Origin of the sequence: Enterobacter cloacae complex sp. P12RS (genome assembly GCF_014895875.1) — a bacterium.
In the GTDB taxonomy this organism is placed as follows: Bacteria; Pseudomonadota; Gammaproteobacteria; order Enterobacterales; family Enterobacteriaceae; genus Enterobacter; species Enterobacter bugandensis.
On sequence record NZ_JADBQO010000015.1, the window covers coordinates 56,487 to 223,098 of the forward strand.

142 protein-coding genes and 1 tRNA gene (1 of these 143 running past the window's edge) are annotated in these 166,612 nt (G+C 56.5%); 84 read left to right on the forward strand and 59 right to left on the reverse strand.

All coding sequences use genetic code 11. The features are described from left to right. Both IM284_RS10870 and IM284_RS10875 read left to right on the forward strand, forming a co-directional pair. On the forward strand, positions 1 to 122 hold the 3' portion of the coding sequence (locus tag IM284_RS10870; protein ID WP_028013942.1) for a transketolase. 709 nt of this gene lie to the left of the window's left edge; only the last 122 of its 831 coding nucleotides appear in the window; its start codon lies off the left edge, out of view; it ends in the stop codon at positions 120 to 122. After that, a complete protein-coding gene (locus IM284_RS10875; RefSeq protein ID WP_047346623.1) occupies positions 115 to 1,068 on the forward strand; it encodes a transketolase family protein in 954 nt (317 codons plus the stop codon). The genes IM284_RS10870 and IM284_RS10875 overlap by 8 nt, the downstream gene beginning before the upstream one ends. Before the next feature lie 107 nt (positions 1,069 to 1,175). Here the strand turns inward: IM284_RS10875 and pta are convergent, their stop codons facing one another. Continuing rightward, a complete protein-coding gene (gene pta, locus IM284_RS10880) occupies positions 1,176 to 3,317 on the reverse strand; it encodes a phosphate acetyltransferase (RefSeq protein WP_047363549.1) in 2,142 nt (713 codons plus the stop codon). A 75-nt stretch (positions 3,318 to 3,392) separates the two neighbouring features. After that, the gene (gene ackA, locus IM284_RS10885; RefSeq protein ID WP_041908924.1) at positions 3,393 to 4,595 is read right to left on the reverse strand and encodes an acetate kinase; all 1,203 of its coding nucleotides are present in this window, start codon (positions 4,593 to 4,595) and stop codon (positions 3,393 to 3,395) included. A 337-nt stretch (positions 4,596 to 4,932) separates the two neighbouring features. Between ackA and yfbV the strand changes: the two genes are divergently transcribed. The 4 genes from yfbV to IM284_RS10905 all read left to right on the forward strand — a co-directional run bounded on the left by yfbV (position 4,933) and on the right by IM284_RS10905 (position 8,554). Further along, on the forward strand, positions 4,933 to 5,388 hold the full coding sequence (gene yfbV, locus IM284_RS10890; RefSeq protein ID WP_028013938.1) for a terminus macrodomain insulation protein YfbV: 456 nt from the start codon (positions 4,933 to 4,935) through the stop codon (positions 5,386 to 5,388). 92 nt (positions 5,389 to 5,480) lie between these two features. Further along, positions 5,481 to 5,975: a YfbU family protein gene (locus IM284_RS10895; protein WP_003861461.1), complete on the forward strand. Its 495-nt coding sequence runs from the start codon at positions 5,481 to 5,483 to the stop codon at positions 5,973 to 5,975. 11 nt (positions 5,976 to 5,986) lie between these two features. Then, positions 5,987 to 6,646: a sugar phosphatase gene (locus tag IM284_RS10900; RefSeq protein WP_041908926.1), complete on the forward strand. Its 660-nt coding sequence runs from the start codon at positions 5,987 to 5,989 to the stop codon at positions 6,644 to 6,646. A gap of 75 nt (positions 6,647 to 6,721) precedes the next feature. After that, positions 6,722 to 8,554 (forward strand): SLC13 family permease, encoded by a 1,833-nt coding sequence (locus tag IM284_RS10905; protein ID WP_088204766.1) that lies wholly within the window; start codon positions 6,722 to 6,724, stop codon positions 8,552 to 8,554. Between the two features lie 52 nt (positions 8,555 to 8,606). Here the strand turns inward: IM284_RS10905 and yfbR are convergent, their stop codons facing one another. After that, positions 8,607 to 9,206 (reverse strand): 5'-deoxynucleotidase, encoded by a 600-nt coding sequence (yfbR, locus tag IM284_RS10910; RefSeq protein ID WP_028013935.1) that lies wholly within the window; start codon positions 9,204 to 9,206, stop codon positions 8,607 to 8,609. 94 nt (positions 9,207 to 9,300) lie between these two features. Next, positions 9,301 to 10,515: an alanine transaminase AlaA gene (gene alaA, locus IM284_RS10915; RefSeq protein ID WP_003861471.1), complete on the reverse strand. Its 1,215-nt coding sequence runs from the start codon at positions 10,513 to 10,515 to the stop codon at positions 9,301 to 9,303. Between the two features lie 938 nt (positions 10,516 to 11,453). Between alaA and lrhA the strand changes: the two genes are divergently transcribed. The 14 genes from lrhA to nuoN all read left to right on the forward strand — a co-directional run bounded on the left by lrhA (position 11,454) and on the right by nuoN (position 27,963). Then, positions 11,454 to 12,392 (forward strand): transcriptional regulator LrhA, encoded by a 939-nt coding sequence (gene lrhA, locus IM284_RS10920; RefSeq protein ID WP_028013934.1) that lies wholly within the window; start codon positions 11,454 to 11,456, stop codon positions 12,390 to 12,392. 630 nt (positions 12,393 to 13,022) lie between these two features. Then, positions 13,023 to 13,463: an NADH-quinone oxidoreductase subunit NuoA gene (gene nuoA / locus IM284_RS10925; RefSeq protein WP_014171000.1), complete on the forward strand. Its 441-nt coding sequence runs from the start codon at positions 13,023 to 13,025 to the stop codon at positions 13,461 to 13,463. A 15-nt stretch (positions 13,464 to 13,478) separates the two neighbouring features. After that, the gene (nuoB, locus tag IM284_RS10930) at positions 13,479 to 14,153 is read left to right on the forward strand and encodes an NADH-quinone oxidoreductase subunit NuoB (RefSeq protein ID WP_003861482.1); all 675 of its coding nucleotides are present in this window, start codon (positions 13,479 to 13,481) and stop codon (positions 14,151 to 14,153) included. 89 nt (positions 14,154 to 14,242) lie between these two features. Then, positions 14,243 to 16,045, forward strand: coding sequence for an NADH-quinone oxidoreductase subunit C/D (nuoC, locus tag IM284_RS10935; protein WP_028013933.1), 1,803 nt, complete (start codon positions 14,243 to 14,245; stop codon positions 16,043 to 16,045). 2 nt (positions 16,046 to 16,047) lie between these two features. Continuing rightward, on the forward strand, positions 16,048 to 16,548 hold the full coding sequence (gene nuoE / locus IM284_RS10940) for an NADH-quinone oxidoreductase subunit NuoE (protein ID WP_006176513.1): 501 nt from the start codon (positions 16,048 to 16,050) through the stop codon (positions 16,546 to 16,548). Beyond that, the gene (gene nuoF, locus IM284_RS10945; protein WP_006811381.1) at positions 16,545 to 17,882 is read left to right on the forward strand and encodes an NADH-quinone oxidoreductase subunit NuoF; all 1,338 of its coding nucleotides are present in this window, start codon (positions 16,545 to 16,547) and stop codon (positions 17,880 to 17,882) included. Before nuoE ends, nuoF begins: the two co-directional genes overlap by 4 nt. A gap of 55 nt (positions 17,883 to 17,937) precedes the next feature. Beyond that, positions 17,938 to 20,661 (forward strand): NADH-quinone oxidoreductase subunit NuoG, encoded by a 2,724-nt coding sequence (nuoG, locus tag IM284_RS10950; RefSeq protein ID WP_047367991.1) that lies wholly within the window; start codon positions 17,938 to 17,940, stop codon positions 20,659 to 20,661. Further along, positions 20,658 to 21,635 (forward strand): NADH-quinone oxidoreductase subunit NuoH, encoded by a 978-nt coding sequence (gene nuoH, locus IM284_RS10955; protein ID WP_008500211.1) that lies wholly within the window; start codon positions 20,658 to 20,660, stop codon positions 21,633 to 21,635. Before nuoG ends, nuoH begins: the two co-directional genes overlap by 4 nt. Before the next feature lie 13 nt (positions 21,636 to 21,648). Then, the gene (gene nuoI / locus IM284_RS10960; protein ID WP_003861491.1) at positions 21,649 to 22,191 is read left to right on the forward strand and encodes an NADH-quinone oxidoreductase subunit NuoI; all 543 of its coding nucleotides are present in this window, start codon (positions 21,649 to 21,651) and stop codon (positions 22,189 to 22,191) included. Between the two features lie 10 nt (positions 22,192 to 22,201). Continuing rightward, positions 22,202 to 22,756: an NADH-quinone oxidoreductase subunit J gene (gene nuoJ, locus IM284_RS10965; RefSeq protein ID WP_008500212.1), complete on the forward strand. Its 555-nt coding sequence runs from the start codon at positions 22,202 to 22,204 to the stop codon at positions 22,754 to 22,756. After that, positions 22,753 to 23,055 (forward strand): NADH-quinone oxidoreductase subunit NuoK, encoded by a 303-nt coding sequence (gene nuoK, locus IM284_RS10970; protein WP_003861496.1) that lies wholly within the window; start codon positions 22,753 to 22,755, stop codon positions 23,053 to 23,055. Before nuoJ ends, nuoK begins: the two co-directional genes overlap by 4 nt. Then, positions 23,052 to 24,893: an NADH-quinone oxidoreductase subunit L gene (gene nuoL / locus IM284_RS10975; protein WP_045629894.1), complete on the forward strand. Its 1,842-nt coding sequence runs from the start codon at positions 23,052 to 23,054 to the stop codon at positions 24,891 to 24,893. The genes nuoK and nuoL overlap by 4 nt, the downstream gene beginning before the upstream one ends. Positions 24,894 to 24,969: 76 nt before the next feature. Further along, positions 24,970 to 26,499 (forward strand): NADH-quinone oxidoreductase subunit M, encoded by a 1,530-nt coding sequence (gene nuoM, locus IM284_RS10980; RefSeq protein WP_008500214.1) that lies wholly within the window; start codon positions 24,970 to 24,972, stop codon positions 26,497 to 26,499. Positions 26,500 to 26,505: 6 nt separating this feature from the next. After that, entirely contained in the window at positions 26,506 to 27,963 is a 1,458-nt protein-coding gene (gene nuoN, locus IM284_RS10985) for an NADH-quinone oxidoreductase subunit NuoN (protein ID WP_028013929.1), read from the forward strand. 91 nt (positions 27,964 to 28,054) lie between these two features. Here nuoN and IM284_RS10990 read toward each other — a convergent pair whose 3' ends face one another. Beyond that, positions 28,055 to 29,059 carry a chemotaxis protein gene (locus IM284_RS10990; protein ID WP_028013927.1) on the reverse strand — a complete coding sequence of 335 codons (1,005 nt, stop codon included), beginning with the start codon at positions 29,057 to 29,059 and terminating at the stop codon, positions 28,055 to 28,057. A gap of 64 nt (positions 29,060 to 29,123) precedes the next feature. Further along, positions 29,124 to 30,041 carry a ribonuclease BN gene (gene rbn, locus IM284_RS10995; RefSeq protein ID WP_047367990.1) on the reverse strand — a complete coding sequence of 306 codons (918 nt, stop codon included), beginning with the start codon at positions 30,039 to 30,041 and terminating at the stop codon, positions 29,124 to 29,126. Between the two features lie 71 nt (positions 30,042 to 30,112). Here rbn and IM284_RS11000 point away from each other — a divergent pair, with 71 nt between their 5' ends. The 8 genes from IM284_RS11000 to menE all read left to right on the forward strand — a co-directional run bounded on the left by IM284_RS11000 (position 30,113) and on the right by menE (position 38,023). After that, entirely contained in the window at positions 30,113 to 30,574 is a 462-nt protein-coding gene (locus tag IM284_RS11000) for a GNAT family N-acetyltransferase (RefSeq protein ID WP_047367989.1), read from the forward strand. 53 nt (positions 30,575 to 30,627) lie between these two features. Beyond that, a complete protein-coding gene (elaB, locus tag IM284_RS11005) occupies positions 30,628 to 30,933 on the forward strand; it encodes a stress response protein ElaB (protein WP_028013924.1) in 306 nt (101 codons plus the stop codon). Between the two features lie 85 nt (positions 30,934 to 31,018). Further along, positions 31,019 to 32,314 carry an isochorismate synthase MenF gene (menF, locus tag IM284_RS11010; RefSeq protein WP_047367988.1) on the forward strand — a complete coding sequence of 432 codons (1,296 nt, stop codon included), beginning with the start codon at positions 31,019 to 31,021 and terminating at the stop codon, positions 32,312 to 32,314. A gap of 88 nt (positions 32,315 to 32,402) precedes the next feature. Next, complete coding sequence (gene menD / locus IM284_RS11015; protein WP_047367987.1) at positions 32,403 to 34,073, forward strand: 2-succinyl-5-enolpyruvyl-6-hydroxy-3-cyclohexene-1-carboxylic-acid synthase; 1,671 nt, start codon at positions 32,403 to 32,405, stop codon at positions 34,071 to 34,073. After that, complete coding sequence (gene menH, locus IM284_RS11020; RefSeq protein WP_047367986.1) at positions 34,070 to 34,846, forward strand: 2-succinyl-6-hydroxy-2,4-cyclohexadiene-1-carboxylate synthase; 777 nt, start codon at positions 34,070 to 34,072, stop codon at positions 34,844 to 34,846. Before menD ends, menH begins: the two co-directional genes overlap by 4 nt. Beyond that, on the forward strand, positions 34,843 to 35,700 hold the full coding sequence (gene menB / locus IM284_RS11025) for a 1,4-dihydroxy-2-naphthoyl-CoA synthase (RefSeq protein WP_028013920.1): 858 nt from the start codon (positions 34,843 to 34,845) through the stop codon (positions 35,698 to 35,700). Before menH ends, menB begins: the two co-directional genes overlap by 4 nt. Continuing rightward, complete coding sequence (menC, locus tag IM284_RS11030; RefSeq protein WP_047367985.1) at positions 35,700 to 36,665, forward strand: o-succinylbenzoate synthase; 966 nt, start codon at positions 35,700 to 35,702, stop codon at positions 36,663 to 36,665. Before menB ends, menC begins: the two co-directional genes overlap by 1 nt. Beyond that, positions 36,662 to 38,023: an o-succinylbenzoate--CoA ligase gene (gene menE / locus IM284_RS11035; protein ID WP_047367984.1), complete on the forward strand. Its 1,362-nt coding sequence runs from the start codon at positions 36,662 to 36,664 to the stop codon at positions 38,021 to 38,023. Before menC ends, menE begins: the two co-directional genes overlap by 4 nt. Here the strand turns inward: menE and IM284_RS11040 are convergent, their stop codons facing one another. From IM284_RS11040 to IM284_RS11050, 3 genes are read right to left on the reverse strand one after another with little or no spacing between them, the layout of a single operon-like run. After that, complete coding sequence (locus IM284_RS11040) at positions 38,024 to 39,538, reverse strand: tripartite tricarboxylate transporter permease (protein WP_041908947.1); 1,515 nt, start codon at positions 39,536 to 39,538, stop codon at positions 38,024 to 38,026. An 11-nt stretch (positions 39,539 to 39,549) separates the two neighbouring features. Next, complete coding sequence (locus IM284_RS11045; protein WP_014884622.1) at positions 39,550 to 39,981, reverse strand: tripartite tricarboxylate transporter TctB family protein; 432 nt, start codon at positions 39,979 to 39,981, stop codon at positions 39,550 to 39,552. Positions 39,982 to 39,992: 11 nt separating this feature from the next. Beyond that, on the reverse strand, positions 39,993 to 40,973 hold the full coding sequence (locus IM284_RS11050; RefSeq protein WP_047363034.1) for a tripartite tricarboxylate transporter substrate binding protein: 981 nt from the start codon (positions 40,971 to 40,973) through the stop codon (positions 39,993 to 39,995). 137 nt (positions 40,974 to 41,110) lie between these two features. On the opposite strand from IM284_RS11050, the gene tctD reads away from it, so the two are divergent. The 4 genes from tctD (at position 41,111) to IM284_RS11070 (ending at position 45,142) form a co-directional block, all read left to right on the forward strand. Beyond that, complete coding sequence (gene tctD / locus IM284_RS11055) at positions 41,111 to 41,785, forward strand: transcriptional regulator TctD (RefSeq protein ID WP_028013915.1); 675 nt, start codon at positions 41,111 to 41,113, stop codon at positions 41,783 to 41,785. Then, positions 41,772 to 43,181 carry a sensor histidine kinase gene (locus tag IM284_RS11060; protein ID WP_041908953.1) on the forward strand — a complete coding sequence of 470 codons (1,410 nt, stop codon included), beginning with the start codon at positions 41,772 to 41,774 and terminating at the stop codon, positions 43,179 to 43,181. Before tctD ends, IM284_RS11060 begins: the two co-directional genes overlap by 14 nt. Positions 43,182 to 43,309: 128 nt before the next feature. After that, on the forward strand, positions 43,310 to 43,849 hold the full coding sequence (locus tag IM284_RS11065) for a YfaZ family outer membrane protein (protein WP_047367983.1): 540 nt from the start codon (positions 43,310 to 43,312) through the stop codon (positions 43,847 to 43,849). Positions 43,850 to 43,942: 93 nt separating this feature from the next. Then, complete coding sequence (locus IM284_RS11070) at positions 43,943 to 45,142, forward strand: nicotinamide mononucleotide deamidase-related protein YfaY (protein ID WP_041908955.1); 1,200 nt, start codon at positions 43,943 to 43,945, stop codon at positions 45,140 to 45,142. A 33-nt stretch (positions 45,143 to 45,175) separates the two neighbouring features. Here the strand turns inward: IM284_RS11070 and glpC are convergent, their stop codons facing one another. Genes glpC through glpA form a run of 3 tightly spaced genes read right to left on the reverse strand, consistent with a single transcriptional unit; the run spans position 45,176 to position 49,198 of the window. Further along, positions 45,176 to 46,366: an anaerobic glycerol-3-phosphate dehydrogenase subunit GlpC gene (gene glpC / locus IM284_RS11075; RefSeq protein ID WP_047367981.1), complete on the reverse strand. Its 1,191-nt coding sequence runs from the start codon at positions 46,364 to 46,366 to the stop codon at positions 45,176 to 45,178. Next, a complete protein-coding gene (gene glpB / locus IM284_RS11080; RefSeq protein WP_047367980.1) occupies positions 46,363 to 47,580 on the reverse strand; it encodes a glycerol-3-phosphate dehydrogenase subunit GlpB in 1,218 nt (405 codons plus the stop codon). The genes glpC and glpB overlap by 4 nt, the downstream gene beginning before the upstream one ends. Continuing rightward, positions 47,570 to 49,198, reverse strand: a complete 1,629-nt coding sequence (gene glpA / locus IM284_RS11085) for an anaerobic glycerol-3-phosphate dehydrogenase subunit A (RefSeq protein WP_047367979.1) — start codon at positions 49,196 to 49,198, stop codon at positions 47,570 to 47,572. The genes glpB and glpA overlap by 11 nt, the downstream gene beginning before the upstream one ends. 250 nt (positions 49,199 to 49,448) lie before the next feature. Here glpA and glpT point away from each other — a divergent pair, with 250 nt between their 5' ends. Both glpT and glpQ read left to right on the forward strand, forming a co-directional pair. Continuing rightward, entirely contained in the window at positions 49,449 to 50,801 is a 1,353-nt protein-coding gene (gene glpT / locus IM284_RS11090) for a glycerol-3-phosphate transporter (protein WP_028013908.1), read from the forward strand. Between the two features lie 11 nt (positions 50,802 to 50,812). Further along, positions 50,813 to 51,865 (forward strand): glycerophosphodiester phosphodiesterase, encoded by a 1,053-nt coding sequence (glpQ, locus tag IM284_RS11095; RefSeq protein ID WP_041908960.1) that lies wholly within the window; start codon positions 50,813 to 50,815, stop codon positions 51,863 to 51,865. Positions 51,866 to 51,888: 23 nt separating this feature from the next. Here the strand turns inward: glpQ and yfaE are convergent, their stop codons facing one another. From yfaE to ubiG, 4 genes are all read right to left on the reverse strand, one after another. Beyond that, positions 51,889 to 52,143, reverse strand: coding sequence for a class I ribonucleotide reductase maintenance protein YfaE (gene yfaE / locus IM284_RS11100; RefSeq protein WP_047367977.1), 255 nt, complete (start codon positions 52,141 to 52,143; stop codon positions 51,889 to 51,891). Next, positions 52,143 to 53,273: a class Ia ribonucleoside-diphosphate reductase subunit beta gene (gene nrdB / locus IM284_RS11105; RefSeq protein ID WP_041908962.1), complete on the reverse strand. Its 1,131-nt coding sequence runs from the start codon at positions 53,271 to 53,273 to the stop codon at positions 52,143 to 52,145. Before nrdB ends, yfaE begins: the two co-directional genes overlap by 1 nt. Before the next feature lie 49 nt (positions 53,274 to 53,322). After that, entirely contained in the window at positions 53,323 to 55,608 is a 2,286-nt protein-coding gene (gene nrdA, locus IM284_RS11110; RefSeq protein WP_028013905.1) for a class 1a ribonucleoside-diphosphate reductase subunit alpha, read from the reverse strand. Positions 55,609 to 55,955: 347 nt separating this feature from the next. Beyond that, positions 55,956 to 56,684, reverse strand: coding sequence for a bifunctional 2-polyprenyl-6-hydroxyphenol methylase/3-demethylubiquinol 3-O-methyltransferase UbiG (ubiG, locus tag IM284_RS11115; RefSeq protein WP_020690665.1), 729 nt, complete (start codon positions 56,682 to 56,684; stop codon positions 55,956 to 55,958). Between the two features lie 146 nt (positions 56,685 to 56,830). Here ubiG and gyrA point away from each other — a divergent pair, with 146 nt between their 5' ends. Both gyrA and rcsC read left to right on the forward strand, forming a co-directional pair. Further along, a complete protein-coding gene (gene gyrA, locus IM284_RS11120; protein WP_028013903.1) occupies positions 56,831 to 59,467 on the forward strand; it encodes a DNA topoisomerase (ATP-hydrolyzing) subunit A in 2,637 nt (878 codons plus the stop codon). Positions 59,468 to 59,601: 134 nt separating this feature from the next. Continuing rightward, positions 59,602 to 62,448: a two-component system sensor histidine kinase RcsC gene (gene rcsC, locus IM284_RS11125; protein ID WP_047367976.1), complete on the forward strand. Its 2,847-nt coding sequence runs from the start codon at positions 59,602 to 59,604 to the stop codon at positions 62,446 to 62,448. 112 nt (positions 62,449 to 62,560) lie between these two features. On the opposite strand, the gene rcsB is transcribed toward rcsC, so the two are convergent. Both rcsB and rcsD read right to left on the reverse strand, forming a co-directional pair. Beyond that, complete coding sequence (gene rcsB, locus IM284_RS11130; protein ID WP_006176468.1) at positions 62,561 to 63,211, reverse strand: response regulator transcription factor RcsB; 651 nt, start codon at positions 63,209 to 63,211, stop codon at positions 62,561 to 62,563. Between the two features lie 16 nt (positions 63,212 to 63,227). Next, entirely contained in the window at positions 63,228 to 65,900 is a 2,673-nt protein-coding gene (rcsD, locus tag IM284_RS11135; RefSeq protein WP_028013900.1) for a phosphotransferase RcsD, read from the reverse strand. A gap of 742 nt (positions 65,901 to 66,642) precedes the next feature. On the opposite strand from rcsD, the gene IM284_RS11140 reads away from it, so the two are divergent. The 6 genes from IM284_RS11140 (at position 66,643) to mgtE (ending at position 74,009) form a co-directional block, all read left to right on the forward strand. Beyond that, the gene (locus tag IM284_RS11140) at positions 66,643 to 67,755 is read left to right on the forward strand and encodes a porin OmpC (protein ID WP_028013899.1); all 1,113 of its coding nucleotides are present in this window, start codon (positions 66,643 to 66,645) and stop codon (positions 67,753 to 67,755) included. 114 nt (positions 67,756 to 67,869) lie between these two features. Then, positions 67,870 to 68,925 carry an FAD:protein FMN transferase ApbE gene (gene apbE, locus IM284_RS11145; RefSeq protein ID WP_047367975.1) on the forward strand — a complete coding sequence of 352 codons (1,056 nt, stop codon included), beginning with the start codon at positions 67,870 to 67,872 and terminating at the stop codon, positions 68,923 to 68,925. Positions 68,926 to 68,997: 72 nt separating this feature from the next. Further along, positions 68,998 to 70,056 carry a bifunctional DNA-binding transcriptional regulator/O6-methylguanine-DNA methyltransferase Ada gene (ada, locus tag IM284_RS11150; RefSeq protein WP_047367974.1) on the forward strand — a complete coding sequence of 353 codons (1,059 nt, stop codon included), beginning with the start codon at positions 68,998 to 69,000 and terminating at the stop codon, positions 70,054 to 70,056. Beyond that, positions 70,056 to 70,712, forward strand: a complete 657-nt coding sequence (gene alkB, locus IM284_RS11155; RefSeq protein ID WP_047367973.1) for a DNA oxidative demethylase AlkB — start codon at positions 70,056 to 70,058, stop codon at positions 70,710 to 70,712. The genes ada and alkB overlap by 1 nt, the downstream gene beginning before the upstream one ends. 69 nt (positions 70,713 to 70,781) lie before the next feature. Then, positions 70,782 to 72,425, forward strand: a complete 1,644-nt coding sequence (locus IM284_RS11160; RefSeq protein ID WP_047368130.1) for a multidrug ABC transporter permease/ATP-binding protein — start codon at positions 70,782 to 70,784, stop codon at positions 72,423 to 72,425. Between the two features lie 147 nt (positions 72,426 to 72,572). After that, complete coding sequence (gene mgtE, locus IM284_RS11165) at positions 72,573 to 74,009, forward strand: magnesium transporter (protein WP_028013894.1); 1,437 nt, start codon at positions 72,573 to 72,575, stop codon at positions 74,007 to 74,009. Here the strand turns inward: mgtE and IM284_RS11170 are convergent. Further along, on the reverse strand, positions 73,972 to 75,261 hold the full coding sequence (locus tag IM284_RS11170; protein ID WP_047368129.1) for a SulP family inorganic anion transporter: 1,290 nt from the start codon (positions 75,259 to 75,261) through the stop codon (positions 73,972 to 73,974). The genes mgtE and IM284_RS11170 overlap by 38 nt on opposite strands. A gap of 188 nt (positions 75,262 to 75,449) precedes the next feature. On the opposite strand from IM284_RS11170, the gene mqo reads away from it, so the two are divergent. Further along, on the forward strand, positions 75,450 to 77,099 hold the full coding sequence (gene mqo / locus IM284_RS11175; protein ID WP_028013892.1) for a malate dehydrogenase (quinone): 1,650 nt from the start codon (positions 75,450 to 75,452) through the stop codon (positions 77,097 to 77,099). An 80-nt stretch (positions 77,100 to 77,179) separates the two neighbouring features. Here mqo and eco read toward each other — a convergent pair whose 3' ends face one another. Next, positions 77,180 to 77,683 (reverse strand): serine protease inhibitor ecotin, encoded by a 504-nt coding sequence (gene eco, locus IM284_RS11180; RefSeq protein WP_028013891.1) that lies wholly within the window; start codon positions 77,681 to 77,683, stop codon positions 77,180 to 77,182. Positions 77,684 to 77,892: 209 nt separating this feature from the next. On the opposite strand from eco, the gene IM284_RS11185 reads away from it, so the two are divergent. Together IM284_RS11185 and IM284_RS11190 are read left to right on the forward strand one after the other, a co-directional pair. Continuing rightward, positions 77,893 to 78,153, forward strand: a complete 261-nt coding sequence (locus IM284_RS11185) for a DUF2534 family protein (protein WP_008500962.1) — start codon at positions 77,893 to 77,895, stop codon at positions 78,151 to 78,153. A gap of 123 nt (positions 78,154 to 78,276) precedes the next feature. After that, positions 78,277 to 79,464 (forward strand): MFS transporter, encoded by a 1,188-nt coding sequence (locus IM284_RS11190; protein WP_028013889.1) that lies wholly within the window; start codon positions 78,277 to 78,279, stop codon positions 79,462 to 79,464. Positions 79,465 to 79,501: 37 nt separating this feature from the next. Here IM284_RS11190 and IM284_RS11195 read toward each other — a convergent pair. The 3 genes from IM284_RS11195 to IM284_RS11205 form a co-directional block, all read right to left on the reverse strand. Continuing rightward, a tRNA-Pro gene (locus IM284_RS11195) sits at positions 79,502 to 79,578 on the reverse strand. A gap of 72 nt (positions 79,579 to 79,650) precedes the next feature. Beyond that, positions 79,651 to 81,411, reverse strand: coding sequence for an LPS biosynthesis-modulating metalloenzyme YejM (yejM, locus tag IM284_RS11200; RefSeq protein WP_028013888.1), 1,761 nt, complete (start codon positions 81,409 to 81,411; stop codon positions 79,651 to 79,653). A 19-nt stretch (positions 81,412 to 81,430) separates the two neighbouring features. After that, entirely contained in the window at positions 81,431 to 81,658 is a 228-nt protein-coding gene (locus IM284_RS11205) for a YejL family protein (protein ID WP_014884596.1), read from the reverse strand. Positions 81,659 to 81,792: 134 nt separating this feature from the next. Between IM284_RS11205 and yejK the strand changes: the two genes are divergently transcribed. Continuing rightward, positions 81,793 to 82,800, forward strand: coding sequence for a nucleoid-associated protein YejK (gene yejK / locus IM284_RS11210; RefSeq protein WP_008500957.1), 1,008 nt, complete (start codon positions 81,793 to 81,795; stop codon positions 82,798 to 82,800). 50 nt (positions 82,801 to 82,850) lie between these two features. Here the strand turns inward: yejK and rplY are convergent, their stop codons facing one another. Further along, positions 82,851 to 83,135 (reverse strand): 50S ribosomal protein L25, encoded by a 285-nt coding sequence (rplY, locus tag IM284_RS11215; protein ID WP_028013887.1) that lies wholly within the window; start codon positions 83,133 to 83,135, stop codon positions 82,851 to 82,853. A gap of 125 nt (positions 83,136 to 83,260) precedes the next feature. Continuing rightward, positions 83,261 to 85,021 carry a DEAD/DEAH box helicase gene (locus tag IM284_RS11220; RefSeq protein ID WP_048958749.1) on the reverse strand — a complete coding sequence of 587 codons (1,761 nt, stop codon included), beginning with the start codon at positions 85,019 to 85,021 and terminating at the stop codon, positions 83,261 to 83,263. A 152-nt stretch (positions 85,022 to 85,173) separates the two neighbouring features. Here IM284_RS11220 and rsuA point away from each other — a divergent pair, with 152 nt between their 5' ends. The 3 genes from rsuA (at position 85,174) to IM284_RS11235 (ending at position 87,717) form a co-directional block, all read left to right on the forward strand. Then, complete coding sequence (gene rsuA / locus IM284_RS11225) at positions 85,174 to 85,881, forward strand: 16S rRNA pseudouridine(516) synthase RsuA (protein WP_028013885.1); 708 nt, start codon at positions 85,174 to 85,176, stop codon at positions 85,879 to 85,881. 15 nt (positions 85,882 to 85,896) lie between these two features. Then, the gene (locus IM284_RS11230; RefSeq protein WP_193055811.1) at positions 85,897 to 87,093 is read left to right on the forward strand and encodes a Bcr/CflA family multidrug efflux MFS transporter; all 1,197 of its coding nucleotides are present in this window, start codon (positions 85,897 to 85,899) and stop codon (positions 87,091 to 87,093) included. 279 nt (positions 87,094 to 87,372) lie between these two features. Further along, positions 87,373 to 87,717: a YejG family protein gene (locus IM284_RS11235; protein ID WP_028013883.1), complete on the forward strand. Its 345-nt coding sequence runs from the start codon at positions 87,373 to 87,375 to the stop codon at positions 87,715 to 87,717. 3 nt (positions 87,718 to 87,720) lie between these two features. On the opposite strand, the gene yejF is transcribed toward IM284_RS11235, so the two are convergent. From yejF to IM284_RS11280, 9 genes are all read right to left on the reverse strand, one after another. Next, entirely contained in the window at positions 87,721 to 89,310 is a 1,590-nt protein-coding gene (gene yejF, locus IM284_RS11240) for a microcin C ABC transporter ATP-binding protein YejF (protein ID WP_047367971.1), read from the reverse strand. Position 89,311: 1 nt separating this feature from the next. Beyond that, positions 89,312 to 90,337, reverse strand: coding sequence for an ABC transporter permease (locus IM284_RS11245; protein ID WP_047367970.1), 1,026 nt, complete (start codon positions 90,335 to 90,337; stop codon positions 89,312 to 89,314). Beyond that, entirely contained in the window at positions 90,337 to 91,431 is a 1,095-nt protein-coding gene (locus IM284_RS11250) for a microcin C ABC transporter permease YejB (RefSeq protein ID WP_028013880.1), read from the reverse strand. Before IM284_RS11250 ends, IM284_RS11245 begins: the two co-directional genes overlap by 1 nt. A 9-nt stretch (positions 91,432 to 91,440) precedes the next feature. Then, a complete protein-coding gene (locus IM284_RS11255; protein ID WP_028013879.1) occupies positions 91,441 to 93,246 on the reverse strand; it encodes an extracellular solute-binding protein in 1,806 nt (601 codons plus the stop codon). Positions 93,247 to 93,320: 74 nt separating this feature from the next. After that, positions 93,321 to 94,877, reverse strand: a complete 1,557-nt coding sequence (locus IM284_RS11260) for a cyclic di-GMP phosphodiesterase (RefSeq protein ID WP_047367968.1) — start codon at positions 94,875 to 94,877, stop codon at positions 93,321 to 93,323. Between the two features lie 128 nt (positions 94,878 to 95,005). Continuing rightward, entirely contained in the window at positions 95,006 to 95,575 is a 570-nt protein-coding gene (gene mepS, locus IM284_RS11265) for a bifunctional murein DD-endopeptidase/murein LD-carboxypeptidase (RefSeq protein ID WP_028013877.1), read from the reverse strand. A gap of 415 nt (positions 95,576 to 95,990) precedes the next feature. Next, complete coding sequence (locus IM284_RS11270) at positions 95,991 to 96,704, reverse strand: phosphatase PAP2 family protein (protein WP_028013876.1); 714 nt, start codon at positions 96,702 to 96,704, stop codon at positions 95,991 to 95,993. A gap of 33 nt (positions 96,705 to 96,737) precedes the next feature. Further along, positions 96,738 to 97,724 (reverse strand): GTP-binding protein, encoded by a 987-nt coding sequence (locus IM284_RS11275; RefSeq protein WP_047367967.1) that lies wholly within the window; start codon positions 97,722 to 97,724, stop codon positions 96,738 to 96,740. Between the two features lie 123 nt (positions 97,725 to 97,847). Then, a complete protein-coding gene (locus tag IM284_RS11280; protein WP_047367966.1) occupies positions 97,848 to 99,314 on the reverse strand; it encodes a mannitol dehydrogenase family protein in 1,467 nt (488 codons plus the stop codon). 205 nt (positions 99,315 to 99,519) lie between these two features. Here IM284_RS11280 and uxuA point away from each other — a divergent pair, with 205 nt between their 5' ends. After that, positions 99,520 to 100,710 carry a mannonate dehydratase gene (gene uxuA / locus IM284_RS11285; RefSeq protein ID WP_041908997.1) on the forward strand — a complete coding sequence of 397 codons (1,191 nt, stop codon included), beginning with the start codon at positions 99,520 to 99,522 and terminating at the stop codon, positions 100,708 to 100,710. A gap of 45 nt (positions 100,711 to 100,755) precedes the next feature. Here uxuA and yeiP read toward each other — a convergent pair whose 3' ends face one another. Beyond that, positions 100,756 to 101,328 (reverse strand): elongation factor P-like protein YeiP, encoded by a 573-nt coding sequence (gene yeiP / locus IM284_RS11290; RefSeq protein WP_008500940.1) that lies wholly within the window; start codon positions 101,326 to 101,328, stop codon positions 100,756 to 100,758. Positions 101,329 to 101,490: 162 nt separating this feature from the next. On the opposite strand from yeiP, the gene IM284_RS11295 reads away from it, so the two are divergent. After that, positions 101,491 to 101,745 carry a YkgJ family cysteine cluster protein gene (locus IM284_RS11295; RefSeq protein WP_028013872.1) on the forward strand — a complete coding sequence of 85 codons (255 nt, stop codon included), beginning with the start codon at positions 101,491 to 101,493 and terminating at the stop codon, positions 101,743 to 101,745. Here the strand turns inward: IM284_RS11295 and setB are convergent. Continuing rightward, the gene (gene setB, locus IM284_RS11300) at positions 101,742 to 102,923 is read right to left on the reverse strand and encodes a sugar efflux transporter SetB (protein ID WP_045259727.1); all 1,182 of its coding nucleotides are present in this window, start codon (positions 102,921 to 102,923) and stop codon (positions 101,742 to 101,744) included. The genes IM284_RS11295 and setB overlap by 4 nt on opposite strands. A 361-nt stretch (positions 102,924 to 103,284) precedes the next feature. Between setB and fruB the strand changes: the two genes are divergently transcribed. The 3 genes from fruB to fruA are packed head-to-tail and all read left to right on the forward strand — an operon-like array spanning position 103,285 to position 107,055. Beyond that, entirely contained in the window at positions 103,285 to 104,415 is a 1,131-nt protein-coding gene (fruB, locus tag IM284_RS11305; RefSeq protein ID WP_047367965.1) for a fused PTS fructose transporter subunit IIA/HPr protein, read from the forward strand. Further along, positions 104,415 to 105,353, forward strand: coding sequence for a 1-phosphofructokinase (gene fruK / locus IM284_RS11310; protein WP_010433510.1), 939 nt, complete (start codon positions 104,415 to 104,417; stop codon positions 105,351 to 105,353). The genes fruB and fruK overlap by 1 nt, the downstream gene beginning before the upstream one ends. Before the next feature lie 16 nt (positions 105,354 to 105,369). Further along, positions 105,370 to 107,055, forward strand: coding sequence for a PTS fructose transporter subunit IIBC (gene fruA / locus IM284_RS11315; protein ID WP_028013869.1), 1,686 nt, complete (start codon positions 105,370 to 105,372; stop codon positions 107,053 to 107,055). A gap of 46 nt (positions 107,056 to 107,101) precedes the next feature. On the opposite strand, the gene nfo is transcribed toward fruA, so the two are convergent. Together nfo and IM284_RS11325 are read right to left on the reverse strand one after the other, a co-directional pair. Further along, positions 107,102 to 107,959 carry a deoxyribonuclease IV gene (gene nfo / locus IM284_RS11320; protein ID WP_041909003.1) on the reverse strand — a complete coding sequence of 286 codons (858 nt, stop codon included), beginning with the start codon at positions 107,957 to 107,959 and terminating at the stop codon, positions 107,102 to 107,104. 64 nt (positions 107,960 to 108,023) lie between these two features. Continuing rightward, complete coding sequence (locus IM284_RS11325) at positions 108,024 to 109,070, reverse strand: YeiH family protein (protein ID WP_028013867.1); 1,047 nt, start codon at positions 109,068 to 109,070, stop codon at positions 108,024 to 108,026. 97 nt (positions 109,071 to 109,167) lie between these two features. On the opposite strand from IM284_RS11325, the gene yieE reads away from it, so the two are divergent. Further along, the gene (yieE, locus tag IM284_RS11330; RefSeq protein WP_045629869.1) at positions 109,168 to 110,034 is read left to right on the forward strand and encodes a DNA-binding transcriptional regulator YeiE; all 867 of its coding nucleotides are present in this window, start codon (positions 109,168 to 109,170) and stop codon (positions 110,032 to 110,034) included. A 158-nt stretch (positions 110,035 to 110,192) separates the two neighbouring features. Further along, on the forward strand, positions 110,193 to 111,662 hold the full coding sequence (locus IM284_RS11335; RefSeq protein WP_028013865.1) for an amino acid permease: 1,470 nt from the start codon (positions 110,193 to 110,195) through the stop codon (positions 111,660 to 111,662). Positions 111,663 to 111,716: 54 nt separating this feature from the next. Here IM284_RS11335 and IM284_RS11340 read toward each other — a convergent pair whose 3' ends face one another. After that, positions 111,717 to 113,702, reverse strand: a complete 1,986-nt coding sequence (locus IM284_RS11340; protein WP_047367964.1) for a ligand-gated channel protein — start codon at positions 113,700 to 113,702, stop codon at positions 111,717 to 111,719. A gap of 268 nt (positions 113,703 to 113,970) precedes the next feature. Then, complete coding sequence (gene fghA, locus IM284_RS11345; RefSeq protein WP_047367963.1) at positions 113,971 to 114,798, reverse strand: S-formylglutathione hydrolase; 828 nt, start codon at positions 114,796 to 114,798, stop codon at positions 113,971 to 113,973. A gap of 138 nt (positions 114,799 to 114,936) precedes the next feature. On the opposite strand from fghA, the gene IM284_RS11350 reads away from it, so the two are divergent. The 7 genes from IM284_RS11350 (at position 114,937) to mglC (ending at position 123,129) form a co-directional block, all read left to right on the forward strand. Next, positions 114,937 to 116,085, forward strand: a complete 1,149-nt coding sequence (locus IM284_RS11350) for a YbfB/YjiJ family MFS transporter (protein ID WP_047367962.1) — start codon at positions 114,937 to 114,939, stop codon at positions 116,083 to 116,085. Between the two features lie 102 nt (positions 116,086 to 116,187). After that, complete coding sequence (gene folE, locus IM284_RS11355) at positions 116,188 to 116,856, forward strand: GTP cyclohydrolase I FolE (RefSeq protein ID WP_023330924.1); 669 nt, start codon at positions 116,188 to 116,190, stop codon at positions 116,854 to 116,856. 18 nt (positions 116,857 to 116,874) lie between these two features. Then, the gene (gene yeiB, locus IM284_RS11360; RefSeq protein WP_047367961.1) at positions 116,875 to 118,032 is read left to right on the forward strand and encodes a DUF418 domain-containing protein YeiB; all 1,158 of its coding nucleotides are present in this window, start codon (positions 116,875 to 116,877) and stop codon (positions 118,030 to 118,032) included. Between the two features lie 155 nt (positions 118,033 to 118,187). After that, complete coding sequence (gene galS, locus IM284_RS11365; protein ID WP_047367960.1) at positions 118,188 to 119,210, forward strand: HTH-type transcriptional regulator GalS; 1,023 nt, start codon at positions 118,188 to 118,190, stop codon at positions 119,208 to 119,210. Between the two features lie 294 nt (positions 119,211 to 119,504). Then, positions 119,505 to 120,503, forward strand: coding sequence for a galactose/glucose ABC transporter substrate-binding protein MglB (mglB, locus tag IM284_RS11370; RefSeq protein WP_014884564.1), 999 nt, complete (start codon positions 119,505 to 119,507; stop codon positions 120,501 to 120,503). 79 nt (positions 120,504 to 120,582) lie between these two features. Further along, positions 120,583 to 122,103 carry a galactose/methyl galactoside ABC transporter ATP-binding protein MglA gene (gene mglA / locus IM284_RS11375; RefSeq protein WP_028013859.1) on the forward strand — a complete coding sequence of 507 codons (1,521 nt, stop codon included), beginning with the start codon at positions 120,583 to 120,585 and terminating at the stop codon, positions 122,101 to 122,103. A 15-nt stretch (positions 122,104 to 122,118) separates the two neighbouring features. Continuing rightward, a complete protein-coding gene (gene mglC / locus IM284_RS11380; RefSeq protein ID WP_013097952.1) occupies positions 122,119 to 123,129 on the forward strand; it encodes a galactose/methyl galactoside ABC transporter permease MglC in 1,011 nt (336 codons plus the stop codon). A gap of 49 nt (positions 123,130 to 123,178) precedes the next feature. Here mglC and IM284_RS11385 read toward each other — a convergent pair whose 3' ends face one another. The 6 genes from IM284_RS11385 to IM284_RS11410 form a co-directional block, all read right to left on the reverse strand. Further along, on the reverse strand, positions 123,179 to 124,567 hold the full coding sequence (locus IM284_RS11385) for a glutamine synthetase family protein (protein WP_047368128.1): 1,389 nt from the start codon (positions 124,565 to 124,567) through the stop codon (positions 123,179 to 123,181). A gap of 121 nt (positions 124,568 to 124,688) precedes the next feature. Then, positions 124,689 to 125,408, reverse strand: a complete 720-nt coding sequence (sanA, locus tag IM284_RS11390) for an outer membrane permeability protein SanA (protein WP_028013857.1) — start codon at positions 125,406 to 125,408, stop codon at positions 124,689 to 124,691. A 126-nt stretch (positions 125,409 to 125,534) separates the two neighbouring features. Then, positions 125,535 to 126,419 carry a cytidine deaminase gene (gene cdd, locus IM284_RS11395; protein ID WP_028013856.1) on the reverse strand — a complete coding sequence of 295 codons (885 nt, stop codon included), beginning with the start codon at positions 126,417 to 126,419 and terminating at the stop codon, positions 125,535 to 125,537. A 129-nt stretch (positions 126,420 to 126,548) separates the two neighbouring features. After that, on the reverse strand, positions 126,549 to 127,244 hold the full coding sequence (locus tag IM284_RS11400) for a CidB/LrgB family autolysis modulator (RefSeq protein ID WP_193055812.1): 696 nt from the start codon (positions 127,242 to 127,244) through the stop codon (positions 126,549 to 126,551). Further along, complete coding sequence (locus IM284_RS11405; RefSeq protein ID WP_047363090.1) at positions 127,241 to 127,636, reverse strand: CidA/LrgA family protein; 396 nt, start codon at positions 127,634 to 127,636, stop codon at positions 127,241 to 127,243. The genes IM284_RS11400 and IM284_RS11405 overlap by 4 nt, the downstream gene beginning before the upstream one ends. Positions 127,637 to 127,826: 190 nt before the next feature. After that, on the reverse strand, positions 127,827 to 128,531 hold the full coding sequence (locus tag IM284_RS11410; protein WP_047367959.1) for a type 1 glutamine amidotransferase: 705 nt from the start codon (positions 128,529 to 128,531) through the stop codon (positions 127,827 to 127,829). A gap of 59 nt (positions 128,532 to 128,590) precedes the next feature. On the opposite strand from IM284_RS11410, the gene IM284_RS11415 reads away from it, so the two are divergent. From IM284_RS11415 to IM284_RS11430, 4 genes are all read left to right on the forward strand, one after another. After that, positions 128,591 to 129,388: a helix-turn-helix domain-containing protein gene (locus IM284_RS11415; protein ID WP_045259735.1), complete on the forward strand. Its 798-nt coding sequence runs from the start codon at positions 128,591 to 128,593 to the stop codon at positions 129,386 to 129,388. A gap of 41 nt (positions 129,389 to 129,429) precedes the next feature. Next, positions 129,430 to 130,362 (forward strand): tRNA dihydrouridine(16) synthase DusC, encoded by a 933-nt coding sequence (gene dusC / locus IM284_RS11420; RefSeq protein ID WP_047367958.1) that lies wholly within the window; start codon positions 129,430 to 129,432, stop codon positions 130,360 to 130,362. Positions 130,363 to 130,514: 152 nt separating this feature from the next. After that, positions 130,515 to 131,939: a multidrug resistance outer membrane protein MdtQ gene (mdtQ, locus tag IM284_RS11425; protein WP_193055813.1), complete on the forward strand. Its 1,425-nt coding sequence runs from the start codon at positions 130,515 to 130,517 to the stop codon at positions 131,937 to 131,939. 50 nt (positions 131,940 to 131,989) lie between these two features. Then, complete coding sequence (locus IM284_RS11430) at positions 131,990 to 132,754, forward strand: SDR family oxidoreductase (RefSeq protein WP_047367956.1); 765 nt, start codon at positions 131,990 to 131,992, stop codon at positions 132,752 to 132,754. A gap of 44 nt (positions 132,755 to 132,798) precedes the next feature. Here IM284_RS11430 and IM284_RS11435 read toward each other — a convergent pair whose 3' ends face one another. After that, a complete protein-coding gene (locus IM284_RS11435) occupies positions 132,799 to 133,371 on the reverse strand; it encodes a DedA family protein (RefSeq protein WP_028013848.1) in 573 nt (190 codons plus the stop codon). A gap of 157 nt (positions 133,372 to 133,528) precedes the next feature. On the opposite strand from IM284_RS11435, the gene IM284_RS11440 reads away from it, so the two are divergent. Then, the gene (locus IM284_RS11440; protein ID WP_028013847.1) at positions 133,529 to 134,116 is read left to right on the forward strand and encodes a Yip1 family protein; all 588 of its coding nucleotides are present in this window, start codon (positions 133,529 to 133,531) and stop codon (positions 134,114 to 134,116) included. 167 nt (positions 134,117 to 134,283) lie between these two features. Further along, on the forward strand, positions 134,284 to 135,207 hold the full coding sequence (pbpG, locus tag IM284_RS11445) for a D-alanyl-D-alanine endopeptidase (RefSeq protein ID WP_047367955.1): 924 nt from the start codon (positions 134,284 to 134,286) through the stop codon (positions 135,205 to 135,207). Between the two features lie 96 nt (positions 135,208 to 135,303). Here pbpG and IM284_RS11450 read toward each other — a convergent pair whose 3' ends face one another. Together IM284_RS11450 and dld are read right to left on the reverse strand one after the other, a co-directional pair. Beyond that, positions 135,304 to 135,858 carry a GNAT family N-acetyltransferase gene (locus tag IM284_RS11450; RefSeq protein WP_028013845.1) on the reverse strand — a complete coding sequence of 185 codons (555 nt, stop codon included), beginning with the start codon at positions 135,856 to 135,858 and terminating at the stop codon, positions 135,304 to 135,306. Between the two features lie 112 nt (positions 135,859 to 135,970). Continuing rightward, a complete protein-coding gene (gene dld / locus IM284_RS11455) occupies positions 135,971 to 137,719 on the reverse strand; it encodes a D-lactate dehydrogenase (RefSeq protein WP_047367954.1) in 1,749 nt (582 codons plus the stop codon). 189 nt (positions 137,720 to 137,908) lie between these two features. Between dld and bglX the strand changes: the two genes are divergently transcribed. The 5 genes from bglX (at position 137,909) to IM284_RS11480 (ending at position 144,104) form a co-directional block, all read left to right on the forward strand. Next, entirely contained in the window at positions 137,909 to 140,206 is a 2,298-nt protein-coding gene (bglX, locus tag IM284_RS11460; RefSeq protein ID WP_041909044.1) for a beta-glucosidase BglX, read from the forward strand. Between the two features lie 146 nt (positions 140,207 to 140,352). Then, the gene (locus tag IM284_RS11465) at positions 140,353 to 141,270 is read left to right on the forward strand and encodes an ABC transporter substrate-binding protein (protein ID WP_041909045.1); all 918 of its coding nucleotides are present in this window, start codon (positions 140,353 to 140,355) and stop codon (positions 141,268 to 141,270) included. Between the two features lie 12 nt (positions 141,271 to 141,282). After that, positions 141,283 to 142,440, forward strand: coding sequence for an ABC transporter permease (locus tag IM284_RS11470; protein ID WP_047367953.1), 1,158 nt, complete (start codon positions 141,283 to 141,285; stop codon positions 142,438 to 142,440). Continuing rightward, the gene (locus IM284_RS11475; RefSeq protein WP_045259742.1) at positions 142,433 to 143,383 is read left to right on the forward strand and encodes an ABC transporter ATP-binding protein; all 951 of its coding nucleotides are present in this window, start codon (positions 142,433 to 142,435) and stop codon (positions 143,381 to 143,383) included. Before IM284_RS11470 ends, IM284_RS11475 begins: the two co-directional genes overlap by 8 nt. Continuing rightward, positions 143,367 to 144,104, forward strand: a complete 738-nt coding sequence (locus tag IM284_RS11480; protein ID WP_045629854.1) for an ABC transporter permease — start codon at positions 143,367 to 143,369, stop codon at positions 144,102 to 144,104. Before IM284_RS11475 ends, IM284_RS11480 begins: the two co-directional genes overlap by 17 nt. Here IM284_RS11480 and IM284_RS11485 read toward each other — a convergent pair. Together IM284_RS11485 and mlrA are read right to left on the reverse strand one after the other, a co-directional pair. Continuing rightward, entirely contained in the window at positions 144,079 to 144,192 is a 114-nt protein-coding gene (locus IM284_RS11485; RefSeq protein WP_008500895.1) for a protein YohO, read from the reverse strand. The two genes, IM284_RS11480 and IM284_RS11485, sit on opposite strands and share 26 nt — an antisense overlap. A gap of 69 nt (positions 144,193 to 144,261) precedes the next feature. Then, positions 144,262 to 145,002 (reverse strand): HTH-type transcriptional regulator MlrA, encoded by a 741-nt coding sequence (gene mlrA, locus IM284_RS11490; RefSeq protein WP_028013838.1) that lies wholly within the window; start codon positions 145,000 to 145,002, stop codon positions 144,262 to 144,264. Between the two features lie 218 nt (positions 145,003 to 145,220). Between mlrA and IM284_RS11495 the strand changes: the two genes are divergently transcribed. Genes IM284_RS11495 through IM284_RS11505 form a run of 3 tightly spaced genes read left to right on the forward strand, consistent with a single transcriptional unit; the run spans position 145,221 to position 148,136 of the window. After that, the gene (locus tag IM284_RS11495) at positions 145,221 to 146,906 is read left to right on the forward strand and encodes a sensor histidine kinase (RefSeq protein WP_045259744.1); all 1,686 of its coding nucleotides are present in this window, start codon (positions 145,221 to 145,223) and stop codon (positions 146,904 to 146,906) included. Further along, positions 146,900 to 147,619: a two-component system response regulator BtsR gene (gene btsR, locus IM284_RS11500; RefSeq protein ID WP_023312443.1), complete on the forward strand. Its 720-nt coding sequence runs from the start codon at positions 146,900 to 146,902 to the stop codon at positions 147,617 to 147,619. Before IM284_RS11495 ends, btsR begins: the two co-directional genes overlap by 7 nt. A gap of 46 nt (positions 147,620 to 147,665) precedes the next feature. After that, positions 147,666 to 148,136, forward strand: a complete 471-nt coding sequence (locus tag IM284_RS11505; RefSeq protein WP_045259745.1) for a DUF1456 family protein — start codon at positions 147,666 to 147,668, stop codon at positions 148,134 to 148,136. A gap of 31 nt (positions 148,137 to 148,167) precedes the next feature. Here the strand turns inward: IM284_RS11505 and metG are convergent, their stop codons facing one another. Then, the gene (gene metG, locus IM284_RS11510; RefSeq protein WP_047363114.1) at positions 148,168 to 150,201 is read right to left on the reverse strand and encodes a methionine--tRNA ligase; all 2,034 of its coding nucleotides are present in this window, start codon (positions 150,199 to 150,201) and stop codon (positions 148,168 to 148,170) included. Positions 150,202 to 150,338: 137 nt separating this feature from the next. Between metG and apbC the strand changes: the two genes are divergently transcribed. Continuing rightward, positions 150,339 to 151,448 (forward strand): iron-sulfur cluster carrier protein ApbC, encoded by a 1,110-nt coding sequence (apbC, locus tag IM284_RS11515; RefSeq protein ID WP_028013834.1) that lies wholly within the window; start codon positions 150,339 to 150,341, stop codon positions 151,446 to 151,448. 93 nt (positions 151,449 to 151,541) lie between these two features. Here the strand turns inward: apbC and IM284_RS11520 are convergent, their stop codons facing one another. Further along, positions 151,542 to 152,021, reverse strand: coding sequence for a GNAT family N-acetyltransferase (locus IM284_RS11520; protein WP_045629901.1), 480 nt, complete (start codon positions 152,019 to 152,021; stop codon positions 151,542 to 151,544). Then, positions 151,972 to 152,304, reverse strand: a complete 333-nt coding sequence (locus tag IM284_RS11525) for an RcnB family protein (RefSeq protein ID WP_008500887.1) — start codon at positions 152,302 to 152,304, stop codon at positions 151,972 to 151,974. The genes IM284_RS11520 and IM284_RS11525 overlap by 50 nt, the downstream gene beginning before the upstream one ends. A gap of 475 nt (positions 152,305 to 152,779) precedes the next feature. On the opposite strand from IM284_RS11525, the gene IM284_RS11530 reads away from it, so the two are divergent. From IM284_RS11530 to IM284_RS11545, 4 genes are all read left to right on the forward strand, one after another. Next, the gene (locus tag IM284_RS11530; RefSeq protein WP_028013832.1) at positions 152,780 to 153,919 is read left to right on the forward strand and encodes a polysaccharide export protein; all 1,140 of its coding nucleotides are present in this window, start codon (positions 152,780 to 152,782) and stop codon (positions 153,917 to 153,919) included. Further along, complete coding sequence (locus tag IM284_RS11535; protein ID WP_047367952.1) at positions 153,919 to 154,368, forward strand: protein-tyrosine-phosphatase; 450 nt, start codon at positions 153,919 to 153,921, stop codon at positions 154,366 to 154,368. Before IM284_RS11530 ends, IM284_RS11535 begins: the two co-directional genes overlap by 1 nt. Then, complete coding sequence (locus IM284_RS11540) at positions 154,368 to 156,542, forward strand: polysaccharide biosynthesis tyrosine autokinase (protein ID WP_047367951.1); 2,175 nt, start codon at positions 154,368 to 154,370, stop codon at positions 156,540 to 156,542. The genes IM284_RS11535 and IM284_RS11540 overlap by 1 nt, the downstream gene beginning before the upstream one ends. 75 nt (positions 156,543 to 156,617) lie before the next feature. Continuing rightward, positions 156,618 to 157,133: a protein disulfide oxidoreductase gene (locus tag IM284_RS11545; RefSeq protein ID WP_045259750.1), complete on the forward strand. Its 516-nt coding sequence runs from the start codon at positions 156,618 to 156,620 to the stop codon at positions 157,131 to 157,133. Between the two features lie 37 nt (positions 157,134 to 157,170). Here IM284_RS11545 and IM284_RS11550 read toward each other — a convergent pair whose 3' ends face one another. The 3 genes from IM284_RS11550 to IM284_RS11560 all read right to left on the reverse strand — a co-directional run bounded on the left by IM284_RS11550 (position 157,171) and on the right by IM284_RS11560 (position 161,383). After that, the gene (locus tag IM284_RS11550; protein ID WP_028013828.1) at positions 157,171 to 158,637 is read right to left on the reverse strand and encodes an aspartate aminotransferase family protein; all 1,467 of its coding nucleotides are present in this window, start codon (positions 158,635 to 158,637) and stop codon (positions 157,171 to 157,173) included. Positions 158,638 to 158,655: 18 nt separating this feature from the next. Further along, positions 158,656 to 160,032: a diaminobutyrate--2-oxoglutarate transaminase gene (locus IM284_RS11555; protein WP_014884533.1), complete on the reverse strand. Its 1,377-nt coding sequence runs from the start codon at positions 160,030 to 160,032 to the stop codon at positions 158,656 to 158,658. Positions 160,033 to 160,375: 343 nt separating this feature from the next. Next, the gene (locus tag IM284_RS11560; protein WP_047367950.1) at positions 160,376 to 161,383 is read right to left on the reverse strand and encodes a LacI family DNA-binding transcriptional regulator; all 1,008 of its coding nucleotides are present in this window, start codon (positions 161,381 to 161,383) and stop codon (positions 160,376 to 160,378) included. A gap of 236 nt (positions 161,384 to 161,619) precedes the next feature. Between IM284_RS11560 and IM284_RS11565 the strand changes: the two genes are divergently transcribed. Further along, on the forward strand, positions 161,620 to 162,861 hold the full coding sequence (locus IM284_RS11565; RefSeq protein WP_047368127.1) for an MFS transporter: 1,242 nt from the start codon (positions 161,620 to 161,622) through the stop codon (positions 162,859 to 162,861). Between the two features lie 17 nt (positions 162,862 to 162,878). Further along, the gene (locus IM284_RS11570) at positions 162,879 to 164,312 is read left to right on the forward strand and encodes a glycoside hydrolase family 32 protein (RefSeq protein ID WP_047367949.1); all 1,434 of its coding nucleotides are present in this window, start codon (positions 162,879 to 162,881) and stop codon (positions 164,310 to 164,312) included. A 48-nt stretch (positions 164,313 to 164,360) separates the two neighbouring features. On the opposite strand, the gene IM284_RS11575 is transcribed toward IM284_RS11570, so the two are convergent. Both IM284_RS11575 and IM284_RS23365 read right to left on the reverse strand, forming a co-directional pair. Beyond that, on the reverse strand, positions 164,361 to 164,831 hold the full coding sequence (locus IM284_RS11575) for a hypothetical protein (protein WP_047367948.1): 471 nt from the start codon (positions 164,829 to 164,831) through the stop codon (positions 164,361 to 164,363). Positions 164,832 to 164,990: 159 nt separating this feature from the next. Further along, entirely contained in the window at positions 164,991 to 166,070 is a 1,080-nt protein-coding gene (locus IM284_RS23365; RefSeq protein WP_226838691.1) for a YadA-like family protein, read from the reverse strand. Positions 166,071 to 166,612: the final 542 nt, after the last annotated feature.

Here is a 166,612-nt window from a genome sequence, read left to right on the forward strand (position 1 = left end):
TCAAAGGGCAGGGCGTGCCGTACCTGGAACAGCTCAGCAACTCGCACCACCTGCGATTGACCGCGGAGAGCAAAGCGGCCCTCAATGAGACGATTCGCCAACTGGAGGCTTCACATGATTAAGGTTGCACCGGCAGGACAGAAAGACGCCGTTGAGATGCGCAAGGTCTACGCGGGCTTTGTGGCAAAGCAGATTGAGGCCGGCAGCGAGATTATCGCCCTGGAAGCGGACCTGATGAGCTCAATGGCGATGGACGGCGTAGCGCGCGATTATCCGCAGCACGTGATTAACTGCGGCATTATGGAGGCCAACGTCATCGGCACTGCGGCGGGGCTGTCGCTCACCGGCCGTAAGCCGTTCGTGCACACTTTCACCGCGTTTGCCAGCCGTCGCTGCTTCGACCAGCTGTTTATGTCCCTGGACTACCAGCGCAACAACGTGAAGGTGATTGCCTCGGATGCGGGCGTGACGGCCTGCCACAACGGCGGGACGCACATGTCCTTCGAGGATATGGGCATCGTGCGCGGTCTGGCGCATTCGGTGGTGCTGGAAGTCACCGATGCGGTGATGTTCGAGGATGTGCTGCGCCAGCTTATCGATCTCGAAGGCTTCTACTGGGTGCGCACCATCCGCAAGCAGGCGCCGAGCGTCTATGCGCCGGGCTCAACCTTTACCATTGGCAAAGGCAACGTGTTGCGCGAGGGAAGCGATATCACGCTGATTGCCAACGGCATCATGGTGGCGGAAGCGCTGGAGGCGGCGCGCCAGCTTGAACAGGAGGGGGTAAGTGCGGCGGTCATCGACATGTTTACCCTGAAGCCTATCGATCGGATGCTGGTGAAAAACTATGCCGAGAAAACCGGGCGTATTGTGACCTGCGAAAACCACAGTATTCACAACGGTCTCGGGTCAGCGGTGGCGGAAGTGCTGGTGGAGACCTGCCCGGTGCCGATGCGTCGCGTGGGCGTGAAGGAGCGTTACGGCCAGGTGGGCACACAGGAGTTCCTGCAAAAAGAGTATGGCCTGACGGCGCATGACATTGTGTCGGCGGCGCGGGAGCTGCTGTAATAAAAAAAGGCGACCGTGTGGTCGCCTTTTTGTTGCCCGGTGGCGCTGGCGCTTACCGGGTCTACGGTCCTGTAGGCCGGATAAGCGAAGCGCCATCCGGCAAAACATTACTGCTGCTGCGAAGACTGAATCGCCGTCAGCGCGATGGTGTAGACGATATCGTCAACCAGCGCACCGCGGGACAGGTCGTTCACAGGCTTGCGCATGCCCTGCAGCATTGGCCCGATGGAGATCAGGTCGGCAGAACGCTGTACCGCTTTGTAGGTGGTGTTACCGGTGTTCAGATCCGGGAAGATGAACACGGTAGCGCGACCGGCAACCGGCGAGTTCGGCGCTTTGGATTTCGCCACGTCAGCCATTACCGCGGCGTCGTACTGCAGCGGGCCGTCGATCATCAGATCAGGACGTTTTTCCTGCGCAATACGGGTCGCTTCACGGACTTTCTCTACGTCGCTACCTGCACCAGAGGTGCCGGTGGAGTAGGAGAGCATTGCTACGCGCGGCTCGATACCGAAAGCGGTCGCGGAGTCCGCAGACTGGATAGCGATCTCAGCCAGCTGTTCTGCGGTAGGATCCGGGTTGATCGCGCAGTCGCCGTAAACGTAAACCTGTTCAGGCAGCAGCATGAAGAACACGGAGGAGACCAGCGAGCTGCCCGGTGCGGTTTTGATCAGCTGCAACGGTGGACGGATGGTGTTCGCGGTGGTGTGAACCGCACCGGAAACCAGACCGTCAACTTCGTCCTGCTCCAGCATCAGCGTGCCCAGCACGACGTTGTCTTCCAGCTGCTCGCGCGCAACGGCTTCGGTCATGCCCTTGTTCTTACGCAGCTCAACCAGACGGGCAACGTAGCTTTCGCGAACCACTTCCGGGTCAACGATTTCAATGCCAGCACCCAGCTCAACGCCCTGAGACGCCGCAACGCGGTTGATCTCGTCCGGGTTACCCAGCAGCACGCAGGTCGCGATACCGCGCTCTGCACAGATGGCCGCCGCTTTAACGGTACGTGGCTCGTCGCCTTCTGGCAGAACCACACGTTTGCCCGCTTTACGCGCCAGCTCGGTCAACTGGTAGCGGAAGGCTGGAGGAGACAGACGGCGGCTGCGCTCGGAGGTCGCGGTCAGGGATTCGATCCAGTCTGCGTCGATGTAGCCCGCAACGTATTCCTGAACTTTCTCGATACGCTCGTGGTCATCAACCGGCACTTCCAGGTTGAAGCTTTGCAGGCTCAGAGAGGTCTGCCAGGTGTTGGTGTTCACCATGAAGACTGGCAGGCCGGTAGCGAACGCACGTTCGCACAGCTTGCTGATGCGCGCGTCCATTTCGTAGCCGCCGGTCAGCAGAATTGCACCGATTTCCACGCCGTTCATCGCCGCCAGGCAGGCAGCAACCAGCACGTCCGGACGGTCTGCGGAGGTCACCAGCAGGGAACCTGCGCGGAAGTGCTCCAGCATGTGCGGAATGCTGCGCGCACAGAAGGTCACGGACTTCACGCGGCGGGTGTTGATATCGCCTTCGTTAACGATGGTCGCGTTCAGGTGACGCGCCATATCGATTGCACGGGTGGCAATCAGATCGAAGCTCCATGGCACTGCGCCGAGTACAGGCAGCGGGCTGGATTCCTGCAGCTTTGCCGGATCAACCTTGATGACTTTCGCTTTGGAAGAGTCGTCGAAGATTTCGGACAGGTCAGGACGCGTACGGCCCTGTTCATCAACCGGTGCGTTCAGTTTGTTAACGATCACGCCGGTGATGCTGGTGTTTTTCGCACCACCGAAGCTGCTGCGCGTCAGTTCGATACGCTCTTTCAGTTGCTCTGGGGTATCAGTACCCTGAGACATCACGAAAACGATCTCTGCGTTCAGGGTTTTCGCGATTTCAAAGTTCAGGGACTGGGCAAACTGGTGTTTGCGGGTCGGGACCAGGCCTTCAACCAGCACCACTTCCGCGTCCTGCGCGTTAGCGTGGTAGTTGGCGATGATCTCTTCCATCAGCACGTCTTTCTGGTTGCTGGAGAGCAGAGACTCAACGTGGCTCATCTTCAGCGGTTCAGCCGCAGGAAGATTGGAATTCTTACGCACGATGGTGGTGGTCTGGTCTGGCGCATCGCCACCGGCACGAGGCTGGGCAATAGGCTTAAAGACGCTCAGACGAACGCCTTTGCGTTCCATAGCGCGGATCACGCCGAGGCTGACGCTGGTCAGGCCGACGCTGGTTCCGGTAGGGATCAGCATAATAGTACGGGACACGGTTTATCCTCTTTCGTTACCGCCGCGTTGGGCGGGTTACAAAACAGCACCGCCAGCATTGCTGGCGGTGTGGAATCAGGCAGTCAGGCGGCACGCGTCTTGCGCGATGACCAGCTCTTCGTTAGTTGGGATAACGATAGCCGGGCGGGTGCCTTCTTTGTTGATGAAGCCAGACTTGCCGAAGCGGGCAGCCAGGTTACGCTCGTGATCGACTTCGAAGCCCAGTACGCCCAGTTTGCCCAGGGACAGTTCACGTACCATTGCCGCATTCTCACCGATGCCACCGGTGAAGATAACCGCGTCCAGACGACCGTCCATCAGCGCGGTGTAAGAACCGATGTACTTCGCCAGACGGTGGCAGTAAACGTCCATTGCACGCTTAGCGTCTTCTTTGCTGTCGTAGTTGTCTTCAACGTAACGGCAGTCGCTGGTGACTTCGGTCAGACCCAGCAGGCCAGACTCTTTGGTCAGCATTTTGTTGATGTCGTCAACGCTCATGCCCAGAGTGTCGTGCAGGTGGAAGATGATCGCCGGGTCGATGTCACCGGAACGGGTACCCATTACCAGACCTTCCAGCGGGGTCAGACCCATAGAGGTATCAACACATTTACCGTTGCGGATAGCAGAAACAGAACCACCGTTACCCAGGTGGCAGGTGATGATGTTGACTTCTTCAACCGGCTTGTTCAGGACTTTTGCGGCTTCCTGAGTCACATAGAAGTGGCTGGTGCCGTGCGCGCCGTAGCGACGTACGCCGTGCTCTTTGTACAGGCTGTACGGCAGGGCATAGAGGTAAGACTCTTCCGGCATGGTCTGATGGAACGCGGTGTCAAACACGGCCACGTTTTTGTCTTTCAGATTCGGGAAGGACTTCAGCGCTTCAGCGATACCGATCAGGTGCGCCGGGTTATGCAGCGGAGCAAAAGAGGCAGAGTCTTTGATGCCCTGGATAACAGAGTCGTCGATGACAACGGAGCTGGTGTATTTTTCGCCGCCGTGGACGATACGGTGACCAATCGCAGTCAGCTGAGCAGACAGTTCTGGTTTTTGTGCCAGAATAGTGTTAACGATAAAGTTCAGCGCTTCACTGTGAGCGGCGCCTGCACCTAAAGCCGCTTCTTGTTTGCTGCCGTCCATCTTCCACTTGATACGTGCTTCAGGCAGATGGAAACATTCGGCCAAACCAGAGAGGTACTCGTCACCGTTGAGCGCATCGATGATGGCGAATTTCAGTGAAGAGCTACCGCAGTTCAGAACCAGTACTAACTTACTCGACATGGAAGTACCTATAATTGATACGTGGCTAAAAAAACGTCAATGAGCCTAAAAGCGTAACGCAAGCTGACCCAGACGTTTATGATTAACATCATGCCAAACGAACATTCTGGCAGGATGGAAGAAATACCTATGATTTTAAGCCATTTTGAACATTTTTCAGACAATGGCATAATATGCGATAATTTGACGAGTTAACGCTTCTCGTCTACGGCCCTATCAGGCTGGCACAGAATACCCGATACGGGGTAGCGATGACAAAATATTTTGAACGTTGTCATAGCCTGTTGTGGTTTTGCACAAAAATTTTAATTTTTATATGTGAAGTTGAGGTACAGCCATGTCGACACCCGAAATCCCGTCCGTGAGCTTTTTCAGTCTGTTTCGTCGGGGACAGCATTACGCAAAGACGTGGCCAATGGAAAAGCGCCTTGCGCCAATGTTTATTGAGAATCGCACGATCCGCGCCACGCGCTATGCGATTCGCTTTATGCCTCCGGTCGCTATCTTTACTCTGTGCTGGCAAATCGCCCTCGGTGGACAGCTTGGTCCTGCCGTCGCAACGGCGCTCTTCGCGTTAAGCCTGCCGATGCAGGGGCTGTGGTGGTTAGGCAAACGCTCCATTACGCCGCTTCCGCCTTCTATTTTACACTGGTTTTATGAAGTGCGTGGAAAACTGGAGGAGGCCGGGCAGGCGCTGGCCCCGGTTGAAGGCAAGCCGGATTACCAGGCGCTGGCGGACACGTTAAAGCGTGCTTTTAAGCAGCTGGATAAAACATTCCTCGATGACTTGTGATTGATCATCGAAACGACTAACAAAAGAAGGCACAGTAACACACCGTTACCGTGTCTTTTTTTTACAGTGCAATGCGCTACAGGAGTCGAAAGATGGAAATGACCCATGCTCAACGTCTGATTTTGTCTAACCAGTACAAGATGATGACTATGCTTGATCCCGATAACGCTGCGCGCTACAGCCGCCTGCAAACCATCGTCGAACGCGGTTTTGGTTTGCAAATGCGCGAACTGGACCGCGAGTTTGGCGAGCTGAAAGAAGAAACCTGCCGCATCGTGATCGACATTATGGAGATGTATCACGCTCTGCACGTCTCCTGGACGAATCTCAAAGACCAGCAGACCATTGACGAACGTCGCGTGACCTTCTTAGGCTTTGATGCCGCGACGGAAGCGCGCTATCTGAGCTATGTTCGCTTTATGGTGAACACCGAAGGGCGCTACACCCATTTTGATGCGGGAACGCACGGCTTCAACGCCCAAACCCCCATGTGGGATAAATATCAACGTATGCTGAGCGCGTGGCACGCCTGCCCGCGTCAGTACCATTTAAGCAGCAACGAAATTCAACAAATCATTAATGCCTGACGGAGGTGCGTGTGCAGTGTAAAGGTTTTCTGTTTGATCTGGACGGTACGCTGGTGGATTCGCTGCCGGTGGTGGAACGCTCGTGGTGCCACTGGGCCGACCGGCACGGCATCGACCATCAGGACGTGCTGAATTTTATCCATGGCAAACAGGCCATTACCTCATTGCGGCACTTTTTAGCGGGGCGTTCTGAGGAAGAGATCCAGGCGGAGTTCAAATACCTGGAGCAGATTGAGGCCACTGACACCGAGGGCATTACCGCGCTGCCCGGGGCGCGCGAACTGCTTGAGCATCTGAATGAAGCGCAAATCCCGTGGGCTATCGTCACCTCCGGCTCTGTTCCGGTCGCGCATGCCCGCCATAAGGCGGCCGGTTTACCGAAGCCAGAGGTGTTCATTACGGCTGAGCGCGTTAAACGCGGCAAGCCGGAGCCGGATGCGTTTCTGCTTGGTGCAGAAATGCTGGGCTTCGCGCCTGCAGAGTGTGTGGTGGTGGAAGATGCGGCCGCTGGCGTGCTGGCCGGGCTGAACGCCGGGAGCCACGTCATTGCCGTTAACGTTCCGGCGGGATCTCCACGCCTGGACGAGGCGGACTTTGTGATTCATTCCCTGACGGCGCTGGCGGTGTCAAAAGCGCCCGACGGAGTTGTAACCGTCTCGCTAAAAATGTAATCCCATGATATAGCCCCACGCTGCTGGGGCTTTTTTATGGCAAAATTTCTCATCTTCCACTGACAAGGATAGGTTGTGAACGGTGAACTGATCTGGGTTCTGAGCCTGCTTTTAATCGCCATTATTCTCTTCGCCACAGGCAAGGTGCGCATGGATGCCGTCGCCCTGTTTGTCATCGTCGCGTTTGTGCTGAGCGGCACGCTCACGCTACCGGAAGCCTTCTCCGGGTTCAGCGACCCCAACGTTATCCTTATAGCTGCCCTGTTTATCATCGGCGACGGCCTTGTTCGCACCGGCGTGGCGACCATCATGGGCGCGTGGTTGGTTAAGGTGGCCGGCAGCAGTGAAACCAAAATGCTGATCTACCTGATGCTGACGGTCGCCGGACTGGGGGCGTTTATGAGCTCAACGGGCGTGGTCGCTATTTTTATCCCGGTGGTGCTGAGCGTTTCAATGCGGATGCAGAGCTCGCCGTCGCGCCTGATGATGCCCCTGAGCTTTGCCGGTTTGATCAGCGGAATGATGACGCTGGTGGCGACGCCGCCGAACCTGGTTGTCAACAGCGAGCTGATTCGTGAAGGGTTTCAGGGCTTCAGCTTTTTCAGCGTCACCCCGCTTGGGCTGGTGATTCTGGCGATTGGCGTGGTCTACATGCTGCTGACCCGTTTTGCCCTCAAAGGCGACAAACAGGATAAGAATAAAGAGGGGTGGAAGCGACGCACCTTCCGCGATCTGATCAAAGAGTACCGCCTCACCGGGCGGGCGCGCCGTCTGGCCATTCGCCCTGGCTCGCCGATGGTCGGCCAGCGGCTCGACGACCTTAAGCTGCGCGAGCGTTATGGCGCGAACGTGATCGGGGTTGAGCGCTGGCGTCGTTTTCGTCGAGTGATCGTTAACGTGAACGGGGTATCAGAGTTCCGTGCGCGTGACGTCCTGCTGATTGATATGTCAACGGCGGACGTGGATCTGCGAGAGTTCTGTAGCGAGCAGCTGCTGGAGCCGATGGTGCTACGCGGCGAGTATTTCTCCGACCAGGCGCTGGATGTGGGGATGGCCGAAGTGTCGCTGATACCGGAATCGGAACTGCTGGGTAAAACCGTGCGTGAAATGGGGTTCCGTACCCGCTATGGCCTGAACGTAGTGGGGCTGAAGCGTGATGGCGTGGCGATGGAAGGGGCCGTTGTCGATGAGCCGATCCTGCTAGGAGATATCTTTCTCGTGGTCGGCAACTGGAAGCTGATAAGCCAGCTCGGGCAAAAAGGGCGTGATTTTGTGGTGCTCAATATGCCGGTCGAGGAGAGCGATGCCTCCCCGGCGCACAGCCAGGCGCCCCATGCGATTTTCTGTTTGGTGCTAATGGTGGCGCTGATGCTGACCGATGAAATCCCTAATCCGGTCGCGGCCATTATCGCCTGCCTGCTGATGGGGAAATTCCGCTGCATTGACGCCGAAAGCGCGTATAAAGCCATTCACTGGCCGAGCATTATTCTTATCGTCGGGATGATGCCCTTTGCCCTGGCACTGCAAAAAACCGGCGGGGTAGATCTGATCGTAAAAGGCTTGATGGACGTGGGCGGCGGGTATGGACCGTACATGATGATGGTCTGTCTGTTTGTCATGTGTGCCACGATAGGGTTATTTATCTCGAATACCGCGACGGCGGTGCTGATGGCGCCCATTGCGCTGGCGATGGCGAAATCCATGGGCGTGTCGCCGTACCCGTTTGCGATGATGGTCGCGATGGCGGCATCCGCGGCGTTTATGACGCCGGTTTCATCGCCGGTGAACACGCTGGTGCTGGGGCCGGGGAATTATAAGTTCAGCGATTTCGTGAAGCTGGGCGTGCCGTTCACCGTGCTGGTGATGGTGGTGTGCGTGGTGTTAATTCCGGTTTTATTCCCGTTTTAGCGTGAGCGCAGAAACGTAGACCGGGTAAGGCGAAGCCGCCACCCGGCTAAAATTACAACGGTGAATCCTGGCTGATCTCGTCCAGCGATAGATGGAAGCTCGGCACAAATACCTGCATGAAGTAGTCCATCTCTTCGCTGCGGCGGGATTCCAGCGTTTTTTCCAGACGCGTTTTCGCCAGTAAAAACTCATTATTGCCCGCAGACAGCTCTTCCAGACACTTCAGATAGGCGCACAGCGCGTCGGCCTGTTTGACCAGCGACTTTTCATCTTCCGTATACTGATGCTCGTCGATGAGCGGTTCAAAGATATCGCGTAGCTCTTCGGGCACCATCTCGATAAGCTTTTGCTGGGCAATCTTCTCGATAGCCTTATATTCCTGAGCAATCTGAGAATTGAAATATTTCACTGGCGTAGGCAGGTCGCCGGTCAGCACCTCTGATGCGTCGTGGTACATCGCCAGCAAAGCGATGCGCTCGGCATTCACCTGCCCGTTAAATTTGCGATTCTTAATGGCAGCCAGCGCATGAGCAACCATAGCAACCTGCAGGCTATGTTCAGACACGTTCTCTGTACGCACGTTGCGCATCAGCGGCCAGCGGTTGATCAGTTTCAGGCGGGAGAGGTGGGCAAAGAAATGGCTCTGACTCATAGGTTACCTTTTGTCTTCACTGCGACAGGACTTCATTGTGCGGGGAGGGGAGGGAAGATGCAAATCAGGCTACCGAAGTAGCCTGATTTTAAGATTACTGATGGTATCCAGAGAGGAATCGCCCGAAGCGGCTGATAGCCATTTCGAGATCGTCTTCACGTGGCAGGGTCACGATACGCACGTGGTCCGGCCACGGCCAGTTAAACGCCGTCCCCTGAACCAGCAGCACTTTTTCCTGCAACAGGAAATCGAGCACCATTTTCTGATCGTCGTGGATATTGAAGCGCTTCGCGTCAATTTTCGGGAACATATACAGTGCCCCGTTCGGCTTCACGCAGGAGACGCCCGGGATATCGTTGATCAGTTCCCATGCGCGGTTACGCTGTTCGTACAGGCGACCGCCAGGGACGATAAACTCGCTGATGCTCTGGTAGCCGCCCAGCGCCGTCTGGATCGCGTGCTGCGCAGGCACGTTGGCGCAAAGACGCATCGACGCCAGCATCTCAAGCCCTTCAATATAGCCTTTTGCGTGCTTTTTCGGGCCGTTCAGCACCATCCAGCCCTGACGGAAACCGGCCACGCGGTAGGTTTTAGACAGTCCGTTAAAGGTGACGGTCAGCAGGTCGGGTGCCAGCGCGGCGATAGAGTGGTGCTGCGCCGCGTCGTACAGGATCTTGTCGTAGATTTCGTCAGCGAAGATGATCAGGTTGTGCTGGCGGGCGATCTCCACGATCTCCATCAGCAGCTCTTTTGAATAGACCGCGCCCGTCGGGTTGTTCGGGTTGATGATCACAATCCCACGCGTGCGAGGCGTGATTTTCGCGCGAATGTCGTCCAGATCCGGGAACCAGTCAGAGGATTCGTCGCAAAGGTAATGTACTGCTTTACCACTGGAGAGCGATACGGCAGCGGTCCACAGCGGATAGTCCGGCGCGGGAACCAGCATTTCGTCACCGCTGTTCAGCAGCGCCTGCATGGCCTGAACGATAAGTTCGGAGACGCCGTTGCCGATATAGATATCTTCGACGGTAACGTCACGCATACCGCGCGCCTGGTAGTGCTGCATAATGGCTTTACGGGCGGAGTAAAGTCCCTTTGAGTCACAATAGCCTTGTGCCGTAGGCAGGTTGCGGATCACATCAACCAGAATTTCATCCGGCGCTTCAAAACCAAATGGCGCGGGGTTGCCGATGTTGAGCTTCAGAACCTTGTTGCCTTCTTCTTCAAGGCGTTTTGCCTCTTTCAGAACCGGGCCACGGATGTCATAACAGACGTTATCTAGCTTGCTGGATTTTTCGATAGGGGACATGAACCTTTAACCTTTTCGCTATTATTGCCACTCCCTGCCGTGGAAGTCAGCACGGAATAATGTACTCCCCCCACGCTTCGTTTTGAAGGGTGTGCAGAAGAAGATTTTGTGCTCATAGCGAAATTTTGATGAATCTTTTTAACTATTGACTAACGCTTTCACTGCGTTAACGTCATGTGCAAACCATAAATAAAGGTTGATTATGCTACTGATTTGTGTGAATTATGTATATTGTTCTGATGGAAAATAAAAAACGCACAGACAACAAGCAGAAGTTACGCTGGGTGACATTTCGTAAAACCTGAGTGTTGAAGGGACCTTGCAGTAATAGCCCGGAGCGGCTAAAAGTTAATCATGTGAAATTAATGTTAAGTGTTATTAATGAATGACCATAATCTAAATTAAAATTTATTTATTATTAACCAACAAAATGCAACTTTAGTTAATTCTAATAAAATTAGTTTAGAAGCTTAACAAACCTCTTTAATCCTGAATATTGCAATAAGACTTATAAATAAAGTGGATTTGGGTTAAGATGTCTATACGGAAAGCAGTAGAAAGATGCAGTGGTTTTGCATTTTTGAAACTGATTTTTCGATTTAATTGATTGTTATTGTTGGAGTTATCTCTGGCTGGAATGTGTCAAACATCTCCTGCTACGTTGACAGCGCTGCGAAAAAGATGGCAGAAAAAGTGTTACGCCTTTAATGTAATTTACATAACCCTGCGAACATCTAAATATCCTGAACGTTTAAGAGAATAAAAATAACGTCATGAAACGTGCTTTCTGACTGTTGATATAAAGCAGCACAATAACTATCTGTCAGGCAGTCTGCCGGGCCGGGATGCGAGGGAAAACCTTCAGAAGGAATTGCTTAACTGTTACACACAGCTTCAACCCGGGCAGCTCCGCACGAGCAACCTGAAAGTGAATAGATATGATAAATGCAAATCGTCCGATAATGAATCTCGACCTCGATCTGCTGAGAACGTTTGTTGCGGTCGCCGATCTCAACACTTTTGCAGCAGCTGCTGCCGCCGTCTGCCGAACTCAGTCCGCCGTTAGCCAGCAAATGCAGCGGCTGGAGCAACTGGTTGGGAAAGAGCTTTTTGCCCGTCACGGGCGTAATAAGCTCTTAACAGAACACGGTATTCAGCTACTGGGTTATGCCAGGAAAATTCTTCGCTTTAATGATGAAGCATGTATGTCATTAATGTTTAGCAACCTTCAGGGTGTGTTAACCTTAGGGGCATCTGATGAGTCAGCGGATACAATATTGCCGTTTCTTCTCAACCGAATTAGCTCGGTTTATCCGAAGCTTGCGCTGGATGTGAGCGTAAAGCGTAATGCCTTTATGGTTGAGATGTTAAATGAGAACAAGGTCGACCTGGTGGTCACGACGCATCGTCCCGGACAGTTTGATTGTCTGACCTTGCGCACATCGCCAACGCACTGGTATTGCGCAGCGGAATACGTGTTGCAAAAAGGGGAACCCGTACCGCTGGTTTTACTGGACGATCCGAGTCCTTTCCGGGATATGGTACTTACGGCGTTAAATGAAGCCAACATTCCGTGGCGTCTGGCCTATGTAGCGTCCACGCTGCCCGCGGTGCGTGCCGCCGTGAAAGCGGGTCTTGGCGTAACGGCCCGTCCGGTAGAGATGATGAGCCCCGATCTGCGCGTTCTCGGTAAATCTGATGGTCTCCCAGCGCTGCCGGATACCGAGTATCTGCTTTGCCATAACGCGTCCAGTCATAACGAGCTGGCGAAGGTGGTGTTTGAGGCGATGGAAAATTACCATAACCCATGGCAGTTCGAGCATGTTACCTCCGAAGGGGGGGATGATTCCCTGATCGTTGAAGGTGACTTTGAGTGATCAAAAGCTCAAAATTCTGGTAACAAATTGTAAGTGTAAAAAAAAGCCACTCGTGCCGTTTTCGCACGCAGTGGCTTTTTTTTGCCATTATTATCCTCTTTCGTTACAGGGTTTTCATAAATAAAACATATATATCAAGGGAATAAATGCTTCTGCTTAAATCTTGTTCACTTTCCGTTCTAACTTAATCCATAACCCCTTGATGTTAAAAAAGCAGCAAATATGTTGCCGGTTTTTTGGGTGAATTAACAAAAGCGTGTCTCAGATCAAGAAAATACTCCTATTTGGGGGGAGGAATCGTTGGCAAATCCTGTCAAAATAGGAGGGTTATTTTTTTTACTTCCAAAACGGACACGATTCAACAACATGCATTTGACGAAAAGTCAGGTAACCACCAGGGTTAAAGGGCACCAAATGTTAATGAGAATCGCTCGATGTAATTTAATGTGAAGAAACCTTTGTTAAAGTTGACAATAGGTTATAGAAAGGAGTAAAAAACCCCATCATTTTGCTGTCTACGTCTCATTTCAGACAGTTAGTGTAAGGTTATTTGTTCCTCCCCATGAATCGATGTGATGCCCATCTGCCAGCAAGAGCAGTGTCGTCGGTATCACTTTTGATGAGTAAGCAATGAGTATGTCAACATCCACAGAAGTCATCGCTCATCACTGGGCATTCGCAATCTTTCTTATTGTAGCCATTGGCCTGTGCTGCCTGATGTTAGTCGGCGGCTGGTTCCTGGGCGGTCGCGCCCGTGCAAGGCACAAAAACACACCTTTCGAATCAGGTATTGATTCAGTAGGTTCCGCTCGCTTACGCCTGTCTGCCAAGTTCTATCTGGTAGCGATGTTCTTCGTCATCTTTGACGTGGAAGCGCTCTACCTGTTCGCATGGTCGACCTCCATTCGCGAAAGTGGTTGGGTGGGCTTTGTCGAGGCCGCAATTTTCATTTTAGTGCTACTGGCCGGTCTGGTTTATCTGGTGCGTATTGGCGCGCTTGACTGGACGCCTGCGCGTTCACGTCGTGAACACATCAACCCGGAAAACAGTATCTCTAATCGTCAGCAGTAACAGCGAGGCAATAAGATGGATTATACGCTCACCCGCATAGATCCTAACGGTGAGAATGACCGTTACCCCCTGCAAAAACAGGAGATCGTAACCGACCCCCTGGAGCAAGAAGTCAACAAAAGCGTGTACATGGGCAAACTCGAACATGCCATGCACGATATGGTCAACTGGGGTCGTAAGAACTCCATCTGGCCATACAACTTTGGCCTTTCTTGCTGCTACGTTGAAATGGTGACGTCATTCACTGCGGTGCATGACGTTGCGCGTTTTGGGGCCGAGGTACTGCGTGCTTCCCCACGTCAGGCTGACCTGATGGTGGTGGCCGGTACCTGCTTTACCAAAATGGCACCTGTTATTCAGCGTCTGTATGACCAGATGCTGGAGCCAAAATGGGTTATTTCCATGGGCGCATGTGCAAACTCCGGCGGTATGTACGACATTTATTCCGTTGTACAGGGCGTTGATAAGTTCATTCCGGTGGATGTTTACATCCCGGGCTGCCCGCCGCGCCCAGAAGCCTATATGCAGGCGCTGATGCTGCTGCAGGAGTCTATCGGTAAAGAACGTCGCCCACTCTCATGGGTTGTTGGCGATCAGGGTGTCTATCGCGCGAACATGCAGTCCGAGCGCGAGCGTAAACGTGGTGAACGTATTGCCGTCACCAACCTGCGTACGCCTGACGAAATTTAATTTGCGCCTGTAGGCCTGGAGAAAACCTTCGCATATCACTACTCAAATAGCGCGAAGCCAGGCTTAACAGTCACCACGGACCATTTGCAATGGTGAACAATATGACCGACTTAACCGCGCAAGAAGCCGCCTGGCAGACCCGGGATCATCTTGATGACCCCGTTATTGGCGAACTGCGCAACCGTTTTGGGCCGGATGCCTTTACCGTTCAGGCGACCCGCACCGGGGTACCCGTTGTTTGGGTGAAGCGTGAACAATTGCTGGAAGTTGTCGATTTCCTCAAGAAATTGCCAAAACCTTACGTCATGCTGTTTGACTTACACGGCATGGACGAACGTCTGAGAACGCACCGCCAGGGTCTCCCTGCTGCGGATTTTTCCGTTTTCTACCACCTGATCTCAATAGACCGCAACACGGATATCATGCTCAAGGTGGCATTGTCTGAAAACGACATGCATCTGCCGACGATCACCAAACTTTTCCCGAACGCTAACTGGTATGAGCGTGAAACCTGGGAAATGTTCGGCATGACCTTCGACGGCCACCCGCACCTGACGCGCATCATGATGCCGCAGACCTGGACCGGCCACCCGCTGCGTAAAGACTACCCGGCACGTGCGACCGAATTCGATCCGTTTGAGCTGACCAAAGCCAAGCAGGATCTGGAGATGGAAGCGCTGACCTTCAAGCCGGAAGACTGGGGCATGAAGCGCGGTACTGAAAACGAGGACTTCATGTTCCTCAACCTCGGTCCGAACCACCCGTCTGCGCACGGTGCATTCCGTATTATTCTTCAGCTTGATGGCGAAGAGATTGTCGACTGCGTCCCTGACATCGGCTACCACCACCGCGGTGCTGAGAAGATGGGCGAGCGTCAGTCCTGGCACAGCTACATTCCGTATACCGACCGTATTGAGTACCTCGGCGGCTGCGTAAACGAAATGCCATACGTGCTGGCTGTTGAGAAACTGGCAGGCATCACCGTACCGGATCGCGTTAACGTGATTCGCGTTATGCTGTCAGAACTGTTCCGCATCAACAGCCACCTGCTGTACATCTCCACGTTCATTCAGGACGTGGGCGCGATGACGCCGGTCTTCTTCGCTTTTACCGATCGTCAGAAAATCTACGATCTGGTGGAAGCGATTACCGGCTTCCGTATGCACCCGGCCTGGTTCCGTATTGGCGGTGTGGCGCACGATCTGCCGCGCGGCTGGGACCGCCTGCTGCGTGAATTCCTCGACTGGATGCCGAAGCGTCTGGCGTCTTACGAGAAAGCCGCGCTGCGCAACACCATCCTGAAAGGCCGTTCCCAGGGCGTTGCTGCCTACGGCGCGAAAGAAGCGCTGGAGTGGGGGACCACAGGTGCAGGTCTGCGTGCGACCGGTATTGATTTCGACGTGCGTAAAGCCCGTCCTTACTCTGGCTACGAGAACTTCGACTTTGAAGTCCCGGTTGGCGGCGGTGTTTCCGACTGCTACACCCGCGTGATGCTGAAAGTGGAAGAGCTGCGCCAGAGTCTGCGCATCCTTGAGCAGTGCCTCAACAACATGCCGGAAGGCCCGTTCAAGGCGGATCACCCGCTGACCACGCCGCCGCCGAAAGAGCGCACGCTGCAGCATATCGAAACCCTGATCACCCACTTCCTGCAGGTTTCCTGGGGCCCGGTCATGCCGGCGCAAGAATCCTTCCAGATGATTGAAGCGACCAAGGGTATTAACAGTTACTACCTGACCAGCGACGGCAGCACCATGAGCTACCGTACCCGCGTGCGTACGCCGAGCTTTGCGCACCTGCAGCAGATCCCGTCCGCCATCCGCGGCAGTCTGGTCTCTGACCTGATTGTGTATCTGGGTAGTATCGATTTTGTTATGTCAGATGTGGACCGCTAATTATGCACGAGAATCAACAACCACAAACCGAGGCTTTTGAGCTGAGTGAAGCAGAGCGTGCCGCCATTGAGCACGAGATGCACCACTACGAAGACCCGCGTGCGGCGTCCATTGAAGCGCTGAAAATCGTACAGAAACAGCGTGGTTGGGTGCCGGATGGGGCGATTTACGAGATCGCAAAAGTGCTGGGCATTCCGGCAAGTGACGTAGAGGGCGTAGCCACGTTCTACAGCCAGATCTTCCGTCAGCCGGTTGGCCGCCATGTGATCCGCTACTGTGACAGCGTCGTCTGCCACATTACCGGCTATCAGGGCATTCAGGCTGCGATTGAGAAAAAGCTCAATATTAAGCCGGGCCAGACCACGTTCGATGGACGCTTTACTCTGCTGCCAACCTGCTGCCTGGGTAACTGCGACAAGGGGCCGACCATGATGATTGATGAGGACACTCACAGCCATCTGACGCCGGAAGCGATTCCTGACCTGCTGGAGCAGTACAAATGAAAACTGTAATTCGTACTGCTGAGACGCATCCGCTGACCTGGCGTCTGCGCGATGACAAACAGCCGGTATGGCTCGACGAATACCAGAGCAAAAACGGCTATGCCGGTGCGCGTAAAGCCCTCGGCGGCATGGCGCCGGACGACATCGTTAATGCGGTGAAAGATTCCGGTCTGAAAGGCCGCGGCGGTGCGGGCTTCTCCACTGGTCTGAAGTGGAGCCTGATGCCGAAAGACGAATCCATGAACATCCGTTACCTGCTGTGTAACGCCGATGAAATGGAGCCAGGCACCTATAAAGACCGCCTGCTGATGGAGCAGTTGCCGCACCTGCTGGTGGAAGGCATGCTGATCTCCGCGTTTGCGCTGAAAGCGTACCGTGGCTACATCTTCCTGCGCGGTGAGTACATCGAAGCGGCAGAAAACCTGCGTCGCGCGATTGCCGAAGCCACCGAAGCCGGCCTTCTGGGTAAAAACATCCTGGGTACCGGGTTTGACTTCGAACTGTTCGTGCACACCGGTGCCGGGCGCTACATCTGCGGTGAAGAAACTGCGCTGATTAACTCCCTGGAAGGCCGCCGTGCGAACCCACGTTCCAAGCCACCGTTCCCGGCAAGCTCCGGCGTTTGGGGTAAACCGACCTGCGTAAACAACGTCGAAACCCTGTGTAACGTCCCGGCTATCCTCGCCAACGGCGTGGAGTGGTATCAGGGCATCTCCTCAAGCAAAGATGCCGGTACCAAGCTGATGGGCTTCTCCGGGCGCGTGAAGAACCCTGGCGTCTGGGAACTGCCGTTCGGTACCACCGCACGCGAAATTCTTGAAGACTACGCCGGCGGCATGCGCGATGGCCTGAAATTTAAAGCCTGGCAGCCGGGCGGGGCAGGGACGGACTTCCTGACCGAAGCCCACCTTGACCTGCCGATGGAATTCGAAAGCATTGGTAAAGCAGGCAGCCGTCTGGGTACGGCACTGGCGATGGCCGTTGACCACGAGATCGGCATGGTCTCGCTGGTACGTAACCTGGAAGAGTTCTTCGCCCGTGAGTCCTGCGGCTGGTGTACACCGTGCCGTGATGGTCTGCCGTGGAGCGTGAAGATCCTGCGCGCCATCGAGCGCGGCGAAGGCCAGCCTGGCGATATCGAGACGCTTGAGCAACTGTGTCGATTCTTAGGGCCAGGTAAAACCTTCTGCGCCCACGCACCGGGTGCCGTCGAGCCGCTGCAGAGCGCGATTAAATATTTCCGCGACGAATTCGAAGCAGGCATCAAGCAGCCGTTCAGCAATACCCATTCGATCAATGGTATTCAGCCGAACCTGCTGAAAGCGCGCTGGTAACGACAAGAATTTTGATTAACGCTCGGTTTCGACTGAGCCAACTGGAAGCATGCTAATGGCTACGATTCATGTAGACGGCAAAGAATACGAAGTCAACGGGGCGGACAACCTGCTGGAAGCTTGTCTGTCTCTTGGCCTCGATATTCCGTACTTTTGCTGGCATCCGGCGCTGGGCAGCGTCGGTGCTTGCCGCCAGTGTGCGGTGAAGCAATATCAAAACGCGGAAGACACGCGTGGTCGCCTGGTGATGTCCTGTATGACGCCAGCCACCGAAGGCACTTTTATTTCGATTGATGACGAAGAAGCCAAACAGTTCCGCGAAAGCGTGGTGGAGTGGTTGATGACCAACCACCCGCACGACTGTCCGGTTTGTGAAGAGGGCGGTAACTGCCACCTTCAGGATATGACCGTGATGACCGGTCACAGCTTCCGTCGCTATCGCTTTACCAAGCGTACCCACCGTAACCAGGATCTGGGGCCGTTCATCTCTCACGAAATGAACCGCTGCATCGCCTGCTACCGCTGCGTGCGTTACTACAAAGACTATGCAGATGGTCAGGATCTGGGCGTCTATGGCGCGCACGACAACGTCTACTTCGGCCGTCCGGAAGACGGCGTGCTGGAGAGCGAATTCTCCGGTAACCTGGTAGAAATCTGTCCGACCGGCGTATTCACGGATAAAACCCACTCCGAGCGTTACAACCGTAAATGGGACATGCAGTTTGCACCAAGCATCTGCCAGCAGTGTTCCCTCGGCTGTAACACCAGCCCGGGTGAGCGCTACGGCGAACTGCGTCGTATCGAAAACCGTTACAACGGTACCGTTAACCACTACTTCCTGTGCGACCGCGGTCGTTTCGGCTATGGCTATGTGAACCTGAAAGACCGTCCGCGTCAGCCGGTTCAGCGCCGTGGCGACGATGTTATTACCCTGAATGCTGAACAGGCGATGCAGGGCGCGGCAGATATCCTGCGCCAGTCGAAGAAAGTGATCGGCATCGGCTCCCCGCGCGCCAGCATCGAAAGCAACTTCGCGCTGCGCGAGTTGGTTGGAGCGGAAAACTTCTATACCGGTATCGCCCAGGGCGAACAGGAACGTCTTCAGCTTGTACTGAAAGTGCTGCGTGAAGGCGGTATCCATACCCCTGCGCTGCGCGAAATTGAATCCTATGATGCGGTTCTGGTGCTGGGTGAAGACCTGACGCAGACCGGCGCCCGCGCGGCCCTGGCGGTTCGTCAGGCGGTGAAGGGTAAAGCACGTGAAATGGCAGCTGCGCAGAAAGTGGCTGACTGGCAGATTGCGGCGATCCTCAACATCGGTCAGCGCGCGAAGCATCCTCTGTTTGTGACCAACGTCGACAATACCCGTCTGGACGATATCGCGGCGTGGACCTACTGCGCGCCGGTTGAAGACCAGGCGCGTCTTGGCTTTGCCATTGCCCACGCGCTGGACAACAGCTCACCGGCCGTTGAACTGGATCGCGACCTGCAAAACAAGGTCGACGTGATTGTTCAGGCCCTCGCTGGTGCGAAGAAACCGCTGATTATTTCCGGTACCAACGCCGGTAGCGCTGAAATCATTCAGGCCGCCGCGAACGTTGCCAAAGCCCTGAAAGGCCGCGGTGCAGACGTCGGCGTGACCATGATTGCCCGTGCGGTAAACAGCATCGGTCTGGGCATGATTGGCGGCGGCTCGCTGGAAGAAGCGTTAAGCGAACTGGAATCCGGTGCCGCTGACGCCGTTGTGGTGCTGGAAAACGATCTGCACCGCCACGCGTCTGCCGCTCGCGTTGACGCCGCGCTCTCCAAAGCGCCGCTGGTGATGGTGATTGACCATCAGCGCACCGCGATCATGGACAAAGCGCACCTGGTGCTCTCTGCGGCAAGCTTCGCAGAAAGCGACGGTACCGTTATCAACAACGAAGGCCGCGCGCAGCGTTTCTTCCAGGTTTATGACCCGGCGTACTACGACAGCAACACCGTGATGCTGGAAAGCTGGCGCTGGCTGCACTCCCTGCACAGCACCGTGCAGAGCCGTGAAGTGGACTGGACGCAGCTCGACCACGTTATCGACGCGGTGGTGGAAAAACTGCCTCAGCTGGCAGGCATTAAAGATGCCGCACCTGAAGCAAGCTTCCGCATCCGCGGCCAGAAGCTGGCGCGTGAACCGCACCGCTACAGCGGCCGTACCGCTATGCGCGCCAACATCAGCGTACACGAACCGCGCCAGCCGCAGGATAAAGACACCATGTTCGCCTTCTCCATGGAAGGGAACAACCAGCCGTCTGCCCCGCGTTCGCAAATCCCGTTCGCATGGGCTCCGGGCTGGAACTCCCCGCAGGCGTGGAACAAGTTCCAGGCTGAAGTGGGCGGCTCCCTGCGCCACGGCGATCCGGGCGTGCGTCTGATTGAAGCTTCCGAAACCGGTCTGGACTTCTTCACCACCGTACCGGCGAGCTTCCAGGCGCAGGACGGTAGCTGGCGTATTGCCCCGTACTACCACCTGTTCGGTAGCGACGAGCTGTCCCAGCGTTCACCGGTCTTCCAGACCCGTATGCCGCAGCCGTACATCAAGCTCAACCCAGCGGATGCCGCGAAGCTTGGCGTTAACGCGGGCGCGAACATCGCCTTTAGCTATGACGGCCAGACCATCAGCCTGCCGCTGATTATTTCTGAAAATCTGACAGCAGGGCAGGTCGGTCTGCCGATGGGTATGCCTGGCATCGCGCCGGTTCTGGCGGGTGCGTGTCTTGATAATCTGCAGGAGGCAAAAGCATGAGTTGGTTAACGCCGGATCTTATCGACATCCTGCTGAGCATTCTGAAAGCGATTGTTATCCTGCTGGTGGTCGTCACCTGCGGCGCGTTCATGAGCTTTGGTGAACGTCGTCTGCTCGGTCTGTTCCAGAACCGTTACGGACCGAACCGCGTGGGCTGGGGTGGTTCACTCCAGCTGGTCGCGGACATGATCAAGATGTTCTTTAAAGAGGACTGGATCCCGCGCTTCTCGGATCGCGTGATCTTTACTCTGGCACCGATGATCGCCTTCACCTCGCTGCTGCTGGCGTTTGCTATCGTTCCGGTCAGCCCGACCTGGGTGGTCGCTGACCTGAACATCGGCATTCTGTTCTTCCTGATGATGGCTGGTCTCGCGGTTTACGCGGTCCTGTTCGCAGGCTGGTCCAGTAACAACAAATACTCGCTGCTGGGCGCGATGCGTGCTTCCGCGCAGACGCTGAGCTACGAAGTGTTCCTGGGGCTCTCCCTGATGGGCGTGGTGGCGCAGGCCGGTTCATTCAACATGACCGACATCGTCAACAACCAGGCCGACATCTGGAACGTTATCCCGCAGTTCTTTGGGTTTATTACCTTTGCTATCGCGGGCGTGGCCGTGTGTCACCGTCACCCGTTTGACCAGCCGGAAGCCGAACAGGAACTGGCCGACGGTTACCACATTGAATATTCCGGCATGAAGTTCGGTCTGTTCTTTGTGGGCGAGTACATCGGTATCGTCACCATTTCCGCGTTGATGGTAACGCTGTTCTTTGGTGGCTGGCATGGCCCGTTCTTACCGCCGTTCATCTGGTTCGCGCTGAAAACCGCGTTCTTCATGATGATGTTCATTTTGATTCGCGCAGCGTTACCGCGTCCACGTTATGACCAGGTAATGTCCTTCGGCTGGAAAGTGTGCCTGCCGCTGACGCTCGTCAACTTGTTGGTAACGGCAGCTGTCATTCTCTGGCAGCAGCCATAAGGGGCTATAGACCATGACCTTAAAAGAATTACTGGTAGGTTTCGGTACCCAGGTACGCAGTATCTGGATGATCGGCCTGCACGCGTTTGCTAAACGCGAAACCCGGATGTACCCGGAAGAGCCGGTATATCTGCCGCCGCGCTACCGTGGCCGTATCGTGCTGACGCGCGACCCGGACGGTTCCGAGCGCTGCGTTGCCTGTAACCTGTGTGCGGTAGCGTGTCCGGTCGGCTGTATCTCTCTGCAGAAAGCCGAGACGGTAGACGGCCGCTGGTACCCTGAGTTCTTCCGCATCAACTTCTCACGCTGCATCTTCTGCGGTCTGTGTGAAGAAGCGTGCCCAACCACGGCGATTCAGCTGACTCCAGACTTTGAGCTGGGTGAGTACAAGCGTCAGGATCTGGTGTACGAGAAAGAGGATCTGCTGATTTCCGGTCCGGGCAAATACCCGGAATATAACTTCTACCGGATGGCGGGTATGGCAATCGACGGCAAAGATAAGGGCGAAGCAGAGAACGAAGCTAAGCCTATCGACGTCAAGAGCCTGTTACCGTAAGGAGAGGGCAATGGAATTCGCTTTTTATATCTGTGGCCTTATCGCCATCCTGGCTACGCTGCGAGTGATTACGCACACCAATCCGGTGCATGCGCTGCTGTACTTAATCATTTCGCTGCTGGCCATTTCCGGGGTGTTCTTCGCACTGGGCGCGCACTTCGCCGGTGCGCTGGAGATCATCGTTTACGCCGGGGCCATCATGGTGCTGTTCGTGTTCGTAGTGATGATGCTGAACCTGGGCGGCTCTGAAATTGAGCAGGAACGTCAGTGGTTAAAACCGCAGGTGTGGATTGGCCCGGCAATTTTGTCGGCCATCATGCTGGTGGTGATCGTTTACGCCATTCTGGGCGTCAACGATCAGGGCATCGACGGCACGCCAATTGGTGCGAAAGAGGTGGGTATCACGCTCTTTGGCCCATACGTTCTGGCGGTGGAACTGGCCTCTATGCTGCTGCTGGCAGGCCTGGTTGTGGCTTTCCACGTTGGCCGCGAAGAGCGTGCTGGCGAGGTGCTGAGCAACCGCACTGACGACCGCGCGAAAAGAAAAACGGAGGAGCGCGCATGATCCCCTTAACACATGGACTGATCCTCGCTGCGATTTTATTCGTTCTGGGTCTGACCGGTCTGGTTATCCGCCGCAATCTGCTGTTTATGCTGATCGGCCTGGAAATCATGATTAACGCCTCCGCGCTGGCCTTCGTGGTCGCCGGAAGCTACTGGGGCCAGACCGATGGTCAGGTGATGTACATTCTCGCCATCAGCCTCGCGGCTGCTGAAGCGAGTATTGGCCTGGCGCTGTTGCTGCAGCTCCATCGTCGCCGCCAGAATCTGAACATCGATTCAGTAAGTGAGTTGCGTGGATGAACATGCTTGCCTTAACCATTATTTTTCCGCTGATTGGCTTCGTGCTGCTGGCGTTTTCTCGCGGCCGCTGGTCTGAGAATCTGTCCGCGACCGTTGGCATGGGCTCTGTCGGCCTGGCCGCGCTGGTCACAGCGTATGCGGGTATCGACTTCTTTAACAACGGACGCCAGCCTTTCAGCGTGCCGCTGTGGACCTGGATGTCGGTCGGTGATTTCAACATCGGTTTCAACCTGGTGCTGGACGGCCTCTCGCTGACCATGCTCTCCGTGGTCACCGGCGTCGGCTTCCTGATCCACATGTTTGCCTCCTGGTACATGCGCGGTGAAGAGGGTTACTCCCGCTTCTTCGCCTACACCAACCTGTTTATTGCCAGCATGGTCGTTCTGGTGCTGGCCGATAACCTGCTGCTGATGTATCTGGGCTGGGAAGGCGTGGGCCTGTGCTCTTACCTGCTGATCGGTTTCTACTATACCGATCCGAAGAATGGCGCAGCGGCCATGAAAGCGTTCGTCGTGACCCGCGTGGGTGACGTCTTCCTCGCGTTCGCGCTGTTCATTCTCTACAACGAACTGGGCACGCTGAACTTCCGCGAAATGGTGGAACTGGCGCCAGCACACTTCGCCGCAGGCAACAACATGCTGTGGTGGGCAACGCTGATGCTGCTGGGTGGTGCCGTGGGTAAATCCGCGCAGCTGCCGCTGCAGACATGGCTGGCCGACGCGATGGCGGGTCCAACCCCTGTCTCCGCGCTGATCCACGCTGCGACCATGGTAACCGCCGGTGTTTACCTGATTGCGCGTACCCATGGCCTGTTCCTGATGACCCCGGAAATTCTGCATCTGGTGGGTATCGTCGGTGCGGTCACGCTGGTGCTGGCAGGCTTTGCCGCGCTGGTTCAGACCGACATCAAGCGCGTTCTCGCGTACTCCACCATGAGCCAAATTGGTTACATGTTCCTGGCGCTGGGTGTTCAGGCGTGGGACGCGGCCATTTTCCACCTGATGACGCACGCGTTCTTCAAAGCGCTGCTGTTCCTCTCATCCGGTTCGGTGATTCTGGCCTGCCATCACGAGCAGAACATCTTCAAAATGGGCGGACTGCGTAAGTCCATCCCGCTGGTCTATGTCTGCTTCCTGGTGGGCGGCGCGGCGCTGGCGGCACTGCCGCTGATCACCGCGGGCTTCTTCAGTAAGGACGAAATCCTTGCGGGTGCCATGGCGAATGGTCATATCAATCTGATGGTTGCGGGTCTGGTCGGTGCGTTCATGACCTCCCTGTATACCTTCCGTATGATTTTCATCGTATTCCACGGTAAAGAACAAATTCACGCTCACGCAGGGAAGGGGATTACCCACCACCTGCCGCTGATTGTGCTGCTGGTACTGTCTACCTTCGTTGGCGCGATGATTGTGCCACCGCTGCAGGGCGTACTGCCAGACACCACCGAGCTTGAGCACGGTCGCGTTCTGACGCTTGAAATCACCTCCGGTGTGGTCGCTATCGCGGGTATCCTGATTGCAGCATGGCTGTGGCTGGGCAAACGTACGCTGGTCACTGCCGTGGCCAACAGTGCGCCGGGCCGCCTGCTGGGCACCTGGTGGTACAACGCGTGGGGCTTCGACTGGCTGTACGACATGATCTTCGTTAAGCCGTTCCTGGGCGTTGCGTGGCTGCTGAAGCGCGACCCGCTGAACAGCCTGATGAACATCCCGGCGATCCTCTCCCGCTTTGCAGGTAAAGGCCTGCTGTACAGCGAGAACGGTTACCTGCGCTGGTATGTGGCGTCCATGAGCATCGGTGCGGTTGTCGTGCTGGCGCTGCTGATGGTATTGCGTTGATCGTTAAGTGAATTTTATTCGAATTCGTTGAAAATCAGGCCCCTGCTGGGGGCCTTAAAAAGGAATGTAAATCGCCATGTTACTACCCTGGCTAATATTAATTCCCTTCATCGGCGGCTTCCTGTGCTGGCAGACCGAACGCTTTGGCGTGAAGATGCCGCGCTGGATCGCGCTGATCACCATGGGATTGACGCTCGCGCTTGGCCTGCAACTGTGGTTGCAGGGCGGTTACTCACTGACCCAGTCTGCGGGCATTCCGCAGTGGCAGTCTGAGTTTATCCTGCCGTGGATCCCGCGTTTCGGCATTACGATCCACCTGGCGATTGACGGTCTGTCGCTGCTGATGGTGGTGCTGACCGGTCTGCTCGGCGTTCTGGCGGTACTCTGCTCCTGGCGAGAAATCGAAAAATACCAGGGCTTCTTCCACCTGAACCTGATGTGGATCCTGGGCGGCGTGATCGGCGTGTTCCTTGCCATCGACATGTTCCTGTTCTTCTTCTTCTGGGAGATGATGCTGGTGCCGATGTACTTCCTGATCGCGCTGTGGGGCCACAAGGCGTCCGACGGTAAAACGCGTATCACGGCGGCAACCAAGTTCTTCATCTATACCCAGGCGAGCGGTCTGGTAATGCTGATTGCCATTCTGGCGCTGGTGTTCGTTCATCACAACGCAACCGGCACCTGGACCTTCAACTATGAAGACCTGCTGAAGACCCCGATGTCACACGGCGTTGAATACCTGCTGATGCTGGGCTTCTTCATTGCCTTCGCGGTGAAAATGCCGGTGGTTCCTCTGCACGGCTGGCTGCCAGACGCGCACTCCCAGGCACCAACGGCGGGTTCCGTTGACCTGGCGGGCATCCTGCTGAAAACGGCGGCCTACGGTCTGCTGCGTTTCGCACTGCCGCTGTTCCCGAATGCCTCCGCGGAGTTCGCACCGATTGCCATGTGGCTGGGTGTGATCGGTATCTTCTACGGTGCCTGGATGGCCTTCACGCAATACGACATCAAGCGTCTGATTGCTTATACCTCCGTTTCCCACATGGGCTTCGTGCTGATTGCTATCTACACCGGCAGCCAGCTGGCGTACCAGGGCGCGGTGATCCAGATGATTGCGCACGGTCTGTCCGCAGCCGGTCTCTTCATCCTGTGCGGCCAGCTGTACGAACGTCTGCATACCCGCGACATGCGTATGATGGGCGGTCTGTGGAGCAAAATTAAATGGCTGCCAGCGCTCTCCATGTTCTTCGCGGTGGCTACCCTGGGGATGCCGGGCACCGGTAACTTCGTCGGCGAATTCATGATTCTGTTCGGCAGCTTCAAAGTGGTACCGGTGATTACCGTGATCTCCACCTTTGGTCTGGTGTTCGCTTCCGTGTACTCGCTGGCGATGCTGCACCGCGCTTACTTCGGTAAAGCGAAGAGCGAAATTGCTGCACAAGAACTGCCGGGGATGTCGCTGCGTGAGCTGTTCATCATCCTGCTGCTGGTCGTACTGCTGGTGCTGTTGGGCTTCTTCCCGCAGCCGATTCTGGATACCTCGCACAGCGCGATGGGCAATATCCAGCAGTGGTTTGTTAATTCTGTTTCTACTACAAGGCCGTAATTCGCCATGACAATAACTCCACAACAACTGATCGCGCTGCTACCGCTGCTGATCGTCGGATTGACGGTGGTGGTTGTGATGCTCTCCATTGCGTGGCGACGCAATCACTTCCTGAATGCCACGCTGTCGGTCATCGGCCTGAATGCCGCGTTAGTCTCACTCTGGTTTGTTGGCCAGGGCGGGGCGATGGACGTCACGCCGCTGATGCGCGTTGACGGTTACGCCATGCTCTACACCGGGCTGGTGCTGCTGGCGAGCCTGGCAACCTGTACCTTTGCTTACCCGTGGCTCGAAGGCTACAACGACAACAAAGAAGAGTTTTACCTGCTGGTACTGATTGCCGCGCTGGGCGGCATTCTGCTGGCGAATGCCAACCATCTGGCCGCGCTGTTCCTCGGTATTGAGCTGATCTCTCTGCCGCTGTTCGGCCTGATTGGTTACGCCTTCCGTCAGAAGCGCTCTCTGGAAGCGAGCATCAAGTACACCATTTTGTCTGCTGCCGCGTCGTCCTTCCTGCTGTTTGGTATTGCGCTGCTGTACGCACAGTCCGGTAACCTCTCCTTCATGGCGCTCGGCAAGAGCCTCGGCGACGGCATGCTCCATGAGCCGCTGCTGCTGGCGGGTCTGGGCATGATGATCGTTGGCCTCGGCTTCAAGCTCTCTCTGGTTCCGTTCCACCTGTGGACACCAGACGTATACCAGGGGGCGCCTGCTCCGGTGTCGACCTTCCTGGCGACGGCGAGCAAAATCGCTATCTTCGGTGTGGTCATGCGTCTGTTCCTGTACGCGCCGGTGGGTGATAGTGAAGCCGTTCGCGTGGTGCTGGGCATCATCGCGTTCGTCTCCATCATCTTCGGTAACCTGATGGCGCTGAGTCAGACCAACATCAAGCGTCTGCTGGGCTACTCGTCCATCTCTCATCTGGGCTACCTGCTGGTGGCGCTGATTGCGCTGCAGAGCGGTGAGATGTCGATGGAAGCCGTAGGCGTGTATCTGGCCGGTTACCTGTTCAGCAGCCTCGGCGCCTTCGGCGTGGTGAGCCTGATGTCCAGCCCGTACCGTGGTCCGGATGCCGATTCACTGTTCTCCTACCGTGGTCTGTTCTGGCACCGTCCAATTCTGTCCGCGGTAATGACCGTGATGATGCTCTCTCTGGCGGGTATCCCGATGACGCTGGGCTTTATCGGTAAGTTCTACGTGCTGGCCGTCGGTGTGCAGGCGCACCTGTGGTGGCTGACTGCCGGTGTCGTTATCGGCTCCGCGATTGGTCTGTACTACTACCTGCGCGTGGCCGTGAGCCTGTACCTGAGCGCGCCTCAGCAGCTCAACCGCGATGCTCCAGGCAACTGGCAGTACAGCGCCGGTGGTATCGTGGTGCTTATCTCCGCGCTGCTGGTGCTGATCTTCGGTATCTATCCGCAGCCGCTGATTGATATCGTGCAGCGAGCGATGCCATTAATGTAAAAACAAAAAACCCGCCTCGGCGGGTTTTTTATGGTTTGCGCCCTCTCCCCGTGGGAGAAGGATGAGGTGAGTGCACCAGCCCGCACAGGACCTAAGCCAGCTGCTTCCTGCTTATAAGCGGCCCGCCAATCTTCTTCATCGAACGATCCAGCACTTCCTCAATCACCGACGACAGCTCGTTCAGCTCAAACTTCGCCACGTACCCGTCCGCCTTCACCTTGCGAATATGATCTTCGTTGGCGTTGCCGGAAAGGGAGGAGTGGATCACTACCGGAATATCCTTCAGAACCGGGTCGGTTTTGATTTTGCGCGTCAGCGTAAATCCGTCCATCTCCGGCATTTCGAGGTCGGTCAGCACCAGAGCGATCTTATCGGTGATCGGCACGCCCTCAGCCTGCGCCTGCGCGGCCAGAACGCCAATTTTTTCCCACGCGTCTTTGCCGGTGATGTGCAGCTGCGCTGGGATCTCCATCGCCTGCAGACCTTTCTCCAGCATCGAACGCGCCACTTTGGAATCTTCCGCCACAATCGCGACTGCGCCTGGCTTGATGTTGAACTTGGTGGTTTTCAGATTGGTGGCGTGCAGATCGTGGTTGGCTGGGGTGATGTCATAGAGGATCTGCTCAACGTCCAGCACCATCGCCAGATCGTTGGTATCCGTTTTCTCATCCAGGCAGGCAATGCTGGTGATGTAGCGGCCGCTGACGGCGGTCTCCGCGGCGTGCACCTGCTTCCAGTCCAGACGCATAATGTTCTCAACCGACTCCACGGCAAAGGCCTGCACGCTGCGGGCATATTCGGTGATAAGCAGGATGTTCAGCCCGGTGGTAGGCTTACAGCCCGCCACGGCGGCAAGATCGATCACCGGGATCACCTGATCGCGAATATTCACCATCCCCATCAGCGGTGATTTCATCCCGGCGGGTTTTGTGAATTCCGGCATCGGCACAATTTCACGCAGCTTAAAGACGTTAATGCCAAACAGCTCGGATTTATTTTCGTTCAGAGAGGTGCCAAGACGGAACAGCAACAATTCAAAACGGTTCGACAGGGTGAGATTCGCCCTGTCATCAATATCTTTCTGGAAATTATCCATTCTACCCTCGAGAGAAATGCTGACCTTTTAATCGTTATCGGCATTCTGAGAGAAAAATGAAGGGCTAAACGCTGACCTTAGCGAAATCTTCGGCCAGCTCACACGCCGGGAACACCGCCAGGCACTCTGCCAGCAGGCTTGCACACCCCCGCGCGTCGTAGCGGGAACTGACGTGAGTGACGATCAGCTTTCCGACGCCCGCGTCGCGGGCAAGCTGCGCCGCCTGACGCGTTGAGCTATGGCCGCGGCCGTTGGCTTTCTCTTCCATCGCCGTTTCCAGCGTGGCTTCGTGCACCATCACGTCAACGCCCCGGGCAAGCTGAAGGGCGGCAGGGCACGGGGCCGTGTCGCCAAAGATAGCCAGCTTCTTGCCCGGCTCGGGCGCGGCGAGATAATCCTGACCGTTGATGACGCGACCGTCCTCCAGCGTGACGGTCTCGCCGTGCTTCAGGCGCTGGAACAGCGGTCCGGGTTTTACGCCAGCGGCCATCAGCGCGGCGGCGTCCAGCGCGCCGGGTTTGTCATGCGCTTCAATGCGATAGCCATAGCACTCAACGGGATGATTCAGCGGCTGCGCGCTCACCTTATAATCACCGTCATCGAAAACCAGGCCTTCGCTAATCTCAACGATCTCCAGCGGATAATCCGTCCATGATCCGCTCAGGCGCAGCGCGGTTTCAACAAATTCACGCACACCCGCAGGCCCGTAAATCGTCAGCGGATTGGCGTTGCCGGCCATGGAGCGGCTGCACAGCAGGCCCGGCAGGCCAAACAGATGGTCGCCGTGCAGGTGAGTAATAAAAATTTTATCCAGCTTGCCGGGGTGATACGCGGTGTGCAGCAGCTGATGCTGCGTCCCTTCACCGCAGTCAAACAGCCACAGCCCGCCGCGGGTGGGGTGCTTAAGATCCAGCAGAATTGCCGTCACGTTTCGTGAGCGGGTTGGCACGCCAGCGGACGTACCCAGAAAAATCAGTTCCATAACGCAATCAGCCCTTTGCCGAACGGGGAGGGGTTTAGTATAACGTGATGAACCCCAGGAAGGAGAAAGAGATGATCCAGTGGCAAGATTTACATCATAGTGAGCTCACCGTTCATTCGCTCTACGCGCTGCTTAAACTGCGCTGCGAAGTGTTTGTGGTTGAACAGACGTGCCCGTATCAGGACATCGACGGCGATGACCTCGTTGGCCAAAACCGCCATATCCTCGGCTGGAAGGATAACGAGCTGGTGGCGTATGCGAGGATTCTGAAAAGCGAGGACGATGTCGAGCCCGTGGTGATAGGCCGGGTCATTATCAGCGGTAACGCGCGGGGTGAGAAACTGGGCTATCAGCTGATGGAAAAAACGCTGGAGTCATGCCAGAAACAGTGGCCGGACAAGGCGTTATACCTGGGCGCGCAGGCGCACCTGCAATCCTTCTATGGTCATTTCGGTTTTATGCCGGTCACTGACATCTACGACGAAGACGGTATTCCGCACATCGGCATGGCGCGGGAAGCGAAACAGGCGTAATGGCGCGTCGTTGTCTATAGTTAGCGGACTGGTGTACTAACATGGAGAAAAATATGTCATTTCAATCCTGGGATACCCGTATCGACGACGACCTGACCTTACTGAGCGAAACGCTGGAAGAGGTGTTACGTTCCTCGGGCGACCCTGCCGATCAGAAATATATCGAGCTGAAAGCCCGTGCCGAGCAGGCGCTCCACGACGTAAAAAACCGCGTCAGCCATGCGTCTGATACATACTACTACCGCGCCAAAAAAGCGGTTTATCGTGCCGATGATTACGTCCATGAAAAACCGTGGCAGGGCATTGGGGTGGGCGCAGCCGTAGGGCTGGTGCTGGGTCTGCTGCTGGCCCGTCGTTAAGCCGTTTAACCACTCCCTATACGTGGGTACTGATATTTCTTATGGTACCCCGTATAATATGAGGTTTTAACAGGGAGAGGTTCGCGTGAATTCGATTTTCCTCGCGCTGGAACAATTGCGTAGCCATCTTTCGCAAGTGTTACCTGCCACATCCGGCCTGCGTCATTTCGACGTCTCTTTCCCGTTAAACGATGCCTTCGATCCCCTCGCCTGGCTGGGCGAGCAGCAGTGCTATCCCCAGTTTTACTGGCAACAGCGTAACGGCGATGAAGAGCTGGCCGCGCTGGGAGCGGTCGTCCAATTCTCCTCTCTGGCGTTAGCCTCGCAGTTTTTAAGTGCGCAACACGCCCCTGAAGATACCCGTATCTGTGGCCTGAACGCGTTTAACCCGGAGCAGGGCAGCCTCTTTTTACCGCGTCTGCTGTGGCGACGTACCGCTGGCAACGCCACGTTGCGTCTGCAGCTGTGGAGCGACAGCTCGCTTGAGGACGATGCCGACACCGCGCGGGCGTTCTTACAGCAACTGCTTCCCGCCAGACCGATCCGTCCGCTCTCCGTGCAGGTTGAGCGCGAAACCCATCACCCGGAAAAACCGCAATGGCTTAGCCTTATCGGCAAAGCGACAGAGACGATTGCACGCGGTGATTTCGAAAAGGTCGTTCTCGCCCGAGCAACCGACCTGCAGTGTAAACAGCGCGTTAACCCCGTCGCGCTGATGGCCGCCAGCCGCGCCCTGAATTTAAACTGCTATCATTTCTGCATGATATTCGACGCCACCAACGCGTTTCTCGGCTCCACGCCCGAGCGTCTCTGGCGGCGGCGCGGTAAGCTGCTGCGCACCGAAGCGCTGGCGGGCACCGTCGCCAGCCATACTGACGATAAACAGGCGCAGCGTCTGGGCGAGTGGCTGTTGAATGACGATAAAAACCAGCGCGAAAATATGCTGGTGGTGGAAGATATCTGCCAGCGTCTTCAACACCATACGCAGACGCTGGAGGTGTTGCCGGCTCAGGTCGTCCGCCTGCGCAAAGTGCAGCACTTACGCCGCTGTATCTGGACCGAGCTCAAGCAGGCCGACGATGAGCTGTGCCTGCACGTGCTACAGCCGACGGCGGCGGTTGCCGGGCTTCCGCGACAGCCAGCGCGCGAGTTTATTCAGCACGTTGAACCCTTTAACCGCGAGTGGTACGCCGGTTCGGCCGGGTATTTATCCCCCGAACAAAGCGAATTCTGCGTGGCGCTGCGCTCGGCGCGCGTACAGGAAGACGCTCTGCGGCTTTACGCCGGAGCGGGCATTGTCAGCGGCTCTGACCCGGAGCAGGAGTGGCAGGAGATCGAAAACAAAGCCGCCGGATTGCGCTCTCTGCTCCTAAGGGATTAATACTGATTCGCGCAATCCCGATTCATATCAAAATTCCAATTTTTTCTATTATTTATACTGTGTCGCATTCTTGATACCGGACAATCTCATGTCAGTAAGTTCTTTTAACCGACGCTGGGCGGCGGTGATCCTTGAAGCCCTGACGCGCCATGGCGTCAGGCACGTGTGTATTGCACCGGGTTCTCGCTCAACGCCGCTGACGCTGGCGGCGGCTGAAAACCGGGCGTTTGTTCACCACACCCACTTTGACGAGCGAGGTCTGGGACATCTCGCGCTCGGGCTGGCGAAGGTCAGCAAAGAACCCGTGGCGGTGATTGTCACTTCCGGTACCGCCGTGGCGAACCTCTATCCGGCCCTGATTGAAGCCGGGTTAACCGGTGAAAAACTGATCCTGCTGACGGCCGACCGTCCGCCTGAGCTAATCGACTGCGGCGCCAATCAGGCTATTCGCCAGCCCGGACTTTTTTCTACGCACCCTTCGCAGACGGTTTCGTTACCGCGTCCCACCCAGGATATTCCTGCAAGCTGGCTGGTCTCCACCGTCGATCACGCCATGGCGACATTGCGCAGCGGGGCGCTGCATATCAACTGCCCGTTTGCCGAGCCGCTGTACGGCGAGCTGGACGATACCGGCCTTGACTGGCAGCGGTCGCTCGGCGAATGGTGGCAGAGCGAAAAGCCGTGGCTGCGCGAGCAGACGCATCTTGAGAGCGCGAAACAGCGCGACTGGTTCTTCTGGCGGCAGAAGCGAGGCGTGGTCATCGCCGGGCGCATGAGCGCCGCCGAAGGCAGGCTGGTCGCCGAATGGGCGCAAACCCTCGGCTGGCCGCTGATTGGCGACGTGCTTTCCCAGACCGGCCAGCCGCTGCCGTGCGCCGATCTCTGGCTGGGTAACGCGAAAGCGGTTACTGAGCTTTCGCAGGCGCAGATTGTGGTCCAGATCGGCGCAAGCCTGACCGGAAAACGTCTGCTGCAGTGGCAGGCGACCTGCACGCCGGAAGAGTACTGGGTGGTGGACGCGCTGGAAGGGCGGCTCGACCCGGCGCACCATCGCGGCCGTCGTCTGGTGAGCAAAATTGATAGCTGGCTGGAACTGCACCCGGCGGAAAAACGTCAGCCCTGGGCGGTGGCGATCCCTGAGCTGTCGCGTCAGGCGTGGGAAATCACCCAAGCGCGTTGTGAGACATTCAGCGAGGCCGGGCTGGCGCACCGTATTCGCCAATACCTGCCAGAACAGGGGCAGCTGTTTGTCGGCAACAGCCTGGTCGTGCGGCTGATCGATGCCTTTTCGCAGCTGCCGGTGGGCTACCCGGTGTACAGCAACCGCGGTGCCAGCGGCATCGACGGGCTGATCTCGACGGCGGCGGGGGTGCAGCGCGCCAGCGCGAAATCGACGCTGGCGATCGTGGGCGATCTCTCCGCGCTCTACGATCTCAACGCGCTGGCGCTACTGCGTCAGGCGTCCGCGCCGTTTGTGCTGATTGTGGTCAACAACAACGGCGGGCAGATTTTCTCCCTGTTGCCAACGCCCCAGAGCGAGCGCGAGCGCTTCTACCTGATGCCGCAGAACGTGCAGTTTGAACACGCCGCGGCGATGTTCAGCCTGAAATACCATCGCCCGGAAAGCTGGGAACAGCTGGAAGCGGCGTTAAGCACCGCCTGGAAGCAGCCGGGCACGACGCTGATTGAGCTGGTGGTGAACGAGGCCGACGGCGCGCAGACCCTGCAAAGCCTGCTGGCGCAGGTGAGCCAGCTGTGATCCTCTCGGGCGTGCAGCAGGCCGGAAAACCGGGCTATCCCTGGCTGGTCTTTTTGCACGGTTTTTCCGGCGACTGCCGCGAGTGGCAGGCTGTCGGGAAGCCACTCGGCGAGTATTCCCGGCTCTATCTTGACCTGCCGGGCCACGGTGCGTCCGGGGATATTGCCGTGACGGGGTTCGACGAGATGAGCACGTTACTTACCCGAACTCTACTTAGTTACAACATACTGAACTACTGGCTGGTGGGGTACTCCCTCGGCGGCCGCATTGCGATGTTTCATGCCTGCCAGCAGCCAAAGGGGCTGCTGGGGGTGATCGTTGAAGGTGGACATCCGGGCCTGCTTGATGAGGATGAGCGTCACGCGCGGTGGACATCCGACCGCCGCTGGGCGACGCGTTTTCGCACCGAACCGCTGGAAAAGGTCTTTACCGACTGGTATCAACAGCCGGTATTTGCTTCCCTCACTGACCACCAGCGCAAGGCGCTTATCGCCCTGCGCAGCCAGAACAACGGCGCGACGCTGGCGAAGATGCTCGAAGCAACGTCGCTGGCCGTGCAGCCCGATTTGCGTGCCGCGATTAGCGTATGCAATTTCCCTTTTGACTATCTCTACGGTGAACGTGACCAGAAGTTCGCGGCCCTGGCCGCTGAACTGGACGCCGTTCGCCATGCGATTCCAAACGCCGGACACAACGCCCACCGGGAAAACCCCGACGCGGTTGCCGCGAGTCTGGCTCAGATACTGCGTCTTCGAATAAAGGACACTCTATGATCTATCCTGATGAACACATGCTTTATGCGCCGGTTGAATGGCAGGACTGCTCCGAAGGCTACACCGACATTCGTTACCACAAATCCGCCGACGGCATTGCCAAAATCACCATCAACCGTCCGCAGGTGCGTAACGCCTTCCGTCCGCTGACCGTCAAAGAGATGATTCAGGCCCTGGCGGATGCGCGCTACGACGACAGTATCGGCGTGATCGTGCTGACCGGTGAAGGCGAGAAGGCCTTCTGCTCCGGTGGCGATCAGAAGGTGCGCGGCGACTACGGCGGATACCAGGACGATGCGGGTACGCACCACCTGAATGTCCTCGATTTCCAGCGCCAGATCCGCACCTGCCCGAAACCGGTTGTCGCGATGGTGGCGGGCTACTCCATCGGCGGCGGCCACGTGCTGCACATGATGTGCGACCTGACCATCGCTGCTGAAAATGCCATCTTCGGCCAGACCGGCCCGAAAGTGGGCTCCTTCGACGGCGGCTGGGGTGCCTCTTACATGGCGCGCATCGTCGGGCAGAAAAAAGCCCGCGAAATCTGGTTCCTGTGCCGCCAGTACAACGCACAGGAAGCGCTGGATATGGGCCTGGTGAATACCGTGGTGCCGCTTGCCGATCTCGAAAAAGAGACCGTGCGCTGGTGCCGAGAGATGCTGCAAAACAGCCCGATGGCGCTGCGTTGCCTGAAAGCGGCACTTAATGCCGACTGTGACGGTCAGGCGGGTCTGCAGGAGTTGGCGGGTAACGCCACCATGCTGTTCTACATGACCGAAGAGGGTCAGGAAGGGCGCAACGCGTTCAACGAAAAACGCCAGCCAGACTTCAGCAAATACAAACGGAATCCGTAATGCGTCGCGCGCAGGTTTACCGCTGGCAGATACCGATGGACGCGGGCGTGGTGCTGCGTGAACGGCGTTTAAAAACCCGGGACGGCTTCTTCGTGCATTTGCAGCAGGGCGAGCGGGAAGGCTGGGGCGAGATTTCGCCTCTGCCAGGCTTTAGCCTGGAGTCGCTGGATGAGGCGCAGTCTGCATTGCTGACGTGGGTAAAGGCGTGGCGTGAGGGCGCAAACCCAGCATTACCGGACGCACCTTCCGCCGCCTTTGGCATCAGCTGCGCGCTGGCGGAGCTGGACGGTAGCCTGCCGGAAGAGGCTAACTATCGCGCGGCACCGCTCTGCACGGGCGACCCGGACGAGCTGTTCGCGCTGCTCGCCGCCATGCCGGGCGAGAAAGTGGCGAAAATCAAAGTCGGTCTCTACGAAGCGGTGCGTGACGGCATGGTCGCCAACCTGCTGCTGGAAGCAATCCCCGATCTGCACCTGCGTCTGGATGCCAACCGCGCGTGGACGCCGCTTAAGGCGCAGCAGTTCGCCAGGTACGTCAACCCGGCGTACCGCAGCCGCATTGCCTTCCTCGAAGAACCGTGCAAAACCCGCGATGACTCGCGCGCCTTTGCCCGCGAAACGGGGATCGCCATCGCCTGGGATGAAAGCCTGCGCGAGGACGATTTTGAATTTGTCGCCGAGCCCGGCGTCAGCGCGGTGGTGATTAAGCCGACGCTAACCGGCAGCCTGGCGAAGGTGCGCGAGCAGGTCTCGGCGGCGCACGCGCTGGGGCTGACGGCGGTGATCAGCTCGTCGATAGAGTCCAGCCTGGGGCTGACCCAGCTGGCGCGCATTGCCGCCTGGTTAACGCCGGACACGGTTCCCGGCCTCGACACGCTGAACCTTATGCAGGCTCAGCTTCTCCGCGAGTGGCCTGCCAGCACGCTGCCGTGCCTCGACGCAGAGGCGCTGGAGCCGTTGCTATGAGTTTTACCGACTGGCCCTGGCGTCACTGGCGCGGGCTTTTTGCCGATAAACCGGCTCTGCGGCTGAATGATGAAGCGCTCACCTGGCAGCAGTTGTGCGTGCGCGTCGACCGCCTTGCGGCAGGGTTTCACCTGCAGGGCGTGGCGGAGGGCGATGGCGTAATGCTGCTGGCCTATAACCACCCGCAAACGCTGCTGGCATGGCTGGCGCTGCTTCAGTGCGGGGCACGTATTCTTCCCGTTAATCCGCAGCTGCCGCGCCCGCTGCTCGACGTGCTGATCCCGCAGATGACGCAGCGCTTTGCGCTGGTGCTGGACGGCAGCTACGACGGCCTTCATGGCCTGAGCATGTGCGAGCCAGCGGATGCGTACTGCGCTGCGTGGCAGCCGGCGCGGCTGGCCACCATGACGCTCACCTCCGGCTCCACCGGGCTGCCGAAGGCGGCGGTGCATACCTGCGCCGCCCATCTTGCCAGCGCCCGCGGCGTGCTGTCGCTGATGCCCTACGGGGATAATGACGACTGGCTGCTTTCGCTGCCGCTGTTTCACGTTTCCGGCCAGGGGATTTTATGGCGCTGGCTGCAGGCCGGTGCGCGCTTAACCGTGCGCGAGAAGCAGCCGCTGGAGCAGGCGCTACGCGGCTGCACCCACGCCTCGCTGGTGCCGACCCAGCTCTGGCGTCTCCTCAATAGCGAAAGCCACATCGCACTGAAAGCGGTGCTGCTCGGCGGGGCGGCCATTCCCGTGACGCTGACGCAAAAGGCCCGGGAACAGGGCGTTCGGACGTACTGCGGCTACGGCCTCACCGAGTTTGCCTCTACCGTCTGCGCAAAAGAGGCTGACGGCGATCCGGACGTGGGCCGTGCGCTGCCGGGCAGAGAGGTGCAGGTCGTTAACGGTGAAGTCTGGATCAAAGCGCAGAGCATGGCTTCCGGCTACTGGCGGGACGGCGCCCTGATACCGCTGACCAACGCGCAGGGCTGGTTTGCCACTCGCGATCGCGGGGAATGGCATGGCGACCGTCTGACGATTTTAGGCCGCATGGACAATCTCTTTTTCAGCGGTGGAGAGGGGATCCAGCCGGAATCGCTGGAGCGCGTTATCGCCGCGCATCCGCAGATTAACCAGGTGTTTATCGTCCCGCTGGATGACGCCGAGTTTGGACAGCGTCCGGTGGCGGTGGTGGAGTGCGAGCCGGGAACGGATATCACCCGTTTCCCGACCTGGGTACAGGGCAGGTTGGCGCGCTTTGAGCAGCCCGTTCACTGGCTGGTGCTGCCGTCTGAGCTAAAAAATGGCGGGATTAAGATCTCCCGCCAGGCGTTAAAGCAGTGGGTCAATGCCCAGCTGTCCGTATAGTTAGCCGATATCCGGCTCCGGTTTGCGCTGGCGACGACGCAGCAGGCGCAACACCGGCGGCACCACAATCACCATGACCGCGAGCGCTAACAGAACCTTCGCGACGCTGCTGTCCCACAGTATCGACACATTACCGTTGCTGATGGACAGGGCGCGGCGCAGGTTCTGCTCCAGCATCTCACCCAGCACAAAGCCCAAAATCAGCGGAGACATTGGGAAGTGCATTTTTCGCAAGATGTAGCCGAACACGCCGAGGACCACCATCAGCACGAGGTCAAACGTGGTGCTGTGCACCGCGTAAACCCCCACCGCAGAGACGGCGGCAATGGCGGGCACCAGGAACCACAGCGGAATCGTCAGCATGCGGGTGAACAGCCCAATCAGCGGGATATTCATCACCAGCAGCATGACGTTGGCGATCAGCAGCGCGGCAATCAGCCCCCAGACAATATCAGGCTGCTCGGTAAACATCGCCGGGCCGGGCGTGATGTTATAGAGCGTCAGCGCGCCCATCATCACCGCCGTGGTGCCGGATCCCGGCACGCCCAGGGTCAGCATCGGGATAAACGAGCCGCAGGCCGAGGCGTTATTGGCCGCCTCAGGCGCGGCGACGCCGCGAATATCGCCTTTACCAAAGCTGTCGCTATTGCCGCTGAGCTTCTTCTCGGTCATGTAGGTGATGGCGCTGGCGATAGTGGCCCCGGCACCCGGCAGGATGCCGACAAAGAAGCCAATCACCGACGAGCGCAGCGTGGCGCCGATGCACTGCGCGCCCTCTTTAGCGCTAAAGAGCATCCGGCCGGTTTTGCGCACCAGCGTCTGCCCGCTGCTGGTATGCTCCAGCATCAGTAAGATCTCAGAGACAGAGAACAGGCCGATCACGACGACAATGAACTGCACGCCATCGGACAGGTGAACGCTGTCGAAGGTAAAGCGATAGACCCCGGTGTTGGCATCCACGCCGACGGTGGCTAACCCTAAGCCAATCAGCGCGGATAAAAACGACTTCAGCGGATTTTGCGCCATCATGCTGCCGAGGCAGGCAATGGCGAACACCATCAGGGCAAAATATTCTGCCGGACCAAACGCCAGCGACCACTGGGCCAGCGCAGGAGCGAACAGAATAATGCCGCCAATGGCAATCAGTGAGCCAAAGAATGAACTGACCGCAGAGATGGAGAGCGCCACGCCGCCGCGTCCCTGCCGCGCCATTGGGTAGCCGTCCAGCGCGGTCATGATCGCCGCCGCATCCCCCGGCACGTTAAGCAGGATCGACGAAATGCGTCCGCCATATTCACAGCCGATGTAGACCGTTGCCAGCAGGATCAGCGCCGATTCCGCAGGCAGATGCAGGGCAAACGCCAGCGGGAGTAAAATCGCCACGCCGTTGATCGGCCCAAGGCCCGGCAGCAGGCCGACAATTGTGCCCACGAAACAGCCGATCAGGGCGATCACCAGGTTTTCCGGGGTCATCGCCACGGCGAACCCCTGCGAGAGGTAAATCCAGGTATCCATAGCGTGCTCCGTTAATTAAGCCAGGCGCCGAGCGGTAACGTCACGTCCAGCAGGCGGTCAAAGGCGTACCACAGTAAAATCCCCATCACCACGCCTGAGATCCCCGCCGCGGGGAGGGTGGCGTTAAACAGCATGCCGATGACCATCGTCAGAATGGCGGTCGCCACCGGGAAGCCGAGCCACTCAAAGCCCCAGGCATACATCAGCAGGACAATCACCATCACCAGCAGACGCTGCAGAATGCGGCGCGGCGGCCACTCGACGGTATCCGGGTGGCGAAGCAGCAGCGCCACCGAGCAGAGCAGCATCAGGCCGACGATGCCCATCGGGAAGGGACGGGGTCCCACGGGTTCATAGCTGTATTCGCTGTGGATCTGCCAGGCGACAAACATCCCGCCAACGCAGAGCAGCAGCCATATCCCGGCAAAAATACGATCGCTCATAGCGCCTCCGGTTATTTCGCCAGGCCAAAGGCTTTCGCCTGTTCGCGGTAGTCATTCACCTGTTTTTTGACGTACTCATCCAGTGGCTTACCGGTCAGGTTAAACTCAAACAGTCCGCGCAGATCGCGCTGTTTCTTAAACTCTTCGGTCTGCTGGAGCTTGTTGAACGCGTCGACCCACCACTGGTACTCGGCGTCGGTCACTTTTGGCCCGACGAAGAAGCCGCGGATGATCGGCCAGACCAGGTTATAACCCTGCTCTTTGGCGGTCGGGACGTTCGCCAGCTGGCCTGGCAGACGGTTTTCCGAGAAGACCGCCAGCACGCGGATTTTATCCCCGCTCAGGTACGGCACCATCTCGCTGAGATCGCCGGAAACGGCCTGAACGTGGTTGCCCATCAGCGCCGTGACCGGTTCGCCGCCGCCCTCAAAAGCCACGTAGCGCATCTTGTGCGGGTCAACCTTCGCCTGCTGGGCGAGAAGGGCCGCTTTCATCCAGTCCTGGCTGCCGATAGACGCCCCTGCGCCAATCACCACGCTGTTCGGATCTTTTTCCATAGCGGTCAGCAGATCTTTCAGGGATTTCCACGGGGAATCGGCACGCACGGCAATCATTCCGTAGTCGGTGCCGACGGTCGCCAGCCAGCGCACGTCGTCCACACCGTAGCGGCCAAACTTGCCCTGCGACAGGTTCAGCAGCGAGCCGCCGGAGAAGGCCACCACCGTTCCCGCTTCCGCCGGACGTTGCGCGACAATCGCGTTATAGGCCACCGCGCCCACGCCGCCTGGCATGTAGGTGACGCGCATCGGTTTCTCAATGGCCTTCGTCTCCAGCAGGCTGACCTGAATAAGCTTGCAGGTGAGATCGAAACCGCCGCCCGGTTTGGCCGGGGCGATACATTCGGTACGGGACGGAGCGTCCTGGGCCTGAACGACAGAGGTACTCAACAGCAACACGCTTGCAGCAAGGGTAGAAAGTAATTGTTTTTTCATCGTTTATCCTCACGCCGGGGGTACGGGTCTTTTTTTCTGATTATGTGAACCACCTTGTAGCGGTTCCGTTGCGTGATTGTTAAAACAATAACCTTTCATTTCCCTTTCAACGGGACACCAACTTTACAGGATGTGACATGCGTCTCTTACTCGCAGAAGATAATCGTGAGCTGGCTCACTGGCTGGAGAAAGCGCTGGTGCAGGAGGGCTTTGCCGTGGACTGCGTCTCCGACGGACGTGCCGCCGACCATCTGCTGCAGGGTGAAAACTACGCGGTCGCTATTCTGGACATCGGCATGCCCGGTTTTGACGGCCTGGAAGTGGTCCACCGCCTCAGAAAACGGGGGCAAACGCTGCCGGTGCTGTTTCTTACCGCCCGCAGCAACGTGGCGGATCGGGTGAAGGGACTGAACGCCGGGGCAGATGACTATCTGCCAAAACCGTTTGAGCTGGAGGAGCTTGACGCGCGTCTGCGCGCCCTGTTGCGCCGAAGCGAGGGTCGAACGCAGGAGCGCCAGCGCCTTGGGGAGCTGGAGTATGACGACGAGGGCTTTTTCCTGCTGCGCGATGAACCGCTTTCCCTGACGCCGCGGGAGCTCTCCCTGCTGAAAGTGCTAATGCACCGCCGGACCCGTCCGGTTTCACGACAGCAGCTTTTCGACCAGGTGTTCAGCCTGAACGACGACGTCAGTCCTGAAAGCATCGATCTCTATATTCACCGGCTGCGTAAGAAGCTGACCGGCAGCGGCGTGCGGATCACCACCCTTCGGGGGCTTGGGTACGTGCTGGAGTGCGGCGATGAGGTGGGTTAAGCCGCAGTCGCTCTATCTGCAGCTGTTGCTTTTCCTGGGTCTGCCGCTGCTGCTGCTGTGGGGATTGTCGGCCTTTAACAGCTACGTTAGCGCGCTGCAGGCGGCCACGCAGGCCTACGATCGCACGCTGTTATCCTCTGCCCGCACCATCTCCGAGCGGCTGGAGGTGCGCAACAGCAGGCTGGCGGTGGACGTGCCCTGGGTGGTGCTCGACAGCTTTGAGCTCAACATGAACGACCGGCTCTACTATAAGGTGGTCGACCCCGACGGACGGGTGATCTCCGGCTATGACGATCTGCCGAAGATGCCGCCTGCGACGTCGCGCACCACGCTCTATCCGGCGCTGGCCTGGTTTTACCACACCGAATATCGCGGCCAGGCGATTCGGGTGGCGCGCCTGCTGCAGCCCGTAAATGAAGATAATGTTTTTGGCATGGCGGAGATTTACGTCGCCGAGACGCTCCAGTCCCGCCGCTATCTCGCCAGCCAGCTGCTCTTTTCATCCTGGGTTTCACAGGGGCTGCTGGTGCTGCTGACGCTGGTGCTGACCGCATGGCTGCTGCGCCGCGTGCTGCGCCCAATGCGCCAGCTTTCGTCACTGATGGTGCGGCGCGAGCCGGGCCTGCTCGCACCGCTGCCGGAGCTGCTGCCCTGGTCGGAGACCCGGCTGCTGATAGTCGCCTTTAACCGCTATATCGACCGGCTGCGCGGCGTGCTTTCGCGTCAGGAACGCTTTAACGCGGATGCGTCGCACCAGCTCAAAACGCCGCTGGCGGTGCTTAAAACCCAGGTCTCCGTCGCCCTCGCGCGTCAGGATCCCGCCCTGTGGCAGGAGAGTCTGCGGGCAATGAATGCCACCCTGGACGACACTATCGTGCTCACCGAGCGGCTGCTGCAGCTTTCAGCGGTGAAGGGAAAAGAGCAGGGGGATCGTCATTTTACGCCTGTGGATCTGGTTCAGGTGGTGCAGAACTGCTGCTTTTCCCGGCTGGCGCAGGCGCGGAGCAAGGCGATTGATTTAGGATATGACGGTGTACAGCAGCCGGTCACGATCGAAGGCGATGACGTTCTGCTGGGCGAGCTGTGCGCCAACCTGCTGGAGAACGCGATTAAATATACGCCTGCTGGCGGGACCGTGACCGTATTCCTGCGCGTGGATGGCGGCGCCGTTGAGCTGAGCGTTGAGGACAGCGGCCCCGGCATTGAAGAGGATCAGATCTACCAGGCGATGCAGCCTTTCCACCGTCTGGACAACGTCGGGAACGCCGCCGGTTCCGGGATTGGGCTGGCGCTGGCGGGGGATATCGCCCGGCTGCACCGCAGCCATTTGCAACTGACTCGCAGCGAAACGCTGGGTGGCCTTTGCGTCAAAATGCGCTTTCTGCTGCTTACGTAAAAAAGCCGGGGGTTTCAAATCGTTACAATCTTCCTGTCCGCCGCACGCAGAGTGCTTGATCCCCCGCAGACTCAGGTTAAAATCTCGCGGTTTTGGGGACTTCTCTATAATTATGCAGGATCGCGACAATGAAAAAAGTGGCATTACTGGGCCTCGGCCTGATGGTTGTATCTGCGGCGGCTAACGCCATTAGCATTAATGGTTCGGCGGGTCAGGACTATACCCACCTCGGTTTTGGCATGGGTACTGAGACCTCCGGTCTGGCAATGACCGGCGGCTGGACGCACAACGATGACGACGGCGACGCGGCAAGCCTCGGCCTCGGTCTGAATATTCCTCTTGGCCCATTCCTGGCCACCGTTGGCGGTAAAGGTATCTACACCAACCCAAATGACGGTGATGAAGGGTACGCAGCGGCAGTGGGCGGCGGCCTGCAGTGGAAAATTGGCGACAGCTTCGGCCTGTTTGGCGAGTACTACTACTCTCCGGATTCCCTCTCCAGCGGCATCGACAGCTATGAAGAAGCCAACGCCGGCGCGCGCTGGACCATCATGCGTCCGATTACCATCGAAGCGGGCTACCGTTATCTGAACCTTGCCGGTAAAGACGGCAACCGCGATAACGCGCTGGCTGACGGCCCGTACGTGGGCGTGAGCGCAGGCTTCTAATCGTTCCGGCGCGGCGTTCCGTCGCGCCAGTTTCTCTCATCTCCACCCCGCGTTTGCGCTATAGTGTTTTGACCAAATAAGCGGGAGAACACAATGATTAACGTGGAGATGTTATCCACCGGCGACGAAGTGCTGCACGGACAGATTATTGATACCAATGCTGCCTGGCTTGCCGATCTTTTCTTTGAGCAAGGATTACCGTTAACGCGCCGCAATACCGTGGGCGACAATCTGGAGTCACTGGTCGCTGTTCTGCGCGAGCGCAGTGAACAGTGCGACGTGCTGATCGTGAACGGCGGGCTCGGCCCCACCGGTGACGATCTCAGCGCGCTGGCCGCCGCGACCGCAAAAGGCGAAGGGCTGGTGCTGCACGAGGCGTGGCTTTCGCAGATGGAACGCTTCTTCTCCGAACGTGGACGCGTTATGGCTCCCAGCAACCGCAAGCAGGCTGAAATTCCCGCCAGCGCCGAGCTGGTTGATAACCCGGTCGGTACCGCATGCGGGTTTGCCATGCAGCTGAACCGCTGCCTGATGTTCTTCACGCCGGGCGTGCCCTCCGAATTTAAGGTAATGGTCGAGCAGCAGATCCTGCCGCGCCTTCGCCAGCGTTTTACTCTGCCTGAACCTCCGCTGTGCCTGCGCCTGACCACCTTTGGCCGCTCGGAAAGCGATCTGGCCCAGAGCCTTGACCATCTTCCGCTGCCGCCGGGCGTGTCCATGGGCTATCGCTCCTCTATGCCGATCATTGAACTCAAATTAACAGGACCGGCCACGCAGAAAGAGGCGATGCTGGCCCTGTGGCCTGAGGTGCAGCGCGTGGCGGGCGAAAGCCTGATTTTTGAAGGGACGGAAGGGTTGCCTGAGCAGATTGCAAAACATCTGCAGACTCGCCAGCTCAGCGTGACCTTAAGCGAGCAGTTCACCGGTGGCCTGCTGGCGCTGCAATTGTCGCGCGTCAACGCGCCGCTGCTCGCCAGCGAAGTGGTGCCGTTTCAGCAGGAGACCCTGGCGCAAACCGCCCGCTGGGCTTCCGAAAGAAGGGTGAAGCATTTTGCCGGTCTGGCGCTGTTTGTCGGCGGGCTGGATGAGGATTACCTCAACTTCGCGCTGGCGACGCCGGAAGGCACCTGGGCGCTGCGGGTAAAAATGAGCATCACCCGCCACAGCCTGGCGGTGCGTCAGGAGGTGTGCGCCATGATGGCGCTGAATATGCTGCGCCGCTGGCTCAACGGCAAAGAGGTCGCCAGCGAGCACGGCTGGATTAACGTTGTCGAGTCGCTGTTCGTTGAGTAATGCCTGTGCCGGGGCCTTTCGCCCCGGCAACGTTCAGCCCAGTGCTTTCGCCAGCAGGGTAATCGGATGTTCGCAGCGCTTGCTGGTGGACATCTCAATCTGCCATTTACAGGTTTCGCAGTCCGTCACCACGATATCCGCGCCGCTCTCTTCAATCTGGCGGAACAGCGGGGCGCCAATTGCCTGCGAGGTTTCGTAGTTTTCACGCTTAAAGCCGTAGGTGCCTGCGATGCCGCAGCAGCGCGAATCCAGCACCGTCAGCTCCAGCCCCGGAATTAACCGCAGCAGCTCCAGCGTATAAAGCGACCAGCCCATTTTCTCCATATGACACGGGGTGTGATAGACCACCTTCAGCGGCAATGTTCCCAGCGGCAACGTCTTTCCGCTGTCCAGCTTGCGCCAGAGGAAGCGCGTCGCCAGCTCGATATGCTCGCGCAGTCCGGCGTTATCCACGTCCAGCAGGTGCGGATACTCATCGCGCAGGGTGAAGGTGCAGGTGGACGACGTCGCCAGCACCGGCATGCCTTTACCGACAATCGCTTCGCGCAGGGAGGTGACGTTGCTTTTGGCCTGCCTGCGCGCTTTATCGGTAAACCCGTTGGCAATCAGCGGCACGCCGCAGCACTTCTCTTTGCTAAGCAGTTGTACGCCGGTTCCCATAGCGTTCAGCACCTTCAGCAGGTCTTTTCCCAACTGCGGGTGGTTGTAGTTCACATAGCAGCCGTGGAAAAAGGCTACCCGATCGTCGTACTGCGCCTGCTGCTCCGCGACGGTTTTATACCAGCGACGGAAGGTGCCGTGAGAATATTTTGGCAGGCTGCGGTGATGGTCTATTTTAAGCGTGGCATCCAGCAGCCGACGCACCGGCTTGAGTGAGGTTGCGGCATTCACCAGCGGGGCAAACGGCGTGGAGACGCTGCCCATCAGATCGGTATGGCTCAGGATCGCATCGCGCAGTGTCGGCTTTTGCGTGCTGTAACGCGCCCGGGCGCGCTGGATGATGTCGCCGATTTTCACGTCCGACGGGCAGGCGACCTCGCAGCGCTTGCAGTTGATGCAGTATTTCAGCGCCTCGTCGTACAGCCTGCCGTCCTTCAGGCGCAGGCGCTCGCCGTCTGGCCCGGCCTGCTTTGGCCCAGGGTAGCGCGGGTTTACGCCGCTGACCGGGCAGACGGTGGTACAGACCGTGCATTTAATGCAGCTTTCGAAACGGGTATCGTTCATTGTTCAGCCTCCACGCGCTGGATAATCTGCTCGGCTACATACAGCGCCGTGACGGCGCAAACCCCGCCGCCGCATCCCTGGGGGATCGGATCGTATCCGCCCAGCAGCGAGCCGATGACAAAAAGATTACCGACGGGTATACCGGAAAGCTGCGGATGTAGCCGGTTATCGACAATTACGCCAAACTGCTGCCAGGGCTGCGGCGTGAAGAAATCACACTGATACCAGTCCGCGCGGGAAGCGGTTTGCCGCACATCCAGCCCCATAATCGCTTCCCGGATGCCCTCCCGGCTGCTCAGCAGCCCGTTGCTGAAGAAGCTCCCGCTCGCCAGCACCGTATAGCGGGCGCGAAGCGGAATATCCTCGTGGTTGCGCGTCCAGATTTCGCTCACCGCGCCGTCGGTCAGGGTGATTTTTTTCACCTCATCACCCGCCATCCATACGCCGCCCTGCGCAACAAACTGGCGCTGAAGCTGGGTGTGCAGACGAATGCCGGGTACGGAAGGGGGAAGCGTCGGCAGTAAACCGAGCGTGCAGGGCAGACGATCCGAGAGCCAGCGCCAGAGCCGGTTGTCGTTTAAACCAAAGCAGGCGGGCATTAACAGGGCATCGCAGGTTTCACCGAGCGGCCTGAGCGCGTCATACAGCAGCGGCCATTTGTCCTCGTTATCCAGAAAACGGGCGATATTCACCGCGCGAAACTCGCTCGGGTTATCGCGCAGGATATCCAGCTCGGGCAGCTCTATTTCTGCCGTGTCGGCGTAGATGCCCTGGCGACAGAGCGAGGCCGCCGCGAGATGGGGTTGAAAATCCAGAAAGCCGCTAATACCCACCACCCGCACTCGTCCCGCGCTGACGGGGGCCACGGGGACTTCCTCCGGGCTGAGCCACGCGGAGCGCAGGGTGCCGAGCGGCGTGATGCGCCGGTGATTTTGCCTGGCGCTTCCCTTCAGACGCGCGCCGCAGCCCGCCAGCAGCGCTTCGGCTTCCAGCGCAAAGCGGTCAATATGCTGCGCGCCAACCAGGTGATACGGGTGCTCCGGCGGCAGCCTGTCGCGGTACGCTTCGTCCACCAGATCCAGCGATCCCGACGAGAAGTGCAGGGCGCTCTGGCCACGGGTGATAATGGCGCAGCGCAGCCCCTGCTTCGTGAGTTTGATGCCGCAGAGCAAGCCTGCCAGCCCGCCGCCGACGATTACGGTATCAAATTTCATCGTGTTGCTCCTTCTCCAGGCCGCAAAGCCCCTGATAGACCCAGCGGGTAAATTCGCTTTCGCGCAGAGCATCGCCCCAGGCGACAGGCTGAATGCCTTTCCAGCGCTCGTTCAAAAACGCGCTGAGCTGATCGAGCGACTGGGTGGCGGTGGTGGTATGAAAACGCTGCAGCAGCCCGGCGGCACGGCAGGCGCACAGCTCGCCCTGACAGGTCCCCATTCCGACCCGGGTGCGGCGGCGGAGATCCAACAGGCTGTTGACCGTCAGGTTCTCTACCGCGTACTGCACTTCGCCTGCGGTAACGGCTTCGCACTCGCACACCAGGCTGCGGCTCAGTCGTCCTTCACCGAGCCACTGCGGCGTCCTGTCGCCGTGGCGGTAGATGGCCGAACCGCGCAGCGGCGCGGGCAGGGAGATGATTTTTTGCAGCGTTTTTTCGGTAGACTGGCGCGATCCTGGCAACGGCTGTTCTGCGGTAACGCACGGTTCGGTATTTCCGAGCTTGCGGCACACGGCATCGGTCGCCCACTCGGCCATCAGCCGGTAGGTCATCAGCTTGCCGCCGGTAATGGTGATAAACCCGTCCATGCCGTCGCGCTCGGCGTGATCGAGCAGCACGATGCCCCGGCTGACGTTACGTCCGCTCGGATCGTTATCGCTGGCGACAAGGGGACGCACGCCCGCGTAGGCGCGCAGAATACGCGTCTGCGCCATCACCGGCGCCAGCTTTTCCCCTTCGCGCAGCAGAATATCCACTTCTTCGGCAGTGACCCGGTTGACGTCAATGTCGCTGTAGTCAACGTGCGTTGATGTCGTACCGATGAGCGAAATGGTGTCGCCCGGCACCAGAATGTCGGCGTCAGACGGTTTGCGGCAGCGGTTGATGACGTGGTTATTGATGCGGTGGTCAAGGATCAGCAGCGAACCTTTGGCCGGGAACATGCGGATGGATAAATCCGCGTATTCTGCGATGCGCTGGCCCCAGATCCCCGCCGCGTTGACCACCACGGCGGCGTGCAGCTCGCTGTGCTCGTTATACTGCGTATCAAACACCCGCACGCCGCAGATGCGATGACCCTCGCGGATAAGCCCGGTCACTTCATGTCCGGTCAGAATGCGCGCGCCATGCTCGCGGGCGTCCAGCATGTTGGCGGCGGTCAGGCGGAACGGATCGACGGTGCCGTCAGGCACCTTCACCGCGCCGATCAGCGTCGGGTTCACCGATGGCTCCAGCCGCCGGGCCAGCGCCGGATCCATGGCCTCCGCCTGAATGCCCGCTGCAGTACAGGAGGTTATGAAGGTTGACTGAAAGGCGAGGTCATCTTCGGGAAGGGTAATAAAGAGGCCGTCGGTTGGCTCTATGCAGTGTCGGGCGATACGCTTGAGGATCTGGTTTTCAGCGATGCATTCGCGCGCGGATTCACCGTCGGTGACCGCATACCGCGCGCCGCTGTGCAGCAGGCCGTGGTTACGCCCCGTCGCGCCGGTGGCGATATCGTGGCGCTCCAGAAGCGTGACGCTTAAGCCGCGGAGGGCGCAGTCGCGTGCGATGCCGGCGCCGGTTGCGCCACCGCCAATGATAATCACATCGCTGTAGCGTGGATCGTGAATTGTCATTGCCTTTCCTCTATGTTCGTTTTTTAGCATTTAGCCACATAGAACGTGTGGTTTGTTTGATTTCGAACATAAACGCGCGAAATTCGAAACTGAAACGTGATTTCATGCGCTTTTTTGCGCATTCTGTCATATTTCTGTAACAATCTGTGCGTTGATTCACAGTAACAAACCGCATGTTTTTTTAACATCCCCGCCTCTGTAACCGGGCGCGAGATGCCTGGTCATTTTTTGAAAGGCCACGGAGGCTGTTATGCTCAGTATCTTCAAACCTGCGCCGCATCGGGCGCGACTGCCAGAGGCAGAGATCGATCCTCTCTACCGCCGTCTGCGTTGGCAAATCTTCCTCGGGATCTTCTTCGGGTATGCGGCGTACTATCTTGTACGTAAAAACTTTGCCCTCGCCATGCCGTATCTGGTGGAGCAGGGCTTCTCTCGCGGCGACCTGGGCTTCGCGCTGTCGGGGATCTCCATCGCCTACGGTTTTTCCAAATTCATCATGGGTTCCGTGTCGGACCGCTCGAATCCGCGCGTGTTCCTGCCCGCCGGTCTGATCCTCGCGGCAGCGGTCATGCTGTTCATGGGCTTTGTGCCGTGGGCGACGTCCAGCATTGCCATCATGTTCGTGCTGCTGTTCCTCTGCGGCTGGTTCCAGGGGATGGGGTGGCCGCCGTGCGGACGTACCATGGTGCACTGGTGGTCGCAGAAGGAGCGTGGCGGCATTGTGTCGGTGTGGAACTGCGCGCATAACGTCGGGGGCGGGCTTCCACCTCTGCTGTTCCTGCTGGGGATGGCCTGGTTCAACGACTGGCACGCGGCGCTCTACATGCCTGCCTTTGGTGCTATTCTGGTGGCGATTATTGCCTTCGCCCTGATGCGCGACACACCGCAGTCCTGCGGGCTGCCGCCAATCGAAGAGTACAAAAACGACTATCCGGATGACTACAGCGAGAAGCACGAAGAAGAGCTGACCGCGAAACAGATCTTCATGAAGTACGTGCTGCCGAACAAGCTGCTGTGGTACATCGCGGTGGCGAACGTGTTCGTATACCTGCTGCGCTACGGCATCCTCGACTGGTCCCCGACCTACCTGAAAGAGGTGAAGCACTTCGCGCTGGATAAATCCTCCTGGGCGTACTTCCTGTATGAATATGCCGGGATCCCGGGCACGCTGATTTGCGGCTGGATGTCGGACAAAGTGTTTAAAGGCAACCGCGGCGCAACGGGCGTGTTCTTTATGACCCTGGTGACCATCGCGACTGTCGTTTACTGGCTTAACCCGCCGGGTAACCCATCAGTAGACATGGCCTGTATGATCGTTATCGGCTTCCTGATTTACGGCCCGGTGATGCTGATCGGTCTGCACGCGCTGGAGCTGGCGCCGAAAAAAGCGGCGGGCACGGCGGCAGGCTTTACCGGTCTGTTTGGCTACCTCGGCGGTTCCGTCGCGGCGAGCGCTATCGTGGGCTACACCGTTGACTTCTTCGGCTGGGACGGCGGCTTTATGGTGATGATCGGCGGCAGCGTGCTGGCGGTTCTGCTGCTGGTTGTTGTGATGATCGGCGAGAAACGTCACCACGCGGAAGTGCTGGCGCGTCGTCAATAAGGAGCATTGCGATGAAATTAACCCCATTAACCACCGGCCTGCTGCTGGCAGGCCTGATGACAGGCTCTGCCCTGGCGGCGGATAAAATCGTTATCGCCCACCGCGGTGCCAGCGGCTATCTGCCGGAGCATACGCTGCCGGCGAAAGCGATGGCCTATGCCCAGGGGGCGGATTACCTGGAGCAGGATCTGGTGATGACGAAGGACGACCAGCTGGTCGTCCTGCATGACCACTATCTTGACCGCGTCACGGACGTGGCGGAGCGTTTCCCGGACCGCGCGCGCAAAGACGGTCGTTACTACGCCATCGACTTTACCCTGGATGAAATTCGCTCTCTGAAGTTTACCGAAGGCTTTGAGATTGAAAACGGCAAGAAGGTGCAGGTCTACCCGGGACGCTTCCCGATGGGCAAATCTGACTTCCGGATCCATACCTTCCAGGAAGAGATTGAGTTTGTTCAGGGGCTGAACCACTCGACCGGTAAAAACATCGGTATCTACCCGGAAATCAAAGCGCCGTGGTTCCACCATCAGGAAGGGAAGGACATTGCCGCGAAGACGCTGGAGGTGCTGAAACAGTACGGCTACACCAGCAAGAAGGACAAAGTTTACCTGCAGTGTTTTGACGCAGCCGAGCTGAAGCGCATCAAAACCGAGCTGGAGCCGAAGATGGGGATGGATCTCAATCTGGTGCAGCTGATTGCCTACACCGACTGGAACGAAACCCAGGAGAAACAGCCGGACGGGAAGTGGGTGAACTACAGCTACGACTGGATGTTCAAGCCGGGCGCGATGAAGCAGATTGCGCAGTACGCTGACGGCATCGGGCCGGATTATCACATGCTGGTGGCGGAAGGCTCAACGCCTGGCCACGTGAAGCTGACGGCGATGGTGAAAGAGGCGCACGCCAGCAAGATGCAGGTGCATCCGTACACGGTGCGTGCCGACCAGCTGCCGCCATATGCCACCGATGTGAATCAGCTTTACGAGGTGTTGTATAAGCAGGCGGACGTGGACGGGCTGTTTACGGATTTCCCGGATAAAGCGGTGACGTTCTTAAAATAGAAAAAGGGCCGTAAGGCCCTTTTTTACATCTCGATCTCAATATCGCCTTTTGCCCGGCAGCAGCAGGGCAAAATTTCCCCTTCACTGATAAAGGCCAGCGGTTCGGTCAGCCAGTCCACCTGGCCTGCGACCAGACGGCAGCGGCAGGAGCCGCAATAGCCTTCACGACACTGGTACTCTACCTCCACCTGATGCGCTTCAAGCGCCACCAGAAGGGAAGGGTGCTCATCCTGGCACAGCACTTCGGTGCCAGAAAGGCTCAGCGTTACGCGCGTCATCAGAGCTGGAAGTCGCTCAGGTCGTCGGTGTTGACTTCAGAATCAATCTGACCGACCAGATAAGAGCTCACTTCCACTTCCTGCGGCGCAACCTGCACGTTATCGGATACCAGCCAGGTGTTGATCCACGGAATCGGGTTAGAGCGCGTCTGGAACGGCAGGTCAAGACCAACCGCCTGCATGCGGATGTTGGTGATGTACTCCACGTACTGGCACAGAATATCTTTGTTCAGACCAATCATGGAACCGTCGCGGAACAGGTAGTCTGCCCACTCTTTCTCCTGCTGAGCCGCCAGCACGAACAGGTCGTAGCACTCCTGCTTGCACTCTTCAGCGATTTCCGCCATCTCCGGGTCGTCCGTACCGCTGCGCAGCAGGTTCAGCATGTGCTGGGTGCCGGTCAGGTGCAGGGCTTCGTCACGAGCGATCAGACGGATGATTTTGGCGTTGCCTTCCATCAGCTTACGCTCGGCAAAGGCGAAGGAGCAGGCGAAGCTCACGTAGAAGCGGATCGCTTCCAGGGCGTTAACGCTCATCAGGCAGAGGTACAGCTGCTTTTTCAGCGCGCGCAGGTTCACGGTAACGGTTTTGCCGTTCACGCTGTGGGTGCCTTCGCCCAGCAGATGCCAGTAGCTGGTCATCTCGATCAGCTCGTCGTAGTAGTGCGCAATGCCTTCCGCGCGCTTCTGGATCTGCTCGTTAGTGACGATATCGTCAAACACCACCGCCGGATCGTTCACGATGTTGCGGATGATGTGGGTGTAAGAGCGGGAGTGGATCGTCTCAGAGAACGCCCAGGTTTCCACCCAGGTTTCCAGCTCAGGAATCGAGATCAGCGGCAACAGCGCCACGTTCGGGCTACGGCCCTGAATGGAGTCCAGCAGCGTCTGGTACTTCAGATTGCTGATGAAAATATGCTTTTCGTGATCCGGCAGCGACTGGTAATCAATACGGTCGCGGGAAACGTCAACTTCTTCCGGACGCCAGAAGAAGGAGAGTTGCTTTTCAATCAGCTTTTCGAAGATGTCATATTTTTGCTGATCGTAGCGTGCCACGTTGACCGGCTGGCCGAAGAACATTGGCTCTTTGAGCTGGTCGTTTTTCGTCTGTGAAAAGGTGGTATATGCCATGAGTGTGTCCTGTCTTACGAAATAAAGGCGGGGATATCCCCGCCCTTCATTAGATCTTACATGCGCCGCTTTCGCAGCCATCGTCCTGAATTGACGGTACCAGGTCGTCCTGCGCGTCTTCTGCACCGTCACGGGTGTTGTGATAGTACAGCGTTTTCACGCCAAATTTGTAGGCGGTCAGCAGGTCTTTCAACAACTGCTGCATTGGTACCTTGCCGGACGGGAAGCGCGTCGGGTCGTAGTTAGTATTGGCAGAGATCGACTGGTCGATAAACTTCTGCATGATACCCACCAGTTGCAGGTAGCCGTCGTTGTTTGGCATCTCCCACAGCAGTTCGTAGTTGTTGCCCAGCGTTTCGTAATCCGGCACCACCTGACGCAGCACGCCGTCTTTCGACGCTTTAATGCTGACGTGGCCGCGCGGTGGCTCAATACCGTTGGTGGCGTTAGAGATCTGCGAAGAGGTCTCGGACGGCATCAGGGCAGAGAGCGTGGAGTTACGCAGGCCGTGCGTTTTGATGGACTCGCGCAGGCCTTCCCAGTCCAGGTGCAGCGGCTCGCTGACGATCGCATCCAGGTCTTTCTTATAGGTGTCGATCGGCAGAATGCCTTTTGCATAGGTGGTTTCGTTGAACCACGGGCACGCGCCTTGCTCTTTCGCCAGCTCGTTAGAGGCTTTCATCAGGTAGTACTGAATCGCTTCGAACGTCTGGTGCGTCAGGTTGTTAGCGCTGCCGTCGGAGTAACGCTTGCCGTTTTTCGCCAGCCAGTAGGCGAAGTTGATCACGCCGATACCCAGGGTACGACGGCCCATTGCGCCGCGTTTAGCGGCCGGGATTGGGTAATCCTGGTAGTCCAGTAGGGCATCCAGCGCACGTACCGCCAGCACGGCCAGCTCTTCCAGCTCGTCCAGGCTCTTGATGGCACCCAGGTTGAATGCGGACAGCGTACACAGCGCAATTTCACCGTTTTCGTCGTTGACGTCTTCCAGCGGTTTGGTCGGCAGGGCGATCTCCAGGCACAGGTTAGACTGGCGAACTGGCGCAACCGCCGGATCAAACGGGCTGTGGGTGTTGCAGTGGTCAACGTTCTGGATGTAGATGCGGCCGGTAGAGGCGCGCTCCTGCATCATCAGGGAGAACAGGTCTACCGCCTTCAGGCGCTGTTTACGGATGCTGTCGTCTTTTTCATATTTGGTGTACAGACGCTCGAACTCGTCCTGATCGGCGAAGAACGCGTCGTACAGGCCAGGGACGTCGGACGGGCTGAACAGGGTAATGTCTTCCCCTTTCAGCAGACGGGTGTACATCAGCTTGTTGATCTGCACGCCGTAGTCCATGTGACGCACGCGGTTGCCTTCCACGCCGCGGTTGTTTTTCAGTACCAGCAGGCTTTCCACTTCCAGGTGCCACATTGGGTAGAACAGGGTCGCTGCGCCGCCGCGCACGCCGCCCTGAGAGCAGGATTTTACCGCCGTCTGGAAGTGCTTGTAGAACGGGATACAGCCGGTGTGGAACGCTTCACCGCCGCGAATCGGGCTGCCCAGCGCGCGGATGCGACCGGCGTTGATGCCGATACCGGCGCGCTGGGAGACGTATTTCACGATGGCGCTGGAGGTGGCGTTGATGGAATCCAGGCTGTCACCACACTCGATCAGTACGCAGGAGCTGAACTGACGGGTAGGGGTGCGCACGCCAGACATGATCGGCGTTGGCAGAGAAATTTTGAACGTCGATACCGCATCGTAGAAACGCTTCACGTAGTCCAGACGGGTGTCGCGCGGGTAGTTTGAGAACAGGCAGGCAGCCACCAGAATATAGAGGAACTGGGCGCTTTCGTAGATCTCACCGGTCACACGGTTCTGAACCAGGTATTTGCCTTCGAGCTGCTTCACCGCCGCGTAGGAGAAGTTCATGTCGCGCCAGTGATCGATAAACCCGTTCATCTGCTCGAACTCTTCTTCCGTATAGTCTTCCAGCAGATGCGTGTCGTATTTGCCCAGCTCAACCATTTTCACCACGTGATCGTAAAGCTTCGGCGGCTCGAACTGGCCGTAGGCTTTCTTACGCAGGTGGAAAATCGCCAGACGCGCAGCGAGGTACTGATAATCCGGTGCGTCGCGGGAGATCAGATCCGCCGCTGCTTTGATAATGGTTTCGTGGATATCAGACGTTTTGATGCCGTCGTAGAACTGAATGTGAGAACGCAGTTCAACCTGGGATATAGATACGTTATTCAGTCCTTCTGCTGCCCAGTCGAGAACTCGATGGATTTTGTCCAGATTGATACGCTCGGTAGTACCGTCGCGCTTTGTCACCAGCAGACTCTGATTCATGTGGGTTTTACCTGTCCGTGAAATAAAAAATATCCCCCGCTTATCCACAGATCCGTCTTGTGACTAACTCTGTGGATAAATACTACATATAGGGGGTTTGCGATAAGAAAAACGCTATATGGTGAGTATTCTAGTATCGAATCTTTTCAGCACAAGGGTTGATTTTGAGGTTAAATTGAGGTTGTGAAAGGGTAAAAAAGCGTAAGTCCTCGTACCGTAAGGCCTGGAAGAGATGTCAATAATTTAGAAAAAAAATTCAAAATTTGATCGAGTGCTGATTTCTTCAACGGGAGGTCAGAATTGCGCAACATGATGTCGCGCAATCATTATAAGAATAACGGATGACGTTAGTCGTTTTTGGCGGTTGTATGCAACATATAGTTAACATCCACGCCCGGGGCAAGTTTGAATTTATCCGTTAGTGGGTTGTAGTGCAGGCCCGTGATGTGCTGCTCCTTAAGCCACGTCTGGTCAACCCAGCCCAGCAGTTCAGCAGGCTTGATAAACTTCTTCACGTCGTGCGTCCCTTTCGGCACCATGCGCAGCACATATTCTGCGCCGACCACGGCCATCAGCCAGGCTTTACCGTTGCGGTTAATTGTCGAGAAGAAGACCTGGCCGCCCGGCTTCACCAGTTTTGCACAGGCGTTTACCACCGACTGCGGATCCGGAACGTGCTCCAGCATCTCCATGCAGGTCACCACATCATACTGGTGGGCATGTTTTGCCGCGTGCTCTTCCACGGTTTCCTGCACATATTCCACCTGTATACCGGACTCCAGCGCATGAAGACGGGCAACCTGTAGAGGCTCGAAGCCCATGTCCAGGCCGGTGACGGTGGCCCCTTCGCGCGCCATGCTCTCCGCCAGGATGCCGCCGCCGCAGCCGACGTCGAGCACTTTCTTACCGAACAGACCGCCGGAACGCTCCGCGATATAGCCCAGACGCAGCGGGTTAATGCGATGCAGCGGTTTGAACTCACCTTCGAGATCCCACCAGCGGGACGCCACCGCTTCAAATTTGGCAATCTCTTCGTGGTCAACGTTGTGTGCCACCGGGGATTTTTCGGCATTCATGGGCGCTTTTACTCCTTATTTAGCAAGACAAATGAGTATATCAGGCAATCCCTGTGAATAAAGCGTATAGGTTTACCTGTATCACCGCGGCTGTGTTATAATTTGCGACCTTTGAATCCGGGATACAGTAGAGGGATAGCGGTTAGATGAGCGACCTTGCGAGAGAAATTACACCGGTTAACATCGAGGAAGAGCTGAAAAGCTCCTATCTGGACTATGCGATGTCGGTCATTGTTGGCCGTGCGCTGCCGGACGTCCGCGATGGCCTGAAGCCGGTACACCGTCGCGTACTTTACGCCATGAACGTATTGGGCAATGACTGGAATAAAGCCTACAAAAAATCTGCCCGTGTCGTTGGTGACGTAATCGGTAAATACCATCCCCATGGTGATTCCGCGGTGTACGACACCATTGTCCGTATGGCGCAGCCGTTCTCGCTGCGTTACATGCTGGTAGATGGTCAGGGTAACTTTGGTTCTATCGACGGCGACTCCGCCGCGGCAATGCGTTATACGGAAATCCGTCTGGCGAAGATTGCCCATGAGCTGATGGCCGACCTGGAAAAAGAGACGGTTGATTTCGTTGATAACTACGACGGCACGGAAAAAATTCCTGACGTTATGCCAACGAAGATCCCTAACCTGCTGGTGAACGGCTCGTCCGGTATCGCCGTGGGTATGGCGACCAACATTCCGCCGCACAACATCACGGAAGTGATCAACGGCTGCCTGGCCTATATCGACGATGAAGACATCAGCATTGAAGGGCTGATGGAACACATCCCGGGCCCGGACTTCCCGACGGCGGCGATCATCAACGGTCGTCGCGGCATTGAAGAAGCGTACCGCACCGGTCGCGGCAAGATTTACATCCGTGCCCGCGCCGAAGTAGAAGCGGACGCCAAAACCGGCCGTGAAACTATCATTGTTCACGAGATCCCGTATCAGGTGAACAAAGCGCGTCTGATTGAAAAAATCGCCGAGCTGGTAAAAGAGAAACGCGTTGAAGGCATCAGCGCGCTGCGTGACGAGTCTGACAAAGACGGTATGCGCATCGTGATTGAAATCAAGCGCGACGCGGTGGGTGAGGTTGTGCTGAACAACCTGTACTCCCAGACTCAGCTTCAGGTCTCCTTCGGTATTAACATGGTTGCGCTGCACCATGGTCAGCCGAAGATCATGAACCTGAAAGAGATCCTGAGCGCGTTCGTGCGTCACCGCCGCGAAGTGGTGACCCGTCGTACCATCTTCGAACTGCGCAAAGCGCGCGATCGTGCTCATATCCTTGAAGCACTGGCGGTTGCGCTGGCGAACATCGACCCGATCATCGAGCTGATCCGTCGTGCGCCGACGCCGGCAGAAGCGAAAGCGTCGCTGGTTGCGCGCCCGTGGGATCTGGGCAACGTGGCGGCGATGCTGGAACGTGCCGGCGACGACGCCGCGCGTCCTGAGTGGCTCGAGCCTGAATTCGGCGTGCGTGACGGTCAGTACTACCTGACTGAACAGCAGGCCCAGGCGATTCTGGATCTGCGCCTGCAGAAGCTGACCGGCCTTGAGCATGAAAAACTGCTCGACGAGTATAAAGAACTGCTGGAGCAAATTGCTGAGCTGCTGCACATCCTGGGTAGCGCCGAGCGCCTGATGGAAGTGATCCGCGAAGAGCTTGAGCTGGTTCGCGATCAGTTCGGCGACGAGCGTCGTACTGAAATCACGGCCAACAGCTCTGATATCAACATTGAAGATCTGATCAACCGCGAAGACGTGGTAGTGACCCTGTCTCACCAGGGCTACGTGAAGTATCAGCCGTTGACCGACTACGAAGCACAGCGTCGTGGCGGTAAAGGTAAATCTGCGGCGCGTATTAAAGAAGAAGACTTCATTGACCGTCTGCTGGTGGCTAACACCCACGATACGATCCTCTGCTTCTCCAGCCGTGGCCGTCTGTACTGGATGAAGGTCTATCAGCTGCCGGAAGCGAGCCGTGGCGCGCGCGGTCGTCCAATCGTCAACCTGCTGCCGCTGGAAGCGAACGAACGTATCACCGCCATCCTGCCGGTACGCGAGTACGAAGAGGGCGTGAACGTCTTTATGGCGACCGCCAGCGGTACCGTGAAGAAAACCGCGCTGACCGAGTTCAGCCGTCCACGTTCCGCCGGGATTATCGCGGTGAACCTGAACGAAGGCGACGAGCTGATCGGTGTGGATCTGACCTCTGGTTCTGATGAAGTGATGCTGTTCTCTGCGGCCGGTAAAGTGGTGCGCTTCAAAGAGAACGCCGTGCGCGCAATGGGTCGTACGGCGACCGGCGTGCGCGGTATTAAGCTGGCGGGTGAAGACTCCGTTGTTTCCCTGATCGTTCCACGTGGCGAAGGCGCAATCCTGACCGTCACCCAGAACGGCTACGGTAAACGTACGGCGGAAAGCGAATACCCGACCAAGTCACGCGGCACGCAGGGCGTTATCTCCATCAAGGTCACCGAGCGCAACGGGTCCGTTGTGGGCGCGGTGCAGGTGGACGATGCCGACCAGATCATGATGATCACCGATGCCGGTACGCTGGTGCGTACGCGCGTATCCGAGATCAGCGTGGTGGGCCGTAACACCCAGGGCGTTATCCTCATCCGTACGGCGGAAGATGAAAACGTGGTCGGTCTGCAACGCGTTGCTGAGCCTGTGGACGACGAAGAGCTCGATTCCATCGACGGCAGCGTCGCGGAAGGTGATGATGAAATCGCACCGGAAGCAGAGAGCGACGACGACGCAGCGGATGACGCTGACGAGTAATCTCTTCTGACGCATAAAGGGCCGGATTCCGGCCCTTTTCTTTTGCAGATGCAGATACGTGAACGTTGCGACAAGCCGCGTTTACCGCTACCTTAACCACATTCTTTTGACCCCGACGGCGGAGCCTCGCCCCTTTGAAATACCTCGTCTCCTTTCGTACCACGCTGAAAGTTTCTCGCTATCTGTTCCGGGCGCTGGCGCTCCTGCTTTGGCTGCTGGTGGCCTTGCTGTCGGTGTTTTACATCGTCAATGCGCTGAACCAGAAAGAAGCGGAGATCCGCCAGGAGTTTAATTTAAGCTCCGATCAGGCCCAGCGCTACATTCAGCGAACGTCTGACGTGATGAAGGAGCTGAAGTATATTGCCGAAAATCGGCTGACGGCAGAAAACGGTATTCTTGCCCTGCGCGGGCGCAATGATAAAACCGAAGTACCGGACTTCCAGCCGCTGTTCCCGGACTCGGATTGCTCCACCATGAGCAGCACCTGGCGCGGGTCGCTGGAATCCCTCGCCTGGTTTATGCGCTACTGGCGCGACAACTTCTCCGCCGCTTACGATCTCAACCGCGTATTCCTGATTGGCAGTGAAAACCTCTGCATGGCTGACTTTGGCCTGCGCGATGTGCCCGTCGAGCGCGATGATGCGCTGAAAAGCCTGCACGAGCGTATTGTGAAATATCGCAATGCGCCGCAGGACGAGCGCGGGAACAACATTTTCTGGATTAGCCAGGGGCCGCGCATGGGCGTGGGCTATTTCTACGCGCTGACGCCGGTCTACCTGGGCAATCGTCTGCAGGCGCTGCTGGGGATTGAACAGACCATCCGCATGGAAAACTTCTTCACGCCGGGCAGCCTGCCGATGGGCGTGACCATTCTGGATGAAAACGGGCATCAGCTGATCTCACTCGCCGGGCCGGATAAAAGTTTGAACGTCGATCCGCACTGGATGCAGGAACGCTCATGGTTTGGCTACACCTCCGGCTTCCGCGAGCTGGTGCTGAAAAAAAGCCTGCCGCCATCGTCGCTGAGCATTGTTTACTCGCTGCCGGTGGATATGGTCCTTGAGCGGATACGCATTCTTATTATGAATGCGATCCTGCTGAACCTGCTGGTGGGCGGGGCGCTGTTTACGCTGGCGCGCATGTATGAGCGGAGAATCTTTATTCCCGCCGAAAGTGACGCCCAGCGTCTGGAGGAGCACGAGCAGTTCAACCGCAAGATTGTCGCCTCGGCTCCGGTGGGGATCTGCATTCTTCGTACCCAGGACGGGACCAACATCCTGAGTAACGAGCTGGCGCACAACTACCTGAACATGCTGACGCACGAGGACCGGCAAAGGCTGACGCAAATCATCTGCGGCCAGCAGGTGAACTTTGTCGACGTGCTCACCAGCACCCACACTAACCTGCAGATCAGCTTTGTTCATTCCCGCTATCGTAATGAAAACGTAGCGATTTGCGTGCTGGTGGATGTCTCCGCGCGCGTGAAGATGGAAGAGTCGCTGCAGGAGATGGCGCAGGCCGCGGAGCAGGCCAGCCAGTCGAAATCCATGTTCCTGGCTACCGTCAGTCACGAGCTACGTACGCCGCTGTACGGGATTATCGGTAACCTCGATCTGCTGCAGACGAAGGAATTGCCGAAAGGCGTCGACCGGCTGGTAACGGCGATGAACAACTCCTCCAGCCTGCTGCTGAAGATCATCAGCGATATTCTCGACTTCTCTAAAATTGAGTCTGAGCAGCTGAAAATTGAGCCGCGCGAGTTTTCGCCGCGTGAGGTCATGAACCACATCAGCGCCAACTATCTGCCGCTGGTGGTGCGTAAACAGCTGGGGCTCTACTGCTTCATCGAACCGGACGTGCCGCTGACGCTGCACGGCGACCCGATGCGCCTGCAGCAGGTCATCTCTAACCTGCTCAGCAATGCCATCAAATTCACCGATATCGGCTGCATTGTGCTACACGTCTGCCGGGCGGGAGATTACCTCAGCATCCGCGTGCGCGACACGGGGGTGGGCATACCGGCCAAAGAGGTGGTGCGTCTGTTCGATCCGTTCTTCCAGGTCGGCACCGGCGTGCAGCGTAACTTCCAGGGCACCGGTCTGGGGCTGGCGATTTGCGAGAAGCTCGTCAGCATGATGGACGGTGACATTTCCGTGGATACCGAGCCCGGCATGGGCAGCCAGTTCACGATCCGCATTCCACTCTATTCCGCGCAGTATCCGGCAAAAGCCACGGTTGACGGGCTGAACGATAAGCGCTGCTGGCTGGCGGTCAACAATGCCTCGCTGAATGACTATCTGACGGCGCTGCTCGCCCATAGCGGCGTGAGGGTCTGCCGCTATGAAGGCCAGACGCCGGACGTGGACGATGTGCTCATCGCCGACGAGATGCCGGAACAGCCGTGGCAGGGGAGAGGAACGGTGCTCTTCTGCCGTCGCCACATTGGCATTCCGGTTGAACGTGCGCCGGGGGAATGGGTGCACAGCGTCGCAACGCCGCATGAGCTGTTGAGCCTGCTGGCCCGTATCTATAAAGTCGAGCTGGAAGAGAACGACGGTGCAGTCGCGCTGCCGTCACCGGAAGGTCTGGCGTCAGTGAATGACGATATGATGATTCTGGTGGTGGATGACCATCCGATTAACCGCCGCCTGCTGGCTGACCAGCTCGGATCGCTGGGCTACCAGTGCAAAACCGCCAATGACGGCGTGGATGCGCTGAATGTGCTGAGTAAAAATCATATTGATATCGTGCTGAGCGACGTCAACATGCCTAACATGGACGGCTACCGGCTGACGCAGCGCATCCGACAGCTTGGCCTGACGCTGCCTGTCGTGGGCGTAACGGCGAACGCGCTGGCGGAAGAGAAACAGCGCTGTCTGGAGTCGGGCATGGACAGCTGCCTGTCGAAACCGGTGACGCTGGACGTGCTCAAACAAACGCTGTCTGTTTATGCGGATCGCGTGAGAAAAACCAGAATATAAAAAAGGCCCGTAAGGGCCTTTTTTATTTGCCCGGCGGCGCTGCGCTTGCGAGTGCCTACGGGTTCTGTAGGCCGGGTAAGCGTGAGCGCCATCCGGCATTTACAGTGGGGGATCAATCCTTATCCGATGCGCTCAGCGTAACGGAGGAGAGATAGTTCAACAGGGCAATATCGTTGTCCACGCCCAGCTTCATCATTGCTGATTTTTTCTGGCTGCTGATGGTTTTAATGCTGCGGTTCAGCTTCTTGGCAATCTCGGTCACCAGGAAACCTTCGGCGAACAGGCGCAGAACTTCGCTCTCTTTCGGCGACAGGCGTTTGTCACCGTAGCCACCCGCGCTGATTTTTTCCAGCAGACGAGAGACGCTCTCAGGCGTGAACTTCTTGCCTTTCTGCAGCGCAGCCAGCGCTTTTGGCAGATCGGTCGGGGCGCCTTGCTTCAGCACAATTCCTTCGATATCCAGATCCAGCACGGCGCTCAGGATCGCCGGGTTGTTGTTCATGGTCAGAACAATAATCGAGATGTCAGGGAAGTGACGTTTAATATATTTGATGAGCGTGATCCCATCACCGTATTTGTCTCCAGGCATAGAGAGATCGGTAATGAGCACGTGCGCATCAAGCTTTGGGAGGTTATTGATCAGTGCTGTAGAGTCTTCAAATTCACCGACTACATTCACCCACTCGATCTGTTCAAGTGATTTGCGAATACCGAACAGTACAATCGGATGGTCATCGGCAATAATTACGTTCATATTGTTCATGTATAAGGCTACCTTGCTACAGCAAGCTTTTGACGTAGGCGTCAATGTCGCTGATGTATTTTTCAATGCCAGAGGCATCTTTCTCACGAATTAGATGTTCCAGCGTTTCACATAACTGCTTGCCGGGAACCAGATTAAGCATGGCAAACACCCCTTTAAGCCGGTGTGCTGTCTGTGCCAGCGCTGCAAAATCATTCGCAGCGGACTCAGTATACAACCGCTTCACATCATCTGGTACTGTATCAACAAAGAGGGAATAGTATCCGCTGGCGTGAAGCTCGGCATTTTCATTACCGCCTAACGGGGATTCCGTTATCTCTTCCTGCGCCAGCTGCTCTTCTATTAGTTGTAGTACAGCTTCCTGCATCGCATTGCTTATATTAAAGTTGACGCGCAGCTGGCCAGGGCCGATTTTCCGCACGCGTGACTCATCATCGCTTAAAAGCAAGCCCGAGGCAGTAAGATTAGACGGATTATCAGTTAAAAACAGATCAAATTCTTGACTTGCCAGCCTTTCATCCGGCGTGATGCAGGCCGCGCCCCAGTTTTCGAGCTGACGAACCACAATATTGCGGATCTCGTTTGAGGTCACATCCACCATCACCACGACGTCATCCAGCAGGCGTTCTTCATCTTCTTCCTGTGGATTGGCGGCCATTTTCACGTGGAGAGAGTAACGGGTGCCGAGCGATTCACGGGCCTTGATATTCAGATGGCCGCCGAGCTTACGTGCCAGCTGATCGCACAGCCAGAAGGTCAGGGCGTTAGCCTTGCCGTAATGATCGCTTTGCGTGTCATTCAGGAACGGGAAGTGCAGATTATCAATTTCACTCGCCGTCACGCCTTCCCCGGTGTCCAGAATGCGGAACGTCAGGCGATCTTCCGCCGACTCGTCGGTGCTCACTTCAAGGGTGATCTTGCCGATCTGCGTGGTGGTCACGGCGTACTGAATAATCATCAGCAGAATACGACGCAGCGCCTCGCGGTCGCCGTGACGTTCGTCATTGGCGGGTAAATGGTTGTTGATTAGCAGCTGCAGCCCTTTGCGCTTAATTACGGGCAGGACTTCCGGAACCACTTCATCGATCAGATCCTGAATGGAGAAGAGAGAAGGGGTACCTTTCCAGAAATCATTTTCCAGCATGTTTGCCAGCTGGATCTCATCCACCATGCGGACCAGCGAGTCGGCCTGGCAGGCGAGCTGGTGGCTTTCAGACGTGTTTAACGCCGCCGCCTGGGTCGCCAGCGTTTTTAACGGCTGCTTGAAGGCATCGCCAATATTCTGCATGAATGCCGCGCGCCCCTGCTGGTTCTTCTCATACAGCCTTTGCGCCTGCTTGAGCTTTTTATTCACCAGCACTTCGCGATCCTGATCGCGAATGATGAAGATTTGCGTACGCGGGGCCACCTGGCTGCGGAACTGACGGATCTCGTAAAGTTCATTGTTAATCGTGGCCTGAATAACCCCCTGGTGCTGATCCGCCATAGTGGTGATGTTCTGCAGGTTAAGGTGCGGCAGCAGATGGTCAGCAATTTTATTGCTCATCACCGTGCGATTCGATTCCTGATCGTGAACTAACACCCCTAGCGGCAGCACGGAGACAATCTCTTCATTGAGCGCGCGCAATACGCGCAGCTCGTTGGTGTTGCCCGCGGAGACCGCAGACGCGTCGCTCTGGCGTCCCGGCTGGAAGCGGAAGGTGCTGTAGCCAAACAGGGCCAGCGCCAGCAGACCAATATTCAGCAGCAGCGGCAGCAGAATATTTTGCAGGGTATCAAGCAGCAGCGTGCCGAACGGTACCTGCCACACCAGACGCATGCCGGTTGAGTTCAGCGACGAGGCAATTTCAATTTTCGAGCCGTTAAAGGAGATGGTGACGCTCTCTGCGGCCTCTTTGTCGGACGCCGCACGCATGTTCTGGGTGCTGCTGTCAGGCTCCAGACGGAAGCTGTCGAGCGGCATATCCGGCGGGATCAAATCATTAATGGGTAAATCGAAGGCCACGACCGTCGCCAGATGACCCGGCTGGTTAAAGGTGGTACGCAGGGTAAAATAGTGACCATTCTGCCAGGCCAATCGGCGCAGCGATGAGAAGCTCTCACGTTCATCAAGGGCATTGGCCTGCTGCAGCATTTCTGCCCGGCGGGAGTCGACAATGCTGCCGACCGTCGTCTCTTTAAATCCGGAAGAGAGATCTTTCAACGGCAGCGTCGAGATCAGGATCATGCTGTTGTCCTGACCGTTCAGATAGTACATCGACCACGGCACCGTTTCGGCGCCCCAGAGGGTATCCAGGTAGGTCGAAATACGCTGCGTCATCTCAAGGGTCGCGCTGTCGTGAGAGCCAAAGATAAGCGCTTCAGTCTTACGCTGCGGTTTTTCGAGATAGTAGACATCCTGTTTCAGCCGCGTCTCCTGAAGTCCATCTCCGGATGAGCTGGCAGGCGCTGCCGCAATGTTGTCGTAAATCTGCCAGGTGGCGTAGCGCCAGGTATCAATGCGCTTGTGTACGGCGTGGGTAATATCCACCACCTGATAGCTCTTATCCTTCAGCCAGGCATTAACCGCGCTCTGCACCATCACGCCCATTGTGACTAACAGCACCACGATCAAAAGAAGAAAGAAACGGGTGATGCTCCCGGGCAGGAGGGAGAATTTGCTTTGGGCGGTAGTTTCAGTCTGACTCATTGATATCTTTAACCCGTGATGGTCGTGCTCTGTGGCGATAGGGCAGTATAAAGGGTAATAACTGAATTTCCAGCGCCACTGTCCTTGAACAAGCGACTTTTTCGATGACCCGTGCGAGAGAGGAAGTACGCCTTAAATGTGTACAAGTACATAATGCATGTACAAATAAAAAATGCATTTTGTCAGAAAATAGCACGAATTAACAAGAAATTAAGTTTTGAGCGAATTTCCCCGTTATGCACAGGGGCGAGCGTGAATTTAGTTAATAGTCGTTACAATTACGCGGCGGTAGCACAAAAAAGGAAAAGTTACGTAAAGAAGGGTAAAAAAAACCGAATGCGACGCATCCGGTTGAATTAGGGATAAACAGACATTCAAAGCTGAATGACGGTAATAAATAAAGTTAATGATGATAGCGAGAGTTATTTTAGAGACTGGAGTCGATCTTGTTTTGTCATTCAGTGCGGTAACGTTTTTTATTTTAACTATTTGATATGTATTGGATGTTTTTTCGGTTTGATTATAAGTGCTAAATTTCTAAGCTTTTTGTGCTTTGTAAAAGTTCCTTTTCATTTACATCTTGAAACATGTTGATGGATAAATGAAACATCTTCAAAGTTTTCGTATCATATTCGCATTGGATTATTCTGTAATTTTGCGGAGAATGAATTTGCCGACTGGTTAATGAGGGTTAACCAGTAAGCAGTGGCAATTATAAGGCATATAACAGAGGGTTAATAAAATGAAAGTTAAAGTACTGTCCCTCCTGGTACCAGCACTGCTGGTAGCAGGCGCAGCAAATGCGGCCGAAATTTATAATAAAGATGGCAACAAATTAGATCTGTACGGCAAAGTTGATGGTCTGCACTATTTCTCTGACGACAAGAGTGCTGACGGCGACCAGACCTACATGCGTCTTGGCTTCAAAGGCGAAACTCAGGTTAACGATCAGCTGACCGGTTACGGCCAGTGGGAATACCAGATCCAGGGCAACACGACTGAAAGCGACAACCAGTCCTGGACGCGTGTGGCGTTTGCCGGTCTGAAATTCGCTGAAGCGGGCTCTTTCGATTACGGTCGTAACTACGGCGTGATCTACGACGTAACTTCCTGGACTGACGTTCTGCCAGAATTTGGCGGCGATACCTACGGCTCAGACAACTTCCTGCAGTCTCGTGCTAACGGCGTGGCGACCTATCGTAACCAGGACTTCTTTGGTCTGGTGGATGGCCTGAACTTTGCGCTGCAGTATCAGGGTAAAAACGGTAGCGTAAGTGGTGAAAACGTCGGTGGACGCAGCCTGCTGAAACAGAACGGCGACGGCTACGGTGCATCCGTAACCTATAACCTGGGCGAAGGCTTCAGCGTGGGTGGTGCGATGTCCTCCTCCAAACGTACCGCTGACCAGAACGCACCGGGCGTTTACGGTAACGGCGATCACGCAGAAGTCTATTCTGGCGGCCTGAAATACGATGCCAACAACATCTACCTGGCTGCGCAGTACTCTCAGACCTACAACGCAACCCGCTTCGGTACCTCTAACGGCAGCAGCCCGACTACCGCTTACGGTTTTGCTAACAAAGCGCAGAACTTCGAAGTGGTTGCTCAGTACCAGTTCGACTTCGGCCTGCGTCCATCCGTGGCTTACCTGCAGTCCAAAGGTAAAGACATCGAAGGTTACGGCGATCAGGATCTGCTGAAATATGTTGATGTGGGTGCGACTTACTACTTCAACAAAAACATGTCCACCTACGTGGATTACAAAATCAACCTGGTTGATGAAAATGAGTTCACCCGTCAGGCCGGTATCGGCACTGATGATATCGTCGCGCTGGGTCTGGTTTACCAGTTCTAATCGCGTCATCGTGTGACTAAGGGGCCTGAAGGCCCCTTTTTTGTGCTTTTTTTTGGCCTCACAACGCAACCGTTTTGGTGTACTCTTGCCGCCCTGGCATGAGGATAATAATGAATGGACATGACTTTTTTACGCGCCAGCTTTCTGGCTATGCTTTTTTCCCTGACCGCGTGTGACGATTCCGCGCCCGTGGCGAAAACCGATGCACCCGCCGCGACGGTGCTCGAAGGCAAAACGATGGGCACCTTCTGGCGCGTCAGCGTGATGGGCCTGGATAAAACGCGCGCTGATGAACTTCGCGGTAAAATCCAGTCTCAGCTGGACGCCGACGACCAGCTGCTCTCAACCTATAAAAATGACTCGGCGCTGATGCGCTTTAATCTTTCCACCAGTACCTCCCTGTGGCCGGTGAGCGAAGCGATGGCCGATATCGTCACCGAATCAATGCGCGTGGGATATAAAACCAACGGCGCGATGGATGTCACCGTCGGGCCTCTGGTCAATCTCTGGGGATTTGGCCCGAACAAACAGCCGGATACCACACCCGATCAGGCGGCCATTGATGATGCCCGCGCCCGGACAGGGCTAAAGCATCTGACGGTGATCAACCAGTACGGCCAGCAGTATCTGCAGAAAGACATCCCCGATCTGTTTGTCGATCTGTCGACGGTAGGTGAAGGTTACGCGGCGGATCACCTTGCCGAGCTGATGACGCAGGAAGGGATATCGCGCTACCTGGTCTCCGTGGGGGGCGCGTTAGTCAGCCGGGGCATGAACGCCAGCGGTAAACCGTGGCGCGTGGCGATTCAAAAACCGACCGATCGGCAAAACGCCGTACAGGCCATTGTGGATATTAACGGGCACGGCATCAGCACTTCCGGGAGCTACCGTAACTATTACGAGCTCGACGGGAAGCGTATTTCGCACGTGATCGATCCGCTGACCGGACGTCCCATCACGCATAACCTGGTCTCGGTGACCGTGATTGCCCCCACTGCGCTGGAAGCCGACGCCTGGGATACCGGATTAATGGTTCTCGGCCCGGAAAAAGCCAAAGAGGTGGTTCGTCAGGAAGGACTGGCGGTTTATATGATCACTAAAGAGGGCGACGGGTTCAAAACCTGGAGCTCGCCGCAGTTCAACAGCTTCCTGGTGAGCGACAAAAATTAAAAAGCAAGGTTGCGGGTTTTTTATCACTGGCACTCGGGCACGCTAAAGGTATGCTTGTAAGAGGAGCTGATGATGAAAAATCCAACCTATATGAATGATGAGGATCGCTGGCAGGCCGTTCTGGCTCGCGATCCGCGCGCTGACGATCGGTTTGTCTTTGCCGTGCAGACGACGGGGATTTTTTGCCGCCCGTCATGCCGCGCCCGTCACGCGCTGCGTAAAAACGTCTGCTTTTATCCCGATGTCCAGCATGCCGTTCAGGCAGGGTTTCGCCCGTGCAAGCGCTGCATGCCGGACAAACGCGATCCGAATCAGCAAAAGCTGGCGAAAGTGGAGCACGCCTGTCGCCTTCTGGAGCAGGATCCCGCGCTGACGCTTGAAGGTCTGGCGCAGCAGGTCGCCATGAGTCCTTTCCATTTCCACCGGCTGTTTAAGTCCGTCACCGGGATGACGCCAAAAGCCTGGCAGCAGGCGGCGCGGGGGCAGCGTCTGCGCGCGGCACTTGCGCAGGGAAACAAAATTACCGATGCCGTGCTGGCGGCAGGGTTTCCCGACAGCAGCAGCTATTACCGTAAAGCCAACGATGCGCTGGGCATGACGGCGAAGCAGTACCGCAAAGGCGAGGTGGCGGTGCGTTACGCCATCGGCGACTGTTCGCTGGGACGCTGCCTGGTTGCGGAAAGCGAGCGGGGAATTTGCGCGATACTGCTGGGCGACAACGATACCAAACTGGCAGAAGAATTTGCGACGCTGTTTCCAAACGCGGAGCATGCCCCGCAGGAAGATGCCTTTGCCCAGCGTATCAGCCAGGTCATTGCCAGTATTGATAACCACGCGGTGCCGCTGGCGCTGCCGCTGGATATACGCGGCACCGCGTTCCAGCAGCGGGTCTGGCAGGCCCTTCGTGACATCCCCTGCGGGGAAACGGCCAGCTATCAGCAGGTGGCGAAGGCGATTGGCCAGCCCAACGCGGTGCGTGCCGTCGCGGGTGCGTGTGCGGCAAACAGGCTGGCGATTGTGATCCCCTGTCACCGCGTGGTCCGCACCGACGGCGCGCTGTCGGGCTATCGCTGGGGGGCGGCGCGAAAAGCGCTATTACTGAAACGTGAGGCGAAACGCCGGGAGGGATAATGCTCGATCTTTTTGCGGATGCTGAACCGTGGCAGGAGCCGCTTGCGCCCGGGGCAGTGATCCTGCGCCGCTTTGCACTCTCCCGTGCGGCGGCATTGCTTGCCGGTATTGAAGAGGTCACGGCGGTTTCACAGTTTCGCCATATGGTGACGCCGGGCGGCTACACCATGTCGGTGGCCATGGCCAACTGCGGCGAACTGGGGTGGGCGACGAACGAACGTGGGTATGTGTATGCCCCGAACGATCCCACGACCGGCCGGCCGTGGCCTCCCATGCCTACGGTGTTTCAGGCGCTTTGTCACGAGGCTGCCGTTGCAGCAGATTACCCTGACTTCCGGCCGGATGCCTGCCTGATTAACCGCTACGCCATCGGCGCGAAGCTCTCGCTGCATCAGGACAAGGATGAACCCGATCTGCGCGCGCCCATTGTCTCGGTATCGTTGGGTCTGCCCGCCGTCTTCCAGTTTGGCGGATTGCGCCGCAACGATCCGCTCAGGCGCATTATGCTGGAGCACGGCGACGTGGTGGTGTGGGGCAGGGAGTCACGGCTGTACTATCACGGCATTCAGCCCCTGAAGCCCGGGGTTCATCCCCTCACTGGCGAGTACCGCTATAATCTGACTTTCCGTCAGGCGGGATTGAACAAACAAAAATAAGAATTATTCTTGATGTCCGCTCAGGGCAGTTTACACTGCTGGCTGATTTTTATTGTCCGGATTGCCTGCATGCAACTACTTCTTCTTGTCTGGCGTCAGTACCGCTGGCCCTTCATTGCCGTAATGGCCTTAAGCCTTGCCAGCGCGGCGCTGGGTATTGGCCTGATCGCGTTTATAAACGTGCGGCTGATCGAAATGGTCGATACCTCACTCTCGGTTCTGCCGGAGTTTCTCGGCCTGCTGCTGCTGTTGATGGCGGTTACGCTCGGCTCTCAGCTGGCGCTGACCGCGCTCGGCCACCATTTCGTTTTCCGCCTGCGCAGCGAGTTCATCAAGCGGATCCTCGACACGCAGGTTGAGCGCGTGGAGCAGCTCGGCAGCGCCTCCCTGCTGGCGGGGCTGACCAGCGACGTGCGCGCGATTACCATCGCGTTTGTCCGCCTGCCGGAGCTGGTGCAGGGGATCATCCTGACCTTTGGCTCGGCGGCCTATCTCGCCTGGCTTTCTACCAAAATGCTGGCGGTGACCGCGGTGTGGATTGCCATCACCATCTGGGGCGGTTTCGTGCTGGTATCGCGCGTCTATAAACACATGGCAGTCCTGCGCGAAACGGAAGATAAGCTCTATAACGATTACCAGACGGTACTGGAAGGGCGCAAAGAGCTGACCCTCAACCGCGAGCGTGCCGAGCATATCTTCAATAACCTCTATATCCCGGACGCGCGCGAATACCGGCACCACATTATTCGCGCCGATACCTTCCACCTGAGCGCGGTGAACTGGTCCAACATTATGATGCTGGGCGCCATTGGCCTGGTATTCTGGATGGCGAACAGCCTGGGCTGGGCGGACACCAACGTGGCGGCGACCTACTCGCTGACCCTGCTGTTCCTGCGTACGCCGCTGCTCTCGGCCGTCGGCGCATTGCCCACCTTGCTGAGCGCGCAGGTGGCGTTTAACAAGCTTAAGAAGTTCGATCTGGCGCCATTTAAGGCTGAATTCCCGCGCCCACAGGCCTTCCCGAACTGGCAGACCCTGGAGCTGCGCGACGTGACGTTCCGCTATCAGGACAACGCCTTCTCCGTGGGACCGGTCAACCTGACGATTCACCGCGGCGAATTGCTGTTCCTCATCGGCGGCAACGGTAGCGGAAAATCCACGCTGGCGATGTTGCTCACCGGACTTTACCAGCCGCAGTCGGGCGAGATCCTGCTGGACGGTAAGGCGCTGAGCGCGGAGAAACCCGAGGATTACCGCAAGCTTTTCTCAGCGGTATTCACCGATGTCTGGCTGTTTGACCAGCTGCTGGGTTCGGAAGGGCAGCAGGCCAATCCGGCGCTGGTTGAGAAATGGCTTGCGCAGCTGCAGATGTCGCACAAGCTGGAGCTCCAGGACGGCAAAATCCTGAACCTCAAGCTCTCTAAGGGGCAGAAGAAGCGCGTGGCGCTGCTGCTGGCGCTGGCGGAAGAGCGTGACATCATCCTGCTGGATGAATGGGCGGCGGATCAGGACCCGCACTTCCGTCGCGAGTTTTATCAGGTGCTGCTGCCGCTGATGCAGGAGATGGGCAAGACCATTTTCGCCATCAGCCACGACGATCATTACTTCATTCACGCCGACCGTCTGCTGGAGATGCGCGACGGCAGGCTGAGCGAGCTGACCGGCGACGAGCGCGATGCGGCGTCGCGTGACGCGGTGGCGCGCACGGCCTGATGCCCTCACTCTAACCCTCTCCCACGGGGAGAGGGGATAATCGTGGCCGTAATGCCGCTTTTTTCTTCATCCCGCCTCGCTGTTTATTCTTATTTACATATCCTCGCGCTATGCTTAGTCTCAACTCATTTAATGGATTTATGATTGATGTCGGTATTAAAGAAAAACAGCGCCAGGCAGCGTGACCAGGAACGTGCGCGACTCATCTGGCTTCTCACGACCGATAAAGCGGTCACGTCTACGCTATTAGGCAAACTGACCCTGGCTGAGCAATATGATGTCGGCACCTTAGCCGACGATATTGCTGAGGTAGGTGCGCTGGTTGCTCATTTACCGCCGCCGGATCTGGCGGATACCCTGGAAGCGCTTCCTTCGGAAGAGCGTCACGCCCTCTGGCGCCTGGTACAGGATCACGAGCGCGGCCAGGTTCTGCTTGAAGCCTCCGAAAACGTCTGGGATGACCTGATCGACGAGATGAGCGATCGGGATATCCTCGACGCCCTGCAAACCCTGGATATCGACGAGCAGATTTACCTTGTACAGCATCTGCCGCGTAACCTGACCGGCCGCCTGCTGGCCTCTCTGCCTGCCGATGAACGCGCGCGTGTGCGTCAGGTGATGCACTACGAGAAAAACAGCGTCGGCGCGATCATGGAGTTCGGCGTTATCACGGTACGTCCGGACGTCACGCTCGGTACCGTGCAGCGCTACCTGCGCCGCCTGGGCAAAATGCCGGACAACACCGATAAGCTGTTTGTCACCTCGCGGGATAAAACCCTGCTTGGCGAGCTGGAGCTGAAAACCATCCTGCTCAACAGCGCCCAGCAGCGGGTGAGCGAGGTGATGGAAAACGAGCCGATGGTCTTCTCCCCGGAAGACGATGCGGAAAAAGCGGCGCGTACCTTTGAACGTGATGACCTTGTGAGTGCGGCGGTCGTAGACTCCGTTGGCAAGCTGATGGGCCGTCTGACTATCGATGAAATCGTTGACGTGGTTTATGAAGAGACCGATAACGATCTGCGCGCGCTAGGCGGGATCAGCGCCGAAGATGACGTCCACGCCTCCGTCGGTAAGGCGGTGAAAACCCGCTGGGCCTGGCTGGCTATTAACCTGTGTACTGCCTTCATCGCCTCCCGTGTGATTGACGGCTTTGAACACACCATCTCGCAGCTGGTGGCGCTGGCCTCGCTGATGCCGATTGTGGCCGGAATTGGCGGCAACACCGGAAACCAGACCATCACCATGATCGTCCGCGCGCTGGCGCTGGAAAATATTCAGCCCGGTAACTTCGCCTTTCTGATCTTCAGGGAAATGGGCGTGGCGCTGATTAACGGCCTGGTATGGGGCGGCATTATGGGCGGCATCACGTGGTGGCTGTATGACGATATGGCCTTAGGCGGCGTGATGATGCTGGCGATGGTGCTGAATTTGCTGGTGGCATCGATGATGGGCGTCATTATCCCGCTGACGATGACCAAACTGGGGCGCGACCCCGCGGTGGGGTCGAGCGTGATGATCACCGCCATCACCGATACCGGCGGTTTCTTTATTTTTCTTGGGCTGGCAACGATTTTTCTGCTTTAATCCGACGCTTAATGCGGGCGGGGATCAGTGCCATGACGATAATCCCGCCCAGCACGCCAACCGCCAGATTGCCGGTTGATACCGTGGCGGCGACCGTCACCAGCATCACCACCGTTTCGGCAACCGGGGCATTTTTTATCGTGGCGGGCTGAAGGCTGTGCCAGCTGAAGGTTTTGACGGCAACAATCGCCATAATCCCCGCCAGCACCGCCATCGGGATTTTGGCCATCACTTCGCTGAGCGCCGTTACCAGGAGCAGCAGCACGATGCCCGCCGCAATGGTTGAAATGCGGCTTCGTCCTTTCCCCATCTCCACGTTAACGATGGTTTGTCCGATCATCGCGCAGCCCGCAATGCCACCGTAGAGCCCGGCCATGATATTCCCCACGCCCAGCCCGATGCTCTCGCGACGCTTGCTGGAGGGCGTAACCGTCAGTTCATCCACGAGTTTTGCCGTCAGCAGGGACTCCAGCAGACCGACGAAGGCAATACTCAACGCGCACGGCCAGATAATGTTCAGCGTCTGTAAATTAAGCGGCACCAGCAGCTCGGTAAATCCAGGCAGACCGCCAGTCATTGAGCCTTCATCACCGACAGTCGGCAGGATCTGACCGGTGGTGACGGTGAAAAGGGTTAACAGCACAATCGCAATCAGCGGGGAAGGGACGCTTTTAATATAGCGCGGCACCCACAGCACAATCAGCAGCGTCAGCACGAACAGGCCCACAATCAGCGGGCTTCGGCTCCAGAAATGCGGCACCTGAGCGAAGAAAATCAAAATGCCAAGGGCGTTAACAAATCCGGTCATCACCGACTGGGGAATAAAGCGCATCAGCCTTGCCATGCCCAGCACGCCAAACAGAATCTGGATCACGCCAGCCATCAGCACGGCGGGAAGAATGTATTGCACCCCGTGCTGATGCACCATCGGGCCAATCACCAGCGCTACGGAACCGGCCGCAGCCGTGACCATCGCCGGACGACCGCCCAGCACGGAGAGAGCAAGACACAGCACCACGGAGGCGATCAGGCTGACCTTCGGGTCAACGCCCGCCACCACGGAAAATGAGATCACTTCGGGGATCAGCGCCAGAGCGGTAATCACGCCCGCCAGCGTTTCACGCGCCAGTTGTTTAGGGGAGTGCAGCACGCTGGCTACACTGTCTTCAGGGGATACGGCAGAATGAGGTAAGGACATAACAGTTCGCTGGTTAGGGCAGGCTTCCGTGCGCGCGATCACAAAGTGCAGCATAGTAGCCATAAATTCCTCCTTATACCAGTTGCGCGCCGCAATCCCCTACAAACAATCCATCATTAAATTTCACAATTACAATAATTTCGTAACCTTTAAACAATATTTAAAAGTTGTTACCGTGCCCACGCAGCTTTTTTCACCTGCAATTTCCACGCATCAAGCACTTTTACACTAAGGCATAAATTATGAAAAAAATGACTGCCATGCTCTTTTCTCTGGCCGTCGGGCTCAACGCCGTCTCAATGGCAGCGAAAGCAGACGCACCAAAAGAGCAGGAAACGGACGTCCTTTTAATTGGTGGCGGCATCATGAGCGCCACGCTGGGAACCTATCTGCAAGAACTGCAGCCGGACTGGTCCATGACCATGGTCGAGCGCCTCGATGGCGTGGCGCAGGAGAGTTCGAACGGCTGGAATAACGCTGGTACGGGCCATTCGGCACTCATGGAACTGAACTATACGCCGCAGAAAAAGGACGGTTCCATTAGTATCGAGAAGGCGGTAGAGATCAACGAAGCGTTCCAGATCTCGCGTCAGTTCTGGTCCCACCAGGTCAACAGCGGCGTGATGCACGACCCGCACTCCTTCATCAATACCGTGCCGCACATGAGCTTTGTGTGGGGCGAGCAAAACGTGAATTTCCTGCGCGCGCGCTACGCTGCGCTGCAGCAGAGCACCCTGTTCCGCGGGATGAAATACTCCGAAGACCACGCGCAGATTAAAGAGTGGGCGCCGCTGGTCATGGAAGGCCGTGACCCGAACCAGAAAGTGGCGGCGACCCGTACCGAAATTGGCACCGACGTGAACTACGGCGAAATTACCCGTCAGCTGGTGGCGTCCCTGAAGAAGAAAGATAACTTCAATTTGCAGCTCAGCACCGAAGTGCGCGGCTTTAAGCGCAATGCGGACAACAGCTGGAGCGTGACGGTTGCCGATCTGAAAAACAATGAAGCCGAGCACGTCATTAAGGCGAAATTTGTCTTCATCGGTGCGGGCGGCGCGGCGCTGAAGCTGCTGCAGGAATCCGGTATTCCTGAAGCTGACGACTACGCGGGCTTCCCGGTCGGCGGCCAGTTCCTGGTGTCCGAGAACCCGGAAGTGGTGAACCGTCACCTGGCAAAAGTGTACGGTCAGGCTTCCGTCGGTGCGCCACCGATGTCCGTCCCGCATATCGATACCCGTATGCTTGACGGTAAACGCGTGGTGCTGTTCGGACCGTTCGCGACCTTCTCAACCAAGTTCCTGAAAAACGGCTCCCTCTGGGATCTGCTGAGCGCGACCACCACCTCTAACGTCAAACCGATGATGGACGTGGGCCTGGATAATTTCGACCTGGTGAAATACCTGATTAGCCAGGTGATGCTTTCTGATGAAGAACGTTTCGAGGCGCTGAAAGAGTACTATCCGCAGGCGAAGAAAGAAGACTGGCGTCTGTGGCAGGCGGGTCAGCGCGTGCAGATCATCAAGCGCGATCCGAAAGAGGGCGGCGTGCTGCGTCTGGGTACCGAAGTGGTGAGCGATAAGGATGGCACGATTGCCGCGCTGCTGGGTGCGTCACCGGGTGCATCTACCGCTGCGCCAATTATGCTGCACCTGATGGAAAAAGTGTTTAAAGACAAAGTCGCCAGCCCGGAATGGCAGGCGAAGCTGAAAACCATTATTCCATCCTACGGCACGAAGCTGAACGGTAACGTGGATGCGACGGAACAAGAGCTGGAGTACACCAGCCGCGTGCTGCAGCTGCAGTACGTGAAGCCGCAGGCTGCGGATGCTGCGCCGAAGGCGGAACTGAAGCCTCAGCCGGAAAACAAGCCGGTTGCGGATATCGCGCTGTAAGGTAAAAGCAAAACGGTAACATCTGTTACCGTTTTTAGTTTAGCAGGTCGGGTAAGGCGAAGCCGCCACCCGACTTGTTTTTAACGTACTACCGCTTGTCCGACCGTCTCTTCTGCCTTCCACACGCGATATTTTACTTCCACGTTTTCAGGCGTATATACCACGATCGGCAACTTGCTGTTGTAGCGCAGCAGGCTGTTGTCGCCCAGATAGGCCGTCACAAATTTCTTCTCTTTCTTGCCGTCCGGGCAGGCCATCATGGTAGAGACCGGAGAGGTCACTTTATCAAAGACGTAATAGTCATAACCCCAGCCTTCCAGGGTTTTGCTTTCCAGCTGGCCGCCCAGACGATGCTGATTGCAGTCCACTTCCAGCGTCTTGCCAATTAACAGTTCGACTTTGTAATTCGCTTCGTCCTGCTGAACCGGCAGTTGAATCACCTGACGCTTCATGCCTTTTTCCGCTTGCGGATAGGGTGCAACTTTTTCCAGCGGCTGCGCTTTTTGGGCGTCGCTGGCGAAAGCGCTGGTGCTGACGCACGCGGCGGCGAGAAGCGCGATGGCAAATTTAGGTGCGTTTTTCATTGTCATTCCTTTATGTCAAAACGGTCCTGAACAGACTAACATAACGAGTATGAATGATTGGTGTGATTTACTTACATTTTCATTGTATGCAGCGTAATAAACTTAGCATTAACCGTTTTGGCAGGTGTTTGTACTGGTGTGGAGTGTGACGGGCGTTCGTGTTATTTTAGTCCATCGATAATGTTATTCATCTGTGAAAGGGAAGAGAGATGGTTCGTGCAAAACTGAAAACACCTGAAGGCCGCAAGTTCCTCCTGGCGCTACTCGTCGTGTTTATGATTGCTGCCGCGTGCGTCGGGCGGGCCACCATTGTTGGCGTCATTGAACAGTACAACATTCCTCTCTCCGCCTGGACCACCAGCATGTATGTGCTGCAGTCGGCGATGATCTTCGTTTACAGCCTTGTCTTCACCGTTCTGCTGGCCATTCCGCTGGGCATTTTCTTCCTGGGCGGACGTGAAAAACACTGAGCATTCACCTGCTATAAGAAGCCAGCCTGCGGGCTGGCTTTTTTATATGTGATGATATTTATTCGCATTTCCAGGGTATTCTGTGTCGAACAAGGTTGTTCGACATAAATCAGGAGATGTTCAATGTTATCCCGGTTTGCAACGCTCAGCCGGATCCCGAAAGGCGTCTGGGTTGTGGGTGGGGTCAGTATGCTGATGGATATCTCCTCGGAGATCATTCACAGCCTGCTGCCGCTGTTTATGGTCACGACGCTGGGAGCCAGCGTGATTTTCATTGGCTTGATTGAAGGCCTGGCTGAAGCCACCGCGCTGTTTATCAAAGTTTTTTCCGGTGCCATCAGTGACTACCTGGGTAAACGTAAAGGACTGGCGGTGCTGGGCTACGGTCTTGGCGCGCTGAGTAAGCCGCTGTTCGCTATCGCCTCTTCGTCGGGCATGATTCTGGGGGCACGCTTAATCGACCGGGTAGGGAAGGGGATCCGGGGCGCGCCGCGCGATGCGCTGGTCGCTGACGTTACGCCGCCGGAACTTCGCGGCGCGGCCTTTGGGCTGCGTCAGTCGATGGATACCGTCGGCGCATTTCTCGGGCCGCTGCTGGCCGTAGGCTTGATGCTGCTGTGGAACGATGATTTCCGCACGATTTTCTGGATTGCGGTGATCCCCGGCGTCCTCGCCGTGGCGCTGCTTTTCTTCGGCCTGCATGAGCCGAAAACGCCCGTCGAACATAAACGCACGAACCCCATCAAAAAAGAGAACCTCAGGCGCCTCGGGAAAGGCTGCTGGTGGGTTATTGGCCTGGGCGCCATCTTCACGCTCGCACGTTTCAGTGAAGCCTTTCTTGTCCTGCGCGCACAGCAGTCGGGGGTGCCGCTGGCGCTGATCCCGCTGGTGATGGTGGCCATGAATTTGCTCTATTTCCTTTCAGCCTATCCGTTTGGCAAGTTATCGGACGGGATGAGCCACACCCGACTACTGCAGTGGGGCCTGGTGATGCTGATTGGGGCAGATATTGTGCTGGCGCTAAGCACCCACTGGGCTGGAATGCTTTTGGGCGTTGCGCTTTGGGGAGTGCATATGGGGATGACGCAGGGGCTGCTGGCGGCAATGATCGCAAAAACAGCACCTGCGGATCTGCGCGGTACCGCCTACGGCATTTTTAGTCTGGTCAGCGGCGTGGGATTGTTAGTCGCCAGCCTGGGCGCCGGGGCCATCTGGGAAACGTTTGGCGCGGAATATACGTTTTATGCCGGAGCCGTGATTTGTCTGGTTACGCTGATGTATCTGCGCAAAACACCGGACGAGGCAAAATAAAAAACCAGCCGTAAGAGGCTGGTTTTTAATGTTTTTTTGGTCGGCACGAGAGGATTTGAACCTCCGACCCCCGACACCCCATGACGGTGCGCTACCAGGCTGCGCTACGTGCCGACGCATAGAAAGAATACTACTCGATTCCGTTTCGAATGCAAGGGAATCCGTCGCTAACTGGTTTATTATTAATCAGTTAGCGATGAAGCGCTTCTCATCCGTCAGAACCTGTAACAGCAGGCTAAGCTGTGGTTTCTGGTCCTTCAGCCGTTCACCCTGCAGATTATAGGTCTGATAGTTCCCGTTGCTGTTCAGCACCAGCGTCAGCTTCGGCGTGGTCACCACCAGCGTGTTGCCGTCAGCTGCAGTCACCCAGTTATGGCGGCGCGTGGCGCTGAAGAGATCCTGCCCCTGCGAATACTCGTTTGCTGGCGTACTGACGTGCAGCAGGCGCTGCATCAGGGTCGTCATGACGTCTTTATGTTCTGTGAGCATATTGATGCGCTGCGCCGGCGTTCCCGGCCAGTGGATCACCAGCGGAACATGCAGGTTTGGACGTGACCAGCTCATGCTCTTCGTCTCGTCGCCTAACGGTACGCCATGCCCCGCGGTCACGATCACGACCGTGTTATCAAGCTTGCCTGATTCACGTAGCGCGTCAAGCACACGGCCAATCTGTGCGTCAACATCGCTGGCCGCGCGGCCGTAGCGGCGCGCAAAGCCAGCCTGGTTGCTGTCGTTAAGCGTTGTGCCGTTAAAGGCCACCCACGAGAACCAGCGGTTATCTTCCTGCGCGTAGCGCTGCAGCCAGTTTATCCACTGGTTTGCGGTCTGGGCATCAGACTGGCTCTGCGCGGCAGGCAGTGAGAAATCAGAGAGCAGCGCCTGGCGGTACAGTGAACTGTTGAAGCCGTCCGATGAGAACAGCCCTAACTGATAGCCCTGCTGATTAAGCCCGGTGATCAGCGCCGCAGGAATGCGCGCAGACAGCACGCCGTCCATGTATCCGGCAGAAATGCCATAGAACAGGCCAAAGATACCCGCATCGGTTGAGTTACCTGAACTCATATGCTGGGTAAACGACACGTTCTGACTCGCGAAATCGGCCAGCGCAGGCATCTGCTTCTCGTAACGAGAATAGTTGAGGCCATCGACGGTAATCAGCAGGACGTTTTGCCCGCGACCCATATCGCGATAGCGCAGATCGCTCAGTGGATACTGCACGCTAACCGCTTCCGGATTACCCTGTTCGACCAGACGGCGCTGGTACTCCTGGGCATCAAGCAGGCCGTGTTTCTCAAGGAAACGACGGGCCGTCATCGGATAAGAGAGCGGCAGGTTAGCGCGCTGCATGGTAATAGGGCGATAGAAGTTCGCATCCGCCCAGATATACATGAGGTGCGAACTGATAAATGAGACGAAAAAGAGCGCGGCGACGGGCTTCGCGTAATGGCGGCGTCGGGTCAGGCTGCGGAGCTTTTGCCAGCTCCAGGTGGCAAACAGCATCTCGATCAACAGGATCACCGGGACGCTGATGAACATCAGTTGCCAGTCGCGGGCCGTTTCGTTCTGGTCGGGGTTGATCACCAGTTCCCAGACGATAGGGTTGAGATGCAGGTGGAAGCGGGTGAACACTTCACTGTCGATAAGCAGCAGCGTCATCCCCACCGTGGCAAGGATTGCGGACAAGAACCGCATCAAACGCTGCGACATGACGATAAACGTCAGAGGAAACAGGATCAGCAGATAGGTGGCGAATACCAAAAAGCTAAAGTGACCAACAACGCTTATCCAGGAGTAGATACGCCCGGTTAGCGTTGTGGGCCAGTCTGCGACAAACAGATAACGACAGCCAATTACCGTCGCTAGCAGAATGTTGAACAGGGCAAACCAGTGTCCCCAGCTGACCATCTGGGAGACTTTTTCACGGTAGCGCTGACGATTCGTCACCATAAACTGTTGTTCGTTTCCCTTAATGGGCCTGGTCGTTGCTGACGGATGACTGTAACGCCTGGGCGAAAGATTTGGCGATCGCCTGACGCTGAGCCGGAGCAACGCTGGTGTTGATAAGGTTGGTGACCATATTTCCCAAAACCATCAGGGAGAGATCGGTCGGCGTTTTATGTTTTTCCAGTACGTTGACCAGCTCACTGAGCAGTTGTTCAACGTGTTCATCACTGTAGCGGGAATGTTGTGGCATAAATCAAAATCAGTTTGTTGATGAAAGGGCAACATATTACCGTAGCAACAGCTTTTTTTCCCCTTTTTTATCTGTTGTTGCACACATGTCCTGGTGGTGGTTGAATACCGCCCGGTCTAAAAGGAGAGTTTATCATGAGTCTGGAAATCAACCAGATTGCCTTGCACCAGCTTATCAAGCGTGATGAGCAAACCCTTGAAGTGGTGCTACGCGATTCGTTACTGGAACCCACGGCAACCGTTGTGGAAATGATGGCAGAGCTGCATCGCGTCTACAGCGCTAAAAATAAAGCCTATGGTCTGTTCAGCGAAGAGAGTGAGCTGGCCGATAGCCTGCGCCTGCAGCGTCAGGGCGAAGAGGATTTCCTGGCGTTTAGCCGCGCGGCAACCGGGCGTCTGCGCGACGAGCTGGCGAAATATCCGTTCGCCGACGGCGGTATTGTCCTGTTCTGCCACTATCGTTACCTGGCGGTCGAGTACCTGCTGGTTACCGTGCTGAATAACTTAAGCAGCATGCGCGTGAACGAGCAGCTGGACATCAGCTCAACGCACTATCTGGATATCAACCATGCGGATATTGTGGCGCGTATTGATTTGACCGAGTGGGAAACTAACCCGGAGTCGACCCGCTACCTCACCTTCCTGAAGGGGCGGGTGGGCCGCAAAGTGGCGGATTTCTTTATGGACTTCCTCGGTGCCAGCGAAGGCCTGAACGCCAAAGCGCAGAACAAAGGGCTGCTGCAGGCCGTTGATGACTTCACGGCGGAAGCGCAGCTCGATAAATCTGAACGCCAGACCGTGCGTCAGCAGGTTTACAGCTACTGCAACGAGCAGTTGCAGGCGGGGGAAGAGATTGAACTGGAGTCCCTGTCAAAAGAGCTGGCGGGCGTCAGCGAAGTGAGCTTCCAGGAATTCACCGCGGAGAAGGGCTATGAGCTTGAGGAGAGCTTCCCGGCGGATCGCAGCACGCTGCGTCAGTTAACCAAATTTGCCGGCAGCGGCGGTGGGTTAACCATCAACTTTGACGCCATGCTGTTGGGGGAACGCATTTTCTGGGATCCAGCCACCGATACCCTGACCATCAAAGGCACGCCGCCGAATCTGCGCGATCAGCTTCAGCGCCGCACGTCTGGCGGTAAATAGCAGCCATAAAAAAACCCCGCCGAAGCGGGGTTTTCTCGACAGGTTTGCGATTACGCGCGAACGAAGTCGATGTGAGTCAGTTTTGGCTTGAACGCGTGACGCTGAACAGCCTGAACCTTCACTTTTTCTTCTTTACCGCCAACAACGATGGTCAGAACTTCGCTGTAGAACTCAGCTTTAGTCTGCATGTTCCACACTTTGTCGTGATCCAGTTCGATAGCAACTGGAGCAGCTTCGCCACCGTAAACGATAGCCGGGAACTTGTTAGCGTTACGCAGGCGGCGGCTCGCACCCTTACCCTGCACGTTACGTACTTCTGCTTCGATAGTGAACATTGATTTCTCTCTGTATTTAAAACCCTACTACAGGCGACCCAGCAGCAGGTGAGTGTTCTGCCCCACGGATGTGAAGCGGGCGGCATTTTATACTCAAATGCCCCGCACATCAATGAAAAGTCCCGTTAACCGCGCAATTCATTTGCCCGACGGAAGCGACCTTCATAGTCAAAGACCTTCTCGCGAACCTGCCAGAACTGGCCTTTCTTGCGGGCGACCACGAAGTCGGGGTGGCGCAGCAGCACCTGCTGATGCACGATATCCGCCACGGTTATCCAGCGCAGCGGCACGCCAGGCGTACGGGTATGCGGCCGGATAAATAGCTGCTCAAATGCCGTGCGTTGGGCAGGCGTCTGAACCCTGAACCGTTCGCTGACGTCAGCGCCATCCTCGTCGTAATAGGTGATTTTCAGCCACTCGCCTTTTTCATCCGCGCCGGGCTGCAGCGCCATGCCGGAGCAGCGCAGCACCAGCGCATCTTTCAGCTTCAGCGCCGCTTTCAGCATGTCGTCCGGGTCCACCAGCACCGTGTCGCACTCGCGGCAACGGCGGGCGGCGATGTCATTTTCGGCGTTGCACTGCGGGCAGTTTTTGAAGCGGAAGCGGAAATCGCACTGCTCGCGATGTCCCTCATCATCCTCAAACCAGCCCTGACAGCGGCGGCCAAAGTGTTCAATCAGCGTGCCGTCGGCGGTGGTTTTTCCCCAGAAGGTGTTGGCAAAGCCGCAGGCCGGGCAAAACACCTGTACCGGCACGTTGTCGCTTTTGCCTTTTGGCGCGCCCACTTCCGGGGAGTACAGATCGTGCGGGTTGCCGGCGTAATCCAGTATCAGGCAGTCGGTTTTGCCCGGCGCCAGGCGCAGGCCACGGCCGACAATCTGCTGATACAGGCTGACGGATTCGGTCGGGCGCAGAATCGCAATCAGGTCGACGTGTGGGGCGTCAAACCCGGTGGTTAATACGGAGACATTCACCAGGTAGCGGAACTGCTGGGCTTTGAAAGCCTCAATCAGCCTGTCGCGCTCCGGGCCGGGCGTTTCGCCAGTGATCAGCGCTGCGTCGTCAGCGGGTAGCAGTCCCGTGATTTCGCGCGCGTGTTCGACGGTGGCAGCAAAAATCATCACCCCTTTACGCGTTTGCGCGAACTCTTCAATCTGGCTGATGATATGCGGCGTGATCCGCTTCTGTTTTTTCAGTTCATGGTTAAGATCCGCCTCGCTGAACAGCCCGTTGCTCTGCGCCTGTAAGCGGCTGAAATCGTACTGCACGACCGGCATATCCAGTCGCTCGGGCGGCGTCAGGTAGCCGTGCTTAATCATGTAGCGCAGCGGAAGTTCATAGATACAGTCGCTGAACAGCGCTTTCTCGTCGCCGCGCACCATGCCGTGATAATGAAAGCGGTAGATCCAGCCTTTGCCCAGACGAAACGGGGTTGCCGTCAGGCCGAGCAGGCGTAAGTGAGGGTTCACCTCTTTAAGGTGAGTGAGGATTTGCTGATACTGGCTGTCGTCGTCATCGCTGATGCGGTGACATTCGTCGACAATCAGCAGCGAAAACTCGCTGCGGAACAGATCCAGGTTACGGGCCACCGACTGTACGCTGCCGAAAACCACTTTGCCGTGGCTCTCTTTGCGCTTCAGCCCGGCGGCGAAAATGTCGGCTTCCAGCCCCAGCGCACAATATTTGGCATGGTTTTGCGCCACCAGCTCTTTGACGTGGGCCAATACCAGCACGCGACCACGCGCCAGGCGCGCCAGTTCGGCAATGACCAGGCTCTTGCCTGCACCGGTCGGGAGGACAATGGCCGCCGGTTCCCGGTGTTTACGGAACCAGGCGAGCGTCGCGTCAACGGCTTCCTGCTGATAGGGACGAAGTGTAAAAGTCATGGGGTCTCGGTTTCGTTAATCCGCATATAGTATGCCACGAAACTTTTTCCCTTGAGTGGCGCAACCAGACCATTATACTGAACCGTTCCTGACTGCTTCTTTTTTCGGACGCACGGTCCGACATCCAGCACCATTAAGGCTAAAAAGATTTCATGCGACTTGATAAGTTTATCGCTCAGCAACTCGGCGTAAGCCGCGCTATTGCCGGGCGTGAAATTCGCGCCAACCGCGTTACCGTGGATGGCGACATTGTGCGAGACAGCGCGTTCAAACTGCAGCCTGACCATCAGGTTGAGTACGACGGCAATCCGCTGACCCAGCAGCACGGTCCCCGCTATTTCATGCTCAATAAGCCGGAAGGCTATGTCTGCTCAACGGACGATCCGGATCACCCGACGGTGCTCTATTTCCTCGACGAGCCGGTGGCGCACAAGCTGCATGCCGCAGGCCGCCTCGACATCGATACCACCGGTCTGGTGCTGATGACCGACGACGGTCAGTGGTCGCATCGCATCACTTCCCCGCGCCACCACTGCGAGAAAACCTATCTGGTCACGCTGGAGTCACCGGTTGCGGATGACACGGCAGAGCAATTCGCGAAAGGCGTTCAGCTGCATAATGAAAAGGATCTGACCAAACCCGCCGTGCTTGAGGTCATCACCCCGACGGAAGTCCGTTTGACCATCAGCGAAGGACGCTACCATCAGGTGAAACGCATGTTTGCCGCCGTGGGTAACCACGTTGTGGGCCTGCACCGTGAACGCATCGGTGCGATTGCGCTCGATCCCGACCTGGCACCCGGTGAATATCGTCCGCTGACGGAAGAAGAGATTGCCAGCGTCGGTCTGCCTTCGCACTAATTTCAGGAGAACCCTGTGACCACCAGGCCACACTCGTCGTTCAAAATTGTCTTCATTCTTGGCCTGCTGGCGATGCTGATGCCGCTGTCTATCGACATGTATCTGCCTGCGCTGCCGGTGATTTCCGCCCAGTTTGGCGTACCGGCAGGCAGCGCGCAGATGACGCTCAGCACCTATATTCTCGGTTTCGCGCTCGGACAGCTGCTGTATGGCCCAATGGCCGACAGCCTGGGGCGTAAGCCGGTTATTCTTGGCGGGACGCTGGTCTTTGCGGCCGCAGCGGTCGCCTGTGCGCTGGCGCAGAGTATCGATCAACTGATTATCATGCGCTTCCTGCACGGGCTGGCCGCCGCTGCCGCGAGCGTGGTGATCAACGCCCTGATGCGTGATATCTACCCGAAAGAAGAGTTCTCCCGCATGATGTCGTTCGTCATGCTGGTGACGACGATTGCGCCGCTGGTGGCACCGATGGCCGGTGGTGCGGTGCTGGTGTGGTTTAGCTGGCACGCAATTTTCTGGATCCTGGCGCTGGCCGCGCTGCTGGCCTCGGCGATGATTTTCTTCTTTATTGATGAAACGCTGCCCGTCGAGCGCCGCCAGAAATTTCATATTCGAACCACGATAGGCAACTTTGCCTCGCTGTTTCGCCACAAGCGGGTGCTGAGCTACATGCTGGCGAGCGGGTTCAGCTTCGCCGGAATGTTCTCCTTCCTGAGTGCCGGGCCGTTTGTCTATATCGAGCTGAACCACGTTTCGCCGCAGCACTTTGGCTATTATTTTGCGCTCAATATCGTCTTCCTGTTTGTCCTGACCATCATTAACAGCCGCTTTGTCCGGCGGGTGGGCGCGCTGAACATGTTCCGCGCCGGGCTGTGGATCCAGTTTGTGATGGCGGTCTGGCTGGTGGTGAGCGCGTTTCTGGACGTGGACTTCTGGGCGCTGGTGATCGGCGTGGCGGCCTTTGTCGGCTGCGTGTCGATGATCTCGTCCAATGCGATGGCGGTGATCCTCGACGAATTCCCGCACATGGCGGGAACCGCATCGTCACTAGCGGGAACCTTCCGCTTCGGGATTGGTGCCATCGTCGGGGCGTTACTCTCTATGGCGACCTTTACTACGGCCTGGCCTATGCTGTGGGCGATGGCTTTTTGCGCAACCAGCTCTGTGCTTTTCTGTCTTTACGCCAGTCGGCCGCGAAAAGCGGCGCACTAACGCGCAGATAAGGCCCGAAAGGGCTTTTTTTGTTGACGCATATCAACCAAACTCGCGTTCGTTTATTCCGTGTTTGTTTATTTTATGTAAAATCTATTTATGTAAAAAGTCACATCATTGTATTCAAAAAGGTTGAGTTAGATCGCAGAAACGGGTACATATAGCGCCGACGCGAGCCTCGATACCGATAAAAAAGCGCTGAATAGTGCAGGTTGGCGATGATGTGTTACTATAAATGTAAATAAATTGTGAAGTAAATTTTGCTTCCGGGGAACGAACGTGAATACATTACAACTCTCCATTGTCCATCGCTTGCCCCAGAGCTATCGCTGGTCGGCGGGTTTTGCAGGTTCGAAAGTTGAACCGATTCCGCAAAGCGTCGCGGGCTGTGAGAATTGCCTGGTGGCGCTCAAGCTGCTGAGCCCGAGCGACGAAAATGCGTGGCGGGTGATGGAGCGTCTCAGCCAGGCCCTGACGGATATCGAAGTGGACAGCTCCGTACTGGAGTGCGAAGGGGAGCCGTGCCTGTTCGTCAAAAGCCAGGACGAATTCGCCGCGACCTGCCGCCTGAAAAACTTTGGCGTTGCGATTGCTGAACCTTTCTCCGGCCAGTATCCGTTTTAAGCGCTAGTCTGCCGCGAGCAGCTGGCGCGTGTAGCTCTGCGTTGGCGCAGTAAATACGCGCTGGCAATCACCCTGTTCGACCACCTCACCCTGTCGTAGCACAATCACCTGATGGCATAGCGCCCGCACCACCTGTAGATCATGGCTGATGAAGATATAGGCCAGCCGGTGCTTTTCCTGTAGCCCTTTGAGCAGCGCCAGGATCTGCGCCTGTACGGTTCTGTCCAGAGACGAGGTCGGTTCATCCAGAATAATCAGCTCCGGTTTCAGGATCAGCGCGCGGGCGATGGCGATACGCTGGCGCTGTCCGCCGGAAAATTCCGCAGGGTAGCGGTGGCGAGTGTCGGGATCTAAGCCCACTTCCGCCATCACCTGCATAACCTCCTGTTCCCGCTGTTGCGCACTCAGGCCAGGCTGGTGAACGCGCAGCCCCTCTTCGATAATCTGCAACACGCTGAGGCGTGGGTTAAGCGAGGAGTTGGGATCCTGAAATACCACCTGCATGCGGGGCCGCACGGGCAGCATCTGGCGGCGGTTCCAGCGGTGCAGCGGCATATCGTCAAACAGGATCTCGCCCTGAGAGGCAATTAAGCGCAGCAGCGCCAGACCGGTAGTGCTTTTCCCCGAACCGGATTCGCCCACCAGCCCCAGGGATTCACCCGGTCGCAGCGAGAAGCGGATATTTTTCAGCACCGGGTTCTGGTCAACGATGCGCCGCAGAACGCCTTTGCGGATCGGGAACGAGACGGATAAATCATCGACGCGCAGCAGCGGTGTGCTGTCTGCCGTGAGAGGCACCGGGTCGCCGGAAGGTTCGCTGTCGAGCAGGCGCTGCGTATAGGGATGCTGCGGCGCGTTCAGCAGCGTGGACGCGGTATTCTGTTCAACGCAGCGCCCGTTTTGCATGACCGCGACGCTGTCGGCCAGCTTTTTCACGATGCTCAGGTTGTGCGTGATAAACAGCAGGCTCATGTCCAGCTCGTCACGCAGCTCCCTCAAGAGCGTCAGAATTTGCGCCTGCACCGTGACGTCCAGCGCCGTCGTCGGCTCGTCGGCAATCAACAGTTCGGGGCGCGTGAGCAGGGCCATGGCAATCATTACCCGCTGGCGTTCGCCGCCGGAGAGCTGATGCGGAAAATCATTCAGCCGTTTGGCCGCGTTGCGTATGCCTGTACGTTCCAGACAATCCAGAATTTCGCCCCGCGCGGCCTCTTTGCGCATCCCCCGATGAAGTGACAGCACTTCATAGAGCTGTTTTTCCAGCGTATGCAGTGGGTTGAGCGACACCATCGGCTCCTGGAAGATCATGGCAATCTTATTGCCGCGAATACCGCGCAGGGTATGTTCATCAGCGTGCAGCAGCGAACTGCCGTGGAACAGAATATCCCCTTGCGGATAGCTCACGGGCGGGGAGGGCAGCAGACGCAGGATGGAGAGCGCCGAGACGCTCTTGCCCGAACCGGATTCACCCACCAGCGCCAGCGTTTCACCGCGCTGGATCTGCAGCGACAGGTCGGTGACCACGGTACGGGTCTCGCCCTGCTTCGAGAAGGCAATCGACAGGCGATCAATACTGAGAAGAGGCTGCGTCATCTTATACCGCCTTGTTGGGATCGAAGGCATCGCGCACGGCTTCGCCAATAAAAATCAGCAGCGAAAGCAGCACGGCCACGGAAAGAAAGGCGGTGATGCCCAGCCACGGCGCCTGCAGGTTGTTCTTGCCCTGCAGCAGCAGTTCGCCGAGCGACGGCGACCCCAGTGGCAGGCCGAAGCCCAGAAAGTCCAGCGAGGTGAGGGTGGTGATGGAGCTGCACAGAATAAAGGGCAGGAAGGTGAGGGTCGCCACCACCGCATTGGGAAGCATATGGCGGAAGATGATTGCGCGATCGTTCACCCCAAGCGCCTGCGCGGCGCGAATATAGTCGAAATTACGGGTGCGCAGAAACTCTGCCCGCACCACGCCCACCAGCGCCATCCAGCCAAACAGAACGGTGATGCCCAGCAGCCACCAGAAGCCCGGCTGTACCACGCTGGAAAGCAGAATGATCAGAAACAGCGTTGGCATACCGGACCAGACTTCGATGATACGCTGCCCCCACAGGTCAATTTTTCCGCCGTAGTAGCCCTGAACGGCGCCGGCCACTACGCCCATTACGCTGGAGAAGACGGTCAGCATCAGTCCAAAGAGAATAGAAATCCGCGTACCGTAGAGGATGCGCGCCAGCACGTCGCCGCCGTTGGCGTCTGTTCCCAGCCAGTTTTGCGCAGAGGGCGGAGAAGGGAAGGGGGTTGTGGTCGCGAAGTTAATGCTGTTGGCGCCAAAGCGTACCGGAGCCCAGAGGGCCCAGCCGTGCTGTTCGATCTGCTGGCGCAGCCACGGATCCTGGTACTCCGCCGGGGTGGCAAACGGGCCGCCGAAGTCGCTTTCACTGTAGTTAGCCAGGACCGGCACGTACCAGCAGTCGTTAAAGTGCACCAGCAACGGTTTGTCGTTGGCGATCAGCTCCGAACACATGCTCAGGACAAACAGGACAGCAAAAATCCACAGCGACCAGTAGCCGCGGCGGTTATGGCGAAAACGGGCCCAGCGGGCCTGGTTAACGGGGCTTAAACGCGGCATCAGCGGCCCTCAAAATCAATTCGGGGATCGACCAGCGTATAGCTGATATCGCTGATGATATTCAGCAGCAGGCCAATCAGAGTGAAAATATAGAGCGTGCCAAACATTACCGGATAATCGCGCGATACGGTGGCTTCGTAGCCCAGCAGGCCGAGACCGTTGAGCGAGAACATCACCTCAATCAGCAGCGAGCCGGTAAAAAACATGCTGATGAACGTGGCTGGAAATCCGGCAATCACCAGCAGCATGGCGTTGCGGAAAACGTGTTTCCACATAATCTGCTTCTCGCTGACCCCTTTGGCGCGGGCGGTCACGACATACTGCTTGCGGATTTCATCGAGAAAGGCGTTTTTCGTTAACATGGTCAGGGCGGCAAACCCGCCGATCACCGTCGCCAGCACCGGCAGCGTGATATGCCAGAGATAGTCGGTGATTTTCTGGTACCACGGCAGCGTGCTGAAATCGGCGGAGACCAGCCCCCGCAGCGGGAAGATGTCGAAATAGCTGCCTCCGGCAAAGAAGACAATCAGCAGAACGGCAAACAGAAACGCCGGAATAGCATAGCCGATGATGATGAAGGTGCTGCTCCAGATATCGAAGCGGCTGCCGTTATGCACCGCTTTTCGGATCCCGAGCGGTATAGAGACCAGATAGATAATCAGCGTCCCCCACAGCCCCAGCGTGACCGAAACCGGCAGGCTTTGCTTGATCAACGTTAATACGGACGCACTGCGGAACAGGCTATCGCCAAAATCAAAGCGGATATAATCCCAGAGCATCTTGAAATAGCGCTCGTGTATCGGCTTATCAAAGCCGTAGCGATGGGTGATCTCGGCGATCACTTCAGGATCCAGCCCGCGCCCGCCGCGGTAGTGGCTTTCACTGATATTCCCCACGCCGGTTCGCGCATGGCTGGCGCCCATGCCTTCGCCGCCGCCGCCGGGCATGCCGCCGCTGTTGCCAAACTCAATGGCGGCAATGGCCTGGTCGACCGGCCCGCCCGGGGCAATTTGCACGATAAAAAAGTTAATGGTGATAATGGCCCACAGCGTGGGAATGACCAGCAGAAGACGGCGTATTAAATAGGCACCCATGATAATTCCTTATCGCCGCTCGGCGGGCAGTCTGGCGGCTTTATTCACGTCATACCACCAGGTGTCAAAGCCCAGAGAATAGACAGGGCGCACGGCAGGCACGGAGAACTTGTCCCAGCGCGCAAGGCGGTCTTCGCCCATATACCACATGGGCAGCATGTAGTAGTTCCAGGTTAACACCCTGTCGAGGGCGCGACCAAGCGGCAAGAGCTTATCTTTATCGCCCTGCGCCGCCACAATTTTCGCAATGAGGGCATCAATCGCCGGGCTTTTTACGCCTGGCGCATTGTACGAGGAGTCGATGTAGCTGGAGGCCCAGGAGATTTGCAGATCCGAGCTGGGCCACGGCTGTGCGGGCCACAGGCGTTGCATCATGTCGTAATCGCGGCTGCGCATGCGGTTGGTGATCTGCGCGTTATCGACCTGGCGAATGTTCATGGTGATCCCCAGCCGCGCAAGGTTGTGCTTAAACGGCAGCACCCACTGATCGTTGCCGCCGGAGGAGAGCAGCAGTTCAAAGCTTAAAGGCTTGCCGGTTTTCGCATTGACGCGTTTCTGGTTCTTCAACTGCCAGCCTGCCTCATCCAGCAGCTTGCTGGCCTTCAGCAGGTTGTCGCGGTCGTAGCCGTCACCCTTTGAAGCGGGCGGCTGAAACACCGTGGTAAACACCTCCGGCGGCACTTCCGCTTTCAGCGGCGCCAGCAGGAGCAGTTCGTCGGCTTTAGGGTAGTCGCGCGCGGCATATTCGGTGTTCTGGAAATAGCTGTTCGCGCGGCTGTACGCCCCGTAAAACAGGGCTTTGTTCATCCATTCAAAATCGAAGGCCAGGGAAATGGCTTCCCGAACGCGGCGGTCGGTAAATACCGGGCGCTGAATATTAAACGCCAGCCAGCGCGTGTCCTGGGCGGATTCGTTTTTGTGCTCGTCTTTCACGATGTAGCCTTTCGTGAAGTTTTTGCCGATATAGCGGGTCGCCCAGTTTTTGGCGCTGTTCTCCACGCGTAAATCGAAGGCACCGGCCTTGAACGCTTCAAACGCCACGTTATCGTCGAGGTAGTAGTCATAGCGAAGGGTGTCGAAATTCCAGCGCCCGCGGTTTACCGGCAGGTTAGCCGCCCAGTAATCTTTCACGCGGGAATAGACCACGTACTGCCCCATGCGCCAGTCGGTAATGCGGTAAGGGCCACCGGCCAGCGGCGGCGTGGAGAGCGGATCGCTTAACTTATGGTTTTTCCAGAACGATTCAGGCATAACCGGCAGCGAGAACAGGCTAAGCATATTCTCTTTGTTCGGTTCGCTCAGCTCAATGCGTACGGTGAGGGGCGCAATGGCGCGCACCGTTGCGCCTTTATACACAATGCGGAACTGGGGAACGCCTTCGGTCATAAATTTATGAAACGTAAAAGCGACGTCGCTGGCCTTGACCGGCGTGCCGTCGTGAAAGCGGGCCCTGGGGTTTAGGGTAATTTCGGCCCAGGCGAAGTTATCCGCATAGCGCACGTTATCGGCAATCAGCGGGTAATAGCTGCCGGGTTCATCATCCGACGTGACAAAAAGCGTGTCATAGAGCGATTCCGTTCGCGCCGCGGCCACGCCGCGCAGGGCGAAGCGGTTAAAGTTGTCGAACGTTCCCGTAGCCGAGAGCGTGACCTTTCCACCCTTAGGGGCGGCAGGATTGACGTAATCGAAGTGCGTAAAATTGACCGCGTATTTTGGCTCGCCAATCACGGCGAACGCGATGTTCTCTTTGATGGTTTGCGCCTGGCTGGACAGGCTCACGACTGCCAACCAAAGCAACATAAAGCGCATAAACATCTCGCGGCGGCTCCCTCTTTTACAGACCGGCTCAGTTAAGCTGAATAATAAGTGACGCCACGGGCAATGTGAAATTATTCCCCGTCAGGCGACACTGTATTTTGCCACGTGCGGAACTGCTCCAGCGGCATCGGGCGGCTAATCCAGTAACCCTGCAGATAATTAACCCCATGCTCGCGCAGCCAGGCCGCCTGTTCCGGTGTTTCCACCCCTTCCGCAACGGTCGACATATTCAGTCGTCTTGCCAGCGTCAGTACGGCATCCAGCACCGGGGAGGTCACGGTTTCTGTGCCAATGGCGTTGACAAAGCCACGGTCGATTTTCAGGTAGTCCATGGTGAAATGTTCAAGATAAATCAGCGCGCTGTGGCCGGTGCCGAAATCGTCGATGGCAATTTCAAACCCTTCGTTATGCAGCCATTCGAAGAGGCTGTTAGCTTCCCGATGGTTCAGCATGTCGCGCTCGGTAATTTCCAGTACGATCTGGAAGTAATCAGGCGGCAGCAGGGCTTTGAAGGTGCGCATATCGTCTTTGAAGCTTTCCGCATGCAGATGCCCCGGCGCGATATTAATGCCCACTTTGGCACCCGGCGGCAGCACGGTCTGTAGCACTGGCGCATCGTGAATAATCAGGTCAAAAAGATGCAGCGTGAGCGGAACAATCAGCTTCTGCGCTTCGGCAAAATTGATAAAGGCGTCCGGCGGGATCTCACCCATGGTCGGGTGCTTCCAGCGCATCAGCACTTCAAGCCCGGTCATCCTGAGCGATTTGGCGTCGACAACGGGCTGATAAACCACATAAAACTGGCCGCGCTTGATGGCGCTCAGAATCTCTTTGCCCGGATTGAGACGCGTCGTGAGGATGTAGAAGTTAAGCGACCCTGCCGCAATCCCGCACACCAGCCCGAAGAACAGGGCGTAAAGTATCTCATCGGTCGTCCACTCCTCGGCGTACAGGTTGATGGTCAGAGGAACGTCTTTGAGCGTCGCGGTGCGCGCCGGCGTTTCATGTAAATCCTTCGCTTTGACGAGGGCGCTTGAGGCAGTGGATAACGCATTGTCGCCGATGACGATCGCGATGCCTGCAAACTCGTCCTGGCGCGCGGTGTAAAGCAGGTACGGCGTCAGGTTGAGATTCACCGAGGTGAATACGCCGCCGTCCTTCACAAGCGGATTACGATACCAGATGGCAATCGCGGGCTTATTGGGCAGCATGGGCGTGCCGGGGAGCAGTGCGATATCAACCTGCTTGTTGATGTGCAGCTCGGGTATCAGCTCCTCCATCGGGGCATTCATTGGGCCTGTGGCTGACGAGCAGAACGCCATTTTGTCTCTGACCAGCAGGAAGGCGCGTACGTTGAGGCTGAAGGCCGCGCGCGAGGTCAGCTCCGCGTTAACGTCCTGGCAATTATTGAGCGTCAGCGGCTGGAGCACGTCGATGGAGGCTTTCAGCTCGTCAAAATAGCTCTCCATGTAGATGCGCACATCCATGATCAACGTATCGAATCGGATTTCCCGCTTGTGGTAGCTCCAGAAAAATTGCAATGAACCCAGGAGCAGGGCGGCGATCAGGCCGGTAATGATACTGAGGAACAGTATCTTTCGATGACTGGAGAAGTAGCGGGTGAGCATAAACGTCGTGGTTCCTGAATTGCCGCTGATTGTATTCATTGTAACGGGCAAAAAAAAACACCGCCGAAGCAGTGCTTTTTTTTTATTGTATCGCCAGCCAAGGGATAACCAACGATACAATTATCATATTAACTGCGGGTCAGTACGCGGCGCGCTTCGTTGTAGCGCTTCTTCCAGTACGGTTCATTCATGCTGGAAATGGTCACACCGCTGCTGGTGGAGGCATGTACAAACTGGTCATTACCAATGTAGATGCCCACATGTCGACCGGTAGAACCTGCACGGAACAGCACTAAATCACCGGTGCGCAGTTTGGTACGTGAAATCGACTTGCCCATCTCCTGCTGTTCGTAGGTCGAACGCGGAAGATCTAACCCAAATTGCTCGCGGAAGGTACGCTGTACAAAGCCGGAACAATCAATGCCTTTTTTAGTGCTGCCGCCAAGACGGTAACGCACGCCTTTCCAGTCAGCATACTGGTCCATAATGCGGGACTTCACGTCCAGATTACGTACCATATTTTCAAATTCATCCTGAGAGGCTTGCAGTGAAGAGGAATCTTCCATTCCCACAACACGCGTCTCAGGATGCATATTCTTTGCGGTGTTCGATGTACTACATGCAGATAACAGTACCGCGACTGCTATCGCCGGGATCCCCCGTAAGATATATCTCAGAAACGGTTGAGATTTGACCATTTTGTTTATTTTCCCTTGAAGTCCTTAACGACAAATATCGTTATAAAAATGCCAAACGTGACGAGACTAATTATCTGTTCACATTGAGACAATTGTTTCTGGTGACATTTGTGGTGCAGCGCACAAAATTATTCACCATCGAAATAATTATCTCCATGGGGCAAAACGAGTTCGAGATTAACCGATTGCCAGGGCTATTGCGAGTAAAAAGAGCCTTTTTTTTATAAGAAATTGTGATACAGAAAGTAAAAATTTGTCATTGCACAAAATAGCGGCAGATCCGCCGCGTAATCGTGCAATTGATTCATTTTTATCACGAATGTGATGACAAGAATATGACAGCGCAGAAAGATCGCGGGAAGGGCATTATCAGGGATCGTGATGATCCCCGATAGTTTGCGTTAAAAAACGGTAATTATTTGTTCAATTTTTGTTGCTTTCTACGCGGAAGATAGCGATCGAAAAGGGTAATTAGGCGATCGCTCAAAGGCGTCATCAGAACCCACGGCAGACCAATCAGCACCGCGGAAAGGGAACCCACGACAATATCCGTCAGCCAGTGCGCGCCAATCATCACGCGTGGGAAGGCAAATATCACCACAATAAGCAGGGCGATTGCGAACGCCTTCTTACCGAAATAGCGCAGCATGAAGCCAGAAAAAATAAGCAGCATCATGCCGTGATCGCCCGGGAAACTGTCCTTCGAGGCATCTTTTGTTGGAATATGCAGCAGTTCACTCACGCGATAAATATTCGGGAAAGAGAGCGAAGGACTTGCACGTTTTACCGGCATCAGATGTTGCGCCAGCTGATTAATGATCACCGCAGCCAGAAGCATCACCAGTCCGATAATCAGGATGCGGCGACGCCCCGTGTCATCCTCTTTGAGCCAGAAAGAGAGCATCAGGCAGCCCATGGCCAGCAGGGAAAAGCCGTCGAAGGCGCGGTTATTGGTAATTGCCACCAGCCACAGAAAGGCGTCACTCTTCACCAGCCCCTGGTTGAAGAAATGAAACAGGGATGAATCCAGCGGGAACCAGAAACCGTGATTCACCGGGATATACCAGGAGAAAAAGAGCGCCAGACCGGCGACATTAAGCAGTAGTATCTGGGGAATTCGAGTCGTCATAACGTTCTGCATTGAGTGAAAACTGGGGCAACGTTAGCCGCCCGAACTTAAACGAAGCTTCAACAGGCTGGACTGTAGGGCATTCCAGTCGGCGTTAACCGCACTAATTAACTCTATTCGGCTGTCAGGTGGCGCGACGTTTTGCGTTTCGATAAAGAAATCGTCGCCCTGGCGGTTGATCCGCACCAGTCCGTCTGGCGTGCGCATGATCCCTTTCACGCGGTCGACCGGCGCAAGCCTGGCCCACTCAAGGATACCAATGGTATCGAAAACGGTGTCGGCATCGAAAATCCATCCGCAGGCCTGATACCCCTGACCGCTGTTAAGGTTACGACGCCAGCGCTGGTGTTCCGGCAGGCTAAGCGCGGCCAGACCCTGCTTTGCAGAATGGTGATGCGCATGCTCTGCGCTGGCCGGGAGTTGCGCCAGGTTCAGGCGGGGAAGATCCAGCAGGGCGCTATCAATATTCCCCTGCGTGGCCTGCACCCGCGTCCGATTGCCGCCGAAATGCTGCCACCACGCGTCCAGCGCGGCCCGGCTTTCCGCCGTGGCGCGATCTTCTTTATTGGTGACAATAACGTCTGCTGCGGCGAGCTGATCGCGAAAGTTCTCATTGGCCACCGCTTTTTCATCCAGAAGCTGACGCGGATCGAGCAGGCACAGCGTGGCGCGAAGATCGATCCACGGCTCGTAAACCGGGGCGGTCAGTAAATCGAGGATCTGCTTCGGGTGGCCCAGACCGGTAGGTTCAATCAACAGGCGGTCCGGTTTGCCCTGACGCAGCAGCGTATTGAGGCCTACCTGCATCGGTAAGCCGTTTACGCAGCACATGCATCCGCCGGGGATCTCTTTAATCATTGCGCCGCTGGATGATAGCAACGCGCCATCAATGCCCACTTCGCCGAATTCATTGACCAGCACGGCCCATTTCTCGGCGGGATCTTTATTCGCCAGCAGATGAAGAATAGAGGTGGTTTTACCGCTGCCGAGAAAACCGGTGATGAGGTTGGTTTTGGTCACGTGCGCTCCGCAAGAGAATTGTGATGCTATAACACTATGCTCTTATCCTGGCGAAAAACGGGCGCAATGAGAAGGGGGAGGGCGAACGGAGGCAATGTCCGTTCGCATTAAGCGCAATAATCGCTAAAGATTTAACGTTTCAATAACAGCCTGGCGTGCGCCACGGCGGGTGATGCGCTGGTAGGCCTGGCTGACAGCCTCAGCGAAAACGCTATTTTGCGCGAGATCGTGACCGAAGACCTCGCTCAGCCCCAGCAGCGCATTGACGCGGTCAGCGTCGCTGCTGGCCTCGACAATCGTGCGGATTTTATCGCTGAGGGGATCGCGAACGTCAATCGCGTTGCCGCGTTCGTCGAACCCGCTGACGTAGCGTATCCAGCCAGCGACGCCCAGCGCCAGCAGCGGCCATTCTGTTTTACGCTCAAGGTGGACGCGGATGCCATCCAGCATTCGCTGCGGCAGCTTCTGGCTACCGTCCATCGCGATTTGCCAGGTACGGTGCTGCAGCGCCGGGTTAGCAAAGCGATCGATCAGGCTGTCGGCATAGGCAGTCAGGTCGACATCCTTTATACGCAGCGTAAGCGCCTGTTCATCCAGCATTAGCCGCCGGGCGGCTTCGCGGAAGGTGGCGTCCTCCATGCATTCATTAATATGCGCGTACCCGGCGAGATACCCCAGATACGCCAGGAAAGAGTGGCTGCCGTTAAGCATGCGTAATTTCATCTGCTCCCAGGGCAGAACGTCCTGCACCATCTGAACGCCCGCCACTTCCCACTCCGGACGCCCGGCGACAAAATTATCTTCCACTACCCACTGAATAAACGGCTCGCAGCTTATGGCGCACGGATCGTCAACGCCGAGCGCGTCGGCGATTTCCGCAAGCGAGGCCTCCGTCGCGGCGGGAACAATTCTGTCGACCATCGTTCCCGGAAAACTCACGTGGCCCTCGATCCACTCTGCCAGCGCCGGGGAGCGCTTTTGCGCCATGCCAAGCACCGCATTTTTCACCACGTGGCCGTTGTCCGGAATGTTGTCGCAGGAAAGCACGGTAAACGCAGGCAAGCCGCGCTCGCGGCGGCGATTAAGGGCTTCGACCAGGATCCCCGGCGCGGAATGCGGCTCAGCGGGATTTTCCAGATCGTGGACGATCCGGGCGTTTTGTAAATCCAGCTTACCGGTCGCGGGATCGATGCAGTAGCCTTTCTCCGTAATGGTGAGCGACACAATCGCCACCTGCGGCTCGCAAAACTTCTCTATTATCGCGGGCAGAGAGTCCAGCTTTGCATTCAGGCATTCATGCACGGCCCCGACAATAATCGGCTGATTTCCTTCAGCTCCTTTCTCCAGCACGGTAAACAAGTGATCCTGCGCGCGCAGCTGGCTCATCAGCACGTCGCCGCTGAACAGGCTAATCTCACAAATTCCCCAGTCGCCGCCTTTTTCATTCAGCACCCGGTTTGTTAACAATGCCTGATGCGCGCGGTGAAACGCACCGAAGCCGAAATGGACGATGCGGGAGCGCAGTTGATGACGATCGTAGCGCGGTTGTTGAACCTGGGCTGGAAGGGCGGTTGAGGCAATTGTCTTCATGAAATACACACCTGATTAACCATTAATTAACAATGCCAGTCTAAAGTTATATGACAGCAAATAAAATTGGTAAGCCGTAAATATCCCCGTTCTGTGAGTTTGATCAATCAATGTGTGGCGGCGTGTTGACCCTTCACGGTAAACATGTATGGTAGTCGTCATTGCAGTAACCCATATTGGTATAACAACTTGAGAGGATGAGGCAATGGAACAAACCTGGCGTTGGTACGGGCCGAACGATCCGGTTTCTCTTGATGATGTGCGTCAGGCTGGCGCAACGGGTGTCGTCACGGCGCTGCATCACATTCCTAACGGCCAGGTATGGCCGGTTGAGGAGATTCAACAGCGTCAGGCGCTGCTGGCGGAGAAGGGGTTAACCTGGTCTGTGGTAGAAAGCATTCCGGTTCACGAAGATATCAAAACCCATTCCGGGGAATACCGGACCTGGATTGCAAACTATCAGCAGAGCATTCGCAACCTGGCGGCCTGCGGCATTGATACGGTCTGCTATAACTTCATGCCGATTCTGGACTGGACGCGTACCGACCTGGAATATCAGATGCCGGACGGCTCGAAAGCGCTGCGTTTTGACCAGATTGCCTTTGCGGCGTTTGAGCTGCACATTCTGAAACGCCCGGGCGCCGAAGCGGATTACACCGCTGAAGAGCAGCAGCAGGCCCTTGAATGGTTCAATGCCGCCAGTGAAGCGGACGTTGAGAAGCTGACCCGCAATATCATTGCTGGCCTGCCGGGTGCGGAAGAGGGGTACACGCTGGATCAGTTCCGCGCGCGTCTGGCGGAATACGGCAATATTGATAAGCAGCAGCTGCGTGAAAACATGGCGTATTTCCTGCGCGCTATCGTTCCGGTTGCGGAAGAAGCCGGCGTGCGTCTGGCGGTACACCCGGACGATCCGCCGCGTCCTATTCTCGGCCTGCCACGTATCGTGTCTACGATTGAAGATATGCAATGGCTGAAAGAGACGGTCGACAGCATCTATAACGGCTTTACCATGTGTACCGGCTCCTACGGCGTGCGCGCTGATAATGACCTCGTGCGGATGATAGAAACCTTTGGCGATCGTATTCACTTTACGCATCTGCGTGCGACCTGCCGGGAGGAGAATCCAAAGACCTTCCACGAGGCCGCGCACCTTGGCGGTGATGTGAATATGGTCGCGGTGGTGGACGCTATTCTGGCTGAAGAGGCGCGTCGCAAGCAGGCGGGCGATGTACGTCCTATTCCGTTCCGTCCGGATCACGGACACCAGATGCTGGACGATCTGCGTAAGAAAACCAACCCGGGCTATTCGGCGATTGGCCGCCTGAAGGGGATGGCGGAAGTGCGAGGGGTCGAGCTGGCGCTGAAGATGACGAAGTATCCGGAGCTTTTGTAACCGGAATTGTCGGGTGGCGAAGCCGCCACCCGACAAATGCCATAATCAGTCAGCACGACCCATATAGCGTTTTTCTTCAATATGGATGCGGATCTTCTCGCCAGCGGAGAGATATTCCGGCACCTGAACAACCAGACCGGTGGTCAGGGTCGCTGGTTTGTTGCGCGCACTTGCTGACGCGCCTTTAATGCCCGGCGCGGTTTCAACGATTTCCAGATCCACGGTCTGCGGCAGTTCAAGCGCCAGCAGCACGCCGTCCCAGGTCAGTACCTGCATGTCTGGCATACCGCCTTCAGGAATGAACAGCAGCTCTTCTTCGATCTGATCTTTGGTGAAGATGTACGGGGTGTAATCTTCTTTATCCATGAACACGTATTCGTTGCCGTCGATGTAGGAGAAATCAACGTAGCGGCGGGTCAGGGTCACGGTATCAACGATATCGTCACCTTTAAAACGTTCTTCCACCTTCAGGCCGGTACGCACATCGGCGAAACGCATTTTGTACAGCGTCGCTGCACCACGGGCGCTTGGTGCCTGAATGTCGATGTCTTTCACAATCAGCAATTTGCCGTTGTAATTCAGTACCATACCTTTCTTAATTTCGTTCGCTCTTGGCATTGCAGTAATCCTGTCTACGGGAGGTAAAAAATATCGCGCCAAATTACTCGCGCGCGGCCTTTCAGGCAAGTGGAATTCGTGGCTTTTGCTATCAATACGCAAAAGGTGTTACTGTGCGCCCGATGCCCGACTGTACGGGTGTTCGCCACCGAGAGAGCATGTATGGATTGTCGTCCAGATTGCGGCGCGTGCTGTACCGCTCCGTCCATTTCAAGCCCCATTCCAGGCATGCCTGAAGGCAAGCCCGCCAATACCCGCTGCGTTCAGCTCTCTGAATCCAACCTGTGTATGATCTTTGAGTCTCCCCTGCGCCCGAAGGTCTGTTCCGGGCTTCAGCCATCAGCTGAAATGTGCGGCAGCACGCGCGCGCAGGCAATGACTTGGCTGCTGGAGCTTGAAGCGCTCACCGCGCCTTAAACGTCTTTGATCCTCGCCAGACAGCCAATCGTCAGCGTACACATCACCAGCGCAATCCAGAATACCGTGTGGTAGTTCCAGATCTCGGCAACGATACCGGCCATCGAGCCCGCGATGATCCAGCCCACGCGGGTAGTATTAGTATAAAGGGTGGTGGCGGCACCTGCCTGCCCCGGCATCAGATCCTGGAAGTAGAGCATGCCAATCCCCGCCAGGATGCCGATATACACGGCGTTCAGCAGCTGTAAAGCAAGAAGCAGGGCTGGCGTATGGACCGTCAGCATGCCAACGTAGAATAGCAGCCCGGCGACGGCCGCGATGCGCATTAAAAAACGCTTTCCAAAACGCTTCGCATAATAGCCTGCAATCAGCATGGTCGGGATCTCAAGACCCGCGGCGGTGCCCATCATAATGCCGGCCAGCTTCTCCGGCAGGTGTAGCTCATCAATAATAAACAGCGGCATGTTAATGATATACAGGCTGTTGGTGCCCCACATCAGCGTGCAGATAACAAACAGGAGCAGGGCATCGCGGCGGTTACGACGCGGCGCTTCCAGCACGCCCGTTGCCACTTTGGGCTCTTTGCGCATTGACGGCAGAAAAAACCATACCATTGCCCCGCACGCCACAAACGCGACCGCCGCGCTCAGGTACATCACCGTAAAGCCAAACCCCATTGCCAGCGCGTAGGCCAGCGGCGGGCCAATTACCCATGCCAGTGACACCTGAGCGCGCAATATCGAGCTGAACATCACCGCTTCCCGCCCGGTATGGTCGGCATGTTCGCGGGCAAGGGCAAACAGCTGCGGGTTGGCGGTTGAGCCAAAGCTGCTCAGAAAAACGCCGATGAACAGCAGAATGAAATAGTTACGGTTCCAGGCAAACAGGACGCAGGCCAGCACCCCCAGCAGACAGCAGAAAACGATCAGGCTTTTACGATCGCCTTTGCGGTCGGAACGACCGGCGAGAAACTGGCTGACGAGAATGCCGATGATGGCGCTTCCGGTAAAAAAGAAGCCAACCATCGCCGGACGGGCGTGAACTTCGTTGGTCAGGAACAGGCTCAGCGTCGGGGTTTGCAACGCACCGGCAATGCCCGTGAAGAAGGCAACAATCAGGAACGCCGTTGACGTCAAATCAAAGGGCTTCGGCGCGGTGGCCGCAGGGGTGTTATGCATGTTTTATAATTAGCGAGTAACAGAGAGGGGCGGAGTTTACGCCGTCAGTTAAAAAATAAACAGTGGGTGACGTCAATTACCCCACGAAAAATCAAAATGGCATTTCAACTTACTCCCCACCTGGCTGAACTTAGCTGAAACTGGTTTGCTGAAGTTCAGCAAAATTTAGCTGAACGCAGAAGAAATGTGCAGTATCTCTAAATTCTGATATCGGAAATACGACATTTCTTGCAAGCCATTGCAGAAAGCGCAAGACTTTTTGAAACGTTTCAGCGCTATCTTGTTTTAACAAACGGAGCAGGCTAGCGCATTTTTTCTCATGTAAGCTGAAACGATTCACTTTCAGCAGGAGAGGAGAACCATGTTCCAGTTATCTGTTCAGGATATTCACCCGGGCGCTCAGGCCGGGGATAAAGAAGAGGCTATTCGTCAGGTTGCCGCTGCCCTTGTGCAGGCGGGTAACGTCGCGGACGGCTACGTAAACGGTATGCTGGCGCGCGAGCAGCAGACCTCCACCTTCCTCGGCAATGGCATTGCCATTCCGCACGGCACAACCGACACCCGCGACCAGGTGCTGAAAACCGGCGTTAAGGTCTATCAGTTCCCGCAGGGCGTGCTCTGGGGCGACGGCCAGGTGGCTTATGTTGCTATCGGTATCGCGGCGAGCAGCGACGAACACTTAGGCCTGCTGCGTCAGCTGACGCATGTCCTGAGCGATGACTCCGTGGCGGAACAGCTGAAGTCTGCAACAACCGCTGAAGAGCTGCGGGCGTTGCTGATGGGCGAAAAACAGAGTGAAGCGCTGAAGCTGGATAACGACACGCTGACGCTGGATGTTGTGGCCTCCGACCTGGTCACGCTGCAGGCGTTGAACGCGGGTCGCCTGAAAGAAGCGGGTGCCGCTGATGCCACCTTTGTGACGCGCGTGATTAACGATAAACCGCTGAATCTCGGCCAGGGCATCTGGCTGAACGACAGCGCTGAAGGCAACCTGCGCAGCGCAATTGCAGTGAGCCGCGCCGCCACCGCGTTCGACGTTGAGGGCGAGACAGCAGCCATGCTGGTGACCGTGGCGATGAACGATGAGCAGCCGGTTTCGGTGCTGAAGCGTCTGGGCGATCTGCTGCTGAACAATAAAGCTGAAAAACTGCTGAACGCCGATGCGGCGACCGTGCTGGCGCTGCTGACCAGCGACGACGCGCTAACGGACGACGTGCTGAACGCCGAGTTCGTGGTGCGCAACGAACACGGCCTGCATGCCCGTCCGGGCACCATGCTGGTCAACACCATTAAACAATTTGAAAGCGAGATTACCGTGACCAACCTGGATGGTTCGGGCAAACCGGCCAACGGCCGTAGCCTGATGAAAGTCGTCGCGCTGGGCGTGAAGAAAGGCCATCGCCTGCGCTTCACCGCGCAGGGCGTAGATGCTGAACAGGCGCTGAAAGCAATTGGCGACGCCATCGCGGCAGGTCTGGGGGAGGGCGCATAATGAGCAGACGTGTTGCGACTATTACGCTGAACCCGGCTTATGACCTGGTGGGGTTTTGCCCGGAAATTGAGCGCGGCGAAGTTAACCTCGTGCGTACCACTGGCCTGCATGCTGCGGGCAAAGGGATTAACGTCGCGAAGGTGCTCAAGGATCTCGGTATCGACGTCACCGTAGGCGGATTCCTCGGTAAAGATAACCAGGATGGCTTCCAGCAGCTGTTCAGCGAGCTGGGCATTGCCAACCGTTTCCAGGTTGTGCAGGGCCGTACCCGCATCAACGTTAAGCTGACGGAAAAAGACGGCGAAGTGACCGATCTTAACTTCTCCGGTTTCGAAGTGACGCCAGCTGACTGGGAGCGCTTTGTGACCGACTCCCTGACCTGGCTGGGCCAGTTCGATATGGTGTGCGTCAGCGGCAGCCTGCCGTCCGGCGTCAGCCCGGAAGCGTTTACCGACTGGATGACGCGTCTGCGCAGCCAGTGCCCGTGCATTATCTTCGACAGCAGCCGCGATGCGCTGGTGGCGGGTCTGAAAGCCTCTCCGTGGCTGGTGAAGCCAAACCGCCGCGAGCTGGAGATCTGGGCAGGACGCAAGCTGCCGGAATTAAAAGATGTGATTGAGGCCGCCCATGCGCTGCGCGAGCAGGGTATTGCTCACGTGGTGATCTCGCTGGGTGCAGAAGGGGCGTTGTGGGTTAACGCTTCAGGTGAATGGATTGCCAAACCGCCGTCAATGGAAGTGGTGAGCACCGTTGGCGCAGGGGATTCTATGGTTGGCGGCCTGATTTACGGCCTGCTGATGCGTGAATCCAGTGAACATACGTTACGTCTTGCCACCGCCGTTGCAGCCCTGGCCGTGAGCCAGAGCAATGTCGGTATTACCGATCGTACCCAGTTAGCCGCGATGATGGCGCGCGTTGACTTAAAACCTTTTAACTAACAGCAGGAGAGGAATAATGAAAACGCTGCTGATCATTGACTCCGGTCTCGGACAGGCTCGCGCCTACATGGCGAAGACCCTGCTGGGCGCGGCGGCACAAAAAGCACACCTGGACATCATTGATAACCCAGGCGATGCCGAACTGGCGATTGTCCTGGGCGATAAAATTCCCGCTGACAGCGCGCTGAACGGCAAAAAAGTGTGGCTGGGCGATATTAATCGCGCGGTGGCACACCCGGAACTGTTCCTGAGCGAAGCGAAAGGTCACGCGACAGTCTACAGCGCGCCTGTCGCAGCGGCTCCGGCTGCGGCCTCGGGTCCGAAACGTGTTGTCGCGGTCACGGCCTGCCCGACGGGCGTGGCGCACACCTTTATGGCGGCTGAAGCCATTGAAACCGAAGCGAAAAAACGCGGCTGGTGGGTGAAGGTTGAAACCCGTGGCTCCGTGGGTGCGGGCAATGCCATTACGCCGGAAGAGGTCGCTGAGGCCGATCTGGTGATTGTGGCGGCAGATATCGAAGTGGATCTGGCGAAATTTGCCGGCAAACCGATGTACCGCACCTCTACCGGCCTGGCGCTGAAAAAAACCGCGCAGGAGTTTGATAAGGCCCTGGCAGAAGCCAAACCGTATCAGGCCACCGGCGCAGCAAAAACGCCGACCGAAGGCAAAAAAGAGTCTGCGGGCGCATATCGTCACCTGCTGACCGGCGTGTCCTACATGCTGCCGATGGTGGTTGCGGGCGGCCTGTGTATCGCACTGTCGTTCGCGTTTGGTATTACGGCATTTAAAGAAGAAGGGACGCTTGCGGCTGCGCTGATGCAGATCGGCGGCGGTTCAGCGTTCGCGCTGATGGTGCCAGTGCTGGCGGGCTTTATCGCTTTCTCCATCGCTGACCGTCCGGGTCTGACCCCGGGTCTTATCGGCGGTATGCTGGCAGTGAGCACCGGCTCCGGCTTTATTGGCGGTATCATCGCCGGTTTCCTCGCGGGTTACGTCGCGAAGCTGATTAGCTCGAAGCTGAAGCTGCCGCAGAGTATGGAGGCGCTGAAGCCAATCCTGATCATTCCACTCATCTCCAGCCTGGTGGTCGGTCTGGCGATGATCTACCTGATTGGTAAGCCGGTTGCGGGTATCCTGGCGGGCCTGACCCACTGGCTGCAAACCATGGGCACGGCGAACGCGGTGCTGCTGGGCGCAATCCTCGGCGGCATGATGTGTACCGACATGGGTGGCCCGGTGAACAAAGCGGCATACGCCTTTGGCGTTGGCCTGCTGAGTACCCAGACCTACGCGCCGATGGCGGCGATCATGGCGGCCGGTATGGTGCCACCGCTGGCGCTTGGCCTGGCGACGATTATTGCCCGTCGTAAGTTCGACAAAGCGCAGCAGGAAGGCGGTAAAGCGGCGCTGGTGCTGGGCCTGTGCTTCATCACCGAAGGTGCGATTCCGTTCGCGGCGCGTGACCCAATGCGTGTTCTGCCGTGCTGTATCGTCGGCGGCGCGGTAACGGGCGCCATCTCCATGGCGATTGGCGCGAAGCTGATGGCACCGCACGGCGGTCTGTTCGTCCTGCTGATCCCTGGCGCCATCACCCCGGTACTGGGTTATCTGCTGGCGATTGTTGCCGGTACGCTGGTGGCAGGCCTGTCTTACGCGGTGCTGAAACGTCCGGAAGCGGAAGTTGTGGCAAAAGCAGCGTAAGCACTAAGCAATAAAAAAGCCGGGTGCTAATGCAACCCGGCTTTTTTTATGCCGCCTGTTCTGCGGTTTGCTGTGCCTTCAGCCAGGCAATCTCCTCCGCCCAGATATCCGGATTGATGGTTTCCAGCACCATCGGAATACCGTCGAAGCGGGCGTCCTGCATAATAAAGCGGAAGGCATCGTGACCGATATTGCCTTCGCCCAGGCTGTGGTGGCGGTCAACGCGGCTGCCGAACGCGCTTTTCGCATCGTTCAGGTGCATACCGCGAAGATATTTAAAGCCAACAACGCGCTCGAACTCCTCGAAAGTATTTTTCGTGGCCTCGGTGGTGCGCAGGTCATACCCGGCGGCAAACGCGTGGCAGGTATCAATGCATACGCCCACGCGAGACTTATCTTCCACGCCGTCAATGATTGCCGCCAGATGTTCAAACCTAAAGCCGAGGTTGCTGCCCTGACCAGCCGTGTTTTCAATCACTGCGGTGACGCCTTTGGTCTTATCCAGCGTCATGTTGATGGATTCGGCAATGCGCGCCAGACAGGCATCTTCATCAATCTGCATCAGATGACTACCCGGATGGAAGTTCAGCAGCGTCAGCCCGAGCTGTTCGCAGCGCTGCACTTCATCAAGGAACGCCTCGCGGGACTTATCCAGCGCTTCCTGCACCGGATGCCCGAGGTTAATCAGATAGCTGTCGTGGGGAAGGATCTGACCCGGCCCGTAATGGTATTTTTCACAGGCGGCTTTGAAATCGTCAATGACCTCAGCGGTGAGCGGCGCGGCGCGCCACTGGCGCTGGTTTTTGGTGAACAGGGCGAAAGCGGTCGCCTCAATTTCGGCGGCGCGAATGGCGGCATTCGCCAGGCCACCTGCAGCGCTGACGTGCGCTCCAACGTATTTCATACAAAAACTCCTGTTAACCCGAAACGCTTATGATAGCGGGTTAACAGGAGAAGGACGAGATGGTTTATGCCATCAGGCTGTGCACGGCGAGGTTAATCGCACCGCCGCCGACAATCAGCCAGATGAAGAGCACCAGCGCCATCAGCAGCGGCTTCGCACCGGCTTTTTTCAGCGCGCTGACGTGCGTCGTCACCCCCAGCGCCGCCATCGCCATCGCCAGCAGCACCGTATCCAGCGTCACCAGCATCTCCACTACCGCTTTTGGCAGCAGGTGGAAGGAGTTAAAGATAGCGACCACGATGAACAGGATCGCAAACCACGGAATGGTGATTTTGCTCTTCTCGCTGCCGCCAGCCGGTGCCAGCTGTTTAACACGGGCCGCGAGGAAAATCAGGAACGGGGCCAGCATCATCACGCGCAGCATTTTGGCAATGACCGCCGCGTTTTCCGCTTCCGGGTTAATGGCGTGACCTGCCGCCACCACCTGCGCCACTTCGTGCATGGTTGAGCCAATATAGATGCCGTAGGTTTCCGGGCTAAACCAGTGAGCCACCAGCGGGTACATGGCCGGATACAGGAAGATCGCCAGCGTACCGAAGATAACCACCGTCGCGACCGCCACCGTCACTTTACTGGCTTCGGCTTTAACGACGGGTTCTGTTGCCAGCACTGCCGCCGCGCCGCAGATGCTGCTGCCTGCGCCGATTAACCAGCTGGTTTGCTTATCCAGGCCAAACACTTTCTGACCGATAAAGCACGCCAGTAAAAAGGTGCTGGTCAGCGTCAGGACGTCAATGGCAATCCCGCTGACGCCCACGTCCGCAATCTGCGAAAAGGTGAGACGGAAGCCGTAAAGGATAATCCCGAGACGTAATAAATGCTGCTTGGCGAAAATCACGCCGCCGTCGCAGGATTTCCAGATGTGGGGGTAAACGGTGTTCCCGACCACCATGCCGAGCAAAATGGCCAGCGTTAACGCGCTGAACCCTGCACCGGCCACTGCCGGAATACTGCCGCCCCATAAGGCCACGCCGGTGACGACGGCGCTGAGCGCAAGGCCGGGCACGAAGTGCCACACTGTACGATGATGTTGTAAGGTGATTTCTGACATAACCTTCTCCTTTGTCTGGCTAAAGGTTACGGCGAGCTGGCTTAAAAATAAAATTGATTATATATTTATAATCAATCTTTATAAGTGGTAAGCAACCATGCACATTACATTGCGTCAGCTGGAAGTGTTTGCCGAGGTGCTGAAAAGCGGCTCGACGACCCAGGCGTCACAAATGCTGGCGCTCTCGCAGTCTGCCGTCAGCGCGGCGTTGACCGATCTCGAAGGCCAGCTGGGCGTCCAGCTGTTTGACAGGGTAGGGAAGCGACTGGTGGTCAACGAACATGGCCGCCTGCTTTACCCGCGCGCGCTGGCGCTGCTGGAGCAGGCTATTGAAATCGAGCAGCTGTTCCGCGAGGACAACGGCGCGATCCGCGTATTTGCCAGCAGCACCATCGGCAACTACATCCTGCCGGAAGTGATTGCCCGCTACCGCCGGGATTTCCCGACCCTGCCGCTGGAGATGAGCGTGGGTAACAGCCAGGACGTGATCAACGCGGTGATTGATTTCCGCGTGGATATCGGACTTATCGAAGGTCCTTGCCACAACGTCGATATCATTGCCGAGCCCTGGCTGGAGGATGAGCTGGTAGTGTTTGCGTCTCCGGCCTCGTCGTTATTGCAGGGTGAGGTGACGCTGGAGCGGCTGGCGCAGGCGCAGTGGATCCTCCGCGAGCAGGGTTCCGGCACGCGTGAGATTGTCGACTACCTGCTGCTGTCGCATCTGCCGCATTTCCAGCTGGGAATGGAGCTGGGAAACTCAGAGGCGATTAAGCACGCGGTGCGTCATGGCCTGGGCATCAGCTGTCTTTCCCGGCGGGTGATTGCCGAACAGCTGGAGACCGGATCGCTGGTGGAAATCCCCGTTCCGCTGCCAAAACTGGTGCGCACGCTGTGGTGCATCCACCATCGTCAGAAACACCTGTCCAGTTCGCTGCAGCGTTTTCTGCGCTACTGCGAGATGTAAAAGCGCCCCTCACCCCAAAGGGGAGAGGGAAAAATAATGCGTTACTTATAATCCTGGACGCGTCATGAAGCTCTCTTATAACAGGGTATTTCTGCCGGAAGGAACGCAGATCGTCTGCTACAATCGCGCCTCATTTATTAAATGGACAGCATTTTCACATGGTTTCAGAAACTAAAACCACAGAAGCGCCCACGCTACGTCGTGAACTCAAGGCGCGTCACCTGACGATGATCGCCATTGGCGGCTCAATCGGTACAGGTCTTTTCGTTGCCTCTGGCGCAACGATTTCGGCAGCCGGCCCGGGTGGGGCATTATTCTCTTATATCCTGATTGGCCTGATGGTTTATTTCCTGATGACCAGCCTGGGCGAACTGGCGGCATACATGCCGGTGTCAGGTTCGTTTTCGACCTACGGACAAAAATACGTTGAGGAAGGCTTCGGCTTCGCGCTGGGCTGGAACTACTGGTACAACTGGGCCGTCACCATCGCCGTGGACCTCGTCGCCGCGCAGCTGGTGATGACCTGGTGGTTCCCGGACACGCCGGGCTGGATCTGGAGCGCCCTGTTCCTCGCCGTCATCTTCCTGCTGAACTACATCTCCGTGCGCGGCTTTGGCGAAGCGGAATACTGGTTCTCTTTGATCAAAGTAGCAACCGTCATCATCTTTATCGTCGTCGGCGTGGCGATGATCGTGGGTATTTTCAAAGGGGCTGAACCTGCGGGCTGGAGTAACTGGACCATCGGCGACGCGCCGTTTGCCGGGGGCTTCTCGGCGATGATTGGCGTGGCGATGATTGTCGGCTTCTCCTTCCAGGGAACGGAGCTGATTGGTATCGCGGCCGGTGAATCCGAAAACCCGGAAAAGAACATTCCGCGCGCGGTGCGTCAGGTGTTCTGGCGTATCCTGCTGTTCTACGTGTTCGCTATTTTGATTATCAGCCTGATCATTCCGTATACCGATCCAAGCCTGCTGCGTAACGACGTGAAAGACATCAGCGTCAGCCCGTTCACCCTGGTCTTCCAGCACGCGGGCCTGCTCTCAGCGGCGGCGGTAATGAATGCGGTGATCCTGACGGCGGTGCTGTCGGCGGGTAACTCCGGCATGTACGCCTCCACCCGTATGCTTTATACCCTGGCCTGCGACGGCAAAGCGCCGCGCATTTTCTCGAAACTGTCCCGCGGCGGCGTACCGCGCAACGCGCTGTATGCCACCACGGTGATTGCTGGCCTGTGCTTCCTGACCTCCATGTTCGGCAACCAGACGGTGTACCTGTGGCTGCTTAACACCTCCGGGATGACGGGCTTTATCGCCTGGCTGGGCATTGCCATCAGCCACTACCGTTTCCGTCGCGGCTACGTCATGCAGGGTCATGACCTGAATAACCTGCCGTACCGTTCAGGGTTCTTCCCGCTGGGGCCGATTTTCGCCTTCGTTCTGTGCCTGATCATTACTCTGGGTCAGAACTATGAGGCCTTCCTTGCGGACACCATTGACTGGGGTGCCGTCACGGCGACCTACATTGGTATTCCGCTGTTCCTGATCATCTGGTTTGGCTACAAACTGACGAAAGGAACCCGCTTCGTTCGCTACAGTGAAATGGATTTCCCGGAACGATTTAAACAATAACCGCGCTTCCTCTCTTTCAGCCCGCTCAGCCGAGCGGGCTTTTTTATGGGCAGATCAGAAGCTGTAGGTCATGCCAACCGTATAGCGACGCCCGTCCAGCACGGTGTCATACGTGTCGTAGTCAATCTGCTTATCCAGCACGTTATACACACCGGCGGTAACCAGCAGGTTTTTGTTCGCGTTGTAGCGCAGACCGACATCAACCTGAGTGTAGGACGGTGTGCCCTGGGACATTGACGTGCGGCTCAGGTACTCAGACGTTTTACCGCGAAGGTTCAGACGGCTCCAGAAACCTACGTCGGGCGTCGCCTGCCAGTCCAGGGTGGTGTTGAACATGTGCTTCGGCATCTTGTTCAGCGGCTTGCCTGAGAACTGACCGCTCTTCTGCTCAGATTCGGTATAGGTATAGTTTGCGGTCCAGTTTACATCGCGCGAGATTTTCCAGCCGAAGGAGGACTCCACGCCGCGCATGTTGGCTTTGTCCACGTTAACGCGGTCGCTCACGAAATCATAGCTGTGATCGCCAATCGTACAGGCGGGATCGGCGCTGCTGTTACAGCGGCGAACTTCCGTAATCTTGTCCTTGAAGTCGGTATTAAACAGCGTCACGCCGGCATTCAGGTTATCGTTGTTATCCCAGAGCAGGGCGAGCTCTTCGCTCAGGCTCTTCTCTGGTTTCAGATCCGGGTTGCCGACGATGATACCGTCAAGACGGCCGCCACCCGTTACCTGGCCCCAGCTGGCAGACGACTGACGCAGATCCGGCGCACGATAGCCAGCCGAAACCCCGCCTTTCAACGTCCAGTGATCGGCCAGGTGCCATACGCCGTAACCGCGCGGCGTCCAGTTCGTCCCGTAGTTTTGGTCTTTGTCCATACGCAGGCCGCCGGTCAATGTAAAGCTTTCCGTCATTGACCATTCATCTTCGGCAAACAGGGCCCAGCTCCAGCGCGTCAGTTTGTTCAGGCCGTCCGCAGCTTCCAGCTGATTGCCCTTGTCGCGCAGTTTCTCATACCGATACTGCCCGCCGAGGGTCAACGTATGATCGCCGAGGAAAATCTGGTTCTGGTTGTTGAAGGTGGTGTTATACGAGCGCATTTTGCGACCTGGATTATTGGTCTCTTCCTGCTGGATATAGCTGGTGGTATTGAAGTCGTCGTAATACCCGCTGTGGGTTAAGGAGTAAGTTGTGTGCTCATAGCGTGAGTCGCTTTTAGTATTTGGCTTACAGGTCGTTCCCCGGCAGGTTTCAGCCGCTTTCGACATCCCTGGCGTGCTGTTTCTGTCCTGAAGCTCGCGAGCAAAATCAAGATCGAAATCGTTCTTCTCATCCGGGGTGAAGTTCAGGGTAATGCCACCGTTACGCATTTTCTGCTCGTTATACCCGTTCACGATTTTATCTTCGGCGCGGCGTGACAACAGCCCCGTCACTTTTGCGCCAAGCAGACCGTCAATCAGGGGACCAGAAGCGTAGGCGTTGGTCTGGAAGATATCGCCGGAATCATGGTTTTCCTGGAAGGTTGCATCGCCGTGCAACGAACCGGTCCAGGCTTTAGTGTTTGAGACTTTTTTGGTAATGACGTTGATGACGCCACCCATCGCATCGGAGCCGTAAAGTGAGGACATCGGGCCGCGGATAACCTCAATGCGCTCAATGGACTCCAGCGGCGGCAGCCAGCCTTGTTCAATACCCGAGTTGTCGCTGTTTGGGCGGGTGCTTCGCGTACTGACGCGTTTGCCGTTCACGAGGAACAAGGTGTACTGAGATGCCATGCCGCGAATGCTGATATCACTGCTACTCCCGCCGCCGGTGACGACCACGCCCGGGACGTCTCTCAGGGCATCGGTAACATCACGGTAGGCTTTATCTTCAATCTGCTGTTTCGAAATAACAGAGATGGAGGCGGGGGCATTCTGGATCTTTTGTTCAAATCCCGTCGCGGTGACGACAACGGTGTCCTGATCGGCTGCGTGAACGAGAGGGGTGAATGTGGCAGCGCCAACGGCGACGGCCAGGAGCTTAATGCGGGGTATTGTCATTTGTACATTCCGTATAAAAATGAATAAAACTCCATCGGGATAACCCTGAGAACTGTATGTTTTTGTCTTTTAAGAACTCTTTAAGATGGAGAAGAGCCTGGAATTGTACAAAAGAATGAAGAATTGTAAACACAAATGATAATTGAAATCATTTGTGTTTGAGGAGGGTGAAAGGAAACCAGCCTGGATTCAAGCGGATAGAACTATGTAAATGAGGGGGAGGGGAAAGGCCCGGTATGCAGGAGGCTACCGGGCAAAAAGGCTGAACTTACCTGAACAGATGTTCCGCATGGAAGCGGAGATGATCTTCAATAAAGGACGCCATAAAGTAATAGCTGTGATCGTATCCCGCCTGAATGCGCAGCGTCAGCGGCCAGTCCTTCTGGCGCGCCGCTTCAGCCAGAACCGCAGGCTGTAACTGTCCGGCGAGAAACTGATCCGCATCACCCTGGTCGATAAGCATCGGAATCGCATCTTCCGTCCGGCTTGCCAGCATCAGCGCGCAGCTGTCCCATTCCTGCCATTTCTCTTCATCTTGACCCAGATAGTTTGTGAAAGCTTTTTGTCCCCACGGCACCTGCGTTGGGTTCACAATCGGCGCGAACGCAGAGACGCTGGTGTATTTCCCCGGGTTTTTCAGCGCCATGATTAACGCCCCGTGCCCGCCCATGGAGTGCCCGCTGATGGCGCAGCGGTCGCGCACCGTAAATTCGGCCTTAATCAGCGCAGGCAGCTCGTCGCGAATGTAGTCATACATGCGGTAATGGCTCGCCCACGGCTGCTCGGTGGCGTTGAGATAAAATCCGGCACCTTTGCCCAGGTCGTACCCGGCATCGTCCGCCACATCATCGCCGCGCGGGCTGGTGTCGGGCATCACCAGCGCAATGCCCAGCTCGGCCGCAATACGCTGCGCGCCCGCTTTGGTAGTGAAGTTTTCGTCATTACACGTCAGGCCTGAAAGCCAGAACAGAACCGGCGGGTTTTCCGTCGGCGGCAGGAAAATGCTAAACGTCATGGCGCAGTTCAGCGTGGTGGAGTCGTGCCGCCAGCGCTGCTGTCGACCTTCAAAACAACGGTGCTCTTCGAGCAGTTCCATGCAGGGATCCTTAATGAGAATAGCTATTCATTAGAGCCATAATACAGCGTTTTCATTTACCTGTGAGCAACTTTCACTTTCGCGGAGCGGCGAGATGCTGCATCATAAATTTACTTTTCTTTAACAATTGGAGCTGTCATGGCGCTGCGTATTGCGCTTAGTGGGTTTGTCGTTCTGGTGGTGGCGATGGGGATAGGGCGCTTCGCCTTTACGCCTCAGGTGCCGCTGATGATTGCCGCCGGGCAACTCACGCTCACCAGCGCAGGTCTGGTGGCGGCGATGAATTATCTGGGCTATCTGGTGGGCGCGTGGGATGCCATGCGGGCGCACCACTTTGTTGAAACGCGACTCTGGCTTGGCATCACCGGTGCGGTTGCGCTGACCCTGCTCTCCGCCGCCGCGGATAACGCGGTTGTGCACGGCCTGCTGCGCTTTGTGATTGGCTGCATGAGCGGCTGGTCAATGGTGCTGATTGCCGCCTGGAGCAACGAGCGGCTGGGGCAGTTGGGTAAACCGGGGCTCAGCGCTGCCGTGTTTGCCGGTCCTGGCGCGGGCATCGCCCTGAGCGGCCTGCTCGCGGTCTATATTCAGGCGAAATCCCTTTCGGCCGGTGCGGCGTGGCAAATCTACGGCGTGCTGGCGTTGGTATTGGTCGCGCTGGTGGCGCGCTATCTGCCGCGTTCCGGACAGCTTCATCGACCCGGCAGCGCGCCAGAGCCGCTGTTGCTGACGACGGATCTCAAGCGCCTGGTCTGGAGCTACAGCCTGGCGGGATTTGGCTATATCCTTCCGGCGACCTTCCTTTCGCAAATGGCGGCGGTGCGTTTTCCCGGCAGCCTGTTTGCCCAGTTTGTCTGGCCGATTTTTGGTGCCGCGGCCGTGGTGGGGATTGCGCTCAGCATTCTTTTGCGCCACACCTCAACGGCTAACCGCAGGCTGGCTATCGTGCTGTGGTTACAGGGCGCGGGCGTGCTGGCGGCCTGGCTGCTGCCGGGCATTGGCGGCTTGCTGACGGGCGGGCTGCTGGTGGGAGGCGGGTTCCTCTGCGCGGTGCAGCTCTCTCTTTTATACGGCCGCGAGCTGGCGCCACACCACACGCGCTATATGGCGGGGCTGCTCACCACCGGGTATGCCATCGGGCAATTGGTGGGGCCGGTAACCTCGGCGTTATCAACCTGGCTAACCCACCGGCTGGAGCCTGCGCTGGGGCTGGCTGGCGTTGCGCTGTTTGTCGCGGGTGCCCTGGTCTGGAATCGCCACGCTGAAAGGCAACAGCAATTGCAATAATTATCGTCGTGAATACTGGATTATGTGCGTCGCCTCACGCACAATGAGCGCATACTTTTGCCACAACGAGGGCGAAAGACGCCACACCTGCAGGAGAACAAAATGTCATCACTCAGTAAAGAAGCTGCCCTGGTCCACGAAGCCCTGCTCGCGCGCGGTCTTGAAACGCCACTGCGTCCGCCCGTTCAGGATATGGACAATGAAACCCGTAAAAGTCTGATTTCCGGGCATATGACCGAGATCATGCAACTGCTGAATCTCGATCTGAGCGATGACAGCCTGATGGAGACGCCCAAGCGTATCGCGAAAATGTACGTTGACGAAATTTTCTCCGGACTGGATTACGCCAACTTCCCGAAAATTACCGTCATCGAAAACAAGATGAAGGTGGATGAGATGGTGACGGTACGAGATATTACGCTGACCAGCACCTGCGAGCACCATTTCGTGACCATCGACGGTAAAGCGACCGTGGCGTATATCCCGAAAGACACGGTGATTGGCCTGTCGAAGATCAACCGTATTGTGCAGTTCTTCGCGCAGCGTCCGCAGGTTCAGGAGCGTCTGACGCAGCAGATCCTGATCGCGCTGCAAACGCTGCTGGGTACCAATAACGTGGCGGTCTCTATTGATGCGGTGCACTACTGCGTGAAAGCGCGCGGCGTGCGTGATGCGACCAGTGCGACCACCACCACCTCGCTGGGCGGCCTGTTTAAATCGAGCCAGAACACCCGCCAGGAGTTCCTGCGCGCCGTGCGTCACCACAACTAATCAGACAGGGCAGGGACCATGGAGCGAAACGTCACGCTCGATTTTGTTCGCGGCGTCGCCATTCTGGGTATCCTGCTGCTGAATATCAGCGCCTTCGGTCTGCCGAAGGCCGCTTACCTCAATCCCGCCTGGTACGGCGACATCACCCGAAGCGATGCCTGGACGTGGGCGATCCTCGACCTGTTTGCTCAGGTTAAATTCCTCACGCTGTTTGCGCTGCTGTTTGGCGCGGGCCTGCAGCTTCTGCTCAAACGCGGCACGCGCTGGATCCAGTCGCGCTTAACGCTGCTGGCAATTCTCGGCTTTATCCACGGCCTGTTCTTCTGGGATGGTGATATTCTTCTCGCTTATGGGTTAGTCGGGCTAATCTGCTGGCGGCTGATTCGCGACGCGCACAGCGTGAAAAGCCTGTTTAACACCGGCGTGATGCTCTATCTCATGGGACTCGGCGTCCTGCTTTTGCTGGGGCTGATCTCCGGTGACGCGACAAACCGTTCCTGGATCCCGGACGCCGCTAACCTCCAGTACGAGCAGTACTGGAAGCTGAAGGGCGGTACGGAAGCGATAAGCAACCGTGCGGATATGCTGGGCGACAATCTGCTTGCCCTGGGGGCGCAATACGGCTGGCAGCTGGCGGGCATGATGCTGATGGGCGCGTCACTGATGCGCACCGGCTGGCTGAAAGGGGAATTCAGCCTGCGTCACTACCGCCGCACCGGCGCGGGGCTGGTCCTGCTGGGCGTGCTGATTAACCTTCCGGCGGTGATGGCGCAGTGGCACCTTCACTGGGATTACCGCTGGTGCGCGTTCCTGCTGCAGGCGCCGCGTGAATTGAGCTCGCCGTTCCAGACCATCGGCTATGCGGCGCTGATCTATGGTTTCTGGCCGCAGCTTTCTCGCCTGTGGATCGTCAGCGCCGTAGCCTGCGTTGGGCGGATGGCGTTAAGTAATTACCTCCTGCAGACGCTGATCTGCACCACGCTTTTCTATCGCTTTGGCCTGTTTATGAAATTCGACCGCCTCGGACTACTGGCGTTTGTTATTCCGGTCTGGATAGTAAACCTGGCGTTTTCTGTCATCTGGTTGCGTTATTTCCGCCAGGGACCGCTGGAGTGGGTGTGGCGTCAGTTAACCGCACATGCTTCGGGGGTATCATTGAGTAATACATCCAGATAACGATCTGGATCACAATCATTAACAAAACGGATGTAAGCGTTTTCATGAGTGTGAGCTTCTTCACGTAGTCCCCTTTCTCTCGCTGCCAAAATAGCCACCTTGCTAAACACAGGGGGTGTCTGTGAGTTGCTGCAATTCTTTGAAGGATGGTGAATATGATCACCATTCGTGACGTCGCCCGTCTGGCGGGCGTTTCTGTGGCTACCGTCTCCCGCGTGCTGAACAACAGCGCGCTGGTCAGCCCTGAAACCCGTGAAACCGTAATGAAAGCCGTGACCCAGCTCGGGTACCGGCCAAATGCCAACGCCCAGGCGCTGGCAACACAGGTCAGCGATACCATCGGCGTGGTGGTAATGGATGTCTCGGACGCCTTTTTCGGTGCGCTGGTGAAAGCGGTCGATGTGGTCGCCCAGCAGCATCAGAAATACGTGCTGATTGGCAACAGCTATCACGAGGCGGAAAAGGAGCGTTATGCCATTGAAGTGCTGATCCGCCAGCGCTGCAACGCCCTGATTGTTCACTCAAAAGCCTTAAGCGATGAAGAGCTGGTCGGGTTTATGGAGCAGATCCCGGGCATGGTGTTGATCAACCGCATCGTCCCGGGCTATGCCCACCGCTGTGTCGGGCTGGATAACGTCAGCGGCGCCATGATGGCCACCAAAATGCTCATCAATAACGGCCATCAGCGGATCGGCTATCTGGCCTCCAGCCATCACATTGAAGATGACGAGCTGCGGCGTGAGGGGTGGCAAAACGCCCTGAAAGAGCACGGTATTACGCCATCAGAAAGCTGGATTGGCACCGGCACGCCGGATATGCAGGGCGGTGAGGCGGCAATGGTGGAACTGCTGGGCCGTAATCTGCAGCTTTCTGCGGTGTTTACCTATAACGACAGCATGGCGGCAGGCGCGCTGACTGCGCTGAAGGATAACGGCATTGCGGTGCCACAGCATTTGTCATTGATTGGTTTCGATGATATTCCGATTGCCCGTTACACCGACCCGCAGTTGACTACGGTGCGCTATCCCATTGCTTCTATGGCAAAACTGGCGACCGAGCTGGCGCTACAGGGAGCGGCTGGGCTGCTGGATCCAGGGGCAACTCACTGCTTCATGCCGACGCTGGTGCGTCGTCATTCCGTCGCCGCCCGGCAAATTGTGGTTCCGATCACTAACTGATTACACCAGGTGATGTAACCGTTTTCAATCTGTGAGTAAATTCACAGTATCTTAACAAGGCGCTGACTATGATGTCAGCGTTTTAGGGGCTGAAACGCTATGTAACGGTGATTATTCGCTTTCACCATAGCCAATGTGCCGCAAACAACGAATAAAACGCATTTCTGGAGCGTTACCGACCACGGAAGATAGAAATTTTATAAGTGAACGTCGGCTGTCAGTAACGTTTTATTAACACCTGCCTGCCGATCGTTATTCACAAGAACTACCCTGCATAAAAAAACCGGAGATACCATGAATAAGAAGGTGTTGACCCTGTCTGCTGTAATGGCAAGCATGCTTTTTGGTGCAGCAGCGCACGCTGCGGATACCCGTATTGGTGTGACCATCTATAAATACGACGACAACTTCATGTCTGTTGTGCGTAAAGCAATTGAGAAAGATGCGAAAGCAGCGCCAGACGTACAGCTGCTGATGAATGACTCCCAGAACGACCAGTCCAAACAGAACGATCAGATCGACGTTCTGCTGGCTAAAGGCGTTAAGGCCCTGGCGATCAACCTGGTTGACCCGGCTGCAGCAGGCACGGTTATTGAGAAAGCGCGCGGCCAGAACGTGCCAATCGTCTTCTTCAACAAAGAACCTTCCCGTAAAGCGCTGGACAGCTATGACAAAGCGTATTACGTCGGTACTGACTCTAAAGAGTCCGGCATTATTCAGGGCGATCTGATCGCGAAGCACTGGGCGGCGAACCCGAACTGGGACCTGAACAAAGACGGTCAGATCCAGTTCGTGCTGCTGAAAGGCGAACCTGGCCACCCGGATGCTGAAGCGCGTACCACCTATGTTATCAAAGAGCTGAACGACAAAGGCCTGAAAACCCAGCAGTTGGCGTTAGATACCGCGATGTGGGACACCGCTCAGGCGAAAGATAAGATGGACGCGTGGCTGTCTGGCCCGAACGCGAACAAAATCGAAGTGGTCATTGCCAACAACGATGCGATGGCAATGGGTGCGGTTGAAGCGCTGAAAGCCCACAATAAATCGTCCATCCCGGTATTTGGCGTGGATGCCCTGCCGGAAGCGCTGGCGCTGGTTAAATCTGGCGCGATGGCCGGTACCGTTCTGAACGATGCCAACAACCAGGCGAAAGCGACCTTCGATCTGGCGAAAAACCTCGCCGACGGTAAAGGCGCGGCGGATGGCACCAGCTGGAAAATTGATAACAAAATCGTTCGCGTGCCTTACGTGGGCGTAGACCAGTCCAACCTGGCTGAGTTTATCGGTAAATAAGATCTTTGTTTTGTCTTCACTGGGCGCAATTCGTTGCGCCCTTTTATAACGCGATATGCGAGGCCAACAAGGTATAATTATGGTCAGCACAACTACTCAGTCGTCCGGTGAATACTTGTTGGAAATGACAGGCGTCAACAAGTCCTTCCCCGGTGTTAAGGCACTTGATAATGTTAATTTAAAAGTCCGTCCTCACTCTATTCATGCATTAATGGGGGAGAACGGTGCGGGTAAATCAACGTTATTAAAATGTCTTTTTGGGATCTATCAAAAAGATTCTGGCAGCATTCTTTTTCAGGGGAAAGAGATCGATTTCCATTCAGCGAAAGAAGCGCTGGAAAACGGTATCTCGATGGTTCACCAGGAATTAAACCTGGTACTGCAACGCTCGGTAATGGATAACATGTGGTTGGGACGTTACCCAACTAAAGGTGTGTTTGTCGATCAGGATAAAATGTATCGCGACACCAAAGCGATTTTCGATGAGCTGGATATTGATATCGATCCGCGCGCCCGCGTAGGGACATTATCCGTTTCCCAGATGCAGATGATCGAAATTGCCAAAGCGTTCTCCTATGATGCGAAAATCGTCATCATGGATGAACCCACCTCGTCATTAACGGAAAAAGAGGTTAATCACCTTTTTACCATTATTCGTAAGCTGAAAGAACGCGGCTGCGGCATTGTGTACATCTCGCACAAAATGGAAGAGATCTTCCAGCTGTGCGATGAAATTACCATCCTGCGCGACGGCCAGTGGATTGCCACGCAGCCGCTTGAAGGGCTGGACATGGACAAGATCATCGCCATGATGGTCGGCCGTTCCCTGAACCAGCGCTTCCCGGACAAAGAGAACAAGCCAGGTGAAGTAATCCTGGAAGTGCGCAATCTGACCTCGCTGCGCCAGCCGTCCATCCGCGATGTTTCTTTCGACCTTCACAAAGGCGAAATTCTTGGCATTGCTGGCCTGGTAGGGGCAAAGCGTACCGACATCGTGGAAACCCTGTTTGGCATCCGCGAGAAGGCCGACGGCACCATCACGCTGCACGGGAAGAAAATTAACAACCATAATGCCAACGAAGCCATTAATAACGGTTTTGCGCTGGTGACGGAAGAACGTCGTTCGACCGGTATTTATGCTTATCTGGATATTAACTTTAACTCGTTAATCTCTAATATTCGCAATTACAAAAACAAAGTCGGGCTGCTGGATAACTCCCGCATGAAGAGCGATACCCAGTGGGTAATTGACTCCATGCGCGTGAAAACGCCAGGCCACCGTACCCAAATTGGTTCGCTTTCCGGTGGTAACCAGCAAAAAGTTATTATTGGCCGTTGGTTATTAACCCAGCCAGAAATTCTGATGCTGGATGAACCGACCCGCGGTATTGACGTCGGCGCGAAGTTTGAAATTTATCAGCTGATTGCCGAGCTGGCGAAAAAGAATAAAGGGATCATTATTATTTCTTCCGAAATGCCGGAACTGTTAGGGATCACGGACCGTATTCTGGTTATGAGCAATGGTCTCGTTGCCGGTATTGTTGACACCAAAACGACAACGCAAAACGAAATTTTGCGTCTTGCGTCTTTGCACCTTTAAGATCAGGGGCTCCTCATGAGTGCGTTAAATAAAAAAAGTTTTCTCACTTACCTGAAAGAAGGCGGTATTTACGTTGTTCTTTTAGTCCTGCTGGCCATTATTATTTTCCAGGACCCTACGTTCTTAAGCCTGCTGAACCTGAGTAATATTCTGACCCAGTCCTCCGTGCGTATCATCATTGCGCTGGGCGTGGCGGGCCTTATCGTCACCCAGGGGACGGACCTTTCTGCCGGTCGTCAGGTCGGCCTGGCGGCGGTTATTGCGGCAACCCTGCTGCAGTCGATGGAAAACGCCAACAAGGTGTTCCCGGAGATGGCGACTATGCCGATTTTCGTGGTGATCCTGATTGTCTGCGCCATCGGGGCGGTGATTGGCCTGATCAACGGTATTATCATCGCTTACCTGAACGTGACGCCATTTATCACCACGCTGGGTACGATGATCATCGTTTACGGTATCAACTCCCTGTACTACGACTTTGTGGGCGCGTCGCCGATTTCGGGCTTTGACAGCGGCTTCTCCACCTTCACGCAGGGGTTTATCGCGCTGGGCAGCTTCCGCCTGTCGTACATTACCTTCTATGCGCTGATTGCGGTGGCGTTCGTCTGGATCCTGTGGAACAAAACGCGCTTCGGTAAAAACATCTTCGCTATCGGCGGTAACCCGGAAGCGGCGAAAGTGTCCGGGGTAAACGTTGCCCTGAACCTGCTGATGATTTACGCGCTGTCCGGTGTGTTCTACGCCTTCGGCGGGATGCTGGAAGCAGGCCGTATCGGCTCCGCAACAAACAACCTTGGCTTCATGTACGAGCTGGATGCGATTGCGGCCTGCGTGGTCGGCGGCGTCTCCTTCAGCGGCGGGGTGGGTACCGTGCTCGGCGTGGTCACCGGTGTGATCATCTTTACCGTCATCAACTACGGGTTGACCTACATCGGCGTGAACCCGTACTGGCAGTACATCATCAAGGGCGCCATCATTATCTTCGCGGTGGCGCTGGATTCACTGAAGTACGCCCGTAAGAAGTAATCGTCACTCGCCATACCCGGCCCGCTCACCGAGCGGGCTTTTTTATGGCCTATGCCAGATGGGACTCTTCTTGCGTCACAATGCGCTCAAACCACTCGAGTTCAGAAAGCTTGCAGGCGACCCACTGTTCGGAAAAGGCGTCGCCCAGGCTGTCGGTGAGATACTGACAGCGGGCGAAGGCCTCAATTGCCTCCTGCTGGAACAGCGGGAGTTCCGGTTGGTCCTGCTGCGGTTCCGGGAGTTCCCCCTCGTCGATATGTTCCAGTCCGTACAGCATGCCGGTCAGGATTGTGGCCGCCACCAGATACGGATTCGCATCGGCTCCGGCCAGTCGGTACTCGATACGACGGTTGCTCTCTTCCGAGCAGGGAATGCGCAGGGCAGCGGAGCGGGTGTTATAGCCCCATGAGTTAAAGACGGGTTCCGTCAGGTTTTTTCGCAGGCGACGAAACGCGTTGACCCCCGGCGCAAGAATGGCGACGGAGGCGGGCATCAGCGCCAGCTGGCCCGCGATGCACAAGCGCATCATGCTGCTCAGCGCGTTCACCGGCGAGGCAAAAACGTTCTCGCCACGGCTGTTGTTCAGGCTGAAATGGATGTGCAAACCGCTGCCGGAGAGCTGGCTGAAAGGCTTAGCCATAAAGTTAGCCTGAAGACCGTGCTTTTCAGCGACATAGCGGGTCAGGCGGCGCAGGGCCAGCACGTTATCACAGATCTCTACGACGCGCTGGCTGTGCTTCAGGTTTAATTCGTACTGTCCGGACTCGGCTTCTGCTACCACCCCTGACAGCGGGATGCGCTGAAGGTGCGCCAGCTGTTCCAGCTCGTCAAAAAGCGCCGCTTGCGCCGACGAGGTGTCCATGTGAAAACAGCCCTGATTTTGCGGATCGCGATCGCCCTGTCCCGTCAGGTAAAACTCGATTTCCGGCGCAATGACCGGAAAAAGGCCGTGCTGGTGGAAGCGGGCCACGACGTTCTGCAGTATCGTGCGTGGCTCAAGCGGGCAGGGGTTACCGTCGCTATCCTTCATCGTCAGCAGGATCTGCGCGGTATGCTCCGGATCCTGCGGACAGGGACGCAGAGAACCGGCGACCGGGACGCACAGCCGGTCGGGTTCATCATAAACCGGGGCGGCGATTTTTCCCTTCTGATCCATGGAGTAGACGGAAAGCGGAAAATAACAGCCTTTTTCCAGACTCAGCATACTCTCCACCGTGAGGCGCTTGCCGCGCATCGTGCCGTTGATATCGTTCAGGTAAACGTCAACGTGTTTCGTCTGCGGGTAGCGTTCCAGATAGTCGGCCACTTCCACGGCAATATTGTGCTGCAGGGTGTCAATTTTTTCATCCAGCCAGAGACCAGAATTAAGTGCGCCGGGGAGTGATAATCCGGGAAAGTTAAAGTAAGGGCGGAGACTTTTGAGGAAAAACGCATTCATTATCGAGTTCATAGTCATTCTTCAATGAAGCCGTAGCGGCAGTGAACTCAGGTTAAAAGAGCTGGCGTAAAGGGGGGATAAAAAGCGTCAGTACCGGCGTAAAGAAAGTATAAAGGCAGGCCTATTTTTTCTCTTTTTTCTGCATATCCAGCAGCTGCTCCGGCGTCACCGCCGGGTAACCCTGCGCGTCTTCCGGCACTTCATGCATTGCCGGGATCGGCACCAGCGGGCCTAAAAAACGCGGTTCGCGTTTGAAGATATAGAGATCGGCCAGGGCACCAAAGCGGGCACCAAACTCGCGGACGCGCACGCTCAGCATATCTTTTGGCGACGGCACCGCATAGCACTGGGCCTGAATGCCCATGTGCAGGGCGATAAACAGCGCGCGCTCGCAGTGGAAGCGCTGGGTGATGATGATGAAGTCGTTGGTGTCAAAGACTTTGCGCGTGCGCACGATGGAGTCCAGGGTGCGGAACCCGGCGTAGTCGAGCACGATATCGGCAGGGTCCACGCCCGCGGCAATCAAATCCTTCCGCATCGTCACCGGCTCGTTATAGCTTTGCAGCGCGTTATCGCCGCTCAGCAGCAGGTAGTTCACCTTGCCGCTGTTGTAGGCGTTCAGCGCGCCCTGAATACGGTAGCGGTAATACTGGTTGATCACCCCTGTGCGGTAATACTTGGCGGTGCCGAGCACCACGCCCACCTGACGATAGGGCAGGTCCTGCAGGTCATCAAAGATGTAGGGAGCGGTTTTCCAGCTCATCCAGCGGTCGAGACCCAGCACGATAAACAGCAGTATGCCGACCAGGACAGACAGGCTGTAAAAAACGCGCTTTAACATGAAGATGGCTCGTTCGTGGATGAAATTTAACTCAGGCTACTTTACCCGCCTGGTTAGCGCAAGAAACAGCGACTCAACTGAGGGGTTTTTCAGCAACGTGGCGGACATTTCTGTCCGCCGGAAGGTTTACGCCAGCAGGACGCGGTCGATCGTCGTGCAGCCTAACGCCTTGAGCGTTGCGGCGGTGGCATCCCACTGAATCAGCGGCGCATCGGCCTTTTCGGCCAGAACGGCACGCTGAATGTCCGGATAATCGTAGCCGTTCAGGCTCAGCAGGTTGAGTGCGCCCTGCAGCGGCGGCAGCGTTGGGTTAAACGCGGCGTTTTCCGCATAGCTGCCGGTGAAGATACGGCCATCGCGGCACTGCAGTGCCACGCCGCTCGGGGAGTTGCTGTACGGGGTGTGGCTCTTGTTCGCCGCGCGTATGGCCGCCTGGTTCAGGTCATCGCCGGACAGGGCGAAACCGTGATCCTGCTCGTCCATCAGCAGAGTTTTGATCTCCAGATCTTTCGGGCCAAAGGCATCCGGCAGGTAATCGCCCAGCGTGTGCGGCGCGCGGCCCGGCAGGTTAATGCGCAGCTGCAGCCCGCTGTTCAGCTCGTTCATAAACTGGCGGCAGTGGCCGCATGGGGTGTAGTTTACGGTGATGGCGCTCAGGGCTTTCTCACCGCGCAGCCAGGCGTGGCTGATGGCGCTCTGCTCGGCGTGAACGGTCTGCTGCATGGTTGCGCCGAGGAACTCCATGTTCCCGCCGAAGTACCAGGTTCCGCTGACGCCGCGCGCGATGGCACCGACGTTGAAGTGGGAAAGATCGGCCCGGGCGCAGGCGGCAGCCAGGGGCAGCAGTGCGAAAGCCAGCGCGTCTTCATCCAGCCCGGTTGCCTGTTTAAGCACCGTGACCTGCTCCGCCGTCAGCAGGGCGGGGAAATGTGCATCTGCCAGAACGGGAGCCAGGGCTGACTGCAAATTCTCTGCAAGCTGAGCGAAGGCAGCTTGAAAACGTGGGTGCATGGCGTTTGCCTCATAAAGGTTAATGGATCGGTAGTTTACGGAGCCGTAAGGCCTTTATATGTGATCCACTTCTCATTATGTATGCAACTTATGAAATCAAAATGAAATTTGCGCGACGCATCGCAAATTTTAGCCCATCACCGCCAGAATCAGCGGGAAAATGAACGGGGCGAGCAGGGAGGTGATAATCCCGCAGATCACCAGCGCAAGAGAGCTAAACGCCCCTTCCTGATAGTCCAGCTCCGCGCAGCGTGCGGTACCCAGCGCGTGCGAGGCAGTGCCCATCGACAGCCCGCGCGCCGCTTTGGTGTGAATACGCATCCCGTTCAGCAGAGTGTGGCCAAACACCGCGCCGAGAATACCGACGAAAATCACGCACATCGCGCTGATGGCCGGAATACCGCCGAGGCTGCCGCCTACCGCCATCGCGATAGGCGTGGTCACTGATTTAGGCAGGATAGAGGCGGCAATTTGCGGGGAGGCCCCCATCAACAGCGCCACCGACGTGCCGGTAATCATCGCCACCAGGCTTCCCACAAAACAGATAGTAATGATGGACTTCCACCGTGCGCGGATCTGGTGCAGCTGCTCATATAAAGGAAAGGCAAGCGCGACAACGGCGGGCTGCAGGAGGTCGTTTAAAATTTTGCTGCCCGCAAAGTAACGCTCATAAGGAATGCCGGTGAGCAGCAGGAAGGGAATAATCACCACTATCGCCACCAGCAGGGGGTTCAGCAAGGGCATTTTAAATCGTGCGGCAAGCTTGCGCGCGGCGAAGAATACCAGCAGGGTTAACGGCAGTGACCACCAGATATTAGCCATCATTTTTTTGTTTTCTCCCCGACCACGTTACGTTCTCCATGTACCAGATGAGAACTCCAGCTCACCACCAGGAAAACCACCAGCGTGCTGACCGCGCAGGAAACGACAATCGGGCCGAACTGCGCCTTGAGCAAATCAAAATACTGCATGACGCCCACGCCGATAGGCACGAACAGCAGCGCCATGTAGCGGATAAGAATGAAGCAGCCTGGATTAACCCACTTTGCAGGCAGAATTTGCAGCGCCAGTAAAACGAAGAGGATCAGCATACCGATAATGCTGCCGGGAATGGTGATGGGCAGCAGCGACGCGATGAAAATGCCGGCATACAGGCAGGCGTAAATCAGGACGAATGCGCGCAGATATTGCCAGATAATGTTCAATGATTTGCTCATGGTGATAGTCCTTGCTGAAACGCATTCATCATACAATTAAACATAAAAATGTGCCACGGATCACATCATGAATTTTGAGCATACCAGACATTCCGGAATGGAACGTCCGGTATCACCTTACTGGTGCAGGCTACAGTTTAGAGGAAAGGGATTGCGCTGGCGAAGTCACGCGCCAGAGAAGGTATCAGCGTCAGGCGGTCAGTTTATCGAGAAAAGAAAACAGCACCTGGTTCATTTCGCGATAATCATGCGAGCGGAGTTTTTCCGCCGTTTCGACAAAACGGAATTCACCCGCACGGCGGAGGTCATTCTGCGAATGCTCAATCAGCAACTCTACCACCTCCGGCGTCAGCTCCATATGGCACTGGAAACCGTAAACCCGTTCGCTGTATTGCACGATCTGGCGGGGACAACCCTCGCTGTAAGCCAGAACCTTAGCCTGCGGCGTCAACCCAGGCATATCGTTATGCCAGTGACCGACGTTCAGCACGCTGCCAAAGTCCTCAAACAGCGGGTTCGCCTTGCCTGCATCTGTGAGCCTGACGGGAAATTTGCCGATCTCTTTTTCCGGGCTGTGGCAAAACGCTGCGCCCAGCGCTTCGCCGATAAGCTGTGAGCCCAGACAAACGCCTAACACCGTTTTACCTGCCTCTATCGCGCGGCTGATGAGTGCCTTTTCCGCCTGCGCATCAAACCAGGGGCATTCCTCAAGCGTGGTGGCGGGGGATTGCGGGCCTCCCATGATGATAAGCAGGTCTGTGCCCCCCAGTTCCTCAGGTAAAGGTTCGCCCTGATACACTCTGGTGTAGCTCAGACTGCAGCCGCGACTTTTCCCCCAGATTTCATAGGCGCCTGGCGCCTCGAAATGTTCATGAATAATAAAATGGATGTGCATTGCGTCTCTCTCTGGTTACGTGTACAAGCAGCATCATAAGAGGAAGGGGGGAATGTGAAATGCCAACCGTTATCGATAAAACGCCAATTCACGACGATGCTATCGGATGGTCAAGAGGGGCAATTCGCTATACGCGCGGCGAAGTCGATCCGCCTCACCAGCATTCGCAGGGACAACTTTTGTTTGCCATTAAGGGGGTTATGCTGGTTGAAACCGGCAGTAAACGCTGGGTCATACCGCCGCAGCGCGCGCTGTGGATCCCTCCCTTTCAGGAACATACCTACAGCGTGTTATCCGCAACGGAGCTTCGCGCGGTCTGGTTTAGCCCGGCACTGATTTCGCAATGCGAACCTTTTAAGCGGAAAGACGAGGTTCACGTGATTATGGCCACAGCGTTGTTCAAAGAGCTGATTGCCGGGCTGTTCAGCGCGGAATACCGGCCGGCAAGCCAGCGCAGCATGGCCGTTTTGCTGCTCGACATCCTCAGCGAGACGCAGCAGATTTCTGCCGAACTGCCGATGCCCGTGGATGAGCGCTTACATCGCGTGGCCTGTGACATCATTGCCAACAATCTCTGGGATCTCTCTCTGGAAAGGCTGGCGGAACGGGCCGCGATGTCTGAACGCACATTTTCACGTGCGTTTATCAACGATACCGGCTTTAGCTTCCGGGCCTGGCGACAGCGCGCAAGGATTTGTGCCTCGCTGGATCTCCTCGCCAACGGATACCCAGTTAAGCAGGTGGCCTGGATGCTGGGGTTTTCCGGCCCGGCGGCATTTGCGGCGGCGTTTCGCGCTATTGTTGGGGCAACGCCGGGTGATTTTCTGCCTGAACAGAAGCGCTTCCCAGCGATATAGAGAGCGGCTACTATAGCGCGTCTTTTTTCACAGGTACTGCTATGCGTGTTTTACTGGCCCCAATGGAAGGCGTGCTCGACTCCCTCGTGCGCGAGCTTCTGACCGAGGTGAACGATTACGATCTCTGCGTGACGGAGTTCCTGCGCGTGGTCGATATGTTGCTGCCAGAAAAGTCATTCTATCGTCTCTGCCCTGAACTGCATCGCCAGAGCCGGACCCCTTCCGGCACGCTGGTACGTATTCAGCTGCTCGGCCAGTATCCTGAATGGCTGGCGGAAAATGCCGCCCGCGCGGTAGCGCTTGGCTCTTACGGGGTGGATCTCAACTGCGGCTGTCCGTCGAAGCTGGTGAACGGCAGCGGCGGCGGAGCGACGTTGCTGAAAGATCCTGAGCTGATTTACCGCGGCGCGAAAGCCATGCGTGAGGCCGTGCCCTCGCATTTGCCGGTGACGGTTAAGGTGCGCCTGGGGTGGGACAGCGGCGCCCGACAGTTTGAAATTGCCGATGCGGTGCAGCAGGCCGGGGCCACCGAGCTGGTGGTGCATGGCCGCACTAAAGAAGACGGCTACAAAGCCGAGCGCATTAACTGGCAGGCGATTGGTGAGATCCGCAAACGACTTACTATTCCGGTGATCGCCAACGGCGAAATCTGGGATTACGAGAGCGCGCAGGCGTGCCTGAAAGCCACCGGCTGCGATGCGGTGATGATTGGCCGCGGCGCGCTGAACGTGCCGAACCTCAGCCGGGTGGTGAAATATAACGAGCCGCGGATGCCGTGGGCAGACGTGGTGACGCTGCTGCAAAAATACAGCCGTCTGGAGAAGCAGGGCGACACCGGTTTGTATCACGTCGCGCGAATTAAACAGTGGCTGAGTTATTTACGCAAAGAGTACAGCGAAGCGCTGGGATTATTTCAGGAGATCCGCACGCTGCAAACGTCGGCTGATATTGCGCGGGTTATACAGTCAAAATAATCGGCAGTTATATTTAAAAATAAATAATTCACTCGGTGAATATTTTGCCGAGTATGTAAGTGTATGACAATTTGCGGATTGCCACGCGTTACTAAAAAATAGCGCGTCATCAAGCGTAAGTTGCGCCTTTATTTTTTTGAGTGCATGGCGTAATGAAACGTTTTCTTATTTTATCTCTGAGTGCTCCCCTTGTTTTTATGCTGGCTGCCTGCGCACCGGAACATTCCACGGTGTCGCCAATTCAAACGCAAACGACAGCCGCGTCCGTTAATACCCAACTTCGTCATGCGGACTGGCCGAAAAATGAATGGTGGAAAGAATATAACGACCCGCAGTTAAATTCGCTTATTGCCAAAGCCAAAGCCATAGCGGATGCGCCCGATATGCAAATTGCCCGGCAGCGCATTACGCTTGCCGAAGCGCAGGCCAGAGCCGCTATCGCAGCCGATGGCCCACAAATGGATTTTTCAGCGGATGTTGAACGGCAAAAAATGTCGGCAGAGGGGCTGATGGGGCCGTTTGCCCTTACCGACCCGGCGGCGGGCACCACCGGCCCATGGTATACCAACGGCACCTTTGGCCTGACGGCGGGCTGGGATCTCGACCTATGGGGAAAAAACCGCGCCCGGATTGCAGCGCGTATCGGTAAAGTGAATGCGCAAAAAGCGGAGCTGGAGCAGACCCGTCAGCTGCTTTCAACCAGCGTTGCGCGCCTTTACTGGGCGTGGCAGACCCAGGCCGAAGCAGGGGAAGTTCTTACCCGGATTAAACAGGAGCAGGAAAATATTATCGACGCCGATCGCGAACTGTATCAGCACGGTATTACCTCCTCGGTGGAGGGCGTCGAAACCGATATACACGCCAGTAAGACTAATGAACAGCTGGCCGACGTAAAGGGCAAAATGAAGGCCATTGAAGCGCGTCTGGATGCGCTGACCGGCACACCGGCGACACACCTTACGCGCCACCCGTTGCCTGTAGCAGAAGCCTCGTTACCGTCGACGCTCGGCTATGAACTGCTGGCTCGCCGACCGGATCTGCAGGAGGCGCACTGGTATATCGAAGCCTCCATGAGCGAGGTGGAAGCCGCCAGAGCGGCGTTCTATCCTGACGTGAACCTGATGGCGTTCTTACAGCAGGATGCCCTGCACCTGAGCGATCTGTTCCGCTCTTCAGCCCAGCAGATGGGCGTGACTGCCGGACTGACGCTGCCGATCTTCGACAGCGGCAGGCTGAACGCTAATCTGGATATCGCCCAGGCGCAGAATAACCTCTCGGTCGCGAACTACAACAAAGCGGTGGTGGAGGCGGTCAATCAGGTGGCGCGTACGGCAAGTGAAGTTGAAACCCTGACGGCAAAAAATCGTCACCAGCAGCAGATCGAAAAAGACGCGGCGCGCGTGGTGGCGCTGGCGCAGGCGCGTTTTAGCGCAGGTATTATTGCCGGTTCGCGGGTCAGCGAAGCCAGAATCCCGGCACTGAAAGAGCATCTCGAAGGCGTCATGTTGAAAGGCCAGTATCTCGACGCCACGCTGCAGCTGACGTCAGCGCTGGGCGGCGGCTATCATCATGGCTAAACAGGGCCATTATCTATACTTACCTCTTTGCAGTTTTTCAGGAGGTGAGTATGAACAGAGTAGCGATTGTAACCGCATCGGATTCCGGGATCGGTAAAACCACGGCGCTGATGCTGGCAGAGCGCGGGTTTGATATTGGCGTCACCTGGCATTCGGATGAAAAAGGGGCGCTGGAATCCTGCCGTGAAGTTGAAGCGCGTGGGCAGCGTGCAGAGGCTATCCATCTTGATTTAAGCACGCTCCCGGACGGCGCTGAAGCCATTGAAACGCTCATTGCGCGTTTCGGCCGGTTGGACGTGCTGGTTAACAATGCCGGAGCGATGACCAAAGCGCCATTTCTTGAGATGGCGTTTGACGACTGGCGGAACATTTTTACCGTCGACGTGGACGGCGCGTTTCTCTGCTCGCAGATTGCGGCACGGCAGATGGTGAAGCAGGGGGAAGGCGGGCGGATTGTGAACATCACCTCGGTGCATGAGCACACGCCGCTGCCTGATGCCAGCGCTTACACGGCTGCGAAACACGCGCTCGGCGGCTTAACCAAATCGATGGCGATGGAGCTGGTGAAGCACAAGATTCTGGTGAACGCCGTCGCACCGGGGGCCATTGCCACGCCGATGAACGATATGGACGACAGCGAAGTGAAGGAAGGGTCAATGCCGGAAATCCCGCTGGCAAGGCCGGGCCACACCAAAGAAATCGCCAGCCTGGTGGCGTGGCTGTGTGACAGCGACGCCAGCTATACCACAGGGCAATCGTTTATCGTCGACGGGGGCTTTATGCTGGCGAACCCGCAGTTTAAGCCGGAAGGGTAACAGGTTTCCCCTCTCCCCAAAGGGGTGAGGGGCACCAGGCTGACTCACTCCTCATCCCGCTTCTTCTCTCTGTGCCGCATCCACAGCCTGACCCCAATCACCGCCACAACCACAAGAATCAACCACGCCCAGTGCTTCAGGTGTTGGTCTAGGTTATGCAGCCACGGGCCAATCACCTCGCCACCCACGTAACCAAGCGTCGTGAAGATCAGCGCCCAGGCTATCGCGCCCACAATATTGAGCGGCAGGAAAATTTTTGGCGGCAGGCGGCTGGCACCAATCAGTATCGGCCCGATGATCCTGAAGCCGTACATAAAGCGGGTGCCTATGACGAACAGATAAGGGTGACGCTGGATCAGGCGCTGCGCGCGGTTGATTTTCTTTTTGTGTTTAACGAAACGCTTGAGCAGCGTCGGGCCAAAGCGCAGCCCCAGGAAGTAGAGCAGCTGATCGCCAATCATGCCGCCCAGCGCGACCGCAGCGACGACCAGCGGAAACTTCAGTAAGCCCTGATGCGCGGCGACGCCGCCCAGCAGCGTGATGGTTTCACCTTCCGCCACGCTGCCGATGACCAGCGCGGCATATCCATATTGTTCAATGAGTGCGTTAATATCCATTACGTAACGGTTATCTCCCTCTGCGTACCTCGTTTAATCATATACCTCATGAATCAACCGCGCGGCAATCAACGGAAATTTCCCACTGTACATAAAATAATCTAAAGCCTGCATTATACTTAAGGTATCGCTGACGGGCCGACAACAAGGGGGCGCTATGAACCATGTCTGGGGACTTTTCTCCCATCCCGATCGTGAAATGCATGTCATCAAAAGTGAGAACGAAACGGTCTCGCATCATTACACCCACCATGTGCTGCTGATGGCCGCGGTGCCGGTAATATGCGCGTTTATTGGCACAACACAAATCGGCTGGAACTTCGGTGACGGTACCGTGGTTCAGCTCTCCTGGTTTACCGGGCTTTATCTGGCCATTCTCTTTTATGGCCTGATGCTGGCAGGGGTGGCGGTCATGGGGCGCGTCATTCACTGGATGGCGCGTAACTACCCACAGCGCCCATCGCTGGCACACTGTATGGTCTTTGCCGGATACGTCGCGACCCCGCTGTTCTTAAGCGGTATTGTTGCGCTCTATCCACTGGTCTGGCTGTGCGCGCTGATCGGTACTGTTGCGCTCTTTTACACCGGTTATCTGCTGTATCTGGGCGTTCCAACCTTCCTGAATATCAATAAAGAAGAGGGCCTGAGCTTCTCCGGTTCCACGCTTGCAATCGGGGTGCTGGTACTGGAGGTGTTACTGGCACTGACGGTTATTCTCTGGGGTTATGGATACCGTCTCTTCTAAGCTCACTGCATTGCTGGCGTAAATGCCAGCAATGCAGCATCTGTTCACGATTATCCGCTGGCGACAAAGCACGGTGACCGCTATGATGCCGAAGCCAGCCTGTGTTTATCCGTCGACGCAGGCGGTGTACGTCATTACGTGCGTGAATAATTATCAGAAGTCTCACCATGCTGAAATTTCGTGTCTCCTTACTTAGCCTGGCGCTGCTGCTGGGCGCGTCCGCTGCCGTGCCAGCTGTCGCCAAAACGCCCGCTGTGACCACCGCTGCTGCTCAGCCGCAAATTGCGTCCGGCAGCGCGATGATTGTTGATCTCAATACCAATAAGGTGATTTACGCCAGCCACCCGGACCTGGTGCGCCCAATCGCCTCAATAACAAAATTAATGACCGCGATGGTGGTGCTTGATGCTCGCCTGCCGCTGAACGAAAAGCTGAAAGTGGATATCAGCCACACGCCGGAGATGAAAGGGATCTACTCTCGCGTGCGCCTGAACAGTGAAATCAGCCGTAAAAATATGCTGCTGCTGGCGCTGATGTCGTCCGAAAACCGTGCGGCGGCAAGTCTGGCGCACCATTATCCTGGCGGTTACGATGCCTTTATCCGCGCGATGAACGCTAAAGCCAAAGCGCTGGGGATGAGCAATACTCATTTTGTTGAACCGACGGGTCTGTCGATTAACAACGTCTCCACGGCCCGCGATCTGACGAAACTGCTGATTGCCAGCAAGCAGTACCCGCTGCTCGGCCAGCTCAGCACCACGCGTGAGGACATGGCGACATTCTCGAATCCGTCTTACACGCTGCCGTTTCGCAACACGAACCATCTGGTGTACCGCGAGAACTGGAATATTCAGTTAACCAAAACCGGGTTTACCAATGCGGCAGGCCACTGCCTGGTGATGCGCACCGTGTTTAACGGTAAGCCGGTGGCGCTGGTGGTGATGGATGCCTTCGGGAAATATACCCACTTCGCGGATGCGAGCCGCCTGCGGACCTGGATTGAGACCGGGAAAGTGCAGCCCGTTCCGGCTGCGGCATTGACCTATAAAAAGCAGAAAGCGGAGCAGATGGCGACGGCGCAAAACGATTAGGTAAAAGCAAAACGGTAACATGCGTTACCGTTTTTTATGTTTTCTCCCTCTCCCTGTGGGAGAGGGCCGGGGTGAGGGCACCAGACCGCACTGCGTTTATTCCGGCAGCGTCCAGTCACCGTCATTGAGCGGGCGCTGCATTATCACCGTATCCCGCCAGTCGCCTTTCTTATACCCCACGCTGCGAAGCTGACCGACAATCTCAAAGCCGTGTTTTTTATGCAGCCGTAACGAGCCGGAATTATTATTGCCATCTCCCACAACGGCAATCATCTGTCGCCACGGGCCCTGCTCGCAGCGCGCGATCAGCGCGTTCATTAATGCGGTGCCAAAACCGCGTCCGGTGATGCTGGCATCCACGTAAATTGACTCTTCCAGAGTATAGCGATAGGCCTGACGCGGTCGATAAGGGGTGGCGTAACAATAGCCCACCACGATGCCGCGATAGAGCGCGATTAGCCACGGTAAACCGTTCTCGGCCACGCTTTTCATGCGCTGACGCATTTCGTCGATGGTGGGGGGGACTTCTTCGAATGACGCGCGTCCGTGAAGCACATGCCAGGCATAGATGGCGGCGATGGCATGCACATCATCGGGAAGGGCGTCGCGCACTTCCAGTTCGGTTTCGGATAAAACATCAACAGCCGACATGATGCGCCTGCTCCTCGTTATAGAATGCCGGAGAAACATTTCTCCGGCGACAGACCGCTACTCTATTACGATTAAGGCGCGCGAAACAATCTCTCAAATTTGGCTGTAGGGTTTAATCAGACGCTTGCGTTATGCGCTGCTCCGCGTCTGCACCCTCTTTCCAGTATTTCTTCCGCGTTGTTTTCCCGATCCCGGGGTTCATGCTGTTTGTAGGGTCATTCTCGCGATAAAACTGCTTAAGGGCGTCAGGGGCCTTATAAAGATGCCCGACGTTGTGTTCCGCAGGATATTGTGCGCCACGCTCGCGCAGCAGGGCGAGCATCTGCTCCTTCAGTTCGTGAGCATCTACCCCTTTTTTGACGATATAATCCTGATGGAAGACGTAGCACATAAAATGGCCGTAATAGAGCTTATGCACCAGCTTGCTGTCGATTTCCGGCGGCAGATGCTCAAACCATTCGGTGTCGTTGCGTCGCAGGGCGATATCCAGCGCCAGAATATCTTCCACCTCTTCGGAATGCACCGCCTGGTAACGGATAGCGGCACCCGCCGCGGCGAAGCGGTGCAGGAAGGCTTTGCCGCCTTCTTCCGGCGTGCAGGCAAAGAAATCACCCTCAGCCGTCCTGAAGAACTCGGTCAGCCAGCTCTGCGCTTCGGCGATCCCGTCCCCGGCCATTTTCAGCAGCAGGTGATGTTCGTACTTATCACGCCAGGTTTTCATTCGCTCTGGCAGATGCGCAGGGAAAACGTTGCCCAGCTTCTGCATAAAGCGGTCGGTAAAGTGGGGCTTGAACAGCGGCACTTTCTCCAGCATCGCGTCGGTGCGGCCCTTCATGGTGAAGAAGAACGGCATTTTGTCGGTGCCAAGCTTATCGATCATCAGGAAGGTGTCTTTCCCGTAGCGCTCCGCGATGTCGTAAATATCCCGATGCATGTACTCGCCCGCCACCGGCAGGTGGGTGAATTCGCCCAGAATATGGCGACGAATTTCAGTCAGGACCTCAGGCTGATTGGTGCCGATGTAAAATACCTGCTGCTTTTTCTCTGCCGGGAAGGTGTCGAGACGCACCGCAAAAACCGCCAGCTTGCCCGCGCAGCCGGACGATTCAAACAGGCGATCCGGGTCGGCGTTGTAGCGCGCCGGGGTATCGGCCTCGATATCGCGCACGCGGGTGATGTAATCATGGTCGTGCGCGTGGCGACCATCGTGCTGCACGTCTTCGTCCCTCACGCGGTCGTCGTCGAGCTTGCTGAGGATCTGTTCCGGCGTCACGCCCAGATCGATGCCCAGGTGGTTCACCAGCGTCAGCTTGCCGTTTTCATCAATGCGGGCAAAAAGTGACATTTCGGTGTAGGCCGGGCCGCGCTGGACCAGCGAACCGCCGGAGTTATTGCAGATCCCACCGACCACCGAGGCGCCAATGCAGGAGGAGCCGATCACCGAGTGCGGCTCGCGGCCCAGCGGCTTAAGCGCTTTTTCCAGCGAGTAGAGCGTGGTGCCCGGGAACGCGAGCACCTGCTCGCCTTTGTCCAGCAGGTGCAGCTTGTCGAGGCGCAGGGTGCTGATAATCACGATATCGCGATCGTAATCGTTGCCGTTCGGCGTGGAACCTTCGGTCAGGCCGGTGTTGGCCGCCTGCATTAAAATAATCTTGTCCGCCGCAACGCAGGCGCTCAGCACGCGCCACAGCTCCAGCAGCGTGCCGGGGAAGACCACCGCCAGCGCGTCGCCCTGGCCGGAGCGGAAACCCTTACGGTAGCGGGCGGTTTTGGCCGGGTCGGTAAGCAGGTGAGAGGAGCCAACCAGGCGCGACAGTTCGTTAATAAATGTTTTGTTATCGTCAGTTCGAACAGAAGTCATCTTCCACTCCTTGTGGTGGGGCAAATTTCTCGCTGTAAAGCATAGCGCGATTAACTGTTCAGCGGTCGAGTATTCACGAGAAAAATCAGAGAATAACCCTGCAACGTTCAGAGGGTTTATGGCACACTGCGCTTTTCGCACGGTCTGGCCGGGTGCTTCCCACGGTTATTGATGAGAGAGAATAACAACATGAAATGGCTATGTTCTGTAGGTGTCGCCGTCAGCCTGGCGCTGCAACCTGCGCTGGCAGAGGATTTGTTTGGTAATCACCCGCTCACGCCTGAAGCCCGCGACGCGTTTGTCACGGAGTTGCTTAAGAAGATGACGGTCGATGAAAAAATCGGCCAGCTGCGTCTGATCAGCGTTGGCCCGGATAACCCGAAAGAGGCCATCCGCGAGATGATCAAAGAGAACCAGGTGGGCGCGATTTTTAACACCGTCACCCGCCAGGATATCCGCGCCATGCAGGATCAGGTGATGCAGCTCAGCCGCCTGAAAATCCCGTTGTTCTTCGCCTATGACGTGGTGCACGGCCAGCGCACCGTCTTCCCGATCAGCCTCGGCTTAGCCTCCTCGTTTAACCTCGACGCGGTGAAAACCGTCGGGCGCGTGTCGGCCTATGAAGCGGCGGACGACGGCCTGAACATGACCTGGGCACCGATGGTGGACGTCTCGCGCGATCCGCGCTGGGGCCGCGCCTCGGAAGGCTTCGGTGAAGACACCTATTTAACGGCCACGATGGGCAAAACCATGGTGGAAGCGATGCAGGGCAAGAGTCCGGCGGACCGCTACTCGGTGATGACCAGCGTTAAACACTTCGCGGCCTACGGCGCCGTGGAAGGCGGTAAAGAGTACAACACCGTCGACATGAGCCCACAGCGCCTGTTTAACGACTACATGCCGCCGTACAAGGCGGGGCTGGATGCGGGCAGCGGCGCGGTGATGGTGGCGCTGAACTCGCTGAACGGCACGCCTGCGACCTCCGATTCCTGGCTGCTGAAAGACGTCCTTCGCGACCAGTGGGGCTTTAAGGGCATCACCGTTTCCGACCACGGCGCGATTAAAGAGCTGATCAAGCACGGCACGGCGTCCGATCCGGAAGACGCGGTGCGCGTTGCGCTCAAGTCCGGCATCAACATGAGCATGAGCGACGAGTACTACAGCAAATACCTGCCGGGGCTGGTAAAGAGCGGCAAGGTAACGATGGCGGAGCTGGACGATGCCGCGCGCCACGTGCTGAACGTGAAATATGACATGGGGCTGTTTAACGATCCGTACAGCCACCTGGGGCCGAAAGATTCTGACCCGGCGGATACCAACGCCGAAAGTCGCCTGCACCGTAAAGAGGCGCGTGAAGTGGCGCGCGAAAGCCTGGTGCTGCTGAAGAACCGCCTCGACACACTGCCGCTGAAAAAATCCGGCACTATTGCTGTGGTCGGCCCGCTGGCTGACAGCAAGCGCGACGTGATGGGCAGCTGGTCTGCCGCGGGCGTGGCCGATCAGTCCGTTACCGTCCTGACCGGCATCAAGAGCGCCGTCGGTGAAAACGCCAAAGTGGTGTACGCCAAAGGGGCGAACGTCACCGACGATAAAGACATCGTCACCTTCCTCAACCAGTACGAGGAAGCGGTGAAGGTCGATCCGCGCACGCCGAAGGAGATGATCGACGAAGCGGTCAATGCGGCGAAGCAGTCTGACGTCGTTGTCGCGGTCGTGGGGGAAGCGCAGGGTATGGCGCACGAAGCCTCCAGCCGTACTGACATCACCATCCCGCAGAGCCAGCGCGATCTGATCGCCGCCCTGAAAGCGACCGGCAAGCCGCTGGTGCTGGTGCTGATGAACGGTCGTCCGCTGGCGCTGGTGAAAGAGGACCAGCAGGCTGACGCCATTCTGGAAACCTGGTTCGCCGGCACCGAAGGCGGTAACGCCATCGCCGACGTATTGTTTGGCGATTACAACCCGTCGGGCAAGCTGCCGATGTCCTTCCCGCGCTCCGTCGGGCAGATCCCGGTTTACTACAGCCACCTGAACACCGGCCGCCCGTACAACGCCGACAAGCCGAACAAATACACGTCTCGTTACTTTGACGAAGCTAACGGCCCGCTCTACCCGTTTGGTTATGGCCTGAGCTACACCACCTTCAAGGTCTCTGAGGTGAAAATGTCGGCGCCGAGCCTGAAGCGTGACGGCAAGGTCACCGCCAGCGTCGAGGTGACCAACACCGGCAAGCGTGAAGGGGCAACGGTGATTCAGATGTACGTGCAGGATGTCACCGCCTCGATGAGCCGTCCTGTGAAGCAGCTGCGCGGCTTTGAGAAGGTCAATCTCAAGCCTGGCGAAACCAAAACCATCAGCTTCCCGATTGACGTGGATGCCCTGAAGTTCTGGAACCAGCAGATGAAATATGATGCGGAACCGGGCAAGTTTAACGTCTTTATCGGAGTGGATTCCGCCCGCGTAAATAAAGGCGAGTTCGAGCTGCTGTAACCTTTCCCTCCTTTGCATCCCCCGTCCATCGGGGGATGCGTCTTACCTTATGCTAAAAAGGCATTTTGCCGGGTAAATCCGCCGTTTTAAGCTACGCTTTTCTCTCAAGCCTCTGAAAAAGGCAGCAAAAAAATGAGGATAGTGGAATGACGATTAAATCGGGGATGGTAGTTTCTGCGGCACTACTCGCGGCGCTAAGCCTGCCGTTACAGGCGGCGGAGCCGGTAAAAGTGGGCTCAAAGATCGATACCGAGGGCGCGCTGCTCGGGAATATTATTCTCCAGGTGCTGGAAAGCCACGGCGTGAAAACCGTCAATAAAGTTCAGCTGGGCACCACGCCCGTCGTGCGCGGCGCGATTACCTCCGGCGAGCTGGATATCTATCCTGAATATACCGGCAACGGCGCGTTCTTCTTTAAAGAAGAGAACGATCCAGCATGGAAAAACGCCAAAGCTGGCTATGAAAAAGTCAAAAAACTCGACGCGGAACAGAACAAGCTGGTCTGGCTGACCCCGGCCCCGGCCAACAATACCTGGACTATCGCCGTGCGTAAGGACGTGGCGGAGAAAGGGAAGCTCACCTCGCTTGCGGATCTCAGCCGCTACCTGAAAGAGAAGGGCGACTTTAAGCTTGCGGCGTCCGCGGAGTTTATCGAGCGTCCTGACGCGCTGCCTGCATTCGAAAAAGCGTACGATTTCAAGCTCGACCAGGCGCAACTGCTCTCGCTGGCGGGCGGAGATACGGCGGTAACTATTAAGGCGGCGGCGCAGCAAACCTCCGGCGTTAACGCGGCGATGGCCTACGGCACCGACGGCCCGGTCGCGGCACTGGGCCTGCAAACCCTGACCGATCCAAAAGGCGTTCAGCCGATTTACGCTCCTACCCCGGTTGTGCGTGAGGCGGTGCTGAAAGCCTACCCGGATATTGCTGAATGGCTCAAACCGGTCTTCGAAAAGCTGGATGAAAAAACGCTGCAACAGCTGAATGCCAGCATTGCCGTCGAGGGACTGGATGCCAAAAAAGTGGCCGCCGACTTCCTGAAACAACAAGGGCTTGTGAAGTAACGGGAAAGGGCTGTGCCAATAAAATGTCATAACCGCGTACTGCTGCTTTTGGCCTGCGTGGCCATCGCGGCGGTCGCGTTACCGTTTGTGAACGTCGCGCCTAACCGCCTGATGTCGGGGGAAGGGCGTGCTCTCTGGGACGTATGGTCGTTCACGCCGTGGTGGCTGGCGGCTGCGCTGGCCGCGTGGGTTGCACTGTCGCTCTGGCAAGGGCGAACGGCGCAGTGGCTGACGCTGCTGCTCTCGGAAGGTCTCTTTATCACGCTGTTCTGGAGCGCGGGGCTGGCGGCAACGCATATGGCCTCGGCGGAAAGTCCGCTGGCGAGAACCACGCCAGGCAGCGGCCTGTGGCTCTGGCTGGCTTTGTGTTTACTGGCCAGCAGCGATGCGATTCGTCGTCTCATCGCCAGTTCTGTCTGGCGCTGGGTGCTTAATGCGCAGATATGGTCTATTCCGCTGCTGTTATTGTTCAGTGGTGAACTGAACAACCTCTCGCTGTTAAAAGAGTACGCCAACCGTCAGGAGGTGTTTGATGATGCCCTGGCGCAACATCTGACGATCCTTTTCGGCACGCTGATCCCGGCCCTGCTGATCGGGATACCGCTCGGCATGTGGTGTTATCGTCATCCCTCACGGCAGGGTAGCATCTTTGCTGTACTCAACGTCATCCAGACCATTCCCTCCGTTGCGCTGTTTGGACTGCTGATTGCCCCCCTGGCCGGGCTGGTGAAGTCGTTTCCCGCGCTGGGCGCGGTGGGTATCGCCGGAACGGGGTTAACGCCCGCGCTGATTGCGCTGGTGCTGTATGCGCTGCTCCCGCTGGTGCGCGGCGTGGTCGCGGGCTTAAGCCAGGTTGCGCCGGATGTGCTGGAAAGCGCCCATGCGATGGGGATGAGCGCGCGACAGTGTTTCTGGAAGATACAGCTCCCGCTGGCGCTGCCCCTGCTGCTGCGCAGCCTGCGTGTGGTAGCGGTTCAGACCGTTGGCATGGCGGTGATTGCCGCGCTGATTGGAGCGGGCGGCTTTGGCGCGCTGGTGTTCCAGGGGCTGCTGAGCAGCGCCCTCGATCTGGTGTTGTTAGGCGTAGTCCCTACCATTGCGCTGGCGGTTGTCGTCGACGCCCTGTTTGCCTTATGGCTCGCGCTGCTCAGGAGAAGAGCCAATGATTGAATTTCATGATGTGAGTAAAACCTTTGCCGGCCGCCCGGCGGCAAGCCATCTGAACCTGAACTTTGCCGAGGGGGCATTTTCCGTGCTGATTGGCACTTCGGGCTCGGGAAAATCCACCACGCTGAAGATGATCAACCGGCTGGTGGAGCATGACAGCGGGTTAATTCGCTTTGCCGGGGAAGAGATCCGCAGCCTGCCGGTGCTGGAGCTGCGCCGCCGAATGGGCTATGCCATTCAGTCTATCGGCCTGTTTCCGCACTGGACGGTGGCACAGAACATCGCCACCGTGCTGCAGCTGGAGAAATGGTCGCGGGCTAAAATCGCTGACCGCGTTGATGAACTGATGTCTCTGCTGGGGCTGGAGCCTGCGTTGCGCGAGCGCTATCCTCACCAGCTCTCCGGTGGGCAACAGCAGCGCGTGGGCGTGGCGCGCGCGCTGGCGGCTAACCCGCAGGTGCTGCTGATGGATGAACCCTTTGGCGCGCTGGATCCCGTTACGCGCGGGGCGCTGCAAACGGAGATGACCCGCATTCACCGCATTCTTGGTCGAACCATCGTCCTCGTGACGCACGATATAGATGAAGCCCTGCGCCTGGCCGACCATCTGGTGCTGATGGACCACGGCGAGGTGGTGCAGCAGGGCGCGCCGCTTGCGCTGCTGACCAGCCCGAAGAATGACTTTGTGCGCGAGTTTTTTGGCCGCAGCGAGCTGGGCGTCAGGCTGCTCTCCCTGCGGACGGTCGGAGACTATATGCGCCGGGAGAATGCACCGCCCGGCGGGGAACCGCTACAGGAGCAGATGAGCCTGCGGGATGCCCTCTCCGCGTTTGTTGCGCGCCGGTGCGAAGTCCTGCCCGTGGCGGATGTCCGGGGTGCGCCGTGCGGCAGCCTGCATTTTCGCGATCTGCTGGCCGGGGAGGTGACGCGTGAAGGCACTGCGTGATCCGCTCCTCTGGCTGGTAGCGCTCTTTGTCGCCTTACTGTTTCTGATGCCTCACAGCGCGGCGCTGTTTAACACTCTTTTTCCGGGGCTACCGCGGCCGGTGTATCAGCAGGAGAGCTTTATTAACCTTGCCCTGGCGCATCTCTGGCTGGTGGCGCTCTCAAGCGTCATCGCGGTGGTGCTGGGAGTAGGAGCGGGCATCGCGGTCACGCGACCTGCGGGCCGGGAGTTTCGTCCGCTGGTGGAGACGGTTGCGGCCATTGGGCAGACGTTTCCGCCAGTGGCGGTGCTGGCGATAGCGGTGCCGGTGATGGGTTTTGGTCAGCAGCCCGCGATTATTGCGCTGATTCTGTACGGCGTGTTGCCCGTTCTGCAGGGCACGCTGGCGGGCGTTGCGGCGGTCCCGGCGTCTGTTTTAAGCGTGGCGGAAGGGATGGGGATGAGCCGCTGGCAGCGGCTGCGCAAGATAGAACTGCCGCTTGCGGCACCGGTTATTATTGCCGGGATCCGCACGTCGGTGATCATTAACATCGGGACGGCGACCATTGCGTCTACGGTCGGTGCCAATACGCTGGGAACGCCGATCATCATCGGCTTAAGCGGGTTTAATACGGCTTATATTGTGCAGGGGGCGGTGCTGGTCGCGCTGGCGGCCATCGTTGTCGATCGCCTTTTTGAGCGGCTGGCGCTGTACCTCAGCCGACACCGCCACGAACGATAAACGAGTATCCTGCAAGCATCACGCCGCCGATACCGCTTACGGCCATCAGGACAAAAAGGGTAATAATGGCGAGTTTAGTTGCCTTCATCATGTGCTCCTGTTGTTAACGGAACAATTATACGGTGAAGCGCAGCTGTTAATGAACCATTAAATGCCGTTATGGCTCATCCGGGCCAAGGGAATAAACCGGATAACCATGCTCACGCCACTCCGTCAGCAGCTGTTGCTGCGTGGCGGACGGCACTTCGCCACACCAGACCAGCAGGGTCTGGCCGTCGAAAAACTCGGGTTTGAGCTGCCCCAGCGAGTGCGCAAGGACATCCACGCGCCAGCCCTTTTGGGTGGCGATCCACGCTTCCAGCCACAGACGGGTGGTATCGTGCACGTTCCAGCCGACCACCAGCGCATCTTTTCCTGCCTTATTCTTCGCCGAGGCAAGACAGACGGCAATATAGTTGATCAGCACCCCGTCAAGCATGCTGAGCAGCGCCTGCAGGGTAGACTGTTGGCACTGCAGGCGCCGACGGAGCGGAATGAAAAGATGGGTGATAAGCGTTTTCGCCGGATAATCGCGACCCTGCTCTTTGATCCAGGCGCGCAGTCGCTGCAGGTTACCCGCCTGAAGGAGCCGCAGCAGCGTTTCCTGCTGCTCGCGCCAGAGGCGTTGCGTGTCCGGGTCGTCGTGGCTCAGCAGGGACTTTACTTTCCCGACCTGCACCCCGTTGTCGATCCAGCTTTTGATTTCGCGGATCCGGTCGATATCGGCATCGTTGAAAAGGCGATGACCACCGTCCGTCCTCTGCGGTTTGAGCAATCCATACCGTCGCTGCCACGCCCGTAGGGTAACGGGATTGATATCACAAAGGAGTGCCACTTCACCGATTGTGTAAAGCGCCATATTTGCCCCCTGGCTTACGCGTCCCCAGCTTAACTGTAGACCCACTTTGCCGAACCAGGAAGAATTGATTAATTTTTAAACAAATAATGCGAACCATGCACGATGTGCAGAAAAAGATGTGATAACGGACACGATTTTGCGCTTTTTTGGGGCGCTTCAAAGAAAGTTCAGCCGCATCCGTGTATGTTACGCGTTTTTTAGCGTGTGCGGTTTTGAGTATGTACGAGTTTAACCTGGTGCTGCTGTTGCTTCAGCAGATGTGCGTGTTTCTGGTCATTGCCTGGCTGATGAGCAAAACGCGTCTTTTCATTCCGCTGATGCAGGTCACCGTACGCCTGCCGCACAAGCTGCTCTGCTACGTCACCTTCTCTATTTTTTGCATCATGGGGACCTACTTCGGCCTACACATCGAAGACTCTATTGCTAATACGCGCGCCATCGGCGCGGTGATGGGCGGGCTGCTGGGCGGCCCGGTCGTCGGTGGTCTTGTCGGTTTAACTGGTGGGCTGCATCGCTATTCCATGGGCGGGATGACGGCGCTCAGCTGCATGATCTCGACGATCGTCGAAGGGCTGCTTGGTGGCCTGGTGCACAGCTATATGATTAAGCGCGGTCGCCCGGACAAGGTGTTTAGCCCGCTTACCGCCGGGGCCATTACCTTTGTGGCTGAAATGGCGCAGATGGCGATCATTCTGCTGATTGCCCGCCCGTTCGAGGATGCGCTGCACCTGGTCAGCAGTATTGCCGCCCCGATGATGGTGACCAACACCGTCGGCGCGGCGCTGTTTATGCGTATTCTGCTCGACAAGCGCGCCATGTTTGAGAAGTACACCTCGGCCTTTTCCGCCACGGCGTTGAAGGTTGCCGCCTCGACCGAAGGGATCCTGCGTCAGGGGTTTAACGAAGAGAACAGCATGAAGGTTGCGCAGGTGCTCTATAAAGAGCTGGATATCGGTGCGGTGGCCATTACCGATCGCGAAAAGCTGCTGGCGTTTACCGGCACCGGAGACGATCACCACCTGCCGGGCAAACCGATCTCGTCGACCTATACGCTGCGCGCCATTGAAACCGGCGAAGTAGTGTATGCCGACGGTAACGAAGTGCCTTACCGCTGCTCGCTGCATCCGCAGTGCAAGCTGGGCTCCACGCTCGTCATTCCGCTGCGCGGGGAAAATCAGCGGGTGATGGGCACCATCAAGCTGTATGAGGCGAAAAACCGTCTGTTCAGCTCTATCAACCGCACGCTGGGGGAGGGGATCGCCCAGCTTCTTTCCGCGCAAATTCTTGCGGGGCAATATGAACGGCAGAAAGCCCTGCTGACGCAGTCTGAAATTAAGCTGCTGCATGCCCAGGTCAATCCGCATTTCCTGTTTAATGCCCTCAACACGCTCAAAGCGGTGATTCGCCGCGACAGCGATCAGGCCGCGCAGCTGGTGCAGTTTTTGTCGACCTTTTTCCGTAAAAACCTGAAGCGCCCGTCAGAGATCGTGACCCTCGCCGATGAAATTGAGCACGTGAATGCCTATCTGCAAATTGAACAGGCGCGGTTTCAGTCCCGCCTGCAGGTGTCGCTCTGCGTTCCGGACGAGCTGGCGTATCAGCATCTTCCGGCCTTTACCCTGCAGCCTATTGTGGAGAACGCCATCAAGCACGGTACCTCGCAGCTGCTGGGGATAGGGGAGATAACCATTGCCGCCAGCCGTTTTAACCACCATCTGGTGCTGGATATTGAAGATAACGCCGGGCTGTACCAGCCTTCCGCTTCGGGTGGATTAGGGATGAGCCTGGTTGATAAACGTCTGCGCGCCCATTTTGGCGACGACTGTGGCATTACCGTCGCCTGCGAGCCTGACCGTTTTACCCGTATTACCGTTCGACTGCCGCTGGAGGAAAACGCATGTTAAGAGTGCTGATCGTGGATGACGAGCCGCTGGCACGGGAAAACCTGCGCGTTCTGCTGCAGGAGCAGCCAGACATTGAGATTGTGGGGGAGTGCGCCAACGCCATTGAGGCCATCGGTGCGGTGCACAAGCTGCGCCCGGACGTGCTGTTCCTCGACATTCAGATGCCGCGCATCAGCGGGCTGGAGATGGTCGGCATGCTCGACCCGGCGCATCGTCCCTACATCGTGTTTCTGACGGCGTTCGACGAATATGCCGTTAAGGCTTTTGAGGAGCACGCTTTCGATTATTTACTCAAGCCGATTGAAGAGAAGCGGCTGGAAAAAACGCTCACCCGCTTACGCCAGGAGCGAACCGTCCAGGACGTCACGCTGCTGCCGGAGAACCAGCAGCCGCTGAAATTTATCCCCTGCACCGGGCACAGCCGGATTTATCTGCTGCAGATGGATGATGTGGCCTTTGTCAGCAGCCGCCTGAGCGGGGTGTTTGTCACCAGCGCGGAAGGGAACGAAGGTTTTACCGAGCTGACCCTGCGCACGCTGGAGAGCCGCACGCCGCTGATTCGCTGTCACCGTCAGTATCTGGTGAACATGGCGCACCTGAAGGAGATCCGTCTGGAAGATAACGGTCAGGCCGAGCTGGTGCTGCGCGCCGGGCAGACCGTCCCCGTCAGCCGCCGCTATCTGAAAAGTTTGAAAGAGGCGATTGGCCTGTAAAACTGGTACACTGCGCGCCATTGCATCATCGACATTCGAAGGCTCTATGCTAAGTAACGATATTCTTCGTAGCCTGCGCTACACCCTGAAAGCAAACAATAACGACATGGTGCGCATTCTTGCGCTGTCCGACATGGAATCCACGTCTGCAAATTTTGATACCTGGATGACCAAAGAGGACGAAGAGGGCTTCGTCCGCTGCCCGGACATCATTCTGTCGGGTTTTCTGAACGGGCTGATCTACGATAAGCGTGGAAAAGATGACTCCGCGCCCGAGCTGGCGCTGGAGCGTCGCGTGAACAACAACACGGTGCTGAAAAAGCTGCGTATCGCCTTCTCGCTGAAAACGGACGATATCCAGGCGATCATGACCGAGCAGAAATACCGCGTGTCAATGCCGGAAATCACCGCCATGATGCGCGCGCCGGACCACAAAAATTACCGCGAGTGCGGCGACCAGTTTCTGCGTAATTTCCTGCGCGGGCTGACCCATCGGGTGCATCACCCGAAACCATAAAAAAAGCCGGAGATTATCTCCGGCTTTTTTGTTATTTCACCTGCTGGCCCGGCTTCGCGCCTTCGTCTGGGCTTAACAGGAAGATATCCTTCCCGCCAGGGCCTGCTGCCATCACCATCCCCTCGGAAATGCCGAAGCGCATTTTGCGCGGCGCCAGGTTAGCGACCATCACGGTTTGACGGCCGATCAGCACCTGCGGGTCCGGGTAGGCAGAACGGATGCCGGAGAAGACGTTGCGCTTCTCGCCGCCGAGATCCAGCGTCAGGCGCAGCAGCTTGTCAGAGCCTTCCACGAATTCTGCGTTTTCAATCAGCGCCACGCGCAGGTCGACCTTAGCGAAATCATCAAAGGTGATGGTTTCCTGAATCGGATCGTCCGCCAGCGGGCCGGTTACCGGTGCTGCAGCCGCTTTCACCTCTTCTTTAGAGGCTTCGACCAGCGCTTCAACCTGCTTCATCTCGATGCGGTTATACAGCGCCTTAAAGGTGTTCACCTTGTGGCCGAGCAGCGGCTGCGCCATTGCATCCCAGGTCAGTTCGGTGTTCAGGAACGCTTCAGCGCGGGCTGCCAGCTGCGGCAGAACCGGCTTCAGGTACGTCATCAGCACGCGGAACAGGTTGATGCCCATGGAGCAGATGGCCTGCAGATCGGCATCGCGGCCTTCCTGTTTAGCGACAACCCACGGCGCCTGCTCGTCCACATAGCGGTTAGCCAGGTCAGCCAGCGCCATGATTTCACGCACTGCTTTACCGAACTCGCGCGTTTCCCAGGCTTCGCCAATGGTGGCTGCCGCGTCGGTGAAGGTTTGGTACAGGGCAGGGTCCGCCAGCTCAGCGGCCATTACGCCGTCAAAGCGCTTGGCGATAAAGCCCGCGTTGCGGGACGCCAGGTTCACCACCTTGTTGACGATGTCTGCGTTCACGCGCTGCACGAAATCTTCCAGGTTCAGGTCGATATCGTCGATGCGGGAAGAGAGCTTCGCGGTGTAGTAGTAGCGCAGGCTGTCCGCGTCGAAGTGGTTCAGCCAGGTGCTGGCCTTGATGAACGTCCCGCGGGACTTGGACATCTTGGCGCCGTTCACCGTGACGTAGCCGTGTACGAACAGGTTGGTCGGCTTGCGGAAGTTGCTGCCTTCCAGCATGGCCGGCCAGAACAGGCTGTGGAAGTAAACGATGTCTTTGCCGATGAAGTGGTACAGCTCAGCGGTAGAGTCTTTCTTCCAGTATTCGTCGAAGCTGACGGCGTCGCCACGCTTGTCGCACAGGTTCTTGAAGGAGCCCATGTAGCCGATTGGCGCATCCAGCCAGACGTAGAAATATTTGCCCGGCGCATTCGGGATTTCGAAGCCAAAGTACGGCGCATCGCGGGAGATATCCCACTGCTGCAGGCCGGATTCGAACCACTCCTGCATCTTGTTCGCCACCTGCTCCTGCAGCGCGCCACTGCGGGTCCACGCCTGCAGCATTTCGCTGAAGGACGGCAGGTCGAAGAAGAAGTGCTCGGAATCACGCATCACAGGTGTGGCGCCGGATACCACGGATTTGGGCTCAATCAGTTCGGTCGGGCTGTAGGTCGCGCCGCAGACTTCGCAGTTATCGCCGTACTGATCCGGGGATTTACATTTTGGACAGGTGCCTTTGACGAAACGGTCCGGCAGGAACATGCCTTTTTCCGGATCGTACAGCTGAGAGATAGTACGGTTTTTGATGAAACCGTTCTCTTTCAGGCGGGTGTAGATCAGCTCCGACAGCTCGCGGTTTTCGTCGCTGTGCGTGGAGTGATAGTTGTCATAGCTGATGTCAAAGCCAGCAAAATCGGTCTGATGCTCCTGACTCATTTCGGCAATCATCTGCTCCGGGGAAATCCCCAGCTGCTGCGCTTTCAGCATAATCGGCGTGCCGTGGGCATCGTCCGCACAGATGAAGTTAACCTCGTGGCCGCGCATTCGCTGGTAACGGACCCAGACATCAGCCTGGATATGCTCCAGCATGTGGCCGAGGTGGATTGAGCCGTTGGCGTACGGCAGGGCGCACGTTACCAGAATTTTTTTCGCGACTTGAGTCATAGTAGGCATTACTTCTTTTAACTGTGAAAAGGGTTTTCGATATTACCAAAAGGGGCATTATTAAGTAAGCACAAACCACGGCCTTTCAGGTAAACTTGTTTGTCTAAGGTCTTATTCACAAGAACAAAGGAGTCGGGATGAGTTCTCAATCCCAGGCCAAATCACCGGAAGCCTTACGAGCAATGGTCGCCGGGACGCTGGCTAACTTTCAGCATCCAACCCTGAAACATAACCTCACTACGCTGAAAGCGTTGCACCACGTCGCGTGGCTGGACGATACGCTGCACGTTGAAGTGCAGATGCCGTTCGTCTGGACCAGCGCCTTTGACGCGCTGAAAGAGCAGACCAGCGCCGAGCTGTTGCGCATTACCGGTGCGAAAGCGATTGACTGGAAGCTGAGCCACAGTATTGCCACGCTGAAGCGTGTGAAAAATCAGCCGGGCGTCAACGGGGTGAAAAACATCATCGCCGTGAGTTCAGGTAAGGGTGGGGTGGGTAAATCCTCTACCGCCGTCAACCTCGCGCTCGCGCTGGCGGCGGAAGGGGCAAAGGTCGGTATTCTGGATGCCGATATCTACGGTCCGTCTATTCCAAACATGCTGGGTGCGGAAAATCAACGTCCAACCTCGCCGGACGGCACGCATATGGCGCCGATCGTGGCGCACGGTCTGGCGACCAACTCCATCGGTTACCTGGTGACCGACGATAACGCCATGGTCTGGCGCGGCCCGATGGCCAGCAAAGCGCTGCTGCAGATGCTGCAGGAAACGATGTGGCCGGATCTGGATTATCTGGTGCTGGACATGCCGCCGGGCACCGGTGACATTCAGCTGACGCTGGCGCAGAACATCCCGGTAACGGGGGCCGTTGTGGTCACCACGCCGCAGGATATCGCGCTGATCGACGCCAAAAAAGGCATCGTGATGTTCGAGAAAGTGGAAGTGCCGGTGCTCGGCATCGTCGAGAACATGAGCATGCACATCTGCAGCAACTGCGGACACCATGAGCCTATCTTTGGTACGGGTGGGGCGGAAAAACTGGCAGCGCAGTATCACACCCAGCTGCTGGGGCAGATGCCGCTGCATATTTCCTTGCGTGAAGATCTGGACAGCGGGAAGCCGACGGTCGTCAGCCGTCCGGACAGCGAGTTCGCTGAGATGTATCGCCAGCTGGCGGGGCGCGTTGCGGCGCAGCTGTACTGGCAGGGTGAAGTGATCCCGGGTGAAATCGCCTTCCGGGCGGTGTAATTCCTCAGCGCTGGATTGCCGGGTGGCGGTTTCGCCTTACCCGGCCTACGAAATACGATTTTGTAGGTCAGGTAAGCGAAGCACCACCTGACTTTACCCAAGCCGGTAATGCATAAGATAGTACTCTCCCTCAGGAGAATTCCCCGTCGCCTCAATGTGCCAGCCGTGCCGCTGGTAAAACGTAATAGCCCGCGCATTTTTCACCAGACACTTGAGTGAGCCCGTGCTGGTAAACGTCTTCTCTACGTGCTCAAGCAACACATGTCCGACGCCCAGGCTCTGATACTGCGGGTCGACAAACAGGTTGTGCAGAAAATTATCGTTCGTCCAGACTGAGGCGAAGCCAAGTCGGTGCCCATCCTGCTCCGCCACCCAAATCTCTTCGTCCAGGGTTGCCGCGTCAAAATCTTCAAGCTGCCACGCAGAACTGTCCAGCCACGGCCAGGCTTCACGCCGGGCGTGGAGGTAGAGCGTACGCAGGAAAGGGCGGTCGCTCTCCTGCCACGGACGGATTACGATCGTATCAGCGATGATAGAAAATATCTCCATTGTAGGCTTTGTAGATTTTGCCATCTGCATCGCCAATCAGGACGTAGTTTTCGCCCATGTAGGTCCAGTGGGTACCAGCATCCGGTGCCGGAAGATTACGCAGCTGGTACTGTTTAATGGTGTACTCCGGCGTTTGATACTGCGCCGGTGCCGTATCGCCGATTTTAAACTTCGTGAAATCGGCGATGAACTCTTGTTCTTCATAGGCCTTGATGCCCGATGGCGCAGCGGCGGTTTGCGGGGCAGAAAACGCGGAGCCCGCCAGAGACAGTAATACACCCAGAAGCAGCAATTTACGCTTAGCCATTTTTTCTCCAGTGATATTGTTTCAGAGACTTTCGTCTGCAGGGCACACAGCACAAGACAGACGGTCTATTTTAAGTATCAAAGCATGATGCGTTTGATAAAAAATGTAACAAAAGTGGAGGGGTTTGGGTAGTCGATAACGGTGATGCTCATCATTGCGGTGAATGTTGATTGTGCGGAATATTTGTTATTTTTATTATTTTATTAATCTATTCTGAAAATAAGTTTATACGTCAAAATAGCACCGTTAAGCGAATGCTTTCGTAAGGGATAACATTTAATATCGCGGCGCATAAAGTATTATTACTCTCCGTTTTCTTGCGCAATTGTGCGCTGTTTTTTAACTTTTTAAACGACAGCGAACGTGTGTTTTACAGCATCACGGGGAAATAATAAATAACGATATTTCAAGGAATTGCTTGCTTTCTTTTGCGAGTTAACTACCCAGCGCAACGATAAATCAACATTTTATATAAATGAAAAATACAACTGCTCTTTTACTGTCCTTTCTGACGCTCAGCCAGCTAACAGGATGTGTATTTTCACCAGGCCAGAACTTAAGTCTTTCCGGGAAAAAAGTCACTACCGGTGAGGAAATTAACGATCCGCTGGACAAACGCGTGGAAGTTTTTCCTTTAACCCCTGGATTGATTGAAAAACTGCGCCCACCCGTTTCTAAATCTCAGGCAAATCCTACTCTGGATGAGCAGCTCAAAAACTGGGAATACCGCATTGGCTCAGGGGACATTTTGACGGTCACCGTCTGGGATCACCCTGAACTCACGACGCCCGCAGGGCAGTACCGTAGCGCGAGCGACGCGGGCAACTGGGTTAACGCCGATGGTACGCTTTTCTACCCCTACGTTGGCAAGCTGAAAGTGGCGGGCAAAACGGTTTCGCAGGTACGTGAGGAGATCACCGCGCGGCTGGATGAGGTTATTGAGAGCCCTCAGGTGGACGTCAGCGTTGCCTCCTTCCGTTCTCAAAAAGCCTATATCACCGGAGAGGTTGAGAAATCGGGCCAGCAGCCAATAACCAATATCCCATTGACGGTAATGGATGCGGTGAACGCCGCGGGCGGTCTCTCTGCGGATGCCGACTGGCGTAACGTCGTGCTCACGCATGATGGCCAGGACTCGCGCCTTTCACTCTATGCTCTCATGCAACATGGCGATTTAACCCAAAATAAGCTGCTTTATCCGGGCGATATCCTGTTTGTTCCCCGGAACGACGCGCTGAAAGTGTTTGTGATGGGCGAGGTGGTTAAACAGAGCACCCTTAAGATGGATCGTAGCGGCATGACGCTGGCCGAAGCCCTGGGGAATGCAGGCGGGCTGAACCAGAATATGGCCGATGCAACCGGGATTTTTGTTATTCGCCCGGTTTCACGAAAAGGCGAGAAAGACAAAATCGCCAACATCTATCAACTCAATGCGGAAGATGCCTCAGCCATGGTGCTGAGCACAGAATTCGAGCTGGAACCGTACGACATTGTCTATGTCACGACGGCACCGCTTTCACGCTGGAATCGTGTGATCGCCCAGCTGGTACCCACCATCAGTGGCGTACATGACCTGACCGAAACCGTCCGTTACATCAGGTCGTGGCCGCAATAATGTTCAATTCAATTCTCGTGGTTTGCACCGGCAATATTTGCCGTTCACCGATTGGTGAGCGGCTGTTGCGCCAGCAGCTACCCGACGCGCAGGTGACCTCGGCAGGTATTTTCGGGCTTGAAGGACGCCCGGCGGATGCGACTGCAAAGGCAGTCGCCTTACGTCATGGCGTTTCGCTGGAAGGTCACGTGGCGCGTAAGGTCACACGTTATCTGTTACAAAAATCCGATTTGATTCTGGTGATGGAGCCAGAGCATCTTCGTTTTATTGCCTCAGTGGCGCCGGAGAATCGGGGGAAATCGCTGTTGTTTGGTCAGTGGCTGGAAACAAAGGACATTCCCGACCCGTATCGCAAAAGCCGGGAAGCCTTTGAATATGTTTTCGAGCAGTTAGGAAAAGCCAGTCAGGAATGGGCTCGTCGTTTGCGTCAACAAGGAATGAAGCAGTAATGTCGTCTCATAAATCAGACAAATTTGGTGCTGCGACACCGCATGATAATGAAATTGATCTCATTCAGCTGTTGGCTGAGATGTTTGATCATCGGGTAATGATAGCGTGCATCACGCTCCTGTTCACCGTATGCGCCGGGATCTATGCGTATAGCGTCACACCGATCTATCAGGCTGATGCCCTTGTGCAGATAGAAGCGAAGCAGGCCAACTCGTTGCTCAAAAGTTTAAGCCAGTTTGGTACCGATCTTTCACCTGATGTTGCGCCCGAACTCTTGCTGCTCAAGTCGCGGATGATTCTGGGAGAGACCGTTGATAAGCTTGGGCTAACATACAGCGTCAAACGGCGCGTGCTGCCCGTCATTGGGCCGCTGCTGGAACGAGGGCGTAAAGCCGGTGAACTGACAATTGGCGCGCTTACCCTTCCTCTTCTGGAAGACAAGCCACAGGAACTTTTACTGACCGTTCAGGAGCAGGGCCGGTATCACCTCGAAGGAAAAACGCTTGAGGCTGATGGCGTTGTTGGGAAAACGCTGGTTAAAGACGGAGTAACGCTGCTTGTCACCTCGCTCAGTGCGGCACCAGGCACCCGGTTTGCCCTCAAAACCGTCACAAAGCTTGAAGCAATTAACGCCCTTCAGCGCCGGCTCATTGTTTCTGAGTCGGCGAAGCAGAGCGGAATTATCAGCTTAACGCTGACGGGCGAGGACCCTGACAAGATCGCCGTGGTGCTCAACACCATTGCTGAAAATTATCTCAGCCAGAATATTGCGCGCCAGGAAGCTAAAGATACCCGCAGCCTGACGTTTTTACAGGACCAATTACCTAAAATCAGGCGCGAACTGGATGAAGCCGAAGCACGACTGAACGCCTACAGAGAGCAGCGCGATTCTGTCGATCTATCCCTTGAGGCGAAGACGGTCCTCGATCAGGTTGTTAATGTGGAAAATCAGCTTAACGAGCTGACGTTCCGCGAAGCAGAAGTTTCTCAGCTTTTCAAAAAGGATCACCCAACCTACCGCGCCTTACGGGAAAAAAAACAGACCCTGGAGCAGGAACGTACGCGCCTGAATAACCGCGTCTCATCCATGCCTTCTACGCAGCAGGAAATTTTGCGTTTAAGCCGTGACGTTGAGTCCGGGCGCACCATCTACCTGCAGCTGCTGACGCGTCAGCAGGAGCTGAATATCTCGCGCTCCAGCGCCATCGGAAACGTGCGGATCATTGACCCGGCAGTAACGCAGCCTGGACCCGTCAAACCGCACAAAGTGATTATCATTGTGTTCGGTATGCTGGTGGGATTGATGCTCTCTGCAGGAACGGTGTTGGTGCGCTCTGCGTTTAAACGGGGCATCACCTCGTCTGAACAGTTGGAAGCGCAGGGAATGCCTCTTCTGGCTACGCTCCCGCGTTCAGTGTGGCTATGGAAAAAAACGCATTTGCGCAGAAGGACGCTTTTTGCTTCCCACTGGAAGCACAGGACGTCAAACGTACCTTTCCTGCCCGTTGACCGACCGGCGGATATATTTGTCGAGGCGGTGCGCGGGTTACGCACCAGTCTGCATTTTACCATGATGAATGCCGTTAATCGGATAGTGGTGATTTCAGGTCCTTCGCAGGACTGCGGAAAGACTTTGGTGAGCACTTCGCTGGCGTCGATTGCCGCTCAGGCAGGTCAACGGGTACTGTTTATTGATGCGGATATGCGCAAGGGATATGTTCACAATATTTTCAAACTGAACAACCAGCATGGCTTGTCCGGCGTGCTGGGGGGAAGCGTAGAGTGGCAGGATGCGATTCAACGCTTCGAAAAAGGTGGCTTTGATGTCTTGACCTGTGGGCCTCAGCCTTCGCATCCTGTCGAGCTGCTTATGAATGAGCGCTTCCAGACGGTAATGTCACGAATAGACAAAGAGTACGACATCGTGATTGTCGACACGCCACCGGTGCTGGCCGTGACGGATGCGCTACTCGTCGCCAGAGCCGCGGCAACCACGTTGCTGGTTGCCCGTTTCGGTAAAACCAGCGTCAAAGAGATCGAAAACTGTCGGAAGCGTCTGCAGCAGATGGGCGTCCAGGTTGAAGGCGCGATTCTCAATGATATTGTGAAATCCGCTGCGTTCTATTACCACTCGGGTTATAGCCATTACAACTACGGCTATACCCCGGAATAAAGTGACGCGACACTTCTTTACAGCATGACGCCGAATAGCCCGCTAAGATGACCTCCGTTAAATCGAGAGGTCATGATGGATAACCGTAAATTGAGTCGCCTGCGCCGCTGGGCGCGGGAAGGGATCATACTCATTCTGCTTACGCTGGCGGTCATGTGGGGCGTGGATCAATACCGAAAGCCGTCATTACCCGCCAGCTTTAGCGCAACGCCTATGCAGAGCATCGACGGTAACATTCACGATATCGCGGCGCTCAGCAAGGAGCGCCCCCTGCTGATTTACGTCTGGGCAACCTGGTGCAGCATCTGTCGTTATACGACACCTGCGGTCGATAAGCTGGCAAAAGAGGGCGGTAACGTCGTAAGCATTGCCATGCGCTCCGGTGACGATGCAAAGCTCGCTCGCTGGGCTGAAAAGAAAAACCTGAGTATGCCGGTGATTAACGATGCAAACGGTGCCGTGTCGCAGCAGTGGCAGGTGAGCGTAACGCCGACGCTGGTGATTGTGTCAAAGGGGAAAGTAGTCAGTACCACAACGGGCTGGACGAGCTACTGGGGATTGAAAATCAGAATGTGGTGGGCAGGCGTATAAAGATAACCCCTCTTCCGACGGAAGAGGGGTTTTTGTATTACTTCGCGAGAACTTCCTGCGCGGTGCGCTCAACCAGCGACAGCAGGATTTTGATATCCTCCAGCGTCACGGTTGGGTTCAGCAGAGTCAGCTTCAGGCAGGTGATGCCGTTATGCTCGGTCACACCGACGTTTGCACGGCCGGATTCCAGCAGCGCATCACCAATTTTCTGGTTCAGCAGGGCGATGCCCGCGTCGTCCATCTGCACCTGGCCACGGAAGCGGAACAGCACGCTTGCCAGCTGTGGCTGCATAACCAGTTCCAGAGCAGGCTGCTCTTTCACGTAGGCCGCAACCTGCTGCGCCAGCGTTACGCCGTGATCGATGATCGCCGCGTATTGCTCCTGACCCAGCGCTTCCAGGCTCATCCACAGCTTCAGCGCGTCGAAACGACGGGTGGTCTGCAGAGATTTGGACACCAGATTAGGCACGCCCGCTTCTTCGTCGAACTCAGAGTTCAGGTAGGCCGCCTGATAGCGCATCAGCTCATAGTGACGCGCTTCTTTCAGCAGGAACGCGCCGCAGCTGATGGTCTGGAAGAACTGCTTGTGGAAGTCCAGGGTGACGGAATCCACCAGCTCGATGCCGTCCAGGTAGTGACGATACTGATCGGACATCAGCAGCGCGCCGCCCCAGGCCGCGTCAACGTGTACCCAGATATTCTGCTTCGCCGCCAGTTCAGCAATGGCACGCAGCGGATCGATAGCACCGGCATCGGTAGTACCTGCCGTCGCGACGATGGCCAGAATCTGCTCCCCGTTCGCGTTGCACTGCTCGATTTTCGCCGCCAGATCGGTCAGATCCATGCGGGAGAACTCGTCGGTTTTCACCTGCACTACGGACTGATAGCCCAGGCCCATCAGTGCCATGTTTTTCTGCACGGAGAAGTGCGCGTTTTCGGAGCACAGCACGCGAATTTTGCGCAGATCGCCCACCAGACCGTCCTGCTGAACGGAGTGGCCCTGACGCGCGAAGAATGCGTCACGCGCCAGCATCAGACCCATCAGGTTGCTCTGGGTACCGCCGCTGGTGAACACACCCGCGTCGCCAGCCTGATAACCCACGCGGGTACGCAGCCACTCGATAAGTTTGATCTCAATAATGGTTGCGGACGGGCTTTGATCCCAGGAGTCCATACTCTGGTTAGTGGCGTTGATCAGCACTTCCGCCGCCTGGCTTACCACCAGGCTTGGGCAGTGCAGGTGCGCCACACACTGCGGGTGATGAACGGACAAGCTGTCTTTCAGGAAGAACTCCACGGCGCGTTCAATCGCCGCTTCGTTGCCCAGCCCTTTCGGGTTGAAATCCAGCTTAATACGGTCGCGCAGCTCCGCGACCGTTTTGCCCTGGTACATCTCAGGCTGCTTCAGCCACTGCATCACAGCCTGAGTGCTTTGTTCAATCGCCTGCTGGTAAGCTTCAATGCTCTGCGCAGAGGAGAACAAAATTGGGTTTGAATCTGACATCGTAATCAACTACTCCGGTTACGCCGGGCGAACGCCCGCAGCAAGCAGTGCCTGCTCGAATTTATCCAGGAAGATTTTCAGCTCTTCGTCGCTGATCAGCAGGGAAGGCAGCAGGCGCAGAACGATACCGTTACGACCACCACGCTCCAGAATCAGACCGGCTTCAAAGCACTTCTTCTGAATCAGCGCAGACAGCTCGCCGTCGCCAGGGAAGCAGCCCATATGGTCAGCAGCTTCGTGTGGCTTAACGATCTCGATACCGATCATCATGCCCAGACCGCGCACGTGACCGATGACCGGATAACGTTTTGCCATCTCTTTCAGCTGGCCTTTCAGCCATTCGCCCTGTGCAGCCACTTTGCCCGCGATGTTCTGGTCTTTCAGGATTTTCAGCGTCGTCAGGCCGGTTGCCATTGCCAGCTGGTTGCCGCGGAAAGTACCGGTGTGGTGGCCTGGCGCCCATGCGTCGAACTGCTTTTTGATACCGAGCACGGCCAGCGGCAGACCGCCACCAACCGCTTTAGACATCACGATGATGTCTGGCTCGATGCCCGCGTGTTCGAAGGCGAAGAATTTACCGGTACGGGCAAAGCCAGCCTGAACTTCGTCGAGGATCAGCAGAATGCCGTGTTCCTGAGTCACTTTACGAATGCGCTGCAACCACTCAGCCGGAGCCGGGTTCACGCCGCCTTCGCCCTGAACGGCTTCCAGGATCACCGCGGCAGGTTTACGCACGCCGCTTTCAACGTCGTTGATCAGGTTGTCGAAGTAGTAAGTCAGCGCTTTCACGCCCGCTTCACCACCGATACCCAGCGGGCAGCGGTACTCGTGCGGGTAAGGCATGAACTGCACTTCTGGCATCATACCGTCAACCGCTTCTTTCGGAGACAGGTTGCCGGTCACGGACAGTGCGCCGTGGGTCATGCCGTGGTAACCGCCAGAGAAGCTGATGATACCGCTACGGCCGGTCACTTTTTTCGCCAGCTTCAGCGCCGCTTCAACGGCGTCGGCACCGGATGGACCGGTGAACTGCAGGCAGTACTCTTTGCCCTGACCAGGCAGCAGAGAGAGCAGATATTCAGAAAACGCGTCTTTCAGAGGCGTAGTCAGATCCAGAGTGTGTAACGGCAAGCCGCTGGTAATGACATTTTGGATGCTTTTCAGCACATCAGGATGGTTATGGCCAAGCGCAAGGGTCCCTGCGCCTGCTAAACAGTCAAGGTATTCTTTATTATCTGCATCGGTGATCCACACGCCTTCTGCTTTAGTAATCGCTAAAGGCAGTTTGCGCGGATAACTCCTGACGTTAGATTCAAACTCGGCCTGACGGGCCAGATAGGTTTCGTTGCTTTTGTGGGCATCTACGGTGTCAATACGGACTTTATCCGTCATCATATCACTCCTACAACCGCCGCTTCGCTATGAGCAACGATTGAATAAAAAGTTAAAAAACAGATGGGGCCTGAAAAAAACGCCGCCAATATAGAGCCTTTTGTCACGGGGCTCAATGGTTAATTTGTTTACTGTTTTGTGACATGGAGCACAGGAGAGGCAATATCACCATTTTTAAAAAGAAAATTGCACTTTATTGGCAATAAAAACAATTGCTTATTCGGCATTTGTTTAGGTTGTTACATGACAGAAAAGAGTGTGACAAATCGTGCCATTGGCTGACAAAAAAAGGGGGTATGCTGCCTTCATACCCCCTTATTCTTCCATCAACGACAAAAAGCGGTAGTCACATGGCGCGCGCAATGGAATCACGCATTAAAAATGGACTTTCAACGCGCGTCGTTTCCCGGTGTTGTGCTCCGTTAATAATGTGCAGGGCGCTCAGGCGACCAATTTCGTAGTGGGGCAACTGAACCGTTGAAAGAGGCGGCAAAAACAGCTCGCCAATGCCCACCATATTGTCATAGCCGATAACCGCGACATCTTCAGGGATGCGAAGCCCTTGCGCCAGCAGCGTCTGGTACACCATAAACGCGATACGATCGTTACCGCAGATAACGGAATCAAACCGCGGGATGCCGTTCCGGATACGCGCCAGCAATGCGGTCGGAATATCACGATAATGCTCATCCCCGTGCGCCATATACGCATTTTCCAGGCTGTCCGGGTCGATTCCGGCTTCACGGCAGGCGCGTTCAAGCCCCTGACGGCGCCGGGTTGTGGCCAGATGGCCCACAGGTAAATGCAGACACAGGGGCTGCCGATAGCCTTCTGCGAGTAATGCCCTGACGGCGGCGTACTGCCCCTGTTCATCATCCGGGATATAGCTGGCGACCTTTTCACCGACACTCTCACAGTTGGCCAGCACGCAGGGGAGGGTGAGCAGCTTGGCAGGAAGAGGAACCTGACGTAACCCCATCGTGGTGTAGATAATCCCGTCAGGCCGGTGGGAGAGCAGAAGATCGACAATGGCATCCGGATTGTCGTCAGCAAACATATTCATGACGAAGCTATTCCAGCCGTGCATCCTGGCCGTCTCTTCAATGGACAGCGTAATCTCCACCGAAAAAGGTGTCGTGACCGTATCGAGCGCCAGCACGCCTATGGTTTTAGGCGAAGCATTCGCGCCGCGTATTTTCTTGGCGGACAGATCGGGAACGTAGCTGGTTTGCTCGATAGCCCACTGTACGCGCGCCAGCGTTTCCGGTTTAAGGCGCTCCGGGCTGTTAAGCGCGCGGGAAACCGTCATCAGCGATACGTTAGCCAGCTTTGCGACGTCCTTCAGGGAAGCCATTTTCTTACTCCGTTTATGCTCTGTGAGAGGGTATACAACTAAGTCGCTGATGTAAAAGGAAGGCTGATGACCAGGTTAAGTCATGCTTACCGCAGTGATAAATTTATGATCGCGATCTCACTTCCTTAATGTTAACGTTAACTTTCGTGATTAACATCTTAAATCTTCATCAGGCAGCATGAGAAAGCATGGATGTTAACGTTACCATTGGATCATTACTCCAACACGAGAATGCCATGATGAAAACGCATCACTCTCACAGCTATCCCTTACTGAGCGCATTACTGTTTTTCTTTTTTGTCACCTGGTCATCTTCCGGCTCGTTGCTCTCTATCTGGCTCCACCAGGAAGTGGGGTTAAAAGCGGGGGATACGGGCGTTATCTATGCCGTGCTTTCCGTCTCCGCACTGTTTGCTCAAATCTGCTATGGATTTATTCAGGACAAACTCGGCCTGCGCAAAAACCTGCTCTGGTTTCTGACCAGTCTGCTTATTCTTTCCGGTCCGGCCTTTTTGCTGTTTGGCTATCTGCTGCAAATTAACGTGTTGCTGGGCAGTATTTTCGGCGGGATTTTTATTGGCCTGACGTTTAACGGTGGGATTGGGGTGCTGGAATCCTATACCGAACGCGTGGCCCGTCAGAGCCAGTTTGAGTTTGGCAAGGCGAGAATGTGGGGATCGCTTGGCTGGGCGGCGGCAACCTTTTTTGCGGGGCTCCTGTTTAACATCAATCCGAAGCTGAATTTCGCTGTCGCGAGCGGCGCCGGGCTGGTGTTTTTTGTTTTGCTCGCGCGCTTGCGGGTCTCTTCCGCACCGCACGCCATGCAGGAAGCGGTGTCCGGTGGCAAGGTGACGCTGGAAGACGCATTGCGCCTGCTGACGCTGCCGCGTTTCTGGGCGCTGGTGTTTTTTGTTATCGGCACCTGCATTTACGGCGTATACGATCAGCAGTTCCCGGTCTATTTCTCATCACAGTTCCCGACGTTGCAGGAAGGGAACGCCATGTACGGCTATCTCAACTCCTTCCAGGTTTTCCTTGAGGCGGCGGGCATGTTTTGCGCCCCGTGGCTGGTGAATCGCCTCGGCGCGAAAAACGGCCTGATATTCGCGGGAATGGTGATGGCAATGCGTATGGTGGCATCTGGTCTGGTTGAGGGGCCGGTGCTCATCTCCATTACCAAGCTGCTGCACGCGGTAGAACTGCCCGTATTGCTGGTCTCGATATTTAAATACAACAGCTTACATTTTGATAAGCGGCTCTCTTCCACGCTCTATCTGGTGGGCTTTGCCTGTACAAGCTCGGTGATTGCGTCTGTGCTGTCGCCGCTGGCGGGTTACAGCTATGAGAAATACGGCTTTGCCCAATCCTATCTCATTATGGGGCTGTTAGTTTTCAGCACCACGCTCATCTCCATCTTCCTGTTGCGCTCGGGTAAGTCTTCTTCTGACCCGCTCATGCCGCAACCCTCCACTATCTGACTGAAAAGAGTAAATAAATGATGTATTCCATTGCCAAAGCTGAACAATCATTACAGGCCAAACGCGGCGATCTTAACCTGCGCTGGTATCCGCGTTACCACCTCGCCGCGAGTGCCGGCTGGATGAACGACCCGAATGGTCTGGTGTGGTTTGACGGCTGGTATCACGCGTTTTACCAGCATCATCCGTACTCGACCCAGTGGGGGCCGATGCACTGGGGCCATGCGCGCAGCAAGGATTTAGTTCGTTGGGAACACCTCCCGGTGGCGCTGGCACCGGAAGGGCCAGAAGATAAGGACGGCTGCTTTTCCGGCTCGGCGGTGGTGGATGGCGATACGCTGGCGCTGATTTATACCGGCCACAAATTCCACGGCGATCCGGATGACGAGGCTAACCTTTACCAGGTGCAGTGCCTGGCAACCAGCCGTGATGGCGTCCATTTTACGCGGCACGGAACGATCGTTGACACGCCGCCTGGGCTGCATCACTTTCGCGATCCAAAAGTGTGGCGGGAAGGGGAGCGCTGGTACATGGTTGTCGGCGCGCGGGATGGCGAGACGGGCCAGGTGCGCGTTTACCGTTCTGACGACCTGCGCGAATGGCAGGATATGGGCGTGCTTGCGGTGGCTGAAAAAGAGATGGGTTATATGTGGGAATGCCCGGACTTTTTCACCCTCAACGGCAAACGCGTGCTGATGTTTTCACCTCAGGGGCTGGCTGCGGAGGGATTCAAAAATCGCAATCTTTTCCAGAGCGGCTACCTGCTGGGGGAGTGGCAGCCCGGCCAACCTTTCGTGCGTGAAGGTGAGTTTGTGGAGATGGATAGCGGGCATGATTTCTATGCGCCGCAAAGCTTCCTGACGCCTGACGGCCGCCGCATCGTTATCGGCTGGCTGGACATGTGGGAATCTCCCCTTCCGGAACAGCAGGACGGGTGGGCTGGCATGCTCTCTTTACCGCGCGAGCTGACGCTAAGCGCGGATAACCGCCTGCAGATGCGGCCAGCCAGAGAAGTGGAAAGCTTGCGGGGAGCGTGGTTCCCCTGGCCGGTGAGCACGCTCAACAATCAGCAGATCGTTCAGGTGGAAAGCTGCGATGCGATGGAGATCATTCTGCAGTGGGACTGTGCTAACAGCAGCGCGGAGCAGTACGGCATTCGTCTTGGCGACGGATTCCGTCTCTACGTTGATGCGCAGATGCAGCGCCTGGTGCTGGAGCGTTATTATCCGCAGTATGGCCTGTGCGGTACCCGAAGCGTCGCGCTTAACCTGAACGACACGCTAAGCCTGCGCCTGTTCGTTGACAGCTCGTCAGTGGAAGTGTTTGTCAATGAAGGGGAGGCGTGCCTGAGCAGCCGCATTTATCCTGATGAAGGGGCGCGCGAACTGACAATGTTTGCCTGGACGGGAATCGCATCGCTTATTGAGGCCGGGGCGTGGCAGCTAGAGTAATACGTTAAGGCCTGCAAATTAAAAAGGCGACAGGTATCGCCTCTGTTTCTATTTAATCTTTGTTGCGTAGCCTTCAAACTTTCCTTCTTTACTCACCGCTAATTTGCCTTTAGCAGGATAGTAAATGAAGGTGTACAGCCCTTGTGAATAAACTTTTGCCTGAGGCTCATTTTCATCCAGCGCGCCCAATACGCCATCGACATCCAGGATCTCGCCTTTAATTGTGATCTTCATTCCTTCCCATTTAAAGGCGTGTATCGCTTTGGCCGCCTGAGCATGTTGTTTCACGTCTTTTTTAGCCCAGATACCCGTACCCTCTGCGGCATCACGCGCGTTCGCCCATGCTGCATTTTGTGCGGCTTCATTATAAGCATTCTGGCGATTTTGCTCAGCCAGGTAGCAGGTATCTTTGCTAATGCCCTGGCGCTCACATTCGGCCATGCGCTGAGCAGTTGAAGTACACGCAGAAAGCAGGATGGCAGCACCAGCTATTAATACCGCTAAGAGTGACTTTATCATTACGATGATACCTTTGGTGAAATATATTCTATAGAAGAAGGTTTAATAGCCGTAAATATAATAAGCCTGATACATAATACCTAACCATGCGCCAACGATAATAAGCATCAGGTACACTATTACAGAGATAACAATGTATTTTGTCATACTGGTTATTTATTAAAAGCCAATCCCTACGCCGACTGAAGCCCCCATATTATTTGCTGTGTCATCAGAGAAGCTCACTTTACCAACCATATGTTCGTTAAAGTTAACCGACGCCCCAACCGCTAACGCGCTTTCACCGTTGTAAGTCGCACCGCCAGCCGAGAACATCACGCGCTGATTTGTTTGCACCTGAGGTAAACCGGCCATCGCCATCGCGCCGCTGATACCTGCGTTTGCTTCTTTCTTGTTATTATCGACTTCCTCACGCAGCGATTTAAATTGCTGATTAGCGTTGTTATTCAGAGCCTGTAATGTCTGTTTGGTCGCCTGCAGCTCCTGAGCCTCGGCCGTAACCGCCTGACTATTAGTAGCGACTTTAGCCTGTGTTGTCGTGTCTACCTGCGTGCGTGTCACAGTGGTCATCACGCCATTTTTTCCATCTTTGCCGTCTTTACCGTCTTTACCATTCGCTCCGTCACGTCCGTTAGTTCCGGCAACGCCCTGTGCGCCGGTATCGCCTTTCTCACCCTTAGCGCCGTCTTTTCCATCAACGCCGTTAGTTGGTTTTGGTGCATTCTCAAGAGCTAACAGGCGGCCATCTTGTATACCGTTAGTAGCTTCAACAGTTGCAAGGCGGCTATCCTGGACAGCGTTAACAGTTTCAATATTAGTAATTGCAGTTCCGTTAGTCAGCACGCCCTGTAATGCCGCATCACCTTTTTTATTAGCGGTGTCAGCAAGATCGCCTGCTAATTTAGCTTCATGATCGACACTAGAGACAGAAGTCTGAAGAGAGGAAATATTATTGGCGTTAGTGCTGATATTACCATTACTTGTGTCAATCTCGTTTTGCATCCGCTCACGATCGCCTTGTAAGTTATAGATCTGCCCGTCTTGTTTTACATTTTCAGCTTTCATATTATCCAGATTATAAGCGGTTTTGTCAGTGCCCTGAACCTGAATAAAAGTACCTGAATTGAATACGTTATCGTTAAGGTTTATGTTTACATCAGCTGCTTGAGTTACGTTCATAGAGCCAGTGAAAATAACACCAAATACAAAAGCAGTAACGGCATTTTTAACAACTTTCATTTGTAAAACACTCATCATTTAAAAAGTAAAAATGGGCAAGGCTGGCTATCCTGGCGTGTTGATGTAACGTCTGGTTACGCCCGATTAAAATAACGGAGTTACGTTAAATTTTGAATAAATCACTTAATTCGTAACGTGCAGTAACTATCAGTTAATGCGAGCTTTGGGATATTGATCTAAATCATAAATAGCATCTATAGCTAATCAGGTCTGCTGTGATAGAAATGGCATTATCCCAATAATTACAGTTAGATACAGATCAGTAGAGATTTGAAGTGAAAAAAGTATTAAACACTAATCAATAAGAAGCTCTTAAGTGTTATGGTCGAAAATGATGCAGAATGTGTAAAATAGTTAATTCAAATTTATAGATTTTTCTACATTCTTTATTATCGAATCCTTCTTGTCTTTTGAATGAAAGTTATGTTGAAACTGTCATGAGTGCTTTAGATGCAGGCGAAAAATATTTGTGTTGAAAATTTATTCAAGAATGTATCTAACGTTGATTGCTATAAATTAGTAAGAGGATTGTTATACAAAAG

What these genes read in the sequence shown, in the direction of transcription:
- IM284_RS11435 (WP_028013848.1), bottom strand. Translation starts at nt 133,371, where the DNA reads ATGGATATTAACGCACTCATTGAACAATATGGATATGCCGCGCTGGTC.
- fruA (WP_028013869.1), top strand. Translation starts at nt 105,370, where the DNA reads ATGAAAACGCTGCTGATCATTGACTCCGGTCTCGGACAGGCTCGCGCC.
- nuoA (WP_014171000.1), top strand. Translation starts at nt 13,023, where the DNA reads ATGAGTATGTCAACATCCACAGAAGTCATCGCTCATCACTGGGCATTC.
- glpT (WP_028013908.1), top strand. Translation starts at nt 49,449, where the DNA reads ATGCTCAGTATCTTCAAACCTGCGCCGCATCGGGCGCGACTGCCAGAG.
- mdtQ (WP_193055813.1), top strand. Translation starts at nt 130,515, where the DNA reads ATGAAACGTTTTCTTATTTTATCTCTGAGTGCTCCCCTTGTTTTTATG.
- IM284_RS11045 (WP_014884622.1), bottom strand. Translation starts at nt 39,981, where the DNA reads ATGAGCGATCGTATTTTTGCCGGGATATGGCTGCTGCTCTGCGTTGGC.
- menC (WP_047367985.1), top strand. Translation starts at nt 35,700, where the DNA reads ATGCGTCGCGCGCAGGTTTACCGCTGGCAGATACCGATGGACGCGGGC.
- nuoM (WP_008500214.1), top strand. Translation starts at nt 24,970, where the DNA reads ATGTTACTACCCTGGCTAATATTAATTCCCTTCATCGGCGGCTTCCTG.
- IM284_RS23365 (WP_226838691.1), bottom strand. Translation starts at nt 166,070, where the DNA reads ATGAAAGTTGTTAAAAATGCCGTTACTGCTTTTGTATTTGGTGTTATT.
- menD (WP_047367987.1), top strand. Translation starts at nt 32,403, where the DNA reads ATGTCAGTAAGTTCTTTTAACCGACGCTGGGCGGCGGTGATCCTTGAA.
- IM284_RS11505 (WP_045259745.1), top strand. Translation starts at nt 147,666, where the DNA reads ATGCTAAGTAACGATATTCTTCGTAGCCTGCGCTACACCCTGAAAGCA.
- apbE (WP_047367975.1), top strand. Translation starts at nt 67,870, where the DNA reads ATGGACATGACTTTTTTACGCGCCAGCTTTCTGGCTATGCTTTTTTCC.
- IM284_RS11070 (WP_041908955.1), top strand. Translation starts at nt 43,943, where the DNA reads ATGATTAACGTGGAGATGTTATCCACCGGCGACGAAGTGCTGCACGGA.
- fruK (WP_010433510.1), top strand. Translation starts at nt 104,415, where the DNA reads ATGAGCAGACGTGTTGCGACTATTACGCTGAACCCGGCTTATGACCTG.
- nuoL (WP_045629894.1), top strand. Translation starts at nt 23,052, where the DNA reads ATGAACATGCTTGCCTTAACCATTATTTTTCCGCTGATTGGCTTCGTG.
- IM284_RS11440 (WP_028013847.1), top strand. Translation starts at nt 133,529, where the DNA reads ATGAACCATGTCTGGGGACTTTTCTCCCATCCCGATCGTGAAATGCAT.
- yfbV (WP_028013938.1), top strand. Translation starts at nt 4,933, where the DNA reads ATGTCGACACCCGAAATCCCGTCCGTGAGCTTTTTCAGTCTGTTTCGT.
- sanA (WP_028013857.1), bottom strand. Translation starts at nt 125,408, where the DNA reads ATGTTAAAGCGCGTTTTTTACAGCCTGTCTGTCCTGGTCGGCATACTG.
- glpA (WP_047367979.1), bottom strand. Translation starts at nt 49,198, where the DNA reads ATGACAATTCACGATCCACGCTACAGCGATGTGATTATCATTGGCGGT.
- IM284_RS11245 (WP_047367970.1), bottom strand. Translation starts at nt 90,337, where the DNA reads ATGCCGCGTTTAAGCCCCGTTAACCAGGCCCGCTGGGCCCGTTTTCGC.
- rplY (WP_028013887.1), bottom strand. Translation starts at nt 83,135, where the DNA reads ATGTTCACTATCGAAGCAGAAGTACGTAACGTGCAGGGTAAGGGTGCG.
- elaB (WP_028013924.1), top strand. Translation starts at nt 30,628, where the DNA reads ATGTCATTTCAATCCTGGGATACCCGTATCGACGACGACCTGACCTTA.
- IM284_RS11540 (WP_047367951.1), top strand. Translation starts at nt 154,368, where the DNA reads ATGTCGTCTCATAAATCAGACAAATTTGGTGCTGCGACACCGCATGAT.
- fruB (WP_047367965.1), top strand. Translation starts at nt 103,285, where the DNA reads ATGTTCCAGTTATCTGTTCAGGATATTCACCCGGGCGCTCAGGCCGGG.
- IM284_RS11295 (WP_028013872.1), top strand. Translation starts at nt 101,491, where the DNA reads ATGGATTGTCGTCCAGATTGCGGCGCGTGCTGTACCGCTCCGTCCATT.
- IM284_RS11430 (WP_047367956.1), top strand. Translation starts at nt 131,990, where the DNA reads ATGAACAGAGTAGCGATTGTAACCGCATCGGATTCCGGGATCGGTAAA.
- mgtE (WP_028013894.1), top strand. Translation starts at nt 72,573, where the DNA reads ATGTCGGTATTAAAGAAAAACAGCGCCAGGCAGCGTGACCAGGAACGT.
- IM284_RS11535 (WP_047367952.1), top strand. Translation starts at nt 153,919, where the DNA reads ATGTTCAATTCAATTCTCGTGGTTTGCACCGGCAATATTTGCCGTTCA.
- IM284_RS10990 (WP_028013927.1), bottom strand. Translation starts at nt 29,059, where the DNA reads ATGGATAATTTCCAGAAAGATATTGATGACAGGGCGAATCTCACCCTG.
- nuoJ (WP_008500212.1), top strand. Translation starts at nt 22,202, where the DNA reads ATGGAATTCGCTTTTTATATCTGTGGCCTTATCGCCATCCTGGCTACG.
- nuoK (WP_003861496.1), top strand. Translation starts at nt 22,753, where the DNA reads ATGATCCCCTTAACACATGGACTGATCCTCGCTGCGATTTTATTCGTT.
- mqo (WP_028013892.1), top strand. Translation starts at nt 75,450, where the DNA reads ATGAAAAAAATGACTGCCATGCTCTTTTCTCTGGCCGTCGGGCTCAAC.
- nuoH (WP_008500211.1), top strand. Translation starts at nt 20,658, where the DNA reads ATGAGTTGGTTAACGCCGGATCTTATCGACATCCTGCTGAGCATTCTG.
- IM284_RS11205 (WP_014884596.1), bottom strand. Translation starts at nt 81,658, where the DNA reads ATGCCACAACATTCCCGCTACAGTGATGAACACGTTGAACAACTGCTC.
- IM284_RS11340 (WP_047367964.1), bottom strand. Translation starts at nt 113,702, where the DNA reads ATGACAATACCCCGCATTAAGCTCCTGGCCGTCGCCGTTGGCGCTGCC.
- nuoC (WP_028013933.1), top strand. Translation starts at nt 14,243, where the DNA reads ATGGTGAACAATATGACCGACTTAACCGCGCAAGAAGCCGCCTGGCAG.
- bglX (WP_041909044.1), top strand. Translation starts at nt 137,909, where the DNA reads ATGAAATGGCTATGTTCTGTAGGTGTCGCCGTCAGCCTGGCGCTGCAA.
- IM284_RS11560 (WP_047367950.1), bottom strand. Translation starts at nt 161,383, where the DNA reads ATGGCTTCCCTGAAGGACGTCGCAAAGCTGGCTAACGTATCGCTGATG.
- glpQ (WP_041908960.1), top strand. Translation starts at nt 50,813, where the DNA reads ATGAAATTAACCCCATTAACCACCGGCCTGCTGCTGGCAGGCCTGATG.
- yeiB (WP_047367961.1), top strand. Translation starts at nt 116,875, where the DNA reads ATGGAGCGAAACGTCACGCTCGATTTTGTTCGCGGCGTCGCCATTCTG.
- ubiG (WP_020690665.1), bottom strand. Translation starts at nt 56,684, where the DNA reads ATGAATGCCGAAAAATCCCCGGTGGCACACAACGTTGACCACGAAGAG.
- metG (WP_047363114.1), bottom strand. Translation starts at nt 150,201, where the DNA reads ATGACTCAAGTCGCGAAAAAAATTCTGGTAACGTGCGCCCTGCCGTAC.
- IM284_RS11520 (WP_045629901.1), bottom strand. Translation starts at nt 152,021, where the DNA reads ATGGCAAAATCTACAAAGCCTACAATGGAGATATTTTCTATCATCGCT.
- IM284_RS11450 (WP_028013845.1), bottom strand. Translation starts at nt 135,858, where the DNA reads ATGTCGGCTGTTGATGTTTTATCCGAAACCGAACTGGAAGTGCGCGAC.
- IM284_RS11385 (WP_047368128.1), bottom strand. Translation starts at nt 124,567, where the DNA reads ATGAATGCGTTTTTCCTCAAAAGTCTCCGCCCTTACTTTAACTTTCCC.
- alaA (WP_003861471.1), bottom strand. Translation starts at nt 10,515, where the DNA reads ATGTCCCCTATCGAAAAATCCAGCAAGCTAGATAACGTCTGTTATGAC.
- IM284_RS11525 (WP_008500887.1), bottom strand. Translation starts at nt 152,304, where the DNA reads ATGGCTAAGCGTAAATTGCTGCTTCTGGGTGTATTACTGTCTCTGGCG.
- IM284_RS11140 (WP_028013899.1), top strand. Translation starts at nt 66,643, where the DNA reads ATGAAAGTTAAAGTACTGTCCCTCCTGGTACCAGCACTGCTGGTAGCA.
- setB (WP_045259727.1), bottom strand. Translation starts at nt 102,923, where the DNA reads ATGCATAACACCCCTGCGGCCACCGCGCCGAAGCCCTTTGATTTGACG.
- rcsD (WP_028013900.1), bottom strand. Translation starts at nt 65,900, where the DNA reads ATGAGTCAGACTGAAACTACCGCCCAAAGCAAATTCTCCCTCCTGCCC.
- IM284_RS11550 (WP_028013828.1), bottom strand. Translation starts at nt 158,637, where the DNA reads ATGTCAGATTCAAACCCAATTTTGTTCTCCTCTGCGCAGAGCATTGAA.
- IM284_RS11475 (WP_045259742.1), top strand. Translation starts at nt 142,433, where the DNA reads ATGATTGAATTTCATGATGTGAGTAAAACCTTTGCCGGCCGCCCGGCG.
- IM284_RS11060 (WP_041908953.1), top strand. Translation starts at nt 41,772, where the DNA reads ATGAGGTGGGTTAAGCCGCAGTCGCTCTATCTGCAGCTGTTGCTTTTC.
- gyrA (WP_028013903.1), top strand. Translation starts at nt 56,831, where the DNA reads ATGAGCGACCTTGCGAGAGAAATTACACCGGTTAACATCGAGGAAGAG.
- nuoI (WP_003861491.1), top strand. Translation starts at nt 21,649, where the DNA reads ATGACCTTAAAAGAATTACTGGTAGGTTTCGGTACCCAGGTACGCAGT.
- nuoG (WP_047367991.1), top strand. Translation starts at nt 17,938, where the DNA reads ATGGCTACGATTCATGTAGACGGCAAAGAATACGAAGTCAACGGGGCG.
- IM284_RS11485 (WP_008500895.1), bottom strand. Translation starts at nt 144,192, where the DNA reads ATGAAGGCAACTAAACTCGCCATTATTACCCTTTTTGTCCTGATGGCC.
- glpC (WP_047367981.1), bottom strand. Translation starts at nt 46,366, where the DNA reads ATGAACGATACCCGTTTCGAAAGCTGCATTAAATGCACGGTCTGTACC.
- IM284_RS11465 (WP_041909045.1), top strand. Translation starts at nt 140,353, where the DNA reads ATGACGATTAAATCGGGGATGGTAGTTTCTGCGGCACTACTCGCGGCG.
- nrdB (WP_041908962.1), bottom strand. Translation starts at nt 53,273, where the DNA reads ATGGCATATACCACCTTTTCACAGACGAAAAACGACCAGCTCAAAGAG.
- IM284_RS11335 (WP_028013865.1), top strand. Translation starts at nt 110,193, where the DNA reads ATGGTTTCAGAAACTAAAACCACAGAAGCGCCCACGCTACGTCGTGAA.
- mlrA (WP_028013838.1), bottom strand. Translation starts at nt 145,002, where the DNA reads ATGGCGCTTTACACAATCGGTGAAGTGGCACTCCTTTGTGATATCAAT.
- nfo (WP_041909003.1), bottom strand. Translation starts at nt 107,959, where the DNA reads ATGAAATACGTTGGAGCGCACGTCAGCGCTGCAGGTGGCCTGGCGAAT.
- IM284_RS11545 (WP_045259750.1), top strand. Translation starts at nt 156,618, where the DNA reads ATGGATAACCGTAAATTGAGTCGCCTGCGCCGCTGGGCGCGGGAAGGG.
- uxuA (WP_041908997.1), top strand. Translation starts at nt 99,520, where the DNA reads ATGGAACAAACCTGGCGTTGGTACGGGCCGAACGATCCGGTTTCTCTT.
- pbpG (WP_047367955.1), top strand. Translation starts at nt 134,284, where the DNA reads ATGCTGAAATTTCGTGTCTCCTTACTTAGCCTGGCGCTGCTGCTGGGC.
- yejF (WP_047367971.1), bottom strand. Translation starts at nt 89,310, where the DNA reads ATGACGCAGCCTCTTCTCAGTATTGATCGCCTGTCGATTGCCTTCTCG.
- IM284_RS11565 (WP_047368127.1), top strand. Translation starts at nt 161,620, where the DNA reads ATGATGAAAACGCATCACTCTCACAGCTATCCCTTACTGAGCGCATTA.
- alkB (WP_047367973.1), top strand. Translation starts at nt 70,056, where the DNA reads ATGCTCGATCTTTTTGCGGATGCTGAACCGTGGCAGGAGCCGCTTGCG.
- mepS (WP_028013877.1), bottom strand. Translation starts at nt 95,575, where the DNA reads ATGGTCAAATCTCAACCGTTTCTGAGATATATCTTACGGGGGATCCCG.
- dld (WP_047367954.1), bottom strand. Translation starts at nt 137,719, where the DNA reads ATGACTTCTGTTCGAACTGACGATAACAAAACATTTATTAACGAACTG.
- IM284_RS11250 (WP_028013880.1), bottom strand. Translation starts at nt 91,431, where the DNA reads ATGGGTGCCTATTTAATACGCCGTCTTCTGCTGGTCATTCCCACGCTG.
- galS (WP_047367960.1), top strand. Translation starts at nt 118,188, where the DNA reads ATGATCACCATTCGTGACGTCGCCCGTCTGGCGGGCGTTTCTGTGGCT.
- IM284_RS11350 (WP_047367962.1), top strand. Translation starts at nt 114,937, where the DNA reads ATGGCGCTGCGTATTGCGCTTAGTGGGTTTGTCGTTCTGGTGGTGGCG.
- IM284_RS11170 (WP_047368129.1), bottom strand. Translation starts at nt 75,261, where the DNA reads ATGCTGCACTTTGTGATCGCGCGCACGGAAGCCTGCCCTAACCAGCGA.
- IM284_RS11400 (WP_193055812.1), bottom strand. Translation starts at nt 127,244, where the DNA reads ATGATGGCTAATATCTGGTGGTCACTGCCGTTAACCCTGCTGGTATTC.
- IM284_RS11260 (WP_047367968.1), bottom strand. Translation starts at nt 94,877, where the DNA reads ATGCTCACCCGCTACTTCTCCAGTCATCGAAAGATACTGTTCCTCAGT.
- IM284_RS11410 (WP_047367959.1), bottom strand. Translation starts at nt 128,531, where the DNA reads ATGCACATCCATTTTATTATTCATGAACATTTCGAGGCGCCAGGCGCC.
- yeiP (WP_008500940.1), bottom strand. Translation starts at nt 101,328, where the DNA reads ATGCCAAGAGCGAACGAAATTAAGAAAGGTATGGTACTGAATTACAAC.
- IM284_RS11050 (WP_047363034.1), bottom strand. Translation starts at nt 40,973, where the DNA reads ATGAAAAAACAATTACTTTCTACCCTTGCTGCAAGCGTGTTGCTGTTG.
- IM284_RS11190 (WP_028013889.1), top strand. Translation starts at nt 78,277, where the DNA reads ATGTTATCCCGGTTTGCAACGCTCAGCCGGATCCCGAAAGGCGTCTGG.
- mglC (WP_013097952.1), top strand. Translation starts at nt 122,119, where the DNA reads ATGAGTGCGTTAAATAAAAAAAGTTTTCTCACTTACCTGAAAGAAGGC.
- apbC (WP_028013834.1), top strand. Translation starts at nt 150,339, where the DNA reads ATGAGTTCTCAATCCCAGGCCAAATCACCGGAAGCCTTACGAGCAATG.
- ada (WP_047367974.1), top strand. Translation starts at nt 68,998, where the DNA reads ATGAAAAATCCAACCTATATGAATGATGAGGATCGCTGGCAGGCCGTT.
- nrdA (WP_028013905.1), bottom strand. Translation starts at nt 55,608, where the DNA reads ATGAATCAGAGTCTGCTGGTGACAAAGCGCGACGGTACTACCGAGCGT.
- rcsB (WP_006176468.1), bottom strand. Translation starts at nt 63,211, where the DNA reads ATGAACAATATGAACGTAATTATTGCCGATGACCATCCGATTGTACTG.
- nuoB (WP_003861482.1), top strand. Translation starts at nt 13,479, where the DNA reads ATGGATTATACGCTCACCCGCATAGATCCTAACGGTGAGAATGACCGT.
- glpB (WP_047367980.1), bottom strand. Translation starts at nt 47,580, where the DNA reads ATGAAATTTGATACCGTAATCGTCGGCGGCGGGCTGGCAGGCTTGCTC.
- dusC (WP_047367958.1), top strand. Translation starts at nt 129,430, where the DNA reads ATGCGTGTTTTACTGGCCCCAATGGAAGGCGTGCTCGACTCCCTCGTG.
- IM284_RS11555 (WP_014884533.1), bottom strand. Translation starts at nt 160,032, where the DNA reads ATGATGACGGATAAAGTCCGTATTGACACCGTAGATGCCCACAAAAGC.
- IM284_RS11575 (WP_047367948.1), bottom strand. Translation starts at nt 164,831, where the DNA reads ATGATAAAGTCACTCTTAGCGGTATTAATAGCTGGTGCTGCCATCCTG.
- IM284_RS11325 (WP_028013867.1), bottom strand. Translation starts at nt 109,070, where the DNA reads ATGTCAGAAATCACCTTACAACATCATCGTACAGTGTGGCACTTCGTG.
- menE (WP_047367984.1), top strand. Translation starts at nt 36,662, where the DNA reads ATGAGTTTTACCGACTGGCCCTGGCGTCACTGGCGCGGGCTTTTTGCC.
- IM284_RS10895 (WP_003861461.1), top strand. Translation starts at nt 5,481, where the DNA reads ATGGAAATGACCCATGCTCAACGTCTGATTTTGTCTAACCAGTACAAG.
- mglB (WP_014884564.1), top strand. Translation starts at nt 119,505, where the DNA reads ATGAATAAGAAGGTGTTGACCCTGTCTGCTGTAATGGCAAGCATGCTT.
- IM284_RS11570 (WP_047367949.1), top strand. Translation starts at nt 162,879, where the DNA reads ATGATGTATTCCATTGCCAAAGCTGAACAATCATTACAGGCCAAACGC.
- mglA (WP_028013859.1), top strand. Translation starts at nt 120,583, where the DNA reads ATGGTCAGCACAACTACTCAGTCGTCCGGTGAATACTTGTTGGAAATG.
- rsuA (WP_028013885.1), top strand. Translation starts at nt 85,174, where the DNA reads ATGCGACTTGATAAGTTTATCGCTCAGCAACTCGGCGTAAGCCGCGCT.
- nuoF (WP_006811381.1), top strand. Translation starts at nt 16,545, where the DNA reads ATGAAAACTGTAATTCGTACTGCTGAGACGCATCCGCTGACCTGGCGT.
- rbn (WP_047367990.1), bottom strand. Translation starts at nt 30,041, where the DNA reads ATGGAACTGATTTTTCTGGGTACGTCCGCTGGCGTGCCAACCCGCTCA.
- yfaE (WP_047367977.1), bottom strand. Translation starts at nt 52,143, where the DNA reads ATGACGCGCGTAACGCTGAGCCTTTCTGGCACCGAAGTGCTGTGCCAG.
- lrhA (WP_028013934.1), top strand. Translation starts at nt 11,454, where the DNA reads ATGATAAATGCAAATCGTCCGATAATGAATCTCGACCTCGATCTGCTG.
- btsR (WP_023312443.1), top strand. Translation starts at nt 146,900, where the DNA reads ATGTTAAGAGTGCTGATCGTGGATGACGAGCCGCTGGCACGGGAAAAC.
- ackA (WP_041908924.1), bottom strand. Translation starts at nt 4,595, where the DNA reads ATGTCGAGTAAGTTAGTACTGGTTCTGAACTGCGGTAGCTCTTCACTG.
- IM284_RS10875 (WP_047346623.1), top strand. Translation starts at nt 115, where the DNA reads ATGATTAAGGTTGCACCGGCAGGACAGAAAGACGCCGTTGAGATGCGC.
- IM284_RS11040 (WP_041908947.1), bottom strand. Translation starts at nt 39,538, where the DNA reads ATGGATACCTGGATTTACCTCTCGCAGGGGTTCGCCGTGGCGATGACC.
- fghA (WP_047367963.1), bottom strand. Translation starts at nt 114,798, where the DNA reads ATGGAACTGCTCGAAGAGCACCGTTGTTTTGAAGGTCGACAGCAGCGC.
- yfbR (WP_028013935.1), bottom strand. Translation starts at nt 9,206, where the DNA reads ATGAGTCAGAGCCATTTCTTTGCCCACCTCTCCCGCCTGAAACTGATC.
- IM284_RS11280 (WP_047367966.1), bottom strand. Translation starts at nt 99,314, where the DNA reads ATGAAGACAATTGCCTCAACCGCCCTTCCAGCCCAGGTTCAACAACCG.
- IM284_RS11415 (WP_045259735.1), top strand. Translation starts at nt 128,591, where the DNA reads ATGCCAACCGTTATCGATAAAACGCCAATTCACGACGATGCTATCGGA.
- cdd (WP_028013856.1), bottom strand. Translation starts at nt 126,419, where the DNA reads ATGCACCCACGTTTTCAAGCTGCCTTCGCTCAGCTTGCAGAGAATTTG.
- IM284_RS11255 (WP_028013879.1), bottom strand. Translation starts at nt 93,246, where the DNA reads ATGTTTATGCGCTTTATGTTGCTTTGGTTGGCAGTCGTGAGCCTGTCC.
- folE (WP_023330924.1), top strand. Translation starts at nt 116,188, where the DNA reads ATGTCATCACTCAGTAAAGAAGCTGCCCTGGTCCACGAAGCCCTGCTC.
- IM284_RS11000 (WP_047367989.1), top strand. Translation starts at nt 30,113, where the DNA reads ATGATCCAGTGGCAAGATTTACATCATAGTGAGCTCACCGTTCATTCG.
- eco (WP_028013891.1), bottom strand. Translation starts at nt 77,683, where the DNA reads ATGAAAAACGCACCTAAATTTGCCATCGCGCTTCTCGCCGCCGCGTGC.
- yieE (WP_045629869.1), top strand. Translation starts at nt 109,168, where the DNA reads ATGCACATTACATTGCGTCAGCTGGAAGTGTTTGCCGAGGTGCTGAAA.
- tctD (WP_028013915.1), top strand. Translation starts at nt 41,111, where the DNA reads ATGCGTCTCTTACTCGCAGAAGATAATCGTGAGCTGGCTCACTGGCTG.
- IM284_RS11185 (WP_008500962.1), top strand. Translation starts at nt 77,893, where the DNA reads ATGGTTCGTGCAAAACTGAAAACACCTGAAGGCCGCAAGTTCCTCCTG.
- IM284_RS11270 (WP_028013876.1), bottom strand. Translation starts at nt 96,704, where the DNA reads ATGACGACTCGAATTCCCCAGATACTACTGCTTAATGTCGCCGGTCTG.
- IM284_RS11495 (WP_045259744.1), top strand. Translation starts at nt 145,221, where the DNA reads ATGTACGAGTTTAACCTGGTGCTGCTGTTGCTTCAGCAGATGTGCGTG.
- IM284_RS11220 (WP_048958749.1), bottom strand. Translation starts at nt 85,021, where the DNA reads ATGACTTTTACACTTCGTCCCTATCAGCAGGAAGCCGTTGACGCGACG.
- menB (WP_028013920.1), top strand. Translation starts at nt 34,843, where the DNA reads ATGATCTATCCTGATGAACACATGCTTTATGCGCCGGTTGAATGGCAG.
- IM284_RS11065 (WP_047367983.1), top strand. Translation starts at nt 43,310, where the DNA reads ATGAAAAAAGTGGCATTACTGGGCCTCGGCCTGATGGTTGTATCTGCG.
- IM284_RS11405 (WP_047363090.1), bottom strand. Translation starts at nt 127,636, where the DNA reads ATGAGCAAATCATTGAACATTATCTGGCAATATCTGCGCGCATTCGTC.
- IM284_RS11160 (WP_047368130.1), top strand. Translation starts at nt 70,782, where the DNA reads ATGCAACTACTTCTTCTTGTCTGGCGTCAGTACCGCTGGCCCTTCATT.
- nuoE (WP_006176513.1), top strand. Translation starts at nt 16,048, where the DNA reads ATGCACGAGAATCAACAACCACAAACCGAGGCTTTTGAGCTGAGTGAA.
- yejM (WP_028013888.1), bottom strand. Translation starts at nt 81,411, where the DNA reads ATGGTGACGAATCGTCAGCGCTACCGTGAAAAAGTCTCCCAGATGGTC.
- nuoN (WP_028013929.1), top strand. Translation starts at nt 26,506, where the DNA reads ATGACAATAACTCCACAACAACTGATCGCGCTGCTACCGCTGCTGATC.
- IM284_RS11530 (WP_028013832.1), top strand. Translation starts at nt 152,780, where the DNA reads ATGAAAAATACAACTGCTCTTTTACTGTCCTTTCTGACGCTCAGCCAG.
- yejK (WP_008500957.1), top strand. Translation starts at nt 81,793, where the DNA reads ATGAGTCTGGAAATCAACCAGATTGCCTTGCACCAGCTTATCAAGCGT.